The organism is Siccirubricoccus sp. G192 (assembly GCF_019084075.1).
Lineage (GTDB): Bacteria > Pseudomonadota > Alphaproteobacteria > Acetobacterales > Acetobacteraceae > G192.
In genome coordinates this window covers 2,481,650-2,703,804 of sequence record NZ_JAHREN010000001.1, presented here as the reverse complement: position 1 = coordinate 2,703,804, position 222,155 = coordinate 2,481,650, and the positions used below count along the sequence as shown (strand labels likewise).

The 222,155-nt window shown below is 70.7% G+C and carries 211 protein-coding genes, 2 tRNA genes and 15 pseudogenes (2 of these 228 running past the window's edge); 110 read left to right on the top strand and 118 right to left on the bottom strand.

Annotated features, from left to right (window positions below; genetic code table 11):
* Nucleotides 1–790 carry the 3' portion of an NADPH:quinone reductase gene (locus tag KSF81_RS12920; protein WP_217379328.1) on the top strand. It extends 203 nt beyond the left edge of the window, so the window shows 790 of its 993 coding nt (coding positions 204–993); its start codon lies beyond the left edge, outside the window; the stop codon is at nt 788–790.
* Nucleotides 791–902: 112 nt separating this feature from the next.
* On the opposite strand, the gene KSF81_RS12915 is transcribed toward KSF81_RS12920, so the two are convergent.
* The 6 genes from KSF81_RS12915 to KSF81_RS12890 form a co-directional block, all read right to left on the bottom strand.
* Nucleotides 903–1,880 (bottom strand): tripartite tricarboxylate transporter substrate binding protein, encoded by a 978-nt coding sequence (locus tag KSF81_RS12915; RefSeq protein ID WP_217379327.1) that lies wholly within the window; start codon nt 1,878–1,880, stop codon nt 903–905.
* Nucleotides 1,881–1,924: 44 nt separating this feature from the next.
* Nucleotides 1,925–3,106 (bottom strand): 3-hydroxybenzoate 6-monooxygenase, encoded by a 1,182-nt coding sequence (locus KSF81_RS12910; RefSeq protein WP_217379326.1) that lies wholly within the window; start codon nt 3,104–3,106, stop codon nt 1,925–1,927.
* Complete coding sequence (locus tag KSF81_RS12905) at nt 3,106–4,071, bottom strand: ABC transporter substrate-binding protein (RefSeq protein WP_217379325.1); 966 nt, start codon at nt 4,069–4,071, stop codon at nt 3,106–3,108. Before KSF81_RS12905 ends, KSF81_RS12910 begins: the two co-directional genes overlap by 1 nt.
* Nucleotides 4,068–6,218 carry a molybdopterin cofactor-binding domain-containing protein gene (locus KSF81_RS12900; protein WP_217379324.1) on the bottom strand — a complete coding sequence of 717 codons (2,151 nt, stop codon included), beginning with the start codon at nt 6,216–6,218 and terminating at the stop codon, nt 4,068–4,070. Before KSF81_RS12900 ends, KSF81_RS12905 begins: the two co-directional genes overlap by 4 nt.
* Nucleotides 6,215–6,685, bottom strand: a complete 471-nt coding sequence (locus KSF81_RS12895; RefSeq protein WP_217379323.1) for a (2Fe-2S)-binding protein — start codon at nt 6,683–6,685, stop codon at nt 6,215–6,217. Before KSF81_RS12895 ends, KSF81_RS12900 begins: the two co-directional genes overlap by 4 nt.
* Nucleotides 6,686–6,888: 203 nt before the next feature.
* Nucleotides 6,889–7,848 (bottom strand): tripartite tricarboxylate transporter substrate binding protein, encoded by a 960-nt coding sequence (locus KSF81_RS12890; protein ID WP_217379322.1) that lies wholly within the window; start codon nt 7,846–7,848, stop codon nt 6,889–6,891.
* Between the two features lie 95 nt (nt 7,849–7,943).
* Here KSF81_RS12890 and KSF81_RS32120 point away from each other — a divergent pair.
* A pseudogene (locus tag KSF81_RS32120) lies at nt 7,944–8,285 on the top strand (thiamine pyrophosphate-binding protein); the annotation flags it as partial.
* A 38-nt stretch (nt 8,286–8,323) separates the two neighbouring features.
* Here KSF81_RS32120 and KSF81_RS12885 read toward each other — a convergent pair.
* A complete protein-coding gene (locus KSF81_RS12885) occupies nt 8,324–8,530 on the bottom strand; it encodes a hypothetical protein (protein WP_217379321.1) in 207 nt (68 codons plus the stop codon).
* Here KSF81_RS12885 and KSF81_RS32115 point away from each other — a divergent pair.
* Nucleotides 8,439–8,936, top strand: a pseudogene (locus tag KSF81_RS32115) (hypothetical protein); the annotation flags it as partial. The gene KSF81_RS12885 and the pseudogene KSF81_RS32115 sit on opposite strands and share 92 nt — an antisense overlap.
* Before the next feature lie 91 nt (nt 8,937–9,027).
* Nucleotides 9,028–9,618, top strand: coding sequence for a thiamine pyrophosphate-dependent enzyme (locus tag KSF81_RS12875; RefSeq protein ID WP_217379320.1), 591 nt, complete (start codon nt 9,028–9,030; stop codon nt 9,616–9,618).
* Nucleotides 9,619–9,633: 15 nt separating this feature from the next.
* Here the strand turns inward: KSF81_RS12875 and KSF81_RS12870 are convergent, their stop codons facing one another.
* Together KSF81_RS12870 and KSF81_RS12865 are read right to left on the bottom strand one after the other, a co-directional pair.
* Nucleotides 9,634–11,061 (bottom strand): amidase, encoded by a 1,428-nt coding sequence (locus KSF81_RS12870; protein ID WP_217379319.1) that lies wholly within the window; start codon nt 11,059–11,061, stop codon nt 9,634–9,636.
* Nucleotides 11,058–11,264 carry a hypothetical protein gene (locus KSF81_RS12865; RefSeq protein WP_217379318.1) on the bottom strand — a complete coding sequence of 69 codons (207 nt, stop codon included), beginning with the start codon at nt 11,262–11,264 and terminating at the stop codon, nt 11,058–11,060. Before KSF81_RS12865 ends, KSF81_RS12870 begins: the two co-directional genes overlap by 4 nt.
* Before the next feature lie 140 nt (nt 11,265–11,404).
* Here KSF81_RS12865 and KSF81_RS12860 point away from each other — a divergent pair, with 140 nt between their 5' ends.
* The 5 genes from KSF81_RS12860 to KSF81_RS12840 are packed head-to-tail and all read left to right on the top strand — an operon-like array spanning nt 11,405 to nt 16,838.
* Nucleotides 11,405–12,544 (top strand): mandelate racemase/muconate lactonizing enzyme family protein, encoded by a 1,140-nt coding sequence (locus KSF81_RS12860; protein ID WP_217379317.1) that lies wholly within the window; start codon nt 11,405–11,407, stop codon nt 12,542–12,544.
* A 3-nt stretch (nt 12,545–12,547) separates the two neighbouring features.
* Nucleotides 12,548–13,543, top strand: a complete 996-nt coding sequence (locus KSF81_RS12855; RefSeq protein ID WP_217379316.1) for a hydroxyacid dehydrogenase — start codon at nt 12,548–12,550, stop codon at nt 13,541–13,543.
* Entirely contained in the window at nt 13,540–14,709 is a 1,170-nt protein-coding gene (locus tag KSF81_RS12850) for a mandelate racemase/muconate lactonizing enzyme family protein (protein WP_217379315.1), read from the top strand. The genes KSF81_RS12855 and KSF81_RS12850 overlap by 4 nt, the downstream gene beginning before the upstream one ends.
* Complete coding sequence (locus tag KSF81_RS12845; RefSeq protein ID WP_217379314.1) at nt 14,706–15,845, top strand: mandelate racemase/muconate lactonizing enzyme family protein; 1,140 nt, start codon at nt 14,706–14,708, stop codon at nt 15,843–15,845. Before KSF81_RS12850 ends, KSF81_RS12845 begins: the two co-directional genes overlap by 4 nt.
* A 30-nt stretch (nt 15,846–15,875) precedes the next feature.
* Complete coding sequence (locus tag KSF81_RS12840) at nt 15,876–16,838, top strand: tripartite tricarboxylate transporter substrate binding protein (protein WP_217379313.1); 963 nt, start codon at nt 15,876–15,878, stop codon at nt 16,836–16,838.
* Here KSF81_RS12840 and KSF81_RS12835 read toward each other — a convergent pair whose 3' ends face one another.
* On the bottom strand, nt 16,839–18,815 hold the full coding sequence (locus KSF81_RS12835; protein WP_217379311.1) for an AsmA family protein: 1,977 nt from the start codon (nt 18,813–18,815) through the stop codon (nt 16,839–16,841).
* A gap of 117 nt (nt 18,816–18,932) precedes the next feature.
* Here KSF81_RS12835 and KSF81_RS32110 point away from each other — a divergent pair.
* Together KSF81_RS32110 and KSF81_RS12825 are read left to right on the top strand one after the other, a co-directional pair.
* Nucleotides 18,933–19,370 (top strand): annotated as a pseudogene (locus KSF81_RS32110) (alpha/beta fold hydrolase); the annotation flags it as partial.
* A 202-nt stretch (nt 19,371–19,572) separates the two neighbouring features.
* On the top strand, nt 19,573–19,803 hold the full coding sequence (locus KSF81_RS12825; RefSeq protein WP_217379310.1) for an alpha/beta fold hydrolase: 231 nt from the start codon (nt 19,573–19,575) through the stop codon (nt 19,801–19,803).
* On the opposite strand, the gene KSF81_RS12820 is transcribed toward KSF81_RS12825, so the two are convergent.
* Nucleotides 19,800–21,500, bottom strand: a complete 1,701-nt coding sequence (locus KSF81_RS12820) for a gamma-glutamyltransferase family protein (RefSeq protein ID WP_217379309.1) — start codon at nt 21,498–21,500, stop codon at nt 19,800–19,802. The genes KSF81_RS12825 and KSF81_RS12820 overlap by 4 nt on opposite strands.
* Nucleotides 21,501–21,576: 76 nt before the next feature.
* On the opposite strand from KSF81_RS12820, the pseudogene KSF81_RS32105 reads away from it, so the two are divergent.
* The 8 genes and pseudogenes from KSF81_RS32105 to phoB all read left to right on the top strand — a co-directional run.
* Nucleotides 21,577–21,822, top strand: a pseudogene (locus KSF81_RS32105) (enoyl-CoA hydratase-related protein); the annotation flags it as partial.
* Nucleotides 21,823–21,916: 94 nt separating this feature from the next.
* The gene (locus tag KSF81_RS12810) at nt 21,917–22,417 is read left to right on the top strand and encodes an enoyl-CoA hydratase-related protein (RefSeq protein WP_254453502.1); all 501 of its coding nucleotides are present in this window, start codon (nt 21,917–21,919) and stop codon (nt 22,415–22,417) included.
* Between the two features lie 188 nt (nt 22,418–22,605).
* Nucleotides 22,606–23,658, top strand: a complete 1,053-nt coding sequence (gene pstS / locus KSF81_RS12805) for a phosphate ABC transporter substrate-binding protein PstS (RefSeq protein ID WP_217379307.1) — start codon at nt 22,606–22,608, stop codon at nt 23,656–23,658.
* 186 nt (nt 23,659–23,844) lie between these two features.
* Nucleotides 23,845–24,804: a phosphate ABC transporter permease subunit PstC gene (gene pstC, locus KSF81_RS12800; RefSeq protein ID WP_217381679.1), complete on the top strand. Its 960-nt coding sequence runs from the start codon at nt 23,845–23,847 to the stop codon at nt 24,802–24,804.
* Between the two features lie 3 nt (nt 24,805–24,807).
* Nucleotides 24,808–25,686, top strand: coding sequence for a phosphate ABC transporter permease PstA (pstA, locus tag KSF81_RS12795; RefSeq protein ID WP_217379305.1), 879 nt, complete (start codon nt 24,808–24,810; stop codon nt 25,684–25,686).
* A gap of 71 nt (nt 25,687–25,757) precedes the next feature.
* On the top strand, nt 25,758–26,543 hold the full coding sequence (pstB, locus tag KSF81_RS12790; RefSeq protein ID WP_254454025.1) for a phosphate ABC transporter ATP-binding protein PstB: 786 nt from the start codon (nt 25,758–25,760) through the stop codon (nt 26,541–26,543).
* Nucleotides 26,544–26,620: 77 nt separating this feature from the next.
* Nucleotides 26,621–27,340 (top strand): phosphate signaling complex protein PhoU, encoded by a 720-nt coding sequence (gene phoU, locus KSF81_RS12785; RefSeq protein WP_217379303.1) that lies wholly within the window; start codon nt 26,621–26,623, stop codon nt 27,338–27,340.
* Between the two features lie 19 nt (nt 27,341–27,359).
* The gene (gene phoB, locus KSF81_RS12780) at nt 27,360–28,076 is read left to right on the top strand and encodes a phosphate regulon transcriptional regulator PhoB (RefSeq protein ID WP_217379302.1); all 717 of its coding nucleotides are present in this window, start codon (nt 27,360–27,362) and stop codon (nt 28,074–28,076) included.
* Here phoB and KSF81_RS12775 read toward each other — a convergent pair.
* On the bottom strand, nt 28,049–28,639 hold the full coding sequence (locus tag KSF81_RS12775) for a nucleoside 2-deoxyribosyltransferase (protein WP_217379301.1): 591 nt from the start codon (nt 28,637–28,639) through the stop codon (nt 28,049–28,051). The genes phoB and KSF81_RS12775 overlap by 28 nt on opposite strands.
* A 243-nt stretch (nt 28,640–28,882) precedes the next feature.
* Here KSF81_RS12775 and KSF81_RS12770 point away from each other — a divergent pair, with 243 nt between their 5' ends.
* The 8 genes and pseudogenes from KSF81_RS12770 (at nt 28,883) to KSF81_RS12740 (ending at nt 34,793) form a co-directional block, all read left to right on the top strand.
* Nucleotides 28,883–29,701: an alpha/beta hydrolase gene (locus tag KSF81_RS12770; RefSeq protein ID WP_217379300.1), complete on the top strand. Its 819-nt coding sequence runs from the start codon at nt 28,883–28,885 to the stop codon at nt 29,699–29,701.
* A 48-nt stretch (nt 29,702–29,749) separates the two neighbouring features.
* A complete protein-coding gene (locus tag KSF81_RS12765) occupies nt 29,750–30,946 on the top strand; it encodes an ABC transporter substrate-binding protein (protein WP_254454024.1) in 1,197 nt (398 codons plus the stop codon).
* Nucleotides 30,947–30,982: 36 nt separating this feature from the next.
* Nucleotides 30,983–31,906: a branched-chain amino acid ABC transporter permease gene (locus KSF81_RS12760; protein WP_217379299.1), complete on the top strand. Its 924-nt coding sequence runs from the start codon at nt 30,983–30,985 to the stop codon at nt 31,904–31,906.
* 6 nt (nt 31,907–31,912) lie between these two features.
* A pseudogene (locus KSF81_RS29645) lies at nt 31,913–32,515 on the top strand (ABC transporter permease subunit); the annotation flags it as partial.
* On the top strand, nt 32,400–32,864 hold the full coding sequence (locus KSF81_RS31470) for a branched-chain amino acid ABC transporter permease (protein ID WP_309139717.1): 465 nt from the start codon (nt 32,400–32,402) through the stop codon (nt 32,862–32,864). The pseudogene KSF81_RS29645 and the gene KSF81_RS31470, both read left to right, overlap by 116 nt.
* Nucleotides 32,857–33,609 carry an ABC transporter ATP-binding protein gene (locus KSF81_RS12750; RefSeq protein WP_217379298.1) on the top strand — a complete coding sequence of 251 codons (753 nt, stop codon included), beginning with the start codon at nt 32,857–32,859 and terminating at the stop codon, nt 33,607–33,609. Before KSF81_RS31470 ends, KSF81_RS12750 begins: the two co-directional genes overlap by 8 nt.
* A complete protein-coding gene (locus KSF81_RS12745; protein WP_217379297.1) occupies nt 33,609–34,325 on the top strand; it encodes an ABC transporter ATP-binding protein in 717 nt (238 codons plus the stop codon). Before KSF81_RS12750 ends, KSF81_RS12745 begins: the two co-directional genes overlap by 1 nt.
* A gap of 18 nt (nt 34,326–34,343) precedes the next feature.
* Nucleotides 34,344–34,793 (top strand): cupin domain-containing protein, encoded by a 450-nt coding sequence (locus KSF81_RS12740; RefSeq protein ID WP_309139553.1) that lies wholly within the window; start codon nt 34,344–34,346, stop codon nt 34,791–34,793.
* A 1-nt stretch (nt 34,794) separates the two neighbouring features.
* On the opposite strand, the gene KSF81_RS12735 is transcribed toward KSF81_RS12740, so the two are convergent.
* The 4 genes from KSF81_RS12735 to KSF81_RS12720 all read right to left on the bottom strand — a co-directional run bounded on the left by KSF81_RS12735 (nt 34,795) and on the right by KSF81_RS12720 (nt 40,602).
* Nucleotides 34,795–36,114 carry a hypothetical protein gene (locus tag KSF81_RS12735; RefSeq protein ID WP_217379296.1) on the bottom strand — a complete coding sequence of 440 codons (1,320 nt, stop codon included), beginning with the start codon at nt 36,112–36,114 and terminating at the stop codon, nt 34,795–34,797.
* Between the two features lie 114 nt (nt 36,115–36,228).
* Nucleotides 36,229–37,017 carry an enoyl-CoA hydratase gene (locus tag KSF81_RS12730; protein WP_217379295.1) on the bottom strand — a complete coding sequence of 263 codons (789 nt, stop codon included), beginning with the start codon at nt 37,015–37,017 and terminating at the stop codon, nt 36,229–36,231.
* A 30-nt stretch (nt 37,018–37,047) separates the two neighbouring features.
* Entirely contained in the window at nt 37,048–38,268 is a 1,221-nt protein-coding gene (locus KSF81_RS12725; protein ID WP_217379294.1) for a flavin-dependent oxidoreductase, read from the bottom strand.
* Nucleotides 38,269–38,271: 3 nt separating this feature from the next.
* Nucleotides 38,272–40,602 carry a bifunctional salicylyl-CoA 5-hydroxylase/oxidoreductase gene (locus KSF81_RS12720; RefSeq protein WP_217379293.1) on the bottom strand — a complete coding sequence of 777 codons (2,331 nt, stop codon included), beginning with the start codon at nt 40,600–40,602 and terminating at the stop codon, nt 38,272–38,274.
* A gap of 126 nt (nt 40,603–40,728) precedes the next feature.
* Here KSF81_RS12720 and KSF81_RS12715 point away from each other — a divergent pair, with 126 nt between their 5' ends.
* The 6 genes and pseudogenes from KSF81_RS12715 to KSF81_RS12695 all read left to right on the top strand — a co-directional run bounded on the left by KSF81_RS12715 (nt 40,729) and on the right by KSF81_RS12695 (nt 44,910).
* Nucleotides 40,729–41,499 (top strand): SDR family NAD(P)-dependent oxidoreductase, encoded by a 771-nt coding sequence (locus tag KSF81_RS12715; RefSeq protein ID WP_254453501.1) that lies wholly within the window; start codon nt 40,729–40,731, stop codon nt 41,497–41,499.
* Nucleotides 41,496–42,014 (top strand): MarR family winged helix-turn-helix transcriptional regulator, encoded by a 519-nt coding sequence (locus KSF81_RS12710; protein WP_217379292.1) that lies wholly within the window; start codon nt 41,496–41,498, stop codon nt 42,012–42,014. Before KSF81_RS12715 ends, KSF81_RS12710 begins: the two co-directional genes overlap by 4 nt.
* The gene (locus KSF81_RS12705) at nt 42,011–42,823 is read left to right on the top strand and encodes an enoyl-CoA hydratase family protein (protein WP_217379291.1); all 813 of its coding nucleotides are present in this window, start codon (nt 42,011–42,013) and stop codon (nt 42,821–42,823) included. Before KSF81_RS12710 ends, KSF81_RS12705 begins: the two co-directional genes overlap by 4 nt.
* 23 nt (nt 42,824–42,846) lie before the next feature.
* A pseudogene (locus tag KSF81_RS31465) lies at nt 42,847–43,290 on the top strand (AMP-binding protein); the annotation flags it as partial.
* 61 nt (nt 43,291–43,351) lie between these two features.
* Entirely contained in the window at nt 43,352–44,515 is a 1,164-nt protein-coding gene (locus KSF81_RS12700) for an AMP-binding protein (RefSeq protein ID WP_309139552.1), read from the top strand.
* Nucleotides 44,512–44,910: a RidA family protein gene (locus tag KSF81_RS12695; RefSeq protein WP_375293325.1), complete on the top strand. Its 399-nt coding sequence runs from the start codon at nt 44,512–44,514 to the stop codon at nt 44,908–44,910. The genes KSF81_RS12700 and KSF81_RS12695 overlap by 4 nt, the downstream gene beginning before the upstream one ends.
* An 18-nt stretch (nt 44,911–44,928) precedes the next feature.
* On the opposite strand, the gene KSF81_RS12690 is transcribed toward KSF81_RS12695, so the two are convergent.
* From KSF81_RS12690 to pqqA, 6 genes are all read right to left on the bottom strand, one after another.
* A complete protein-coding gene (locus KSF81_RS12690; protein WP_217379289.1) occupies nt 44,929–45,147 on the bottom strand; it encodes a hypothetical protein in 219 nt (72 codons plus the stop codon).
* 60 nt (nt 45,148–45,207) lie between these two features.
* Nucleotides 45,208–46,302, bottom strand: coding sequence for a pyrroloquinoline quinone biosynthesis protein PqqE (gene pqqE, locus KSF81_RS12685; protein ID WP_217379288.1), 1,095 nt, complete (start codon nt 46,300–46,302; stop codon nt 45,208–45,210).
* Complete coding sequence (gene pqqD / locus KSF81_RS12680; RefSeq protein ID WP_309139551.1) at nt 46,299–46,571, bottom strand: pyrroloquinoline quinone biosynthesis peptide chaperone PqqD; 273 nt, start codon at nt 46,569–46,571, stop codon at nt 46,299–46,301. Before pqqD ends, pqqE begins: the two co-directional genes overlap by 4 nt.
* On the bottom strand, nt 46,565–47,299 hold the full coding sequence (gene pqqC, locus KSF81_RS12675) for a pyrroloquinoline-quinone synthase PqqC (RefSeq protein WP_217379286.1): 735 nt from the start codon (nt 47,297–47,299) through the stop codon (nt 46,565–46,567). The genes pqqD and pqqC overlap by 7 nt, the downstream gene beginning before the upstream one ends.
* Nucleotides 47,296–48,234 carry a pyrroloquinoline quinone biosynthesis protein PqqB gene (pqqB, locus tag KSF81_RS12670; protein WP_217379285.1) on the bottom strand — a complete coding sequence of 313 codons (939 nt, stop codon included), beginning with the start codon at nt 48,232–48,234 and terminating at the stop codon, nt 47,296–47,298. The genes pqqC and pqqB overlap by 4 nt, the downstream gene beginning before the upstream one ends.
* Nucleotides 48,235–48,342: 108 nt before the next feature.
* Nucleotides 48,343–48,423 (bottom strand): pyrroloquinoline quinone precursor peptide PqqA, encoded by an 81-nt coding sequence (gene pqqA / locus KSF81_RS32100; RefSeq protein ID WP_111470403.1) that lies wholly within the window; start codon nt 48,421–48,423, stop codon nt 48,343–48,345.
* A gap of 267 nt (nt 48,424–48,690) precedes the next feature.
* Here pqqA and KSF81_RS12660 point away from each other — a divergent pair, with 267 nt between their 5' ends.
* From KSF81_RS12660 to KSF81_RS12625, 8 genes are all read left to right on the top strand, one after another.
* On the top strand, nt 48,691–49,725 hold the full coding sequence (locus KSF81_RS12660) for an aspartate-semialdehyde dehydrogenase (protein WP_217379283.1): 1,035 nt from the start codon (nt 48,691–48,693) through the stop codon (nt 49,723–49,725).
* Between the two features lie 130 nt (nt 49,726–49,855).
* Nucleotides 49,856–51,070: an NADP-dependent isocitrate dehydrogenase gene (locus KSF81_RS12655; protein WP_217379282.1), complete on the top strand. Its 1,215-nt coding sequence runs from the start codon at nt 49,856–49,858 to the stop codon at nt 51,068–51,070.
* Between the two features lie 364 nt (nt 51,071–51,434).
* On the top strand, nt 51,435–52,955 hold the full coding sequence (locus tag KSF81_RS12650) for an acyl--CoA ligase (RefSeq protein WP_217379281.1): 1,521 nt from the start codon (nt 51,435–51,437) through the stop codon (nt 52,953–52,955).
* Nucleotides 52,956–53,058: 103 nt separating this feature from the next.
* Nucleotides 53,059–53,994: a 2-dehydropantoate 2-reductase gene (locus KSF81_RS12645; RefSeq protein ID WP_254453500.1), complete on the top strand. Its 936-nt coding sequence runs from the start codon at nt 53,059–53,061 to the stop codon at nt 53,992–53,994.
* An 8-nt stretch (nt 53,995–54,002) separates the two neighbouring features.
* The gene (locus KSF81_RS12640) at nt 54,003–54,539 is read left to right on the top strand and encodes a hypothetical protein (RefSeq protein ID WP_217379280.1); all 537 of its coding nucleotides are present in this window, start codon (nt 54,003–54,005) and stop codon (nt 54,537–54,539) included.
* A gap of 107 nt (nt 54,540–54,646) precedes the next feature.
* Nucleotides 54,647–55,219, top strand: a complete 573-nt coding sequence (locus KSF81_RS12635) for a hypothetical protein (protein ID WP_217379279.1) — start codon at nt 54,647–54,649, stop codon at nt 55,217–55,219.
* Nucleotides 55,220–55,353: 134 nt separating this feature from the next.
* Nucleotides 55,354–55,920, top strand: coding sequence for a hypothetical protein (locus tag KSF81_RS12630; protein WP_217379278.1), 567 nt, complete (start codon nt 55,354–55,356; stop codon nt 55,918–55,920).
* A complete protein-coding gene (locus KSF81_RS12625) occupies nt 55,920–56,552 on the top strand; it encodes a hypothetical protein (RefSeq protein WP_217379277.1) in 633 nt (210 codons plus the stop codon). Before KSF81_RS12630 ends, KSF81_RS12625 begins: the two co-directional genes overlap by 1 nt.
* A gap of 24 nt (nt 56,553–56,576) precedes the next feature.
* Here KSF81_RS12625 and KSF81_RS12620 read toward each other — a convergent pair.
* Nucleotides 56,577–58,380: pseudogene (locus KSF81_RS12620) on the bottom strand (PHA/PHB synthase family protein).
* Between the two features lie 191 nt (nt 58,381–58,571).
* On the opposite strand from KSF81_RS12620, the gene KSF81_RS12615 reads away from it, so the two are divergent.
* From KSF81_RS12615 to KSF81_RS12585, 7 genes are all read left to right on the top strand, one after another.
* A complete protein-coding gene (locus KSF81_RS12615) occupies nt 58,572–59,135 on the top strand; it encodes a hypothetical protein (RefSeq protein WP_217379276.1) in 564 nt (187 codons plus the stop codon).
* An 86-nt stretch (nt 59,136–59,221) separates the two neighbouring features.
* Nucleotides 59,222–60,442 (top strand): LL-diaminopimelate aminotransferase, encoded by a 1,221-nt coding sequence (locus KSF81_RS12610; protein ID WP_217379275.1) that lies wholly within the window; start codon nt 59,222–59,224, stop codon nt 60,440–60,442.
* Complete coding sequence (locus KSF81_RS12605; protein ID WP_217379274.1) at nt 60,439–61,731, top strand: homoserine dehydrogenase; 1,293 nt, start codon at nt 60,439–60,441, stop codon at nt 61,729–61,731. Before KSF81_RS12610 ends, KSF81_RS12605 begins: the two co-directional genes overlap by 4 nt.
* Nucleotides 61,732–61,786: 55 nt before the next feature.
* Entirely contained in the window at nt 61,787–62,782 is a 996-nt protein-coding gene (glpX, locus tag KSF81_RS12600; protein WP_217379273.1) for a class II fructose-bisphosphatase, read from the top strand.
* A 7-nt stretch (nt 62,783–62,789) separates the two neighbouring features.
* Complete coding sequence (recJ, locus tag KSF81_RS12595) at nt 62,790–64,592, top strand: single-stranded-DNA-specific exonuclease RecJ (RefSeq protein ID WP_254453499.1); 1,803 nt, start codon at nt 62,790–62,792, stop codon at nt 64,590–64,592.
* Nucleotides 64,593–64,731: 139 nt separating this feature from the next.
* A tRNA-Glu gene (locus KSF81_RS12590) sits at nt 64,732–64,807 on the top strand.
* 699 nt (nt 64,808–65,506) lie between these two features.
* On the top strand, nt 65,507–65,797 hold the full coding sequence (locus tag KSF81_RS12585; protein WP_217379271.1) for a hypothetical protein: 291 nt from the start codon (nt 65,507–65,509) through the stop codon (nt 65,795–65,797).
* 184 nt (nt 65,798–65,981) lie between these two features.
* On the opposite strand, the gene KSF81_RS12580 is transcribed toward KSF81_RS12585, so the two are convergent.
* The 3 genes from KSF81_RS12580 to KSF81_RS12570 form a co-directional block, all read right to left on the bottom strand.
* On the bottom strand, nt 65,982–66,728 hold the full coding sequence (locus KSF81_RS12580; protein WP_217379270.1) for a family 16 glycosylhydrolase: 747 nt from the start codon (nt 66,726–66,728) through the stop codon (nt 65,982–65,984).
* 612 nt (nt 66,729–67,340) lie between these two features.
* Nucleotides 67,341–67,742: a hydantoinase B/oxoprolinase family protein gene (locus KSF81_RS12575; RefSeq protein WP_217379269.1), complete on the bottom strand. Its 402-nt coding sequence runs from the start codon at nt 67,740–67,742 to the stop codon at nt 67,341–67,343.
* 12 nt (nt 67,743–67,754) lie between these two features.
* Entirely contained in the window at nt 67,755–67,931 is a 177-nt protein-coding gene (locus tag KSF81_RS12570; RefSeq protein ID WP_217379268.1) for a hydantoinase B/oxoprolinase family protein, read from the bottom strand.
* An 802-nt stretch (nt 67,932–68,733) separates the two neighbouring features.
* Between KSF81_RS12570 and KSF81_RS12565 the strand changes: the two genes are divergently transcribed.
* Both KSF81_RS12565 and KSF81_RS12560 read left to right on the top strand, forming a co-directional pair.
* Nucleotides 68,734–69,540, top strand: coding sequence for a hypothetical protein (locus tag KSF81_RS12565; protein WP_217379267.1), 807 nt, complete (start codon nt 68,734–68,736; stop codon nt 69,538–69,540).
* On the top strand, nt 69,540–71,090 hold the full coding sequence (locus KSF81_RS12560) for a response regulator (RefSeq protein WP_217379266.1): 1,551 nt from the start codon (nt 69,540–69,542) through the stop codon (nt 71,088–71,090). Before KSF81_RS12565 ends, KSF81_RS12560 begins: the two co-directional genes overlap by 1 nt.
* Nucleotides 71,091–71,166: 76 nt before the next feature.
* On the opposite strand, the gene KSF81_RS12555 is transcribed toward KSF81_RS12560, so the two are convergent.
* Both KSF81_RS12555 and KSF81_RS12550 read right to left on the bottom strand, forming a co-directional pair.
* Nucleotides 71,167–71,598, bottom strand: a complete 432-nt coding sequence (locus KSF81_RS12555) for a methylglyoxal synthase (RefSeq protein WP_217379265.1) — start codon at nt 71,596–71,598, stop codon at nt 71,167–71,169.
* A 51-nt stretch (nt 71,599–71,649) separates the two neighbouring features.
* Nucleotides 71,650–72,561 carry a sulfotransferase domain-containing protein gene (locus KSF81_RS12550; RefSeq protein ID WP_217379264.1) on the bottom strand — a complete coding sequence of 304 codons (912 nt, stop codon included), beginning with the start codon at nt 72,559–72,561 and terminating at the stop codon, nt 71,650–71,652.
* A 178-nt stretch (nt 72,562–72,739) separates the two neighbouring features.
* On the opposite strand from KSF81_RS12550, the gene KSF81_RS12545 reads away from it, so the two are divergent.
* The 5 genes from KSF81_RS12545 (at nt 72,740) to KSF81_RS12530 (ending at nt 78,552) form a co-directional block, all read left to right on the top strand.
* The gene (locus KSF81_RS12545; protein WP_217379263.1) at nt 72,740–73,648 is read left to right on the top strand and encodes an SDR family NAD(P)-dependent oxidoreductase; all 909 of its coding nucleotides are present in this window, start codon (nt 72,740–72,742) and stop codon (nt 73,646–73,648) included.
* A gap of 73 nt (nt 73,649–73,721) precedes the next feature.
* Entirely contained in the window at nt 73,722–74,873 is a 1,152-nt protein-coding gene (locus KSF81_RS12540) for an acyl-CoA dehydrogenase family protein (RefSeq protein WP_217379262.1), read from the top strand.
* Entirely contained in the window at nt 74,870–76,936 is a 2,067-nt protein-coding gene (locus tag KSF81_RS12535) for an acetate--CoA ligase family protein (protein ID WP_217379261.1), read from the top strand. Before KSF81_RS12540 ends, KSF81_RS12535 begins: the two co-directional genes overlap by 4 nt.
* Before the next feature lie 106 nt (nt 76,937–77,042).
* Nucleotides 77,043–77,861 (top strand): nitroreductase family protein, encoded by an 819-nt coding sequence (locus tag KSF81_RS29635; RefSeq protein WP_254453498.1) that lies wholly within the window; start codon nt 77,043–77,045, stop codon nt 77,859–77,861.
* The gene (locus tag KSF81_RS12530; RefSeq protein ID WP_254453497.1) at nt 77,854–78,552 is read left to right on the top strand and encodes an NUDIX hydrolase; all 699 of its coding nucleotides are present in this window, start codon (nt 77,854–77,856) and stop codon (nt 78,550–78,552) included. The genes KSF81_RS29635 and KSF81_RS12530 overlap by 8 nt, the downstream gene beginning before the upstream one ends.
* A gap of 3 nt (nt 78,553–78,555) precedes the next feature.
* Here the strand turns inward: KSF81_RS12530 and KSF81_RS32095 are convergent, their stop codons facing one another.
* Both KSF81_RS32095 and KSF81_RS32090 read right to left on the bottom strand, forming a co-directional pair.
* Nucleotides 78,556–78,828 carry a hypothetical protein gene (locus KSF81_RS32095; RefSeq protein ID WP_254454020.1) on the bottom strand — a complete coding sequence of 91 codons (273 nt, stop codon included), beginning with the start codon at nt 78,826–78,828 and terminating at the stop codon, nt 78,556–78,558.
* A gap of 42 nt (nt 78,829–78,870) precedes the next feature.
* Nucleotides 78,871–79,270: pseudogene (locus KSF81_RS32090) on the bottom strand (MBL fold metallo-hydrolase); the annotation flags it as partial.
* Between the two features lie 421 nt (nt 79,271–79,691).
* Between KSF81_RS32090 and KSF81_RS29615 the strand changes: the two are divergent.
* Nucleotides 79,692–80,042 (top strand): hypothetical protein, encoded by a 351-nt coding sequence (locus KSF81_RS29615; RefSeq protein ID WP_254453496.1) that lies wholly within the window; start codon nt 79,692–79,694, stop codon nt 80,040–80,042.
* Here the strand turns inward: KSF81_RS29615 and KSF81_RS29610 are convergent.
* From KSF81_RS29610 to KSF81_RS12505, 3 genes and pseudogenes are all read right to left on the bottom strand, one after another.
* Nucleotides 79,991–80,272: pseudogene (locus tag KSF81_RS29610) on the bottom strand (EamA family transporter); the annotation flags it as partial. The gene KSF81_RS29615 and the pseudogene KSF81_RS29610 overlap by 52 nt on opposite strands.
* A 77-nt stretch (nt 80,273–80,349) precedes the next feature.
* Entirely contained in the window at nt 80,350–81,336 is a 987-nt protein-coding gene (locus KSF81_RS12515; protein ID WP_254453495.1) for a DMT family transporter, read from the bottom strand.
* A 15-nt stretch (nt 81,337–81,351) separates the two neighbouring features.
* Nucleotides 81,352–83,784, bottom strand: a complete 2,433-nt coding sequence (locus tag KSF81_RS12505) for a hypothetical protein (RefSeq protein ID WP_254453494.1) — start codon at nt 83,782–83,784, stop codon at nt 81,352–81,354.
* A 158-nt stretch (nt 83,785–83,942) separates the two neighbouring features.
* Between KSF81_RS12505 and KSF81_RS12500 the strand changes: the two genes are divergently transcribed.
* From KSF81_RS12500 to KSF81_RS12485, 4 genes are read left to right on the top strand one after another with little or no spacing between them, the layout of a single operon-like run.
* Nucleotides 83,943–84,689 carry a class I SAM-dependent methyltransferase gene (locus KSF81_RS12500; RefSeq protein WP_217379258.1) on the top strand — a complete coding sequence of 249 codons (747 nt, stop codon included), beginning with the start codon at nt 83,943–83,945 and terminating at the stop codon, nt 84,687–84,689.
* A gap of 35 nt (nt 84,690–84,724) precedes the next feature.
* Entirely contained in the window at nt 84,725–85,732 is a 1,008-nt protein-coding gene (locus KSF81_RS12495; protein WP_217379257.1) for a glycosyltransferase family 2 protein, read from the top strand.
* Nucleotides 85,729–86,067: a multidrug efflux SMR transporter gene (locus tag KSF81_RS12490; RefSeq protein WP_217379256.1), complete on the top strand. Its 339-nt coding sequence runs from the start codon at nt 85,729–85,731 to the stop codon at nt 86,065–86,067. Before KSF81_RS12495 ends, KSF81_RS12490 begins: the two co-directional genes overlap by 4 nt.
* Nucleotides 86,068–86,075: 8 nt before the next feature.
* Nucleotides 86,076–86,525, top strand: coding sequence for an NUDIX domain-containing protein (locus KSF81_RS12485; RefSeq protein WP_217379255.1), 450 nt, complete (start codon nt 86,076–86,078; stop codon nt 86,523–86,525).
* Here KSF81_RS12485 and KSF81_RS12480 read toward each other — a convergent pair.
* The 4 genes from KSF81_RS12480 to KSF81_RS12465 are packed head-to-tail and all read right to left on the bottom strand — an operon-like array spanning nt 86,512 to nt 88,592.
* Nucleotides 86,512–86,709, bottom strand: a complete 198-nt coding sequence (locus KSF81_RS12480) for a hypothetical protein (RefSeq protein ID WP_217379254.1) — start codon at nt 86,707–86,709, stop codon at nt 86,512–86,514. The genes KSF81_RS12485 and KSF81_RS12480 overlap by 14 nt on opposite strands.
* A complete protein-coding gene (locus tag KSF81_RS12475; RefSeq protein WP_217379253.1) occupies nt 86,706–87,092 on the bottom strand; it encodes a nuclear transport factor 2 family protein in 387 nt (128 codons plus the stop codon). Before KSF81_RS12475 ends, KSF81_RS12480 begins: the two co-directional genes overlap by 4 nt.
* On the bottom strand, nt 87,089–88,489 hold the full coding sequence (locus KSF81_RS12470) for an IS30 family transposase (protein ID WP_217378041.1): 1,401 nt from the start codon (nt 88,487–88,489) through the stop codon (nt 87,089–87,091). Before KSF81_RS12470 ends, KSF81_RS12475 begins: the two co-directional genes overlap by 4 nt.
* Entirely contained in the window at nt 88,410–88,592 is a 183-nt protein-coding gene (locus KSF81_RS12465; RefSeq protein ID WP_217379252.1) for a hypothetical protein, read from the bottom strand. The genes KSF81_RS12470 and KSF81_RS12465 overlap by 80 nt, the downstream gene beginning before the upstream one ends.
* Before the next feature lie 130 nt (nt 88,593–88,722).
* Here KSF81_RS12465 and KSF81_RS12460 point away from each other — a divergent pair, with 130 nt between their 5' ends.
* Nucleotides 88,723–90,210, top strand: coding sequence for an ATP-binding protein (locus KSF81_RS12460; protein ID WP_217379251.1), 1,488 nt, complete (start codon nt 88,723–88,725; stop codon nt 90,208–90,210).
* Between the two features lie 16 nt (nt 90,211–90,226).
* Here KSF81_RS12460 and KSF81_RS12455 read toward each other — a convergent pair whose 3' ends face one another.
* From KSF81_RS12455 to KSF81_RS12410, 11 genes are all read right to left on the bottom strand, one after another.
* Nucleotides 90,227–91,213: a tripartite tricarboxylate transporter substrate binding protein gene (locus KSF81_RS12455; RefSeq protein WP_217379250.1), complete on the bottom strand. Its 987-nt coding sequence runs from the start codon at nt 91,211–91,213 to the stop codon at nt 90,227–90,229.
* 241 nt (nt 91,214–91,454) lie between these two features.
* On the bottom strand, nt 91,455–92,363 hold the full coding sequence (gene radC / locus KSF81_RS12450; RefSeq protein ID WP_254453493.1) for a RadC family protein: 909 nt from the start codon (nt 92,361–92,363) through the stop codon (nt 91,455–91,457).
* A 110-nt stretch (nt 92,364–92,473) separates the two neighbouring features.
* Nucleotides 92,474–93,604, bottom strand: a complete 1,131-nt coding sequence (locus KSF81_RS12445) for a DegT/DnrJ/EryC1/StrS aminotransferase family protein (RefSeq protein WP_217379249.1) — start codon at nt 93,602–93,604, stop codon at nt 92,474–92,476.
* A gap of 90 nt (nt 93,605–93,694) precedes the next feature.
* Entirely contained in the window at nt 93,695–94,696 is a 1,002-nt protein-coding gene (locus tag KSF81_RS12440) for an NAD(P)-dependent oxidoreductase (RefSeq protein ID WP_217379248.1), read from the bottom strand.
* Between the two features lie 347 nt (nt 94,697–95,043).
* Complete coding sequence (locus tag KSF81_RS12435) at nt 95,044–95,424, bottom strand: RidA family protein (protein ID WP_254453492.1); 381 nt, start codon at nt 95,422–95,424, stop codon at nt 95,044–95,046.
* Nucleotides 95,425–95,614: 190 nt separating this feature from the next.
* Nucleotides 95,615–97,279, bottom strand: a complete 1,665-nt coding sequence (locus KSF81_RS12430; RefSeq protein ID WP_217379247.1) for a tetratricopeptide repeat protein — start codon at nt 97,277–97,279, stop codon at nt 95,615–95,617.
* A 470-nt stretch (nt 97,280–97,749) separates the two neighbouring features.
* Nucleotides 97,750–98,619, bottom strand: coding sequence for a metal ABC transporter permease (locus KSF81_RS12425; RefSeq protein WP_217381673.1), 870 nt, complete (start codon nt 98,617–98,619; stop codon nt 97,750–97,752).
* Nucleotides 98,616–99,371, bottom strand: coding sequence for a metal ABC transporter ATP-binding protein (locus KSF81_RS12420; protein WP_217379246.1), 756 nt, complete (start codon nt 99,369–99,371; stop codon nt 98,616–98,618). Before KSF81_RS12420 ends, KSF81_RS12425 begins: the two co-directional genes overlap by 4 nt.
* 214 nt (nt 99,372–99,585) lie before the next feature.
* Nucleotides 99,586–99,771 carry a hypothetical protein gene (locus tag KSF81_RS29605; protein WP_254453490.1) on the bottom strand — a complete coding sequence of 62 codons (186 nt, stop codon included), beginning with the start codon at nt 99,769–99,771 and terminating at the stop codon, nt 99,586–99,588.
* Nucleotides 99,722–100,357 (bottom strand): VOC family protein, encoded by a 636-nt coding sequence (locus KSF81_RS12415; RefSeq protein WP_254453489.1) that lies wholly within the window; start codon nt 100,355–100,357, stop codon nt 99,722–99,724. The genes KSF81_RS29605 and KSF81_RS12415 overlap by 50 nt, the downstream gene beginning before the upstream one ends.
* A 328-nt stretch (nt 100,358–100,685) precedes the next feature.
* The gene (locus KSF81_RS12410) at nt 100,686–101,666 is read right to left on the bottom strand and encodes an aldo/keto reductase (RefSeq protein WP_217379245.1); all 981 of its coding nucleotides are present in this window, start codon (nt 101,664–101,666) and stop codon (nt 100,686–100,688) included.
* A gap of 151 nt (nt 101,667–101,817) precedes the next feature.
* On the opposite strand from KSF81_RS12410, the gene KSF81_RS12405 reads away from it, so the two are divergent.
* The gene (locus KSF81_RS12405) at nt 101,818–103,485 is read left to right on the top strand and encodes an NAD(P)/FAD-dependent oxidoreductase (protein WP_217379244.1); all 1,668 of its coding nucleotides are present in this window, start codon (nt 101,818–101,820) and stop codon (nt 103,483–103,485) included.
* A 109-nt stretch (nt 103,486–103,594) separates the two neighbouring features.
* Here the strand turns inward: KSF81_RS12405 and KSF81_RS12400 are convergent, their stop codons facing one another.
* From KSF81_RS12400 to KSF81_RS12390, 3 genes are all read right to left on the bottom strand, one after another.
* A complete protein-coding gene (locus KSF81_RS12400) occupies nt 103,595–104,389 on the bottom strand; it encodes a DUF2189 domain-containing protein (protein WP_217379243.1) in 795 nt (264 codons plus the stop codon).
* A gap of 233 nt (nt 104,390–104,622) precedes the next feature.
* Nucleotides 104,623–107,031 (bottom strand): bifunctional diguanylate cyclase/phosphodiesterase, encoded by a 2,409-nt coding sequence (locus KSF81_RS12395; RefSeq protein ID WP_217379242.1) that lies wholly within the window; start codon nt 107,029–107,031, stop codon nt 104,623–104,625.
* 37 nt (nt 107,032–107,068) lie between these two features.
* Complete coding sequence (locus KSF81_RS12390) at nt 107,069–107,605, bottom strand: oxidoreductase (RefSeq protein WP_217379241.1); 537 nt, start codon at nt 107,603–107,605, stop codon at nt 107,069–107,071.
* 301 nt (nt 107,606–107,906) lie between these two features.
* Between KSF81_RS12390 and folE the strand changes: the two genes are divergently transcribed.
* From folE to KSF81_RS12370, 4 genes are all read left to right on the top strand, one after another.
* A complete protein-coding gene (gene folE / locus KSF81_RS12385; protein ID WP_217379240.1) occupies nt 107,907–108,494 on the top strand; it encodes a GTP cyclohydrolase I in 588 nt (195 codons plus the stop codon).
* The gene (locus KSF81_RS12380; protein ID WP_217379239.1) at nt 108,491–109,087 is read left to right on the top strand and encodes a 6-carboxytetrahydropterin synthase; all 597 of its coding nucleotides are present in this window, start codon (nt 108,491–108,493) and stop codon (nt 109,085–109,087) included. Before folE ends, KSF81_RS12380 begins: the two co-directional genes overlap by 4 nt.
* 144 nt (nt 109,088–109,231) lie before the next feature.
* Nucleotides 109,232–110,497: a DUF445 domain-containing protein gene (locus KSF81_RS12375; RefSeq protein ID WP_254453488.1), complete on the top strand. Its 1,266-nt coding sequence runs from the start codon at nt 109,232–109,234 to the stop codon at nt 110,495–110,497.
* A gap of 38 nt (nt 110,498–110,535) precedes the next feature.
* Entirely contained in the window at nt 110,536–111,579 is a 1,044-nt protein-coding gene (locus KSF81_RS12370; RefSeq protein WP_217379238.1) for an LLM class flavin-dependent oxidoreductase, read from the top strand.
* Nucleotides 111,580–111,933: 354 nt separating this feature from the next.
* Here the strand turns inward: KSF81_RS12370 and KSF81_RS12365 are convergent, their stop codons facing one another.
* Together KSF81_RS12365 and KSF81_RS12360 are read right to left on the bottom strand one after the other, a co-directional pair.
* Complete coding sequence (locus KSF81_RS12365; RefSeq protein ID WP_217379237.1) at nt 111,934–112,263, bottom strand: hypothetical protein; 330 nt, start codon at nt 112,261–112,263, stop codon at nt 111,934–111,936.
* 48 nt (nt 112,264–112,311) lie between these two features.
* Complete coding sequence (locus tag KSF81_RS12360) at nt 112,312–112,839, bottom strand: host attachment protein (RefSeq protein ID WP_217379236.1); 528 nt, start codon at nt 112,837–112,839, stop codon at nt 112,312–112,314.
* A gap of 79 nt (nt 112,840–112,918) precedes the next feature.
* Between KSF81_RS12360 and KSF81_RS12355 the strand changes: the two genes are divergently transcribed.
* On the top strand, nt 112,919–113,308 hold the full coding sequence (locus KSF81_RS12355; RefSeq protein ID WP_217379235.1) for a PRC-barrel domain-containing protein: 390 nt from the start codon (nt 112,919–112,921) through the stop codon (nt 113,306–113,308).
* 224 nt (nt 113,309–113,532) lie between these two features.
* Here KSF81_RS12355 and KSF81_RS12350 read toward each other — a convergent pair whose 3' ends face one another.
* From KSF81_RS12350 to KSF81_RS12330, 5 genes are all read right to left on the bottom strand, one after another.
* On the bottom strand, nt 113,533–114,249 hold the full coding sequence (locus tag KSF81_RS12350; protein ID WP_217381671.1) for an ABC transporter ATP-binding protein: 717 nt from the start codon (nt 114,247–114,249) through the stop codon (nt 113,533–113,535).
* Nucleotides 114,249–115,460, bottom strand: a complete 1,212-nt coding sequence (locus tag KSF81_RS12345) for an ABC transporter permease (RefSeq protein WP_217379234.1) — start codon at nt 115,458–115,460, stop codon at nt 114,249–114,251. Before KSF81_RS12345 ends, KSF81_RS12350 begins: the two co-directional genes overlap by 1 nt.
* The gene (locus tag KSF81_RS12340) at nt 115,457–116,599 is read right to left on the bottom strand and encodes an efflux RND transporter periplasmic adaptor subunit (protein ID WP_217379233.1); all 1,143 of its coding nucleotides are present in this window, start codon (nt 116,597–116,599) and stop codon (nt 115,457–115,459) included. The genes KSF81_RS12345 and KSF81_RS12340 overlap by 4 nt, the downstream gene beginning before the upstream one ends.
* 81 nt (nt 116,600–116,680) lie before the next feature.
* The gene (locus KSF81_RS12335; RefSeq protein WP_254453487.1) at nt 116,681–117,046 is read right to left on the bottom strand and encodes an NfeD family protein; all 366 of its coding nucleotides are present in this window, start codon (nt 117,044–117,046) and stop codon (nt 116,681–116,683) included.
* Between the two features lie 45 nt (nt 117,047–117,091).
* On the bottom strand, nt 117,092–118,057 hold the full coding sequence (locus KSF81_RS12330) for an SPFH domain-containing protein (RefSeq protein WP_217379231.1): 966 nt from the start codon (nt 118,055–118,057) through the stop codon (nt 117,092–117,094).
* Between the two features lie 121 nt (nt 118,058–118,178).
* On the opposite strand from KSF81_RS12330, the gene KSF81_RS29600 reads away from it, so the two are divergent.
* Genes KSF81_RS29600 through KSF81_RS12320 form a run of 3 tightly spaced genes read left to right on the top strand, consistent with a single transcriptional unit; the run spans nt 118,179 to nt 119,435 of the window.
* Nucleotides 118,179–118,721, top strand: coding sequence for an SDR family NAD(P)-dependent oxidoreductase (locus KSF81_RS29600; protein WP_254453486.1), 543 nt, complete (start codon nt 118,179–118,181; stop codon nt 118,719–118,721).
* Nucleotides 118,664–118,963 carry an SDR family oxidoreductase gene (locus KSF81_RS29595; protein ID WP_309139549.1) on the top strand — a complete coding sequence of 100 codons (300 nt, stop codon included), beginning with the start codon at nt 118,664–118,666 and terminating at the stop codon, nt 118,961–118,963. The genes KSF81_RS29600 and KSF81_RS29595 overlap by 58 nt, the downstream gene beginning before the upstream one ends.
* A 25-nt stretch (nt 118,964–118,988) precedes the next feature.
* Nucleotides 118,989–119,435 carry a MaoC/PaaZ C-terminal domain-containing protein gene (locus KSF81_RS12320; protein ID WP_217379230.1) on the top strand — a complete coding sequence of 149 codons (447 nt, stop codon included), beginning with the start codon at nt 118,989–118,991 and terminating at the stop codon, nt 119,433–119,435.
* A gap of 82 nt (nt 119,436–119,517) precedes the next feature.
* Here the strand turns inward: KSF81_RS12320 and hldE are convergent, their stop codons facing one another.
* From hldE to wrbA, 3 genes are all read right to left on the bottom strand, one after another.
* Entirely contained in the window at nt 119,518–120,978 is a 1,461-nt protein-coding gene (gene hldE / locus KSF81_RS12315) for a bifunctional D-glycero-beta-D-manno-heptose-7-phosphate kinase/D-glycero-beta-D-manno-heptose 1-phosphate adenylyltransferase HldE (protein ID WP_217379229.1), read from the bottom strand.
* A 90-nt stretch (nt 120,979–121,068) separates the two neighbouring features.
* Nucleotides 121,069–123,153, bottom strand: a complete 2,085-nt coding sequence (gene fusA / locus KSF81_RS12310) for an elongation factor G (RefSeq protein ID WP_217379228.1) — start codon at nt 123,151–123,153, stop codon at nt 121,069–121,071.
* A gap of 206 nt (nt 123,154–123,359) precedes the next feature.
* Nucleotides 123,360–123,959, bottom strand: coding sequence for an NAD(P)H:quinone oxidoreductase (gene wrbA, locus KSF81_RS12305; protein WP_217379227.1), 600 nt, complete (start codon nt 123,957–123,959; stop codon nt 123,360–123,362).
* A 195-nt stretch (nt 123,960–124,154) separates the two neighbouring features.
* Between wrbA and KSF81_RS29590 the strand changes: the two are divergent.
* Nucleotides 124,155–125,057, top strand: a pseudogene (locus KSF81_RS29590) (hydantoinase/carbamoylase family amidase); the annotation flags it as partial.
* A complete protein-coding gene (locus KSF81_RS29585; protein ID WP_254454017.1) occupies nt 124,969–125,424 on the top strand; it encodes a M20/M25/M40 family metallo-hydrolase in 456 nt (151 codons plus the stop codon). The pseudogene KSF81_RS29590 and the gene KSF81_RS29585, both read left to right, overlap by 89 nt.
* Nucleotides 125,425–125,514: 90 nt before the next feature.
* On the opposite strand, the gene KSF81_RS12295 is transcribed toward KSF81_RS29585, so the two are convergent.
* The 7 genes from KSF81_RS12295 to KSF81_RS12270 form a co-directional block, all read right to left on the bottom strand.
* Nucleotides 125,515–126,249 (bottom strand): transporter substrate-binding domain-containing protein, encoded by a 735-nt coding sequence (locus tag KSF81_RS12295; RefSeq protein ID WP_217379226.1) that lies wholly within the window; start codon nt 126,247–126,249, stop codon nt 125,515–125,517.
* A 317-nt stretch (nt 126,250–126,566) separates the two neighbouring features.
* Entirely contained in the window at nt 126,567–127,307 is a 741-nt protein-coding gene (locus tag KSF81_RS12290) for a tripartite tricarboxylate transporter substrate binding protein (RefSeq protein ID WP_309139548.1), read from the bottom strand.
* A 4-nt stretch (nt 127,308–127,311) separates the two neighbouring features.
* Entirely contained in the window at nt 127,312–127,548 is a 237-nt protein-coding gene (locus tag KSF81_RS29580; protein WP_254453483.1) for a tripartite tricarboxylate transporter substrate-binding protein, read from the bottom strand.
* Between the two features lie 280 nt (nt 127,549–127,828).
* Nucleotides 127,829–127,919, bottom strand: a tRNA-Ser gene (locus tag KSF81_RS12285).
* 315 nt (nt 127,920–128,234) lie between these two features.
* Nucleotides 128,235–129,398 (bottom strand): LLM class flavin-dependent oxidoreductase, encoded by a 1,164-nt coding sequence (locus KSF81_RS12280; protein ID WP_217379225.1) that lies wholly within the window; start codon nt 129,396–129,398, stop codon nt 128,235–128,237.
* A gap of 157 nt (nt 129,399–129,555) precedes the next feature.
* Complete coding sequence (locus KSF81_RS12275) at nt 129,556–131,757, bottom strand: xanthine dehydrogenase family protein molybdopterin-binding subunit (protein ID WP_217379224.1); 2,202 nt, start codon at nt 131,755–131,757, stop codon at nt 129,556–129,558.
* Between the two features lie 12 nt (nt 131,758–131,769).
* Nucleotides 131,770–132,234, bottom strand: a complete 465-nt coding sequence (locus tag KSF81_RS12270) for a (2Fe-2S)-binding protein (protein WP_217379223.1) — start codon at nt 132,232–132,234, stop codon at nt 131,770–131,772.
* Nucleotides 132,235–132,543: 309 nt separating this feature from the next.
* Here KSF81_RS12270 and KSF81_RS12265 point away from each other — a divergent pair, with 309 nt between their 5' ends.
* The 4 genes from KSF81_RS12265 to KSF81_RS12250 are packed head-to-tail and all read left to right on the top strand — an operon-like array spanning nt 132,544 to nt 136,339.
* Nucleotides 132,544–133,146 (top strand): hypothetical protein, encoded by a 603-nt coding sequence (locus KSF81_RS12265; RefSeq protein WP_217379222.1) that lies wholly within the window; start codon nt 132,544–132,546, stop codon nt 133,144–133,146.
* Nucleotides 133,101–134,159, top strand: coding sequence for an MBOAT family O-acyltransferase (locus KSF81_RS12260; RefSeq protein WP_217379221.1), 1,059 nt, complete (start codon nt 133,101–133,103; stop codon nt 134,157–134,159). Before KSF81_RS12265 ends, KSF81_RS12260 begins: the two co-directional genes overlap by 46 nt.
* 9 nt (nt 134,160–134,168) lie before the next feature.
* Nucleotides 134,169–136,094, top strand: coding sequence for an HAD-IIIC family phosphatase (locus tag KSF81_RS12255; RefSeq protein WP_217379220.1), 1,926 nt, complete (start codon nt 134,169–134,171; stop codon nt 136,092–136,094).
* Complete coding sequence (locus KSF81_RS12250; RefSeq protein WP_217379219.1) at nt 136,091–136,339, top strand: acyl carrier protein; 249 nt, start codon at nt 136,091–136,093, stop codon at nt 136,337–136,339. The genes KSF81_RS12255 and KSF81_RS12250 overlap by 4 nt, the downstream gene beginning before the upstream one ends.
* Before the next feature lie 1,086 nt (nt 136,340–137,425).
* Here the strand turns inward: KSF81_RS12250 and KSF81_RS12245 are convergent.
* Both KSF81_RS12245 and KSF81_RS12240 read right to left on the bottom strand, forming a co-directional pair.
* Nucleotides 137,426–138,637, bottom strand: coding sequence for a DUF1501 domain-containing protein (locus KSF81_RS12245; RefSeq protein ID WP_217379218.1), 1,212 nt, complete (start codon nt 138,635–138,637; stop codon nt 137,426–137,428).
* On the bottom strand, nt 138,634–139,935 hold the full coding sequence (locus KSF81_RS12240; RefSeq protein WP_217379217.1) for a DUF1800 family protein: 1,302 nt from the start codon (nt 139,933–139,935) through the stop codon (nt 138,634–138,636). The genes KSF81_RS12245 and KSF81_RS12240 overlap by 4 nt, the downstream gene beginning before the upstream one ends.
* A 159-nt stretch (nt 139,936–140,094) precedes the next feature.
* Here KSF81_RS12240 and KSF81_RS12235 point away from each other — a divergent pair, with 159 nt between their 5' ends.
* Complete coding sequence (locus tag KSF81_RS12235; protein WP_217379216.1) at nt 140,095–140,925, top strand: hypothetical protein; 831 nt, start codon at nt 140,095–140,097, stop codon at nt 140,923–140,925.
* A 24-nt stretch (nt 140,926–140,949) separates the two neighbouring features.
* On the opposite strand, the gene KSF81_RS12230 is transcribed toward KSF81_RS12235, so the two are convergent.
* From KSF81_RS12230 to KSF81_RS12200, 7 genes are all read right to left on the bottom strand, one after another.
* Nucleotides 140,950–141,111 (bottom strand): hypothetical protein, encoded by a 162-nt coding sequence (locus tag KSF81_RS12230; protein WP_217379215.1) that lies wholly within the window; start codon nt 141,109–141,111, stop codon nt 140,950–140,952.
* Nucleotides 141,112–141,233: 122 nt separating this feature from the next.
* Nucleotides 141,234–142,220, bottom strand: a complete 987-nt coding sequence (locus KSF81_RS12225) for a tripartite tricarboxylate transporter substrate binding protein (protein WP_217379214.1) — start codon at nt 142,218–142,220, stop codon at nt 141,234–141,236.
* An 88-nt stretch (nt 142,221–142,308) separates the two neighbouring features.
* Nucleotides 142,309–143,385, bottom strand: coding sequence for an ABC transporter ATP-binding protein (locus tag KSF81_RS12220; RefSeq protein WP_217379213.1), 1,077 nt, complete (start codon nt 143,383–143,385; stop codon nt 142,309–142,311).
* 7 nt (nt 143,386–143,392) lie between these two features.
* A complete protein-coding gene (gene ugpE, locus KSF81_RS12215) occupies nt 143,393–144,313 on the bottom strand; it encodes a sn-glycerol-3-phosphate ABC transporter permease UgpE (protein ID WP_217379212.1) in 921 nt (306 codons plus the stop codon).
* Entirely contained in the window at nt 144,313–145,194 is an 882-nt protein-coding gene (ugpA, locus tag KSF81_RS12210) for a sn-glycerol-3-phosphate ABC transporter permease UgpA (RefSeq protein WP_217379211.1), read from the bottom strand. The genes ugpE and ugpA overlap by 1 nt, the downstream gene beginning before the upstream one ends.
* A 19-nt stretch (nt 145,195–145,213) precedes the next feature.
* On the bottom strand, nt 145,214–146,566 hold the full coding sequence (ugpB, locus tag KSF81_RS12205; protein WP_217379210.1) for a sn-glycerol-3-phosphate ABC transporter substrate-binding protein UgpB: 1,353 nt from the start codon (nt 146,564–146,566) through the stop codon (nt 145,214–145,216).
* A 115-nt stretch (nt 146,567–146,681) separates the two neighbouring features.
* A complete protein-coding gene (locus KSF81_RS12200) occupies nt 146,682–147,851 on the bottom strand; it encodes a diaminopropionate ammonia-lyase (protein WP_217379209.1) in 1,170 nt (389 codons plus the stop codon).
* Between the two features lie 224 nt (nt 147,852–148,075).
* Here KSF81_RS12200 and KSF81_RS12195 point away from each other — a divergent pair, with 224 nt between their 5' ends.
* Nucleotides 148,076–148,912: an NAD-dependent epimerase/dehydratase family protein gene (locus KSF81_RS12195; RefSeq protein ID WP_309139547.1), complete on the top strand. Its 837-nt coding sequence runs from the start codon at nt 148,076–148,078 to the stop codon at nt 148,910–148,912.
* A 10-nt stretch (nt 148,913–148,922) separates the two neighbouring features.
* Here KSF81_RS12195 and KSF81_RS12190 read toward each other — a convergent pair whose 3' ends face one another.
* On the bottom strand, nt 148,923–149,366 hold the full coding sequence (locus tag KSF81_RS12190) for a thioesterase family protein (RefSeq protein WP_217379208.1): 444 nt from the start codon (nt 149,364–149,366) through the stop codon (nt 148,923–148,925).
* Nucleotides 149,367–149,491: 125 nt separating this feature from the next.
* On the opposite strand from KSF81_RS12190, the gene KSF81_RS12185 reads away from it, so the two are divergent.
* The 3 genes from KSF81_RS12185 to KSF81_RS12175 all read left to right on the top strand — a co-directional run bounded on the left by KSF81_RS12185 (nt 149,492) and on the right by KSF81_RS12175 (nt 154,289).
* On the top strand, nt 149,492–151,525 hold the full coding sequence (locus KSF81_RS12185) for a tripartite tricarboxylate transporter substrate binding protein (RefSeq protein WP_217379207.1): 2,034 nt from the start codon (nt 149,492–149,494) through the stop codon (nt 151,523–151,525).
* A gap of 347 nt (nt 151,526–151,872) precedes the next feature.
* Entirely contained in the window at nt 151,873–152,628 is a 756-nt protein-coding gene (locus tag KSF81_RS12180; RefSeq protein ID WP_217379206.1) for a GntR family transcriptional regulator, read from the top strand.
* 80 nt (nt 152,629–152,708) lie between these two features.
* On the top strand, nt 152,709–154,289 hold the full coding sequence (locus tag KSF81_RS12175; RefSeq protein WP_217379205.1) for a gamma-glutamyltransferase: 1,581 nt from the start codon (nt 152,709–152,711) through the stop codon (nt 154,287–154,289).
* A gap of 346 nt (nt 154,290–154,635) precedes the next feature.
* Here the strand turns inward: KSF81_RS12175 and KSF81_RS12170 are convergent, their stop codons facing one another.
* Nucleotides 154,636–155,541 (bottom strand): polysaccharide deacetylase, encoded by a 906-nt coding sequence (locus tag KSF81_RS12170; protein WP_217379204.1) that lies wholly within the window; start codon nt 155,539–155,541, stop codon nt 154,636–154,638.
* On the opposite strand from KSF81_RS12170, the gene KSF81_RS12165 reads away from it, so the two are divergent.
* From KSF81_RS12165 to KSF81_RS12145, 5 genes are all read left to right on the top strand, one after another.
* Nucleotides 155,490–157,013: an amidase gene (locus KSF81_RS12165; RefSeq protein WP_309139716.1), complete on the top strand. Its 1,524-nt coding sequence runs from the start codon at nt 155,490–155,492 to the stop codon at nt 157,011–157,013. The two genes, KSF81_RS12170 and KSF81_RS12165, sit on opposite strands and share 52 nt — an antisense overlap.
* Before the next feature lie 38 nt (nt 157,014–157,051).
* Nucleotides 157,052–157,936: a fumarylacetoacetate hydrolase family protein gene (locus KSF81_RS12160; RefSeq protein ID WP_254453482.1), complete on the top strand. Its 885-nt coding sequence runs from the start codon at nt 157,052–157,054 to the stop codon at nt 157,934–157,936.
* Nucleotides 157,933–158,907 (top strand): tripartite tricarboxylate transporter substrate binding protein, encoded by a 975-nt coding sequence (locus KSF81_RS12155; protein ID WP_217379202.1) that lies wholly within the window; start codon nt 157,933–157,935, stop codon nt 158,905–158,907. Before KSF81_RS12160 ends, KSF81_RS12155 begins: the two co-directional genes overlap by 4 nt.
* A 45-nt stretch (nt 158,908–158,952) precedes the next feature.
* The gene (locus KSF81_RS12150) at nt 158,953–160,143 is read left to right on the top strand and encodes a M20 family metallopeptidase (RefSeq protein ID WP_217379201.1); all 1,191 of its coding nucleotides are present in this window, start codon (nt 158,953–158,955) and stop codon (nt 160,141–160,143) included.
* Nucleotides 160,144–160,357: 214 nt separating this feature from the next.
* Nucleotides 160,358–162,523 carry a malate synthase G gene (locus KSF81_RS12145; protein ID WP_217379200.1) on the top strand — a complete coding sequence of 722 codons (2,166 nt, stop codon included), beginning with the start codon at nt 160,358–160,360 and terminating at the stop codon, nt 162,521–162,523.
* A gap of 41 nt (nt 162,524–162,564) precedes the next feature.
* Here KSF81_RS12145 and KSF81_RS12140 read toward each other — a convergent pair whose 3' ends face one another.
* Nucleotides 162,565–163,410 (bottom strand): serine hydrolase, encoded by an 846-nt coding sequence (locus KSF81_RS12140; RefSeq protein ID WP_217379199.1) that lies wholly within the window; start codon nt 163,408–163,410, stop codon nt 162,565–162,567.
* 124 nt (nt 163,411–163,534) lie between these two features.
* Between KSF81_RS12140 and KSF81_RS12135 the strand changes: the two genes are divergently transcribed.
* Genes KSF81_RS12135 through KSF81_RS12125 form a run of 3 tightly spaced genes read left to right on the top strand, consistent with a single transcriptional unit; the run spans nt 163,535 to nt 165,794 of the window.
* A complete protein-coding gene (locus tag KSF81_RS12135) occupies nt 163,535–163,840 on the top strand; it encodes a hypothetical protein (protein WP_217379198.1) in 306 nt (101 codons plus the stop codon).
* Complete coding sequence (locus KSF81_RS12130) at nt 163,837–164,622, top strand: alpha/beta fold hydrolase (protein ID WP_217379197.1); 786 nt, start codon at nt 163,837–163,839, stop codon at nt 164,620–164,622. The genes KSF81_RS12135 and KSF81_RS12130 overlap by 4 nt, the downstream gene beginning before the upstream one ends.
* Nucleotides 164,619–165,794 (top strand): LLM class flavin-dependent oxidoreductase, encoded by a 1,176-nt coding sequence (locus KSF81_RS12125; protein WP_217379196.1) that lies wholly within the window; start codon nt 164,619–164,621, stop codon nt 165,792–165,794. The genes KSF81_RS12130 and KSF81_RS12125 overlap by 4 nt, the downstream gene beginning before the upstream one ends.
* Nucleotides 165,795–165,898: 104 nt before the next feature.
* On the opposite strand, the gene KSF81_RS12120 is transcribed toward KSF81_RS12125, so the two are convergent.
* The 4 genes and pseudogenes from KSF81_RS12120 to KSF81_RS32085 form a co-directional block, all read right to left on the bottom strand.
* Complete coding sequence (locus KSF81_RS12120; protein WP_217379195.1) at nt 165,899–166,825, bottom strand: DMT family transporter; 927 nt, start codon at nt 166,823–166,825, stop codon at nt 165,899–165,901.
* A gap of 67 nt (nt 166,826–166,892) precedes the next feature.
* The gene (locus KSF81_RS12115) at nt 166,893–168,167 is read right to left on the bottom strand and encodes an NAD(P)/FAD-dependent oxidoreductase (RefSeq protein ID WP_217379194.1); all 1,275 of its coding nucleotides are present in this window, start codon (nt 168,165–168,167) and stop codon (nt 166,893–166,895) included.
* A gap of 7 nt (nt 168,168–168,174) precedes the next feature.
* On the bottom strand, nt 168,175–168,540 hold the full coding sequence (locus KSF81_RS12110) for a hypothetical protein (protein WP_217381878.1): 366 nt from the start codon (nt 168,538–168,540) through the stop codon (nt 168,175–168,177).
* Nucleotides 168,541–168,586: 46 nt separating this feature from the next.
* A pseudogene (locus KSF81_RS32085) lies at nt 168,587–169,120 on the bottom strand (MBL fold metallo-hydrolase); the annotation flags it as partial.
* 295 nt (nt 169,121–169,415) lie between these two features.
* On the opposite strand from KSF81_RS32085, the gene KSF81_RS12100 reads away from it, so the two are divergent.
* A complete protein-coding gene (locus KSF81_RS12100) occupies nt 169,416–170,156 on the top strand; it encodes a hypothetical protein (protein WP_217379193.1) in 741 nt (246 codons plus the stop codon).
* A gap of 33 nt (nt 170,157–170,189) precedes the next feature.
* Here the strand turns inward: KSF81_RS12100 and KSF81_RS29575 are convergent, their stop codons facing one another.
* From KSF81_RS29575 to rfbC, 11 genes and pseudogenes are all read right to left on the bottom strand, one after another.
* Nucleotides 170,190–170,723, bottom strand: coding sequence for a glycosyltransferase (locus KSF81_RS29575; protein WP_254453481.1), 534 nt, complete (start codon nt 170,721–170,723; stop codon nt 170,190–170,192).
* A 166-nt stretch (nt 170,724–170,889) separates the two neighbouring features.
* Nucleotides 170,890–171,537 (bottom strand): annotated as a pseudogene (locus tag KSF81_RS29570) (glycosyltransferase); the annotation flags it as partial.
* Nucleotides 171,530–173,002: a glycosyltransferase family 2 protein gene (locus KSF81_RS12085; RefSeq protein WP_217379191.1), complete on the bottom strand. Its 1,473-nt coding sequence runs from the start codon at nt 173,000–173,002 to the stop codon at nt 171,530–171,532. The gene KSF81_RS12085 and the pseudogene KSF81_RS29570, both read right to left, overlap by 8 nt.
* 74 nt (nt 173,003–173,076) lie before the next feature.
* The gene (locus KSF81_RS12080) at nt 173,077–173,553 is read right to left on the bottom strand and encodes a hypothetical protein (protein WP_217379190.1); all 477 of its coding nucleotides are present in this window, start codon (nt 173,551–173,553) and stop codon (nt 173,077–173,079) included.
* 326 nt (nt 173,554–173,879) lie between these two features.
* A complete protein-coding gene (locus tag KSF81_RS12075; protein WP_217379189.1) occupies nt 173,880–174,167 on the bottom strand; it encodes a hypothetical protein in 288 nt (95 codons plus the stop codon).
* Nucleotides 174,168–174,180: 13 nt separating this feature from the next.
* Nucleotides 174,181–174,882, bottom strand: coding sequence for a sulfotransferase (locus KSF81_RS12070; RefSeq protein ID WP_217379188.1), 702 nt, complete (start codon nt 174,880–174,882; stop codon nt 174,181–174,183).
* Nucleotides 174,883–175,109: 227 nt separating this feature from the next.
* The gene (locus tag KSF81_RS12065; protein WP_217379187.1) at nt 175,110–178,430 is read right to left on the bottom strand and encodes a glycosyltransferase; all 3,321 of its coding nucleotides are present in this window, start codon (nt 178,428–178,430) and stop codon (nt 175,110–175,112) included.
* Between the two features lie 21 nt (nt 178,431–178,451).
* Complete coding sequence (rfbA, locus tag KSF81_RS12060) at nt 178,452–179,318, bottom strand: glucose-1-phosphate thymidylyltransferase RfbA (RefSeq protein WP_217379186.1); 867 nt, start codon at nt 179,316–179,318, stop codon at nt 178,452–178,454.
* Nucleotides 179,315–180,172, bottom strand: a complete 858-nt coding sequence (gene rfbD, locus KSF81_RS12055; protein ID WP_254453480.1) for a dTDP-4-dehydrorhamnose reductase — start codon at nt 180,170–180,172, stop codon at nt 179,315–179,317. The genes rfbA and rfbD overlap by 4 nt, the downstream gene beginning before the upstream one ends.
* A 43-nt stretch (nt 180,173–180,215) precedes the next feature.
* Nucleotides 180,216–181,295, bottom strand: a complete 1,080-nt coding sequence (rfbB, locus tag KSF81_RS12050) for a dTDP-glucose 4,6-dehydratase (RefSeq protein ID WP_217379185.1) — start codon at nt 181,293–181,295, stop codon at nt 180,216–180,218.
* An 11-nt stretch (nt 181,296–181,306) separates the two neighbouring features.
* Nucleotides 181,307–181,840, bottom strand: a complete 534-nt coding sequence (rfbC, locus tag KSF81_RS12045; RefSeq protein ID WP_217381669.1) for a dTDP-4-dehydrorhamnose 3,5-epimerase — start codon at nt 181,838–181,840, stop codon at nt 181,307–181,309.
* A 316-nt stretch (nt 181,841–182,156) separates the two neighbouring features.
* Here rfbC and KSF81_RS12040 point away from each other — a divergent pair, with 316 nt between their 5' ends.
* Nucleotides 182,157–182,993, top strand: a complete 837-nt coding sequence (locus KSF81_RS12040; protein ID WP_217379184.1) for a flagellin — start codon at nt 182,157–182,159, stop codon at nt 182,991–182,993.
* A gap of 16 nt (nt 182,994–183,009) precedes the next feature.
* Here KSF81_RS12040 and KSF81_RS12035 read toward each other — a convergent pair whose 3' ends face one another.
* Nucleotides 183,010–184,074 (bottom strand): isocitrate/isopropylmalate dehydrogenase family protein, encoded by a 1,065-nt coding sequence (locus KSF81_RS12035; protein ID WP_217379183.1) that lies wholly within the window; start codon nt 184,072–184,074, stop codon nt 183,010–183,012.
* 140 nt (nt 184,075–184,214) lie between these two features.
* Here KSF81_RS12035 and KSF81_RS12030 point away from each other — a divergent pair, with 140 nt between their 5' ends.
* On the top strand, nt 184,215–185,204 hold the full coding sequence (locus tag KSF81_RS12030; RefSeq protein ID WP_217379182.1) for a tripartite tricarboxylate transporter substrate binding protein: 990 nt from the start codon (nt 184,215–184,217) through the stop codon (nt 185,202–185,204).
* Between the two features lie 36 nt (nt 185,205–185,240).
* Here the strand turns inward: KSF81_RS12030 and tcuA are convergent, their stop codons facing one another.
* Nucleotides 185,241–186,779: an FAD-dependent tricarballylate dehydrogenase TcuA gene (gene tcuA, locus KSF81_RS12025; RefSeq protein ID WP_217379181.1), complete on the bottom strand. Its 1,539-nt coding sequence runs from the start codon at nt 186,777–186,779 to the stop codon at nt 185,241–185,243.
* Between the two features lie 182 nt (nt 186,780–186,961).
* Between tcuA and KSF81_RS12020 the strand changes: the two genes are divergently transcribed.
* Both KSF81_RS12020 and KSF81_RS12015 read left to right on the top strand, forming a co-directional pair.
* Nucleotides 186,962–187,870, top strand: coding sequence for a polysaccharide deacetylase family protein (locus tag KSF81_RS12020; protein ID WP_309139546.1), 909 nt, complete (start codon nt 186,962–186,964; stop codon nt 187,868–187,870).
* Between the two features lie 2 nt (nt 187,871–187,872).
* Complete coding sequence (locus KSF81_RS12015) at nt 187,873–188,736, top strand: CoA ester lyase (protein ID WP_217379179.1); 864 nt, start codon at nt 187,873–187,875, stop codon at nt 188,734–188,736.
* A gap of 134 nt (nt 188,737–188,870) precedes the next feature.
* On the opposite strand, the gene KSF81_RS12010 is transcribed toward KSF81_RS12015, so the two are convergent.
* The 9 genes and pseudogenes from KSF81_RS12010 to KSF81_RS11980 all read right to left on the bottom strand — a co-directional run bounded on the left by KSF81_RS12010 (nt 188,871) and on the right by KSF81_RS11980 (nt 197,352).
* On the bottom strand, nt 188,871–190,142 hold the full coding sequence (locus KSF81_RS12010) for a hypothetical protein (RefSeq protein WP_217379178.1): 1,272 nt from the start codon (nt 190,140–190,142) through the stop codon (nt 188,871–188,873).
* Between the two features lie 72 nt (nt 190,143–190,214).
* Complete coding sequence (locus KSF81_RS12005; RefSeq protein WP_217379177.1) at nt 190,215–190,670, bottom strand: hypothetical protein; 456 nt, start codon at nt 190,668–190,670, stop codon at nt 190,215–190,217.
* Nucleotides 190,671–190,753: 83 nt separating this feature from the next.
* On the bottom strand, nt 190,754–191,620 hold the full coding sequence (locus tag KSF81_RS12000) for a neutral zinc metallopeptidase (protein ID WP_217379176.1): 867 nt from the start codon (nt 191,618–191,620) through the stop codon (nt 190,754–190,756).
* 57 nt (nt 191,621–191,677) lie between these two features.
* Nucleotides 191,678–192,943 (bottom strand): CaiB/BaiF CoA-transferase family protein, encoded by a 1,266-nt coding sequence (locus KSF81_RS29565; RefSeq protein WP_254453479.1) that lies wholly within the window; start codon nt 192,941–192,943, stop codon nt 191,678–191,680.
* A pseudogene (locus tag KSF81_RS29560) lies at nt 192,940–193,590 on the bottom strand (Bug family tripartite tricarboxylate transporter substrate binding protein); the annotation flags it as partial. The pseudogene KSF81_RS29560 and the gene KSF81_RS29565, both read right to left, overlap by 4 nt.
* Before the next feature lie 31 nt (nt 193,591–193,621).
* Nucleotides 193,622–193,951, bottom strand: a pseudogene (locus KSF81_RS32080) (tripartite tricarboxylate transporter substrate-binding protein); the annotation flags it as partial.
* Between the two features lie 65 nt (nt 193,952–194,016).
* Nucleotides 194,017–195,585 carry an ABC transporter substrate-binding protein gene (locus KSF81_RS11990; protein ID WP_309139545.1) on the bottom strand — a complete coding sequence of 523 codons (1,569 nt, stop codon included), beginning with the start codon at nt 195,583–195,585 and terminating at the stop codon, nt 194,017–194,019.
* On the bottom strand, nt 195,582–196,436 hold the full coding sequence (locus KSF81_RS11985; protein ID WP_217379174.1) for a fumarylacetoacetate hydrolase family protein: 855 nt from the start codon (nt 196,434–196,436) through the stop codon (nt 195,582–195,584). The genes KSF81_RS11990 and KSF81_RS11985 overlap by 4 nt, the downstream gene beginning before the upstream one ends.
* A gap of 13 nt (nt 196,437–196,449) precedes the next feature.
* Nucleotides 196,450–197,352 (bottom strand): TauD/TfdA family dioxygenase, encoded by a 903-nt coding sequence (locus KSF81_RS11980; RefSeq protein WP_217379173.1) that lies wholly within the window; start codon nt 197,350–197,352, stop codon nt 196,450–196,452.
* Between the two features lie 123 nt (nt 197,353–197,475).
* Here KSF81_RS11980 and KSF81_RS32075 point away from each other — a divergent pair.
* The 4 genes and pseudogenes from KSF81_RS32075 to KSF81_RS11960 all read left to right on the top strand — a co-directional run.
* Nucleotides 197,476–197,676, top strand: a pseudogene (locus tag KSF81_RS32075) (hydantoinase B/oxoprolinase family protein); the annotation flags it as partial.
* Entirely contained in the window at nt 197,660–199,132 is a 1,473-nt protein-coding gene (locus KSF81_RS11970) for a hydantoinase B/oxoprolinase family protein (RefSeq protein WP_217381667.1), read from the top strand. The pseudogene KSF81_RS32075 and the gene KSF81_RS11970, both read left to right, overlap by 17 nt.
* Nucleotides 199,133–199,136: 4 nt before the next feature.
* Entirely contained in the window at nt 199,137–201,233 is a 2,097-nt protein-coding gene (locus KSF81_RS11965) for a hydantoinase/oxoprolinase family protein (RefSeq protein ID WP_217379172.1), read from the top strand.
* Nucleotides 201,234–201,277: 44 nt separating this feature from the next.
* A complete protein-coding gene (locus tag KSF81_RS11960) occupies nt 201,278–202,273 on the top strand; it encodes a tripartite tricarboxylate transporter substrate binding protein (RefSeq protein ID WP_254453478.1) in 996 nt (331 codons plus the stop codon).
* Nucleotides 202,274–202,391: 118 nt separating this feature from the next.
* Here the strand turns inward: KSF81_RS11960 and dksA are convergent, their stop codons facing one another.
* Nucleotides 202,392–202,808, bottom strand: coding sequence for an RNA polymerase-binding protein DksA (gene dksA, locus KSF81_RS11955; RefSeq protein ID WP_217379171.1), 417 nt, complete (start codon nt 202,806–202,808; stop codon nt 202,392–202,394).
* 117 nt (nt 202,809–202,925) lie between these two features.
* A complete protein-coding gene (locus KSF81_RS11950) occupies nt 202,926–203,348 on the bottom strand; it encodes a flagellar assembly protein FliX (RefSeq protein ID WP_217379170.1) in 423 nt (140 codons plus the stop codon).
* A gap of 230 nt (nt 203,349–203,578) precedes the next feature.
* Between KSF81_RS11950 and KSF81_RS11945 the strand changes: the two genes are divergently transcribed.
* From KSF81_RS11945 to KSF81_RS11935, 3 genes are all read left to right on the top strand, one after another.
* Nucleotides 203,579–204,667 (top strand): flagellar basal body P-ring protein FlgI, encoded by a 1,089-nt coding sequence (locus KSF81_RS11945; protein ID WP_217381665.1) that lies wholly within the window; start codon nt 203,579–203,581, stop codon nt 204,665–204,667.
* A 115-nt stretch (nt 204,668–204,782) separates the two neighbouring features.
* A complete protein-coding gene (locus tag KSF81_RS11940) occupies nt 204,783–205,103 on the top strand; it encodes a rod-binding protein (RefSeq protein ID WP_217379169.1) in 321 nt (106 codons plus the stop codon).
* Nucleotides 205,100–205,504 carry a hypothetical protein gene (locus KSF81_RS11935; RefSeq protein ID WP_217379168.1) on the top strand — a complete coding sequence of 135 codons (405 nt, stop codon included), beginning with the start codon at nt 205,100–205,102 and terminating at the stop codon, nt 205,502–205,504. The genes KSF81_RS11940 and KSF81_RS11935 overlap by 4 nt, the downstream gene beginning before the upstream one ends.
* A 51-nt stretch (nt 205,505–205,555) precedes the next feature.
* On the opposite strand, the gene KSF81_RS11930 is transcribed toward KSF81_RS11935, so the two are convergent.
* From KSF81_RS11930 to KSF81_RS11910, 5 genes are all read right to left on the bottom strand, one after another.
* Nucleotides 205,556–205,990 carry a phasin family protein gene (locus tag KSF81_RS11930; RefSeq protein ID WP_254453477.1) on the bottom strand — a complete coding sequence of 145 codons (435 nt, stop codon included), beginning with the start codon at nt 205,988–205,990 and terminating at the stop codon, nt 205,556–205,558.
* 101 nt (nt 205,991–206,091) lie between these two features.
* Nucleotides 206,092–206,676, bottom strand: a complete 585-nt coding sequence (locus tag KSF81_RS11925; protein WP_217379167.1) for a TetR/AcrR family transcriptional regulator — start codon at nt 206,674–206,676, stop codon at nt 206,092–206,094.
* Nucleotides 206,677–206,796: 120 nt separating this feature from the next.
* Nucleotides 206,797–207,612 carry a pyrroline-5-carboxylate reductase gene (gene proC / locus KSF81_RS11920; RefSeq protein ID WP_217379166.1) on the bottom strand — a complete coding sequence of 272 codons (816 nt, stop codon included), beginning with the start codon at nt 207,610–207,612 and terminating at the stop codon, nt 206,797–206,799.
* 2 nt (nt 207,613–207,614) lie between these two features.
* Nucleotides 207,615–208,100 carry a YbjN domain-containing protein gene (locus tag KSF81_RS11915; RefSeq protein ID WP_217379165.1) on the bottom strand — a complete coding sequence of 162 codons (486 nt, stop codon included), beginning with the start codon at nt 208,098–208,100 and terminating at the stop codon, nt 207,615–207,617.
* A 205-nt stretch (nt 208,101–208,305) separates the two neighbouring features.
* The gene (locus tag KSF81_RS11910; RefSeq protein WP_217379164.1) at nt 208,306–208,719 is read right to left on the bottom strand and encodes an accessory factor UbiK family protein; all 414 of its coding nucleotides are present in this window, start codon (nt 208,717–208,719) and stop codon (nt 208,306–208,308) included.
* 122 nt (nt 208,720–208,841) lie between these two features.
* Here KSF81_RS11910 and rfaD point away from each other — a divergent pair, with 122 nt between their 5' ends.
* Together rfaD and lgt are read left to right on the top strand one after the other, a co-directional pair.
* Nucleotides 208,842–209,822, top strand: a complete 981-nt coding sequence (gene rfaD, locus KSF81_RS11905) for an ADP-glyceromanno-heptose 6-epimerase (RefSeq protein ID WP_217379163.1) — start codon at nt 208,842–208,844, stop codon at nt 209,820–209,822.
* Complete coding sequence (gene lgt, locus KSF81_RS11900; protein WP_217379162.1) at nt 209,822–210,637, top strand: prolipoprotein diacylglyceryl transferase; 816 nt, start codon at nt 209,822–209,824, stop codon at nt 210,635–210,637. The genes rfaD and lgt overlap by 1 nt, the downstream gene beginning before the upstream one ends.
* 62 nt (nt 210,638–210,699) lie before the next feature.
* On the opposite strand, the gene KSF81_RS11895 is transcribed toward lgt, so the two are convergent.
* Nucleotides 210,700–211,452 (bottom strand): hemerythrin domain-containing protein, encoded by a 753-nt coding sequence (locus KSF81_RS11895; RefSeq protein WP_217379161.1) that lies wholly within the window; start codon nt 211,450–211,452, stop codon nt 210,700–210,702.
* Between the two features lie 4 nt (nt 211,453–211,456).
* The gene (locus KSF81_RS11890; protein WP_217379160.1) at nt 211,457–211,669 is read right to left on the bottom strand and encodes a hypothetical protein; all 213 of its coding nucleotides are present in this window, start codon (nt 211,667–211,669) and stop codon (nt 211,457–211,459) included.
* A 99-nt stretch (nt 211,670–211,768) separates the two neighbouring features.
* Between KSF81_RS11890 and KSF81_RS11885 the strand changes: the two genes are divergently transcribed.
* From KSF81_RS11885 to KSF81_RS11865, 5 genes are all read left to right on the top strand, one after another.
* Nucleotides 211,769–212,098 (top strand): PadR family transcriptional regulator, encoded by a 330-nt coding sequence (locus KSF81_RS11885; RefSeq protein WP_217379159.1) that lies wholly within the window; start codon nt 211,769–211,771, stop codon nt 212,096–212,098.
* 10 nt (nt 212,099–212,108) lie between these two features.
* Nucleotides 212,109–213,350 (top strand): chromate efflux transporter, encoded by a 1,242-nt coding sequence (gene chrA, locus KSF81_RS11880; RefSeq protein ID WP_217379158.1) that lies wholly within the window; start codon nt 212,109–212,111, stop codon nt 213,348–213,350.
* A gap of 480 nt (nt 213,351–213,830) precedes the next feature.
* The gene (locus KSF81_RS11875; protein ID WP_217379157.1) at nt 213,831–214,847 is read left to right on the top strand and encodes a class I SAM-dependent methyltransferase; all 1,017 of its coding nucleotides are present in this window, start codon (nt 213,831–213,833) and stop codon (nt 214,845–214,847) included.
* Complete coding sequence (pgeF, locus tag KSF81_RS11870) at nt 214,844–215,620, top strand: peptidoglycan editing factor PgeF (RefSeq protein WP_217379156.1); 777 nt, start codon at nt 214,844–214,846, stop codon at nt 215,618–215,620. The genes KSF81_RS11875 and pgeF overlap by 4 nt, the downstream gene beginning before the upstream one ends.
* 84 nt (nt 215,621–215,704) lie before the next feature.
* A complete protein-coding gene (locus KSF81_RS11865) occupies nt 215,705–216,613 on the top strand; it encodes a hypothetical protein (RefSeq protein ID WP_217379155.1) in 909 nt (302 codons plus the stop codon).
* A gap of 6 nt (nt 216,614–216,619) precedes the next feature.
* Here KSF81_RS11865 and KSF81_RS11860 read toward each other — a convergent pair whose 3' ends face one another.
* Nucleotides 216,620–217,300, bottom strand: a complete 681-nt coding sequence (locus tag KSF81_RS11860) for a flagellar hook assembly protein FlgD (RefSeq protein ID WP_217379154.1) — start codon at nt 217,298–217,300, stop codon at nt 216,620–216,622.
* A gap of 13 nt (nt 217,301–217,313) precedes the next feature.
* The gene (locus tag KSF81_RS11855; protein ID WP_217379153.1) at nt 217,314–217,739 is read right to left on the bottom strand and encodes a flagellar hook-length control protein FliK; all 426 of its coding nucleotides are present in this window, start codon (nt 217,737–217,739) and stop codon (nt 217,314–217,316) included.
* 1,178 nt (nt 217,740–218,917) lie between these two features.
* Between KSF81_RS11855 and flgE the strand changes: the two genes are divergently transcribed.
* A complete protein-coding gene (gene flgE / locus KSF81_RS11850) occupies nt 218,918–220,219 on the top strand; it encodes a flagellar hook protein FlgE (protein WP_217379152.1) in 1,302 nt (433 codons plus the stop codon).
* 120 nt (nt 220,220–220,339) lie between these two features.
* A complete protein-coding gene (locus KSF81_RS11845) occupies nt 220,340–221,860 on the top strand; it encodes a flagellar hook-associated protein FlgK (protein ID WP_217379151.1) in 1,521 nt (506 codons plus the stop codon).
* Here KSF81_RS11845 and KSF81_RS11840 read toward each other — a convergent pair.
* Nucleotides 221,788–222,155, bottom strand: partial view of a hypothetical protein gene (locus KSF81_RS11840; protein ID WP_217379150.1) — the 3' portion only. 223 nt of this gene lie beyond the right edge of the window; only the last 368 of its 591 coding nucleotides appear in the window; its start codon lies beyond the right edge, outside the window — the gene reads right to left on this strand; it ends in the stop codon at nt 221,788–221,790. The two genes, KSF81_RS11845 and KSF81_RS11840, sit on opposite strands and share 73 nt — an antisense overlap.

The following is a 222,155-nucleotide window of genomic DNA, read 5'->3' as shown; positions in this document are numbered from 1 at the left end:
CCTGGTGGAGGCGCTGGGCGAGGGCGTGGCGCCGGAACTGCTCGGCCGCCGCGTCTGGCTCTACAACGCGCAGCGCGGGCGGCCCTTCGGCACCGCTGCCGAGTTCACCTGCGTGCCGGCGGAGAATATCTCGGATCTGCCGGAGGAGGTGGATTTCGAGGCGGGCGCCTGCCTCGGCATCCCTGCCATGACGGCACATCGCTGCGTTTTCGCGGATGGACCGGTGCAGGGGCTGCGCGTGCTGGTTTCTGGCGGTGGCGGCGCGGTGGGCAATTACGCCATCCAACTTGCCCGCTGGGGCGGGGCGGCACAGGTGCTGGCCACCACGAGCGGCGGCTGGAAAAGCGAGGACGCGCTGGCGGCCGGCGCCGAGTCCGTGATCGATTACCGCCAGCCGGATGCCGCTCCAAGGATCATGGACGCCACCGGCGGCCATGGCGCGGACCGGATCGTGGAGGTGGATGTCGGCGGCAATATCGCGCTGTGGCCGGCGGTGGTGGCGCTGAATGGCAGCGTTATCGGCTATGCCTCGAAGGGAGAGGCCTCGCCGCGCATCCCCTTCGCCGCGCTGATGCGCCGCAACGTGAACCTCCGCAGCGTGCTGCTGAACAGCGCACCGGCCGCGGCGCGGCGCCAGGCGCAGGCCGATATCACGCGCTGGCTGCGCGAGGGCCGGCGGCTGCACCGCATCGCCGGGCGCTTCCCGCTCGGCGCGACGGCAGCGGCGCATGCGCTGGTCGAGGCGGGCGGGAAGCGGGGCACGGTGGTGGTCGTGCCAACCGAAGCCTAGAACATGATGCGTTCACCTTCGTTCGCGCATCATGCTCCAGGCCTTTGTTTGATCGCGTGATTCACGCTTTTTCGGTGCAGGCACCTCAAGCGATCACGCTCCAGGCCGCGCCTCAATCGGCGCGGATGCGGTTCTCCTGCACCACGCGGCCCCAGGTCTCGATCTGCGCATCGAGGAAGCGGCGCAGCTCCGCCGGGCTGCTCAGCACCAGCCGGGCTTGCTGCGTCTCCTCCATCTGCCGGCGGATGCGCTCCTCGTGGAAGGTCTCCAGCAGCGCGGCGTGGAAGCGGCCGACGATCGCCTCCGGCGTGCCATGCGGGGCGAAGACGCCCCACCAGGCCACCGCCTCCAGCCCGGGGAAGCCGGCCTCGGCGGCGGTCTGCGTCTCCGGCAGGGCGGGCAGGCGCTCGGTGCCGAATTGCAGCAGCGGCCGCAATTGCCCGCCGGCGATCTGCGGCGCCACCAGCGCGGCGCTGCCGATCATGCAGTCCACATGCCCGGCCACTGCGTCATTCACCGCCAGCCCGCCACCGCGATAGGGAAGATGCGCCATGCGGACCCCGGCGCGGGCGCTGAGCAGGATCATTGCCAGGTGCCCGATCGTGCCATTGCCGGTGGAGGCATAGCTGACGCCGTCCGGCCGGGCCTTCGCCGCGGCGAGCAGATCCGCCATGGTCCGGTAGGGCTTCGCCGTCTGGGTGGCGATGACATAGGGCGCACCACCGACCAGCATCACCGGGTCGAGGTCGCGGGTGAGGTCGAAGGGCAGGTTGCCGAGCAGCGCCGGCATGGTGGCGTGGCTGTCGAAGGTGAGCAGCCAGGTCTGGCCATCCGGCCGCGCCTTGGCCACCACATCGGTGCCGATGGAACCCGCCGCGCCGCTGCGGTTCTCCACTACGACAGGCACGCCGAGCCGCGGTTGCAGGCCGGAGGAGGCCAGCCGCGCCACCGCATCGGTGGAGCCGCCGGCGGCGAAGGGCACGACGATGCGGACCGTCCCGTTCGGCCATGCCGCCTGGGCGCGCAGCAGGGACGGAGCGGCAAGGGCGGGAAGCGCCGCCAGAACGGTGCGCCGCGTAGGCTTGGGCATCCTCTATCCTCCGGCATGGCCGCCCCTGGCGGCCGTTGCAATTCTCAGGCGGGGGCGCCCGGCCAGAGCGGCTTTTCATAGAGCCAGGCCATGGCCTCCCGCGCCGCCACCGGGTCGCGATCGGCGAGCATGATGTCGCGCAACTCCGCGCGCACTCCGGCGGCATGGTAGATCTCGCCATAGACCCGCGCCATGGCCTGCACGCGGCCGGCGCGCAGCACGCGGAGATCCTCATAGGCGGAAAGCGCCGTGGGGATGTCGTCCTGCAGCCGCAACTGGTCGGCGAGGCAGACCGCATCCTCCAGCGCCATGTTGGCGCCCTGCGCCAGGTATTGCAGCATGGGATGCGCGGCATCGCCGAGCAGCGTGACCCTCCCCTGGGTCCAGCCGCGATTGGGCTCGCGGTCGCAGAGCACCCAGAAGCGCCAGGTCTCGATGCGCTCCAGCATGGCGCGCACCTCGGGCCGGGTGCCCTCGAAATGGCGCCAGAGCAGCGCAGTGTCGCCGGCCTGGTCCCAGCCCTCCTCGTAGTGGTCGGAATGGAATACGGCGACGAGGTTCATCAGCTCGCCCCGCCGCAGCGGGTAATGCACGAGATGCAGCCGCGGCCCGGCCCAGAGCACCACGCGGGCTTGGCGCAGCGCCTCCGGTACCTGCGCCATCGGCAGCACGGCGCGATAGGCGATATGGCCGGAGACCACGGGCGGGCCATCGCCCACCACCTGCTGGCGGATGCGGCTCCAGAGCCCATCGGCGCCGATCAGCGCGGTGCCCCGCGCCTCGGCGCCATCCTCGAAGCGGAGCGTCACGCCCGCCGCATCCTGGCGGAAGCCGGCGACGCTGCGGCCGGTCTCCAGCGCGATGCCGGGTTCCGCCTCGCAGGCGTGCAGCAGGGTGGCGTGCAGGTCGGCGCGATGGGTCACGGCATAGGGGTTGCCGAAGCGCGCCACCATGGCTTCGCCGAGCGGCACGCGGGTGATCTCATGGCCATGGATGGCGCAGCGCATCACCAGCGCATCGGGCTGCACCGCATCGGCCTCGATCGCCTCACGGATACCCAGCCGGTCGAACATGTGGAAGACATTGGGGCCAAGCTGGATGCCGGCGCCAAGCTCGCGGAATTCGGCGCTGCGTTCGAAGAGCCGCACGGGGTAGCCGGCGCGGGCCAGGGCCAGCGCGGCACCGAGCCCGCCAATGCCGCCGCCGGCGACCAGCAGCGGATCCATCAGGCCTGTTCCTGCAAGGTGCTGGGGTGGAACAGCGCCTCCGGCGGAATCGCCTCGGCCGCCAGCCCATCCGCCACGGCGTAGCGGATCATCGCCGCCACTTCCTCGCGGTTCCGGGCGAAGCCATAGGGCCAGGGATCGCCGCCCATGATGGCGGCCTGTTCCTCATAGGCGGCGGCGATCCAGGGCAGCGAGACGCGCAGCACATTCACCAGTTGCAGTTCCGCGAGCGACAGCGCGCGGGCCTTGGCGAAGGCGCGGAAGAGTTCCAGCGGCAGCCAGGGATGGCGTTCCGCCACATCCTTCCGCACCGCCAGGCAATGCATGATGGGGAAGAAGCCGCTCGCCCGGTGCCAGGCGATCTCCTCCGCCCTGTAATCCGGGTAGAGCCGGCCCACCGGTGCGCTGCCATCCGTGAAACAGGCGGGCGGGCGCGGCGCGATCAGCGCATCGATGCGGCCTTCGGCGAGGGCCGTGGGCAGGTCCTCGCCCAGCGGCTGCACGTCATGCCCGGGCGGCAGGGTGATCGCCACGCGCTCGCCGCCGGTGCGCCAGGCGATGCCGCGCGTCGCCACGCCGTAATGCTCGCGCAGGATGCCGCGCACCCAGAGCGCGGCGGTCTGCTGGTATTCCGGCAGGCCGATGCGGCGCCCGGCGAGATCGGCCGCCGAGGCGATGCCGCGATCGGTGCGGATATAGATGGCGGAATGGCGGAAGGCGCGGGAGAGGAAGACCGGCACGCCGATATAGGGGCTGTCGCCCCGCGCCGTGGTGACGATATGGCTGCCCATCGAGAGTTCGGTGATCTCGAAGGCACGGTCGCGCAGCGCCCGGCGGAAGATGTCCTCCGGCTCGCCGGTCAGGGGCAGCAGATCGACGCCAGGCACCGCCACGCGCCCATCCAGCACCGGCCGCGTCCGGTCGGTGGCGGCGCAGGCCAGCGTCAGGGTCAGGCGTGCGGTCACGGGGCGGCCTCCATGGCGGCCGCGATATTCTCCGGCGTGAAGGGCAAGGCGCGCGGCCTGGCACCCAGCGCGTCCTGGATGCCGGCCGCGATGGCGGCAATGGTCGGGCCCATGGTGGCCTCGCCGGCCCCGAGGAAGGGCGCCTCCGGCCGCGCGATGAGCTCGATTTGCACCGCCGGCGCCTCGGAGAAGCGCAGGATCGGGTAGGTTTCCCAGGCGTCGCTGGTGATGCGCTGGCGGTCGAAGCGCACCTGTTCCAGCAGCGCCACCGAGGCGCCGTGGATGGCGCCGCCCTCGAACTGGTTCAGCACGCCATCCGGGTTCACCACCTCGCCCACATCGCCGGCGATCCAGAGGCGGCGGCAGAAGACCCGCTCGGCCGCCTCCACCTCCGCCACCACGGCGGCATAGGCGCCGCTGTTCTTGTAGCGGGCGAAGGCGAGGCCCATCCCGAACCCCTCCCGCTTCACCCGCCCGGCCCAGCCAGCCATGGCGGCGGCACGCTTCAGCACCTCGGCGGCGCGCGGGTCATCCAGGTGGCGGAGGCGGTAGTCGAGCGGATCGGCGCCGGCCAGCGCCGCCGCTTCATCCATCACGCTTTCGATCGACCAGACATTGATGAGCGCGCCCAGCCCGCGCAGCGCCGAGGTGCGGATCGGCATTTCCAGCAACCTGGTCAGCCCGACATGCAGGTTGGGCAGGCGATAGACCGGGATGGCGTTGCGCTGCGCGCCGCCGCCGCCGACCAAGGGCGGGTTGATGGAGGGCTTCACCGGGAAGGGCTCGGCCAGCATGGAGGCGGCGAGCAGGGTCGGCTCCGGCGCCCGGCCGGGGCGCGAGGAATGGCCATTGCTGATGATGTCGCTGCGCCAGCCGAGCAGATTGCCCGCGGCATCGAGATCCGCCTCCACATCCACCAGCATGGCGGAGGAGAAGGGCGACCAGCCCAACTCCTCGGCCCGGCTCCAGAGCAGGCGCACCGGCCGGCCCGGCACCGCGCGGGCGGCGAGCACGGCGTCCAGCGCCACGTCGTCGGCGCCGTTATGGCCGTAGCAGCCGGCCCCCTCGCCATGCCGCACCACCACCTGTTCGGGCGCGCAGCGCAGCGTCTTGGCGAGGTCGGCGCGGAGGTTGTAGGGCCCCTGGCTATGCGACCAGACCTCGACCGCCTCGCCCTCCCAGCGCGCCACGGCGCAGGAGGGCGCGATGGAGGCATGCGCGATATAGGGGCGGTGGAAGCTGCGCCGGATGGTCTGCGCGGGGGGCGCCGCGCTGTCCGCGCGTTCCAGCACCAGGCTGTGCTCGCCGCGCCCGCCCGCCTCGCGCAGCCAGGCGGCAAGGGTGGCTTCCTCCGGCAGCGTGTCCTCCGCAGCCCAGAGCGCGCGGCTGGCGATGCGGGCGGCGGCCTCGGCCTGCCATTCCGCCTCGGCCAGCACGGCGAGGAAGCTGCCGTCCCGCACCAGTTGCACGCCCTCCGGCAGCGGCCCCTCCGCCACGGATTGCAGCACCGCACGGCGCGCCGGCGGGCGCACCACCCGCGCATGCAGCATCCCGGGCAGGCGCAGGTCATGCACGTAGCGCGCCGCGCCGAAGACCTTGTCCGGCAGGTCGATGCGCGGCACCGAGGTGCCGGCGATGCGGCGGGCTTCCGGCGGTTTCGGCCTGGCCTCCGGCGAGGCTTCGGTCTCCAGCAGCCCGGAATCCGCCAGCACCCAATAGGAGCCGACCTCGCCAGCAGGGCCGAGGAAGGCGCCGTCCTCCACCCGGAGCGCCTCCAGCGGCACGCCACTGCGCTGCGCGGCGACGCTGAGGAAGATCGCCCGCGCCGCGGCGCAGGCATGGCGGATGGCGCTGCCGCTGTCCTGCACCGAGAGGCTGCCGGAGGTGACGGCCTCATTGGGGCTGTCCGGCGTCGCCGCCGATTGCACCCGGATGCGGCCGAAGCCGATATCGAGTTCCTCCGCCGCGATCTGGCTGAGCGCGGTGAGGATCCCCTGCCCCAGCTCCACCTTGCCGGGCTTGAGCGTCACCCGCCCATCGGCGTGGAATTCCAGCCATTGCGACAGGCGGCGGTTGAGATGCAGGCTGCCGGGCAGGCGCGGCCTGCCATCCTCCGCGGGCAGTGCGGCGCCGAAACCGTGGCTCATGCGGTTGCTCCATGCATCGCGGCGGCGGCGCGGCGCACCGCGCGGATGATCCGGTTGTGGCTGCCGCAGCGGCAGAGATGCGGGTCGAGCGCGCGGCGGATCGCCGCCTCGTCCGGGTCCGGGTTCGCCGCCAGCAGCGCCGCGGCGCTGACCAGGATGCCGGAGAGGCAATAGCCGCATTGCCCGGCCTGTTCCGCCAGGAAGGCCGCTTGCAACGGATGCGGCGCGGCCGGCGTGCCGAGCCCCTCCACCGTCGTTACGCTGCGGCCCGCGACGGTGGCGAGGCTCAGCGTGCAGGCATAGGCCGGCGCGCCCTCCAGCAGCACCATGCAACTGCCGCATTGCTCCGTGCCGCAGCCGAAGCGCGTGCCGGAGAGGCCGAGCGGTCCGCGCAGCGCATGCAGCAGGGAGGCATCCTCGGGCAGGTCAGGCGCGACGGCGGCGCCGTTCAGGGTGAAGGCGGGCATCTGCACCTCAATCCGGCCGGAAGCCGGCATCGCGCGCCAGCCTGGCCAGGGTTTCGACATCGTGGCGGAGACAGGCATCGTATCCGGCGAACGGGGTATTCCCGAGCAGCGGGCGCCGTCCGGCCATGATCCGTTTCTCTCCCATCACCGGCCAAGCCTCCCCCGCCCGGCCCGGTTCGGCAAGGCTCGCCCGGCCGGGGGCTTCAGTTCACCTGGATCCTGGCCATGCGGATCCACTCCCGCTGCCGCTCGATGTCGCGCCGCAGGAAATCGGCGAAGGCGTCCACTGGCATCACCATGGGCTCCGCGCCTGCCCGCGCCTGCGCCTCCCGCGTCGCCGGCAGTTCAAGGATACGGCCGATCTCGGCATGCAGGCGCGCAATCACCGGCGCGGGCGTGCCGGTGGGCGCCATCAGGCCGAGCCAGATGGAGGCCTCGTAGCCCGGCACCACCTCCGCAACCGCCGGCAATTCCGGCAGCAGGGGGGAGCGCTGCGGCGCGGTGGTGGCCAGGCCCCGCACCCGGCCGCTGGCGATCTGCTCGCGCATGGTGGGGATGGCGTCGAACATCACCGGCACCTGGCCAGCGATCAGCGCGGTGCGAGCCTCGTTGCTGCCGCGGAAGGGGATGTGGTTCATCTGGATGCCGGCCATGGCGCAGAAGACCTCGCCCGCGATGTGATAGGGCGTGCCGGGGCCGGAGGAGGCGAAATCGAGCCGGCCCGGATTGGCCTTCGCATAAGCGATCAGCTCCGGCAAAGTCTGCGCCGGGACCGAGGGATGCACCGCCAGCACGTGATGGGCGATGTTCACCGCCGCCACCGGCGCGAGATCGCGCAGCAGCACATAGGGGCGGTTCGGCAGCAGCGTCTCGTTCGCCGTATGGGTATTCGACATCAGCAGCAGCGTATGGCCGTCGGGGGCGGATTTCGCCACGACATCGGTGCCGATGACGGCGCCGGCGCCGGGCCGGTTCTCCACCACCACCGGCTGGCCAAGGGCCTGGGACAGCGGCTCCGCCAGGAAGCGCGCCGCGACATCGGCGGAGCCGCCGAGCCCGAAGGGCACGACGATGCGGATGGGGCGGGAGGGCCAAGCCTGCGCGCGCGCCGGCCAGGCGGCCAGGGCGGCGAGTCCCACCAGAAGCTCCCGGCGCTGCGGCATGCGATCCTCCCGTTGCCTTTTGTGCAGGATGCAATAAGGCGAATGCGCCGGGGCGCAAGCCCCTGGCCGAGGAAGCCGGCACCGATGCCCGGGCGATGGACAAGGGGAAGACCATGCAGATGCCGTCGCAGGATACCGCCGCGGATCAGGGGACCGGCGCCGATGCCGTGGCCGAGGCGCTGCAGGCCGCCGGGGTGGCGCGGCTGTTCGGCGTGCCCGGCGGCGGCTCCAGCCTCGACCTGATCGCCGCCGCCAAGGCGCGCGGCATCCCCTTCGTGCTGGCCCGGCACGAGACAGCGGCGGTTATCATGGCGGCGACCACGGCCGAGCTGGCGGGGCGGCCCGGCGCGGTGCTGGTGACGCGCGGCCCCGGCGTCGGCAATGCGGCGAATGGCGTGGCGCATGCCTCGCTGGACCGGGCGCCGCTGCTGCTGCTGGCGGATGGGTTCACGGCGAGCGAGCGCGCCTATGCCAATCACCAGTGGTTCGACCACGCGGCGATGCTTGCGCCGGTGAGCAAGGGCGCGGCGCAGGTGGTGGCGCCGGGTGCCGCCGCCGGGCCGATCGCGGCCACACTGCTCGCCACCGCCATGACGGCGCCGCGTGGCCCGGTGCTGCTGGAACTCTCCGGCGCCGCGGCGCGTGGCCCGGCCTCGGCGCTGCCGGTCACTGGCTTGGCCACCGGCCCGGCCCTGCCCGAACCCGCCGCGCTGGAGGCGGCCCGCGGCATCCTGGCCCGTGCCCGCCGCCCCGTGGTGATCGCCGGGCTGGAAGCGGTCGAGCCGGAAGCCTGCGCCGCGCTCCACCGGCTGGTGGAGGCGCTGGGCTGCCCGGCTCTCGTCACCTACAAGGCCAAGGGTGTGGTGCCGGACGCGCATCCGCTGTTCGGCGGCGTCTTCACCGGCGGCGAGGCCGAGGCGCCGATCCTGGCCGAGGCGGATGCCATCCTCCTGGCCGGCGCCGACCCGGTGGAGTTCATCCCGCAGCCCTGGCGCTATGCGGCGCCTATCATCGATTGCGGCACCGCGCCGCGGCCGGTGCAATACCGCAACCCAGCGGCGGCGCTCTATGGGCCACTCGCCCCGGCACTAGCGGCGCTGGCCGAGGGCGCCGGGCCCGGGGACTGGACGGCGCAGGGCATCGCCGGGCATCGTGCCGCCTGGCTGGCGCGGCTGGCCAATGCGCCGGGGGGGCAATCGCGGCATCAGCCCGCAGGCGGTGGTGGCGATGGCGCAGGCCGCCTGCCGCCGGGCGAGCGCCGACCCGCGCGTGGCCGTCGATGCCGGGGCGCATATGTTCCCGGCCACCACCTTCTGGCAGGCGGAGCGGCCGGGCGACCTGCTGATCTCGAATGGCCTCGCCACCATGGGCTTCGCCCTGCCGGCCGGCATCGCCGCGGCGCTGCACGATCCCGGGCGCGGCGCGCTGGCCTTCACCGGGGATGGCGGGCTGCTGATGGCGCTGGGCGAACTGGCCACGGCGGCAGTGCTGGGGGTGAAGCTGGTCGTGGTGGTGTTCAACGACAGCACGCTCTCGCTGATCGATATCAAGAAGACCGGGCGCGAGTTGCCGGAGGGCGCGCTCGGCTGGCCAATGGCGGATTTCGCCGGGGTGATGCAGGCGGTCGGCGGCACCGGACTGCGAGCGCGGAACGAGGCCGAATACGCCGCGGCGCTCGACCAGGCGCTGGCGGCGAAGGGGCCGGTGGTGGTGGATGTGCTGGTCGATCCCGGCAGCTACCCCGCGCAGATCAAGGCCCTGCGCGGGTAGAAGGGCGGTGCCGGCCTATAGCGCCGGCACCCGCCGGTGCCAGTCGGTATCGCGCTGGAAGGCATCGGCGGCCTGCAAGACCCGCGCCTCGGCGAAGGGCCGGCCGGCGAGTTGCAGGCCGATCGGCAGGCCGCGATCATCGAAGCCGCAGGGGATGCTGATGGTCGGCAGGCCGAGATAGTTGAAGGGCCTGGTATTGGCGGAGACCGCCATGAAGCGCGACCAGTTCTCGGGGTCGGCGTCTATGTCGGTCTCGGCCAGGCTCGGCACCCGGGTGCGGAGCGTCGGCGTCGCCACCAGGTCGTACCCGGTCAGCGCCTGGGCCACGAATTCCCGCAGCAGAGGGCCGCGGCGGGACAGCGCCTCGACATAGTAATGCCCCGGGATCGCATAGCCGCCATAGAGCCGGGCGCTGAGATGGGTGGCGTAGTCGCCGGGATGTTCGCGCATCCAATTGGCATGGATGGCGGCGCCCTCGACACGGCTGATGATGGCGGTATAGGCGGCAACAGCCGGCAGGACGGGCGCCGTGATGCGCGTGACGATGGCGCCGCGCGCCCGCAGCACCGCCATTGCCGCCTCGAAGGCTGCGGTCACGGGGCTATCGGCGCCATCGAAGAAATAGGTGTCGCAGACGGCGATGCGCAGCCCGCGGATATCCCCAGTCAGCGCCGCCTCGTAATCCGGCACGGACTCGCGCGCGCTGGTCGGGTCCTTCGGGTCATGCCCCGCCGTCACCGCCAGGAAGCGCGCGGCATCGCGCGCGGTGCGGACCAGCGGCCCGACATTGTCGGCGGAGAAGGAGAGCGGCATCACCCCGGCGCGGGAGACGCGGGTCTGCGTGGGTTTCAGCCCGGTCACGCCGCAGAGCGTGGCCGGCAGGCGGATGGAACCACCGGTATCGCTGCCGAGCGCCGCGTAGAAGAACCGCGCCGCCACCCCGGCGCCGGAGCCGGAGGAGGAACCGCCCGTGCAGTAGTCCAGGCTCCACGGGTTGTGGCAATGGCCGAAATGCGCGTTGTGGCCGGTGGGGTTCTGCGCGAATTCGGCCATGTTGAGCGTACCCATGTCGATGGCGCCGGCGGCATCCAGCCGCTCCAGCACCGTCGCCGTCACCTCGGGCACATGATCGCGCCGGATCTTCGAGCCGCAGGTGCTGACCTTCCCGGCGCGATAATACATGTCCTTGTGCATCATCGGCACGCCGGCCAAGGAACCGGGCCGCGTGCCGGCGGCACGCGCGGCATCGGCGGCGGCCGCCGCGGCGAGCGCGGCATCGCGGTCGAGGCGGATGACGGCATTTACCTGGCGGTCATGCGCATCGATCCTGGCGAGGCAGGCCCGGACCAGTGCCTCGGCCTTCACCTCGCCGGCGGCGAAGGCATCCGCCGCCTCGGTCATGGAGAGATCGGCGAGGCTGGCGGGGCTGACGGGGGCGTTCATCGCGCGGGCTCCTTGCAGTCCTGCAGCGCGGCCTCGAAGCTGCTCGGCTCATCCTCGAAGACCAGCGTGCCGCGGAGCTTGTCCAGCTCGGCGATCAGCCCCGCCATATCGGCCAAGCCGTGCCGTGCGGCGGCATTCGGCAGGGTGACGCCGCTCCAGCGGCGGATCGCCTCCATCGTCGGCGCGACAAGCTCCGGTTCCATGTCCCATGCCCCTCGAACTGGCTTCCGGGGTGCATCCTGGCGCGGTTGCGGCCCTTCGGCAAAGGGGCCCTCGCATTCTTGCCGCATCGGGCAGCGCGTGGCAGCCTTGCCGCAAGCAAGCCGTCCGAGGAAGCGTCCGGATGAAAGTCACCGCGGTCACCTGCCACCTGCTGCAATCGAAGGTGGAGAAGCCCTTCACCTCGGCCCGCGGCTGGCTCTACACCACGCGCGCCTCCTGCATCGTGGAGATCGCGACGGATGCCGGCATCACCGGCTGGGGCGAGTGCTACGGTCCGGCTGCCGTCAACAAGACCCTGATCGAAACGCAATACGCGCCCCGCGTCATCGGCCGTGACCCCTTCGACGTGGAGGTGGTGTGGGAGGACCTCTACAACCGCATCAAGGACTATGGGCCCTCCGGCTTCTCCATCACCGCACTATCGGGCATCGACATCGCGCTCTGGGACGTGATGGGCCGTGCGACGGGGAAGCCGATCCACAAGCTGATCGGCGGCGCCTACCGCAAGGAACTGCAAGCCTATGCCACCGGCCTCTATTTCATCGACATGGACCGGCTGGTCGAGGAAGCGGTGGAGGAGGCGCTGGAATACAAGGAACAGGGATTCCAGGCCATCAAGATGAAGATCGGCCTCGGCGACCCGAAGCTCGATTACCGCCGCGTCAAGGCGGTGCGCGAGGCGGTCGGCCCGGATGTGCAGCTTGCGGTGGATGCCAACCACTGCTTCAGCGTGCCGCAGGCCATCCGCCTCGGCCGCATGCTGGAGGAGTTCGATCTAATGTGGTTCGAGGAGCCGATCAGCCCCGAGGACCATGACGGCTACGCGCAGGTGACGCAGGCGCTGGACCTGGCGGTTGCCGGTGGCGAGAACGACTTCACCCGCTTCGGCTTCCGCGACATCATTGCGAAGAAGGCCATGGACATCGTGCAGCCCGATGTCTGCGCCGCCGGCGGCATCAGCGAGATGCGGAAGATCGCGACCCTGGCCTCGGCCTTCGGGGTGGAATGCGTGCCGCATGCCTGGGGCAGCACGATCGGGCTGGCCGCCACCATCCAGTTCCTCGCCGCCCTGCCGGACCAGCCGCCGGCCCTGCGGCCGATGCCGCCCATGCTGGAATTCGAGCAGACGCCGAACCCGCTGCGCGACATCCTGGCCAAGGAACCGATCGTGCAGCAGCGCGGCATCGTCAGGGTGCCGGAAGGCCCTGGCCTCGGCATCGAGGTGGACCGCGAGGTCCTCAACCGCTTCAAGGTGGCCTGATATATGAAAGTCGTATTGACCGAGGCGATCGAGCCGGTCGGCATGGCCATCCTGCGGGAGGCCGGGCTGGAGGTGATCGAAGGGCCGGGCGGCGAGCAGAGTCCGGCGGCGCTGCGCGCGCTCTGCGCCGAGGCGCATGCGGTGATCGTGCGGCAGAAGCTGCCCGACGATCTGGCAACCGCCTGCCCGAAGCTGCTGGTGGCGGCGCGGCATGGCGTGGGCGTCGATCTCATTCCGGTGGAGGGCTGCACCGAAGCAGGCGTGCTGGTCACGAATGTGCCCGGCGCCAACGCCGATGCGGTGGCGGAATTCGTGGTGGCGCAGATGCTGGCCGCCGCCCGGCAATTGCAGGCCATGCATGTCCGGCATCTGGCCGAGGGCTGGAAGCCGGCCCGCGCCATGGCGGCCCGGGCCACGGAACTCACCGGGCGCACGCTCGGCATCGTCGGCGTCGGCGCCATCGGCACCAGGCTGGCGGAGATCGCGCATCACGGCTTCCGCATGCGGGTGCTGGGCCATCAGCGGCGGCGTGAGGCCCTGCCGGGCTTCGTCACCTATGCCGATCTGCCGGAGTTGTTCAGCGAGAGCGACTACATCGCGCTGGCCTGCCCGCTGACGCCGGAGACCCGCGGCCTGGCCTCCGCCGCGCTGATCGCCCGCATGAAGCCGACCGCCTGGCTCTGCAATGTCTCGCGTGGCGGCACGGTGGATGAACCGGCGCTGGTCGAGGCGCTGCGGCAGGGCCGGATCGGCGGTGCGGCGCTGGATGTCTATGCGGCACAGCCCCTGGCCGCCAGGCATCCGCTGCGCGACCTGCCGAATACCGTGCTCTCGCCCCATGTCGCCGGGCTTTCACGGGAATCCGCCATGCGCATGAGCCAGGTCGCGACCGAGGAGGTAGTGCGCGTGCTGCGCGGGCAGCGGCCGGTGAACCTCATCAACCCGGAAGCCTGGGGGGCGCATCAGGCGCGCCGGCAGCGCCTGGGCCTCACGCCATGAGGATCTCCCGTGTCGAGGCTAACTGGGTGCATGTGCCGATCCCGGCCGAGCGCCAGCATATCAGCGATTTCGGCCGGCAGCCGAGCTTCGACAGCGTCATCGTCAGGATCGAGACGGATGTCGGCATCACCGGCTGGGGCGAGGCCAAGGCCGGCGTCGCCAGCACGGCCGCCTGCGCCGGCCTCGCCGCAATCGTCAACCAGGATTTCGCCCCGCTGCTGCTGGGCGACGACCCGCGCGACATCTCGCGGCTCTGGGACGTGCTCTACAACATGCCGCGCCAGGGCTTCGCCTTGGCGGAAGGGCATGTCTTTCCGCAGCTCGGCCGGCGCGGGCTGTCCATCAGCGCCATCGCGGGTGTCGACCTGGCGCTCTGGGACATTCTCGGCAAGTCGCTGAACGTGCCGGTCTGGCGCCTGCTCGGCGGGCGGCGTGCCGAAAGGATGCCGGCCTATGCTTCGGGCGGCTGGGCGGATGAGGCCGGGATCGGCGCGCAATTGAACGGCTATATCGAGAAAGCGGGGTTCCGCGCGGTGAAGATGCGGGTCGGCATCATGGATGGCTCCCCTGCCCGCTCCGCCGCCCGGGTCCGCGCCGCCCGCCGCGCCATCGGGCCGGAGGTGAAGCTGATGGCCGATGCGCATGGCACCTGGACCGTGGCCGAGGCCAAAGCCTTCTGCCGCATGGTCGAGGACCAGGACCTCTTCTGGTTCGAGGAACCGGTCACCGCCGACGACAAGCAGGGCCTTGCGGAAGTCCGCCGCAGCAGCGCCGTGCCGATCTCCACCGGCGAGAGCGAATTCACCCGCCACGACTTCCGGGAGATCGCGGAGCTTCGCGCCGCGGATGTGCTGCAGCCGGACCTCGCCATCGCCGGCGGCATCACCGAGGGGTTGCGGATCGGTGCCATCGCCTCCGCCTTCAACCTGCGCCTGGCGCCGCATCTCTGGTCCGGCGCGCCGGCCTTCGCGGCCGGGCTGCATCTGGCGACCAGCAGCAGCGCCGGCTTCATCCTGGAGTATTCGCTGGGCCACAACCCCATGCTGCATGACCTGATCGAGGAGCGCTTCCCGGTCGAGGACGGCATGGTGGCGGTGCCGGACCGGCCCGGTCTCGGCATCACCATCCGCGAGGATTTCCTGCAACGCCACGCGAGGCAGCCATGAAAATCGTTGAGATCAAGGCCTATCCCACCAGCTTCCCGCTGCCGAAGGAGGGCGGCGTGCGGCTCGGCATCGGCCAGGCCGTGAAGCGCGACTGCGTGATGGTGAAGGTGACCACGGAGGATGGGTTGGTCGGCTGGGGCGAGAGCCATCACGGCCGCGCCCATACCGCCATCGCCAAGCTCATCGAGACCACGCTCTCGCAGCTCATCATGGGCATGGATGCCAGCGACACGACCGGCATCTGGGCCCGGATCTACAAATACCAACTCGGCAGCCACGGCATGGGCGCCGGCTGCGCCATGGCGATGTCGGGGATCGACATGGCGCTCTGGGACATCAAGGGCAAGGCGGTGGGCTGGCCGCTCTGGCGGCTGCTCGGCGGCAGCCGGCGGCCGGTGCCGGCCTATGCCGGCGGTGTCGCGCTCGGCTACCAGCCGCCGGCGCAACTGATCGACGAGGCGGAGCCGCTGATCGCGGCCGGCTACCAGGCCGTGAAGCTCAGGATCGGCGACACGGTGCGCGACGACATCGCCCGAATGGAGGCGGTCCGCACCACCTTCGGCGACAGCCTGGCGATCCTGACCGATGCCAATACCGGCTATACGATCGAGGATGCGCGCCGCGTCATGCCCTCGATGGACGAGCTCGATATCGGCTGGCTGGAGGAGCCCTTCCCGGCGCATGACCATGCCCGATATGCCCAGGCGCATGGCTATGGCCGCACGCCGCTCGCGGCCGGGGAGAACCACTTTACGCGCTTCGAATTCACCCGCGTGCTCGAAGACCGCGTCATCACCATCTGGCAGCCGGACCTTTCCAAATGTGGCGGCATCACCGAGACGCTACGCATCGCCGCCATGGCCAGCGCCTTCAAGATCCCTATCAACCCGCACAGTTCCATGACCGGGGTGAACCAGGCGGCCTCCATCCACCTGCTCGCCGCCATCGAGAACAGCGGCTATTTCGAGGCCGATGTCTCGAAGAACAACCTGTTCCGCGACAAGCTCGGCAGCGAGCCCTGGCGCATCGGACGGGACGGCAATGTACTTCCGCTGGAAGCACCCGGCATCGGCGTCGAGGTGGATGAGGGTTTCCTGAAGGCGCATCCGGCGATCGAGGGGCCGGGCTACGTGTAGCGCCACCGCGTCATCATGGGAGGAATAAGAATGATACGGTTTCTTGCGGCGGCGCTGCTGCTGCTGGCCAGTGCGCTGCCGGCGCGGGCCCAGGATTTCCCCAGCCGCGATATCCGCTTCCTGTGCGGCTTCGCGCCCGGCGGCACCTGCGATCTGCTCAGCCGCATCCTGGCCGAGCATCTCACGCCCATCCTCGGCCAGCGCGTGGTGGTGGAGAACCGCACCGGCGCCTCCGGCCTGATCGCCGCGGATACGGTGGCGAAGGCGACGCCGGATGGGCATACCGTGCTGCTCGCCACCATGGCGCTCTATACCATCCAGCCGCAGATGCCCGGCATGCGGCTGCCCTTCGATGTGGACCGTGACCTCACACCGATCAGCAATGTCGCCAATATCTACAATGTGCTGGTGGTCAGCCCGCAGGGGCCGATCCGCAGCGTCCCGCAATTGATCGAGATGGCGCGGGCGAAGCCGGGTGGCCTTACCTATGCCAGCGCCGGCAATGGCGGCAGCCAGCACCTGGCCTCGGAGCTGTTCAAGCGCCTGGCGGGGGTCGACATCCTGCATGTGCCCTATCGCGGCGGCGCGCCGGCCATCGTCGATATCGCCGCCGGCCGCACCGACATGATGTTCGGCAACCTGCCGGAATTCATGGGCCAGATCCGCGATGGCGGGCTGCGCGCCGTGGCCTTCGGCGCGCCGCAGCCAAGCCCGCTGCTGCCCAACCTGCCGATGATCAGCGCGACCCTGCCCGAGTTCAAGGTCCGCAACTGGTTCGGCGTCGCCGGCACCGGCGGCCTGCCGAAAGCGGTGCTGGACCGCTGGGTGGCGGCGCTGCGCCAGGTGAATGCCGACCCGCTCTTCCAGCGCCGCATGACGGAGAACGGCATGGAAAGCCTGATCGATGGCCCGGACGCCTTCCGCGCCACCATCCAGGAAGACCGCGCGCGTTGGGGCGAGGTGATCCGCGCCGCCAATATCCGCGCGGATTGATCAGCGCCGCGCGCCGCCACCCTCCGCCGGGGCGCGGCGGCGCTGCGAGCCGCTGGCCAGCGCCTCGCACTGGCTGTTCTCGCCCACCCCAAGCTGGATGGTGGGCAGCAGCGCCAGTGGCGGCAGCAGCACGCCGAGCCCGACCGCGGCGCCGCCTCGCGCCGCCAGTTCTGCCGCGTCCAGCCCGATCCCGGGGTTCTTCAGGGTCCCGGTGATGTGGATCGGCGCCGGCAGCGAGCCCACGGTGAAGTGCTTCGCCTCGGTCCGCAACCACAGGTCCAGCCGCTCCCGCGCCAGGTCGATGCTGCCCTCGCCGTTCACGACGGAGTCCTCGGTGTCCAGGAACAGGGTGCGGCTGGTCAAGGTGCCGCGCCGCAGGGCGAAATCGCCGATCAGGCACTCGATCCGCGTCCGCGCCGGGATGCCGAGCGCCGAGAGCAGCGCATTGCCGAATTGCAGCCCGGAGAGATCGACGACCAAGGCGCTGATATTGCCGCCCACCGTCACCACCGTGAGCGCCCCGTCGCCATGGCCGAGGATCTCCGCGAAGGAGCGGCCGGTGCCCTCGATCCGCCCGACGCCACCCAGGGTGCCCGAACCCCCTACCCCCGCCGCGCCGAGCAGCCGTGAGAGATCAACCCGTCGCAGCTCGATCTCGCCCTGCGCCTGCAGAGCGCCGTCCTCCCGCGGCGTCAGGACGAAGCTGCCGCCCAGCCGGCCCTGGCCGATGCCGAAGCTGACAGGGCGGAGGGTGATGACGCCCTCCCGGATCGCCATCTCGGTTTCCAGGCTGTCGAAGGGCATGTCCCGCCCCTCGATCCGCTCGGCCTTGTAGCGCAGCCGCACATCGGCGCCGAGCAGCCGCGGCAGGCTGACCGGCGTGGTCGGCAGCAGGCGCGGGCTCGCCTCCGCCCGCGCCACCGCCCGGCGCTGCTGCGGCGTCTGGCCGGGGGTGGAAGCCCGGCCGGGCTGGCTGCCGATGAACCCGCCGAGATCGGCCAGGTCGACGCGGCGGGAATGCAGATCCGCGGTCACATCAGGCCGTGCGCCGCTGGTCGTGACCGTGATGGTCCCGGCCAGGTCGCTGTGACCAACCCGCCCCGTGGCCTCGCGGAAGCGGATGCGCCCCTCGGCATAGTCGAGCTGCCCGGCCAGCTCATAGGGCGTTGTCGGCGGGATGGCGAAGCCGATCAGCGGCTCCAGCAGCGACATGTCCGGCCCCGCGAGTTGCAACCGCAGATCGGTGCCGCGGAAATGCAGCGGGTCCTGCACCGTGCCATGCAGGGCGAGCCGGGTCGGGCCGTTCTGCAATTGCAGATCGACCGGCCAGGGCTTCGATTCGTCGCGGAGCGTCAGGATGGCGCCGCCCAGCATCTGGCCGGTGATGGGCTGGGCGGCATAAGTGCCGCGCGCTTCGACCGCGATCGCCGGCTCCTGCCCCGGCGCGTCGCGGGTCGCGATGGTCAGGGCGAAATCCGACCGCAGCCAGGCGATGGCCACATGCGCCTGGCCTTCCAGGATGCGGAGCGCACCGATGCGCGGGCTGGCGGCGGCCGGCTCGCCCGTCTCTCCGGCCGGTGCGCCGAGGTCGAAGGCGTAGTTCCGGCTGCCATCCTCCCGGCCCAGCACCTCCACCATGGGCCGCTCCAGCGTGATGGAGGGCAGCACCAGGCTGCGGTCGCTGAGCAACGCCTTCAGGTCCAGCTCGACAGTGGCGCGCGGCACCCGGGCGAAAGGTGGATCCTCAGGAAAGCCCTCCGGGTTGCCGATGCGGATGTCATCCGCCGCAATCGTGGTGATGCGGCCGAGGCCGAAATGCAGATGCGCCATTGTCACCGGGCGGCCCAGCGCGGCACTGGCGCGGCTTTCCACCAGGGGAATGAACCAGTCCCAGGACCAGAAGACGATAAGCAGGCCCAGTGCCAGCAGCGGCAGGCCGAGCCAGGCCAGCCATCGTGTCGCACGGGAACGGGTCATCGCCGCTTTCTCCAGCCGCCGTGGGATACGCGGCCCGGAACAAAGACGCGGCAGGCCCCGCCGGGTTCATCCTGCCGGGGCGGATGCCATTCCCACCGCCAAGGATCAACCGAGGGGATGGGATTGGCCGCGGCCCTACACGCGCGCAGAATGGGCGGAACGACTACCAGGAGGATGCGGATGCCCAGCCTGCGCGTGAATGGCTATGACATTGCCTATGCCGAGGCGGGCGCGGGTGATCCCGTCCTTCTCATCCATGGCACGCTGGGCGACCAGCGGAGCTTCGCGCCGCAGATGGAGCCGCTCGGCGCGCGCTTCCGCGTGCTGGCGCTGAGCATGCGGCATTGCTGGCCGGGCACCTGGGAGGAAGGTGGCGACTTCACCATCGACCGCCATGTCGCCGATGTGGCCTGCTTTATCGAGGCCCTGGGCGCCGGCCCGGTGCGCCTGGTCGGGCATTCCCGCGGCGGCCATATCGCCTTCCGCGTCGCCGAGCGCCACCCCGCGCTGCTGCGCGCCCTGGTGCTGGCGGAGCCCGGCGGCGAGCTGGACGAAAGCCTGGGTGGCCGCCCCGCCGCCACCGGCCGCCAGGCCGGCGCCTTCGCCGAGGCCGCCGCGCTGATCGCCGCCGGCGATATCGAGGGCGGGCTGCGCCGCGTCGCCGAGCATACCGGCGGCCCCGGGGCCTGGGAGCGGCGGCCGGAGGCGCGCAAGGCTATCTCACGCGCCAATGCGCGCACCCTGCTCGGCCAGGTGCATGAGCGGCGCGCCCCCCTATTCGCGCGCCGCGGCCGAAAGCATCCGCACGCCCACCCTGCTCCTGGCGGGCGCGAATACCCTGCCGAATTTCGTGGCGAACCTGGATGCGCTGGAACGCGCCATGCCCAATGTGCAGCGTGGCACCATCCCGAATGCGACGCATGGCCTGAACAACGACAACCCGGCGGCCTTCAACGCCGCCGTGCTGGAATTCTTCGCCGCGAATTAGCTCGCGATCGCATAGGCCGGCCGGCGCGGATCGGCGCCGGCGGCCAGCATGCCGGATTTCGGGTTGCTGAGCACCACCTCCACCGTGCCGGCCAGCCAGCTTCGCTCCGGCCAGTCCTTCACCTCGTGGCCGCGGGCCGCCAGGGCATCGCGCGTCGCCTGCGGGATGCCCGCTTCCATGGCCAGGCGGCCGGGGAAATATTCGAAGGGGGCGAAGGAGGAGGGGAAGGAGTAGCTGGCGACCCGCGGTGCCTCGATCGCCTCCTGCACCTCCATGCCGAAATGCAGGATGTTCAGCATCACCTGCAGCATGGCCTGGATCTGCACATCGCCGCCCGGCGTGCCGAAGGGCATCACGCCCCCATCCTTCGTCACCACCATCGCCGGATTGGGCGTCAGCCGCGGCCGCTTGCCCGGCGCGACGCCGCAGGGATGCTTCGGGTCCGGCCGGCTCTGGCTGCCGCGATTGGAGGGGATGATGCCGAGCCCCGGCACGACGGGCGAATTCCAGGACCCGTCCGAGGGCGTGGCGCTGAAGGCATTGCCCCAGCGATCCACCACGGCGCAGTAGGAGGTATCGGCCTCCACCATCGGCGCCGCCGCCTCCGTCGTGCCCGGCAGCGCGGTGCCGGGGCCGAGCAGTGGACCCGGCATCCCTGCCAATGCGCGGGCCGGGTCGATCTCCCGCAGCCGCGCGGCAAGATGTGCTTCCGAGAGCAGCCGGTCGAGCGGCACGTCGATGAAGGCAGGGTCGCCGAAATGGTATTCCCGGTCGGCCATCGCCGCCTTCACGCATTCGGTGAGGAGGTGCAGGTAATCCGGGCTGTTGTGCGACAGGCCGTCGAAACCGGCCCGCTCGAAGAGCAGCAGCGCCTCCAGCAGGGCCGGGCCCTGGCACCAGGGGCCGCAGGTCAGCACCTCATGCCCGCGCCACATCCGCCGCACCGCGGGTTCCAGCCGGGAGCGGTAGCCGGCCAGATCCTCCATGGTGAGATAGCCACCCTCGCGCTGCATGAACGCCGCGATCTCACGGGCGATGTCGCCGCGGTAGAAGGCGGCATGTGCAGCGGCGAGGCCGGCCAGCCGCCCTTTCCCCACGGCCTTCCGCTCCTCATCCACCATGTATTGCAGGGTGCGGGCCAGGTCGCTCTGTACGAAGCGCTCGCCCACCTCCGGCCGGCGGCCCCCGGGCAGGAAGATGGCGGCATTGCCCGGCCAGCGCGCGTATTCGGCCTCATGGTCGCGGATATTCCCGGCCAGCAGGGGATAGACCGCGAAGCCATCGCGGGCGAAGCGCAGCGCATGGCCCGCCACATCGCCGAAACCCATGGTGCCATGCCGCTCCAGCGCGGTGATCCAGGCATCGGGCGCGGCGGGCACCACGGTGCGCAGCACGCCACCCGGGATGCTGCCGCCATGCTCGCGCATGAAAAGGTCGGCCGGAATGGAGTGCGGCCAGGGGCCGAGGCCGGCGATGGTCTCCACCGTGCCATCCGCCTTGCGGATCAGGATCGGCGCCACCCCCGCCACATTCACCAGGTCCGGCAGCAGCACGCCGAGCGCGATCCCGGCAGCACACCCTGCATCGATGGCATTGCCACCCCCCTCCAGGACCGAGAAGCCGGCGGCGGCGGCCAGGTAATGGCCGGCGGAGACGGCGTGGCGGGTGCCATAAAGGGTGGGACGGGTTGCGAACATCGGCGCTTCTCCCCTGCCGGCGCGCGCTGGCGGGCCGCAGCTGGGAGGGTTCCGCCGGGCGCCCCCTCTGTCAACCATGGCCCGATCGGGCGAGAATGCCGGCCCGATCCTGCAAGGAGACCAGCCCATGACCGAAACCCCGGTCCTGCTCAGCATCGATAAGCGCGGCATCGCCACCGCCACCCTGAACCGGCCGCAGCTCGGCAATGCCTATAACGAGGACCTGCTGAATGCCCTGATCGAGGGCCTGGACCAGTTGCGGGCCGACCCTGCCGTGCGGGCGCTGGTGATCCGCGGCGCCGGCAAGCATTTCCAGGCCGGGGCCGATCTCAACTGGCTGGCGGTAGCGGCAGAATACGGACCGGAACGCGCCTTCCAGGCTTCCATGGCCACCACCACGGCCATGCAGAAGCTGAATGAATTCCCCCCGCCCCACCCTCGCCCTGGTGCATGGCGCCTGTTTCGGCGGCGGCTGCGGCATCGTCTGCTGCGTCGATGTGGCACTGGCGACGCCCCAGGCACTCTTCGGCCTGACCGAGGTGCGGGTCGGCGTGGCCCCGACCCCGATTTCCACCCACATGGTCCATGCCATGGGCCTCCGCCACACCCGCCGCTATGCCCTGACGGGAGAGCGGTTCGGTGCCGAGGAGGCGCTGCGGATCGGCCTAGTGCATGAGGTCGTGGCACCAGAGGCGGTGGAGCAGCGGCTGGCCGAGATCCTGGAGGAAACCATGCATTCCGCCCCCGGCGCGATGGCGGTGACCAAGGACAGCTTCCTCGGCGCCAACGGTCTGAAGCTCGATGCGCGGCAGATGGCGATGCTGGCGCATGAAAGCTGGATGGCGCGGGCCTCGGCCGAGGGCAAGGAGGGGCTGCGGGCCTTCCGGGAGAAGCGGCGGCCGGCCTGGTACCGCTGATGCCGGTTTGTTGCGGCACCGGCCACGGATGTTAAATGCAGGGCACCAGACAACCGGCATGGGTTGTCCGGTGTTTCTGTCATCGAAGCTTCATCGAACTGCAACCCTCCGGTCTTTTGGGCTGACTAGTAAGGCCGCAGCCGCCCGGGGAGTACCGCCCCGGGCCGAATACGGACGGAGAGAGACGCGTGCAGAGACGCTCATTCCTGCTGACCTCGGGCCTCCTCGCCTGCGGCCTGGCCGCCAACCGCCCGGCCCTGGCGCAGGAAGCCACGATCACCGGCGCCGGGGCGAGCTTCCCCAATCCGGTCTACCAGAAATGGGCCGAGGCGGCCCGCCCCGCGACCGGCGTGACGCTGAACTACCAATCGGTCGGCTCCGGCGCGGGCCAGGCTCAGATCCGCAACCGCACGGTCGATTTCGGCGCCTCCGACGCACCGATGACGGCGCAGCAGTTGCAGGAGAACACCCTGCTGCAATTCCCGACCGTGCTCGGCTCCCTGGTCGCGATCGTCAACCTGCCCGGCGTCGCGGACAACCAGATGAAGCTGACCGGGGAGGTGCTGGCCGAGATCTATCTCGGCAAGATCACCCGCTGGAACGACCCGAAGCTGGCCGCGCTCAATCCCGGCCTGACCCTGCCGAGCCTCGCCATCGCGCCGGTCTACCGGGCCGATGGCTCGGGCACGACCTTCGTCTGGGTGTCGTACCTGGCCGCGGTCAGCCCGGAATGGAAGCAGCGCGTCGGCGTCGCCACCTCGGTGCGCTGGCCGACCGGCTCCGGCGCCCGCGGCAATGAGGGCGTGGCGGGCACCGTCCGCAACACGCGCGGCGCCATCGGCTATGTCGAGAACGCCTATGCCATCCAGAACAAGCTGATCTCCACCCAGCTCCGCAACAAGGCCGGCCAATTCGTCTCGCCGACGCCGGAAAGCTTCGTTGCCGCGGCGCAGAACGCCGACTGGTCGGTGCCCAACTTCGCCGCCGATTTGGTTGATACCCAGGGCGCCACCTCCTGGCCGATCGTCTCGCCCACCTTCATCCTGCTGCCGAAGAATCCGCAGGATGCGGGGCGCAGCCGCAGCGTGATGCGCTTCTTCGACTGGGCCTTCGCCAATGGCGACAGCATCGCCAGGGAGCTGGAATACGTGCCGCTGCCGGCCACGGTGAAGGATGCCGTCCGCGCCGCCTGGACCCGGGAGATCGTCGCCGGGGGCCAGCCGGTCTGGCCCGGCCGCTGAACCAGGACCGACCCGGGCGGGGCTTTCCCGCCCGGGTTGCCGCCCGCCAGAGCAAACTCCGTCCGGGTGGAATCACCCGAGCGGAGTATTTGCTCGCCGAAACAAAAGGCTAGAGCGGATTCCGTGAGCCAATGCGAACGGAAAATGCTTTAGCCCGCCGCAGGGGAGCCCAGCTTGTCCCAAGCCATGGCTGCGATGCCGACCGCCGCCGCGCCGCCACGCCGCCGCGCGAGCGAGACCGGCGACCGGATCTTCGAGATGCTGTGCCGCGGTGCCGGCATCCTGGTGCTGCTGCTGCTTGGCGCCATCATTGCCGGGCTGTTCATCGGCGGCTGGGATGCCTTCCGCACCTTCGGCCTTGGCTTCGTCACCTCGACCGAATGGGATCCGGTGCAGGAAGTCTTCGGCGCCGGCGTCTCCGTCTACGGCACGCTGCTGACCGCGGTTCTGGCCATCATCCTTGCCGTGCCGATGGCCTTCGGCGTGGCCTTCTTCCTGACCGAACTGGCGCCGGCTTGGCTGCGCCGCCCGGTGGGAACGGCGGTCGAGCTGCTCGCCGCGATACCCTCCATCATCTTCGGCATGTGGGGCTTCTTCGTGATCGTGCCGATCATGGCGCAATACGTGCAGCCGGCGGTGATCGACACGGCGGGCGAACTGCCGCTGGTGGGCCTGCTGTTCCAGGGGCCGCCCTTCGGGACCGGGCTCTTCACCGCCGCGCTGATCCTCGCCATCATGATCCTGCCCTTCATCGCCGCTACCATGCGCGATGTCTTCGAGCAGGTGCCGCCGGTCTACAAGGAAAGCGCCTATGGCCTCGGCGCCACCACCTGGGAGGTGATGCGCGGCGTCGTCATTCCCCATACCCGGATCTCGGTGGTGGGCGGCATCATGCTCGGCCTCGGCCGGGCGCTCGGCGAGACGATGGCGGTGACTTTCGTCATCGGCAATGCCAACCGCATCACGCCCTCGCTCTTCGCACCGGGCAATACCATCGCCTCGCTGGTCGCGCTGGAATTCGGCGAGAGCGAGCTGGGCAGCCTGAAGCTCTCGGCGCTTCTGGCGCTGGGCTTCATCCTCTTCGTCATCTCCTTCGTGGTGCTGGCGCTGTCGCGCTGGTTGCTGCGGTCCCGGCTGAGGGCCTGACGCATGTCCGCCACGACCATACCCGGCCCGCGAAAGGATCCGGCCGCCGCCGCGCGCCTCGGCGCCCGCCGGCGCCGTGCCGACCTGCTGCTGCGAGGCTTCGGCTTTGCCGCGACACTCCTCGGCCTGGTCTTCCTGGTGTCGATCCTCGCCACCCTGTTCTGGCTGGGCCTCGGAGCGCTGAACCTTACTGTCTTCACGAAAGTCACCGCGCCGCCGGGCTCCGAAGGCGGGTTGCTGAACGCGATCGTGGGAAGCCTGGTGCAGGTCGGCATCGGCACGGCCGTCGGCACGCCGATCGGCATGCTGGTCGGCACCTACCTTGCCGAATATGCGCGCGGCTCGGCGCTCGGCAATGCGGTGCGCTTCGTCTCGGACATCCTGCTCTCGGCCCCTTCGATCCTGATCGGGCTTTTCGTCTACCAGATCATGGTGGTGCCCTTCGGCGGCTTCTCCGGCTGGGCGGGTTCGGTGGCGCTGGCGATCATCGTCATCCCCATCGTGGTCCGCACCACCGAGGACATGCTCTCGCTGGTCCCGAATACCCTCCGCGAAGCGGTGATCGGGCTCGGCGCCCCGAAATGGAAGATGGTCACCCTGGTCTGCTGGCGGGCGGCGATGAGTGGCATCATCACCGGCATCCTGCTGGCCCTGGCACGCGTGGCGGGCGAGACGGCACCGCTGCTTTTCACCTCGCTCGGCAACAACGGCTGGAACATCGATCTCGCCAGGCCTTATCCGAGCCTGCCGCTGGCCATCTATGCCTATGCGGGCTCCCCCTATGAGGACTGGATCGCGCTGGCCTGGACCGGCGCACTCATCATCACCCTCGGCGTTCTGGGCCTGAACATCCTCGCCCGCAGCGTCTTCCGGCAGAAATGACAGAGACCCCCATGAGCGGAACCGCCCTCCCCTCCGAAGCCTCCGCCATCGCCCCGCAAGGCTTCGGCGGCATGCAGGCGCGCTCCTCCGAGGCGCTGAACGCCACCCCGCGGATCGCAATGCGCAACCTGGACTTCTATTATGGTGACAACCGGGCGCTGAAGGCGATCGACCTCGACCTGCCGGAACGCCAGGTGACCGGCATGATCGGCCCCTCCGGCTGCGGCAAGTCCACGCTGCTGCGCGTGCTGAACCGCATGTACAGCCTCTATCCCGGCCAGCGCGCGACAGGCGAGGTGATGATGGACGGCCGCAACATCATCGCCCCCGACATCGACCTGAACGAGCTGCGCGCCAGGGTCGGCATGGTGTTCCAGAAGCCCACCCCCTTCCCCATGACCATCCATGAGAACATCGCCTTCGGGGTGCGGCTGCACGAGCGGCTCTCCAAGCCGGACATGGAGGAACGGGTGGAATGGGCGCTGACCCGCGCCGCCATCTGGGGCGAGGTGAAGGACCGGCTGCACAGCAGCGCGCTCGGCCTCTCGGGCGGCCAGCAGCAGCGGCTCTGCATCGCCCGCAGCATCGCGGTGCGCCCGGAGGTGATCCTCTTCGACGAGCCGACCTCCGCGCTCGATCCGATCAGCACACTCAAGATCGAGGAGCTGATCGACGAGTTGAAGCGCGACTTCACCATCGCCATCGTCACCCACAACATGCAGCAGGCGGCGCGCTGCGCCGACCAGGTGGCCTTCTTCTACCTGGGCGAGCTGATCGAGGTGGCGCCGGCGGCGCAGCTCTTCACCGCGCCGCGCCACCTCAAGACCCAGGAATACATCACCGGGCGCTTCGGATGACGTGGTCCGATGACCGCAGGGCCGCATGGCCCGGAGGTCTGAATCGGCCCGAGAACACCATGCAGGGACCGAGATTCATGGAACAGAGGCCCGAGCACACGGTCCGCAGCTATTCCGAAGAACTGCGCCGGCTGCGCGAGATGATCGCGCGCATGGGCGGCCTGGCCGAGCGGCAGGTGGCGGACGCCACCAACGCGTTGGTGCGGCGCGATGCCGACCTCGCCACCGAGGTGGTGGGGCGCGATGCCGAGATCGACGCGCTGGAGCAGGATATCGAGAGCTTCTGCATCCGCCTGCTGGCCCTGCGCCAGCCGGTGGGCCAGGATCTCCGGCTGGTCATCGCTGCGCTCAAGATCAGCCACGGGATCGAGCGGATCGGCGATTATGCCCGCAACGCCGCCAAGCGCGCCATCGTGGTGGCGCAACAGCCTGCCCTCGGCAGCCTGAACGGCTTCCTGAGGATGGCGCTGCTGGTGCAACAGAACCTGAAGGGCGCCATCGACGCGCTGGTGCATCATGATGCCGCCCGCGCCGATGAGGTCTGGGCTGCCGACCAGCCGGTGGACGAGGTCTATAACGGCATCTTCCGCGAGATGCTGACCTTCATGATGGAGGACCCACGCAACATCACCGCCGCAACGCATCTCCTGTTCATCGCGAAGAACCTGGAACGGATCGGTGACCACGCCACCAATATCGCCGAGACGGTGCACTACGCCGTGCGCGGCGAGAACCTGGCCGGCGAACGCCCGAAGGCCGATGTCTCGGCCTCCGCCGTGGTCCGGCCGCAGAGCTGATGCCGGGGAGATCGGCGTGATGCCCGACATGCTGCCAGGCGTCGCCAGGCCCACCATCCTCGTGGTCGAGGACGAGGCCCCGCTGCTGACGCTGCTCCGCTACAACCTGGAGAAGCAAGGATTCCGCGTGGAGGAGGCGGCGGATGGCCAGGAAGCGCTGCTGCGCGTCGCCGAGGCGCAGCCCGACCTGGTGCTGCTGGACTGGATGCTGCCGGCGCTCTCCGGCCTGGAGGTCTGCCGGCAGTTGCGCCGCCGGCCCGCCACGCGCGACCTGCCGATCATCATGGTGACCGCCCGCACCGAGGACCAGGATGCGGTGCGGGCGCTGGATACCGGTGCCGACGACTATATCAGCAAGCCCTTCGCCATGGACGGGCTGCTGGCGCGCATCCGGGCGCTGCTGCGCCGCTCCGGCAGCATCGCCACGAAGGGCACGCTGGGCTGGCGCGACCTCACCATGGACCAGGATGCGCACCGGGTTTCGCGCAACGGCAGGTCGCTGCATCTGGGGCCGACCGAGTACCGGTTGCTGGAATTCTTCATGCAGCATCCCGGCCGCGTCTTCTCGCGCGAGCAGTTGCTGGACGCGGTCTGGGGCCGCGACATCCATGTGGAGCCGCGCACGGTGGATGTGCATATCCGCCGGCTCCGCAAGGCCATCAATGGCACGGGCGAGGAGGATGTCATCCGCACCGTCCGCTCCGCCGGCTATGCGCTGGACGTGGAAGCCGGCTGACCCCGCAGCAGCCGCGCCGCGGCCGCGACGCAGCGGGTGAAGGCGGTGAGGTCGCGCCAGCGCGCCGCCGGCGGCACCGCCTCCGTCTCGAAGATGCCGCCGGCGGCGCGGATGCCGCCATCCAGCATGAGATTGTCCCGCAGGTCGAAATCCTCGACCGCCATGCCCTCCGCATCCTCCCAGGCGCCATCGGCCCGGCGGCGGGCGGCGGGGCCGAGCGCGGCGAGGGTGCGGCTGCCGAAATGCGCGGCGGCATTGGCATAGCCCAGCACCGGCCGACCCAGCCCGCGCATGAAGCCAAGCTCATAGACCGTGCCGGGATCTGCGGAGGGGCCGCGGAAGGGGGTGAGATTGGCGATCAGCGCATCGCAGCCCCGGATATGCGCCTCATTCGCCAGATAGAGCCGGTACCAGCCCGGCTCGCCGTCCTCCGGTGCCTGGTCCGGATGGTCGGTGGGGAAGACCCCGACCAGCCCGTGCCGGGCGCAGATCGCCCGCTTCGCCGAAGCGATCGCCGCCGCATCGGCCAGGAAGACCTCGGGCCCTGCCAGATAGATCCGCATGCCGCCAGTCTGGTCCGCCTGGGATTGAGGATGAGTGAAGGCGCCGCCTCGTTGCGTAGCGGGACCCAAGGGGCGAATGCCAGTCATTTTCGGATTCCGTCCCGCAATTCCCAGGAAAGACCGGAATGCCTCGCTCAATATGGGAGGTTCGCATGGATTTTCAACAGATTCGGCGCCCCCCGCGGCAATTGCCGCACTGGGAATCCGGTTGCCGGCGGGCCGCGTGCGGCGTGCAATGCCGGCATGGATGCACAGGCCGAATACGACAACCGCGCCCGGGTCCCGGAGCACCCCGGCATCATCGCCGGCTGGGCCCACGACGCGGCAGCCTTCCGGGCGGCATGGAACACAGCCGATCTCGGTCTGGCCTATGGCCCGGGAGAGCGGGAAAGGCTCGACCTGTTCCGGCCGGAAGCGGGCACCGGCTGGCCCCTCGCGCTCTTCATCCATGGCGGCTACTGGCAGGCGCTCGACCGCTCCTTCTGCAGCCATATGGCACGGGGGCTGCTGGCGCATGGGGTGGCGGTGGCCATCCCTTCCTATGATCTCTGCCCGGCAGTGCCGCTCGCCCGCATCGTGACGCAGATGCAGGCGGCCGCGGCGTTCCTGTTCCGCCGCCACCGCCGGCGCATCCTGGCCATCGGTCATTCGGCCGGCGGGCATCTCGCGGCGATGCTGATGGCAACCCAGTGGCCCGCCCTGGATGCCACACTGCCGCCCGATCTCGTGCCGGCCGGCCTGCCCATCTCCGGCGTCTTCGAGTTGGAGCCGCTACTGCCCACCAGCATCGCCTCCCCCTTGGGCCTGACACCGGCCGAGGCCCGCCGCCTCTCGCCGCGCCACCTGCCACCGCCCGCCGGCGCCGTGCTGCATGCGGTGGCGGGCGGTGCCGAAAGCGGCGAGTTCCTGCGTCAGACCAGGGATTTCGCCGCCGCCTGGGGTGGCACCTGGGAAGCGGTTCCCGAAGCGAACCATTTCACGGTATTGAACCCGCTGGCCGAGCCGGGCCATCCGCTGGTCGGGCGCGCCGCCGCCATGACGGCACGGCTTGCCGCGGGCTGACGGTCCGGGCCAAGAAGGGTCCGCAGGGAAACGAAGGGAGTGCTGGGGATGATGGCCATCGGCAGGCGTGGGGTGCTGGCCGGCACGGCGGGGCTGCTGGCCATGCCGGCGGTCCGGGCGCGGGCGCAGCAGCAGGGCGTCAAGATCGGGCTGGTGGCGGTGCAGACCGGGCCGCAGGCGGCGCTCGGCACCCAGTTGCGGGACGGCTTCCTGCAAGGGCTGAAGCACCTGGACGGCAAGCTCGGCGGCCTCACCGCCCAGGTGGTGGATATCGATGACGAGCTGCGGCCGGAAGTGGCCGTCACCAAGGTGCGCGCGGCGCTGGAGCGCGACCGGGTGGATTTCGTCGTCGGCGTGGTCTTCTCCAATATCCTGGCCGCCATCATGCGGCCGGTGACGGAGAGCAATACCTTCCTGATCTCGACCAATGCAGGCCCCTCCACCTTCGCCGGCCGCGGCTGCAACCCCTTCTTCTTCACCACCAGCTACAACAACGACCAGGTCCATTCCGTGATGGGCCAGGCGGCGCAGGATGAGGGCTACAAGCGGGTCTTCGTCATGGTGCCGAACTATCAGGCCGGCCGCGATGCCGTCGCCGGCTTCAAGAGCCGCTTCAAGGGCGAGGTGGTGGACGAGGTCTATGTGCCCCTCACCCAGCTCGACTTCTCGGCCGAGCTGGCGAAGATCGCGGCGGCAAGGCCGGATGCGCTCTTCACCTTCATGCCCGGCGGGCTCGGCGTGAACCTGGTGCGGCAGTATCGCCAGGCCGGGCTGGCCAATATCCCCTTCCTCTCGACCTTCACCGTGGATGAGGCGACCCTGCCGGCGCAGCAGGACGCGGCGCTGGGCTTCTTCTCCGCCGCGCCCTGGGCGCCGAACATGGACAATGACCGGAACCGCCGCTTCGTGCGCGATTTCGAGGCCGCCCATGCCTATGTCCCCGGCAGCTATGCGGCGCAATCCTATGACGGCGCCATGCTGCTGGATTCCGCCATCCGCAAGCTGGGCGGCAATCTCGGCAACAAGGACGCGCTGCGGGAGGCGATCCGCGCCGCCGATTTCCAATCCGTGCGTGGCAATTTCCGATCGGCACCAACCACTACCCGGTCCAGGATTTCTGGCTCTGCAAGGTGGCGAAGCGCGCCGACGGCAAATTCCAGACCGAGACGGTGCGCAAGGTGCTGGAGAACAATATCGATCCCTACGCCGCCGAATGCCGGATGCGCTGATGCCGCGCAGGCGTAGTGACACCCGGCCGGCAACACGCCAGCCACCGCGCCCATGACCACGCAACTACTGCTGGTGCAGACCTTGAACGGCCTGCAATTCGGCGTGCTGCTCTTCCTGGTGGCGGCGGGGCTGACGCTGGTCTTCGGGGTGATGGACTTCATCAACCTGGCGCATGGCGTGCAGTACATGCTGGGCGCGTATTTCGGCGCCAGCCTCGCCGCCTGGACCGGCAGCTTCTGGGCCGGGCTGGCGCTGGCGCTGCCGGCCGCCCTCGCCTGCGGCCTGGCGCTGGAGGTGCTGGTCTTTCGCCACCTCTATGGGCGCGACCACCTGTCCCAGGTGCTGGCCACCTTCGGCGTCATCCTGTTCCTGAACCAGGCGGTGCGCGCCCTCTGGGGCACCGCGCCCTTGCAGATGCCGATGCCGGAGGCGCTTTCGGGCGGCATCGCGCTGATGCCTGGGCTGCAATACCCGGTCTACCGGCTGGCGATCCTCGGCGCCGGGCTCGGCACCGCCGGGCTGCTCTGGCTGCTGGTGGAGCGCACGCGGATGGGCGCGCTGGTCCGCGCCGGCGCCAGCAACGCGCCGATGGTGGCGGCGCTCGGCGTCGATATCCGGCGGCTCTTCATGCTGGTCTTCGGCTTCGGGGCGATGCTGGCGGGCTTTGCCGGGGTGATGGCGGCGCCGATCCTCTCGGTGGAGCCAGGGATGGGCGACACCGTGCTGATCCTGGCCTTCGTGGTGATCGTCATCGGCGGCATCGGCAGCATCCGTGGCGCCTTCCTGGCGGCGCTGCTGGTCGGGTTGATCGAGACGCTGGGGCGCTCCCTGATGCCGGATCTGATGCGGCTCTTCATGGCGCCCTCCCCGGCGCGGCAGGCGGGGGCAGCGATCGCCTCCATGCTGGTCTATATCGCGATGGCGGCGATCCTGGCGGTGCGGCCGCAGGGGCTGTTTCCGGTCCGGGCGGGCTGACGCGCCATGCGGGCCGCCTTGCGGGATGGCGCGCTGCCGCTGCTGGTGCTCGGCCTGCTGGCGGCGGCGCCTTTCATCGGCTTCGGCCAGGGCCATTCGATGACCCTGCTGGCCCGCGCCATGATCCTGGCCATGGCGGCGGTAAGCCTCTCGCTGCTGGTGGGCGGCGCCGGGCTGATCAGCCTCGGCCATGCCGCCATGCTGGGCTTCGGCGCCTATGCGGTGGTGGTGCTGGACGCCGCGGGCATCACCGAGGCCGCCATCGTGGCACCGGTGGCGATGGCCGCGGCGGCCGGCTTCGCGTTGCTGACGGGCGCCGTCGCGATCCGCACCAGCGGCGTGAACTTCATCATGATCACCCTGGCCTTCGGCCAGATGGCCTTCTTCACCGCGGCCTCGCTCGCAGGTTATGGCGGGGATGACGGCTATACCCTCTATGGCCGCTCCACCCTCGCCGGCACCCGGCTGCTGGAGAACCGGCTGGTCTTCCACTATGCCTGCCTTCTCCTGCTCGTGCTGGCATTGGCCTTCTGCCGCAGCCTGCTGGCCTCGCGCTTCGGCCGGGTGCTGCGGGCGGCGCGGGAGAATCCGCTGCGGGTGCAGGCCGTGGGGTTCAACCCCTATCCCTACCGGCTGGTCGCCTATGGCATCGCCGGCGGCATCGGGGGGGCTCGCTGGCATGCTGCTGGCGAATGCCACCGGATTCGTGGCCCCCTCCTTCCTCGCCTGGCAACGGTCCGGCGACCTCCTCTTCATGGTGATCCTGGGCGGCCTCGGTTCGCCCTTCGGGGCGGTGCTGGGGACGCTGGCTTTCGTGCTGGTGGAGGAATGGCTCGGCCATATCACCGAGCATTGGCGGCTGATCTTCGGCCCGCTGCTGATCCTGGCGGTGCTGTTCCTGCGGGGTGGGCTGGTTGGGCTGCCGGCGCGACTTCGCGGTGCGCGCCGCCATGGCTGAGGCGCTGCTGGAATTGCAGGGGCTGTATAAGCGCTTTGGCGGCCTCGCGGTGACGGATGGCGTCTCGCTGGCGGTGACGAACGGCAGCATCCATGCGGTGATCGGCCCGAACGGCGCCGGCAAGACCAGCCTGATCCACCAGATCAGCGGCACGCTCCGCCCCGATGCCGGGCGCATCCTGTTCGGCGGGCGCGACATCACCGGCCTACCGGTGCAGCGCCGCGCCCGGCTTGGACTGGCCCGCAGCTTCCAGATCACCTCGGTGGTGCCGGGCTTCACCGCGCTGGAGAATGCGGCGCTGGCGGTGCAGGCGCGCTCCGGCTCCTCCTTCCGCTTCCTGCGCGTCGCGGCTTCGGAGGCGGCGCTGAACGGAGAGGCCATGGCGGCGCTCGACCAGCTCGGCCTTGCCGGCCGCGCCGGGGTGCCGGCGGGGGCGCTCAGCCATGGCGAGCGGCGGCAGTTGGAACTGGCCATCGCGCTCGCCATGCGGCCCCGCCTGCTGCTGCTGGACGAGCCGCTCGCCGGCGCCGGGCCGGAGGAGACGGAGCGGCTGGTCGGCATCCTGCGTGGGCTGCGGGGCCGCTATACCATCCTGCTGGTCGAGCATGACATGCAGGCGGTCTTCGCCCTCGCCGATCGCATCTCGGTCCTGGCCGAAGGCCGGGTCATCGCCACCGGCACCGCGGCGGCAATCCGCGGCAATGCCGAGGTCCGCGCCGCCTATCTCGGGGAGGAGGAGGGCTGATGCTGGCCATCGAGAACCTCGCCGCCGCCTATGGCCAGAGCCAGGTGCTGGCGGATGTCACGCTGACGGTCGGGGCCGGCGAGGTGGTGACGCTGCTCGGCCGCAACGGCATGGGCAAGACCAGCACGGTGCGGGCGATCATGGGGCTGCTGCCCGGGCTGGGCGGGCGCATCCTGTCCGGCCGCATCGCCTTCGCCGGCACCGACCTGCTCGGCCTGCCGCCGCATCGCGTGGCGCAGCAGGGGCTTGGCCTGGTGCCGGAGGGGCGGCAGGTCTTCCCGACCCTCACGGTCGAGGAGAACCTCACCGCCACCGCGGCCAACCGGGGTGGTGGCCCTGCGCGCTGGACCCTGCCCGCCATCTACCACCTGTTCCCCCGCCTGGCGGAGCGGCGGCGGAACCTCGGAGCCAGGCTCTCCGGCGGTGAGCAGCAGATGCTGGCGATCGGCCGGGCGCTGATGACCAACCCGAAACTGCTGATCCTGGACGAGGCCACCGAGGGGCTGGCGCCCCTGATCCGCGCCGAGATCTGGGCGGTGCTGGCGCGGCTGCGGCGGGAGGGCCAGGCCATCCTGCTCATCGACAAGAATCTGGCCGCCGTGCTGCGCCTGGCCGATCGGCATGTGGTGGTGGAAAAGGGCCGCGTGGTCTGGACCGGCAGCAGCGCGGCGCTGGCGGCGGAGCCCGCACTGCGCGACAAATACCTGCACGTCTAGGATAGGGAGCACACCATAGTGGCCAAGCCGAAGATGACCGCCGGGATCACCCGGGCCGGCGAGGGCGAGGGCGGCGTTGTCTGGAACATCCTGGGCCAGACCTACAAGCCCATGCAGCATTCCGAGGCGTCCTTCGCCTTCGAGACGCTCTTCCCCGACGGCACCTTCGTGCCGCCCCACGTCCATGCCACCCAGGACGAGTTCATCTACATGCTCGACGGCAAATTCGAGCTGTTCCTGGACGGCCAGACCCGCTTCGCCGGCATCGGCGACCTGATCCGCCTGCCCATGGGCCTCCCGCACGGCATCTTCAACAAATCCGGGCAGCCGGTGCGGGCGCTGTTCTGGGTGGCGCCGAGCCGCGGCCTCTATGAGCTGTTCACCCGCATCCACAATGTCGCCGACCCCGGCGAGGTGGTGCGGATCGCCAGCGAATACGAGGTGGAATTCCTGCCGCCGCCCGGTTGACCTACCGGCGCACGCAGGCCTGCTGGAAGAAGCGCAACTCGCCTTCCGGCAGCAGCACCCCCTGCCCGACCAGCTGCACGATCCGCCGGCAGCGCAGCCCCAGCGGCTCGGGGGGCGGTTCCTGGGCCATGGCGATGGGTGGCAATGGCGCTGGGGCGGCAATGGGCGGCAGCGCCGGCCGCCGGCTGGCCTCCGGATAGGCCGGGCGTGGCGGCGGTGCCGGGGGCGGTTTCGCGGTCGCCTCCTCCGGCTCGATGGCTGGCGCGGCGCGGCGGGCGGCGATGGGCGGCAACCCGGGCGCAGTCGTGCGGGGTGCTGCCTCGTTGGCAGCGCCACGCCGGGGCGGCACATAGGGGCGCAGCTCCACCGGGCGGGAGATGCGTGCCGGCCCCGAATCCGGCAATGGGGCTTCGGCCTGAGTGGCCGGCGGGGGAGCGGCCTGGGACGCCACAGGCGCCGGTGCCTCCACCTGCACCCTGGGCGGCGATACAGGAACCAGCCGTGGTGGGGCAGGCACAACAGCCTCCACCGGCGGCATCACGGAGTTCGGTGCCTCCACCTGCACCCTCGGCAGCGGTGGCGCCACTGCCTGCGGCGCCACGGGGGCCGGTGCTTCTGCCTGCCCTCCGGGCGGCGCGGCGGGCGCCTCAGCAGCAGGTAGGCTCGCGCTCATTCCGGTAGCATCCGTGGCGGGGGCTGCTGGCGGGGTGGGCCGCCCCCCGCCGGCCACCGCCAGCAGCACTGCCAACCCCACCGCCGCCAGGACCGCGCCGCCGGCAAGCCGGTGACGACCGGCGGAGCGGCCACGCCGCCGCAGGCGCCGGGATTGCAGCCGGGGCACCGCCGGCTCGGTCATCAGGGCGCGGGCGACAGCGCCGACCCAGGCATCGCCGCCCGCCAGGCTGAGCGGCGGCACCGCGGCGAAGGCGGCTTCCAACCGGCCCTGCAGCGTCTCCAACTCCCGCGGCGAGAGGCGCAGATGCACCACCGGCAGATGGCCCGGGAAGATCGCTGGAAACCGCGCCAGGTCGAGCCGCGCCCGCAGCGCCTCGACCGCACCCTCGGTACGGCCCGGCAGCAGGTCCAGCAAGGCGACGCCGATCGAAGGATGCAGCAGCGCCAGGGGCAGGCCCTCGCCATGCCCGAGCCGGCATTTCCGCAGGATGCGCCAGCCGCGCCCCAGCCCATCCAGCCCGGGGGGCGGGTCCGTCGCGGGCTGGACCGGGACGGCCGAAGCAAGTCCTTGCACCCTCAGCACCTTCAGGTCCGCCACAAGATCCCCCGCCTCCGGAAGCATCCGCGCCGCATGGTCATGGACCACTCAATATGGGATCCATGATGGCGCCAATCGCCTCAAAGAAAGGCGATATATTGGCAAGGCGGCACCCCCGCCGTTCATTGCGCAACGGCGGGTCTTCTTATGCGGCCCGGCGCTTCAGCGGTGGCGGGGGCGATCCAGGAAATGCCGCATCAGGCGCTGCGGCTCGTCGCTCTCCCAGGACCGGGCGAAGGCGGGAATGCCGGCGGCTATGGCCTTGCCGAGCGGCAGGTCCTCCCATTGCCGGATCAGGGCCTTCTGGTTGCGGATCGCCAGCGGCCCCGCCGCGCCGATATGGGCCAGCCATTCCTCCACCGCCGCATCCAGCGAAGCCGCCGGCACGACCCGTTCCAGGAAGCCCCAGCCCAGCGCCTCCGCCGCCGTGAAGGTCTCGCCCAGCAGCAGCAGGCGGCGGGTGCGGCCCCAGCCGATCAGTCCGGGCAGCAGCGCCGCTTCCACCACCGAGGGAATGCCGACGCGCACTTCCGGCATGCCGAATTGCGCGCCCTCGGCGGCGATGCGGAGGTCGCAGGCGGCGGCGAGTTCCAGCCCGGCGCCCAGGGTCCAGCCATTGATCCGGCCGATCACCGGCACCGGGCAGTCCCGCATCGCGCGGCAGCAGCCATGCACCAGTTCGATGAAGGCGCGGCCGCCGGCGCCATCCGTGATGGTCGCCATCTCGCCGATATCGGCGCCGCCGACGAAAGCCTTGCCGCCGGCACCGGTCAGCACCACAGCGCGCAGGTCGGGCTTCGCGGCAAGCTCCGCCATGGCGGCGATGAGGCTCCGCATCAGCCCGGCATTCAGCGTATTGAGCTTGCGCTCATGCGCGATGGTGACGAGGGCATCCTCGCCACCCTCCGGCCGCTGCCGCAACTCCACCCGGATCTCGCCCTGCCCGTCCATCACGCATTCCTCCCATGACCGGACCGGGAATTAGCGCGTGACGGCGAAGCCCGCCATCTGCGCATAGCCCCCGGCGATGGCCGCCAATTCCTCCCGCGCGATCACCGCTTCGATCCGCGTAAAACCCTCCGGCGCGCGCTCGCTGACCACGTCCACCACCCGCTCCGGTCCGCCGCGGCGGTTGCTGTGGACGATTTCCGTGGTCTTCGGCCGCCGTTCCGCCTCGTAGGCCGCCAGCGCCCCAGGCGCCGGCAACCTGGCCAGCAGCGATGCCAAGCAGCGCGCATCCAGCACCGCCTGCGAGGCGCCGTTCGAGCCCACCGGATACATCGGATGCGCCGCATCGCCGAGCAGCGTGACCCTCCCCTGCGTCCACCAGGGCAGCGGGTCGCGGTCGCACATCGGGTATTCGAAGAATTGCGGCGTGGCGCGCACCATCGCCTCGACATCCAGGAAGGGGATGCGGAAGCGCCGGACATGCGGCAGCACATCCGCAAGCCTGCCGGCACGCGACCAGTCCTCGCGCCGGGGCGGCGGCTGCGTGCCATCGCCGAGCCTGGCGCAGACCACCCAATTGGTCAGCCGCGTGCCGGGCGTGCTGCCGGGGCCGATCGGGTAGAGCACCAGCTTCTCCGCCATGTCGCCGGCGATGACCATGCCGTCGCCGCCCTCGAAATCCGGCCAGTCCAGCGCACCCCGCCACATCTGGATGCCCTGCCAGCGAATGCCGCCATCCGCCGGATGCAGCAGGCCGCGCAGCACGGAATGGATGCCATCGGCGCCGATCAGCGCATCGCCGCGTTCCTCCACCAGACTGTCATCGGCGCGGGCGAAGCGGGCAGTGACGCCGTCGGCATCCTGCGTGTAGCCGGCCAGCCGGTGGCCGGGCCGCAGTGCTCCGGCCAGCCTGGCCTCGGCCGCCTGCCAGAGCACCTCATGCAGCCGCCCGCGATGGATGGAGAATTGCGGCACGTCATGCCCGGCCCAGGTGCCGCGCGGCTCCACCCATATCTCCTGGCCGAAGCGGTTGAGGTAGCGCAACTCGCGCGTGCGGATCGCTACCGCATCCAGGGCCGGCAGCAGGCCGAGCGCCGTCAGTTCCCGGATCGCATGCGGCAGGGTATTGATGCCGACGCCGAGTGGCCGCACCTCCGCCGCCGCCTCGAAGACCGTGCAGGCGATGCCGCATTCGCGCAGCGACAGCGCCAGCGTCAGCCCGCCGACGCCGCCGCCGGCGATGAGGATGCGCATGGCCTATTCCGCCGCGCGCGGCAGCGGGGCGGGCATATGGCCTCGCGGCCGGGCCTTGCGCTTCAGCTCCATCAGCTCCTCCCGTTCCCGCGCCGCATTGCGCATCAGCGCCTCGCGCCCCGGGGCATATTGCGGCGGGCAGGCGAGGTCGCCCACAGCATACTGCGCCGCGGCGCGCAAGGTGAAGCAGGGGTCGGTGAGATGCGGCCTGGCCAGTGCCACCAGGTCGGCACGGCCGGCGGCCAGGATGGTGTTCACCTGGTCGGCGCTGGTGATGTTGCCGACGCACATGGTGGCGATGCCGCATTCGTTGCGGATCATGTCGGACCAGGGAAGCTGGAACATGCGGCCATAGACCGGGGCGGAATCCTGCACGGTCTGGCCGGTGGAGACATCGATCAGGTCGCAGCCATGCGCGGCGAAGGCGCGGGCGATGGCAAGGGTATCGGCATCGGTGATGCCGCCATCCGCCCAGTCGGTGGCCGAGATGCGGACCGAGATGGGCCGCTCGGCGGGCCAGGCGGCGCGGAGCGCGTCGAAGACTTCCAGCGGGTAGCGCAGGCGGTTGCCGATGCTGCCGCCGTATTCGTCGCTGCGGTGGTTGGTCAGCGGGCTCAGGAAACTCGCCAGCAGGTAGCCATGGGCGCAATGCAGTTCCAGCATGTCGAATCCGCAGCGGAGCGCGCGGGCGGCGGCGGCGGCGAATTGCGCGGTGACGGCATCCATATCGGCGCGCGACATCTCCCGCGGCACCTGGCTGTCCGGGAAATAGGGAAGCGGACTGGCGGAGAGGACCGGCCAGGCGCCTTCCTCCAGCGGCCGATCCATCCCCTCCCACATCAGCTTCGTCGCGCCCTTCCGCCCGGCATGGCCAAGCTGGAGGGCGATGCGGGCCGCGCCATGCGCATGGACGAAGCCGGTGATCCGGGTCCAGGCGGCCTCCTGCGCGTCGTTCCAGAGGCCGGTGCAGCCGGGGGAGATGCGCGCCTCGGCCGAGACATCCGTCATCTCGGTGAAGATCAACCCGGCGCCGCCCACCGCGCGGGCGCCGTAATGCATCAGGTGCCAGTCGCCAGGGACGCCCTCCACCGCGCTGTACATGCACATGGGGGAGACGACGACGCGGTTCGCAAGCGGCATCCCGCGCAGCCGGAAGGGCTGGAACATCGGCGGCTTCGCGGGCTCGGCCGGGAGGCCGGCGGCACGGGCTTCCTCGGCGAAGACCTGCTGCGTCTCCGCGGCGAATTCCGGGGCGCGGAGCGCCAGGTTGTCCCAGGTGATGGCCTTGCTGCGGGTCATCAGCCCGAAGGCGAAGCATGTCGGGTGCATCCGCCAGAAGCGCCAGACCTGCTCGAACCAGACCAGCGAGACATCGGCGGCGTGCTGGGTGCGCTCCACCTCCTCGCGCCGGCTCGCCTCGAAGCGCGCGAGGGATGCCGCCACGCCGCCGCCGGCGCGGAAGGCGGCATGCAGCGCGATCGCATCCTCCATCGCCAGTCTGGTGCCGGAGCCGATAGAGAAATGCGCGCTGGCCTTGGCATCGCCCAACAGCACCATGTTGCCCCGCACCCAGCGGGTGCAGCGGATCGCCGGGAAGCGCCGCCATTGCGAGCGGTTGGTAATGAGCCGGTGGCCGCCCAATTCCTCGGCAAAGATGCCTTCCAGGAAGCGGGCGCTTGCGGCCTCGTCCATGGCCTCCAGCCCGGCGCGGGCAAATGTCTCAGGATCGGTTTCCAACACCCAGGTGCTGGCATGCGCCTCGTACTGGTAGCAATGGGCGATGAAGATGCCTTCCGGCCGCTCCCTGAAGAAGAAGGTGAAGGCATCGAAGGGGCGGGTGCTGCCCATCCAGGCGAAGCGATTGGGGCGGAGGTCGATTTCCGGCTGGAAATGGCTGGCGAAGCGGGAGCGGATCGGGCTGTTGATACCATCCGCCGCCACGATCAGGTCGGCATCGGGGAAATCCTCCGGCGCGGCACCCTGGCCGTATCGCAACTCGACGCCGAGCGCCCGGGCGCGGTCCTGCAGCAGCAGCAGCAATCCCCGCCGGGAGCAGCCGCAGAAGCCATTGCCGCCGATGCGATGCACCGTGCCGCGCAGATGGATCTCGATATCGTCCCACCAGGCGAAGCTTTCAGTGATGGCGCGATAGCTCGGCGCATCCGCCTCGCGGATCATGTCGAGGCTCTGGTCGCTGAAGACCACGCCAAAGCCGAAGCTGTCGCCGGGCTGGTTCCGCTCCGTCACCGTCACCCGGGCCTGCGGGAAGTCGCGCCGCATGAGGATCGCGAAATAGAGCCCGGCGGGCCCGCCGCCGATCACCGCGATGTGCATCCCGCACCCTCCTCGCCGACCCCAATGGTTTAGGCTTCAACCATCCGTGCGGCAACGAGGATTGGGCTTTGCGCCGGCTGTCGGCAATGCTTTAAGCTTCAAACGTCAAGGAGGCCCAGGGCACCCATGAATGCGGCCACCGCATCCGGGCAGGGTCGGGTCGACGCGCCGTTGGCCGGACGCCAGGCGCTCATCACCGGTGGCGGCAGCGGCATCGGGCTGGCCTGCGCCACTGCGCTGACCGCGGCCGGCGCGGTAGTGACGGTGCTGGGGCGGCGGGAGGCGAGGCTTCGGCAGGCGGTCGCGGAAGGCGCAGCGCATGGCTTCGTCACGGCCGATATCACCGCGGCCCCCCTGCCGGAGTTGCCAGCCTGCGATCTGCTGGTGAACGCGGCCGGTGCCGCCGAAAGCGCGCCCTTCCTGCGATCCGATGCGGCGCTGTGGCAAAGCATGCTGGCGGTGAACCTGCTCGGCGCCGCCGCCGTCATCCGTGCCGTGCTGCCGGGCATGCTGGCGGCAGGACATGGGCGGATCGTCAACATCGCCTCCACCGCCGCGCTGCGCGGCTATCCCTATGTCACCGCCTATGTGGCCGCGAAGCATGGGCTGCTCGGCCTGACCCGCGCGCTGGCGCTGGAGGTGGCCGGCCAGGGCGTCACCGTGAATGCCGTCTGCCCGGGCTTCACCGAAACCGCGCTGCTCGCGGGAAGCATCGAGCGCATCATGGCCAGGACCGGCCGCAGCGAGGCCGCGGCGCGGGCCGAACTGACCCGGCACAACCCACAGGGCCGGCTGGTGCAGCCCGCGGAGGTCGCGGCGGCGGTGCTGTTCCTCTGCCTGCCGGAGGCTGCGGCGGTGAACGGCGCCGCCATTCCCGTCGCAGGGGGCGAGGCATGACCGCGCCCGAGGGCCTGGCCTCGTCGGTGGATGCCGAAACCGCGCTGGCCGGCGCGCCGGAAGGCCATAAGGACGAGCTTCGCCTCTGGCTGCGGCTGCTCACCTGCACGACGCTGGTGGAGACCGAGATCCGCCGGCGGCTGCGCCTGGCCTTCGGAACCACCCTGCCCCGCTTCGACCTGCTGGCGCAGTTGGAGCGCGCCGGCAGCGGACTGACCCTGGGCGAGATCTCCCGCCGGATGATGGTAAGCAACGGCAATGTCACGGGCCTCGCCGCGCGGCTGGAAGCGGAAGGACTGATCGAGCGCCGCACCAGCCCCGCCGACCGGCGCGCCCAGACGCTCCGGCTGACGCAGCGCGGGCGGCGCGAATTCGCGCGCCAGTCCGCCGCGCATGAGGGTTGGATCGCGGAACTGCTCGGCGGCCTCTCCGCCGCCGACCGCGCCACGCTGCACCGGCTGCTCGGCCGCGCCAAGGCCGGCTTGCGGGCCGCCTTGCAGGAGGCCCCGCCATGACCCCGCTCGCCGGCCATGTTGCGCGGCACCTGAGCGTTGCGGTGGCGGGTGGTGTCGCCACGGTCACGCTGGACCGTCCAGAGCGGAAGAATCCGCTCACCTTCGAAAGCTACGCTGAACTCGCCAGGCTGTTCCGCGCCGCGGCGCAGGACAGCGAAACACGGGTCTTCGTCCTTGCCGGATCGGGCGGCAATTTCTGCTCCGGCGGCGACGTGCATGAGATCATCGGCCCCTTGCTGGAGCGCGACACCAAGGGGCTGATGCAGTTCACGGCGCTCACCGGCGAGCTGGTGAAATCCATACGCGCCTGCCCGCAGCCGATCATTGCCGCGGTGGATGGAATCGCCGCCGGCGCGGGCGCCATTCTGGCCATGGCGGCCGACCTCCGGCTCGGCACGCCGCGCGCCAAGGTGGCCTTCCTGTTCAACCGCGTCGGCCTGGCCGGCTGCGACATGGGCGCCTGCGCCATCCTGCCGCGCATCATCGGCCAGGGGCGGGCCAGCGAGTTGCTCTATCTCGGCCGCAGCATGTCGGGCGAGGAAGGGCTCGCCTGGGGTTTCTTCAACCGGCTGGCACCCCCGGAAACCCTGGAGGCGGAAGCGGCCGCGCTGGCGCAGGAGATCGCCGCCGGCCCCGGCTTCGCCCATGCGATGACCAAACGCATGTTGCAGATGGAATGGGCCATGTCGGTGGAACAGGCGATCGAGGCCGAGGCGGTAGCCCAGGCGCTCTGCATGACCACCCAGGATTTCCGCCGGGCGCATGCGGGTTTCGTGGCGAAGCGGCGCCCGGTTTTCAGGGGCGACTGAACGGCGGTGTGACGGAGGCTGCGATGGACGGGCCTGGTGCCGAGGCGGGCAGCGCGCATCTCGATCGCTTCACGGCGGAGAACCTGCCGCCACGGGACGCCTGGCCCGAGCTTCGCTTCACCCTGCCGCAGCTTCGCTACCCGCCACGGCTGAATGCCGCGGTGGAACTGCTGGACCGCAACCTGCACTGCGGCCACGGCACGCATCCCGCCATCGTCACACCGGGCGAGACCCTGACCTACCAGGCCCTGGCGGAGCGGGTGAACCGCATCGCCGATGTGCTGCTGCGGCGCCTCGGCCTGGTGCCCGGCAACCGGGTGCTGCTGCGCGGCGCCAATACCGCCTGGATGCTGGCAGCCTGCTTCGCCGTGCTGCGGGCGGGGGGCGTCGCGGTGCCTTCCATGCCGCTGCTGCGGGCGCATGAGATTGGCCAGATGCTGCGCAAGGCGCGCATCAGCCACGCGCTCTGCGATGCGCGCCTGGCCGGGGAATTGCAGCAGGCCGCGACGCAGGCGCCGGAGCTTCGCCATGTCCTGCTCTGGGGGGGATGGCGGGCTGGAATCGCTCTGCGACGCGGCCAGCCCCGATGCCGCCGCCTGCGACACCGCGGCCGAGGATGTCTGCCTGATCGGCTTCACCTCGGGCACGACAGGCGAGCCGAAGGGCACCCTGCATTTCCACCGCGACCTGCTGGCGGTCTGCGACACCTATGGGCGGGAGGTGCTGCGGCCCGAAGCCTCCGACATCTTCATCGGCTCGCCGCCCCTGGCCTTCACCTTCGGGCTTGGCGGGCTGGCGTTGTTTCCCTTCCGCGTCGGCGCCAGCGCCGTGCTGCTGGAGAAGGCCAGCGCGGAGGAATTGCTGCCCGCCATCCAGCGGCACCGCGCCACGATCTGCTTCTCGACCCCTGCCGCCTGGCGCGCCATGGCCGCGCGCGCCGGCGGCTTCGACCTCTCCAGCCTGCGCAAATGCGTCTCCGCCGGGGAGACGCTGCCGAAGCCAGTCTTCGAGGCGTGGCAGGCGGCCACCGGCCTGCCGCTGATGGACGGCATCGGCGCGACCGAGATGCTGCACATCTTCATCGCCGCGCGGGAGCAGGAGATCCGCCCCGGCGCCACCGGCCTGCCGGTGCCGGGCTATGAGGCGCGGGTGGTGGACCAGGCCGGCCAGGACGTGCCGCGCGGCCAGCCCGGCCGGCTCGCGGTGCGCGGCCCGACCGGCTGCCGCTACCTCGATGATCCGCGCCAGGCGCGCTATGTCGAGGCCGGCTGGAACATCACCGGTGACACCTATATCCAGGACCAGGACGGCTATTTCTGGTTCCAGGCGCGCAGCGACGACATGATCCTCTCCGCCGGCTACAACATCGCCGGGCCGGAGGTGGAGGCGGCACTGCTGACCCATCCGGCGGTCGCGGAATGCGGCGTGGTCGGCGCGCCGGATGCGGAGCGCGGGCAGATCGTGAAGGCCTATGTCGTGCTGCGATCCGGCGTCGCCGCATCAGCCGGGTTGGTGCACGCCTTGCAGGACCATGTGAAGGCGGAGATCGCCCCCTATAAATACCCGCGCGCCATCGAATTCCTGCCGGCCCTGCCGCGGACCGGGACCGGCAAGCTGCAACGCTTCGCCTTGCGCAGCCTGGCGCTTGCGGGCACATCCGCCAGCGGCAACAGCGAAGGATGCATCGCGTGACGGGCCTGACCATCCTGCAGCCACCCGACTGGCCGGCGCCCAAGGGCTATACCAACGGGATGATGGGGCGCGGCCGCATCGTGATGATCGGCGGCCAGGTCGGCTGGGACGCACGGGGCCACTTCCCGCCCGATTTCGTCTCCCAGACGCGGCAGGCGCTGCACAATATCCTGGCGGTGCTGGCGGAGGCTGGTGGCGGGCCGGAGCATGTGGCGCGGCTCACCTGGTATGTCGTGGAGATGGAGGAATACCGGGCCAGCCTGCCGGCCCTCGGCCCGGCCTATCGCGCCGCCATGGGCAGGCATTTCCCGCCCATGACGCTCGTGCAGGTCGCGGCCCTGGTGGAGCCTGAAGCCAAGGTGGAAATCGACGCAACGGCGCTGCTGCCCGATTGAGAGGACCGCCCTGGCAGCCTACCCCGGCATCGCGTCGGAGACGCCGAGGTCATCGCGCTGCACCGGCGCGTCCGGCGCCATGGCGCGATCCTCGTCCCGCCATTGCGACCTCTGCTTCATGGCGCGGCGGGCCAAGCAGGCGCCACCCACGGCCGCGACACCGAGCCCCAGCCCGGCCGCAAAGGCCACCCCCGTCATCATCACGCCCGTGGCCATGGTGGCGCAGCGCAGCAGCATGGGTCGTCTCCGTTCTGTCAGGAATCAAGGAATTGGGCGGAACCGCCGCCAGGGCAAGGCTCAGCCGCCGGCACGTTGCGGCTCCCGCCAGATGAAATCCTCGCCGCCCCCGGCCGCCGCCTCCACCGCCAGGGCCAGCAGGCCGTGGCGCGGCGACAGGGCGCAGGCAGGGTCGGTGGCGGCGGCGTCGCCGGTCAAGGCGAAAGCCTGGCAGCGGCAGCCGCCCCAATCCAGCTCCGCCCGCTCGCAGCCCTGGCAGGGCGCGGACATCCAGCCCGTACCGCGGAAGCGGTTGAAGGCTTCGGACCCTTCCCAGGCCTCGCGCAGCGAGGTCTCCCGCACATTCGGGAAGGCGAAGCCGGGCAGGCTTTCCGCGGCATGGCAGGGCAGCGCCTTGCCGGAGGGGGAGACCGCCAGGAAGCGCCGCCCCCAGCCGCCCATGCAGGCTTTCGGGCGCTTCGCATGATAGTCCGGCACCACATAGTCGATGACGAGCCGGCCCTTGAGGTCGCGCCGCGCCGCCTCCACCGTCGCGGTCGCGGCCTCGAGCTGCGCCCGGGTCGGCAGCAGCGCGTCGCGGTTCCTGAGCGCCCAGCCGTAATACTGCACATGCGCCACCTCCAGCCGGCCGGCGCCGAGTTCAAGCGCGAGCGCGATCAGTGCCGGAAGCCGGTCCAGGTTCTGCCGGTGCACGACGGCGTTCAGGGTCAGCGGCAGCCCCGCCGCATGCACCAGCCGCGCCACCCTCAGCTTGCGCGCATGTCCGCCCGCATAGCCGCCGATGCGGTCGGCCGAGCCGGGTTCCGCATCCTGCACCGAAAGCTGCACGTGGTCGAGCCCGGCAGCCGCCAGCGCGCCCAGCTTCGCCTCGTTCAGCAGCACGCCGGCGGTGATGAGGTTGGTATAGAGTCCGGCCTCGCTGGCCGCGCGGGTGATCTCCGCAATATCGCGCCGCGCGGTCGGCTCGCCGCCCGAGAGATGCACCTGCAGGCAGCCCAGCGCCGCGGCCTCGCGGAAGACGCGGGCCCAGGTGGCGGTGTCCAGCTCCTCGCCCGGACGGGTCAGGCTGGTGGGGTTGGAGCAATAGGGGCAGCGCAGCGGGCAGCGATGCGTGAGTTCCGCCAGCAGCGCCAGCGGGGCCTCGTGCGGGCTCATGACGCGATCACGCCCTTGCCGGCCAGCTCGTCCAGCATCGCCAGGGTATCGGCCAGGATCTCCTCACGCGGCGCGGCGAAGCGGGTGGCGAGGATCTCGGCGATGGCCTCCAGGCTGCGCACACCATCGACCAGCCGCAGCACCTCCAGCGCCGTCTCGTCCGGGATGAACATGCGTTCCGGCGCCATCACCACCCAGCGGCCGCGCGTCTTGTCCTCCCGCAGCCGCATGCCGCGGGCGAGGCGCGGGACGGAAGCGGCGGTCAGCACGGCCGGAAGGCGCCCGGCGGCGGCAGGCCGGGGCTGACATAGGCGAAATGCAGCGCGTCCAATTGCGCCCAGAGCAGGTCGCATTTGAAGCGCAGCGCGTCCAGCACCTGCTCCTGCTGCTCCCGCGTGCGGGCGTGCTGCTTCACGTAGTCCAGCGCGAAGGCGACATCCTGCGGCGCCTGGGTGAGGCGCGGGGTGAAATAGGCGAGCGTCGCCTCGCTGACGAAATCGTAGTTCCGCAGCATGCCGGCGACGCGCTGCGAGATGATGTTGGGCGAGAACATCTCGGTCAGCGAGGAGGCCACGGCTTCCAGCACCGAGCGGAACCGCACGAAATTGACGTAAGCCTCCACCGCATAGCGCGTGCCCGGCAGCAAGCCGCGCAGCGACACGACATAGTCGCGGTCCAGCCCGAGCCCATCCGTCAGCCGCAGCCAGCGCTCGACCCCGCCCGGCGCAATGCCGTCGCCATCATGGTCCACCAGGCGGCGGCGCCATTCGCGGCGGAGCTCCGGCGTCGGCAGCCTGGCCACCAGCGAGGCGTCCTTCGCCGGGATGCTGGCCTGGTAGTAGTAGCGGTTCAGCGCCCAGGCCTGCACCTGGCCGCGATCCAGCTTGCCGCCATGCAGCAGGTGATGGAAGGGATGGTGGATGTGGTAGCGTTCCTCGCCGATCTCGCGCAGGCGGCGCTCCAGTTCCTCGGGCGACAGCGGCTCGGCCTCGTTCACAGCCTGATCTCCATGCCATCCTCCGCCACTTCCCAGCCCGCCGCCTGCACCATGGCGCGTTCCGGACTGTCCGCCAGCAGGACGGGGTTGGTGTTGTTGAGATGGATCAGGATGCGCCGGCGCACCTCCAGATCCGCGAAACCCGCGAGCGTGCCCTCCGGCCCGTCGATGCTCATATGCCCCATCCGGGTGCCGGTCTTGGGGCCGGCCCCGGCACGGATCATCTCGTCGTCACGCCAGAGCGTGCCGTCGAAGAAGACGCAGGCGGCGCCGCGCAGCCGGGCGCGCAGGGCATCGGTCATGGCGGCGCAGCCCGGGATGAAGAACAGCGATCCGCCCTCCCCCGCCGAAAGCCGGAGCCCGATCGTCTCGCCATCATCCGCCCGGCCGGGATCGGCGCCATTGTCGCCCTCCCGGAACAGCGGCACCTTGCCCGGCACGGCGAAAGCCTCCAGCACCAGGCCGAGCGGCGCCCCTGCCGCGTCACCCAGCACCAGTTCATGGTCCAGCGGCAGCGGCCGGCGCGGCACGAGGCCCGGGGCAAGCGCGTTGAAGATCGGGTTCTCCGCCAGCACCGCCAGCGCCGCATCGGCACCGTAAAGCGTGAAGGCGTGCCGTTCCCGCAGGGTCAGCAGCCCGGCGATGGTATCCACCTCGGCTCCGGTCAGCACCACGGCGGCGATGGGGGAATGGCGGATCGACCCGGCGGCGGGCCGGGGATGCAGGGCCGGGTTGGCCTCGATCTGGGCGCGAAGATCGGGCGCGGCGTTCAGCAGCACCCAGCGCAGGCCATCAGCCGAGACGGCGAGCGAGGTCTGCGTCCGGGGCAGAACCTGCAGATCGCCCGCCCGCGCCCGCAGACAGCCCGTCCCGGCCGAATTCCATTGCGGAAAGCCACCGCCGGCGCTGGCGCCAAGGACTAGGGCGCGGAGCATGCCGCCTCTTCAGCCGAATGCGCCGGCGTCCTGCGCCGGATGCACCGGCCCGGAGCACCGGATGATCCTGGGGAACCCGCCGGGCGGATTGCCGCCGGCGGCTTCACCTCAGCCGATTTCGGCGCAGGCGTAGCTGTTGATCTCGAGTGCCAGAGACACCTCGGTCACGCGCGGCTTCTTCCAGGCCATTACCGTCTCCATTCCGGTTGATGGGGCAACCCAGGGGAGTGTGGGGCCGTGGCGGCAGCGGATCAAGCGCCGGCATGCCCCAGATCGGGGCCAAGCCATGGTCCGGTGGCATGCTCGCGCGGCTGTGCAGTCGGCCGGAGGCTTGGCGCCGGGCGCCTGGCCCGGCGGCGTGGCCCTGCCGCACTTCCCTTGAACCCGCGGCCCGGCCGCCCTATGGAACCCTGGCCCTCGCGGGAATGGGGGTTTTGGTCGTTTCAGGAGCAGGTCATGGGCTACAGGGTCGCGGTCGTCGGCGCCACCGGTGCGGTGGGGCGCGAGATGCTGAAGACCCTCGCGGAGCGGAATTTCCCGGTGAGCGAGGTCATTGCCCTCGCCTCCGGCCGGTCCGCGGGGCAGGAAGTGTCCTTCGGCGAGAAAACCGTGCTCAAGGTCCAGAACCTGGAGAAATTCGACTTCCGGGGCACCGATATCGGGCTGTTCTCGCCAGGCGCCTCGGTTTCCGCGGTGCATGCGCCGCGCGCGGCGGCCGCGGGCTGCGTGGTGATCGACAATACCAGCCAGTTCCGCATGGAGCCGGATGTGCCGCTGGTGGTGCCGGAAGTGAATCCGCAGCACCTGAAGAATTTCAGCAAGCGGAACATCATCGCCAACCCGAATTGCTCCACCATCCAGATGGTGGTGGCGCTGAAGCCGCTGCATGAGATTGCCCGGATCAAGCGGGTGGTCGTCTCCACCTACCAGTCGGTCAGCGGCGCCGGGAAGGAGGCGATGGACGAGCTCTTCAACCAGACCCGCGCCATGTACGTGAACGACCCGGCAAGGCCCGAGCAGTTCACCAAGCCGATCGCCTTCAACTGCATCCCGCATATCGACAAGTTCATGGATGACGGCTTCACCAAGGAGGAGTGGAAGATGGCGGCGGAGACCAGGAAGATCCTGGACCCCGACATCGCCGTCGTCGCCACCTGCGTGCGGGTGCCGGTCTTCATCGCCCATTCCGAGGCGGTGCATGTGGAATTCGAAGGCCCGATCACCGAATCCCAGGCCTGGGACGCGCTGCGCGACGCGCCCGGCGTGCAGGTGATCGACAAGCGCGAGGATGGCGGCTACGTCACCCAGCTCGACGCGGCGGGCGAGGATGCGGTCTATGTCTCGCGGCTGCGGCGCGACCCGACCGTGCCGCATGGCCTGGCCTTCTGGTGCGTCTCCGACAACCTGCGGAAGGGCGCGGCACTGAACACGGTGCAGATCGCCGAGGCGCTGGTGGCGCAGGGGCTGATCGCGGAGAAGCGGGCGGCCTGAACCGCCGGCGGCGGGGCGCCCCAGGCCGGGGTTGCCCCGCCACCGCCCCGGTGCGATGTTCCGGCCGCTTTCCACCACCCCCGGCGGCGCCGCATCCGGCACCCCGGCGCGGGAGACCACGAGGACAGGTATGGCCAAGATCAAGGTGAAGACCCCGGTCGTCGAACTCGACGGGGACGAGATGACCCGCATCATCTGGGGGTTCATCAAGGACAAGCTGATCCTGCCCTACCTGGATGTGGACCTGAAATACTACGATCTCGGGATCGAATACCGGGACCAGACCGATGACCAGGTCACGGTCGATGCCGCCAATGCCATCAAGCAGTATGGCGTCGGCGTGAAATGCGCCACCATCACCCCGGACGAGGCGCGGGTGAAGGAGTTCGGCCTGAAGAAGATGTGGCGGAGCCCGAACGGCACCATCCGCAACATCCTGGACGGCACCATCTTCCGCGAGCCGATCATTTGCTCGAACGTGCCGCGCCTGGTGCCGCACTGGTCGAAGCCGATCGTCATCGGCCGCCACGCCTATGGCGACATCTACCGCGCCGCCGAGACCAAGATCCCCGGGCCCGGCAAGGCCACCCTCACCTGGACCCCGGCCGGCGGCGGCACGCCCATCAGCCTCGAAGTCACCGACTTCAAGGGCCCCGGCGTGCTGATGGGGATGCACAATACCAACGCCAGCATCGAGGGCTTCGCCCGCGCCAGCCTCAACTACGGCCTGGCGCGCGGCTATTCAGTGTACTTCTCGCACAAGAACACGATCCTCAAGGCCTATGACGGCCAGTTCAAGGACATCTTCAGGGCGATCTTCGACACCGAATTCGCCGAGAAGTACAAGGCGGCCGGGCTGACCTACGAGGACCGGCTGATCGACGACATGGTGGCCTCGGCGCTGAAGTGGGAAGGCGGCTATGTCTGGGCCTGCAAGAACTACGACGGCGACGTGGAGTCCGACATCGTGGCGCAGGGTTTCGGCAGCCTTGGACTGATGACCTCGGTGCTGCTCTCGCCCGATGGCAGCACGGTGGAGTCGGAGGCGGCGCATGGCACCGTCACCCGCCACTACCGCGAGCACCAGAAGGGCCGCGAGACCAGCACCAACCCGATCGCCTCCATCTTCGCCTGGACGCGGGGCCTGGCCTATCGCGGCAAGTTCGACAACACGCCCGATGTGACCGCCTTCGCCGAGACGCTGGAGCGGGTCTGCGTGCAGACCGTCGAGAGCGGCGCCATGACCAAGGACTTGGCCATCCTGATCGGCAAGGACCAGCCCTGGCTCAACACCCAGAACTTCCTGGCGAAGATCGACGAGAACCTGAAGAAGGCGATGGCGTAGCCGCCAGCCGCTTGCGGTAACGGCAGGGGCGGGTCCGCGAGGGTCCGCCCCTTTGCATGTCCGGCCCTGGGCAGGGAGTCCCCCTCCGATGCGAAGCCTTGCCCTGCTGGCCCTGCTGCTCGCCATGCCGGCCACCACGCCCTTCCGCTTCGACCTGATCGGCACCGCCGACCGTCCCCGGGCGCCGCGCTGCGATTAGGCTGCGCCTGGCGAGGACGGCCCGGGGTCGTGCCGCTCCCGGTGCCGGTGGGCCATGGACCGGCTTGCCGGACCGCGCCGGCTGATGCAGATGCTAGCGGCACGGACCCGCGGCAGCCGGTCCCGGCCCGGCACCCGCGGGCGGCGGGGAGAGAGGAAGCAGCACATGAGCGAATATCGCACCGTCGCGGACCTTCTGGCAGCCGGGGAGGCCGGCCACCCCGCCATCCGCGCGCCGGAACGGGCGCCGCTGACCTATGCCGGGCTCCGCGACCTGGTCGGCCGCACCGTCGCCAGTCTGAACCGCATCGGCATCGGCCGCGGCGACCGCGTGGCCATCGTGCTGCCGAATGGGCCGGAGATGGCGACGGCCTTCATCACCATCGCCGCCGGCGCCACCACCGCGCCGCTGAACCCCGCCTACAAGGACGAGGAATTCGAGTTCTACCTGACCGACCTGAAGGCCAAGGCGCTGGTCATCCTGCAGGGCATGGAGAGCCCGGCCCGCGCCGTGGCCGCCCGGCTGGGCGTGCCGGTGGTGGAACTGGTGCCGGACGCCTCGGGCGCCGGCAGCTTCACGCTGGAGGGCGGCACGCCCGGCACCACGGCACGGCCGGGCATGGCGGAGGCCGATGACGTCGCGCTGGTGCTGCATACCTCGGGCACCACGGCGCGGCCGAAGATCGTGCCGCTGAGCCATAGCAACGTCACCGCCTCGGCCGGCAATATCAGGCGGACGCTGGCGCTTACGGCGGAGGATGCCTGCCTCAACGTCATGCCGCTGTTCCACATCCACGGGTTGATGGCGGCGACGCTCTCCTCGCTGGCCGCCGGCGGGTCGGTGGTCTGCACGCCGGGCTTCAACGCGCTGCACTTCTTCCGCTGGCTCGATGCCGAGCGGCCGAGCTGGTATACGGCCGTCCCCACCATGCACCAGGCGATCCTGGCGCGGGCGGAGCGCAATGCCGAGATCATCGGCCGCACGAAGCTGCGTTTCCTGCGCTCCTCCTCCTCCTCCCTGCCGGCGCAGGTGATGCGCGACCTTGAAGCGACCTTCAGCGCGCCGGTGATCGAGGCCTATGGCATGACCGAGGCCAGCCACCAGATGGCTTCCAACCCCCTGCCGCCGCGCCCGCGCAAGCCCGGCATCGTCGGCCTGGCCGCCGGGCCGGAGATCGCCATCATGGATGACGACGGCAGCATCCTGCCGCAGGGCGAGATCGGCGAGGTGGTGATCCGCGGCCCCAATGTGACCAAGGGCTACGAGGCCAATCCCGAAGCCAATGCCAAGGCCTTCACCAATGGCTGGTTCCGCACCGGCGACCAGGGGATGCTGGACGCGGATGGCTACCTGCAACTCACCGGCCGGCTGAAGGAACTCATCAAGCGCGGCGGCGAGCAGGTGAGCCCGCTGGAGGTGGACGGCATCCTCTCCGAGCATCCCTCGGTCGCGCAGGCGCTGACCTTCTCCATCCCGCATCCCATGCTGGGCGAGGATGTCGGCGCCGCCGTGGTGCTGCGCGAGGGGATGGAGTGCACCGAGCGGGAGCTGCGCGATTTCGCGGCGAAGCACCTGGCGGATTTCAAGGTGCCGCGGAAGGTGGTGTTCCTGCCGGAGATCCCGAAGGGCGCGACCGGCAAGCTGATGCGCATCGGCCTGGCGCAGAAGCTCGGAATTACCACCTGATCCGGCCACGGGGCACCGCAGCACCAGCGAGGAGCGTAGCGTGAATCGGATCAGCCAGACATGAAGCTCTGCATCTTCGGCGCCGGCGCGATCGGCGGGCTGCTTGGCGCGAAGCTCGCCGCCAAGGGGGGATGTCGATGTCACCTTCATCGCCCGCGGCCCGCATCTCGCCGCCATGCAGGCCAATGGCGTGACGCTGCTGAGCGAGGGGCGGGAGATCACCGCCCGCCCCCGCTGCGTCGCCAGCGCCGAGGAGGCGGGGCCGCAGGATTATGTGGTGGTGACGCTGAAGGCGCATTCGCTGCCCGCCGCCGCGCGGCAGATGCAGCCGCTGCTGGGGCCGGAAACCGCCATCGTCTCGGCGGTGAATGGCATTCCCTGGTGGTATTTCTACAAGCTTCCCGGCCCCTTCGAGGACCGCCGCATCGCCAGCGTCGATCCCGATGGCTCGTTGTGGGAGACGCTGCCCCCCTCCCGCACCATCGGCTGCATCGTCTATCCGGCGGCCGAGGTCAGCGCCCCCGGCGTGATCGAGCATACCTATGGCGACCGCTTCACCCTCGGCGAGCCGGATGGCAGCCGCAGCGAGCGGGCCAATGCGCTCTCCGCCGCCCTGGTCGCCGCCGGCTTCAAGGCGCCGGTGCGGCCGCGCATCCGCGACGAGATGTGGGTGAAGCTCTGGGGCAACCTGGCCTTCAACCCGCTCAGCGCGCTCACCGGCGCGACGCTCGACATCATCACCGGCGAGGCCGAATTGCGCGAAGTCTGCCGCAGCATGATGCTGGAGGCGCAGGCCATCGCCGAGCGGCTCGGGGTGCGCTTCGCGATCGATGTGGACAAGCGCATCGCCGGCGGCGCCGAGGTCGGCGTGCACAAGACCTCCATGCTGCAGGACCTGGAACGCGGCCGGCCGATGGAGATCGATGCGCTGCTCGGCGTGATCGTGGAACTGGCCGAGATGGTGGACCTGCCGGCGCCGACCTGCCGCACGGTGCTCGCCCTGCTCCGCACCCGCGCCCGCCTGGCCGGGTGCTACTGAGCCGGCCCGTGCCGCGGCGCGGGCTGGCCTGGCTGCTCGGACTGGCCGCCTGCGATGCCTGGGAGGCGGAGCCGCCGGTGCGGCTGCCGCCCGGCCTGCCGGAAGGCGCCACGGAGCCACAGCGCTGGGCCCTGGCCCAGGCCGGGGCATTGCTGCTCGACCGGCCGCAGGATCTGTCCGGCCGGCCGGCCGAGGCCGCTTTCGCGGCAGCGCTGGTCGAATACCTCGCCACCGCCTTCCAGGACGGGCGCCATGCCGACGGCCGCCATGTCACCCGGCTGCTGCGGGAGGGCCGGGCGCCGCTGCGCGCCATGATCGGCCTGGAAGCCGAGGCACCGCCGCAGGCCGCGGCCGATGCCCTGTTCGCCGCCGCCGCGGCCGGGCGCCGGGGTGATGCCGCGGCGGCCGAAGCGGCACTGGCGCCGCTGGCCAGGCCCGGCGCAAGCCCCTGGGCGACGCTGGCGGCCCTCGATCCACCCGGGCCGTTGCGCCGCGCGCTGCGGGCGGCGCGGGACATGCTCGGGGAGGCCAGCTTCGGCCGGTGAGGTTCCCTGCTGGCCAGAGGAGCCGCCCCCTTGCCAAGCTGCCATGCGAAGGCGAATTGATCCGGCCGGCGGCACGCTCCATTCTGTTGCCGACAGGAGACCTCGCCATGCGACGGATGCTCAGCCTTGCCGCGCTCTTGCCGGTCCTGGCCTGCAGTGCGGTGCCGCCCTACGCGAGCCTGCCCGCCGATGCCGTAGTCGGTGCCGGCGACCCCACCCGCGCCGCCATCATCGGCAGCGCCTATGCCTTCTCGGCCCCCGAATCGGTCGCCGGCCGCCCCGATGCCGCGGCCCGCGCCGCGGCGCAGGTGGAATACCTCGCCACCGAAATCCCGAGCGGCCCCCGCTGGTACGCGTTCAACCCCTCGATCACCGCCGAATTGGCCGCGGCGCGGGATGGATTGCGCACCGCCCTCGGCATTTCCCCTTCCGCCCCGCCACAGGCCGTGGTGGATGGGCTCTACGCCGCGTCCCGCGCGCTGCGGGCCGGTGACCAGGCGGGCGCGGGCCAGGCGTTGCAGGCACCGGTGTTCCGGGATGGCCAGGCCACGCTTCTCCGCCTCGCCAGCCTGCCGCCGCTGCCCCGCACCCGGATCGCCACTTCGCTGACCAACCAGGAGATGACCCGGGTCGATAATGACGGGCGCTTCGCCGACGGCGGTGATGGCGGCAAGGACTAGTGGTGCAAGTCCAACGGAAAGGACCGTTGGACTTGCACCACTAGCCTTGGTTTGGTGGGCCGATTCACCTGGCACTTGGGGACCAAGCGTCAGGATCGGATCACTGGTATTGCAAGACTTGCAAGGACATCTGAATGACCAGCCGGACCATGCTTTCCCTCGCCGCCGCTTTGGGGCTTGCCGCCTGCGCGGCGCAGCAGCCGCAGCACAATGCCCGGCTGCCCTATGACGCGGTGATTGGGGCGGGTGACCCCCTGCGTTCGGCCGTCGCCACCACCTCCACCGCCTTCAGCTCGCCCAACCGCCTGGCGGGCCAGCCGGAACAGGCCGCCCGCGCGGTGGCGCAGATGGAATTCGTCGCCGTTGAGATGGAGACAAACCCACGCTTCACAGGGGAGGTATCGATTTCGCCGGCCCGGTATGCGCGGGCACGTGAGGAATGGCGCCGCGCGCTCGGCATCCCGGCCGGGACGGCGCCACAGAGGGTGATCGATTCACTCTATGCCAGCGCCCGTGCCCTCGGCTCCGGCCAGACCGAGGCGGCCGCGGCCGCCCTGCCGCCCAGCGTCTTCCCGCAGGGCGGCGCGGCCACGCTGACCCGGCTGGCCGCCCTGCCGGCCCTGCCGCTGACCAACCAGGCGGCAGTGGAGGCGAATGACACGTTGCGCCGCCAGGATGGCCAGGGCCGCGGCCGATTCTGATGCGCCGGGCCTGCCTGCTGCTGCTCCTGGCGGCCGCAGGCTGTGCTGAACTGACGCGGGCACCCGCGCCGCCGCCGCCAGCCGATCTCGTCGGCGAGGCGGCGGAACCCGTGCGGGCCTCCATCCTCGCCACCGCCGCGGCCTTTGCGGATCGTGGCGCGGGCCTGGCCGGGCAGCCCGCCGCATTGGCCCAGGCGGCGGCGCAGCTTGAATATGCCACCGCGGCGATCCCCCGCGACCCCCGCTGGGCGCCAATGCCGGAGGGCATCCGGCGGGAGTTGCTGCTGGCCAGGGCCGAACTCCGGGACGCCATCGGCGTGGCGGAGGAGGCCGAGCCGGATGCGGTGGTGCCGGCCCTTCTGGCGGCCGCGCGGGCGCTGCGCGCCGGCAACCGGAGCGCCGCCGCGGCCGCCCTGCCGGCACCGATGTTCCGCCCGGGTGGCGCGGCTTCGGTCGCCCGGCTCGGCGACGCAGGCCCCCTGCCGCAGGTGGCGATCGCCACCGGTCTGGCGGCACAGGAGGTGGCGCGCTTCGATGCGGAGGGCCGCTGGCTGGGGAACCGGCCGGTCGATGCCTCCGGCCGCTCCATCACCACCTTCGGCCTGGGCGGGGGGACCGGCGGCGGATATTGAGCCGGGACCACCGCCGCGGCGGCCTCAATCCGTGGCCATCACCTTAACATAGCTGCCCGGCGCATCCTCCAGCGCCGGCAGGCCGCCGCTGCCCGGCACCCGCGCCGGCACCTGCTCCTTCGAGAGGGACGTGACCCAGCGCTGCCAGTCCGGCCACCAGGAGCCGGCCAGTTCGGTGGCGCCGGCGAACCACTCGTCGGGGTCGGGCGGCAGCTTGTCGTTGACCCAGTGGCTGTATTTGCCGCTCTCGGGCGGGTTCACCACGCCGGCGATATGGCCCGAGGCGGCGAGGACGAAACGCACCGGCCCCTGGTAGATCTGCGTCGCGCGGTAGGTGGATTTCCACGGCGCGATATGGTCCTCGCGGGTCGAGATCAGGTAGCTCGGCACCTTGATCCTGCGGAGGTCGATGTTCACCCCGTCGAGTTCGATCGCGCCGGGCTTCACCAGGTCGTTCTGCTGGTACATGCGGCGCAGGTAGAAGCTGTGCATGCGCGCCGGCATGCGGGTGCTGTCGTCGTTCCAGTAGAGCAGGTCGAAGGGGAAAGGCTCCTGCCCCAGCAGGTAGTTGTTCACCACGAAGGACCAGATCAGGTCGTTGGCGCGCAGCATGTTGAAGGTGGTGGCCATCTCGCTGCCTTCGAGGAAGCCGCGCGCGGCCATTTTCTCCTCGAGCGACTTCAACTGTTCCTCGTCGATGAAGACACCGAGTTCCCCGGCTTCCTCGAAATCGGTCATGGTGACGAAATAGGTGGCGGATTTGATGCGGGTGTCGCGCTTCGCCGCCATATGCGCCAGCGTGGTGGCCAGCAGGGTGCCGCCGAGGCAGTAGCCGATGGCATTCACCTGGCGCTCGCCGGTCGCACGCTCGATGGCGTCGAGGGCTGCGTAGACGCCCTCCCGCATGTAGTCGTCGAAGCCCTTTTCGGCCAGCGTCTCGTCCGGGTTGACCCAGGAGGCGACAAAGACGGTGTGGCCCTGCTCAACCGCCCAGCGGACGAAGGAATTCCGCGGCCGCAGGTCCAGGATGTAGAATTTGTTGATCCAGGGCGGGAAGATCACCAACGGCCGCTTCAGCACCGTCTCGGTCGCCGGGTTGTACTGGATCAGTTGCATCAGGTCGTTCTGGTAGACCACCTTGCCCGGCGTCACCGCGATATTCTCGCCGACGCGGAATTTGCTGTCGTCGGACATGCGGATGCGAAGCTGGCCACGGCCGCGCTCCAGATCCGCCAGCAGATGGGAGAGGCCCTTCAGCAGGTTCTCGCCGCCCGTCTCCGCGGTCTTCCGCAGCACTTCCGGATTGGTCATCAGGAAGTTGGTGGGGCTCATCGCATCGACGAACTGCCGGGTGTAGAAATCCACCTTCTGCGCGGTCTTGGTATCGAGCCCGTCCACCCCGCCCACCACGTTCTGGAAGAAGCGGGCCGAGAGCAGGTAGGACTGCTTGATGAAGTCGAAGACCTCGTTCTCCCGCCAGGCATCATCCTTGAAGCGGCGGTCGCGCGGGTCCTCGGCGATGACCGGGCCCACCTCCGCGCCCATCATGCGGCGGGCGGTGTTCTGCCAGAGCGTCAGGTAGTCCTGCCAGAAACCGAGCTGCGCCTGCATCAGCCGGGCCGGGTTGGTCATCAGCCGCGTCGTCATCTCCATGAAGGCGCTGCCGATATTCAGCGGGTCCGGGCTGCCCCCCCGCCTCCGACTGGCGTTTCAGGAAGTCGCTGACGATCCGCTGGCCGCGCTCCGCCACCTCCGCCATGGTGCGGGTCACCAGCGCCGGATCGGGCAGGCGGAAGTGGCGCGACTCGGGCAAGTTTTCCTGGTCCATGCGCCAGTCTAGCCCAGGGAACGGCCGGTCCTCCAGTACGGTTCCGCAGCCGTCGGGCTTCCCCCGGCGGCGCGTTCCGGGCTAACCCTGGCGTCGCAACAAGGGCAGCAGGAATGCCGGCATCACGCCCGCGGGGCGAAGCACCAGGGAAGCCGCAGGGCACGGGCCCGGAAAGGCTCCGGCCATGGGCCGTGGCGTTGCTTGCCGGCCTGGCGCTCACCGGCTGCCAGGTGCCGGACGAGATCAACCCGGTGGTGATCTACCGCGAGATCAGCGGCGAGGCCGATGCGGGCCGGCTGCCACCGCCGGGGCTGGACCTCCCCCGCCCGAACCTCGCGAGCGTTCCCCCAAGGCCGGAGCGGCCAAGCGCCGCCAGCCGGGCGGCGATCTTCGCAGACCTAGCCAAGGACCGGGCCAATTCGCGCGAGCCCCTGGCCCTCCGTACCACGCCCGCCCCGGCCGCCGCCGGCCTGGTCCCCGGGGCTCCGGGCATGCCGGCCGCGCCGCCGCCGCGCCCTGCCCTGGCCGCCGCGCCGCGCATCCCCTGGTCGGAAGCCCCGGCCCCGAGCCGTCCCGCCCCGAATCGGCCGGTGCCGGCCGGCACAACGCCACAGCCCGAGCCGCCGGCATCCGCTGTGCCCGAGCCACAGGCGCCTGCGGTGCCGGAGATGGCACCGGCCCCGCCGCCGCCCGATCTGCTCGGCCTGCCGCCACCACCTTCGCCCGATCTGCTCGTGCCGCCTCGCCCCCGCTGACGGGCTCGGCTATACGGGACGGCCCAACGCCCGGGGCGGTAGCCAGCCGCCCGGGGCGGTGGGTCCAACACGATCGGACCCCGTCGATGACCGAGGAATTCCACCGCATCCGCCGCCTGCCGCCCTATGTCTTCGCCGAGGTGAACGCGGCCAAGGCCAAGGCGCGAGCGGCGGCCGAGGACATCGTGGACCTCGGCATGGGCAATCCGGACAGCCCGACGCCGCGGCATATCGTGGCCAAGCTGATCGAGGCGGTGCAGGACCCACGCACCCACCGTTATTCCATGTCGAAGGGCATCCCGGGGCTGCGGAAGGCCCTCGCCGGCTATTACGGCCGCCGCTTCGGCGTGAAGCTCGACCCCGAGACCGAGGTGGTGGCGACGCTCGGCAGCAAGGAAGGGCTGGCCAACCTGGCCCAGGCCATTGCCTCGCCGGGCGACACCATCCTGGTGCCGAACCCCTCCTATCCCATCCACCAATTCGGCTTCATCATCGCCGGCGCCTCCGTGCGCAGCCTGCCCTGCACGCCGGATGACGAGATGCTGGCCGCGATCGACCGCGCGGTGCGGCATTCGGTGCCGAAGCCGACCGCGGTGATCGTCAATTTCCCCTCGAACCCCACCGCGCATCTGGCCAGCATCGAATTCTACCGGGATCTGGTGGCGCTGTGCCGGCGGCACGAGCTGTTCATCCTCTCCGACCTTGCCTATGCCGAGCTGTATTTCGGCGCCACCCCGCCGCCCTCGGTGCTGGAGGTGCCGGGTGCGAAGGAGGTGACGGTCGAGTTCACCTCGCTCTCCAAGACCTACAACATGCCGGGCTGGCGCATGGGCTTCGCCGCCGGCAACCAGCGGCTGATCGGCGCGCTGACCCGGGTGAAGTCCTACCTGGACTACGGCGCCTTCGCCCCGATCCAGATCGCCGCCGCGGCGGCCCTGAACGGGCCGCAGGACACGGTGGCGGAGATGCGGGTGCTCTACCGCGAACGCCGCGACCTGCTGGTGCGCGGGCTGCGCAATGCCGGCTGGGAGGTGCCCTCGCCGGAGGGCAGCATGTTCGTCTGGGCGCCGATCCCGGAGAAATTCCGCCATCTCGGCAGCGTCGAGTTCAGCAAGCTGCTGCTGGCCAGGGCCAAGGTCGCGGTCGCGCCGGGCCTCGGTTTCGGCGAGCATGGCGATGCCCATGTCCGCATCGCGCTGGTCGAGAACAGCCACCGCATCCGCCAGGCGCTGCGCGGGATCAAGGGCTTCCTCCAGGGCGACAATCTGGGCCCGAGCGAGCCCAAGAAGGAGCTGGCCCAGGCATGACCCGCCCGCTGTCCATCGGTGTCGCCGGCCTTGGCACGGTCGGCGCCGGCGTGCTGAAGCTGCTCTCCGACAATGCCGATATCGTGGCGGCGCGAGCCGGGCGGCCCATCGTCGTCACTGCCGTCTCCGCCCGCGACCGCAGCCGCAGCCGCGGCGTGCCGCTCGGGGCGCTGCGCTGGTACGACGACCCGGCGCTGCTCGCCGCCGACCCGCAGGTGGATGTGGTGGTGGAGCTGATCGGCGGCAGCGACGGCCCCGCCCGCAGCCTGGTGGAAGCCAGCCTCAGGGCCGGCAAGCCGGTGGTCACCGCCAACAAGGCGCTGCTGGCGGTGCATGGCGCCGCCATCGCCGAACTGGCCGAGGCGCAGGGCGTGGCGCTGGGTTTCGAGGCGGCGGTGGCCGGCGGCATCCCCGCCATCAAGGCGCTGCGCGAGGGGCTGGCCGGCAATCGCATCGGCCGGGTCGCCGGCATCCTGAACGGCACCTGCAACTACATCCTCACCACCATGCGCGAGCAGAAGCGCGAATTCGCCGAGGTGCTGGCCGAGGCGCAGCGGCTCGGCTATGCCGAGGCCGACCCCGCCTTCGACATCGACGGCATCGATGCCGCGCACAAGCTGGCGATCCTGGCGGCGCTGGCCTTTGGCCGGCCGGTGGATTTCGGCGCGGTGCATGTGGAGGGCATCCGCGACGTCACCGCGCTCGACATCGCGCTGGCCGAGGAGCTCGGCTACCGCATCAAGCTGCTCGGCATTGCCCGGCGGACCGAGGCGGGCATCTCCACCCGCGTGCATCCCTGCATGGTGCCGGCCGCCGCCCCCATCGCCCGGGTCGATGGCGTCTTCAACGCCGTGGTGGCGGAGGGTGATTTCGTCGGCACGGTGATGCTGGAAGGCCGCGGCGCCGGGGCGGGACCGACCGCCAGCGCGGTGGTGGCCGACCTCATCGACCTGGCGCGCGGCCGCCACACCCCGGTCTGGGGCGCCGCCAGCGGCGCGCTGGAAGCCGCGCCCACCGTGCCGATGGACCGGCATGCGGGCTGCTACTACCTCCGCCTGATGGTGCTGGACCGGCCCGGGGTGATCGCCGATGTCACCGGCGTGCTGCGCGACCACGCCATCAGCCTGGAAGCCATGCTGCAGCGCGGCCGCGCCCCCGGCGAGGCCGTGCCCGTGGTGCTGACCACGCATGATTGCGAGGAAGCCTCGATGCGGGCCGCGCTCACCCGCATCGCCGCCCTGGACGCGGTGCTGGAGCGGCCGGCGCTGATCCGGATCGAGCCACTGTAGCTTCCGGCGGCCTCCGGCTGCGCTATAGTCGTGCCTGGAACGCAGGGAGGCCGTGATGGCGCAGATCGATCCGAAGGCTGGCCTGGTGGCCGACCGCAACCTGGCGCTGGAACTGGTCCGCGTCACCGAGGCCGCGGCGCTGGCCGCCTCCCGCTGGATCGGCCGGGGCGACAAGAATGCCGCCGATGGCGCCGCGGTGGATGCCATGCGGAAGGCTTTCGACACCGTCGCCATCTCCGGCACCGTGGTGATCGGCGAGGGCGAGATGGACGAGGCGCCGATGCTCTATATCGGCGAGCGGATCGGCCTTGGCGGGCCTTCGGTGGATATCGCGGTGGACCCGCTGGAGGGCACCTCCATCACGGCCAAGGGCGGCCCCAACGCCATCGCCACCGTGGCGCTGGCCGAGCATGGCTGCTTCCTGCACGCCCCCGACATCTACATGGAGAAGATCGCGGTCGGGCCCGGCCTGCCGGAGGGCGTCGTCGATCTGGATGCGCCGGTCGAGACCAACCTGCGCGAATTGGCGCGGGCCAAGAAATGCGAGGTGGGCGACCTGATGGTCTGCACCCTCGACCGCGACCGCCACCGCGATCTCATCAAGGCCTGCCGCGCGGCCGGCGCCCGCATCATGCTGATCGGCGATGGCGATGTGGCGGGGGTGATTGCGGTGAGCCAGCCGGAGGCCGGGGTGGACATCTATCTCGGCTCCGGCGGCGCGCCGGAGGGCGTGCTGGCAGCCGCGGCGCTGCGTTGCATCGGTGGCCAGATGCAGGGCCGGCTGCTGTTCGAGAACGAGGAGCAGATCACCCGGGCGCGCGACATGGGCGTCACCGACCCGCAGCGGAAATACGGCATCTTCGACATGGCGCGCGGTGAGGTGATGTTCGCCGCCACCGGCGTCACCACCGGGCCGATGCTGCGCGGCGTGCGCCGCTTCGCCGGTGGCGCGGTGACGCATTCCATCGTCATGCGGAGCAAGTCGGGCACGGTCCGCTATGTCGAGGGGCATCATAATTTCGCGCTGAAGCCTACCGCCTTTGTCGCCTGATTCCATGATGGACGGGTTCCGCCCGGCTGGGCCTGTCCTCGGGGTCGCCCGCAGCGTGCTGGGCCGCCGCTGGGTCTGGCGTGAGGGCGATGCGCGCACCGGCCTCGCCATCGCGCAGCGGCTAGAGCTGCCGGAGCTGGTGGGGCGGCTGCTGGCGGCGCGCGGCGTCGAGCCTGAAGTGGCGGCGGATTTCCTCGATCCCACGCTGCGTGCCCTGCTGCCCAACCCCTCCGTGCTGCTCGACATGGATGCGGCGGCGGAGCGCCTGGCCCGCGCCGTGCGCCAAGGGGAAAGGATCGCGGTCTTCGGCGACTATGATGTGGATGGGGCCTGTTCGGGCGCGCTGATGGTCCGCGCGCTGCGCGCACTCGGCTGCCAGGTCAGTCATTACGTGCCGGACCGGCTGCGCGAGGGCTATGGCCCCAATCCTGCCGCCATCCGTGCGCTCTGCGAAAGGGGCGCGACGCTGATCGTCTGCGTCGATTGCGGCATCGCCGCGCATGCGGCGCTGGCCGAGGCCGAGGGTCGCGCCGATGTGGTGGTGCTGGACCACCACAAGGCGGAGGGGCCGGTGCCACGGGCGGCGGCGGTGGTCAATCCGAACCGGCTGGACTGCACCTCCGGCCTGCGTAACCTCTGCGCCGCGGCGGTGGCCTTCCTGGCGGTGGTGGCGCTGCACCGGGCGCTGCGCCGCACCGGGCATTTCGCCCAGGCGGAGGAGCCGCGGCTGCTCGATCTGCTCGACCTGGTGGCGCTGGCCACGGTCTGCGACGTGATGCCGCTCACCGGCGTGAACCGGGCCCTGGTGGCGCAGGGACTGAAGGTGATGCGGAAGCGCGGCCGTGCCGGAATCGCCGCGCTGCTGGAGGTCGGGCTGGTGCGGGACGCGCCGACCGCGCATTCGCTGGGCTTCGTGCTCGGCCCGCGCATCAATGCCGCGGGCCGGATCGATGAATGCGATCTCGGCATGCGCCTGCTGCTCTGCGACGACCCGATCGAGGCCCGCGCCATGGCGGAGCGGCTGGATGCCGTGAACCGCCGCCGCCAGGAGGTGGAGGCCGAGGTGCTGGGAGGGGCGCTGGCCGCCGCCGAGGCCCAGGTCGCCGAGGGCCATCCCGTGCTCCTGGTTTCTGGCGAGGGCTGGCACCCCGGCGTGGTCGGCATCGTCGCCGGCCGGATGAAGGAGCGGTTCAATCGCCCGGCCTGCGTCGCCGGGGTGGCGGGGGGGCTTGCCAAGGGCTCGGGCCGTTCGGTGCCGGGGCTGGATCTCGGCGCGGCAGTGATCGCGGCGCGCCAGGCGGGCCTGCTGGAGACCGGCGGCGGCCACGCCATGGCGGCCGGCTTCAGCTTCGTGGCGGGCCGCCAGGCGGAGCTGCACGCCTTCCTGGATGAGCGCCTGGCCCGCGCCGCAGACCTGCCCGGTGCCGCCGACCTGCTGGTGGAAGGCAGCCTCGCGGTACCCGCCGCGACTGCCGAATTCGCCGGCCAGGTCGAGCGTCTTTCGCCCTTCGGTGCCGGCAATGAGGAACCGGTCTTCGCCATCGCCCGCGCCCGGGTGATCCGTGCCGACCGCGTCGGCAAGGAGGGCAATACCATCCGCGCCTTCCTGGAGGGCGAGGCCGGCGGCCGGCTCAAGGCCATCTGCTTCCGCGCCAAGGACGGGCCGCTGGCCGAGGCGCTGCTCGGCCGCGACCGCATGCCACTGCACCTTTGCGGCCAGTTGCGGGCGGAACGATGGAACGACCAGGTGACGGCCTGCCTGCATGTGGTGGACGCCGCCCCGGTGCGGCCGGGCGGCGCGGGCGAATGAGCGGATCTTCGAATGCCGCTGGTGGCTAGACGTCCGCGCCGAGCCGGTGTAGTGACCCGGCCCTCCCGCATCGTGCGAGCGGCCGCCATCCGTCGGTTGCCTGGCTCGGTTCGCGGGGAGCCGCTGTGGTTCGCGTTACGTCCCCATCGTCTAGAGGCCTAGGACACCAGCCTTTCACGTTGGTAACACGGGTTCGAATCCCGTTGGGGACGCCACCGCGCATTTTTCCAAGAAGTTGGGTGCGATGCGGGCGCTATTTCGTAGCGCCTTCCCGTAGCGAAATTGGCGTTGAGCAACGGCGGGTCATCCCCTCCCCTGCGCGCGTGCCAGCCCGTTCTGAACCATGCCACCGCGGGCATTCTGACTGTCCCGCCGGGTCTTTTCCCGACGCCCGTTCCGGCAGTTCGCCAACCTTCGGCCACAACGCAACCATCCCATTGCGACAGCGTTCTGGCACACGCATCGCCTGAGGGGCACCCGATCCACACCTTGCTCCTGCGGCGCCATCGCAGCACGGGGGTTGTCATGCGGAGGGTCGCGTTGATTGCCTTGGGCGCCACGCTGCTCGCCGGCCCAATGCTCGCCCAGACCGTTCAGGGCACAGGCCCTACTCCGCCCTTGGCCGACGCGGCGAGTGAAGGGGCCAACCCGACTTCGCGTTCCGCGGACGGGCCGATTGACCGTGGTCCCAATACTCCGGAGGCGAACCGCGCCCATCGGGGCGGAGGCGCAATCCTTGAGGGCGCACCCGGCGCGCCGGCACCACCACCACTGCCGACTCCAGCCGTTCCCGGCACCCCGGTCCGGGAGCCGCCTTCCAACAACGGCGTTGCTTCGGGAAACTGAAGGAGAGAATCGGTGTGACGCCGCGCTTCCTTACGGTAGCCTGCCTCGCGGTCCTGCTCGCAACAGGATTGGCCGGCTGCGCTGCACCCGCCGGCCCCCAATGGGGCGGCCCCGGCTACTACGGCGGGCCACATGCCTATGCTGGCCCCAGCTATTACACCGGCCCGGGTTACTACAGTGCCCCGCGCTACTACGGCACCCCGCGCTACCATGCCGCTCCAAGCTACCGGGAACAGCATCGACGGGAATGGGCGCGCCCGGAAGGGCGGCCCCAGCCACGGCACCAGGGCATGCGGCGCGAACACTGGTCGCAGGAGCGGCTGCGCCAGCACTTTGACCGGCAGCTCGGCCGCCAGTGAGAAGGCGCCCCGGCACGCTGGCGCAGGTTGTCCCAGTTCGGCAGCAACGATGCCCGTGACTTGCTGGGCATGTACTCCACCGCCGGATAGCACTGATATCCGTGCCACTCGGGGCAGCCGCAGGGGCGCCCCTCGGCTTCGCGCAATGCGGCGGGAGGAGGTCGTTCCTCCCGCCGCTCGCTGGTCAGAGGTGCCAGCTTCCCGTGGCAGCGTAGTTCGCCATCACCTGAGCGGCGATCGCGTTCCAGTCCACCGGCCCGTCGTGGGATGCGACGTCGGGCGTGATGACCGACTCCTCCGGCGCAGGCAGGATGATCGGCCCGAACTCCGGAGTGAAAGCGGGCGCGGAATCCGGGGCGGTTTCGCCGAGCGGCGTGAACTCAACGTGCCTGACGGTGAGAGAAGTGTCATGGTTGTTGTTCAGGAAGCCGATGGTGTTGTTCATGCCGCCGGAAGCAAAGTCCAGCGGCACATGGTCCGTGATGACGCCCTTCTCGGCACCATCGACCTTGAAGGTGATCCGGCCCGGCTCCCAGATCATCTGGTAGTCGTGAAAGACGCCACTCTCCACGCCCTCGAAAATCCGCGTCTCGTAGGCATCCGAGCCACCCTCGTTCCAGTGGACGGTGCCGTATTGCCGGCCGGATCCGTCGGGCGTGACCTCGAGCAGATCAATCTCCTGGCCCGGCCACTGGTCGTTGCCAGGCCAAAACACGATCCCGGGGCCCGGCTGGTTGCCGTCGACCTTGGCGTTGACGGTGTAGGTGCCGTAGCCATGGCCGGCATCCCTGCCGGTGGCCCACTCCATTATGCCCGAATGGCCGGCGAGTTTGATCTCGCCCTTGACCGAATGATCGACATTCCAGGCATTGCCCAGCGTGCCAAAACCGTTGTCGAAGCTCTCGCTGAGCGCCTTTTCGGTGATCGCCATGAATTCCCTAATCCCCCAATATGCAGATGTCATGCCGCGACCGCGCACGGCACAACCGTGCTTGGCGCCGGATGCACCACGATCGCGGCGCATCCTTCAGCGGCCGGGCAAACCCGTGTCATCACCCGCCATAGGACTGATGCAGGATGCGTGTCCGCCCTGCGGCGAGTGTTCTTATGCTCGATGTGACCTAGTGCCCGACGGCAGTCATGCGTCGGTGGTCTGGTGCTGTGCCATCACCGAACCGGTGACGGCATCAGGGGTCAGCCGGTCGCCAATCGCGCCGCCTGCCTGGGATGGTGCGGCAGCACCGCTCTCCTGATCCGAGCACCAAGGCTTCCATTATCTTCGGAATTCCATGGAGCATCAGCAGACCAGGTATTGAGCGTGTTGTCGTCCAAGCCTCGGTTCCCTTGCTGTTGCCTCTCAGTCCGCTCGGCGGAATCAGATCACCGCGAGCCGGACTTCACTAGGCCGTGCCACGCATAGGATCAAGAGTTGCATTTCATACTGCACTCTGAGCCGAAACGATGACGCAGGCAGAATGCCGGGCGCGCCGTCGTGTTGCATGCTGATTTTGGATTACGAAGTCCCTCCCCCAGGTCGGGCGCGCTACACCTGGGTCTGACCATAGTCGCCACCGCCGCTGCTGGAGAGCACAATGCCCTCCCCCTCGCGGACCATGCGGTTCTGCTTGCCGCGCAATTCCACGCGTGAACCGTCCGGGCGGCGGAGTTCGCAGCCGAAGGGCGCGCCAGCCTTGCCACCAGCGAGGCCCCAGGGTGGAAAGATGCGGCGTTCGAACATCGTCGTCAGCGACATCTCGGACGCAAGGATGACGTATTCGCGCATCGCTGCCTCAGACCGGTCATGCAGTACGTCCATTGCTGCCTCAATCGACGCCGTCGCATGCTCCGCGCGGAGGACGAGCAGGCGCTGTTCCGCCGCGCGCGTCGCGGCGACCTGGGCGAAAAGGTCGCCCTCGCGTTCCGCCGGGCCGCGGGTGCTGGACATGCTGATGGCGATCTACTCCGGATCCGGCCCCTCCGCCGTGAACAGGCGCAGCGGCAAGATGCGCAGCGCTTCCTGCAATGCTTCCATCGTCGCGGCGACATGAAAGCTGGGGCAGCCGCCGCCGATATCGGCCCGGTGGGCGAGGCTGACAGCGAAGGCGAGCAGCCGTCCCTCCGCGAGTATGGGCACGCGATCCCGCGGCGGTCGCCGCCTATCCCGAGGACGCGGCGCGTAACGCTGGAACTGCGTGGGATCGGGGCCGGCTACGGTGGCGTTCTGACGGTGCAGGGCGCCTCGCTCAGCGCGCGGCCACAGGACTCGTGCGGCCCGCGCGGCCGAGGTTCGGCCTGGCGGCGAACGGGTGGACGGGTTGCCAGCGGATGCGGTGGTACGTCGCGGCCTGGCGCTGGTGCCGGAACGGCGTGTCCGGAAAGGCCGAGATTGCACACCGCAATGGACCGGTTCTTGATGACCGCCAGCCTGCGGCCGCCGGGAAGCAGTTCGGAGAGCGTCGAGACAACGAGCTTGCTCATTCGGCAATTCCCGATGCCGGCAATGACCACTCGGCAGGGTACTGAATTGATCTTGAGCCACACTGGCGGTTCGCCGCGCCAGTACCCTGGCGGCACCGAACAGCACCTCCCGGGTAGGATTGCGCAGGCACACTGACACCGGCGCCGCCTGAACGCATTTGCTGATATTCAACCCGGCATGCACGACAATAAGTTGAATTGGCCTATGTGACGAAGCCGTTCGGCCATGAAAGTTGCATATCTAATCTGGTGACAATCAGGCGAGCTTTCGGTAGATCTTCTCGCAGCAGCGTGAGGTTCCGGAGCCCATGGAGATCTGGCGCCACTCGCGCGCCACTCCCGCAAAACAGGCTCAAGAAGCGATGCCTCAGCCTATCCCGGTGCCGGACGTGAATCGCCGGTTGGCGAGAGAGCCTGAGCCTGGCGCCCCGCGCCGCTGGCGCAAGGCTGCCCTGGGCATGCGCGTCTCCACCCGCCTCATGCTGATCATCGCCACCTGCCTGTTGCCGACAATCGGGCTGCAGATTGCCGCGAGCTGGAACCAGTGGACCGAGCGCAAGGCACAGCTCGGTGACCTCGCCCTCCACCAGGCCCAGCTGCTGGCGGGGGATGTGGGGAGCATCGCTGAAGGTGCCCGCATCCTGCTCGGCACGACCGCGCAATTCCGTCAGGTCCGCACCATCGGCAACGAGTGCAGCACCAGGCTTGCCCGCCTCCTGGACAATGCGCCTGGCTTCGCATTCGTCGCGCGCGTCGATAACGCGGGTCAGGTCCGGTGCGCGTCCGACCTCGCTGTCGTCGGCGCTGAAGACGGCGCCGGCTGGGCCCGAAGCGCGCCTTTGGCACCGGCCTTCACCGCCGGCCAGTTCACCCGCTCGCCAAGCCATCCCGGCGGCTTCCTGCCTTTCTATCTGCCGCTCGCGGGCAGCGAAACCACGGAGGGCGGCGCACTCGTCGCCGCGCTCGACCTCACCTGGCTGGAGGGGCACCTGAACCGCCTCAAGCGGGCCGGTTCACCCTTCCTGGTCAGCGGCGTCCTGACCGTCGCCGACGCGGAAGGAGTGATACTCGGCCGGGATGTCCGGCATGCGGAGTTCGTCGGCCAGCGTTTCCCGCCCGCGGCGATGCCCATTGTGCGCTCCCCGACGCCTGGCATCCTCCGGCTGCGCAGCATGGACGGGACCGAACGCGTGGTGGGCTACACCCCACCGACCCCGGCCAGCCACAACCTCGCCGTTGCCGTCGGCTTCCACGAACCCGATTGATGGGCGACATCGAGCACGCGCTGCTGCAGGGCGCGTTGCTGCTCGGGGCGGTGAGCATTGTGGTGTTCGGCCTTACCCTGCTGGTGGCGCGCCGCTTCATCGCCCGGCCTACCGAGGCCCTGCTGGCCGTTGCCCAACGCTGGCGGGAGGGCGATCTTGCGGCGCGGGCCCCGGATTGCGACCGGCGCTCGGAATTCGGCCAGATCGCCGTGGCCTATAACGCGATGGCCGCGGCGCTGCAGCGGCGCGAGGAGGAGCTGCGTGGCTATGCCGAGGCGCAGGAGGCCCGCGTGGCGGAGCGGACCCGGGAGCTGGTGCTCGCCAATGACCGGCTTCAGGCGGAGATCTCGGAGCGACGGAACACCGAGGCGGCACTGCTTCAGGCGCAGAAGGTGCAGGCCGTGGGCCAGCTCGCCGGCGGCATCGCGCATGATTTCAACAACATCCTCCAGGCGGTCCTGGGCGGTGTCGGCCTGATCCGCCGCCGCGCCGGCGATGCCGCCGCCATCCAGCGCATGGCCGGCATGATCGAGGATGCGGCCCGGCGCGGTGAATCGGTCACCCGCCGCCTGCTGACCTTCGCTCGACGCGAGGAACTCCGCGCCGACACCCTGGACGTCGGCGAGTTGCTCGGTGGCCTGCGCGAAGTACTCTCTGCCACGCTCGGCGCAAAGATCAGGGTGGAGGTGGAGGCGGCACCCGGCTTGCCGCCTGTCCTGGCCGATCGAGGCCAGATGGAAACGGTATTGGTCAACCTGGCCACCAATGCGCGCGACGCGATGCCGGATGGCGGCAGGCTCGTGCTCTCGGCCAAGGCCGTGCAGGCCGGGAATGCAGGCGAGGTGGACGGCCTGGCGCCCGGTGCCTACATACACCTCGTTGTGGCCGACACGGGTGAGGGCATGAGCGCAGCCACGCTCGCCTCCGCGCCCGAGCCGTTCTTCACGACCAAACCCCTGGGCCAGGGCACCGGGCTTGGGCTGGCCATGGCGCGCAGCTTCGCCCATGGGTCGGGCGGCGCCCTGGCCATCACCAGCGAGCAAGGCCAGGGCACAAGTGTATCGCTTTGGCTGCCGGTCACGAACCGGAGGGTTGGCAGCAATGTCGCCCCGACATGGGAAAGGCAGACGCCCAAGCCGACCGGGCCCACGCGGCGCCCCCGCGTGCTTCTGGTGGATGACGAGCCTATCGTACGCGAGGTGCTGGCGGCGCAGCTTGCGGAGGAGGGCTACGATGTGGCCGAGAGGGAGAACGGGTCGGCCGCGCTCGACCTGCTGCACCAGGGCGGCTCCTTCGACCTGCTCGTCTCCGATCTGGCAATGCCCGGCCTGGACGGCGTCGCGCTGATCCGCGAGGCACAGCGTCGCCAACCCGGGCTGCCCGCCATCCTGATTACCGGCTATGCCGGCGATGCGGCGGCGCTTGCCGTGGGAACTGCGGTGGGCGGCACCTTCGCCCTGCTGCGCAAGCCGGTTACCGGCGCCCAACTCGCAGACCAGGTCGCGGCGCTGCTGAACTCCCTGCCGGGCACGCTCGAAGCAGCCCGCTGAAGGAATTCGGCCGAGCTGGTCCGCCCCAGGCCGGGCCAGGATCGGCAATCGACCATGCGGTGTCGTCCGGGCATTCTCATGGGCATCCATCCGGGGCGCCAGACCGGGGAATGCTGGCCTCGCAACCGCAGCTTCCCTGCCCTGGCAGCGCCGCCGCCAGCAATTCCGCCGTCGCCAGATTGACCGCAATGGGCACGTCGCGCAGCGCGGCGATGCGGATCAGCGCCCGCACATCCGGCTCATGCGGCTGCGCCCAGAGCGGGTCGAACAGGAACACCACGGCCGCGACCCTGCCCTCGGCGATGCGGGCGCCGATCTGCTGGTCGCCGCCTTCCGGCCCGCTCAGCATGGTTTCAAGGTCGAGTTCGGGGAAGCGTGCCAGGATGCGAGCGCCGGTGGTGCCGGTGGCGATCAACCGGTGCGGTGCCAGCACGGACAGATGCCGACCGACCCAATCCACCAGGGTGGATTTGCGCGTGTCATGGGCGATCAGGGCGATGGCAGCCATGCCGCCAGCATAGCGGCATCGCGCCGGGAATGCTTGCCGGGATCGTCAGGCTCAACCCATCGGGCCGCCCCGCGCCAGCCATTCGGCGCAGTCCGGGCCAAGCTCCCGCCGTGCCATCTCCTCGTACCGGCGGTTGTCTTCCTCGGTCAGGGTGTCGCGCCAGCGGCCATTGGTGCCCTTGTGGACGAAGGTCTCGGCGCCGCCATCCCACATGGCGCCGCCCAGCGGCACGCTTTTGGTGGCATGGGCCTTCATGTAGTCGAAGCTGCAATGCTCCAGGATCGCGGGCCAGTTGCGCTCATCGATGGGGATGTCGAGGAAGGCGGCGATCCGCCGGATCGCGCCTGGCATGTCCGATCGGAGATCGGCGAAATGCAGCAGCATCAGGTTCGGCAGATGCCGGATTTCCCACCAACTCCGGACATTCTCCCAAAAGGGCCAGAAGGGAAAACCGTCCCGCTCCAGCCAATCCAGGAAATACTGGTGGATGGATTCCGGCGGCCTGCCGATCTTCGGCCCGACCAGGCCGGGCGTCTCGTTCAGCGCCTGGTACCAGAACTCATTGGCATTGGCGTGGTGGTTGTAGAGGCTCCAGACCACATCCCGCCCGTCGCGGCCAATATAGAGATATTTCGCCCGCGGCGAATAGACCAGCGCATCCACCGGCAGATGCGTCTTGATGAAGCGCCGATGCGTTTGCGCCTCCAGCGCCGCCAGCTTCACTTCGCTCGGCGGAACGCGAAGGTCGAGCCAGGGCGAGATCTCTGCAACCTCGATATCCGGGACCCCGCCGAAGAGCAGTTGCGACACGATCTGCTGCACCCAGGTCGTGCCGGATTTGGCATAGGTCGCAATGACGATGTCATCGTCCCGGAAGCGGAAATCATTCCAGACCGTCGAGTCGAAATGATGGCTGTGCAGTTCCCGCGTCTTCTCCGGCCAGTCGATCGCTTGCGCTGCCATGCTCCAGCCTCCCCTCCGCGGCGGATTTCGTTGCCCTGGGGCCTGCCGCCTCTGGTGGCCCCTCTATGCCCCGGTCGCGCCACGCCATGCAACCATTCCGCATCGCGTCCCCCGGCTTCCCGCGCGACGGACGGGAGGCTAGAAACAGGGGGCTCATCAGCCAGGAAGGGGAAACGCCATGATGCTTGAAGGCAAGGTTGCCGTCGTCACCGGATCGGGCGGCGGGATCGGTCGCGAAATCGCGCTTGCCATGGCCCAGGCCGGCGCCAAGATCATCATCAACGATATCGGCGCCTCGCTCTCCGGCGAGGGCCAGTCGGCGACGCCGGCGCAGCAGACCAAGGCCATCATCGAGCAGCGCGGCGGCAGCGCCGAGATCAATACCGACAGCGTCTCCTCCTGGGAGAGCGCCGGCAAGATCGTCCAGGCGGCGATGGACCATTTCGGCCGCATCGACATCGTCGTGAACAATGCCGGGATCCTGCGGGATCAGATCTTCCACCGCATGACGCCCGAGGAATGGGACTCGGTGATCGGGGTCCATCTCAACGGCAGCTTCTACGTCTCCCGCCATGCGGCCACGCATTTCCGCAAGCAGGAGAGCGGTGCCTATGTGCATATCACCAGCACATCCGGCCTGATCGGCAATTTCGGCCAGGCGAACTACTCGGCGGCCAAGCTCGGCATCGTGGCGCTGTCGAAGTCGATCGCGCTCGACATGAAGCGCTACAATGTCCGCTCCAACTGCCTGGCGCCCTTCGCCTGGAGCCGCATGACCTCCTCCATCCCGGCGGAGACGCCGGAGCAGAAGGCGCGGGTCGAGAAGATCATGCGCATGGGGCCGGAGAAGAACGCGCCGCTGGCGGTCTTCCTGGCTTCCGACGCGGCGAAGGAAGTGAACGGCCAGATCTTCGGCCCACGCATGAACGAGCTGTTCCTGTTCAGCCAGAACCGCCCGATCCGCAGCATCCATGCAGCCGAGGGCTGGACGCCGGAGAGCATCGCCGAACACGCCCTGCCGGCGCTGCGCGGCTCCTTCGTGCCGCTGGAGCGGAGCGGCGAGGTGTTCAGCTGGGATCCGCTGTGATCCCTTGAGACCAGGCCGGCCCCGCCGCACAGGCGGGGCCGGCTTTTTCTACCTGGCATGAATGGCGGGCCCCATGGATTTCCAACTCACCGAGGAACAGCGCGCCTTCCAGGCCAGCGTCCGCGCCTTCGCGGAGCGCAACCTCGCTGCCGGCGCCGTGGAGCGCGCGCATGCCGATGGCTTCCCCTGGGATGTTGCGCGGCTGATGGCGGAGCAGGGGCTGCTCGGCATCATGCTGCCCGAGGCGGATGGCGGCCAGGGCGGCAGCCTGTTCGACGCGGTGCTCGCCATCGAGCAGGTGGCGCTGGTCTGCCCGCGCAGCGCCGATGTGATCCAGGCCGGCAATTTCGGCGCCTTCCGCACCTTCGCCGAATACGCCTCGCCCTGGCAAAAGGAGAAGTATTTCGGCCCGCTGCTGCGTGGCGAGGCGATCGCCGCGGTCGGCATGACGGAGCCGGATGCGGGCTCCGCACTCACCGATCTCACCACCAGTTGCACGCCGGATGGCGATGGTTGGCGCCTGAATGGCGGCAAGATCTTCACCACCAATTCCGACGATGCCAGCGTCTTCGTCATCTATTGCCGCTTCGGGCCCGGTGTCGGCAATATCGGCAGCGTGCTGGTGGAACGCGGCATGGAGGGCTTCACCCTCGGCCCGCCCACCAGATACATGAATGACGAGATCTGGCGGGCGCTCTATTTCGACAATGTGCGCATCGCGCCGGAGATGGTGCTGCTCGGCCCCGGCGGCTTCAAGAAGCAGATCGCCGGCTTCAATGTCGAGCGCGTGGGCAATACCACCCGCTCGCTGGCGCTTGGCGAATACTGTTTCCAGCAGGCCAAGGCCCATGCCGAGACGCGCCGGCAATTCGGCCGGACACTGTCGGAATTCCAGGGGCTGCAATGGAAATTCGCGGAGATGCGGGTGGCGCTGGATGGCGCCCGGCTGCTGCTCTACCGCGCCGCGGTGAATGGCGGGAACGGCCTGCCGGATGCGCAGGAGGTGGCCATCGCAAAATACGCCTGCAACCAGGCGGGCTGGCTGGCTTCCAATGAATCCATGCAGGTCATGGGCGGCACCGGCTATTCGCGCGACCTGCTGATCGAATACTGCGTCCGGCGCTGCCGCGGCTGGATGATCGCCGGCGGCAGCCTGGAGATCCTGAAGAACCGCATCGCTGAGGGCGTCTTCGGCCGCAGCTTCCCGCAGCGGCCGCCGAAATGAGCCCGCTGCACCAGGCGCTGTTCGAGCCGCGCCGCATCGCCCTGATCGGCGCCTCCGCCGACCGCACGCGTCTCACCGCGCGGGCACAGCTCTATCTCCGCAAGCACGGCTTCACCGGCGACATCCTGCCGGTGCATCCGCGCGAGGCTCAGGTGCTCGGCGAACGCGCCTATCCAAGCGTCGCCGAGATCCCCGGTCCCGTGGATTTCGCCTATATTCTGCTTGGGACCGGCCAGGTCGAGGGGGTGGTGGATGCGGTCGCCGCCAAGGGCATCCCCGCCGCCTGCGTGCTGGCGGATGGCTTCGCGGAATCCGGGCCGGAAGGCGTAGCCCTTCAAGCTCGGCTGCTCGCCACCGCCCGCGCCGCGGGGCTCCGCATTCTTGGCCCGAATTCCATGGGCGTCATCAACCTCAATGCCCGCATCGCGTGCAGCGTGAATGCGGCGCTGGAGGCCGAGAGCCTGCCGGCCGGGCGCATCGCGCTGGTCTCGCAATCCGGCTCCATGATGGGCGCCATCATGTCGCGCGGCGCGGCGCGCGGCATCGGCTTCTCGCATCTGGTCGGCACCGGCAACGAGGCCGATCTCAGCGCGGGCGAAGTGGCCGGGCTGCTGGTGGACGACCCGAATGTGGACGCCATCCTGCTGTTCCTCGAAGCAATCCGCGCGCCCGAGCACTTCGCCGAATTGGCCCGCCGCGCCCATGCCACCGGCAAGCCGGTCATCGCCTACAAGCTTGGCCGCAGCCCCTTCGGCGCGGAACTCGCCACGAGCCATACCGGCGCCCTGGCCGGCTCCGATGCCGCCGCCGAGGCTTTCTTCCGCGCCCATGGCATCGCCCGTGTCAGCATGCTGGAGGCGCTGCTGGAACTGCCCGCGCTGCTGATCGGCCGCCGGCCCCTTGCACATCCGCAGCGCGCGGTGGGGGTGATGACCACCACCGGCGGCGGCGGCGCCATGGCGGTGGATTGCCTCGGTGTCGCCGGCATCGAGGCCCGCGCGCCGGATGCGTCGGCCGCCGCCGCGCTGGAGGCGGCGGGCTTCCCGCATCATGGCCGCCTGCTGGATGTGACGCTCGCCGGGACGAAGCCCGATCGCGTGGCCGCCGCGCTCGGCGCGCTCCAGGTGGCGGAGGATACTGACCTGGCGCTCTCGGTCATCGGCTCCTCGGCGCAGTTCCGGCCGCAGGATTCCGTGGCCGGCATCCTGCTCGCCCGCGATGCTGCGCGCGCGGCCGGGGTGGAGAAGCCACTCGCCGCTTTCCTGGTGCCGGAGGCGCCGCAGTCGCTGCGGCTGCTGGCCGAGGCCGGTATTGCCGCCTTCCGCACCCCGGAATCCGCCGCCGACTGCATCCGCGCCTGGTGCGACTGGCGCCTGCCGCGCAGCACCACCGCGGCGCCCGCCATCACCCATGCGCTGCCGGAGGCGCCGGATGAGGCGGATGCGCGGCGGCTCTTTGCCTCGCTCGGCCTGGACAGCCGCTTCGTGGTGCTGCGGACGCCGCAGGATGCGCCGGGCGATCTCGCCTGGCCGGTGGCGCTGAAGATCCTTTCGCCCGATCTCGCACATAAGACCGAGCTTGGCGGCGTGCGCCTCAACATCGCCAATGCGGCGGCGCTGAAGCAGGAGGCGGCGGCGATGCACCATCGCGTTGCCCGCCTGGCGCCGCAGGCCAAGCTCACCGGCTTCCTGGCGCAGCCCATGGCGAAGGGGTTGGGCGAGGCCATTCTCGGCTTCCGCCGCGACCCGGAAGTCGGTCCGGTGGTGCTGCTCGGCGCCGGCGGCATCACCGCCGAACTCTTCCGCGACGTCACGCTGCGCCTCGCCCCCGTCACCGAGGTGGAGGCGCAGGAGATGATCGCCGAGGTGCGCGGGTTTCGCGTGCTCGCCGGCTGGCGCGGATTGCCGCGCGGCGACCTGGCGGCGCTGGCCCGCGCCGTCGTCGCCGTCTCCCGCCTCGCCGCCCGCGAGGATATCGCAGAGGCGGAGATCAACCCGCTCATCATCGGGCCGGAGGGCGAAGGCGTGACGGTCGCCGATGCCTGGGTGGTGCCGCGCCGCTGAGGCTGCCCGATGACCGAAGGGCCGCATGGCCCGAAGGTCTGAATCGGCCAGGGGATACGAGTCACCCCTCTTCCCCCGCGGCGTCCCGGATGCCACCCTGCCCGGCATGACCACCGACCCCGCCGCGCTGATCCAGGCCCGCTATGGCGAGCAGCCCTTCGCGCCGCCCGCGGAGCTTGCCCCGGGCCTCGCCGCCATCCTCGACCGCCGGGTGACGCGGCGCTACCGGCCGGAGCCGGTGCCGGAGCCTCTGTTGCAGACTCTCCTCGCCGCCGCGCAATCGGCGCCGAGCAAATCCGACCTGCAACAATACTCCATCATCCTGTTGCAGGACCCGGCGAGGATCGCCGCCATCGCCGACTGGATCGGCACGATGCCCTGGATCAAGGACGCGCCGATCTTCCTGCTGTTCTGCGGCGATATCCGGCGCGGCCGGCGGCTCTGCGAATTGCAGGGGCGGGAATACGCCAACGACTCGGTCGATACCTTCATCAACGCCACCGCGGATGCGGCCCTGGCCATGGCGCATCTGATCCTGGCCGCCGATGCGGCGGGGCTCGGCACCTGCCCGATCAGCTATGTGAGGAACCATGTGGAGAAGGTGGGGCCGCTCTGCGGCTTGCCGAAGGGCGTCTTCCCGGTGGCGGGGCTGACGCTCGGCTGGCCGGTGGCGCGCAACGCCCCCTCGCCGCGCCTGCCGCAATCCGTGGTGGTGCACCGCGAGCGCTATGACGACAGCGGGCTAGAAGCGGCGCTGCCCGCCTATGACGCGCTGCGCCCTCCGGCCAAGCCGCGCTACCCCGAGATCCTGGGCCGGAAGCCCGAGGGCTGCGGCTGGAGCGAGAACAGCGCCCGCCAGCTCTCCGTGCCGGAACGTTTCGGCCTCCGCACCTGGCTGCGGCTGCGGGGTATCGCGCTTGACTGACGATGCACCCCCGCGGGATGCGCCGACCGACGACAATCCCGGCGGCCCGGCCTCCGAGATCCGCGCCCGCCCGCGCGTGGTGCGCCCGCGCCATGCCGCCAGCCTGATCCTCTGGCGCCAGGGCAGGCAGGGGGCGGAGGTGCTGATGGGCATGCGCCACGCCAACCACCGCTTCATGCCGAATGTGCTGGTCTTCCCCGGCGGCCGGGTGGATCGCGCCGATTACCGCGCGCAATCCGTCACCGAATTGGCGGAGTCCACCCGCGCCTGCCTGGAACGCCAGGCGCCGCCCTCGCTGGCCCGCGCGCTCGGCATCGCCGCGGTGCGGGAATTGCTGGAGGAGACCAATCTCCGTCTTGGCCATGGCGAGGGCCATCACGTGCTGCCCGACCTCGCCGCGCTCGACTATCTCTGCCGCGCGGTGACGCCGCCCAACCGCTTCATGCGCTTCAACGCCCGTTTCCTGATCGCCCCCGCGGAGGCCGCGACCGGTCCTATCCGCGGCTCCGGTGAACTGGAGGAGCTCCGCTTCTTCGGGGTGGAGGAAGCCGCCCGGCACAAGATCGCCACCATCACCGCCAAGGTGCTGGCCGAATTCCGTGCCTGGCTGGCGATGACGCCGGAGCAGCGACGCCAGCGTCAGCTCATCTGCTTCCGCGGCATGGACAACCGGCTGCCGGAGTCAGGCTGACCGTTATGCGGCAGGCATCCAGGTCTCGCCCTCCCGCCGCACCACACCCTCGGCTTCCAGCTTGATGAGGTGGGACAGCAGGCTGCGCCCGGCGGCGCCGACCAGGCGCGGATCGAGCGGGCCATAAACCGGGCCGACCAGTTCCGCCGCCGTCGCCCGGCCCTTCGCGTCGAGCGCCGCCACCACCCGCTCCTCCCGCTCCTGCCGATGCGCCGCCAGCGCCGCCAGGAAGGGGGCGGGCTCGGTGATGGCGGGGCCGTGGCCGGGCAGCAGCATACGGTCCTCGCGCGCCTGCAACCGCGCCAGGCTGCGCATATAGGCGGCCATGTCGCCATCCGGCGGGCTGACCACGCTGGTGGACCAGGACATCACATGGTCGGCGCTGAACAGCACGCCGGTCCCTTCCAGCGCGAAGCAGAGGTGATTGCCGCAATGCCCTGGCGTGTGCAGCGCGGTCAGGCGCCAATCGCCGCCTTCCACCCTGCCGCCATCGGGCACGCGGATATCCGGGATGAAATCGTGGTCGCCACCCTCGCCCCCCCTCGGCGGCCGGGGTCATGTGCGGCGCGAAACCCAGCATCGGCGCCCCGGTCACCGCCGCCAGCGCGCGGGCGCCGGGCGAATGGTCGCGATGGGTGTGGGAGACGATCACCTGCGTCACCCGCTCGCCCCGCACGGCCGCCAGGATGGCCTCCAGATGCGCCGCATCCACCGGCCCGGGGTCCAGCACAGCCACCTCGCCGCGGCCGATGACATAGGTATTGGTGCCGCGGAAGGTGAAGGCCGAGGGGTTGTTGCAGAGGATGCGCCGCACGCCCGGCGCCGTCTCCTCCACCGCGCCGGGGGCCAAGGTGTCGTCCCTGCGGAAGGGGATGCTCATTCTTCGCTCCTTTCGGCCGCGGCCATGCGCCGGCGCACCAGTTCCCGGTGCAGGATATAGAGGCCGGCGATGACGATCAGCGCGGAGCCTGCCAGCATCCAGGGCGTCGGCACATCCCCCCCATACCATCCAGCCCAGCGCAATGGACCAGAGCAGCGAGGAATAGGAATAGGGGCCGAGCGCCGAGACCTGGGCGCTGGCATAGGCCTCGGTCAGCAGCCATTGCGCGCCGCCGCCCACCAGCCCGATCAGCACCAGCATGGCGAGATCCGGCCAGGTGGGCGTGACCCAGACGAAGGGCAGCACCAGCAGGGTGAAGCTGGTCATCAGCAGCGACTGCCAGAGCACGATGGTGGTCGAGGTCTCGGTGGCGGACAACTGCCGTACCAGAAGCGTGGTCAGCGCCGAGAACAGCCCCTGCGACACCGCGGCGACGGTGCCCGCCACCATCAGCGCGCTGACCGGCCCGGCGCCATGGAACACCCCCTGCCCCGCCGCGATCACCAGCACGCCGCAGAAGCCCAGCAGCACGGCGGACCAGCGATGCCGCCCCACCTTCTCGCCGAGCAGGGGAATGGCCAGTATGGTAACGAAAAGCGGCGTGGTGTAGCCGAGCGCCGTCTGCTCGGCCAAGGAGAGCACGGTGAGAGCGAAGAAGCTGCAACCCTGCGCCATGGTGCCGGTAATGGCGCGCAGGAAATGCCCCGGGAAGCGCCGCGTCCGCAGCAGCCTAGCGCCGCCGCTGCGGGCGACGATCAGCCCTATCACCGGCAATGCGAAGAAGCTGCGGAAGAACATCAGTTCGACGAAGGGGATGCGGTCCCCGAGTTCCTTCACCATGGCCGACATGCCGGTGAAGAGCAGATGCGCCAGCAGCATGCAGAGCGCGCCGCGGCGGATATCATGCCGGAGCGGCATCAGCCCGCCTTCGCCGCCGCGCGTTCCTGCGCCCGCCGCACCCTCTCGCGATGCACGTTGTAGAGCCCGGCGCCGATGACGATGGCGGCGCCGGCCAGGGTGGTCCAGGCCGGCACCTCCGCCCAGATCAGGAAGCCGAGCGGGATGCCCCAGAGCAGCGGTGAATATTCGAAGGGCGCGATGGCCGAGATCGGCGCCAGGCCGAAGCCGCGCGCAAACAGCATATGCGCCACCCCATTCGCCATGCCGAAAGCCACCAGGGCCAGCAACCCGGCCCAGCTCGGCAGCAGCGGCGGCGGGCCGGAGGCGGGCCACATGGCAGGGACCATCAGCAGCAGCAGCCCCACCGGGATATGCGCGACCATCAGCCAGAAGGCGATGGCGCTGGGCGTATCGGTGCGGGTTAGCACGCGGGTCCAGATCCGGGTGAGCGCCATCACCACGGTGGCGACCAGCAGCATCCCGGTCTCCCATCGCCACAACTCGCCGCCAGGCTGGAGCATGAACAGCACGCCGCCGAAGCCGATCGCGGTGCTGAGCCAGCGCCGCCAGCCGATCCGCTCGCCCAGCATCGGGATGGCCATCAGGGTCATCAGCAGCGGCGCCGCAGCCGCCACGGCATAGCTGTCGGCCAGCGAGACACCCAGCATCCAGGCCAGGTACCAGGCGGCGGAGACGCTGGTATGCAGGACATTCCGCAGCCCGAGCAGTCGCCAGCGCACCGGCCTGAGCCCGCGGCCACGCGCCAGCACCGCCACTGTCATGGCGCCGATCAGCCCGCGCCAGACCATGGCGGCGGCCGGCCCGATCTCCGGCAGCACCCATTTCACCGAGGCATCCGCCGCCGAGATCACGGCATAGCCCAGCGCCACGAGCAGCAGCCCGCGCATCGCCTCCTCGCCCGTGGGCACAAGGTGCGAGGCGGTGCGGGAGGGCAACGGCGCCGGCCCGGCCGCAGCCAGGCGAGCGCCGGGACTTTCCGGCATCAGCGCGGCCTTCGCTCAGGCAAGCACGGCCTCGGCCTGCATGCAGGTGGCGCCATCCTCGTCCCGCGTCTCGGCCCGGGCATCCTGGCCCGAGAAGGTGCCGAGCAGGGTCAGGCGCCGCCCGTCGAAACAGGGGCGGCGTCCGCGATAGGCGAAGCGGGCGAGCCGGGCGCCGGGCGGCGCATGGTCCAGCACGTGCTGCGCCAGCAAGGTCGCCTGCAAGGGGCCATGCACCACCAGGCCGGGATAGCCCTCCACCCCGGTGACATAGGGGTGGTCGTAATGGATGCGGTGGCCATTGCCGGTGAGCGCGGAGTAGCGGAACAGCATCACGCTGTCAGGCACCAGGCTGGCCGTGGCCGCACCCGGCATCTCGGGCGCCGGTTCGGCGGCGCGCACCGCCGCGCCCTCGGTGCCGCGATAGACCAGGTCCTGCTCCTCCTCCAGCGCCGGGCCGCGCGGCCCCTCCACCAGATGGTGCACGGTGACGAAGACGAGCCGGCCGGAACCGCCGGATTTCTCGTCCACCTTGCGGATGGTGCTGGTGCGGCGCAGCCGGTCCTCGGCCTGGAGGCCGGCGGCATGGAAGGTCACGCGACCGCCCGCCCACATGCGGCGCGGCAGGTCATGCACCGGCGGCAGGAAGCCGCCGCGCTTCGGGTGGCCATCCGGCCCCAGCTCCTCGGGCCTCCGCCAGTCCTGGAAGAGCATCCAGTGCCAAAGGGGCGGCAGCGCCCCTTGCGGCACCGGCCGCCCGAGCGTGGCGGCCAGCCCCTCGACCAGCCTGGGATCGACGCGGTCCTCCCGCGTCTCGGTGCGGCCGACATAATCCTGGTGGGTCATCAGTCTTCCCGCAGAAACAGTCGATAGCCCTCGACCTCGGCCGCTGGGCGATACCGCCGGAAGGTCTCGGCGAACAAGGGGATGGCGCGAGAAATATTCCAGAAAATCGAATTCCCGGCCACACCAGGGAATGCCCGGGTTGCGTGACACCAGGATCGCGGCCGGCGGCGCACGGGAGAAATCCTCGGCCACAGTGCGGTAGACGAAGAATTCGGCGCGCGGCATCTCCCAGGTCTCGCGGTAGCGCGCGCCATTGGCCGGGCAGCGGTTGTAGACCCCCTGCAACAGCCAAAGGTTCATCGTCCGCAGCGTCGATTGCGCGCGGGCATAGTTCAGCGCCGGATAGACCGGGAAGATGTCGGGCGAGAGCACCAGCAGCCGCTCCCCATAGGCCTCCCGCTTCAGCAGGTCGGAGACCGCCCCGGCCCGCGACCAGGACCAGGTGATCTGCCGCCAGGGCGCCTCGGCACCGGCGAAATTATGGATGCCGATGGCGAAGGCGGCGATCACCGCGGCGGCGGGGGCGGCACGCAGCGCCCGCATCCCCGGCAGGGACCGGTCCAGCCAGCGCGCGGCCAGCACCACCGCCAGCAGCCCGGTCAGCAGCCGCACCGGCAGGGCGTGATAGGACCAGCCCTTGTGCTGCACCACGGCGGAAACCGTGGCGCCCAGCGCCGCCAGCGCCAGCACCTGCGGCAATGCCCGCGCTTCGTGCCGGAACCCCGCCGGCCGGAAGGCCACCACCATCAGCGGCAGCAGCAGCATCAGCGCGGTGCCGAGCCGCTCGGTCAGGATCACCTGCCACCAGGCGAAGCCGCCGAGGTCGAGGTAGTAGTCCCAGACCAGCGGCAGCACGTAGCCCAGGTATTCCGGGAAGAGCACCGGCAGGCTGGCCAGATAGAGCAGCCAGATCCCCGCCATGCTCCAGGGCACCGGGTCGCGCAGCGCCCGGAGCGGGCCGCGGCGGAGCAGCACCCACCCCTCCACCAGCGCCGGCACCGCCAGGAAATGCGGCTTCAACGCGAAGCCCAGCCCGGCCAGCACGGCGCAGCCCAGGGTGAGGCCGCGCCCGGTTGGCACCCCCTCGATGCGGCGCGCCGCCAGCAGCAGATAGGGGATCGCGGCCACCGCCATGAGGTGCTCGCGCTGGCCGAAATCATAGCCGGCGGCGATGGTCAGCAACGGGATGGTAACGGCGAGACAGGCGGCTTCCATCGGCCCCGCCCCGCCGAGCCGCACCAACCGCAACGCCATGCCCGCCGAAAGGGCGCAGAGCCCGAAGACGCAGAGCAGCAGCCCCTGCACCGCATCCAGCGGCGTCCAGGCGCCGATCGCCGCCGGCAGCAGGTTGAGGACGAAGACCAGCGGCGGATTGACGTCGATCAGGTCGGCATAGAGCCTTTCCCCGGCGATCCAGCGCTCGGCGAAATCCAGCACCGCCGCCACGTCATGGTTCAGCGGCGGCGACAGCGCGACCAGCAGATAGGCCAGGGCCGGCAGCAGCGCGGCGACCCGGAGCAGCCGCGCCGCCAGGGCTGGATCGGTGGCCCCGGCCAGGGGCGTGGCAACAGGCGGATGCGGCGGGATAGGGTCCGAGGGCATCATGGCAGGGCGCACATCCTTGTCGCGCCGCACCGATCCTGCAATGCCATTGCGGCCGGGATGCGGCAGCGGCGAGGCAACTGCGCCCGATGCCTCACCCCACGCGCTTGTTGCGCTGCCGCGCCTTGTCGCCCCCGCCGGCCGCATGCCAGAAACGGGGCGTGGAGCCCGCCGAATATCAATTGATGGACGCTGCCGAGGACGGCATGTGGTGGTATCGCGCCCTGCATGCCCAGGCCCTCGGTGCGCTGGAGGCCGCCCGCCCGGCCGGAACCGCGCCCTGGGGCGGGCTGCTCGATGCCGGCTGCGGCACCGGCGGCTTCCTGGCGCGGCTGCGCCAGGCCCGGCCCGACATCCCGGCCACCGGGCTGGAATACATGCCGGAGGCCGCCGCCCGGGCCCGGGCCAAGGCCGGGCTCCCGGTCGCGGTCGGCACGGTGAATGCCCTGCCCTTCGCGGATGCCAGTTTCGGCGCCCTGATCAGCCTCGATGTGCTCTCCCACGCCGCGGTGGAGCCGGACCGCGCCCTGGCCGAGATGTTCCGGGTGCTGCGGCCGGGCGGGCTGCTGCTGGTGAACCTGCCGGCCTTCGAATGGTTGCACTCGGCGCATGACCTCAGGGTGCACAATGCCCGCCGCTTCACCGCCGGCACCGCCCGCGCCCTGCTGGCCGGCGCCGGCTTCCAGGCGATCCGCCCGCGCTACTGGAACGCCCTGCTGCTGCCGCTGATGGTGGTGCAGCGCAAGTTGCTGGCACGCGCGCCCGACAACCGCTCCGATGTTGCCCCGTTTCCGCCTTGGCTGAACCGTAGCCTCTGGGCGATGACGGCGCTGGAGCGGCGGCTGATGGTGGGCGGCCTGCCCTTCCCCGCCGGCGGCTCGGTGCTTGCCACTGCCCTGCGTCCCTGATGCCACCGTCCCTGACCGGAGAATCCTTGCGTATCATGCCTGAATCCCCGCGCGACACGCTTTCCGGGTATCCGGTAGGTCTGAGCATCGTCGTCCCGGTCTATCGCGGCGCCGCCACCGTGGGCCGGCTGGTGGAGGCGCTCTCCGCCCTTGCCCCGGTGGGCGGGCTCGAGATCGTGCTGGTGAATGACGGCAGCCCGGACAATTCCGGCGATGTCTGCCGGGCGCTGGCCGCCAGCGCCAGCGTGCCGCTCACCTACCTGGAACATGCCCGCAACTTCGGCGAGCACAACGCGGTCATGACCGGGCTGCGGCATGCCCGCGGCGCCTATGTCATCACCATGGACGATGACCTGCAGAACCCGCCGGAGGAGGTGCTGAAGCTCTATGACCACGCCCGCCTGGGCCATTGGGACGTGGTCTATACCCGCTATGCCGAGAAGCGGCACGAGGGCTGGCGCAACCTCGGCTCCCGCTTCGCCAACCGGGTGGCGGATGCGCTGCTGGACAAGCCGAAGGGCCTGTATCTCTCCTCCTTCCGCTGCATGAATGCGCTGGTGGTGCGGGAGGTCACGAAATACCGCGGCCCCTACCCCTATGTGGACGGGCTCATCATGCAGGTGACGAAGCGGATCGACAGCGTCGAGGTGCTGCACCTGGCCCGGCTCGAAGGCCGCTCCAACTACACCCTGGTGCGGCTGGTGCGGCTCTGGCTGAACCTGGCCACCAATTTCTCGGTGCTGCCGCTGCGGCTGGCGATCTTCGCCGGGGTCGGCATGGGCGTGCTCGGCCTGTTCGGCGCGCTGCTGGTGATGGCGGAGGCGCTGACCGGCGCGCCGCCCTCCGGCTGGGCGTCCAGCATGACCATGATGCTGCTGATCGCCGGCGTGCAGTTCCTGATCCTTGGCGTGCTCGGCGAATATGTCGGCCGCGCCTTCCTCTCAGCCAACGGCAAGCCGCAGGGCGTGGTGCGGCAGGTGATCGGCCCAGCCGCCCCGGAAATCCAGCCGGCGGCGCGGCTGCGGGAGGATGCGCTCTCGTGACCCCCTTCTGGCTGGCGCTCGGCGCCGCGATCTGCACCTCGCTGGTCGGGCAGGTGCTGCTGAAGACCGGGGCGGGCGGCGAGGGCGGCTTCCTCGCCCAGCTCTTCCGGCCCGCCACCATGATTGGCCTGGTCTTCTATGGCGGCGCGGCGCTGCTCTATATCGTGGCGCTGCGGAAGATCCCGATGTCGGTGGCGCTGCCCTGCACCGCGGCCAGCTATGTGGTGATCGCCATCATCGGGCATTTCATGTTCGGCGAGGCGCTGGGGGCGCAGAAACTGGCGGCGATCGCGCTGATCAGCGGCGGGGTGGTGCTGCTGGCGGCGGCCGCCTGAGACGCGGCATGCGCCGGACCAGTTGCGGCGTGATCGTGACCGACGGGGCGAGGCTGCTGCTCGGCCATTTCGCGCGGGCGGTGCTCTGGGACATCCCGAAGGGCCTGGCGGAGCCGGGCGAGGATTTCGCCGTGGCGGCGGCGCGCGAATTGCGGGAGGAGACCGGCCTCCGTGTCCCGCCCGGCGCGCTGGTGCCGCTCGGCCTGCATCGCTACCTGCCGGCCAAGGACCTGGCGCTGTTCCTCTGGCGCCGCGCGGAGATGCCGGCGCCGGAGGAGCTGCGCTGCACCTCCTTCTTCCGCCATGCTGACGGCACCAGGTTGCCGGAATTCGATGCCTTCGCCGTGCTGCCCTGGGAGGAAGCCCTGGGCCGCATCGGCAAGAACCTGCGGCGCGTGCTAGGCGAGGCTCGGCACGGCCCGGATTGGCCATTCGACCCTCCGGTTATTGGGGCTTGAGCCCGATCCGCTCGATCACCGCCCGCCACTTCGCCGCCTCCCCGGCGATCAGCCGGCCGAATGCCTCTGGCGTCGAACTCTCCGCCGCCGAGCCCAGCGCGGCATAGGCCGCCCGCACGTCCGGCCGCGCCAAGGCACGGCCCACCGCCCCGTTCAGCGCCGCCGGCAGCGCCTGGCGCCTCACCGCTTCAGCCCCAGATCGCCGGCGATGTCGTTGCGGATCTCGCGGGACTGGAAGCGCCAGCCCGCCGGCGTGCGGGAAACCACATCCTCATAGGTGCCGGCCAGGGCCAGCAGCGGCCCGGCCTCGCTCTCCCGCACCATCAGGAAATTAGACTTCACCCGGGCGCGGTCGCCCTCCAGCCGGATGACGATATTGGTGGTGAGGTGCCGCCGCACCGGCCCCTCGCCCGCAACCGGCACGATGCTGCGCGCCAGTTCGGCGATCTCGCGCGGGCCGCGGGCCTTCTGCGGGATGCGGCTCGGGCCCCATTCGGCGGTCTCGGTGAAGAGAGCGCCCATCTCCCCGAAGCGGCATTCGTCGAGGCAGAAGCAGCCCAGGCTCAACTGGTCGTCGCAACGCCTGCCTGAGCCGATCGCAGCGCCTCGTCAAGCGCTTCGGCTGGCGTTCTCCAGCCGAGCGTCTTGCGAGGCCTGCCATTGAGCGCCGCAGCCACGGCCGCGAGGTCATCGGCGCCGTGCGCGCTCAGGTCAGTCCCCTTCGGGAAGTACTGCCGCAGCAGCCCGTTGGTGTTCTCGTTCGTGCCACGCTGCCACGGGCTGTGCGGCTCGCAGAAGTACACCTGCACGCCGGTGTCGATCCGCAGCCGGGCGTGCTCGCTCATCTCCGCCCCCTGGTCCCAGGTCAGCGACCGGCGCAGCGCCTCCGGCAGGGTGGTGATCATGCGGGTGATGGCGTCGCGCACCGCTTCCGCCCCATGCCCGGCCAGCGCCGGGCCGTTCTTGACGCGCGTTCCCTCTCCATGACCCGGCATGCGGGGCAGGTGCAGCAGCATCGTGAACCGCGTCGTGCGCTCCACCAGGGTGCCGATTGCTGAGCTGCCAAGGCCAAGGATGAGGTCTCCCTCCCAATGCCCCGGCACGGCCCGGTCGTCCGCCTCCGCCGGGCGCTGGCTGATCAGCACCTCGGGCGCGACATGCGACTTGCCGCGCCCCCGGCTCCGCGCCCGCGGCACGCGCAGCGCCCGCCCGGTTCGCAGGCAGGCCGTCAGCTCGCGGCGCAGCGCGCCGCGGCCCTGGACGTAGAGCGACTGGTAGATGGCCTCATGGCTGATCCGCATCGCACCATCGCCAGGAAAGTCGAGCCGCAGCCGCCGCGAGATCTGCTGCGGGCTCCATCCTCTCGCCCAGCGCCGAGGCTGCCTCGGTCCATGCCGCCGGCCCTTCCACGGCACCGCCGGTCCGGGCACCGTAGCCCCGCCTGGAGAGACCACGGCACCCGCCAGCCGATCTTGCACATACGCCCTCAGCGCCGGGTGCGTCACCAGCTTCGCCGGCTTCGGACGCCGCGCCGCCCGCTCAGCATGCCACTGCGCCGTCGTGGCCCTGTACTCCAGGTTGCCGCTGCGCGTGGCCGCATTGCGCCGTAGCTCGCGCGAGACCGTCGATGCCGCCCGTCGCAGCCGCCGGGCAACCTCTCGCACTCCACAGCCCTGGGCTCGCAGCAGCGCAATCTCCTCGCGCTCCGCAAACAACAGGTATCGTCCCGAAGGCGGCTTTGACGACCGCCCGAGCGTCGATGGTGGCATCCCGCCCGCCTCCCGAAACCAGCGGGACCCAACCGCCTCCGACACCCCCACGCCGATCGCCGCGTCCCAGCTCGACTGTCCCGCCGCAATCAACGTCCAGAAGCGCCGCTGGTCCTCACGCCGGGCTACTCCCGGGCGGCCTGGCGAAGGAGACTTCGCCCGCAAAGCCCGATCCGAACGCCGCCGACCCGCCATCGCAACCACCCTCCGCCTTGGTGTTGCGACGACCACTTGAATCCACCCAGTATTCCGCCAGCAATTCGCGGATCGCATCCTTGTCCTCCAGCGGCGTCGGCATCTTCGGCCTCCTCCCATCGCCCGGAAAAGCCTCGGCGGGGTGGTTGCGGCTGTCAACCGATCCGCCCCGTCCCGGTTGAGCCGCGCCCCGCCCTGCCCTATTCCCTTCCCTTGTCTGGGGTGGGGGATGGATGACGGTCAGCGTCGATCTGGGACGGACGGAGGCCGGGCAGCCCGCCCTGCTCGACCTTGAGGAATTGCTGGCCACCCGGCTGCTGGTGCAGGGCAATTCCGGCTCCGGCAAGTCGCACCTGCTGCGCCGCCTGCTGGAGCAGAGCGCCCCCTGGGTGCAGCAGGCGGTGATCGACCCGGAGGGCGATTTCGTCACCCTGGCCGAGCGCCATGGCCATCTGGTGATCGACGCCGCCGCGCATTCCGAGGCCGGGCTGCAATTGGCGGCGGAGCGGGTACGGCGGCACCGCGTCTCGGTGGTGCTGGACCTGGAGGGGCTGGATGCCGAGGGCCAGATGCGCCGCGCCAGCGCCTTCCTCGGCGGCCTTTTCGAGATGGAGCGCGACGCCTGGACCCCGATGTTGGTCGTGGTGGACGAGGCGCAGCTCTTCGCCCCCGCCGTGGCCGGCGAGGTCTCGGACGAGGCGCGGAAGCTCTCGCTCGGCGCCATGACCAACCTGATGTGCCGCGGCCGCAAGCGAGGGCTCGCCGGGGTCATCGCCACCCAGCGCCTGGCCAAGCTGGCCAAGAATGTCGCGGCGGAAGCCTCCAACTTCCTGATGGGCCGCACCTTCCTCGATATCGACATGGCCCGCGCCGCCGACCTGCTCGGCCTGGAGCGACGCCAGGCGGAGCAGTTCCGCGAGCTGGAGCGCGGCCATTTCCTGGCGCTCGGCCCGGCGCTCGCGCGGCGCCCGCTGCCGGTGCGGATCGGCGCGGTGGAGACGGAATCGCGCGGCGCCGGGCCGAAGCTCACCCCCCTGCCGGAAACCCCGGTGGCGGAGGCGCGGGAGCTGATCCTGAAGCCGCCGGAGCCGGGCCCGCCGCGCCCCGCCGCCCGCCGCCCGCCGCCCCTGCCGCAGCCGGACCTGCTGGCGCAATTGGCCCAGGCCCGCCCGGCCGCCCTGCATGATGCCGCCGAACCCGCGCCGCAGAGCCCGGAGGAGGTGGCCGAACGCCGCCTCCGACTGGAGGAGGTGATGCGCGAGGTGCTGGCCGAGCCGGACTCCGCCTATCGCCCGGTGCCGGTGCTCTACCAGGATTTCCTGGTGCGCTGCCGGATTCGCGGCCTGGCCGGCAAGCCGCCTGACATGGCCGCCTTCCGCCGGCTGCTGGCGGTGGGAAGGGCCGGCATCGGCGAGGCGGCGGCAGCACGGCCGGAGTGGCAGCAGGCGGTGGAGCGGGCGCCTTCCCTGCCCGAGGATCTCCAGGGCGTCTACCTGCTCCTGGCCCGCAGCGCGCTGGAGGGGGCGCCCTGCCCCTCCGACGCCGCCATCGCACTGGCCTATGGCAGCCGCTCGCTCGGCCGGGCGCGGCGGGTGCTGGCCTGGATGGAGGAGCAGGGCGCGATCTTCTGCCGCCCGGACCTGGCCGGGCGGCGGATCGTCACCATCGCCGGCCTCGGCTGGGAAACCGCGCCGGGCGACCCGGAGGCGGCGGTGGCCTGAGCTTCCCCTTGCGGGCTCAGTTCTGCGGCACGTCCAGCCGGCTGAGGATGGGCCGCCACTTCTCCGCCTCGTCGCGCAGGAAGGTGCCGAATTCCTCCGGCGTGCCGCCCTTCACGAATTGGCCGTCATTGGTCAGGCGCTCGCGGATGCGCGGGTCCTGCAGGGCGCGGACCGCGGCGGCGTTCAACGTCTCCACCACCGCGGCCGGGGTGCGTGCCGGCGCCAGCAGGCCGAACCAGCTCTGCGCGACGAGGCCCGGCGCGGCGGCCTCGGCGAAGGTGGGAACATCGGGCGTGGAGGGCACGCGCTCGGCGCTGGTCCAGCCGAGGATGCGGCCCTGCTGGTTGTTGTAGACCGGCAGCGCGGTGCTGCCCGCCACCACCAGAAGGTCGAGGTTGCCGGCGATGAAATCGTTCAACTGCGCCGCGTCGCCGCGATAGGTCACGTCCTGCATCGTCAGGCCGAGGCGTTCCAGCACCATCAGCATGGCCACATTGGTCAGCGTGGTCGGGCCATTGGTGCCATAGGTGATCTCCCCCGGCCGGGCACGGGCGGCGGCGATCATCGCCGCGATATCGGCCGGCCCGTCATTGCGGGCGATGACCGCGAAGGGGAAGACCGAGGCCAGGGTGATGGGCGCGAAATCCTCCATCTTGTAGGGCAGCTTGCGGTAGATCACCGGATTGATGGTCAGCGTCGTGCCCGCGGCCATCAGTATCGTGTGCCCGTCCGGCTGGGCGCGGGCCACGGCCTCGGCGCCGATAATGGTATTGCCGCCCGGCCGGTTCTCGATCTGCACCGGCTTGCCGAGCGCTTCCGTCATCCGTTCCGCCATGAGGCGGGTCAGCACATCGGTGCTGCCGCCCGGGGAGAAGGGCACCACGATGGTGACGGGCCGTGACGGGAAGGCGGGCTGGGCCAGGGCAGGCGTGGCTCGCAGCAAGGGCGACGCGGCAAGGCCGGCCAGGTACGCAGCCAGGCGTCTGCGCGATGCGTGGGGCATGGGTTTCCTCCTCAAGGCTTGCCGGTCAGGCAGTTCCGTCAGTCCACAACGCGTCTTCGATGCCCGGGATCGCCTTCCCTGGCCAGTGCCCCCATGGTCGCAAAGGCAGTCTGACTACGCCGGCCTGCCGCTGCCGGCCATCCTTCCCCGCGCCGCGGTTATGCGGGCAGCGCCCGCACGGCTTGGCAGCGCACCAGGTGGAACAGCCTCGCCGCCCCGCGCATCGCCGCAGGATAGGGTTCTACAGCAGCCCCTCCCGCCGCAGCGAGGTCTGCCTGCCATTACCGACGATCAGGTGGTCGTGCAGCACGATGCCGAAGACCCCGGCCGCCGCCTTCACCTCCGCCGTCATCTCGATATCGGCGCGCGAGGGCGTCGGGTCGCCGCTCGGGTGGTTATGGACCAGGATCATGGCGGTGGCCTGCACCTCCAACGCGCGCTTCACCACCTCCCGCGGATAGACCGGGGTGTGGTTCACCGTGCCGCGGGCCTGCGCCTCATCGGCGATCAGCCGGTTGCGGCTGTCGAGGTAGAGCACGTGGAAACACTCCACCGGCTCCCGCGCCAGCGCCGCGGTGAGGTAGTCCACCAGCCGGTCCCAATTGTTCAGCACCGGCCGGTCCATCACCTCCGCCCGGGCCAGGCGCAGCGCCGCGGCGCGCACCAGCTTGATGGCGGCGACGCTGTGCGGCCCGAGCCCGCGTGTGTCGAGCAGGGTCTGCTGCGGCGCCGCCAGCACGGCGGCGAAGCTGCCGTAGCGGTTGATGAGCGACTTCGCCATCGGCTTGGTGTCGCCGGTCTTGAAGGCGAAGAAGAGCAGCATTTCCAGCAGCTCGTAATCCGCCAGCGCCTCCGGGCCGCGCTCCAGCAGCTTCTCCCGCATCCGACCGCGATGGCCGTGCGGGCCGGTGCTCGGGAAGGGCGGCGCCACACCCTCCCGGGGGGTGAAGGAGCGGTCGGGGACATGCGGGGCCGGCACCGGCCCGCTCAGCCCGGTGCCGGGGAAGGCTTGCGGCGCTTCGGCGAAGCCGGCCAGGGCAAAATCCCCCCTCGGTCGCCTGGCCCGGCCAGGCCCGGCTGGAGTCGATCGACCGCTGCGGCTCACGCGCCCGGCGAGGCGGGCGAAGGGCACCGCCCTCGCCCGCCGCATGCCGCCTCAGCCAGCCGAACATCCTGTCCAGCCCCATCGCCCGCCTCCTGCACGCCTTGCGTGTGGAGACTTATAATCCCGGAATTTTAACGACTGGCCAGAGGCAATTTCTACAATCGGCTGAGCGCGCCGCAGATCTGTTCAACCTGTGCCTCGGTCAATTCCGGATACATCGGCAGGCTCAGCACCTCCCGCGCCGCCCGCTCCGTCTCGCCACAGCCGGCGGGGCCGAGCGGCACCCGGCCGCGATAGGCGCCCTGCAGATGCACCGGCACCGGGTAGTGGATGCCGGTCCCCACCCCCGCCTCGCGCAGCCGCGCCTGCATCGCGGCCCGGTCCGGCGCGCGCAGCACATACTGGTGGAAGACATGCTCGGCGCCGGGGCGCCGCGCCGGCGGCGCGATGGGCCCGCCCGCCAGCGCCGCGTCATAGGCGGCTGCGATCTCCCGCCGCCGCGCATTGCCGGTATCGAGATGCGGAAGCCTGGCGCGCAGGATCGCCGCCTGCACCTCGTCGAGCCGGCTGTTCACGCCGACCATGGCGGAGACGTAGCGCTCCTTCCAGCCATATTGGCGGATGGCGGCAATGCGGTCAGCCAGTTCGAAATCATCTGTCGCCAGCACCCCGCCATCGCCGAGCGCGCCGAGATTCTTGGTGGGATAGAGGCTGAAGGCCGCCGCCGCCCCCATGGTGCCGAGCCGGCGCCCGCCGAGCGAGGCGCCATGCGCCTGCGCGCAATCCTCGATCAATGCCACGCCATTGGTGGCGCAGGCTTCCAGCATGGGGTCGAGGTCGCAGGCCTGGCCATAGAGATGCACGGCGATGGCGGCGCGGATCGGCGGCAGGCCGGGCGGCGGGTCCTCCAGCACGGCGGTCAGCTCGTCCGGGTCCATGGTGTAGGTATCGGGGTCGATGTCGAGCAGCAGCGGCGTGGCGCCGGCCATCTCGATCGCCGCCACGGTGGCGACCGCGGTATGCGAGACGGTGGCGACGGTGCAGCCCTCGCCGATGCCGAGGCCCCTGAGGATCAGCGCCAGCGCATCCGTGCCATTGGCGCAGCCCACCGCCCGGGAGGTGCCGAGCCATGAGGCGAATTCCTGCTCGAAGGCCTCGCCCTCACGGCCTAGGATGTACCAGCCGCTGGACAGCGCGCGCGCCACGGCGGCGTCGATCTCGGCCTGCTGCGCACGGTAGCCGGCGCCGGGATCGGCCTGCGGGATGATGGTCGGGGAAGCGGTCATGCTGCGGTCCTGAAGCTCTGGCTGGCCGAGGCGACCAGTCTGCGCCAGCGGGGCGCCCTGGTCACGCGCCGGCGTGAGGGATGTGCGGGATCAGGTGTAGTCGGCCAGCCTGGCGCGATACCAGTCGAGCGTGCGGGCCAGGCCCTCATCCAGCCCGACCCGTGGCGCCCAGCCGGTGGCGGCGCGGAAGGCGCGGTCGTCGGCATGGTAGCTGCCGATATCGATCGGCGCGCGGTCGGCGGGGGACCTGCGCACCGAGTAATGGCCGCGGCCGCCATTGGCGGCGATCAGCCGCTCGGCGAGTTCCAGCAGCGAGGCCGGCGGCGCGCCGCCGAGATTGAAGGCATGGCCGGCGACGCCGGGCCGCACCGCGGATTCGGCGGCCATGAGGAAGGCGCGGGTGACATCCTCCACATAGGCCAGGTCGCGCAACTGCTCGCCACCCCAGACCTCGAAGCCCTCGTTCTTCAGCACCTGGCGGATCCAGATGCCGAGGAAGGTCTGCCGCGCATCGCGGATGCGGAGCCTCGGGCCATAGCAATTGGTCAGGCGCAGCGAGACGACGGGGCGCTGGTGCACCCGCTGCTCCAGCAGCCAATACTGCTCGCCGGCGAATTTGGAGACGCCATTGGCGTCCGGCGGCTGCACGGGATGCAGCTCATCCACCGGCAGGCGCAGTGGCCGGCCATAGAATTGCCGGGTGGAGGCATGCACCACGGTGGCGCGCGGCGCCGCCTCCCGCATCACGCCGATGAGGCGCACCTGCGCCACGGCATTGATCGCGATATCCGCCACCGGGTCCTTCTGGCCGCCCATATGGCTGGTCTGCGCCGCCATGTTGAACAGCACGTCCACGTCCTGGCAGAGGCTGTGCAGCTCCGCGTCCCGGATGTCGCCCCGCACCAGCAGGACGGAGGCACCCTCAAGATTGGCGATATTGGCGCCGCCCTCCTCGGACATGACATCGAGCGCGGTGACACGCGCGCCAAGCCCCGCCAGGTGGTGGCACAGCCCGCTGCCGAGGAAACCGGCGCCGCCGGTCACCAATACGCGCTTGCCCCGCCAGAAATCGGCCCCTTCGGCCTCGGTCATCGATCCTGCATCCTCATCCTGCGCGCGGAGTCGGAACCCGCCCGCCGCTGTGTCATCCTGCCCTGGTGAATAAGGCGGAAGCATGCCTGCTCCCCGGCGGCGCCGGGGCGCGCCCGCCTCCGCAACAGAATGCCCCGGCCCGGCCGCTTCGGCAGCATGATCTATGCGCGAGTGCTCAGGCAGAGCAGCGGAAGTCGGGCCAGCAGCCGCATCACATCATCCACCGGAGGCATGTCGCCACGACCGAGGGCGGGGAGAGTCACCACACCGGAATGCGGCGCCTCCGGGAAACCGCAGCGAATCGATCCGGCCAGGCCGATGCAAAGCGGTGCGGCAATGGCGGCTGGTCACGCCCCGCGCCTGTCCGGCAAGGCGGCGACTCCGGTGATTTCCACCCGCCAGGCGGGATCCACCAGCGGCGCCTGGATGGTCATGCGCGCCGGCTTGGCCGTGGGGTCGAGCCAGCGGTCCCAGGCACGGTTCATCGCCGGGGCGTCGCGGATATCGGCCAGCACGACGGTGACGGAGAGCAGGTGCCGCCGGTCGGTGCCGGCCTCGGCCAGCAGCGTGTCGATCTGGGCGAGGATGTCGGCGGTCTGGCCCTCGGCATCCAGGCCCGGGTCATCCGCCACCTGGCCGGCCAGCCAGACCAGCCCGCCCGAAGCACCCCGATGCACCACCGCGCCGGAGAGACGCTCCTCCTCCGCAAGCCTCTGGATCATCGCCATGCCGCCACCCTCCTTCGCCCGCGCCCCGGGCGGGGCCCCGCTCTCGATACTCGCCCAGGCGATCCTGGCCAGCCGCTTTCTGCCGGTGGTGTTCTTTTTCGGGCCGGCCCGGGCGCGGGCGTGCGGATGCCTGCGCCACTCCGATCCGCAGGGCCGGGCGGCGGCGTGAGGGCCGCCGCCCGCGCCGGTGTCAGAGCCGGTCGAGCGCCGGCAGGTCGTTGCCGAACCAGTTCCGCTGCAGCAGCGTCCGTGCCGCCGCGATGCCATCGCCATCGCCCCGCGCCTCTGCGACGCGCAGCAGCCCGGCGGCCGCCCAGCCATTGTTGGGGCTGCGCCGCAGCGCCTCGCGGAAGGCGGCCTCCGCCTCCCCTGGCCGGCCGGCCGCCAGCAGCGCGGCGCCGAGCGATTGCTGCACGGGGTAGTACCAGAAGGGCGGCTCCATATAAGGCAACCGGTCCTGCGCCGCCGCGGCCTCGGCGAAGAGCGTGGCGGCCCGGGCATGGTCGCCCTCGGTCTGGGCCAGCCGCGCCTGCACCACCTTGGCGGCGATACCCAGCACATCGGTGCCGGGCACGCCCAGCCTGCCGAGTTCCGCGATGCCTGGCGTCTGCGCCAATTCGCCGATCGCGGCGACCTCGCCGCGCGCCTCCCCGGCGCGGCCGAGCCGGGCCAGCGCCTCGCCACGCGCATAGTGCCAATGCGCGCGGACGAAGGGGAAATCGGCCCCCGGCGCGGGCAGCGCCAGCACCACCTCTGGCGCCGAGAAGCGGGCATGCGCCACATAGGGCGCGGCGGCGATGGGCTGGGTCCAGGGCACTTCGCGCCGGGCGCGGTCGGAGACGATGCCGGCCAGGCGCTCCGCCGCCCCCACCGCCGCCTGGCCATCACCGCCCATCAGCGCCGAGGCCATGACGAAATGCAGGTTGTGGGGGTAGTAGCCCTGGGCATAGAGCAGGCTCGCGCCGCCGCGCGCGAGCAGCGCCTCATCCGCCACGGCCGCCTGGCGGTTCGCCTCCAGGCTCTCCCGCCACAGGCCCAGGCGGTACCAGATGTGGCTGGGCATATGCACGAGATGCCCGGCGCCCGGCATCAGCGCCGCCAGCCGCGCCGCATGCGGCGCCGCACGCTCCGGCTCGGCCGAGGCTTCCACCGTATGGATGTAGAGGTGGATGGCGCCGGGGTGCAGCGGATTCGCCGCGATGGGCGAGCCGTGCCGCACGCCCAGCACATTCTCGATCAGGCGGAGGATGCGGTCGGTGGCGCCCTTCGGGACATGGCCGCCGGCCTCCCAATAGTCCCAGGGCTGCTGGTTCATCAGCGCATCGGCGGTCAGCATCGCCACCTCGGGCTCGGCGGGGAAGCGCTGCTGCACCGCCTCCATCGCCTCGGCATAGGCGTGGTCGAGCGCCTTGCGATCGGCCTGCGGGTCGGGCGAATAGCGCTCCGCCAGCGCCTCGATCAGCGCGGTGCGAAGCTCGCCGGCGAAGGGCGTCAGGCGGCGCGCCTGCTCCAGCACGGCGAGCGCCCGGCGATTGGCATCGGCCTCCATGGGGTAGTTGATGTGCGGGCCGAGCACCCAGGCCTCGCCCCAGAGGCACATGGCGCAGCCTGGGTCCAGCGCCTGCGCCGCGCGGAAGGCCCGCGCCGCCTCGGCATGGTTGAAGCCCCAGGCCAAGCGATAGCCCTGGTTGAAATAGGCCTGGGCCTCCGGGTTGCTGGTGCCTGCGGGCCAGGTGAGGCTGCCGAGGTCAGCTTGCAGCGACGGCCGTGCGTCGTTGCTGGGTGCCGCGGCGCCGCGCGGCAGGTCGCGGGCATAGCCGCCCAGCTCCGCCCGGCCGGTGCCCGGCACGGTCATGCCGTGATGTGCCCCCTGCTGTGCGTTTGCGGGGGGCGCTGGTGATGGTCAGCGCGGCGGCGGCCACCGTGGCGAGCAGCATCGCATGGCCGCCGCAGCGCGAGCTGTGGGGAGCATTTCGGGCTCTCATGGGGTGCGGTCCCCCCTCAGGGTTGGTTTGCGGCGAGGCAAAGGGGCAGGCAGCAGCGCCCGCCCAGGAGGGCCACGGGGCTAGGCAGGGAGCGGCGCCCCGTCCTGCCCCGGACTTCCATCGCGCGTGGCTGGCCCAGCCACGCGCATGCTGCTCCGCTTCATGGCAACGTCCCTCCCTGGAGGCAGCCTCTCGGAGGCGCCGCGCAGTCAGGCAGGGGCACAGGATTCCGCTCTTGCGCCTGGAATGTATACCGAAAACTGGGATGGGGGCGGTCCAGGCTGGCCGTCCAACGCGCATCGCCACACCACGGCGCATGCAGGGTCGGCGGCAACCCGCTTCACCCCGCCAGATGCGCCCGCCGGACCAGCCGGGGCAGCAGCCCATCCACCGGCCCCGCCAGCACCGAGACCGCCCAGACCAGCCCCGCGCCCAGCACCACCGCGGGACCCGCCGGCACATCGGCATGGAAGGAGAGCAGCAGCCCGGCGAAGGAGGCCAGCGCCGCGATGCCGCAAGCCGCATAGGCCATGCCGCCGACCCCGCGTGACCAGTGCCGCGCGGCGATCGCCGGCAGCATCATCAGCCCGACCGACATCAGCGTGCCGAGCGCCTGGAAGGCAGCCAGCAGGTTCAGCACCACCAGCGCCAGGAAGCCCATATGCCACCAGCCGCCGCGCGCGCCCACCGCGGCGGCGAAGCCGGGGTCGAAGCATTCCAGCACCAGCGGCCGCCAGGCCAGCGCCAGGGCGGCCAGGGTGAGCGTCGCGGTGCCGGCCATCAGCAGCAGCGCCGCGTCATCCACGCCGAGCGCGCTGCCGAAGAGCAATTGCGTGAGTTCCACCGCCCCGCCGCGCCAGGAGACCAGCGCCACGCCCAGGGCCAGCGCCACCAGGTAGAGCGCGGCGAGCGAGGCATCCTCCCGCCCGCCCGTGGCCCGCGACAGCGCCCCGGCGCCGAGCGCCACCGCCAGCCCGGCCACCAGCCCCCCCGCCGCCAGCGCCGGCATCGAGAGCCCGGCCAGCAGGAAGCCCGCGGCGACGCCGGGCAGGATGCCATGCGCCAGCACATCGGCGGTGAGGCTCATCCGCCGCAGCATCAGGAAGAGGCCGAGCGGTGGTGCCGCGACGGAAAGCGCCAGGCAGCCCACCAAGGCGCGGCGGAGAAAGCCGAATTCCAGGAAGGGCCCGAACAGAAGATCGAGGATCAGGCCGCCTCGCTCCTTGGGCAGGCTTCGGCCTCCGCGACCCAGGCCTCGGCCATCATGCGGGCGAGGAGGCGGTTGGCGGCGGAGAGCACCTGCTCGGTCGGCCCCCAGCCGAGGCAGTCCCGCGCCAGCAGCAGGGTTTCCGGGAATTCGCGGCGCACCAGGTCAAGGTCGTGCAGCACGGCGACCACCGTCCGCCCCTCGCCATGCCAGCGCCGCACCAGGGCCAGCAGGTCGGTGGCGGTGCGAGCATCGAGGGCGTTGAAGGGCTCGTCCAGCAGGATCACCGGCGCATCCTGCAGCAGCAGCCGGGCGAAGAGCACGCGCTGGAACTGCCCGGCCGAGAGGCTGCCGACCGGCCGCCGCTCGAAGCCGCCGAGCCCCACAGCCTCCAGCGCCGCAGCGGCACGGGCCCGGGCATCGCGCGGCAGGGCGCGGAAGGCGCCGGATTCGCCCCAGAGGCCGAACAGCACGACATCCAGGCAGCCGAGCGGAAAGGCGCGGTCCAGCGCCGATTGCTGCGGCAGCAGGGCGATACGGGCGGCGACGCCGGGCGGCGCGGCCTCGATCCGTCCCTCCTGCGGGCGATGCAGGCCGGCCAGCGCCCGGAGCAGGGTGGTCTTGCCGGCGCCATTCGGTCCGACCACGGCAGTGAGGCTGCCCGGGGCGAAGCGGCCGGAGACATGATGCACGGCCGGCCGCCGCTCATGGCAGACGGTGAGGTCGGTAAGGCGAAGCTCCGGGGCGGCAGTCATGCGCGCGGCGCCACGGCCCGCGCATGGCGCGCGCCGGCGGCAAGGGCGGAGGGGACGGGAAGGCAGCGAAGCATGATGTTATAGCATAACCGCAGGACGGGACGGGTGCAATGCGGGAGGCAGGGCGGTCATCGCAGATGGCGCCCGCCAAGTATCCGGCAGCCCAGCCCAGCCCGCCGCGGCGATCACGCCGCCGGAACACAGGGGTCGCGCATCAGCCCCGCTTGCCGACCAGCGCGAACATGGCGCCCTGCGGGTCCATGCCCTGGATGATCCAGTCGCCGCCCGGCACCTCCATGGGGCCGTTGAGGACCTGGCCGCCACCGCCCGTCACGCGCCCGACCGCCGCATCAATGTCGCCGACGCGGAAGTAGTAGAGCCAGAAGGGGGCCGGCACCATTGGGGGGTTTGTTGAACATGCCGCCGATCGGCGGTCCGCCGGCGGCGAAGAGCTGGTAGGTGCCCATATTGCCCATGTCCATTGCATCGGCCTTCTGCCAGCCGAACAGCGCGGCATAGAAGTCGAAGCCCCTCTCCCAATCGGCGGCGAGCAGCTCATGCCAGCCGATCTGGCCCGGCGCCCCCGGCGCGGGAGGCTCGAACTTCCCGGAATCCGCCCCCCTGAACAGCGCGAAGACTGCCCTCTGCGGGTCGGCCAGGATCGCGAAGCGGCCGACACCCGGGATGTCCCGCGGCGGGACATGCACGGTGCCACCGAGGCGTTTCGCCCGCTCGGCAACGGCATCCACATCGGCCACCGCGACATAGCCGATCCAGCCCGGGGGCGCGCCCATCGCCCGAGCCTCCTCCAGCAGGTCCATCAGCCCGGCCACCGGCATCTCCCCGGTGGTGAACAGGGTATAGGGCAGGCCGCCCGGCGCATCCCGGGTGCCCCAGCCGACCACCTGGCCGTAGAAGGCCTTGGCGCCTTCCGTATCGGTCGTCATCAACTCGTACCAGACGAAACACCCTTGGGGATCTGGCATGTCGGCTCCTCCGCTTGGGGATCTCGATGCGGGACAGGATATCGCGGCGGCACCAGGGTTGCCCGAGCGGGCCGCGCACCGCCGGGTCAGGGGCGGGCAGTCTGGCCAGTGGCGGGATGGCCGAAGCTGGTCCTTGCCGGGCTTCCCGGCGGCGTCATGCCGCCAGCGCCCAGAATACGGCGGCCCAGAGCCCGGCCGCCACCGCCGCCGCCAGCACCAGGCGGGCTCCCGCACCGGAGGAAAGCGCGAGCGGATCGGTCCAGCGGGGCATCATGGCGTGACTGTATGGCCGCGCCACCACGCCGGGCAAGGCGGACCGCGCCCCAACTCAGCGGCGCGACGCCCAAAGGTTGGCGATCCGGGCCAGGACCGGCGGCGGCAAGGGCCCCTTCCCGGCCGCCGCGATCGCCACCTCAAGCTGCTCCAGCGAGGCCGTGCCGATCAGCGCGCTGCCCATCTCGGGGGGCGTGATGGCGAAGCGGATTGCCAGTTCGGCCAGGCTTCCCACCGCGCCCTCGGCCACCAGTGGCAAGAGCCGGCGGGCATTGCCGAGGTCGGTGGCATAGCTCTCGCCGGAGGCGATGGGCGCGACCTCCGGCATGGCGATGGGGTGCCGCGCCGCCTCCCCCGAGAGGGCGCCCGCCGCCAGGATGCGGATGCCGATCACCCCCACCCCTTGCGCCGCCGCATGCCGCATCAGCCCCTGGAAATCCTGGCCGGGCAGGCCGGCGGGCAGCGGGTCCAGGTTGCTCGGGTTGAGCAGGTTGTAGGGCATCTGCGCGGTGTCCAGCACGCCGGCCCCCAGCACCTCGCGCAGCGCCTCGGCCTCGCCCAGCGCGGTGATGCCGAGGAAGCGGCATTTGCCCTGGGCGCGCAACCGCTCCAGCGCCGGCACAGCCTCCTCCAGCATCTGCCGCATGGTATAGCCGCCCTGGCCGGAGAGGCTCACGGGGTCATGCAGTTGCAGCAGGTCCACGCTGTCGCGGCCGAGCCGCGCCAGGCTCGCTTCCAGGGAGGCGGTGATGGCGGCGCCGAGATCGCCGCGCGGGCTGCCGCCGAGGCGGAATTTGGTGCCGAGCACCACATCCGCGCCCAGCGCCTTCAGCACCCGGCCGAGGTTGCGCTCCGACTCGCCGTTGCCGTAAGCGGGCGCGGTGTCGAAATAGGTGATGCCGGCCTCCAGCGCGCGGGCGACGGAGCGTTCCTGCTCGGCCGGGCTGCCGCGCACCATCAGCCCGCCCACCGCCCCGGCGCCATAGCCCAGGACCGAAACCTTGAGCCCGGTGCGGCCCAGCCTGCGGTAGTCCATGGCGGCGTTCTCCCCTATCGGCCCCTGCTTGGGCCAAGCATGGAGCGGTTCGGCCGCGAGGGGAACCGCGGCTGCCGGTTGGGGCCTGGGCCCGCACACCCTATCTTGGCCCCTCGCCCCACCTCCTGCCCGCTGGACCCCCCTGGCCCCGATGCTGCGACTGACCGAACTCCGGCTGCCTCTCGACCATCCGGTGGCGGCCTTGCGCGCCGCGGTGCTGCGCCGGCTCGGCCTTGCGGAGGCGGAGCTTCTGGGGCTTTCGGTGGTCCGGCGCGGCCATGATGCGCGCAAGCCCAGCGCCATCATGCTGGTCTATACCCTCGACCTCACCTTGCGGGACGAGGCGGCGGTGCTGCGCCGCCTGGCCGGCGACCGCAACCTGGCCGCCGCCCCTGACACCCACTACCGCCCCCCGGCCCGCGCGCCGGAGCCGCCGCCGCGGCGGCCGGTGGTGATCGGCACCGGGCCCTGCGGCCTCTTCGCCGGGCTGGTGCTGGCGCAGATGGGCTTCCGGCCGATCATCCTGGAACGTGGCAAGCCAGTGCGGGAGCGCACCAGGGACACCTGGGGCCTCTGGCGCCGCGGCGTGCTGGAGCCGGAGAGCAACGTGCAATTCGGCGAGGGCGGCGCCGGCACCTTCTCCGACGGCAAGCTCTACAGCCAGATCAAGGACCCCCGGCATTACGGCCGCAAGGTCCTGGCCGAGTTCGTGGCGGCCGGGGCGCCGGAGGAGATCCTGTATGTCTCCAGGCCGCATGTCGGCACCTTCCGCTTGGTGACTGTCGTGGAGGCGATGCGGGCGGAGATCGAGCGGCTGGGCGGCGAATACCGCTTCCGCTCCAGGGTCGCCGACCTGGCGATCGCGACGCGCCCCGATGGCAGCCGCCGGTTGCGCGGCCTGGTGCTGCAGGACGGCACGGAGATCGAGGCCGACCATGTCGTGCTGGCCATCGGCCACAGCGCCCGCGACACCTTCGCCATGCTGCGCGACCGCGGCGTCTTCCTGGAGCAGAAGCCCTTCTCCATCGGCTTCCGCATCGAGCATCCGCAGTCGCTGATCGACCGCGCCCGCTTCGGGCCGAATGCCGGCAACCCCCTGCTCGGCGCCGCGGATTACCGGCTGGTGCACCACGCCTCCAACGGCCGCGGCGTCTACAGCTTCTGCATGTGCCCCGGCGGCACGGTGGTGGCCGCGACCAGCGAGCCGGGCCGCGTGGTGACCAATGGCATGAGCCAGTATTCGCGGGCCGAGCGGAACGCCAATGCCGGCATCGTGGTCGGCATCGCCCCCGAGGATTACCCCGGCGACGTGCTGGCCGGGGTGGGATTCCAGCGGCACTGGGAGCGCCAGGCCTTCCTCGCCGGCGGTGGCGGCTATGCCGCGCCGGGCCAGCGGGTCGGCGATTTCCTGGACGGCCGCGCCTCCTCCGGCCTTGGCGAGGTGGTGCCGAGCTACCGACCCGGGGTGACACCGACCGACCTCGCGCCCTGCCTGCCCGGCTACGCCATCGCCGCCATCCGCGAGGCGCTGCCGGCGTTCGCCCGGCAGATCGCCGGCTTCGCCATGCCTGATGCGATGCTGACGGGGGTGGAGACGCGCACCTCCTCCCCCATCCGCATCCGCCGCGACGCGCGGTTCCAGAGCGTGAACACGCCTGGGCTTTTCCCGGCCGGCGAGGGCGCGGGCTATGCCGGCGGCATCCTCTCCGCCGGGGTGGACGGCATCCGCGTCGCGGAGGCGGTGGCGCTCAGCCTCACCGGGCAGGCGATGCTGCCCGGCATGGCCCGCGGCGCCGAAGCCGCCATCGCCTACGGCTAGAGCAGATCGCCGCAGGGCGGAACCGCCTGGAGGCGTGAATCTGCTCTACGAACAACAGGTTACAGCGGCGTGCCGAAGCATCAATTCGGCATGCCGCTGTAGGGCCGCCTCACCAGGCGACCAGCTTCCGGTAGAGGTGCCAGGTGGCATGCCCCAGCACCGGCACCACCACCGCCAGCCCGACGAAGGCCGGGATGCTGCCCAGCAGCAGCAGCACGCCCACGATCAGGCCCCAGAGCGCCATCGGCACCGGATTGGCCAGCACCGCCCGCACCGAGGTGCGGATCGCTGCCCCCGGATCGGTCGGCCGGTCCAGCAGCATCGGGAAGGACACCACGGTGAGAATCAGCACCAGCACTGCGAAGAGGAAGCCCACGGCATTGCCGATGAGGATCAGCCGCTGCCCCTCCGGCGTGCCGAAGACCATCCCGAGGAAATCGCCGATCGAGTCCGGCGCCACCGGGCCGATGGTGAGATGCGTGATGGCGCGGGCGGTGCCGAGCCAGGCGACGAAGATCGCTACCAGCATCAGGGCGAGGAAGACGATCCCGCCGATCGAGGGGGAGCGCAGCACGTCGAAGGCATTCAGCCAACTGGTCGGCAGCCCCTGTTCCCGCCTCCGGCTGAGTTCATAGATGCCGAGCGCCGCCACCGGCCCCACCAGCGCGAAGCCGGAGACCAGCGGCCAGAGCAGCGGCATCAGCGGCCCACCCCAGGCGGCGCGGGCGGCGATGAGGCCGATGATGGGATAGAGGATGCTGAGGAAGATCAACTGGGTGGGAATCGCCTGGAAATCCGCCCAGCCCCGGGCCAGCGCATCACGCAGGTCGGCAGTGGTGATGTGGCGGATGCGGGGCTGGGCTTGGGTGCTGGCTGGGTCGGCAGTCGTCCATGCATTGGCCATGGTGGTCCCTCCCTCGGGCACCGCCCGGAGGCGGTGGGGCTGCGAAAGCCGTGGCGGAGGGCCCGGTCTGGCAGCCAGGGCAACCAGACGGGATAGCCAGGCGGGAAAGTCCGAGCAGCGCAGGGCCGGGTCGTCCGCCGCGGGGAGATGGGGATGGCGGGGCGCGGATGGAAGCGGGGCGGCAGCGGAGATGATGGGAGTGGCCGGGCGGCTTCCCTCGGGCCGGGGCTGGCTCAGCCGACTTCCTGGCCAGCCCTTTGCAAGCCAGGGGGCCAGCCACAGGCCAGATCGGTCCGCTTCGTGCCGGGTGCGAGGAAGGCGGCGACCTCGCCGGCCGGCATCGGCCGGCCGAAATAATAGCCCTGCACCTCGGTACAGCCGGCGCGTTGCAGTTGCTGCAACTGTTCGCGGGTTTCGACCCCTTCCGCCGTGGTGGTCATGCCGAGGCTGACGGCAAGCCCGGCGATCGCGTTGACGATCGAGGCGCAATCCGGCCGGTCGGCCATTTCCCGGACAAAGGACTGGTCGATCTTGATCTTGTCGAAGGGGAAGATCCGCAGGTAGCTCAGGGATGAATAACCGGTTCCGAAATCATCCAGCGCAATGCGCAGGCCCAGCCCGCGCAACTCGTGCAGCAGCGCCAGGATCGCCTCGTTGTCCTGCAGCAGCACGGATTCGGTCACTTCCAGTTCGAGGCGGCTCGCCGGCATCCCGGCCCCCTCCAGCGCATCCGAGACGGCCTGGACCAGGCTGGGGCTCTTGAACTGCAGGGCCGAGAGGTTGACGGCGACCTTCACCTGGGCCGGCCAGCGCATGGCATCGGCGCAGGCCTGGCGCAGCACCCATTCGCCGATCGGCACGATCAGGCCGGTTTCCTCGGCCAGGGAGATGAATTGTATGGGGGAGACCAGGCCGCGCTCGGGATGGCGCCACCGCAGCAGCGCCTCGAAGCCGCTGATCCTCCCGGCCTCGACATTGAAGAGGGGCTGGTAGAACAGCTCCAGTTGCTGCTTCTCCACCGCATCGCGCAGGTCCATTTCCACCGCATGGCGCGTCTGCAATTGCAGGTGCATCTCCGGCTCGAAGAAGCAGAAGGTGGCACGGCCATCCGCCTTGGCCCGATACAGCGCCATGTCGGCGTTCTTGAGCAGGTCGTCGGCATTGTCGCCATCGGTGGGCGCCAGGGCGGCGCCGATGCTCACGCTGACGATGACGCGGTGGCCGCCGAGGTCGTAGGGCGCGCCGATCGCCTTCACGAGCCGTTCGGCCAGGGCCTGGGCATCCGCGGGCTGGTCGGTCGAGGGTTGCAGGATCGCGAATTCATCGCCGCTGAGCCGCGCCACCGTATCGGTCGGCCGCACGCAGGCCCGCAACCGCTGTGAAACCAGTTGCAGCAGCGTGTCGCCGGCGGGGTGGCCAAGGGTGTCGTTCACCTGCTTGAACTGGTCGAGGTCGAGGCACAGCACCGCGAGCCAGCCACCCTGCTGGTCCAGGCAGCGCAGCTCCTGGTCCAGCCTCTCGCGCAGCAGCAGGCGGTTCGGCAGCCCGGTGAGCGCGTCGTGATGCGCCATGAAGGCGATCCGCGCCTCGGCCCGCCGCCGCTCGGTGATGTCCTCATAGGTGGCGACCCAGCCGCCGCCAGGCATCGGCTGGTGCGACACCGCGAGCGCCCCGCCGCTGCTGTGCTCGCGAAAGAAATTCGCCGGCAGCCGGTCGCGGATCAGCGCCTGCTGCTCCTCATGGATGACCTCGGCCAATTCGGCCGGATGGCCGCCGGCCGAGATGATGGCGCGCAGGATGTCCTGCATCGGCGTGCGCTGCTTCACCAGGGCCGGCGGCACGCCGAAGACCTCCATGTAGCGGCGGTTGCAGACGATCAGCCGCTGCTCGGCATCGACCATGCAGAGCGCCTGCGACATGTTGTTGAGCGCGGCATCGAAGCGCTCGTTCTGGGTATGCAGCTCGGTCGTCCGCGCCAGCAGGGCGCCATGGGTGCGCTGCAACAGCCGGTTGTGCCAGAGCAGCAGGGCAAAGAGCCCGAGGCCGCAGGTGGCCAGGGCCAGCAGGATGCCGGAGAAGATCCAGTGCAGCCGGCTGAGCTGCCGCTGGTCCTCGGCGACATGGTCGCCGCCAAGCACGTTCGCCGCCGAGGCCAGCCTGGCCAGCTTCGGCTCCAGCGGCGCGAGCAGCTCGATCAACAGGCCGCAGGACTTCGAGTCGCCGAGCGCGGCCACCAGTGGCCCCGCGGCCTCCACGGCGGCCGCCAGTTCGGCGATGGTGCTGCTGAGGTCGGGGTCGCTGGCCACCAGCTCCTTGACCTCGCCGCGGCGCAGCAGGGCGGCCCGGTTCGCCAGGATGTCGAGGCGCAATTGCACCTCGTCCGCATCGGCCTCGCTGCGGCTCAGCGCGTGGGTAGCGACCCGCTGCTGCAGCTTCGCCAGTTCGACCACGGCCTGGCTGGCCAGCCAGGCGACATTGTAACGCGAGACTTCCCGCAGCGCGGTCTGGCGCTGCACGATCAGGGAGGAGGTATAGCCGGCCGCCAGGACGAAGAAGACCGCGACGCCGATGAGCAGCAGCCGGACGGCGCGCGTCCGCCACCCTTCCCCGGAACCACTCGGCAGGAGCCCAGCAAGGGGCATCTAGGGGTACGCGTGCCCTGCGTCGCCGGCGGGCCGGCTACCGCACGACGATGCGGGCAAGCTGCCAGGCCGAACGGCTGTAGAAGCGCTGGTGCCGCAGTTCCGGATCGCTGTCGAAGGGATAGACGATGAAAAGCGGCCCCTTGTCGCGCACCGGCATGTATTGCCCGTCCCGCTTCAGGGCGAGCAGCACCTTGTATTTCGTGAAGTCGCTTACCGGCAATTCGGTGCTGTAGTCGTTCAGGGCATAGGCCAGCACGCGCTCTCCCGAGGCGCCGACCACATCCATCAACCGGTCCATCCGCACGCCGTCGAAACGGACGGGGTTGTCATACCAGGGCGTCCTGGTTTCGAACCCTGACATTCCCAGGGCTTCGAGCATGGGGCGATCGAAGACCGCCGTTTCGTCGCGGTTGAAATTCGCGATCTTGCCCGAGATCGTCAGGATCGGCCGCTCCGTCGGCAGGGGCAGGGATGCTCCGCGGGCGCCGGTCGAGGCTGCAATGACCCCGCCGCCCAGGAGCGCCCCGAAGGCGCGCCGGCCCATGGCGCGTCCGGTCAATGCAATGCCCATCTTCCCGACCCCTTCCGCCCTTGCGCAGATTGGCGGATGCGGCATGGCCGCCGAGATGCCGCCTGGCCGCACCGCACTCACGGTCAACGGACTATTTCCCTGCCTGCCGTCAGCATATCAACTCCCAGTTGCGCGATCAAGCGCCACATGCCATGATTCATGCGGTAATTCGACAGGTCTCGCGGGGCATTCCCATGCAATACGTCTTTAAACTGTGAGCACAACCCTTCACAGGCTGCGGCTCTCAAGCCTCGGCAATGAGGCTGTCGATCGGTTCCCGGACCAGTCGGAGAAATCCGCCATGGTTTCCGCCGCCACGAAAAAGCTCGAGGAGCTTTTCGACGTGCTGTGGATCGACCACCGGAACGACCACAACACCCGCGACACGCCCCGGCGGGTGGCGAAGATGCTGGTCGAGGAAACGCTCCGCGGGCGCTACGACGCGCCGCCGCCCATCACCGAATTCGAGAACGTCCAGGGCTTCGACCAGCTCATCGTCACCGGCCCGATCGAGCTGCGCTCGACCTGCGCGCACCACATGATGCCCATCTACGGCCAGGCCTATGTGGGCATCCTCCCCTCGGCCTCCGGGAAGATCATCGGCCTCTCGAAATACGACCGGATCGTGGACCACTTCGCGTCCCGCCTGCAGATGCAGGAGGAGCTGGTGAACCAGATCGGCCGATACATCGTCGAGGCGACGGCGCCGCGCGGCCTCGCCGTGCGGGTGAGCGCCGTGCACATGTGCAAGACGCATCGCGGCGTGCGGGCCAGCCATCGCAGCCGCATGGTGAATAGCTTCTACCATGGCGAACTCGCCAGCGACCACGGCCTCCGCGGGCAGTTCCAGCAGGAATGCATCGCGCTGGAACGGAGCCCTGCAGGATGACGACAGCAACTGCGCTGCTCGAGGCCCGGCAGGCCCCGGAAGTCCGCCCGGAGGCCCCCTCCGGCGAAGCCGGCGCCGATCCGGCGCCCCGCCGGCCGGCAATGCGCCAGCCCGGTGCCGCCCGCCCCATCTACCGCTCGACCAAGTCCTACGACCACAGCGAGGGCCTGTCCTGCTGCTTCCGCCAGTGGCGGGCGGCGCATTCCCATTGCCGGCTGGTGCATGGCTATGCCCTGGCCTTCCGCTTCGTCTTCGCCACGCACCGGCTGGATCAGAACAACTGGTGCTTCGATTTCGGCGGCCTGAAGCCGATCCGCGCCTGGCTGCACGAGATGTTCGACCATACCATGCTGGTGGCCGAGGACGATCCCAACCTGCCGGATTTCCGGGACCTCGCGCAGAAGGGCCTGGTGGATCTCCGCGTGCTGCCGAATGTGGGCTGCGAGGCCACGGCGGAATATGTCTTCGACCATCTCTCGCGCTTCATCGCGGAGCAGACCGCCGGCCGCGTCTGGCTGGATCTGGTCGAGGTGAAGGAACATGGCGGCAATTCCGCCATTTTCGAAAGGGGCCCCGACCCCGCGGAGGCGTGAGCCCGCCGGGGCCGCCGGCATCGCCCGCGGCCCTCGCCACCACCGGCGCGGGCGCCTACCTTCCGCGCCCATGTCGTCCCGCCGGCCGCCCGCCGCCCACCCCCCCTCATCGATGCCGCCCCCCACGCCGTCCCCGGGGCCGCATTGCCCGACCCGGATGCCCGGCTCCGCGTCGCCCTGGCGCGGCATCGGCGCATCGCGACCGGGCTGCTGCTCGGCATGGCCGCGCTGATGCTGCTTGCCTACCGCCTGCCCCCCGGCTACTGGACCGACCTGCTCCAGGCCGCCGCCAAGGCCGGGGTGGTCGGCGGCATCGCCGACTGGTTCGCGGTGACTGCGCTGTTCCGCCGGCCGCTCGGCCTGCCGATCCCGCATACCGCCATCATCCCGAACCAGAAGGAGCGGCTGGGCCAGGGGCTCGGCCGCTTCGTCGCCAACCATGTCTTCACCGAGGCAGAGGTGCGCCGCCTGCTCGGCCAACTGGACCTCGCAGGCATCCTGCGCGGCTTCCTGGCCGACCCCGCCGCCGCCCGCCCCGCCGCCACGGCCCTGGCCGCCACCCTGCCCCGCGTGCTGGCCAGCCTGGAGGATGGCCGCGCCCGCCGGCTGCTCGCCCGCCTGCTGCCGCGCATCGCCGGTGGCCCGGCCGGCGCCCGGGTGCTGGCCCGCGCGCTCCGCGCCCTGGTGGAGGGCGGGCGGCACCAGGAGGTGTTCGACCTCGCCATCACCCAGTTCCGCACCCTGCTGGCGGCGAAGGAGGACCAGCTCCGTGCCGCCATCGAGGCGCGGGTGCGGGCCGAGGGCGGCGCGCTGATCGGCTGGCTGGCCGGTGCCACCGTGGCCCGGCGCCTGCTTTCGGCGGTGAATGGCGAGCTGGCGAAGGTGGAACCCTCGGACAGCGACCTCCGCCACGCCTTCGAGATCTGGCTGCGCGCCGAGATCGACCGCATGGAGACCGACCCGGAGCGCATGGCGGCCGTGGGCCGCGCCCTGCGCGGGGCGATGGCGCATCCCGCCGTCTCCACCTGGTTGGCCGATGTCTGGGTACGGCTGCGCATGGCGCTGGAGGCCGATGCCGCCAATCCGGAAGGCCGCACCGTGGCGCTGCTGGAGGGCGCCTTCGCCAATATCGGCACGCTGCTGGCCGAGGATCCCATCGCCCGCGCCAGGCTGAACCGGGCGATCGAAGGCGTGCTGGGCCCGATGCTGCCCAATGCCCGCGCCCAGCTCTCCACCTTCATCGCCAGCGTCGTCGCCGGCTGGAACACGGCGCAGGTGACGGAAAAGATCGAGCTGCGGGTGGGGCGTGACCTGCAATATGTCCGCATGAACGGCACGCTGGTCGGCTTCCTGGCCGGCGGCGCGCTGTTCGCGCTGCTGACGGCAATCTTCGGCCGGGTGGCGTTCTAGCCGGCGAGGCCCCACTCTCCCCGGCTGGAGAAAGCCCGATGCCCCTCAGCCTCGCCATCCTCGACCAATCCACCATCGCTTCCGGCCGCGGCGCCGACCAGGCGATCCGGGAGACGCTGGAGCTTGCCCGCCACGCCGATGCCTGGGGCTATGGCCGCTACTGGCTGGCCGAGCACCACAACAGCCAGTCCCATGCCGGCTCGGCGCCTGAGATGCTGGTGGCCGCCATCGCCGCCACCACGCGGCGCATCCGGGTCGGCACCGCGGGGGTGATGCTGCCGCACTACGCCTCGCTCAAGGTCGCCGAGCAGTTCCGGGTGGCGGAGGCGATCGCGCCCGGGCGGATCGATCTCGGCCTCGGCCGGGCGCCGGGCAGCGATGGCCGCACCGCCTTCGCGCTGAACCCCAATGCCAATGAGGCGGCCGAACGCTTCCCGAACCAGGTGCAGGAGGTGCTCGGCTGGCTCGGCGAGGGGCTGCCGGCCAACCACCCCTTCCGCATGATCACGGCCTCGCCGGTGGTGCCGACCCGGCCGCAGGTCTGGATCCTCGGCAGCAGCGACTACGGGGCGCAGGTGGCGGCCTATTTCGGCCTGCCCTATTGCTTCGCGCATTTCATTACCGATCGCGGCAGCGAAGGGGCGATGCAGATCTACCGCGAGGGCTTCCAGCCGAAGCCGGATACCCCCGGGCGGCTCACCACGCCGCATGGCGCGCTCGGCGTCTTCGCGCTGACCGCAGATACCGAGGCGGCGGCCTGGCGCCTCTACAGGTCCCGCGAATTATGGCGGCTGTTCCGCGACAGCGGCCGCTTCCCGCCCCTGCCCTCGGTCGAGGAGGCGGAAGCCTATTCCTATTCCGAGGCCGAACGCGCCCATCTCGAGCGGTTGCGCCCGAATGTCATGGTCGGCGCCCCGGAACAGGTGAAGGCGAAGCTGGAGGCGCTGGCAGCCCGGCACGCGGCGCAGGAGGTGGCGATCCTCTCCCCCTGCCACGACCCCGCCGCCCGCCGCCGGTCCTACCAGTTGCTGGCCGAGGCTTTCGGGCTGCGCGCGGCACCGCTGCGGGAGGCGGCGGAGTAGCTCGCCTCAGCCGCCCGGAAATTCCCCCCGGCCGGTTCCGGTGCCGTCGGCGGCGCGGCCGGCGGTGCCGCCACCAGTCCTCCGCCGGTCCGACCAGCAGCAGCGGCGCGGTGGCCAGCGTCGCCAGCGCGAACCAAGCCGCGGCCAGACGCGCGCCGGCCAGGAAACACAGCAGGGTCAGCCCGGCGCAGCCGCCGGACACCACCGCCCCCAGCGCCATCCAGGCCAGGATGCGCCGATGCCGCGGCCCCAGCCATTCCGGGGCCTGGCCGGTATCGGTATGGGGGATGCCATCCCGTCCCACCTCGTAGAGGCGGGAGGGGTCGATGGGGAAATGTTGTTCCGGCATCCGCCTCAGCGGCGGATCACCATGAAGCGGATGCCGCCCGGCCCGCCCTGCGCTCCGCCCTGGCCACGCAGCCGCCGCGCCCGCCACCACAGGCTGACGAAGCCGATCAGCCCGGCCCCGATGACCACCGGCAGCAGCAGGCCGAGGAACAGCACGGCCAAGGCCACCAACAACAGCCCGCCGGCCGCCACCGCGACCAGCAGCGCCACCCCGCCGACCCGCGCCAGCGCCCGGTCCAGCCAGTTGCGGCGGGAAGGCGCGGGTTCGCGGAACTCGCCCTCCGGGGTCATGTCCAGGATGGGTGGGCGGTGGCCCGGATGCCGGTCGTTCTCCATGACGGGGATGTTGCCCGGGGCCCCGCCAGGTTCAAGACCGCTCTGGTGTCATGCACGCTCCGGCGTAGGGTGGCGGAGGGCTGCCGGGGCATCCTCCGGCACGCCCTCCGGCGCCTGGCGGCGCAGCGTATCCAGCCGGGCGAAGACTTCGGCGCGCGGCAATTGCGTCAGGTCGCCGCTGGCCTCGGCCACCAGCTTCGCCTTGATGTCATTCGGCAGGGCGGCAGTCAGTTCCTGCAGGAAGCCGGCCGGCGCCAGCAGGTAGAAGCCGCGCACCTCGCCGGAACGGACCGCATGGGAAAGGTCCCGCACCAATTCCTCCCGCAGGTCGCGCGGTGTGTCCGCGGTGGCTTCCGGCGCGGCGGGGTCGTGCGGGCGGAGGTCGGTGGCGCCGCTGAAACGCGCCTCCGGGTCGTCCCAGTCGCGCACCTGGTCGTAGCCCGGGCTGCCGATGCGCTGCACGAAGGCCCGCGCCCGGCTGCCATTGGCCACCACGAACCAGCGATGCATTCCGGCATCCGCCGGGGATTCCACCTCCCGCCGCTGGTCCTGCGCCTTGCGTTCCCCTGCCGTCATGGCCCTGGCCCTCCGAAAGCCCCTGCAACGCGGGTGAAGGGGTTTCGTTGAGGGGCATGGGAAGAACGGAGAACGTCCCATGGAACGCCGCAGCCTTGCCGCCCTTCTGCTTGGCGCCACCGCCGCCTTCAGTCTGGGTGACGCCCGTGCCCAAGGGACGCCAGGCAGCCCGGCCGCCGGTTCCGCCACCGGCCTCGCCGCCGGACAGATCCGCGCCAAGGACCTGATCGATCGCGATCTCTACAGCAGTGACGGCACCGAGATCGGCGAGATCGAGGATCTGGTGATCGAGCCAGCGTCCGGCCGCGTCGTCTCGGTGGTGGTGGAAGTCGAGAGCCGGCTCGGCTTCACGGAGAAATACGTGACCGTGCCGCTGCAGCGGCTGCATCTCGGCGAGGGCCGCCGCGTCGCCGCCGACATGACGCGCGAGCAGTTCCGCACGGCGCCGGGCATCCGCTACCGCGACTGAGCGGCCCGGTCGGCCGGAGGCGAAGCCGGAGGGCGTGAACCGGCCCGCAGGATGCAAGCGGCTGGTGCGGCCAGAAGCCTGGCCGGCATGGAAGCTGCGGGTTTGCAGAGTGGCCGTGGCCGTCCCCGATCACGCCACTCTTCCCCGCTTGCCTGCTGCTCCCCGCCTGACACCGGGGGCCACGAGAATGACCGAGCCGGCCAGCCGTGGCGCCGCGGGCTGGATCACACTGCCGTCAGCGCCGCTGCGGGCAAGCCTGCCGCCTCGATCCGGCCGTCGCGCAGGCTCACCATGCGGTCGAAGCGGGCGAAGATCTTGTCGTCATGCGTCACCACCAGCACAGCGGCGGATTGCTCCCGGGCGACCTGGCGCAGCAGGTCCATCACTACCCCGGCGCGCTCGGAATCGAGCGCCGCGGTCGGTTCATCGGCCAGGATGATGCGCGGCTGGTTGGCCAGGGCGCGAGCGATCGCCACCCGCTGCGCCTCCCCGCCCGAGAGCTTGGCCGGCATGGCGGTGGCGCGCTTTCCTACCTGGAGGTGATCGAGCAGCGCCCGTGCCTGGCGCCGTGCCTCCGGCAGTTCGATGCCGGCCAGCGTCAGCGCCAGGGCGACATTGTCGGTGGCGTCCAGGAAGGGCAGCAGGTTGTGGAACTGGAAGATGAAGCCGATCTTCTCGCGCCGCAGCGCCCGCAGGTCGCGCCGCCGCCAGCCACCCTCCCACACCGTCTCCCCGGCCAGCCGCAGCACCCCCGCATCGGGCTCCAGGATGCAGGCGACCAGGTTCAGCAGGGTGGATTTGCCACTGCCGGAGGGGCCGCGCAGCCCCACCACCTCCCCCGGCGCGACGGAGAGGGTGATGCCCTCCAGCGCCTGCACCCGCGCCTCGCCCTGGCCGAAGCCCTTGGCGATGCCGATGAGTTCCACCAGCGGCGCCGGCATCATCCACCCAGTGCCTGCGCCGGCTCGATGCGCAGCGCGTAGCGCACGCCGAGCAGGCTGGCGGCGAGGCAGATCATCAGCACCAGCAGGCCGAAGCCCACCACCTCCTCCGGCCCCAGCAGCACGCGGCGGGGGAAGGCGTCCTTCACGGAGAGCAGCAGCGCCGTGCCGCCGGCGAAGGCGATGCCGCCCAGCATCAGCGCCTGCTGCATGATGAGCGCGACGATGCTGCGGTCCGGCGCGCCGATCAGCTTCAGCGTCGCGATCTCCCGCATCTTGTCCATGGTGAGGGTGTAGATGATCAGCGCCACGATCACCGCCGAGACCAGCAGCAGCACCGCGGTGAACAGGCCAATCTGCCGCCGGGCGCGCTCCACCACGCTGCGGGTGAGCACATTTTCCTGCTCCGCCGCGGTGAGGGCCGAGAAATGCTTCCAGCGGCGGATGACGGACGCCACCTCCTCCGCCCGCGCATTCGGGGAGAGCCGCGCGACCACGGCATTCACCGTATCCTGCGGCTGGCCGCCGCCACCGCCCGCCTGCGCCCGCCGCGCGGCCGGGGGCGACAGCCGGAACTGCAATTCCTGGGCATCGCGCAGCGTGATCCAGGCCAGAGGGTCGCCGCCGGTGGAGACGGTGCGTGCCGTCAGCCCCACCACCCGGAAGCGCGTGCCGGCCATCTCCACCATGGCGCCGAGCGGCAGGCCGCTGCTGCGGTCCGCCACCATCTCCAGCCGCCCGCGCCCGATGCCGCGCCCCGCCACCAGGCCGGGCGGGCCGCCGGGGCGGCCGGGCTCATGCCCCACCACCTGCAGCCGCAGCACGGCGCCGATGCGCGGCCGCCCCGCTTCGCCGCCGCGTTCTCGCACGACGTCCTCGGTGGGGGCGGCGTCGCTGCCGGGACCGCCGGCATGGCGGGCCTCCACCGTCTGGAAGGTCAGGCTGCCGGCAGCCACCACCCCGGACAGGCGCGCCACGGCCTCGCGCACATCGCCGGGGATGCGGCTGGCCTCGGCAAAGGGGCCGCGGCTGCCGGCCTCCACCACCCAGAGATCAGCCTGCAGCCCGCGGGCGAGCGACAGCGCCTCATCCACCAGGCCGCGGTAGATGCCGACCATGGCCAGCGCCACGCCGAGCAGCAGCCCAAGCCCGAGGCAGGTCAGCAGGAAGCGGCCGAGATTGTGCCGGATGTCGCGCAGCGCGAGATTCATGGGGCTGCCCTCGCCGTCCGGCCCTCGCGTGCCCCGGAGGGCACGCGGGTGACGACGGCCAGCCCTTCCGGCAGCGCCGGGTCCAGCGCCAGCCGCGCATCCAGGGTGCGTGCGATGAAGCGCACCTCCTGCTGCCGCAGCCGGCCATCCTCCACCAGCCAGACCCGGCCACTGGCGCCGTCGAAGCCCTCCACCGCGGCTTCCGGCACCAGGCGCCCGGCGGGCAGGCGGCCGGTCTCCACCTCCACCTGCACCTGCTCGCCGATGATGGGTTGGGCCGGGCAACGCTCGCAGCGGACATGGATGCGGCGTTCCTCCGTCACCCGGTCGCTCTCCAGCCCGATGCGCACGACGCGGGCGGCGAAGACCTCGCCGGGCAGGGAACGGAGCCGCACCTCGGCCGGCTGGCCCTCGCGGATGGCACCGGCGCGCCCCTCATCCACATAGGCCAGCGCCCATAGGCTGCCGGGCGCGACCAGGGTGAAGACCGCCTCCCCCGGCGCAAGCGCCGCCCCCGGCTCCCGGTGGCGGGCGATCACCAGAGCATCGAAGGGGGCGGTGAGGCTGTGCTTGGCGAGCGTGGTCTGCTCCGCCAGCAGGTTGGCGCGGGCATCGGCCAGGGCGGCGCGGGCGACCGCGAGATCGGCCCGGGCCACGCCGAGATCGGCCGCGGCGACAGCGGCCTCGGTTTCGGCCAGTTCCGCCTGTTCGACGGAGGTGGTGCCGCGCCCGGCCAATTCCCGCCGCCGCTGTGCCAGGGTGCGCTTCTGCTGAAGCTGCGCCGTCGCCCGTTCCAGCGCCGCGGCGACCCGGCCCTGCTGCGCCTCGGCGCTCTGCATGCCGGCCTCGGCCTTGGCAAGGCGGGCCTGCTGGAAGGCCGGGTTCAGCCGCGCCAGCGCCGTGCCGGCGGGCACCCGATCGCCATGGTCGGCCAGCACCTCCACCAGGGTGCCCGCCACCTCGAAGCCGATGCGGGAGCTGACCTGCGCCTCGATGGTGCCGAGGCCGAAGACGCGCACGGGGATGTCCTGCTCCTGCCGCGCCACCGGGACATCCAGCGGATGGTGGCGCAGCGCGAAAGCCGCCCCGGCCGCCCCGGCGGCGAAGCCCAGTCCCAGCACGATGGTCCTGATGCGCATCTGCGTTCCGGCTCCCGCTTCGGCGCAGGATCATGCAAACGGAGCCGGGGCGAAATGCGCCAGATCAATTTGGGCGCGGCGTCATTCCGGCCGCACCACCAGCGTGGTGCCGTCCACCGCCTCCACCCGCACCGCGATCGGGCCTTCCGGGACGCGGATGTCGCGCGGCAGCCGGGCCGGCCATTCGGAATCGCCGATCCGCACGCGGAGCCCCGGTCCTGGGGCTGGCAACAGCGTGCCACTGCGGCCGACCAGGCCGGATCTGGGGGTATTCACCCGTGGCGTCGGCCGGTGGCGGCCGCGCAGCCGCAGCGCGGTCCAGATGCCGGCGCCGAGCAGCAGCAGGAACACCACCACCACCACCGCGAAGCCAGGCGCGGCCAGCAGGATCGTCAGGCCGGTGCCGATCGCCGCCAGCCCCACCCAAAGCAGGAAGACCCCCGGCAACGCCAATTCCCGCCGCCAGCAGCACCATCCCGCCGAGAATCCAGATCAGCCCCGGCTCCATGGGCTCCCTCCCGCCAGGGGCGCCGCGCCGGGCGGTGGCGCACCCCGCCCCGCCTGGAGCAACTCCACCGCCTGGGTGATGCCTCCTGCCAGCGCCGAGGCCTCCATCGGCACCACCACCAGCTTGCTGGAGGGGTTGCCGGCCAGTGCCTCGAAGGCTTTCACGTATTTGTCGGCGATGAAGTAGCGGAGCGCCGCCTCACCGGCCCCGGCCGCGGCTTCCGCCACCATCTGCGTGGCCTTGGCCTCGGCCTCGGCCAGCCGCTCCCGCGCCTCGGCATCGCGCATGGCGGCCTGCTGGCGGCCCTCGGCGGCGAGCACCAGGGCCTGCTTCTCGCCCTCGGCGCGCTGGATGGCGGCGGCGCGGTCGCCCTCGGCCTTCATCACCGTGGCGCGACGCTCGCGCTCCGCGGTCATCTGCAGGTTCATGGCGCGCACCAGGTTCTCCGGCGGCTCCACCTTGCGGATCTCGACCCGGCTGACCTTGACGCCCCAGGGGTCGGTGGCGCCATCCAGCGTCTTGAGCAGGGTGACGTTGATGCGTTCCCGCCCGCTGAGCGTGGCATCCAGATCCATCTCGCCGATCACCGAGCGGATATTGGTCATGGCCAGCGCCTCCAGTGCGCCGGTCAGGTTCTGCACCTGGTAGGCCGCCTTGGCCGGGTCCATGACGCGGTAATAGACGATGCCGTCCACCGCCACCGTGGCATTGTCCCGGGTGATGACGGACTGTTCCGGGATATCCAGCACCACCTCCTGCACATTCATCCTGCGGCCGACATTGTCGATATAGGGGATGATGAGGTTGAGCCCCGGCTGCAGCAGGCGGGTGAAGGCGCCGAATCGCTCCACTGTCCAGACCTCGCCCTGGGGGATGGTCTTGATGCCCTTCCAGGCGGTGATGACCGCCAGCAGCAGCAGGACGACAAGGACGATCTCGGTGGCGGACATCAGGCGCTCCGTAACGGGTGCGGCACGATACTAACACGAGGCATGCGGCACGACACCGGTCGCCGGTTCCCGCCCGGCCCGGTCCCGCCTATCCTGCCGACAAGGCCATGGAGGATGCGGGATGCAGGGCAATATGGCGCCGCTGACGGTGCGGCTGGATGGGCTGCGGGTGGCGATCAGCGCCGGGGCGGGCGGCATCGGCCGCATCATGGCCGACAGCTTCGCCGGCTGCGGCGCCCGCGTCTTCCTCTGCGATGTGGACCGGGAGGCGCTGGCCGTCTGCCCGCACCCGCACATGGAAGCCGACATGGAAACCGCCGAGGGCTGCGACGCCTACATGGATGCGGCGCTGGGCCATCTCGGCGGCCTCGACGTGCTGGTGAACAATGCCGGCATCGCCGGGCCGACCGCGCGGGTGGAGGATGTGCCGCCCGACGCCCTCACCCGCACGCTGAAGATCGACCTCGAATCCATGTTCCACTGCGCCCGCCGCGCCGTGCCCGCGCTGCGGCAGGCCGGGGGCGGCTCCATCATCAACCTCTCCTCCGCGGCCGGCCGCTTCGGCTTCCCGCTCCGCAGCCCCTATTCCGCGGCGAAATGGGGGGGGTGGTGGGCTTCACCAAGTCGCTGGCGATCGAGTTGGGGCCGGAGCGCATCCGGGTGAACGCCATCCTGCCCGGCCTGGTCGCCGGCGACCGCATCCGCCGCGTCATCGAGGCCAAGGCGCAGGCGAAGGGCATCAGCTTCGCCGAGCAGGAGGCGGAGTTGCTGCGCGCCGTCTCGCTGCGCTGCTATGTGACGCCGCAGGACATCACCAACATGGCGCTCTATCTGTGCAGCCCCTTCGGCGCCGCCATCAGCGGCCAGGCCCTGGCGGTGGATGGCGACATGCAGTCGCTGATCTGACGCCCGCACCCATCGGAAAGGCACCATGATGCAGCCGCTCAACTCCTTCGACGAGTTGTCCCAGGGCCAGGAGCTGCAATTCGGCAGCTTCACCATGACGGAGCCCGAGATCCTGGATTTCGCCCGCCGCTTCGACCCGCAGCCCTTCCATGTCGATCCCGAGCGGGCCAAGGGCACCATCTTCGGCGGGCTGATCGCCAGCGGGCTGCATACCCAGGCCGCCGCCTTCGGCCATATCCTGCGGACCGGCCTGTTCGAGAAGGTTTCGCTCGGCGGCACCGAGCAGGTGGTGCGCTGGCCGGCGCCGGTGCGGCCGGGCGACGAGATCGCCGTCTCGGCCCGGGTGGAGGAGCTGATCCCGAGCCGCAGCAAGCCCGACCGCGGCGTGGCGAAGATCCGCTACTTCGGCACCCGCACCAGCGATGGCGTGGTGGTGCTGGACATCCTGGGAACGCATTTCCTCAAGCGGTAGACCGCGATCGCCCGAGGTGGAGACACCGAGGGCGTGAATCGCGGTCTCTGACAGGGCTGGATCTGCCTCGGGCTGGCGACTGTCAGCCCGAGGCGGGTCCAGCGGCACCGCCCTTCGCCCGTGCCACGATGCCCGTGGTGGAGCGGCCCGGCAGCAGGTCGATCAGCACCAGCTCGCCGCCGGCCGCCTGCACGAGGTCGGCGCCCACCACCCGGTCCGGCGTATAGTCGGCGCCCTTGATGAGCACATCCGGCAGCAGGTGCCGGATCAACTCCAGCGGCGTGTCCTCCGCGAAGCCCACCACCGCATCCACGGCGGCGAGCGCCGAGACCACCGCGGCACGGTCGGCCAGCGGGTTGATCGGCCGCGCCGGCCCCTTCAGCCGGGCCACGCTGGCATCGGTGTTGAGCGCCACGATCAGCCGGTCGCAACGCCGCCGCGCGGCGCGCAGCAGCGCGACATGGCCGGCATGGAGGATGTCGAAGCAGCCATTGGTCAGGCCGACGCGCAGCCCATGCGCGCGCCAATCCGCCACCAGCCGTGCCGCCGCCGCCCAGTCCAGCGCCAGGCCCTCATCCGGGGCGGAGCCGCCTTCGGCCCGCAGCGCATGCGCCAACTCATCGGCACCGACCGTCGCGGTGCCGAGCTTGCCGACCACGATGCCGGCCGCGGCATTGGCGATGCGCATCGCCGCCTCCAGGCTGCTGCCGGCGGCGTGCGCCAGAGCAAGGGTGGCGATGACGGTATCGCCGGCGCCGGAGACATCGAAGACCTCCCGCGCCTCGGCCGGCACGCTGGCATGGCCGCCCTCGGCGCGGACCAGGACCATGCCCTTCTCGGCGCGGGTGCAGAGCAGGGCGGGCAGCCCGGCCTCCTGCATCACGCGCCGCGCGGCCTCCACCACCTCGGCCTCGGTGCCGGCTGGCAGCCGGGCGGCGCGGGAGAGCTCGCGGGCATTGGGGGTGATGCAGTCGGCGCCGCGATAGAGGCCGAAATCGTCGCTTTTCGGATCGGCGAAAACCGGGATGCCGCGCGCCCGGGCGGCGCCGATGGCCCCTGCGATGACGGCCGGCGCCAGCACGCCCTTGGCATAGTCGGAGAGCACCAGCGCCTGGCAGCCGGGCAGCGCCGCCGCCACCGCGGCAGTGAGCGCCGCGGCCTCCGCGGCATCGGCCGGCTTCGGTTCCTCGTCATCGAGGCGGACCACCTGCTGCGTGCCGGCGATGACGCGCATCTTGCAGATGCTGGGGCGGCTGGCGCTATCCACCGTGGCATCGGCGATGCCGGGATCGGCGGCGAGCAGGGCACGGAACTCCGCCGCCGCCGCATCCCGGCCGAGCAGCCCGACCAGCACCGCCTGGCCGCCCAGCGCCGAGATGTTGCGCGCCACATTGCCGGCGCCGCCCGGCATGGCATGGGTCCGGCGCAGCCGCACCACCGGCACCGGCGCTTCCGGCGAGATCCGGTTCACCTCGCCATACAGGAAGCGGTCGAGCATCACATCGCCCAGGACGAGGATGCGGGTGCCGGCGAAATCGAGCATGGCCGCAGATAGACCTGCCTGGCCCTGGAACGCAAACGGCGCGGGGGAAGCCCCCGCGCCGCCGCATCCGGTTCCGGCCTGGAAGGGCGCTTACGCGCTCTTCGCCATGATCTCGTCCGCCACCTGGCGCGGCACGGGATCGTAATGGTGGAACTGCATGGAGAAGCTGGCGCGCCCCTTGGTCATGCCCCGCAGGTTGGAGATGTAGCCGAACATCTCCTTCAGCGGCACATGCGCCCGGACGATGACCGAGGTGCCGGCCATGTCCTGGTTCTGGATCACGCCGCGGCGCCGGTTCAGGTCGCCCACCACGTCGCCGACATGGTCCTGCGGGGTGGTCACCTCCACATCCATGATCGGCTCCAGGATCACCGGGCCGGCCTTCTTCATGCCCTCGCGGAAGCAGGCCTTGGCGGCGATCTCGAAGGCGAGCGCCGAGGAGTCCACGTCGTGATACTTGCCGTCCACCAGGCTGTACTTGAAGTCCACCGTCGGGAAGCCGGCCAGCACGCCGGTATCGGCCTGGACCTTGATGCCCTTCTCGACCGCCGGGATGTATTCCCGCGGCACCGAACCGCCGACCACGGCATTGGCGAATTCGATGCCGGTGTTCCGCTCCTTCGGCTCGAAGGTGATCTTCACCTCGGCATACTGGCCCGAACCGCCGGACTGCTTCTTGTGGGTGTAGATCTCGGTATGCGGCTTGGTGATGGTCTCGCGATAGGCCACCTGCGGCGCGCCGATATTGGCATCCACATTGTACTCGCGCCGCAGCCGGTCGATGATGATCTCGAGATGCAGCTCGCCCATGCCGGAGAGGATGGTCTGGCCGGTTTCCTGGTCCGTGCGCAGCCGCAGGCTCGGGTCCTCGCCCGCCAGCTTCTGCAGGCCGAGCGTCATCTTCTCGATGCCCTCCTTGGTCTTGGGCTCGACCGAGATGTCGATGACCGGCACCGGGAAGGCCATGCGCTCCAGCACCACCGGATCGGATGCATCGGCCAGCGTGTCGCCGGTGCCGGTGTCCTTCATGCCGACGAAGGCCACGATGTCGCCGGCATGGACCTCCTTCAGTTCCTCGCGCTTGTCGGCATGCATCTGGAACATCCGCCCGATGCGCTCGCGCTGGCCCTTGGTGGTGTTCATCACCATGTCGCCCGATTTCGCCACGCCGGCATAGACGCGCACGAAGGTCAGGTTGCCGTACTTGTCGTTGACGATCTTGAAGGCGAGGCCGGCGAAGGGCGCGTTCTCATCCGCCTTGATGATCCGGCGCGGTGCATCCTCATCGGCGCCCTCCTCGGCGGCGACCTTGATGCCGGGGATATCGACCGGGCTCGGCAGGTAGTCGAGCACGGCGTCGAGCAGGGGCTGCACGCCCTTGTTCTTGAAGGAGGTGCCGCAGAGCACGGGGCGGAAGGTGCCCTCGATGGTGCCCTTCTTCAGGCAGCGCTTCAGCGTCTCGACCGAGACATCGCCCTTGTCGAAATACTCTTCCATTGCCGTGTCGTCATCGACCAGCAGCGCGGTATCGACCAGCAGCTTGCGGTATTCGGCGGCCTTCTCGGCCAGGTCGTCCGGAATCGGGGCGTCGTGGAACTTGGCGCCGAGCTCGTCGCCTTCCCAGATCAGCGCCTTCATCTCGACCAGGTCCACCACACCCTTGAAGGTGTCCTCGGAGCCGATCGGCAGTTGCAGCGCCACCCAGGTGATGCCGAGCTTCTCGGTCAGCGTGGCGGCAGCGCGGTAGAAATCGGAGCCGGTCCGGTCCATCTTGTTGATGAAGATGATGCGCGGCACGTTGTAGCGGTCGGCCAGGCGCCAATTCGTCTCCGACTGCGGCTGCACGCCGGCCACGCCCTCAATGATGAAGATGGCGCCGTCGAGGACACGCAAGGACCGGTTGACCTCGATATTGAAGTCGATATGGCCGGGCGTATCGATGACGTTGATCCGGTGGTCCTTCCACATGGCGGTCACGGCCGCGGAGGTGATGGTGATCCCCCGCTCGCGCTCCTGGTCCATGTAGTCGGTCGTGGTATTGCCGTCATGCACCTCGCCGATCCGGTGCGACTTCCCGGTATAGTACAGGATCCGCTCGGTCGTGGTGGTCTTGCCGGCATCGATATGAGCGGTGATGCCGATGTTGCGGATCTTGTCGAGCGGGGTGCGCGCCACGATGGGCCTCCATACGCGAAAGCGGGCCTGACCCCGGGGTTCCTGCCCCGTGCCGCCCGCCCTTAAGGTTCCGAAGGGGTTGCCGTTGGTATCGGGCGGGACAGATGCGCAATCCGCGCCCGATTTGCAAGCGCTAAGGACGGGGGAGGCCTGTAAAGGAAGCAGGGCGACCTGGCACCGGCCGCAGACCGGCGGGTGCCCCCGTATCAACCGGCCAGCTTCGCCGTGATCCCCGCCACATGCCGGCCCTGGAAGCGGGCCAGCTCCAGTTCGTTCTCGGAAGGTGGCCGCTCGCCCTTGCCGCCGGCGATGGTGGTGACGCCATAAGGGCTGCCGCCGGTGATCTCGTCCAGCCGCATCTGGCCGGCGGCGCTATAGGGCAGGCCCATCAGCACCATGCCGTGGTGGAACATCATGGTGTGCATCGCAATCAGCGTGGTTTCCTGCCCGCCATGCTGGCTGGCGGTGGAGGTGAAGCCGCTGCCCACCTTGCCGATCAGCTTGCCCTGCGCCCAGAGCCCGCCGGTCTGGTCCCAGAAGTTGGCCATCTGCGCCGCCATCCGGCCATAGCGCGTCGGGCAGCCGATGATGATGGCGTCGTACTGGTCCAGCTCCTGCGGGCTGGCCAGCGGCGCCGGCTGGTCCAGCCTGGCGCCGGATTTCTCCAGCACCTCCCGCGGCACCAGCTCCGGCACCCGCTTCACCGCGACCTCGGCCCCGGTGCCGCGGGCACCCTCGGCAACGGCCCCCGCCATACGCTCGATATGGCCGTACATGGAATAATAGAGCACCAGGATCTTGGTCATCACAGCCCTCCATCCTCTGGGATCGGCCTTCTAGCGTGGCAGCGGCGCGGGCGTTGCAGGGCCGCTCCAGGAGGCCGGAACTTGGATGGGCGGCATCCGGGGGCCTACTCGTTGGTTTCCTGGTGCGATTGGCGTTGGCGTTGATTTCGGCCCGGCTTCCGCCGATTAAATCCCTCGGAAGCGGGGAGAGCCGGAATGAGCGGGACGGATGGGGCCAAGGCCGCCGCGGCGGTGGACGAGGCGCGGCAATGGGACCGGCTGATGGAGATGGCGAAGCTCGGCGCCATCCCCGGCGAGGGCGTGAACCGCGCCTGCCTGACGCCGCTGGACCGGGAAGCACGGCGGCTGCTGCTCTCCTGGGCCGGCCCGCTTGGCCTGGAACCCTCGGTGGATGCGCTCGGCAACCTCTTCCTGCGGCATCGGGGCAGCGACCCCGCCGCCGCGCCGGTGATCACCGGCAGCCATATGGACACCCAACCCAATGGCGGCCGCTTCGACGGCATCTATGGCGTCATCGCCGGGCTGGAGGCGGTGCAGGCGCTGCGCGAGGCCGGGATCGCCACCCGCCGCCCGATCGAGGTCGTGGCCTGGACCAATGAGGAGGGCGGCCGCTTCGCCCCGGGCTGCATGGGCAGCATGGCCTATGCCGGGTTCAGGCCGGCCGATGCCTGGGATGCGGTGGAGGACCCGGAGGGCACCACCTTTGCCGCCGCGCTGCGGGAACACCTGGCGGCCGAGGCCGACATCCCGCGCCGCGGGCTTGGCGTGGTCGATGGCCCGGCGCCCTTCGCATATCTGGAGGCGCATATCGAGCAGGGGCCGCGGCTGGAGGCCGAGGGGCTCGATATCGGCGTGGTCACCGGCATCCAGGGCAGCCGCTGGTTCCTGGTGGAGCTGAAAGGCGAGAGTGCGCATGCCGGCACGGCGCCGCTCTCGCTCCGCCGCGACGCGGTGCAGGACATGCTGCGCGCCATCGCCGCGCTGAACGGGCTGATGGAAGACCCTGCCGATGTGCTGCGCTTCACGGTCGGCCGCATCGAGGTTTCGCCCAATACCTCGAACAGCGTGGCCGAGCGGGTGCGTTTCACCATCGATTTCCGGCACCCCGACAAGGCGGTGCTGCTGGCCCGCGGCGACGCGATCGAGGCCACCATCCGGGGGGGCGATCCGCAATTGCGCGGCAAGGGTCACAGAGCGGTTCCACGCCCTGCCGGTGGAGTTCGACCCGCTGGTGAGCGGCGCGGTGGAGCGGGCCGCGGCGGCGCAGGGGCTCGGCGCGCTGCGGATGCCCTCCGGCGCCTTCCACGACGCGCAATTCATGGTGCCGGTCTGCCCGACCGGGATGCTCTTCGTGCCCTGCCGCAAGGGGATCAGCCACAATCCGGCGGAATATGCCGGCCCGGCGCAACTGGCGCGCGGCACCCGCGTGCTGGCGCAGGCGCTGGCGGAATTGGCCCTGGCCTGATTCCGGACCAGGCCAGCGGGCGTGCCGCCGCGCGGCCGGGGGAGTGAGGCTCGCCATGGGGTTCGCCCGGCCGCCTGCCCCCGGCAGGAACTACCCGCCCTGGGCTGCCGGCGCCACCGAAAGGCCATGCACCTTGTGCCGCTCGATGAGGCTGGCGACGAGGCCCGAGGCCTTCGCCTCCTCGACGAAGTCGCGCAGGAACGCCACGCCGGCCTCGTTGCCGCGCGCCGTGCCGATGGCCTGCTGCACGGCGGTGAAGCTGCCATCGAGGATGCGGGAGCCGGGAAGCGCCTCGGCATCGGTCAGCAGGCGGGGGCGGAGTCCGGCCAGAACCTCCAGCCCCTCCGCCACGAATTGCTCGAAGGCGCCATCGATGCTGTTCGACCGCACGAGGGTGGCGTTGCGGATGTTGCGCTCCAGCCAGAGGTCGTAGGCCGACCTGGCGGTGACCGCGATCCGCACCCCGGCGCGATCGACCTCGGCGAGCGTGGCAATGGCCGAGCCGGCGGGCACCAGGTAGGTTGCCTCAATCTCCGCATAGGCGGCGGTGAAGGCGATCTTCTCGGCGCGCTGCGGCTCCGCGCCGATCAGCCCGATGTCCCAGGCATTGCTGCCCACGGCATCCGCAAGCTCGCCGGGCTTCGGATAGGGCACGTAGCGAACCGGCACGCCGAGCCGGTCGGCGATCGCGCGCGCCATGCCGGGCGATACGCCCTCGGGATCGCCGGCGGCGCTGCGGCCGGTCACGAGCAGGAAGTTGCCCAGGTTGATGCCAGCGCGAAGAACCCCTGTCGGGGCCAGTTGGGAGAGAATTTCTGGGGACATTCGACGGTTCCGGTGCTTCCTGGAATGGTTGGTCAGCCGAGCGGCGTGCCTTGCGTCCTGCGCCTTCCCTGCTCGCTGATCCGAGCAGTGGACCCCGCCCGGCCTGGCCAGGCAACCTGCGCCTGGGCGACCGCATGATCGGCCAGGGCAGGCAGGGCAAGGACGCGGCATCCCATCAGGCGTTCTCCCGCAAGGCGTTCTTGTTGCGGGCACGCTATCGCATGCGTCGCGCCATGCCTACTCCGCGTCTGGCCATCGGCGTCCAGCAGGACCGGGCCGCGGATATCCATGGAGCGCCGAGGGGCCCTGCATCGCCCCTACTCCACCCTCGCGCCTGAGATCCGGACCGCCTCCTGCCACATCGGTCGCTCGCGCCGGGCGCGCTCGACCGCCTGCTCGGGTGAGGACCAGGCCATGCCGGCGCCGGTATCGAGGAAGCGGCGCCGGATCGTCTCGTCCTCGCTGATGCGCTTCAGCGTCGCGCTCAGCCGCTCGATCGCGGCGCGCGGCGTGCCGGCGGGAAAGACGAAGCTCTGCCAGGAGGTCACGACGAAGTCCGGCACCCCGGCCTCGGCCATGGTCGGCACCTCCGGCATGGTCGGGAAGCGCTCGGCCGAGGTGACGGCCAGCGGCCGCAGCTTCCCGTCCCGGATCACCGGCACATAGGAGGCCAGGTTGTCGAGGGCGAAGTCGAGCTGCCCCACGAGCATCACCGGAATGGCCTGTGCCGCGCCGCGGAAGGGCACATGCGTCGCCTCGAACCCCGACCGCGCCGCGAAGAGTGCGCCCGAGAGGTGCGGCGTGGTGCCCACCCCCGGCGAGCCATAGGTGATTCCGCCCGGCTTCGCCTTCGCCCAGGCCACGAATTCCTGCAGGCTGCGCGAGGGGTTGTGCTCCGCCGGCACCACGGCGACGTTCGGCAATTCCCATGCCACGCCGACCGGCATCAGGTCCTTGTCGGGGTCGTAGGGCAGGCGAGTGTAGAGGAAGGGGTTGATCGAGAAGTGCGAGACGGCCGCGATGCCCATGGTGTAGCCGTCGGGCGCCGCCTTCGCCACCGCGTCAACGCCGATATTGCCCCCCCGCGCCGGGGCGGTTCTCCACCACGAAGCTCTGGCCGAGCATGGCCTGCAACCGCTCGGCGTAGATCCGCACAAGCACATCGGTCGAGCCGCCAGGCGGCCAGGGCACGACAACACGGACCGGGCGGTCCGGCCAGTTCCCCTGGGCACGGAGGATGGCGGGCTTGGCGACAAGCGCGGCGATCCCTGCGCCGATCAGCAAACGGCGTTGCAGCATGCGGATGTTTCCTCCCCGTTGTCTCTGGAGCATGATGCGTTCACCTTCGTTCACGCATCATGCTCCAGGCCTTTGTTTGATCGCGTGATTCACGCTTTTCGGTGCGAGCACCTCAAGCGATCACGCTCTAGCCTGCGCCGCAGCCTGCCATGGGGTCGCGCACCGGAGAAGTCCTGCAGACCAGGGCTGCTGGCTGTCACCCCCCTGCATCCCGCCCGACCTGCGCCGCCAGAATGCGGATCGGCGTTGCAGCCATTGCCGAGGTGATGTCCTGGGTATCTGGCGGATGGGGTGGGATTCGAACCCACGATACGCTTTTGACGTATACGCACTTTCCAGGCGCGCGCCTTCGACCGCTCGGCCACCCATCCAAAGCCCAGGAGTCGCGCCCGGTGTGCCGGACTGCCGCCTCAAGGGCGGCGGACCATAGTCAACCACCCGGCGGGGGGGCAACCCACCTCGCCGGCCCAGCCCAGAAATCAGCGCGGATGCCGGCGCGGCGCGTCCATGGTGAGCGGCGCCTGGAAGGAGATCGGCGCCGGCGCCACCACAAGCCTACCCTGCCGTGCCCGCAGTACCGAGCGGGTGCCGGTGGCGGAGCCGAGGTCGGGTGAAGGCCTACCCCCCCGCACTGGACGCGCCGGCCCTACGCAAGGCGCCCCGCGAGCGTCCCCCTCCCGCCAGTTTCAGGCGAAACGCGGCATCACCTTGGTCCAGAACCGCTCGATCGAGCGCATCAGGATGTCATGCGGCACCAGGCCGTTATAGGTGTAGCAGAAGGTCCAATCCACGGGCTGCCGCCGCTCCGATGCCTCCATGGCGCGCAGCACGCTGTCCACCGTGCCGACATAGGCATAGCCGCTGGCGATGACCTCCTCGGGCGTGGGGAAGCGGCCGGTCGCGGGGTCCTGCAACCCCTTGCGGAAGCCGAAGGGCTCGAACCAGGCGCGGCCGGAGAACTGGCCGGAATCGCGCCAGAGCGCCATGGCCTCCTCCTCGGTATCGGCGATGATGACATCGCGCAGCACGCCCATGCCCACGCCCTGGGGCTTGCCGGCGACCTCGGCATAGACGCTGTAGAGCTTGTCCTCGTGCGAGGGGTGCATCGGCGGCAGGATCGGCGTGATGTTCTCCTTGGCGCAGAAGCGGATGGTGTTCTCGGAACTGGCGAAGGGCTGGAACAGTGGCGGATGCGGCTTCTGCAGCGGCTTCGGCACCACGCCGACCGAGGTCAGGATGCCGCCCTCGACCCCCTTCCCCCATTTCTCCGTGGTGTCGAGCGTCCAGGGTGTCGGGCCCGCCGGGATGCGCCAGAACTTCCCGTCATGGGTCAGCATCTCCTCGGTCCAGCATTTCTTGAGGATGCGGAAATTCTCCTCGAATGCCTCCCGATTGGCGGCGTCGATCTCGTCATGCTGGTTGGGCAGCGCGCCGTGGATGCCATGCGCCTGCTGGCCCATGACATCCACCCAGCGGCGCTGGTAGCCGCGGGCGAAGCCGGCGCAGGCGCGGCCGCCGGTCATGTGGTCGAGCATGGCGATGTCCTCGGCCACCCGGATCGGGTTGGCGGCCGGCAGCACGATGCCAAGCTGCCCCACCCGGATGCGCCTGGTCTGCATCGCGAAATAGAGGTCGAGCAGCACCGGGTTGTTCGATATCTCGAACCCCTCGATATGGAAGTGATGCTCGGTGAAGCTGACGGAATCATAGCCCAGATCATCCGCCAGGCGGATCTGCTCCGACAATTCCCGCAGCATGCGCTGATAGAGGTCGCCCCGCATCCCGGCCATGCCGGCCTCGATCTCGGCGCGGCTGCCGATGCTCGGCAGGTAGAACAGCGATGCCTTCACGGCGCTTCCCCATTTCCCTTGCTTGCGCCGAGTCTCCCAGCTTCGCCTGCATCCGGCAACCCGGGCGGCGCGCATCGCCGCCGCCCGGGGGACCTGGCCTGTCACGCGGGCCGATTCAGACCGCTGGGCCATTTGGCCCTGCGGCCATCGGACCGCGTCAAACCCCCTGCAGCGCCGCCCGCAGCTTGGCCGGGGTGAAGGGCACCGAGCGCAGCCGCACCCCCGTGGCGTCGAAGACCGCATTCGACACCGCGGAGGGCACGATCGCTGCCGCCGGCTCGCCGGCGCCCCAGGGGCGCTCGGTGGGGCGGTCGATCAGTTCGATCGCAATCTCCGGCACTTCCGGGAAGGTGATGACCTGGTAGCTGCCCCAGTCGAGGCTGGTCACCGCGCCCCGGTCGAAGGTGAGCTCCTCCTTCAGCGTACGCGACAGGGTGTGGATGATGTTGCCCTCGATCTGCGAGCGTACGCCGCCCGGGTTGATGATCTGGCCGCAATCATGCGTGCAGAAGAAGCGGGTCACCCGTATCGCACCCGTGCGGCGGTTCACCTCCACTTCCGCCACCCCGGCCAGATAGGTCCGCACCAGCTCATACTTCACGAAGGTCACGCCGCGGCCGCGCAGGATCTCCCCCTCGCGCACCCGTTGCGGCGAGGGGCGGGTCTGCCACTTCGCCAGCCGCGCCACCCGTTCCAGCACCTCCCTGCCGCGCGGATCGTCCCGTGGCAGCGTGCGGAGACGGAACTCCAACGGGTCGGCGCCGGCCTCGGCCGCCAACTCGTCGAGGAAGGCTTCATTGGCGAAGCTGTTCTGCATCCGCCCGGGCGTGCGGATCCAGGAGGGGCGGAAGGGCGTGGTCTCCAGCCGGTGGCAGACCGTCTTCACTGCCGGGAAGGCATAGGGCACCGCCAGGTTGTGGATGATGTTGCCGGGGTTGAGCTGATTCTCCCGCGGCAGCCCGCCGAGTTCCGCCGCGGTGAGGTCCACATTGCCGCCGGCGCCCTTCGGGATGAAGGCCTCGCTTTCCCAGCCGACCACATTCCCCTCTGCATCCAGCCCGGCGCGGAGGTCCACCAGATGCGGCGGGCCCTTCGGGTCCCAGCCATGCTCATCGGCACGCATCCATTGCACGCGCACCGGGCGGCCCACCGCGCGGGCCAGCAGCGCCGCATCCGCCGCCGCATCCTCATGCCCGTTGCGGCCGTAGCAGCCCGCGCCCTCCATGTAGATGCAGCGCACCTGCTCCACCGGCAGGCCGAGCATCATCGCAAGCTGCTTCCGCAGGTTGTGCGTCGCTTGGCTGGCGCTCCAGCTGGTGAGCCTGCCGTCCTTGAATTCCGCCACGGCGCAGGAGGGGCCCATGGAGCCATGGGTATGAATCGCGAAATCATAGCTGGCGGAGAGGCGCTTTGCGGCGCCCTGGATGGCCTGCGCCGCATTGCCGCGATCCGAGGTCACCTGCACCTGCGCCACCGGGGTCGCCCGCACATGTTCCCAGAGCTTCGCCTGCTCCGGCAGCCCGGCCCAGTTCGACCAGCGCACCTTCAGCTCCCGCGCGGCGCGGATGGCGGCCCATTCGGTTTCCGCCACCACGCCGAGGAAGGCCCCCTGATGCACCACCCGCACCACGCCCGGGATGCCGCGGATGCTGGCCTCGTCCACCGCCTCCACGGTCGCGCCCAGAGTGGGTGGCCGCACCGGGCGGCCATGCAGCATGCCCAGCAGGCGAAAGTCGTGTACGTAGTGGAACCGGCCGAAGACCTTGTCCGGGATGTCCACGCGCGGCACGGCCTGGCCGACGATGCGCCGTGCCTCGGGCGGCTTGATCGGCGCATTGGCGTCCACCTTCAGCGTGAAGGCGCGGCCGCCCACCAGCTCGGCGAAAGTGGCGCGGCGCCCATCCGGGGCGATCACCACGCCCTCCTCGATGCGGAGCCGCGCGGCATCGGCCCCGAGCCGCTCCGCCGCCTGGCGCAGCAGCTCGCGCCGCGCGGTCGCCGCCGCGGCGCGCAACTGCACGCCGCCATTCTGGATGGAGAGCGAGCCATAGGTAGCGCCCTGGTCCGGCGTCAGCGCCGTGTCGCCCTCGACCACGCGGATGCGGCCGAGCGGCAGGTCCAGCTCCTCCGCCGCGATCTGCATGAAGCCGGTACGGACCCCGGTGCCGAGATCGACCTTGCCAACGAAGACCGTGGCGCCCCCTTCGGCATCGATGGAGAGGAAGGCGCCCACCTCATCCGTCGCGACGGGCTTCTCCGCCCAGGCGGCGGCATCCCGCGGCCGCAGGCCGAGGTTGAAGGCCACCAGCATGGCGCCGCCGGCGCGCAGCAGGGAGCGGCGGTCGATGATCGCGTTCATGGCCCCCTCCCCTCAGCCCCGCGCCGCGCGCAGCACGGCAGCGACGACGCGCGGATGCGTGCCGCAGCGGCAGATGTTGTTGGCGAGTTCCTCCCTCACCTGGACCTCGGTCGGGCGTGGTGTCTTTGTCAGGAAAGCGGCGGACTGCATGATCATGCCATTGGTGCAGTAACCGCATTGCACCGCCTGTTCGGCGATGAAGGCGGCCTGCACCGGGTGCGGGTGCTCCGGCGTGCCGAGCCCTTCGAGCGTGGTGATGCGCTTGCCCGCCGCCTCACCCACCGGCATCTGGCAGGAACGCACGGCCTCGCCCTCGACATGCACGGTGCAGGCGCCGCATTGGCCGAGGCCGCAGCCGAAATGCGGCCCGGTGACGCCGATATCGTTCCGCAACGCATAGAGCAGCGGCATCTGGGGCTGGTCGACGGTCACGCTCACGGCGCGGCCGTTGACCGTCATGCTTACGGTCTGGCTCATGGATTCCCTCCCGGCCGGGCGCCTCTGGCCCGTCTCTGGCCCAGTAGGGACGGAAGGAGCCACGAATGCAACGGTCGCCTCGGCCCTGTCCCCGGCATTCCGGCAGCCGGGATGACATCGCGGTGGTGGTCGCGAATTGGCATTCGATTTGCGGTTTCATTAAATTCTGGCAAGGCCCATTGCCCTACAGGACTGTTACTTTCGCGGAGGGCTCATGCCCCCCCGATACTCCGCCGGGAAGGTCCCTGTCCAAGAAGTCCGCAGCCTATCCGCCCCGGCGGGTGCCCCTTCGCATCGGGAAAACCAAAGTTGCTGTTCAACTCCGGCGTCTTTCTGCTGGCCTTCCTGCCAGCCTGCCTGCTTGGTTTCTTCGCATTCGGCATGCGGGGCCATCAGCGTGCCGCCCTGGCTTGGCTGACCTTCATGTCGGTGCTGTTCTATGGCTGGTGGAACCCGGTCCATGTGCCGCTGCTGCTGGCCAGCATGGGGGCCAACTACCTGATCGGCCGGCGGCTCGGCAGGCATCCCTCGAAGGCGCTGCTGCTGGCCGGGATCGGCGCCAATGTCCTGCTGCTCGGCTACTTCAAATATACCGGCTTCGCTGCGGAGACGGTAGATGGGCTGTTCGGGCTGGGCTGGGCGGTGCCGCATATCGTGCTGCCGCTGGCCATCTCCTTCTTCACTTTCCAGCAGATCGCCTATCTCAGCGATGCCCATGACGGCGTGGCGGTGGAACACGATTTCCTGAACTACTGCCTCTTCGTCACCTTCTTCCCGCACCTGATCGCCGGCCCGATCACCCATCACCGGGAGATGCTGCCGCAATCGCGGACCGCGCGATCCTGCGGCCGCATCTCGATGGCTTCGTGGTCGGCGGCACGCTGTTCCTGCTCGGCCTGTTCAAGAAGGTGATGATCGCCGACCAGATCTCCGCCTATGTCGCGCCGGTCTTCGCCGCAGGGCAGGAGGCGCCGCTGACCCTGCTGCCCGCCTGGGGCGGCGCGGTGGCCTATGCGCTGCAGATCTATTTCGACTTCTCCGGCTATACCGACATGGCCATCGGCCTCGGCTTGTTGTTCGGTATCAGCCTGCCGCCGAATTTCGACAGCCCCTACAAGGCGCGCAACATCATCGAATTCTGGTCGCGCTGGCACATGACGCTGACGCGCTTCCTGACCGCCTATATCTACAATCCCCTCGTGCTGCGCCTGACCCGGACGCGGATGCGCGCCGGCAAGCCGCTGCCGCGGCGGGGCAGGATGACGGCCGGGGCCTTCGCCAGCATGGTCGCCTTCCCGACCATCCTGACCATGTTCGTCTCCGGCTTCTGGCATGGCGCCGGCTGGCAGTTCATCGTCTTCGGCCTGCTGCACGGCGCCTTCATCACGGTCGCCCATGCCTGGCATGCGCTGAAGGCGCGCTGGGGCTGGCCGGCCGAGGGCGGCGGCTGGCTGGGCCATGCGGCCGCGGTGCTGCTCACCTTCGTCTGCGTGATCGTCGGCCTGGTCTTCTTCCGCGCCCCCGATATCCCGACGGCGCTGCGCATCCTGGAAGGGATGGCGGGGCTGGGCGGCGTGGTGGTCGACTACAGCTTCTACGAGACGCGGGGCCTGCACGGGGTGATCGCGCTCCTTGGCCTGCCGCTCACGGTCGACCCGCTGTTCCGGCTGCCGCAAGCTCTGGTCCTCGCGCTGCTGCTGCTGGTGGTCTGGGCGCTGCCGAATACCCAGCAATGGATGCGCCACTACCGCACCGCGCTGGAAGCCAGGCCGGGCGCCAGTTGGCTCGAACGGTTTCCCGCCCTGCCGCTGGTGGTCTGGCGGCCCAGCCTGGCCTGCGGTGCCCTGGTGGGCGTGATCGCCTTCTTCGCCCTGGCACGGGCGCTCTCCGTCGCGCCAAGCGAATTCCTCTACTTCCAGTTCTGAGGCGTCTGCATGGAACTCCTCCCCTGGCTGCCGGCGCATCCTGACCTGCGCGCCGCCTTCGCCGCCGCCCGCGCCTTGCCGGAGCCGGCGGCGCGGCTCGCGGCACTGGCCAAGCTCGCCGGCTTCCGCCGCGATTTCCTCGCCACCGACCGGATGGACCGGATCATCGCGGCCTGCCTGGCGGCGCCGGAAGTCCGCGGGCGGCTGCCCCAACTCGGCCTCACGCCGCTGCGCGTCGCCCTGCTGGCCTCGCATAGCGTGGAGCATCTGGTAGGCGGCATCCGGGTCGCCGCGCTGGACCGCCGGCTCGCGCTCGATATCGAGGTGGCGCCCTATGGGCTCTACCGGCAGGTGCTGCTGGAGGAGCGCTCGCCGCTCGATGCCTTCCGGCCGCAGGTCGTGGTGCTGGCGCTCGATGCCTGGGACGCGCCGCTGGATGTCGGGCTGGAGGCCTCGCCCGACGAGGTGGAGGCGGCCGTTGCCGGCCGGCTGGCGGAGCTACGCCAGCTCTGGCGCCGGGCGCGCGAACGCTTCGGCGCGCGGATCGTGCAGCAGACGCTGATCGGCGGCGACCCACCCGTCTTCGGCGGGTTCGAAGGGCTCATCCCCGGCTCGCCCGGCGCGCTGGTCGACCGGCTGAACCGCGGCATCCGCGAGGCGGCGCGGGAGGATGGCGTGCTGCTGCTCGACCTGGCCTGGCAGGTGAACCAGCACCGCTTGGAAGGCTGGGCGGACCCGGTGCGCTGGCACCAGGCGAAGCAATTGGTCAGCCCCATGCTGGCGCCGCTCTATGGCGACCTGCTGGCCCGCGTCCTCGCCGCTGCCACCGGCCTCTCCCGCAAATGCCTGGTGCTCGACCTCGACAATACGCTTTGGGGCGGTGTCGTCGGCGATGACGGGGTGGAGGGCATCCTGCTCGGCCAGGGCAGCGCCACCGGCGAGGCCTTCCTCGCCTTCCAGCGCCATGCGGCGCTGCTGGCGCGGCGCGGCGTGATCCTCGCCATCTGCTCGAAGAACGACCCCGCGATCGCCGAGGCGGCCTTCACCAGCCATGCCGAGATGGCGCTGCGGCGGAGCGACATCGCCGCCTTCGTGGCGAATTGGAACGACAAGGCCAGCAACCTCCGCGACATCGCGCGGACCCTGGATATCGGCCTCGACAGCCTGGTCTTCGTCGATGACAACCCGGCGGAGCGGGAGATCATCCGCCGCGAGCTGCCCGAGGTGGCGGTGCCGGAACTGCCGGAGGATGTCGCGGGCTATCCCGCCTGCCTGGCCAATGCCGGGTATTTCGAGGCGGCGAGCTTCACCCCGGACGATGCCACCCGCGCCCGCAGCTATGCCGCGAATGCCGAACGCCGTGCGGCGCTGGACCAGGCGACCGACATGGCCGGCTACCTGGCCGGCCTGGAGATGACCTTGGTCGCCGGGCCGGTCGGCGCCGCCGAACTGCCGCGGGTGACGCAGCTCATCAACAAGACCAACCAGTTCAACCTGACGACGCGCCGCTATACCGAGGCCGAGGTGGAGCGTCTGGCCGCGGACCCGGCCAGCCTGGCGCTGCGCTTCCGGCTGCTGGACCGCTTCGGCGACAATGGCCTGATCGGCGTGATCCTGGCACGGCCCGACCCCGCCTGGCCGGCGGACGCGCTGCTGATCGACACCTGGCTGATGAGTTGCCGCGTGCTCGGCCGGGGCGTGGAGGCGGCCTCGCTCGGCGTGCTTGCCGCCGCCGCGGCGCGGCGCGGCGCCACCGCGCTGATCGGCGAGTATCGCCCGACCCCGCGCAATGCCCTGGTGCGCGCGCATTACGCGGATCTCGGCTTCACGCCGCTACCTGCCCCCGCCGGAGCCGGGACCGAGGCGAGCTTCTGGCATTATGACATCGCCATCGCCCAGCCCCCCCGGCACTTCATGAAGGTTTCCGCCGAATGACCACCGAACCCGAGATCTATGCCCGGCTGAACGAGGTGTTCCGGGAGGTCTTCGACGATCCCGCGCTGGAGGTGGGGCCCGGCACGACCGCCGCCGATATCCCGGATTGGGACAGCCAGAGCCACATCGCCCTGATCGTCGCGACCGAGATGCGCTTCGGCATCCGGTTCCGCACCGCAGAGCTGGAGAGCCTGAAGAATGTCAGCGACTTCGTCGCGCTGATCCAGGCAAAGGCGGCGGGCTGACGCGGATGCCGGCCAAGCGGTACTCCTACCCCATCGCCGTCCTGCTCGGCGCGGTCTGCAGCCTGCTGCTGTTCCTCGGCACGCTCCAGGCGCTGGAGCGCACCGGCAACCTGCCGCCGCCGGCCCTGACGAACAGCCTTTGCGCGGATGAGAAGCTGGCCTTCCTCCGGGACCATCCCACGGCGGCGCCCAGCATCCTGGTGGTCGGCTCCTCGGTGGCCTGGCGGCATTTCGACGGCGAGGCGGTGCTGCGCCGCGTCCCCGGCGCCTGGCCCCTGAACGGCGGCTTCTGCGGCCTGGCTATGCACCAGACCGCCTTCGTCACCGACTATCTCCTGGCCCGCCTCACCAGCGTGCGGGAGGTGGTGGCGATCGTCGCGCCGCAGGATTTCCAGGATTGCAGCAAGGTGCCGGCACGGCTCTTCGACCCCGCGGATGTGGATGCCTTCCTTGCGCACCGCCGCTGGCCGGCTGGATTCTACCTGCGCTATTTCGATCCCGTCTCCCTGGCGCGCAATGCCGCCCACATTGCCGCCCAGCGCAGCGGCGAGGACACCCGGGACCCCCTGGTCTTCACCCGCTTCGGCGATGCGCCGCTCGATACCGACAAGACGGCCGATCTCGGCTATGGCGGCATCGCCGGCTTCGACCCGGCCTGTTTCGCGGCGCTGCATGACCTGGCCGGGACGCTGGCAGCCGCACGGCAAAGGCTGGTGGTGGCGATCACGCCGATCAACCCGGGCTGGAGCGCACGCTTCGATCCGGAAGGGCATCTGCTCTCGGGATTCGAGGCGCGGCTGCACCAGGCCATCGCCGGCGCCGGCAATGCTGCCACGCTCTGGACCGGCCCCCCGCGGGGCAGGCTTCGGCACGGCGGCCTTCACCGATGCGATCCATCTGCGCTGGTCGGCGGCACGATGCTTCACCGAGGCACTGGTCCGGGCAACAGGGCTCGGCGGTCGGCCCGAGCCCGGCCTCGCCGCCCTCGATGCGGCCACCGCTCCGCCGGCCTGCGCGCCCACGACCATGGCGGCGCATTCCTGAGGCCCCGGCCGGCCGCGCCGTGCCGCGCGGCCGGCCAGCCGCTCAGCCCCGCAGCAGGCCCGGCAGCGCCGGTGCCTCCGCACTGCCCGGGAAGGCCAGCGCCACCGCCGGCTCGGGCAGGCGCAGATGGTCGCGCATCAACCCCTTGGCGACCCGCCGGAGGTCGAGGGTTGGCGCGAGGTCGCGCCCCTCGTGCAATTGCCCCTCGGTGAGGCCGGGCCAATCCGCGACCACCCGGCCGCCCGCGACGCCACCGCCGAGCAGGAAGGCGAGGCCGCCCGTGCCATGATCGGTGCCGAGATTGCCGTTCACCCGCGCGGTGCGGCCGAATTCCGTCACCACCAGCACGGCGGTCCGCGCCCAATGCGCGCCGAGCCCGTCGCGCAACGCCGCCAGCCCGTCATCCAGCGCGCGCAGCAGCGGCAGGATGCGGTTCCGCTGCCCGGCATGGGTGTCCCAGCCGCCGAGTTCCATGGCCGCCACCCGCGGCCCGTCGGCGGCGGCCAGCAGCCGTGCCGCGGCGGCGGCCAGGCGCGGGAAGGCGTTGCGGTCACGGTCCTGCGGGCTGGGCGCGCCGATGGTCTGGGCCACGAAGCCGCGGGCCCGCATCCCCTCGGCGAGCACGGGGCCGAGCAGCGGGTCGGCCGCCTGCAATTCGGCGATGCGATAGATCAGGTCGGCGGCCGGCCGCTCCAACCCCGGCGGCGCATAGGCGCCGATCGGCGTCGCCCCGCGCAGCAGCAGCGGCACGCCGGTGCCGATGGCGAGCCCCGCCCGCGCCTGTGCCGGGTTCGGGACCGCCGCCAGGGCGCGGTTCAGCCAGCCGCTGGTGAGCCGTTCCGTGGCGCCGCCTTCCAGCAGGTCCTGCGCCTCGAAATGGCTGCGGCTGCGGTAGGGGCCGGCCACCGCATGCAGCACCAGCGCCTCATTCGCCGCATACATCGCATGCAGCGCCGGCAGGGCCGGATGCAGGCCGAAGAAGCCGCCGAGATCGAGCAGCGCGCCCTCCGGCCCCGGCTCCTGGCCCGGCTCCGGCAATACCAGCGGCGCCCGCAGCCCGGCCAGCGCCGGGTCGCCATAGGGCTGCACCGCATGGAGCCCGTCCAGCGCGCCGCGCAGGATCACCACCACCAGCCGGCGCTCCCCCGGCAATTGCGCGAAAGCCACCCGCGTGCGGCCCAGCGCGAGCGAGGCGGCGAGGCCGAGCAGCAGGCCGCGCCGGGTCGCATGCGGCCCCTTCGGGTGCAGGCTCATCGGTGCATGAACTCCGGGCTGCCGAAGACCAGGGTGATGGCGTCGCGCACCGAGCCGGCGCGGGAGGCGGCGGTCACCGTCTCGGCGCGGGCCAGCGGGCCGAGCGCCGCCTCCGCCACCTCCCGCGGGTCCAGGCGACCGAAGCGGCCGGCGAGGGTGAAGGCCCAGTCCAGGCGCCGCATCAGCGCCTCGGGCGCCGCCCATTCTGCGGCGGTATCGGCCCAGCCATTCGGCTGCGGCGCGTTCCAGAGCGGCTGGCCGAGGGCGCCGAGTCCATTGAGCACCGCCTCGGCCCGTTCCGGCGGCAGGCCAAGGGCGCGGCAGGCGGCGAGCACGTAATCCATGGGCGCGCGGAACTTGCCGAGCGGCGGCTCCCAGGCTTGCGGCAACCGGATCAGCACCCGCGCGGCGGCGCCGAGATCGCCGCCCGTGTCCCGCAGGCTCGCCCCCACCGCCCGCACCGCCTCGGGCGGCGGGGCATCGGCGACGAAATGCCGCACCAGGCGGAAGGCAAGGTGGCGGAAGGTGGCGGGATGCGTGCCGAGGAACCGCAGCGCCGCCTCGCCCCCGGCCTCTCCAGGGCCGAATTCCTGGCCGAGCAACTGCTTGGAGCCGGGCTCATGGGTCTGTGGCCGGAACTGGAAGCCGAAGGGCTCGGCGCGCAGGGCGACGCTCCAGCCGGTCAGGATGCGGGCAAGCTCCTGCACATCGCCCTGGGTATAGCCGCCGGCGGGCGAGAGGCTATGCAACTCCAGCACCTCCCGCGCGAGGTTCTCGTTCAACCCGCGGCCGCTGCGCAGGCCGAAGGGGCTGCCCGGCCCCACCGAACCGGCATTGTCGAGATAGAGCAGCATGGCGGGGTGGCGGACCACCGCCACCAGCATATCGGCGAAGCGCCCCGTCACATGCGGCCGGATCGCCTCGCGCTCAAAGCCGCCGATCACCGGGTTCACCAGGCCGGCGCGGCGGCTGGCGGTGAAGTGGTTCATCCAGAAATCCACCAGGCGCTCGCGGAAGGGCTGCTCGGCCGTCAGGCGGCGGCGGGCCCAGGCCAGCGTCTCGGCCCGGACGAGCGGGACGACGCGGCCCTGCCCCTCCAGATCGCCGGCATTCCGCTCCCGCTCCGCCAGATCCTCGCTGCGGGCGCGCAGCCCCTCCGCGGCGCTATGGCCCGGGGGCAGCGGCGCCTCGGGCCCAAGCTGGGATTCGAGCCAACCGAGGGCATCATCCGGCGGCGCCTCGCCAAGCCGGAGCCCGAGGCCAAACCGAACCGCGGCGACATGCACAGAACGGGACATGCAGCAGGCTTAGCACAGGCTTGGGGCGGGATCGCCTGCCCGACCGTTACAGAATGTGACGGCGGCCCCCATTGTATACATCTCGCCCCTCGATAGAATAGCCTCGCCTGGAATCGCCCGGGTGTCGCTGCCCCGCAGCAGCCAGCCCGAGGTTTCCCCATGGTCCTGTCCCTGCTCCTCGACGGCCGTTTCGATGCCTATTTTGAGGCCGCGCGGAAGGATGCCGGCACCTGGCTCTTCGTGCATGTGCCGAAGACCGCCGGCAGCTCCCTCAGCAGCGAGTTGGCGGGGCTGATTCCGCCCTACCACAACATCCATATCGACCATCTGGACCGCTCCCGCCCCGGGCCGGAGCGCTACGATGCCGCCGTCGACGCCTTCCTGGCCGAGGCGGGACGGACGCCCTTCCGCTCCGCCTCCGGCCATATCCAGAACCGTCACATGGAGCGCATCCGGGCCGCCCTGCCGGGGCTGCGCTGCGTGACCATGCTGCGCCGCCCGATGTCGCGCATCGTCTCGGACTACCGCTACCAGCGCTCGCCGATGCATCCGCTGAACGAGGAGGTGCGGCGCCGGGTGCCGGATTTCGCGGCCTTCACGGAATTGCCCGGCCAGCGCAACCGCATGGCGCGGCACCTGGTGCCGGCCGAGATGGTGCGGCGCGAGCAGGTGGAGGACAGCATCGGCTATATCATGGAGCGCTACGCCTTCATCGGCCTGCAGGAGAGCTACGCGCTCTCCTTCCGCGCCCTGACCGCGCTGGTGGCCGGCCAGCCGCACAATCCGCAGGAGCGCCGGCGCGTGAACGAGGACGGGGAGGCGGTGGTGCCGACGCTGGATGCCATGCGGCGTGTCCAGGAGCTGAACATCCTCGACTTCGCCATCCATGAATTCTTCGCCCGGCATTTCCAGGCGATCGAGGCCAGGCTTGCGGCCTGGCTCGCGGCGCATCCTGCCGGGATGACGGAGGGGAGCCAGCGGGTCGCCTGAGCGGCCGCCAGACCCCCGCCAGGCTCAGGCGATCACCCGGATCCCGCTGGCCAGCAGCGCCGGGGTATTGGCGAAGATGGCCAGCACCGCCGCCGTGCCGGTTCCGTCCACATCCCAGCGGCGCGCGCCGCTTGGCCGGTCATGGAGGAACTGGCCGAAACCCGCCGTCGCCACGGTGCCGTTCACGAAGCGGGCAGCATCCAGGACTCCGAGGGCCGTCTCCAGCCCGCCCTGGAACCCAGCGGCGGATTGCTTATTCCCGGGCGCATCTTCCGCGCCCGGGCGCGGATCCCTGGCCGGAATGCGCGTCAATCGATCCTGATGCCGGCATCACGGATGATGGGCTCCCATTTCGCGATCTCGTCCATCAGCCATTTCGTCGCCGTCTCGGGCGTGGTGTCGCTGCGGACCGTCATGGTCATCTCGGTCAGGCGCCGCTGCACCGGCTCCAGCGCTGCCACGCGGTTGAAGGCGGCATTGGCGGCCCGCACCACCGGCTCCGGCGTGCCGGAGGGCGCCAGCACCATGTGCCAGGTGTAGGATTCGGCATCCGCCACGCCGGCCTCGGCGAAGGTCGGCACTTCCGGCGCCTGTGGCAGCCGGCGGTCGGCGGAGATGCCGAGCGCCCGGGCATCGCCGCGCTGCGCATAGGTGAGGCCACCCGCCGCCACATCCATGAACATCGCCAGCCGGCCGCTCAGCAGGTCCGGCATGCCGGCCGAGGAGCCGCGATAGGTGATGTGGTTCACCTTGAGGTCGCCGGCCCGCTTGAGGAACAGCTCGGTCGCCAGATGCACGGCGCCGCCATTGCCGGAACTGCCGTAATCGTATTTGCCGGGATTCTCGCGGAACAGCTTCACCAGCTCGCCCAGGTTCTGCGCCGGCAGGTCCTTGTTCACCAGCAGCACCATCGGGATCACGCCCATCAGCGCCACCGGCTGGAAATCCGCCACCGGGTCGAAGGGCAGGCGCGGGAACAGCGCCCGCAGCACCGAATGCGCGATGGTGTTGTAGAGCAGGGTATGGCCATCCTTCGGTGCCTTGGCGACCACGTCGGTGCCCACCACCACGCCGGCACCGGTGCGGTTCTCCACGATCACGCGCTGCGGCAGGATCTTCGAGAGTTCCTCGGCGAAAAGCCGCGCCGGGATATCGGTGGGGCCGCCGGCGGCGAAGGGCACGACCAGCCGGATCGGCTGGCTCGGCCAGGAGGACTGGGCAAGGGCCGGGCAGGCCAGGCCGCTGCCCGCGGCGGTGCCGAGGGCGGAAAGGGCAAGCAGGCTGCGACGGCGCATCGGATTACTCCCGGATTGCGAGGCTGCTCGCCTCTGTTTCGGTTCGGACGGGAATTGGGGCCAGCCCGGCCTGCGGTCAACCGCCCCGTCACGGCCCGGCATCGAGCCGCCGGCCGCTGGCGGCGTCGAAGACGTGCAGTTCCGCCGCCGGGATCGCCAGCCGGAGCGCGCCGCCTGCCGCCGGCACCGCCCCATGCAGCTTCGCCGTCAGCGCCTCGCCCCCCGGAAGCCGGCCATGCAGCACCGTCTCCGAGCCGAGCGGCTCCACCAGGTCGAGCGCCAATCCCAGCCCTGCTTCCGGATCGCGCCGCATATGCTCCGGCCGAATGCCGATGATGAGGCGCTGGCCGTCCGGCCCGGCGCGCGGCCCATCGGCGAAGTGCAGCACCGGCCCGGCGCGCAGCAGCACGGCGCGGCCGCCCTCGACCAGCACGCCTTCCAGGAAATTCATCGCGGGGCTGCCGATAAAGCCGGCGACATAGGTATCGGCCGGCCGCGCCCAGATCTCCATGGGTGTGGCCACCTGTGCGGCATGGCCGGCATGCATCACCACCAGCCGGTCGCCGAGCGTCATCGCCTCGGTCTGGTCATGCGTCACGAAAAGGCTGGTGACGCCGAGGCGGCGTTGCAGCCGCCGGATCTCGGCCCGCATCTGCACGCGGAGCTTGGCGTCGAGGTTGGAGAGCGGCTCATCGAACAAAAACAGCTTGGGCTGCCGCACGATGGCGCGGCCCATCGCCACCCGCTGTCGCTGCCCGCCGGAGAGTTGGCGCGGCCGGCGCTCCAGCAGCGCGGCGATGCCGAGCAATTCGGCCGCCTCGCCGACGCGGCGGGTGATCTCCGCCTTGGGCGTGCCGCGGATCTTCAGCCCATAGGCCATGTTCTGGAAGACGCTCATATGCGGGTAGAGCGCGTAATTCTGGAACACCATGGCGATGTCGCGATCGGCCGGCTCCAGCCCCGTCACCTCGCGCCCGGCGATGCGGACGCTGCCCTGGCTCGGCGTCTCCAGCCCCGCCACGATCCGCAGCAGGGTCGATTTGCCGCAGCCGGAGGCGCCGACGATGACGATCATCTCGCCCTCCGCCACGGCGAGGTCGATGCCGTGCAGCACCTGGGTGGCGCCGAAGGCTTTCTGGATACCGGTGAGTTCGAGGGACGCCATCACCCGCCTATTTCTCGGTCTCGGTCAGGCCCTTGACGAACCAGCGCTGCATCAGCACCACGACAAGGACCGGCGGCAGCAGGGCCAGCACGGCGGTGGCCATGATGACGTTCCACTCGTTCTGCGCATCGCCGGAGCCGATCATCTTGGCAAGGCCGACCACGATGGTTTCCAGCGAACGGTCATTCACCACCAGCAACGGCCAGAGATACTGGTTCCAGCCATAGATGAACAGGATGACGAAGAGCGCCGCGATGTTCGTGACCGAGAGCGGCAGCAGGATGTCGCGGAAGAAGCGGAGCGGCCCGGCGCCGTCGATCTTCGCGGCCTCCACGTATTCGTCGGGGATGGTGAGGAAGAATTGCCGGAACAGCAGCGTCGCTGTGGCGCTGGCGATCAATGGGATGGTCAGCCCGGCCATGGGATTGAACAGGTCGAGATCGACGATCACCTGGTAGGTCGGGATGATCCGCACCTCCACCGGCAGCATGAGGGTGAGGAAGATGGTCCAGAAGGCCAGCATCCGCCCGGGAAAGCTGAAGAACACCACCGCATAGGCCGAGAGCAGCGAGATCGCGATCTTGCCTGTCGCAATCAGCATCGCCATCAGCGCGCTGTTCCAGAGCATCAATCCGGCCGGGCTGGCGCGGAACCGGCCGCTGCCGCCGGTGGCGAAGGCGGCGGCGTAGTTCTCCAGCCCATGCGTGCCCGGCAGCAGCGGCACATCGCCGCGGCCGATGGTGGAGGCATCATGGGTGGAGCCGACCAGGGTGATCCAGATCGGCAGGGCGAAGACCAGCACGCCGAGCAGCAGCCAGAAATGCGTCAGCCAGCGCTCGCGCCGCTGCCGCCGTGCGGTCCGCACCGCCAGCGTCGCATCCTGCGGCAGCAATGCGACCGGGGCCGCGAGGGTGGTGTCCGGCGGCATCAGTAATGCACCCGGCGCTCGATGAAGCGGAACTGCACCACGGTCATGGCGATGACCAGCACCATCAGGATCACCGATTGCGCGGCGGAGGAGCCGAGATTGGTGTTCTGCACCCCCTCGACATAGACCTTGTAGATGAGCGTCTCCGTCGCCTTGCCCGGGCCGCCGCCGGTCAGCGCATGGATCACGCCGAAGGTATCGAAGAAGGCATAGACCAGGTTCACCACCAGCAGGAAGAAGGTGGTGGGCGAGAGCAGCGGGAAGACCACGGTCCAGAAGCGCCGGGTCGGCCGGGCGCCGTCGATGGCGGCGGCCTCCAGCACGCTGCGCGGGATGCTTTGCAGCCCGGCCAGGAAGAAGATGAAGTTATAGCTCACCTGCTTCCAGGCACTGGCGATGATGACCAGCAGCATCGCCTGGCCGCCATTCAGCTTGTAGTCCCAGAGGATGCCGGCCTGGTTCAGCGCCCGCCCGATCAGCCCGATCGAAGGGTGGAACAGGAACAACCACAGCACGGCGGCGACCGCCGGCGCCACCGCATAGGGCCAGATCAGCAGGGTCTTGTAGAGATTGGCGCCACGGATCGACTTGTCCGCCTGCACCGCCAGGAACAGGGCCACCGCCATGGCGCTGGTGGCGACGGCGGCGGAGAAGACCAGCGTGTTCCAGGCAGCCTCGCGCCAGGCGGGGTCGACCAGCACCTCCTCGAAATTGCGCAGGCCCACGAATTCCGTGCGCAACCCCCAGGCATCCTGCTGCAGCACGGATTGCCAGATCGCCGCGCCGGCCGGCCAGAGGAAGAAGACGCAGGTGATGGCAAGCTGCGGCGCCAGCAGCAGCAGCGGCAGCGCGACGCCCTTGAAGATGACCTTCTTGCGCATGGCGCCGCCGCCGGCCGGGCTACTGGCGGTTCGCGCGTTCGAAGTTGCGCAGCACCTGGTTGCCGCGGCGCACCACGGCATCCATCGCCTGCTGGCCGTCCTGCTGGCCCTGGAAGGCCTTTTCCATCTCCTCCTGGATGATGTTGCGGATCTCGACATAGCCGCCGAGGCGGATGCCGCGGGTATTCTCGGTGGTCTCGCCGCCGCGCAGCAATTGCTCGATCGGGATCTCGGCGCCGGGGTTCTTCTGGTAGTAGCCTTCGCGTTCGGCAATAGCGTAGCTGGCGCGGCGCACCGGCACATAGCCGGTCTCCATGTGCCATTTCGCATCCACCTCGGGCTGGCTGAGGTAGCGGAAGAACTCCGCCACGCCCTTCCACTCCTCCGCATTGCGCCCGCCCTGCGGACCGCGGTTCAGCGCCCAGAAGCTGGCGCCGCCGATGATTGAGTTGCGCGGCGCGCCGGCGACATCGCTGTAATAGGGCAGCATGGCGGTGCCCCATTCGAAGCGGCCCTCACGGATGATGCGGCTCCGCACCCCGGAGGAACCCATGTAGATGCTGCATTCGCCGTTCGGGAAGAGTGCATCGGCGGCGGCGTCGCGGCCGCCATACTTGAACAGCCCCTCGCGCTGCCAGGCGATCAGGTTGTTCATGTGGCGGACCATCAGCGGGTTGTTCACCCGCATTTCCGCGCCGAGGCCGCCGAAGCCGTTGCCGAGCGTGGCGATCGGCACGTCATGCAGGGCGCTCATCTGCTCCACCTGCACCCAAGCGGGCCAGGCGGTGGTCAGCGGGCAGGCGAGGCCGGCCGCCTTCAGCTTGCGCGCCGCCTGCTCCACCTCCTGCCAGGTCTGCGGCGGCGCGTTGGGGTCGAGGCCGGCGCGGCGGAAATGGTCCTTGTTCCAGAACATCACGGCGGTGGAGGAATTGAAGGGCAGGCTCATCTGCCGCCCATCCGCCGCCTGGTAGTAGCCGCGCACCGGCGGCAGGTAGTCCCCGAAGTCGATCTCCACGCCCGATTCGGCCAGCAATCCGTAGGTCGGCTTCACCGCGCGGCCGGCGGCCATCATGGTGCCGGTGCCGACCTCGAACATCTGCACCAGATGCGGCGCGGCATTGGCACGGAAGGCGGCGATGGCCGCCACCATGGTTTCCGCATAGCCGCCGCGGAAGGAGGGCACCACCCGGTAGCGCGGCTGCGAGGCGTTGAAATCCGCCACGATCTGCTCAAGCTGGCCGCCGAGCGGCTGGGCCAGCCCGTGCCAGAACTGGATCTCCACCGGCTGGGCCTGGGCCGCGGCAGGCCGGGGCAGCAGGCCGGCCAGGGCCGCGAGACCGAGCGCGGCGGCAGCCAGGAATCGGCGCTTCATGGCGTGAACACTCCCCGATGTCGTTGACGCAGGCAGCCACCTAGCCCGCCTGCGTTGCGGCCACGTGCCAGATTGGCAACAGATAGAGGAAGCCCGGTGTCCCGGGCAAGGCGGGTCAGGCCGCCGCCTCCACCAGCCTGGCGTAGAGCACCGGGTCGGTCGCCCCCTCGGTGCCGAAGAGCAGCACCTGGCTTGCTTCCGTCAGGCCGAGCGCCGTCCGCCCGAAGGGGTCGCGGGCCGCCAGCAGCAGCGCGGCGAGGCCGGCCACCGCGCTCTCCCCCGCCACCACCCGCGACTCGCGCCGTACCAGCAGCCGCATGCAGTCCACCGCCGCCTGGTCAGGCACCGCCATGAAGGCGAAGGCGGCGCGTTCCAGCTCCTGCCAGGCCAGCAGGCTCGGCTCGCCGCAGGCGAGGCCCGCCATCAGCGTGTCCAGCTCGCCCTCGATCGCAACGGGCTCGCCGGCCTCGGCGCTGGCCAGCAGGCAGGCGGCCTGGTCGGGCTCCGCCACCACCAGATGCGGCGCGGCGGCGCCATAGCTGGTCCGCATCTGCACCGAGACCGCCGCCGCGAGCCCGCCGACGCCGCCCTGGATGAAGACATGGCTCGGCGCGGTGGCAAGCTGCGCCGCGGCTTCCTCGGCCATCAGCCGGTAGCCCTGCATCACGTCCCGCGGCACCTCGGTATAGCCCGCATAGGAGGTATCGGAGACGACGAACCAGCCCTCCTTCTCCGCGGTCCGCTGCGCCGCGCGCACGGCATCGTCATAGGTGCCTGATACCACGCGGATCTCGGCGCCATAGGCGGCGATGGCATCGCGCCGGCCCTGGCTCACCGTCTCATGCACGAAGATGACGCAGCGTGCGCCGAAGCGCTGCGCGCCCCAGGCGACGCTGCGGCCGTGGTTGCCATCGGTGGCGCAGGTGACGGTGATGCCCGCTGTCGCCTCCCGATACTTGCCCTCCAGCAACTCGGCGGAGGTGACGGCGTTGGCGATGCCGCGCTTCGAGAGTTCCACCGTCAGCACCCGCATCACCGCATAGGCGCCACCCAGCGCCTTGAAGCTGCCGAGGCCGAAGCGCCCGGCCTCGTCCTTCCAGTAGACCGCCGCGACCCGCGCCTCCCGCGCCACATCCGGCAGCGAGATCAGCGGCGTCGGCGCATAGCCGGGCCATAAGGTGATCTCCTCCCGCGCCCGGCGGAAGCCGCCCTCGGGAAGCACGACCACCCCGGGGGTCCCGGCATGGCGGTTGAGCAGGAGCTGGAAGCGGTGCCTGGCGATCATGCGACTATATTGCGCGCTACGGCGGCAGCCGCCACACCCGGCCTGCGGGCTGGGCGAAAAAAGGAGGGAAGCGATGACGATCACGATCCTGGGCGGCGGCGGCTTCCTCGGCCGCAAGCTGGCGCAGCGCCTGGCGCAAGAGGGGCGGCTCGGCGGCCAGCCGATCCAGGGCCTCACCCTTTTCGATCTGGCCGAGCCACCGGCGCCGGAAGCCCCCCTTCCCCGTGCGCTGCCTGGCCGGCGACATCGCCGACCCCGCCGCCGTGGCGGCCGCCATCCCGCCGGGGACGCGGGTGGTGGTGCATCTGGCCGCCGTGGTCAGCGCCCAGGCGGAGGCCGATCTCGATCTCGGGCTGCGGGTGAACATCCAGGGGGTGCTGGCCGTGTTGCAGGCCTGCCGGGCGCTTCAGCAACCGCCGCGGGTGGTCTTCACTTCCTCCGTCGCCAGTTTCGGCGGCGGGCAGGAGGCGGTGCTGCCGGATGATGCCCGCCAGCTTCCCGGCAACAGCTACGGGGCGCAGAAGGCCATCGGCGAATTGCTGCTCCAGGACGCCACCCGCCGCGGGCTGATGGATGCGGTGAGCCTCCGCCTCCCCACCGTCATCATCCGCCCGGGTCGGCCGAACAAGGCGGCGTCGAGCTTCGTTTCCGCGATCCTGCGGGAGCCGCTGCTGGGCCTGCCCACGGAACTGCCGGTCGGCGAGGATTTCGCCCTCTGGATCTGCTCGCCCCGCCGCGCCGTGGACTGGTTCCTGCACGCGATGACCATGGATACGGCGCCGCTCGGCCTCGACCGCGGCATCAACCCGCCGGGGCGGAGCGCCACCGTCGCCAAGCTGTTGCAGGCGCTGGAGACGGTCGCCGGTCCCGCCGCCCGCGCCCTGGTGCGGCCCGCGCCCGACCCGACGATCGAGGCCATCGTCGGCGGCTGGCCGGCCGCCTTCACCGCCGAGCGCGCCCGCCGCCTGCTCGGCTTCTCCGAACAGGAATCGCTGGAGGAGATCGTCCAGGGCTTCATCGCCGAGGACCTGGCGGCGACGCGCCGGGAACGCGGGCTGTAGTCTGCCGTCCCTACGCCTCGTCCTTCGCCCCCTGCGCGACCAGCATGCGCCGCGCCTCGGGCGGCACCGGCACCCGCTCGCCGGTGTCGTTCCGCACCACCACCAGCACCGCCTTGCCGGAGAAGACCAGGCCGCCTTTCCACACGGCATAGTCATGCGTGTAGCTGGTGCGGCGCACGCTGCCGGGGCGGAGGGTCAGCGCCACCGCGTCGTCGAAGCCGAGCGGGCGGAGGTAGCGCGCCTCCAGCTGCGCCACCACCGGGCCGGGCGCATCGGGCGCGAAGCCTCCGCCGAGCGAGAGCCAATGCGCCACCCGCAGATCCTCGCAGAGCGTCAGGTAGGCGGCGTGGTTCACATGCCCGTACATGTCGCATTCGGCCCAGCGGATGCGGTGCCGGCGCAGCACCGGCCATTCGCCCTCGATCCCATAGGCCGCCCGATCCTCCTCCGTCATCCCCGCCTCCTGCCGGTTGCAGCCGGCATAGTGGGCCGGCCGGCGCGCCACCGGAAGCCGCCCGGCTGGACGCGCCGGCAGGCCCGGGGGGCAGTTTGCCCACCCGATGGACGGAGTCGCCCCCCATGCCCCTGCGCCGCAGCCTGCTCGCCCTGCCCCTCGGCCTGGCCCTGCCCGGATCGGCGCGGGCGGCGGAATGGCCGGCCGACCGGCCGATCGAGGTGATCGTGCCCTATCCGCCCGGCGGCGGCGTGGACATCCTGGCCCGCATGGTGCTGCAGCACCTGGCGCCGCGCCTGGCCGGCGCCCGCTTCGTCGTCACCAACCGGGCCGGCGCCAGCGGCCAGCTCGGCGACGAGGCGGTCTTCAACGCGGCGCCGGATGGCTATACCCTGGGCTGCGTCGCCACCGGCAGCCTGGCCTCCATTCCGCTGGAGCGGCCGGCGCGCTGGCGGATCGCGGATTTCACCTATCTCGCCAATGTGGTGGACGACGCCTCGGGCCTCTGGGTGCTGCCACGCTCGCCGCTGAAGAACCTCGCGGACCTGGTGGCGGCGGTGCGGCCGGCGCCGGAGAGCGTCAGCATCGGCACCGCGGCCGGCGTCGGCTCCGACGACCACCAATTGCTGCTGGCCTTCGAGGAAGCGGCGGGATTCCGTGCCCTGCACGCGCCCTATAACGGCACCGCGCTGGTGATCCGGGATCTGCTCTCGGGCGCGGTGGAGGTGGGTTCCTTCAATATCAGCGAGGGGCTGACCCTGATGCGCGAGGGCCGCATCCGCTGCCTCGGCTACGCGGCGCCGGAGCGCTGGGCGCAGGCGGGCGATGTGCCGACCTTCCGCGAACAGGGTTTCGACGTGGTGGTCGGATCCTCGCGCGGCTTCGTCGGCCCGCCCGGGCTGCCGCCCGCCATCCAGGCGCGGCTGGTGGAGGCGCTGACCGCCACCCTGGCCGACCCCACCTTCCTGGCGGAGGCGGAGCGGCTCGGCCTGCCGCTGCAGCCCCGGCTGGGGAGGCCTATCGCGCCGCGGTGCTGCGCGAGGATTCAGCGATGCGGGAGCTCTACAAGCGCCGGCCCTGGCGGAACTGACCGGCCAGGGCTTGCCCCATGTGAAGGCTTGCGGCCGAAGGGCCGAGGCCGCACCCTTCCGGCAACGATACCTGGGAGGAATGCCATGTTGACCCGCCGCGGCATCGCCGCGAGCCTCGCCACGCTGGCCGTACCCGCCATCGCCCGCGCCCAGGGGCCGGCGGCATCGGCCTGGCCGGGCGAGCGGCCGATCGAGACCATCGTCCCCTTCCCGCCCGGCGGCGGCGTGGATGTTATGACCCGGCTGCTGCTGCCGATCGTGGCGCGGCATCTGGGCGGCGGCGCCCGGACGGTGATCACCAACCGCTCCGGCGCCGGCGGACAGCTCGGCTACGAGGCCATCTTCAACGCGGCGCCGGATGGCTTCACGCTGGGCGCCGTCACCGCCCCGGTGCTCCAGGCGATCCCGATCGAGCGGCCGGCGCGCTACCGGGCGCTGGATTACACCTTCCTCGCCAATGTGGTGGAGGATCCCAACTGCTTCTTCGTGCAGGCCAATTCGTCGGTCCGCGGCCTCCCGGATCTGGTCGCGGCGGCGCGGGCGCGGCCGGGGGCGCTGAATTACGGCACCACCGGGGTCGGCAGCGACGACTATATCGTGATGCTGGCTTTCGAGGCGCTGGCCGGCCTGCCCCCGCTGGTGCATGTGCCCTTCCCCGGCGGCGCCCCGGTGATGCAGGCGCTGCTGGGCGGCCATCTGCACCTGGCGGTCGGCAACATGAGCGACGGCATCGCCCTCGTCCGGGAGGGCCGCATCCGCTATCTCGGCGGCGCCATGGCGGAGCGCTGGGCCCCGCTGCCCGAAGTGCCGACCTTCCGGGAGCAGGGTTTCGACCTGGTGGCCGGGGCGAGCCGCGGCATCGTCGCGCCGCCCGGCCTGCCGGACCCATTGCGGATTCGCCTCGAAAGCGCCTTCGGCGCGGCCCTGGCGGACCCGGCCTTCCTGCGCGAGGCGGACCGCCTGGCCCTGCCGCTCAGGCCCTTGGTCGGGGCCGCTTACCGGGAAATGATTGCGGAGATGGAGTCGGGGCTGCGAAGCCTCTGGCAGCGCCGCCCCTGGAAGGAGTGAAGGCATACCGTCCACCGGCGTGTCCGATTTCATGCCCGGATGTGGTATTTTTGCAGCATAGGCTGCTAAGGGCCTCGGAGGGCTCCGGGAGCACGGGCATCGGGATATCCTATGCGAATACCGGTTGTGATTGTATGCACACAACCCGTTGGGATTTCTGGATTCCGCTCACCCGGCACCGGATGCCTGAAACGCTTGGCCGGTTGCCGGCCACATGCCCCGAGACCACTCCGCGGGGACTGGCTGCCCGATTGCATTGGCCGATCGTTGCGGACCCGCCGAGCAGTCCCTTTCAAAACCAATAAGTTGAATTTATGCTAGGCTTCTTCGTTAGATAGAAGGGGCCTATGGACGTGGCTGTTCGGGACCAGCGGGCGCGGGGCGGCGCGCCGGCAGCGATCGGCCCCGCCTTCATCGAACCACGGCGCCTCTTGCCGGTGCAGCCCCGCACCATGGTCGAGCAGGCGGCCGCGGCCATCGTCGCCGCCGCCGCGCGCGGCATCTTCCTGCCCGGCGACCGTCTGGTGGAGGCCGAGATCGCCCGCGACCTCGGCATCAGCCGCGTCCCGGTGCGGGAGGCGCTGCGGCTGCTGGAATCCCAGGGCATCGTGGTCAGCACGCCCTACAAGGGCATGCGCCTGATGCAGGTGGACAACCAGGGCGTCGCCGCCCTCATGCGGGTGCGCCTCGCGCTGGAGACACTGGCGGTGCAGGAAGCGCTGCGCCGGCCCGGCGGGCGCGAGCGTTTCGCTGCGCTGGAGCAGGCCGGGGCACAATTCGCGCTGGCCACCAGTGGCGGCGATCCCGCCCTGATCGTCGCCGCGGAGGAGCAGTTCCACTGCGAGATCCTCCGGGCCTCGGGCAATGCGCCGCTGGTGGCGCTGTGGCAGAGCCTGGCGCGGCAGCTCGCGGTGATCTGGGGCCTGGCGCAGCAGGGCCGTGCCCCCGGCATCGCCGAAGGCGAGCATGCGGCGCTACTGGCGGCGCTGGCCGCGGGCGACGAGGCGGCCGCCGTTGCCGCGCTCGCCGAGCATATCAACTGGCACCAGCACCATGATTTCGAGGCGGTGGTCGCCGAGCGGCGCCGGCAGCCGGCGAGCTGACCGGCCCATTCGGCGGGGCTTGCGGCCGGGGCGGCACGGCGGGACCATGCCGCAAGGCTGAACGCCCCGGAGGACCCGCCATGCCCCAACCCTATACCCCTGCCCCCCATACCACCCAGCGCTGGCAGATCCGCAAAGCCGCGGCGCGCGGCCGTGGCGGCATGGTGGCGTCCCAGGTCGGCACGGCGGCGGAGGCTGGGGTCGCGATGCTGGAGGCCGGCGGCAGCGCCGCCGATGCGGCGGTCGCCACCGCCTTCGCCCTCGCCGCGCTGGAGCCCTGGAACAGCGGCCTCGGCGGCATCGGCTTCGCCCAGGTCATGGCCCCAGGCATGGCGCAGGGCGAGACCTTCGATTTCGGCCCGGTCGCGCCGGCCGGCCTCGACCCCTCCGCCTTCCCGCTGACCGGCCGGATGAAGCAGGATCTCTTTGCCTGGCCGGAGGTGGAGGGCGACCGCAACATCCACGGCCCGCTCTCCTTCGTCATTCCCTCCTCCGTCGCCGGCTATGCGCTGCTGCATGAAAGACATGGCCGGCTGCCGCTCCGCGAGGTGCTGGCGCCGGCGGTAGCGCTGGCCAGGCGCGGCCTGCCGCAGGACTGGTACACCACGCTGAAGGTCGCCGCCTCCGCCGCCGTGCTGCGCCTCTATCCCGAGAGCGCGCGGATCTACCTGCCGAACGGGCTGCCGCCGGTCGCGCCCTATCAGGGCACCCCCGGCTTCTTCACCCTCGGCAACCTGCCCGCCACGCTGGAGCGGTTGCAGCAGGCCGGGCTGCGCGACTTCTACGAGGGCGAGATCGCGGCAGGGATCGCGCAGGATGTGCGGGAGCTGGGCGGCCTGCTCTCGGCCGCCGATCTCCAGGGGTGCCGCGCCCGGGTGCTGCCGGCCATCGGCGTGCCCTGGCGCGGTCGGCGGCTGATGCTGGTGAATGGCCTCACCGCCGCGCCCACCCTGATGCGGGTGCTGGAGGGCATGGCATCGGCGCCGCTCGGCACCGAACCCTCCGCCGCCTGGTATGCGCAGCTCTCCCGCGCCATGCGCGGCGCCTATGCGGAGCGGCTGGCGGGGCTTGGCGATGCCGAGCCCAAGGGCGCGGATAGCTGCACCACCCACCTCACCGTCTGCGACCGCGAGGGGATGATGGTGGCGATGACCACCACGCTGCTCTCCTCCATGGGCAGCCGCGTGGTGCTGCCGCGCTCGGGCGTGCTGATGAACAACGGGGTGATGTGGTTCGATCCGCAGCCCGGGACGCCCAATGCCATGGCCCCGGGCAAGCGGCCGCTGAACAACATGTGCCCGGTGATCGCGGTGGGGGACCGCGGGCCGGAGATCGCGCTCGGCGCCTCGGGCGGCCGGCGCATCCTGGCCTCGGTCTTCCAGATGCTCTCCTTCGTCGCTGATTTCGGCATGGACCCGGAGGCGGCGGCGCATCATCCGCGCATCGACGTCTCCGGCCCCGACGGCGTCACCGCCGATCGCCGCCTGCCCGCCGCCGTGTTGCAGGCGCTGGCCGCCGAGGCGCCGCTGGAGGTGGTGGAGCATGGCGTCATGCCGCTGAATTTCGCCTGCCCGAACCTGATCCGGCGCGGCGCGGACGGGTCGGTGGTGGGCATCAGCGACGCGATGTCGCCCTGGAGCGCGGCGGTGGCGCAGGGGTAGCGCGGATCGCGGATAGTCCGGCGGCCGTCAGTGGCGCGGCCCGGCAAGGGGCGCGATCGGGATGGCGGCGGCCGCGGCGCGGGCGGCGGCCATGGTCGCGTTGCGCCGGGCGCGTCGCCAGCCAAGGCCGGCGCGCAGCAGGGGCCGCCGCAGCCAGGCAGGGGCGGCACGGAAAAGCGCCAGGGGGGACGAGGTTCGAAGGGGCCATTGGGCGGCGCTCCGGTCCCGCGATGGCCGCCCGCGACCGGAAGATCCCTGGCCGGCCGCCATCGCGCCCCGGCACTTTCGCAAAGGGGTACGGCCGCCGCTGTGCGCCCGCACACAGCTCCCGATTCGCGGTCCGATCCTACAGCCCCGCCTCGTCCCGGCAGTATTTCGCCGCCTCCGCATGGGTGGCGAACCAGACGCCGTCCTGGTCGCGCATGTGCCGCACCAGCCGGTCGAGCAGCCCGATGCGGCTGCGATGGCCGATGATATGCGGGTGCATGGTCAGCAGGAACAGCCCGCCCTCGGCATGGGCGCCGTCAAATTCGGCGCGGAAGATCTCCTCCACCGCCGAGGGCGGCGTATAGGGTCGGAGCGCGCTGCCGTAGCGCATGTTGAAATAGACCGCATCGTCGCGGATCCATTCCGGCGGCAGTTCCACGATGCCGGTGGGCTCGCCCTGATCGGTCAGCTCATAGGGGTCGTCATCCGCCATCAGGCTGCTGTCATAGAGCAGGCCAAGCTCGCGGATGATGCCGAGCGTCTCCACCGAGAAGTCCCAGCTCGCGGTGCGGATGCCGCAGCAGCGCCGGCCGGCCAGGCGTTCCAGCACATCGGCGGCGCGCAAGGTCAGGTCGCGCTCGGCGCCGGGCGGCAGGGTGGTATTGGCCTCGTGGATCCAGGAATGCAGGCCGATCTCATGCCCCTCATCGGCCACCGCGCGCACCTCCTCCGGGTAAAGGAGCGCCGAGACGGCGGGGTAGAAGAAGCTGGCGCGGATGCCGTGGCGGCTGAGCAGGGCGCGGATGCGGGGCACGCCCTGGCGGTTGCCGTATTGCCCCTGGCTGATCCGCATCGGGCTGTCATCACCGTCGCGCAGCGGGATGGTCTCATGGTCGGCATCGAAGGAAAGCGCCACGCAGCAGCGGGCGCCGCCGGGCCAGGCATGCGGCCGCAGGTTGCGGCCGGCGCGGGCGCGGCCGGTGATGCGGCGCCATTCCGGCTCCGCCAATTCCCAGGGCTGCGGTTTCGTCCCGTTGGCCGGCATGGGGTTTCGCTCCCGTCCTTGCCGGCCCATGCTGCCCCCCCTGCAGTCCTGACCGGAAGTCCCGATGCCCCCCGACCGATCCCGCACTGATGTCCGCCGAGACGCTGCTCGCCCTCTATGCCAGGCGCGCCCTGTCGCCGGTGGAGACGCTCAGGGCGGTGACGGAGCGGGTGGCGCGCTACAACCCCTGGGTGAACGCCTTCGCGGCGCTCAACCCGCGGGCCCTGGTGGCGGCCGGGGAGAGCGAGGCGCGCTGGATGGCCGGCCGCCCGATGGGCCTGCTGGATGGCGTGCCCAGCACGGTGAAGGACCTGCTGAACCTGGCCGGCTTCCCGACCCGGCGCGGCAGCAAGACCACCGATGCCGCCCCCGCCGCCGAGGATGCGCCCGCGGTGCTCGGGCTGAAACAGGCCGGGGCGGTGATCCTCGGCAAGACCACCACCACGGAATTCGGCTGGAAATCGCCCGGCGACTGCCCGCTGCACGGCATCACCCGCAATCCCTGGAACCGCGAGCGGACGCCGGGCGGCTCCAGCAGCGGCGCCGGGGCGGCGGGCGCGGCCTGTTTCGGGCCGCTGCATATCGGCACCGATGCCGGCGGCTCCGTGCGGATTCCGGCGGCCTTCTGCGGCCTGGTCGGGGTGAAGCCGAGCTTCGGGCGGATTCCACAATGGCCGCTCGGCGCCTTCGCCCATGTCGCCTGCGCCGGGCCGATGACGCGGACGGTGCGCGACGCGGCGCTGATGTTCTCGGCCATGGCGCAGCACGACCTGCGGGATCCCTTCTGCCTGCCCGACGAGCCGCGGGACTGGCGCCAGGGCATCGAGGATGGCGTCGCCGGGCTGCGCGTCGCGGTGGTGCGGCGGCTCGGCTTCGAACCGCCGCTGGATGCGGATGGCGAGGCGGCGCTGCTCGGTGCCGCGAAAATGCTGGAGGAACAGGGCGCCATCGTCGAGGAGGCCGATCCCGGCCTGCCCGATACCCGCGCCATCTTCGGCCGGGTCTGGGGCGTGGCCCTGGCCCGGCTGGTGGCGACCACGCCGCCGGAGAAGCGCGCGCTGCTGGACCAGGGGCTGGCCGAGGTGGCGGAGCGCGAGGGCGGCATGAGCGCCGTGGACTTCCTCGGCGCCGAGGCGCTGCGCATCGAGGCGGCCCACGCCATGGCCCGCTTCCACCAGCGCTTCGACATCCTGCTCACCGCCGCGACCCCCACCGCCGCCTTCGCCGCCGACCAGCCGACGATCCGCCCCACGGAAGCGCTGTGGCGCGACTGGGCGCCCTGGACCTTCGCCTTCAACCTGACCCGCCAGCCCGCCATCAGCGTGCCGATCGGGCTGGACGAGGCGGGGATGCCGCGGGCGGTGCAGGTGGCGGCGGCGCTCTACCGCGACGACCTGGCCTTCCGCGCCGCCCGGGCCCTGGAACGGGCGGCGGAGGTGCCGGCCGGTGCCCCCCTGGCGGAGCCGGCCTGACCGGCCTACTCAGCCCCAACGGATCGTGGGAGAGACGGATGCGCCTGGTGACATTCAAGCATGGTGGCTGGGTCGGCAGCCGCATCGGTGCCTTGCGCGCGGATGGCGCGGTGCTGGACCTGGCGGCAGCCGATCCGGCGGTCTCCTGGACCAGCATGCCGGCCGTGATCGCCGGCGGCGAAGCGATGCTGAAGCGCGCCCGCGCCGCCGCGGAGCGGGCGCCGGTAATGGAGGGCGCCGTGCTTTGCGCTCCCATCCCGCGCCCGGCCAAGAACATCTTCTGCGTCGGCAAGAACTACCACGAGCATGCCAGGGAATTCGCCGGCTCCGGCTTCGACGCCACAGCGAAGGAGGTGGTGCCGGAGGCGCCGGTGGTCTTCAGCAAGCCGCCCACCAGCGTCAGCGGCCCGGGCGACAGCATCCCCTCCTTCCTCGACCCGACCAATTCGGTGGATTACGAGGGCGAGCTGGCGGTGGTGATCGGCAAGCCCGGCCGCGGCATCCGCAAGGCGGAGGCGCTCAGCCATGTCTTTGGCTACACCATCGTCAACGACGTCACCGCCCGCACCCTGCAGCACAAGCATCGGCAATGGATCCTGGGCAAGGGCATCGACGGCTTCTGCCCGATGGGCCCCGCCATCCTCACCGCGGATGAGGTGCCGGACCCGGCGGCGCTCCGCCTCACCACCTCGGTGAACGGCGAGCAGCGGCAATCGGCGTCGGTGGCCGACCTGATCTTCGATATCCCGACACTCATCGAATGCATCAGCGCCGGCATCACGCTGGAGCCGGGCGACATCATCGCGACCGGCACGCCGGCCGGGGTCGGCATCGGCTTCAATCCGCCGAAATTCCTGAAGCCGGGCGACGTGGTCCGCATCGAGGTGGCAGGGATCGGCGTGCTGGAGAACAAGGTGGCATGAAACGCCGCGTGATGCTGGGCGCCGCCGGCGCCCTGGCCCTGATCCGGCCCCTGCGGGCGCAGACCGGCGGTTTCCCGAGCCGAGGCGTCTCCATGGTGGTGGCCTTCCCGCCGGGCGGCCAGGCGGATGTGGTGGCGCGCCCCGTGGCGGCGGCGCTGGAGCGGCATTGGAAGCAGCCCGTTCCCGTGGTGAACCGGGCCGGCGCCTCGGGCGAGATCGGCAATGCCTCGGTCGCCCGCGCCGCGCCGGATGGGTATACGCTGCTGATGGCGCTCTCCTCCCTCGCCATCCTGCCGGAGGCGGCGCGGCTGTTCGGCCGGCAGCCGGCCTATGAGCTGGACCAATTGGCGCCGATCGCGCTCTTCACCGCCGACCCGACCCTGCTGGTGGTGCCGGCCGCCGCGCCCTGGCGGACGCTGGAAGAGTTCATCGCCGATGCCAAGGCGAGGCCGGGAGCCATCAGCTATTCCTCCTCGGGCAATTACTCGGCGCTGCATGTGCCGATGGCGATGCTGACCGGGGCGGCGGGGATCGACCTGCTGCATGTGCCCTTCCAGGGCGGCGCCCCGGCGCTGACCGCGCTGCTCGGCAACCAGGTGCAGGCGCTGGCGACCGGGCCGGGCCCCGCCGCGGCGCATATCCGCGAGGGAAGGCTGCGCGCGCTGGCCTGCTGGGGCGCCCGCCGCCTTGCCGAATTCCCTGAAGTGCCGACCCTGATCGAGAAGGGTTTCCCGGAAGCCGAATTCTACATCTGGGCCGGCGTCTTCGCCCCGGCGGCGACGCCGGCGCCGCTGCGGGAGGCGCTGCGCCAGGCCATGGCCGCCGTCGCCGCGGATGCGGAGGTGCGGCGCGCCCTCGCCGCCAGCGGCAATACACTGGACTACCGGGACGGCGATGCCTTCGAGCAGTTCTTCCGCACCGACAGCGCGCGATTGCAGCGCGCGGTGCGGCGCATCGGCAAGGTGGAATAGCGCCGTCCGTGAATCGGCCGGCTTCAATGCAAGGGGGAAACACGCATGACCAGCGAGAGCACCGAAGCGAAGATCACCGCCTGGCTCGCCACCCAGCAGGAGGCGATGCTCGATACCCTGCGGGCGATGGTGGATACCGATGGCGGCAGCTACGACAAGCCCGGCGTCGATGCCGTCGGCGCAGAGGTGCGGCGCTTCCTGGAGGCCCAGGGCATCCCGGTGGAGGTGGTGCCGCGGGAGAAATACGGCGATTGCCTGAAGGCCCGGGTGGAGGGCGGGGAGTCCCTCGGCTCCGGCGGCAATACCAAGAAGAACATCGTGCTGATGGGCCATCGCGACACGGTCTTCCCGAAGGGTGAGCCGACGCGGCGGCCCTTCACCATCAGGGACGGCCAGGCTTTCGGCCCCGGCGTCGCCGACATGAAGGCGGGGCTGGTGATGAACATGTTCGTCCTCGCCGCCTTCAGGAAATTCGGCGGTGCGCCTGGCCCCCTGCTCGGCCTCTTCACCGGGGATGAGGAGATCGGCAGCCCCGAGGGGCGCGAAGTGATCGAGGCAACGGCGCGGGAGGCGCGCGTCGTGTTCAATTCGGAACCGGGCCGGCCCTCCGGCGGCGTGGTCACGGGGCGCAAGGGCGGCGTCTTCTCGATCTTCGAGATCGAGGGCAAGGCGGCGCATTCCGGCGGCAATTTCGAGGCCGGGATCAGCGCCATCGAGGAACTCGCCCGCAAGATCCAGGCGATCCATGCCCTGACCGACCTCAAGCGCGGCATCACCTTGAATGTCGGGCTGGTGAGCGGCGGGCAGAGCGTGAACACGGTGGCGCCCTGGGCGCAGGGCCAGATCGACCTGCGCTACATCGAGCCCGCCGATCGCGACGAGATCATGGGCAAGATCCACGAGATCATCGGCCGCAGCTTCGTGCCGGGGACACGCGCCAAGCTGACAATCCGCGGCGAATTCCTGCCGCTGACGCAGACCCCCGCCAGCGGCCGGCTCTTCGAGATGTATCGCGCGGCGGCGGAGGAGAGCGGGCTCAATATCCAGGGTGAGTTCTCCGGCGGCTGCGCCGATCCCGGCTTCACCGCGGCGGTGGGGGCGCCGACCATCTGCGCGGTGGGCCCGGTGGGCGGCAAGGCGCATAGCCCGGAGGAATACCTGGAGATCACCAGCCTGGTGCCGCGCGCCCAGTCCATGGCCCGGGCGATCCTGCGGCTGGACCGGGCGGGGCTGTAGGGCGGCGGCTGCCCCTTTGCGCCGGGCCCTTTGCGCCCGGCGCATTTGCCCTCCGGAGCAGTTTTCGTTCGCTCGCGCTCACGGCAAATGCTCCGGCTCGTTGTTTGCGGACCAGATTCACGCTTCCAGGCGTTTCCGCCTTCCGGCGATCTGGTCTAGGTAGCCGGATCGCGCCCCGGAACCCGGGGCCTGGACTGAAAGCGGGAGAACCGGCGTGGCTGATTCGGTGGAGGTTGCGGGGCTGAAGGTGTCGCGGTCGCTGCGCGACTTCATGGAGCAGGAGGCGCTGCCCGGAACGGGTGTTGAACCGGCGCGGTTCTGGTCCTCGCTGGCCGGCATCATCCGGGATCTTGCCCCCCGGAATGCTGCGCTGCTCGCCAGGCGCGACGAATTGCAGGCGAAGATCGATGCCTGGCACCGGGCCAATCCGGCGAAACCCATCGACCTCGGCGCCTATTCCGCCTTCCTCCGGGAGATCGGCTACCTGGTGCCGGAGGGGCCGGAGTTCCATGTCGGCACCACCGGGGTGGACCCGGAGATCGCCCAGATCGCCGGGCCGCAGCTTGTCGTGCCCGTCTCCAATGCCCGCTACGCGCTGAACGCCGCCAATGCGCGCTGGGGCAGCCTCTATGACGCGCTCTACGGCACAGATGCGATCCCGGAGACGGAGGGCGCCACGCGCGGCAAGGGATACAACCCGACACGCGGGAAGAAGGTGATCGAATTCGCCCGCAACGCGCTGGACCAGATGGCGCCGCTGGCCGGCGGCGTTTCCCACCGCGAGGTGAAATCCTATGCCATCACCGCCGGCGCGCTGGAGGCGACCCTGCTGGACGGGCGCAGCACCGGCCTGGCGCGGCCCGGACAATGCGTGGGCTATGAGGGCGATGCCTCGGCGCCCACCGGCATCCTGCTGGTGAACAACGGCATGCATGCCGAGATCCGCATCGACCGCAGCCACCCGATCGGCAAGGACGACCCGGCGGGCGTCGCCGACCTGCTGATGGAAAGCGCCGTCACCACCATCATGGATTGCGAGGATTCCGTCGCCGCGGTGGATGCCGAGGACAAGGTCCTGGTCTACCGCAACTGGCTCGGCCTGATGCGCGGCGACCTGGAGGCCAGTTTCGAGAAGGGCGGCAGCACCCTGGTCCGCCGGCTGAACCCGGACCGCATCTACCTGAAGCCGGCGGGCGGCGGCGTGACCCTGCATGGCCGTTCGCTGATGCTGGTCCGCAATGTCGGCCACCACATGATGACGGATGTGGTCACGCTGGACGGCGCCGAGGTGCCTGAGACGATCCTGGATGCGCTCTGCACCGCGGCCATCGCGCTGCACGACCTGCGCGGCAAGCATCTGAACAGCCGCGCCGGCAGCGTCTATATCGTGAAGCCGAAGATGCACGGGCCGGAGGAAGTGGCCTGGGCGGATACGCTCTTCGCCCGCGTCGAGGATGCGCTCGGCCTGCCCCGCACCACGCTCAAGATGGGCATCATGGACGAGGAGCGCCGCACCACGGTGAACCTCCGCGAATGCATCCGCGCCGCCAGGGACCGCGTGGTCTTCATCAATACCGGCTTCCTCGACCGCACCGGCGACGAGATCCACACCTCCATGGAAGCGGGCGCCGTGCTCCGCAAGAACGACATGAAGGGCGCCGCCTGGATCAAGGCCTATGAGGACAACAATGTCGATGTCGGCCTGGCCTGCGGGCTGCGCGGCCGGGCGCAGATCGGCAAGGGCATGTGGGCGGCGCCCGACATGATGGCGGCGATGCTGGAGCAGAAGGTCGGGCATCCCAGAGCCGGCGCCAATACCGCCTGGGTGCCCTCCCCCACCGCCGCGACCCTGCATGCGCTGCACTACCACCAGGTGGATGTGGCGGCGCGGCAGGAGAAGCTGGCGAAGGGCGGCCCGCGCGCGAAGCTCGATGACATCCTCACCGTGCCGCTGGCGGCCAATACCAACTGGTCGCCCGCCGATGTGCAGGCGGAGCTCGACAACAACGCCCAGGGCATCCTCGGCTATGTGGTGCGCTGGGTGGACCAGGGGGTGGGCTGTTCCAAGGTGCCGGACATCAACGATGTCGGGCTGATGGAGGACCGCGCGACGCTCCGCATCAGCAGCCAGCACATCGCCAATTGGCTGCGGCACGGCATCTGCACGGAGCAGCAGGTGATGGAGACCATGAAGCGCATGGCAGGCGTGGTGGACCGCCAGAATGCCGGCGACCCCGCCTATCAGCCGATGGCGCCAGGCTTCGACGGCCCGGCCTTCAAGGCCGCCTGCGACCTGGTGCTGAAGGGGCGCGAGCAGCCGAACGGCTATACCGAGTTCGTGCTGCATGCGCGCCGGCGCGAGGCGAAGGCGCGGGGCTGAGGCACTGGGGGGGCGGCGGCGCCGTGCCGCCCCCCCTTCGCCTACTTGCCGATGCCGTCCCAGCAGGCCCGCGCCAGCCTTCCGACCGTGGCATAGGCGGTGGCAAAGCCGGGCAGCCCGTCCGGCATCTCCTCCGGCACCCGGTCCGCATAGGCGGCGAGGATGAAGAGTGGCCGGCCATCGCGATAGACGATGCCGGCATCGCTGCGGCCGCGTGCATCCCGCCCGGTCTTGTGCGCCACCTTGGTGCTGGCCGGCAGCAGGCTCGGGATCAGGTTGCGCAGCCGCTGCCAGGAGAGGATGTCGAGGCCCAGCCGGCAGAGTTCCGGCGAGCAGCCCAGCACCGCCGCGGCCTCCGCATCCTCAGCGCCGCGCAGCATCAGCTCCAGCAGCCGCGCCTGGTCCGCGGGCGTGGTGGTGGCGGTGGCCTCCAGCGGATGGTCCCAGGCCAGGCCGGCCGGCGGGATATTGGCGCGATGCGTGGTGCCCGCCATGCCGATCCTGCGGCACCAGGCATTCAGCGCCTCCCGGTCCAGCCGCTCCAGCACGAGTTGCGTGCAGACATTGTCGGACGTGATGATCATGTTCACCATGGCATCGCGCAGCGGCAGCACCGTGCCTGGGGTCATGTGCTGATAGGTGCCGGAGGCCACGTCCTTCTGCAGCCGCGCCTCCACCGTGCACGGCTCCTTCAGGTCAAGCCGCCCGGCATGCACCGCGGCCAGCGCATGCATCAGGATGGAGGTCTTCCGGGTGCTGGCGGAAGGCACCACGACATCGCCGGCCCGCGCGGCCTCGGCGCCCGTGGTGAGGTCCCTGACGAAGAAGCTGGTGGTAAAGGGCTGTTCCTCGCAGATCCGGTTCAGCCGTTGCGTCAGCGCCTGCATGGCCGCTCTCTCCCTTGCCTTTCGGGGGAGGCTAGCGGACCGGCCGGAGGCTGGCCAGGGCGGGCGTTGCGCCCCTTCCCCGGCCGTTGCTACCGTCGGCAGGGGCGGAAGACGAGGAAACGGCATGCTGATCCGGGTGACGCGCGAGCACGCCCTGCGCCTTGAGGCGCCCGAGGATCTGAAGCGCTTCAAGCTGTTGGTCGAGGGCGATATCGCGGGCGAGGCGCTGGCCCGGGCGCTGGGCGAGGCCGGCAGGCTGGAGGGCGAACATGCCTGGATCGCGCCGGACTGGCTGCGGCGCGCCTCCGGCCTTGCTGCCGACCCGGAGTGGCAGGCCGGCTTCGCGAAGATGGTGGAATTCGCCGCGAAACAGGGCTGGGTAAACGAGGCCGGCGCCATCCGGGCCCATATCGAGCGCGACCCGGCATGAGCATGCAACGCGAGGAATTCGTCGCCATTGCCGGCTGCCGCACCCGCCTGCTGCGCGGCGGCGAAGGTCCGCCCCTGCTGTTCCTGCACGGCGCCCAGGACGGCGGCGCCTGGCCGCCCTTCCTGCAACGCCTGTCGCGCCGCTTCCAGGTGATCGCCCCGGATCATCCCGGCTTCGGTGGCAGCGACACGCCGGACTGGTTCGATAATGTCCACGACACCGCCTATTTCTATCTCAGCTTTCTGCAGGCGCTTGGCCTCAGCGGCCTGCATCTGGTGGGCGCCTCGCTCGGCGGCTGGATCGCGGCGGAGGTCGCGGTGCGCTCCACCGAGCGCCTCGCCAGCCTGACCCTGGTCGGCGCCTCGGGCATCCACCTGAAGGGCGTGCCGCGCCCGGACGAGTTCCTCTGGACCCCGGAGGAGGCGGTGCGGAACCTCTACCACGACCCCGCCCTGGCCGAGCAGGCGCTGGCCGCTCCGCCGGAAGAGGCGGAGATCGACCGGCAGCTCAAGAACCGCTTCGCCGCGGCGCGCATCGCCTGGTCGCCGCGCGGCCATGACCCGCATCTGGAGAAGTGGCTGCACCGCATCGATGTGCCCGGCCTGGTGGTCTGGGGCCGCGAGGACCGCATCCTGCCAGTGGACTATGCCCATCGCTGGGCGGGGCGCATCCCCGGCGCCGAACTTGCCATCATCGGGGATTGCGGCCACCTGCCGCAGATCGAGCGGCCGGACGCCTTCTGCGCCGCCATGGAATCCTTCCTGGGGAGGGCTGCGCGATGAGGTTCTTCTTCTTCCACCTGATGCCCTATGCGCCGCTCGACCCGGATTATGACAAGACGCACAAATCCTCCTGGGTGACGCTGCCGAACAGCTACTACGACCCGGAGCTCGGCGCGGAACTCTACAATCGCTATCTGGACGAGCTGGAATACGCCGCGGAGCTCGGCTTCGAGGGTATCGGCGTGAACGAGCACCACCAGAACGCCTATGGGCTGATGCCCTGCCCGAATGTCTTCGCCGGCATGCTGGCACGGCGCATTCCGGCGGCGGCGAAGATCGCGATCCTTGGCCGCGCCCTGCCGGTGCTGGCGAATCCGCTCTCGGTCGCCGAGGAATTCGCGGTGCTGGACAATGTCACGCGCGGCCGGATCATCACCGGCTTCGTGCGCGGCATCGGCGCCGAATACCACTCCCTCGCGGTGAACCCCACCGAGAGCCATGCCCGCTTCCAGGAAGCCCACGACCTGATCGTGCAGGCCTGGACCCGCCCCGGCCCCTTCCCCTTCGAGGGGAAATACTACCACTTCCCGCATGTGAATCTCTGGCCGCGCGTCTACCAGAAGCCGCATCCGCCGATCTGGATTCCGTCGCAAGGTTCGCGCGAGACCATCGAATTCGCCGCCGACCCAGCCCGCCGCTACGTCTATCTCCAGACCGCGACGCCGGCCGCAACCCTGCTCAAGACGATGCAGGCCTATCGCGACGAGGCATTGCGGCGCGGCTATGAATCGAGCCCGGACCAGCTCGGCTGGTCGGTGAAGATCTATGTCGCCGAGACCGACGAGATCGCCCGGCGCGAGGCGAAGCCGCATATCGAGGCTTTCGCCAACAAGTTCCTCCGCATGCCGCAGGAGATGCTGCTGCCGCCGGGCTATTCCTCGCTGGCCTCGATGAAGGGGCTGATGCAGGCGAAGAAGACCATCACCGGCGGCACCCGCACGATGGAGCAGATGATCGAGCAGGGCACCTTCATCTGCGGCAGCCCGCAGACGGTGATCGACCAATTGGCCGACTACCAGCGCAGGGGCGGCTTCAACATCGTCATGGCCGGGCTGCATTTCGGTACCCTGCCGCATGAACTGACCCGCAAGGCGCTGGAACTGTTCGCGCGCGAGGTCATGCCGGCCCTCGAGGGCGCCGTGCCGGATGGCGGGCTGCGCGCCGCCGAATAGAGCGGATCGCGGACGGACGTGGCCGTCCGGGAGCGTGAATCCGCTCTGCAAACAAAGACCTACAGCGGATTGGCGTTCAGGAATGAACGCCAATCCGCTGTAGGTCACGCCCGCCGCGCCGCCCGCGCCTCCCGCCGCGCGATCCAGCTTGTGGCGGCGAAGATGATGCCACCGCCCAGCAGCGTCGCCGGGCCCGGCACATCGCCCCAGACCAGCAGGCCGAGCAGCGAGGCCCAGAGCAACTCCAGGAATTTGATCGGCTGCGTCACGGACATGTCGGCGAGGCCGAAGGCCCGCGTCAGGCAGATATGCCCGGCGGTGCCGAGCATGCCCGCCAGCAGGAACCAGCCCCATTGCGCCGGGCTCGGCCAGGCCCAGTGCAGCAGCGCGAAGGGCAGGCTGAACAGCGAAACGGTGATGGACTGCCAGACCACGATCACCTGCGCCGAATCCCGCCGGGTCAGCGCCTTGGTGATGAGGAAGGAGGCGGCAAAGAGCGGCGCCGAGGCCAGCATCACCAGGCTATAGGGGCCAGCGGCGCCCGAAAGCTGCGGCCAGACCACCACCAGCACGCCGGCGAAACCCGCCAGCGCCGCGCCCCAGCGCGCCGCCACCATGCGCTCGCCAAGGAAGACCATGGCGCCCAGCATGATGAAGATCGGGTAGGTGAAGCCGAGCGCCGTCATCTCCGCCAGCGGCACATGCGGCACCGCGACGAACCAGACCAGCAGCCCCGCGGTATGCACCACCCCGCGCCAGAGCTGCCCCGCGATGCCATTCGGACGGTAGCTGGCCAGGCCCGAGCGCAGGATGAAGGGCAGCATGACCAGCACGCCGAAGAGGTAGCGCAGGAACTGCGTCTGGAAGGGGTCCAATTGCTGCGCCATCATGCGCAGCACGGTATTCAACAGGATGAACAGCACGCCGCTGACGGCCATCCACAGCATGGCCCGGACCGTGGCGCTGGCGCCGGTGATGGCGGCGAAATTCACGCGTTGCGCTGCCGCGCGGTGGTCGTCATCCCTCGGCATCGCAGTCTCCCGGCCCGTGCAGGGTGGCGGCAAGGCGTGCCGCCCGCAACCCGCCGGGGGCCGCGTGTCAGCCCAGCGTGGCTGCCAGGGCGCGGGCTGCCTGCGCGCCGCTGTCCCAGGCGCCGCCGACCGTGCCCGCATAGCGCGTGTGGCAGGCCTCGCCGGCGAAGCGCAGCCGGCCGCCGGCCAGCGCCGCCTCGGCCAGCACCGCCCGCGCGCCCGCCTGGCCCGGCTGGGCATGGCTATAGGCGCCGAGGAAAAGCGGGTCCTCCGCCCAGCGCGTCACCACCGCGCCGGGGGCGAAGGCGAGGGAGACGGCCTCCGGGCCGAAATAGCGGGCGAGTTCGGCCCGGGCATAGGCTTCCGCCGCGGCCGGCCCTTCCCGGGCCAGCGCCCAGGCCGCCTCGCCACCGATGAAGCCGATGGCGTGGCCACGACCAAAGGGCCAGAGCATCCAGGACATCGGCCGGTCCGCCGCGCCCTCCACCTGGCGGGCCAGGCGGGCGAAGGCGGGCAGGCCCAGCCGGTCCGCCCCCGCCGCGCGCAATGCCACCTTGCTCAGCAGCCCGAGCGGCAAGCCGCCGATCGCCGCCTGCACCGGCGCCGGCAGGGCCGGGTCGAAGCGGATGCCGCCCGCCGCCAGCACGCCGGTCGAGGCGGTGACGATGCAGCCCCGCGCCCGCAGCACGCCGCGCGGCCCCTCGACCGTGATGCCTAGCCCATCCCAGCGGATGCGGGAGACCGGTGTGCGGAGCATCACCGGCAACCCCTCCGCCAGCCGCGCCACCAGGGTGCCGAGCCCCTCCGCCACCTGCAGGTTCTGGCCGCCGAGCGCGGTGGCAACATAGTCCAGCAGGCTGGTGCGATCCGCCTCCGCGCCATTGATGATAGCGCCGAACCAATGCGCCACGGTGGCATCCCAGGGCCCGGCCTGCGGCACCGCCGCCGCCAGCGGCATATCCAGGCCCGCACCCGCCCGCGCCTCGGCGGCGGCCTCCCAGGCGTCGCAGGCAGCCGCATGGGCGGCGTGCTCAGCCTCGGTGGCGGGGCGGCCGCCGAGGAGCAGGATATCGCGCCGGCGCCGCCTGCCCTCGTCCCGCAGGGTGAAGCCGAGGCGCCTGGCCAGCGGCGTCAGCGGATTGGCCGCCGCCTCATGCAGCCAGGAAGCGCCCCGGTCGAAGGGCGCGCCGAGCGCCTCCGTATCCGTGAAGGCGCGGCCGCCGACGCGATCCCCCGCCTCCAGCACCACACAGCCAAGGCCGTGCCCGGCCAGGGTCGTCGCCGCGCCAATCCCGGCGGCACCCGCGCCGACCACGACGACATCGGGGTCAGAGGTGCCCATGCGCGCCCTACAGGCTGCGGAACCGCACCGCCTCGCCGGGGCCGGGCTGCACCGCCAGCCGGCCCTGGCGTTCCAGCCGGCGCAGATGCGCCAGGGTCTCGCCGACCGTGAAGCCGATCTGCGTCAGTTCCTGCGCCGCGCGGGGGAACAGGATCTGCGCCGCCTCGAAGCCGGTGAGTGGTTCGCGGCAGGCCTCGGCCAGGGTGTCGAGGCGTTCGGCATGGTGCCCGGCCAGGGTGTCCAGGCGGCGGTGCAGCGTGCTGAAGGGCTCGCCATGCGAGGGCAGCACCAGCGTATCCTCCGGCAACGCCCGGAAACGCTCGTTGGATGCCAGGAAATCGCCCAGCGGATCGGCCTCCGGCTCCCCCCGCATGCAGGCCAATATAGGGGGAGATGCGCGGCAGGATCTGGTCGGCGGAGATCAGCACGCCGCGTTCCGCGCTGTAGAGGCAGGCCATGTCGGGGGCATGGCCGGCGCCGGTCATCACCATCCATTCGGTGCCGCCGATGCGGGTGGCGCGGCCGTCCTTGATGGCATGGAAGGCGCGCGGCAATCCGCCCACCGCCCGCTGGTAGAGCGCGCCGCGGCCCTCGACGAAGGAAAGGTATTCGGCGGTGCAGCCGGCGCGGGTGTAATGGGCGATCTGCTGCGCCATCATGTCCGGCCCGGAATCATACCAGAGGGCGCGGGCCGTCAGCCATTCGATCCGGGTCATCCGTGGCAGGATGCCGAACCGTTCGCAGAGCCAGCCGGTGAGGCCGATATGGTCGGGGTGGAAATGCGTGACCAGCAGCGCGGTGAGCGGCCTGCCCCCCAGTTCCGGTTGCGCCAGCACCTGGTCCCACAGGGCGCGCGTGGCGCGGCCGGCGATGGCGGTATCGATCGCCAGCCAGCCGCCATCATGCTCCAGTAGCCAGATATTCACATGGCTCGGCGGGAAGGGCAGCGGCATGCGGGCGCGCAGCAGTCCGGGCTGCAACACGCGCACCTCCCCAGGCTGCGGCACGTCGGGGGCGAGGTCGAGGGGCTGATCGGGCATCGGGCAAAGGTCTCCGCCGCTGCGGGACCGGAGGCGGTCTGCCGGGCGGGCTTGCGGCGGAGGATAGGGCGGGGCCACCGGGCTTGTCGATGCGGAGCGGCCTGCGCCCGTGGTCCCGGGCGATTTCCTCCGGGCGGGATGCGGGCTAAAATGGCGGCTGGTTGCCGAGGACGGCCCGGGCACGGTGCCAGGCCGGATGGGAGACTGCGTGATCGAGTCCAATCTTCCGGCGATCCTGGCGGGGCCGCTGATCCATGAGGCCCTGCTGCTGCGCCGCTGCGGCCTCCGCAAGGACCAGGCCCTGGCGGCGGCGGCCTTCTATACGCGGCTGCCGCCGGAATACCGGCCGGACCTCTCCTTCTACTTCGACCGCCACTTCTACCTGGAAGCCCACCCGGACATCACCGGCTCCGGCACCGACCCGCTGGTGCATTTCGTCGAGCATGGCGCGGCCGAGGGGCGGATGCCGCATCCGCTGATCGACCCGCGCTTCATCGAGGCGCAACGGCCCGGCATCCTGGCCGGCGAGGACCCGGTGCGGCAGTTATGCGATGCGCTCGACCAGGACCGGGTGCAGCCCAGCGCCTATTTCGACCCGGCGCATTACGCGGCGCAATTGGCGCGGCGCGGCCTGGAGGCGGGCACTGCGGGCGGTGGGCTGTTCCGCCACTTCCTGGCCGAAGGGCTGGCCGCGGGGTTGCGGCCCAACCCTTTCCTCGACCCCATCGGCTATGTGCGCGCCCATGCGGATGTGCCGCTCGATGCGCTGCGCGGCCTCGCGCATTTCATCCGCCAGGGCGATGCCGAGGGCCGCCGGGCAAGCGATGCCTTCGATGGCCGGGCCTATCTGGAACGCTACCCGGATGTGCAGGCCGCGCAGGTGCCGGCACTGCTCCATTTCCTGACCATCGGGCGGCAGGAAGGCCGCATCGCCACCGGCCGGCGGTGAGGGCGGGGCTGTGGCGCGGGCGCTGAAGCCCCGTCAGGCGCCGACCGCGGCCACCAGCTTGCGGTTGCGGCCCTTGGTGGCGGAGGCCGGGGCGGTGCCGCCGATGCCATAGACCTCGCAATGGCTGCGGACCACGTCGCTCACCGGGGGCACGCCCGGGGAATTCGCCGCCAGCCGCGCCTGCAGCCCCTCCTCGGTGACGCAGCGGTGCAGCGTCTCGGCCAGGCTGATCGGGTCGCCGGCCTCGAAGAGCAGCCCGTCCTCGTCATGGCGGAGGCGCTCGGCCATGCCGCCGATATTGCTGCAGATGGGCGGGCGGCGGAACATGAAGGCCTCGGACACCACCAGGCCGAAGATCTCCCACCAGATCGAGGGCACCAGCACCCAGTCGACGCGCCCCATGCGGGCAGGCAGATCGGACATGGAATAGGGGCCGTGGTACTCGACCTGCACCACCGGCTCCAGCGCCTTCGCATTCTCGAGGAAGCTCTTGAAGCGCGCCTGGGAATTTCTCGGTGGCGTGCCCCAGATTGGCGCCGTTGATATGGAGCTGCACCGGCTCCTCATAGGTGCGGGCATAGTGGTCCAGCGCGTCGAAGACCACGCCGAGGCCCTTCACATCCACCAACTGGCCGAAGAAGCCGAAGCGGTTCGGCACCCGCGGCGCGGTGGAGGCCGGGATCTTCACGCGATAGTCGCGCAGCGAGTAATCCGCCTGGGCATTGGTGACGGTATGCACCTTCTCCGGCGCCAGGCCCCATTCGATGTAGCGGCGCCGGACGAATTCGGTCGGCGTGATGAAGGCGTCGAAGACGCTGTAGGCGTGCTTCACCCAATCCTCGCGGAGCTGGAAGCTCTCCGGCGTCAGGTCCGGGAAGCACTGATGGCAGCGCACCGGCGAAGCCTTGGTGCAGAGTGCCTTCTCGTTCTTCCGCACCATATGGCCATTGGCCATGCAGATGCCGAGGAACTCATGCAGGGTCAGCACGAGCTTCGCCTTCGGCAGCACCCGCCGCGCGACCAGGAAGAGGTCGAGGCCGATGGTCATGAAGTGGTGGAAATGCACGATGTCCGGCTTGAGATCGAGGAGGAATTCCTCGAACCAGCGCAGCGCGCGGATGTTCAGGTTGCGGTGCCAGGCGTGGTCGTAGCTGTCCGAGAGGAAGAGGTATTCGTTCGGCCGCCCGTCGAAGCCGGTGAAGATGGCGCCCGGCTTGAACAGCGCCGGCGCCTGGCCGGGCTCGACCGAGGCGAGGAAGGTGGCGTCGAGCCCGGCCTCGCGGGCGCCGAGGAACAGCTCATAGGCCGCCTGCTGCGCGCCGCCGCGGAAGATCTCCGGGTGGAAGACGCTGATGAAGAGGATGCGGGGCGATTCAGACATTGTTCGCATCCTCAAGCTTGCCGGCCCAGCGCTGCGAGAAGAGCCAGCGGTTGTAGAGGCCTGACCCGGCATGTTCGGGCCGCTTCACCGAGCCCTTGCCCTCGTAGTGCCAGAAGGCCAGGTCGGGATCGAGGATGACGCTGCCGCCGGCGCCCCGCGCCCGCAGGCAGAGATCGGCATCCTCGTAATGGCCATAGACGAAATCCTCGTCGAAGAGGCCAAGCTCGCGGCCGAAGCGGCGGTCGAAGACCATCAGCGCGCCGCTCACCGCCGGCACCGGTCGCGCTGCCTGGCCCGGCCGATCGGCGAAGCCCTTGCGGAAATGCTCCACGGTCCAGACAGGCGCGCGGCAGAGCGCGGTGAGCTTCCGCTCCGGCTCGAAGAACATGCCGTCATGCATCACGCTGCCATCGGCGTAGTAGAGCTTGCCGCCGGCGATGCTGCGTTCCATGCCGCGCCCGGCATAGCGGAACAGCCGCTGGATGGCGGCCGCGTTGTAGGGGAAGACATCGGGGTTGATGACCACGATGGTGTCGCAGGCGGCTTCCTCGATGCCGATGTTGTTGGCGTGGGAGAAGCCGCAATTCTGGTTCAGCGAGATGACGCGGATGGTGGTGCGGAAGACATGCGCCGCCAGTTCGGCATCGCGCAGCAGAACCTCCTCCAATTCGGGGCTATTGGAGACGAAGAGGAATTCGATTTCGGACAAATCCGCGAAGCGGGCGAATTGCGCCACCTGCAGATAGAGGAAGTCCGGGATGCCGTAGAGCACGGTGATGAGGCTGAGCTTCGGCCGGCCCTGCCCGCCACCGAAGCCGGCGCGGGTGGTGACGCGGCGGGTCGCCCGGATCCGGCCGTAGAGATCCGTGACCAGCGGGCCCAGCCTTCCGTCCATCTCCTCGAAGGAGCGGGCGGTGACGTTGCTCAGCAGCGAGCGCCGCCCGTAATGCGCCAGCAGATGCTCGAAGAACTCGCGCCGCGCCAGGCGCAGGGTCCGGGAGGGCTCCAGCGGGTTCATGGCGCCGTTGCCATAGACCAGGGCGAAGGCCAGCCCCTCGGCCTGGCCCGGGGAGGGCAGCAGCCCCGCGGTCCAGAGGCCGAATTCGGTAGGATGCGGCGCGCCGAGATGCTGCTCCACATCCATGCGGCGGCAGCGATAGGCGGCGGAGGCGGTCCGCAGCCCGGTATTCATGTCCACGACATCGAAGCCGGCGACGGAGCGCAGCCGGTCGTCGGTCCATCCTTCGAGGAAGAAGCTGTCCTCGGAGAGGATCAGGACATCGCAGGAGCCGATCAGCGGCGGCGCGGTCTCGGGCGGACGCTCCAGCCAGAGCCGCCCCTCGAACTGCCCGTGCTGCTCGAAATGCTCACGCGCCGAGCCGAAGCGGCCGCTTTGCACTGCGCCGGCCACATCCGGGTAGCGGCGCAGGTAATCGAGATCTTCGGCGACCAAGGTATCGCTCATCACCCAACCTCAGAGAGGGACATGGTCGGAAAGCCGGCTGATGACGCCGGCTTGCATTCGGCCCGCGGTGCGAATCAGTTGCTGTCAATCAGTTCGCTGAACGACCAGCCCCGGCGCGGCAGTCGCCCTTCCTTGAAGCCAATGGTTTCGAAATGCCATTGGGCCGATTTGACCGTTCTTTCCAGAACACCAACCGCGACATCGGGATATTCCCTGCCGTAGAAGGCCCCATCCACCTCCACAAACGAAGGCAGCCGGCTCTCGAAATAACCGAATTCAATATAATGTTCGTGAAGATCCTTCACGATGCCAGCCGTCTCAGCCTGAAGAAGGTCAGGATTCGCCCGGCGATAATAGCTTGCATCGAATTTTATTTTACGCAGCTTGGGACGCAGCAAAGCCATGAAGAGAGGGCGGCTTACCGCCATCATCTTTGAACCGTCCATCAGGCGGAGATCACCCTCCCTCGCCCATTCGGCGAAGGGAAGCAGCGCCAAGTCTTGATCGTGGTGCGGCTCGTGGGTGGAATATTTAAGCACCTTGTCCGACATCCTGGCACTCGCGTTGAAAACGAAACAGATCGCCGCTACTTGTCTGGCACCGGGTGACTGTTGGCGCACCCTTAGGCGCTGATGCACCTAAACGGGCTGTGATTGCTATCATATGTTAATGCTAGCACCTGGAATCAGCAACCCTTGATTGCATTCGAGCGCGAATTAAATCGCAGATCGTCGCCACAATCCGAAACTTTTACGAAACAAATTGGCAAGCTTGGGAATTTCAGGCCCGCAAGATCATTCGCACTGGCTAGTGGCCGCTGTCTTACCCGGCCGCACCACGAGAAAGCAGCGGGGCGTACACCCAGCGGCAACCGGCCTTACATCTCGTAGCCAAACGCCCGCATCATCGGACCACAGCGCTCGGTGAACGCTGCCAACTCCTCAGGCGCCCAGCCGGTGTCCCTGAGACGGTTGCGACCGATGCCTGCACCGGTGCGCTCCATGGCATGCGTTGTCAGAGCTGCGTGGAGGGCACCCGCCGCATCCGCTCGGCCGAGATACCCACTGATCATTGCAGCGATCTCGGCCGGCTCGAAAAGCATGTCCTCCTGGTCAATCTCGAGCGCGGTCGGCACCGAGGATTTGACTTCGATCCAGGCCCGCATCGCTGCACTCCAGTCATTGCAGTGCGCCTCGAATTTTTCCGCCGAACTTGGTCATCCTCGAGAGAACATTGGCAACACCGTTACGCTTCGCAAAAATAATCTTTGCCTTCGGGAAAGCTGCCTGAAGCATGGGAATCGAATGAATCATTTCGATTCCCGGCGTCTTGTCGAGGAACGAGGCAGAAGAGTGGGCGAAATAATACCCCTCTCTTGCCAGAGACAGAATCTGCCCACCCAGATCCAGCTTCGCCATAACGGAAGCGAAGGTATTGGCAGGGAGGTTATGCGGGATCACCCTCCAAGCCTCGCCCAGAGCGGGAGCGCCATGGCCCTCGCCGAACCAGGGGAGAGAAAAGACTTCGGAAATACACTTACCAAGCTGCGATGTGCCGGACCGCGGCGATCCCACGACGAAAACCTGCAGCGGCGGGTTGGCCTCGATCCTGGCGGCCATGCCCCGCTTAAGCGGCGTCATGGATCGCAGATGAAATACCTCAACTTCCGAAACCTGCGCCTTGTCGATAGTCCGCAAAAAAGGAATTACAAAAGCGGCGCCCGCCGGAAGATCCCGGCGAGCAAATCGGCAAACGGACCAGCCGAGAATTTCGTCGCCCAACTTGGCAACCATTACGGGCAGCATGGGATCAAGCTCAGAGTCCGAGGCCCAGCCTGAGACAAATTCAGTCGAAAGGATTTCGACAAATCCGGCCTGCAATCGCCCCACTCCTTACTGAATACTATCCGTATTATTAATCCCAGTCGACGGCACCCCGTCGGCAGGGCCAGCAACACAGGCAGCACAGGGATGACGCGCTAGACCTGTCCCAAGCATGCTCGCTTGTATTTGTGTCGCCACATAGTGGTCAAGAGTATACCGGATGCTCAACCGTCCAAAGATTTTCCTTCAGGCGTCCGCAGCGATCCGAAACTCCCGCCCTGGGGTCACAAGTCCCAGCTCCAAGGATCCACCGCCGCGCAGCCCACCAGATGCGCCTCGATCTCCGCCGCCGAGGGCTCGCGGATCGCCGCGAAGGGCCGCGTCCAGCGGCTCCAATGCGGGTTGAATCCCGGGTCGCGCAGCAGCCCCTCCCCCCAGCGCTCCGCCAGCTTGCGGGCCTCGAATTCCGCCCGTTCCTTCTTGCCGGCGTCCTGGTCGTCCAGCCCGCGGCTCTTCGACTCGAAATGCACCAGCGCGATCCCGGGCTCGTAGAGCACCCGCAGCCCCGCCGCGCGCAGCTTCAGGCAGAAATCCACGTCATTGAAGGTGATGCCGAGCCCATGCTCGTCGAAGCCGCCCACCCGCGCGAAACTTTCCTGCCGGCAGGCCAGGAAGGCGCCCGTCACCGCGCCCACCGCGCGCAGGCTCTGCCAGCGGCCGAGCGGCCCCGGCTCCTGCATCGGCGCGCCGACACCCTCATGCGCCGCCAGGCGTTCGGCGCCCATCACCACCCCGGCATGCTGCAGCGTCAGGTCCTCATAGACCAGCCGCGCGCCCACAGCACCCACCTCAGGCTCCGCCAGCAGCCGCTCCAGCAGCCGGTCCCAGCCGGGCGTGAGCATCCGCGTGTCGTCGTTCAGGAACAGCAGCGCCCCGTCCCGCGCCTCACGGGCGGCCAGATTGTTCAGCCGTGACCAGTTGAAGGGCTCCTCCACCCGCAGCACGGCGAACCGGCCCGCCGCCCTGCCCTCGGCCAGGAATTCCAGGGTCGCAGCGTCGTCGCTGCCATTGTCCACCACCAGCAGCCCGATCCGCCCGGGCTCCGCCGCCTTCTCGACCAGGCTCGAAAGCGCGCCGCGCAGCAGCGCGCCGCCGTTGCGGGTCGGCACGATGGCGGTGATGCGGCCCCCTGGCCCCTCCCTCGGTGCATCCAGCAGCCAGGGCCGCCGCAGCAGCGGCCGCAATGCGGCGGGCGTCGCGCCCGACGGCGCCTCCGCAACCTCGTCCCGCTGCACGGAGAACAGCACCCGCGGCACATGCGCCACCACGCCCGCACGCGCCAGGGCGGCCGCGAGCAGCCAGCGCCGCTCCGCCAAGCCGGCGCTATCGGGCGGCACCGCCTGCCAGGCCGCCAGCAGCGCCTCGCGCCGGGCGCAGACCAGCTCGCCGCAGGGGTTGCGGAAGGGCAGCGTCCATTCGTCGAAACAGGCGCGGAAGACCGGCGCCTCGTGCCGGTCGACATGCCGCACCGGCTCGGTCAGGGCATCCTCGTCGCAATAGAAGCCGGCCGCACCGGTGCTGGCGGCATGCACGAACCAGGAGAGCGCAGCCTCGGCGAAGACGCTGCCGGGGGGCGCCAGCAGCACCAGCGGCTCCTCGCCCGCCGCCGCCGCGCGCCGCTCGGCCGCTGCCATCGCCTCGCCCGCCGCCAGCGGCCAGGGAAGGAAGCGCGGGTCGCGCGCCGCCGCCTGCGCCAGCAGGGCCTGGCGCTCCGCCGAGCCGGTCAGCAGCACCGCGGTCCAATGCGGCCAGAGCTGGCCGGTCAGGCTGTCCAGCGTGCGGCGGAGCCCCTTGGTCGAGACCGCATCGCAATCCAGCACCAGCCGCACCGCCAGGGGCTGCGCCGGCAAACGCGGCGGCGGCGGCACGGCATGCTGGCGGCGGAAGGCGGCATAGAGGTCCGGCGGCCAGGCGGCGAAGCTTTCCAACTGCGGCAGCATCGCCTCCAGACGCCGCAGGGTGCCGCGCATCTCGGCCAATTCGGCGGCCATGCGCTGCATGCTGGACCGGGCATCGGTGAAGACCGCATCCAGCAGGAAGGCGGGCCCGACCGGCTGGCCGCTGCGCGCGGCAATGATCTGGAAGCGGAAGCCCTCCGCCGGCCGCATCCGCGAGCGGCCGCGCCAGGGGATGCGGAAGCCGGCGCGCTCCGCCCCTGCCTCCGCGGCCTCGGCGCGCGGCCGGTCGGCGCGGCCGAAGCCCACCAGCTCGCCATTGCAGTGGATCTCGATCTCGATCGGCTCGGCCGATTCGCGGTCCAGCGCCCAGCCGGCCACCACATCGCCGGTGACATAGTCGATCGCCCCGGTCGCGCCCTGGGAGGCCGCCGCATGCAGCGCCGCCAGCGCCGCCCGCGCATCCTGCCAGAGCACGTCATGCGCCCGCTGCAACTCCGCCGCGATGGCCGGCAGGGAGACCAACCGCAGCAGCAGCGCGGCGGGGTGCAGCGGCGCCACGCCCTGCAGGGGCAGCGCCAGGCGTTCCTCAAGCCAGGCGCCGGCCTGCCGCCGCAATTCCAGCGGCAGGTGGAAATGCGGGGAATCGCCGCCGCCGATCAGGCGGTGCAGCGTCTGCGTCCGGAATTCCTCGGAGCCGAACAGGGTGGCGATCAGGGTCCAGAGCGGCGCGCCGGCATGGCTGCGCCGCACCGCCTCGCTCTCCGCCTCGCGGCCCAGCACGGCGAGATAGGCCATCGCCACATCCTCGCCACCGACCCTGGCCGCGCGCAGGTGCAGCAGGCCGGAGGCGAGGTCCGGCAGGGCCTCCAGCAGCGGCGCGTGTTCCGCCGGGTGGCTGGCTTCGATCAGCGGCGCCAGGGCGGGCTGGGTCAGCAGCGCGGCGAGCAGCGTGCCGTAGAAACCGGTGGCATCCGGCCGCACCCCCAGCCGATCCTCCAGCCAGGCGGCGCAGCCAGCCAGCGCCGCGGCCGGCAGGCGGCAGGCGGGCAGCCAGCCGCCTTCGATGACCGGCCGCAGAACCTCCGCGCGGAAGCGGGGCGTGGCGATCTCGGCGGCCAGGAATTGCAGCAGCGTGCCGGCCGGCGTCTCTGCCGGCCCGGCATCGGCCGTCTCGCCATGCAGCAGGCGGCCGAGCCAGAGCCGGTCCCGCGCCTCCGCGGGAAGGGTGAGCAGATGCGCCGGGCATCGCTCCGGCCGGTCGCGGAAGCCGCGCAGAACCTCCTGCCGGGATTCCGGCTGCCGGGCGATGGCGGCAGCCACCGGCGCCGCGTGCAGCAGCGCGCCGGGCAGGGTGCCGGCGGAACGGGGCAGGCCGGGGGTGGCGCGCAGCAGGTCCTGGCGGCTGGCCCAGTCCCAGGCTTCCTGCCGTGCCGCCTCGGTCAGCCCGGCATGGGGTGGCAGCGCGCCACTGGCCAGGGTGGCGAGCACGGCATCGAATTCGCCCGACCGCGCCAGGGCCGCCACGATCTCCGGCACCGGGCGCGGCAGGTTTTCGGCGATGACGGCATCGCTCTCCGGCTCGCGGCCGAGCAGGGCGCGATAGGCATTCACCACATCCACGCGGCCGGTGGGCAGGGCGCCGGTCATGCTGCGGCCTGGTCCCTGAGCCTAGCCCGCCTGGATGAGGTGTTCGAGATACCGTCCGTAGCCGCTGTTGCGCAGCGGCCTGGCGACCTCGCGCAATTGCTGGTCGGAGATGAAGCCCTTGCGCCAGGCGACCTCCTCGGGGGCGGCGACCTTCTGGCCGGTGCGCTTCTCGATGGCGCGGACGAACTCGCCGGCCTCCAGCATGCTGTCGTGGGTGCCGGTATCGAGCCAGGCATAGCCGCGGCCGAGCTGCGCCACGCGCAGGCTGCCCTCCTCCAGATAGACCCGGTTGAGGTCGGTGATCTCCAGCTCGCCACGCGGCGAGGGGGCAAGGGCGCGGGCGATGGCGGGCGCGCGGCCGTCGTAGAAATAGAGCCCGGTGACCGCCCAGTTGGAGCGGGGCGCGGCGGGCTTCTCCTCGATGGAGAGGGCGCGGGCCTCTTGGTCGAACTCGACCACGCCGTAGCGCTCCGGATCGGCGACGCGATAGGCGAAGACCGCCGCGCCCCGGGGCGCCTGCGCCTCGCTCATGCGGGTGTCGAGGTCGTGGCCGTGGAAGATGTTGTCGCCGAGGATCAGCGCCGAGGGACCGCCGGCCAGGAATTCCTCGCCGAGGATGAAGGCCTGGGCGATGCCGTTCGGCCGCTCCTGCACCTGGAACTCCAGGCGGATACCCCATTGGCTGCCATCGCCAAGCAGGCGCTGGAACAGCGGCAGGTCATGCGGCGTCGAGATCAGCAGGATCTCGCGGATGCCGGCCAGCATCAGTACCGAAAGCGGGTAGTAGACCATCGGCTTGTCATAGACCGGCAGCAACTGCTTCGAGACCGCGAGCGTGGCCGGGAACAGCCGGGTGCCGCTGCCCCCGGCGAGGACGATGCCCTTCATGCCGCATTGGCCTCCTTCCGTGGCAGCAGCGCGTCCAGGCAGCGCGCCAGCCCGGCCCGCCAGTCGGCCGCCTCGATGCCGAGGATCTCGGCGCTGCGGCGGCAATCCAGCCGACTGTCGGCCGGCCGCCTAGCCCGGGTCGGGTAGTCGGCGGTGGTGATGGCGGCGAGCCGCGGCGCCGCCTGGCCGCGCGCCGCGGCACCCTCGAAGATCGCCTGGGCGAAGCCGTGCCAGGTGGTATGCGGCGCGCCCGTCAGGTGGAAGACCCCGAAGGCGGGGTCGCCGGCCGGCGCCGCTACCAGGCGCGGCAACAGGCTGACCACCGCATCGGCCAAGTCGTCGGCGAAGCTGGGCGCGCCCTGCTGGTCGGCGACCACGCCGAGTTCCGCCCGCTCGCGGCCCAGCCGCAGCATGGTCTTGACGAAATTGCCGCCATGCGCCGAGCAGACCCATGCGGTGCGCAGCACCAGGGCGCGCGGATTGGCGGCCAGCAGCAGCCGCTCACCCGCGAGCTTGGAGGCGCCATAGACGCTGGCCGGGGCCGGCGGATCGGCCTCAGTATAGGGCCGGCCGAGGCTGCCGTCGAAGACGTAGTCGGTGGAGAAATGCACCACCGGGATGCCGGCCCGCGCCGTTGCCTCGCCAAGCAGGCCGGGGCCGGTGGCATTCACCGCGAAGGCCAGTTCGGCCTGGTCCTCGGCCCGGTCCACCGCGGTATAGGCGGCGGCATTCACCACGATGTCCGGCCGGAAGCCGGCGAGCGCGGCATCGAGGCTGGCCGCGCTGGTCAGGTCGAGCTCGGGCGGCTCGCCGGCCAGGATCGCATGGCCCGCCGCCGGCAGCCGGTGGCACAATCGGTTGCGATCTGGCCGAGCCGGCCCACCACCAGGACCCGCATCACGCACCCTCCCCGCTGGGCAGCAGGCCGAGCCGCTCGCCGCCATAGACCCGCTCGCGCAAGGGCCGCCACCACCACTCATTGGCGAGATACCAGTCGATGGTCCGGGCCAGGCCGCTCTCGAAGCTCTCGGCCGCCCGCCAGCCCAGCTCGCGCTCGATCTTGCCGGGGTCGATGGCATAGCGCCGGTCATGCCCGGGGCGGTCCGGCACGAAGCGGATCAGCGACCGCCGCGGCTGCCCGGCCAGGCTCGCGGGGCCGGGGCGGCGGGCATCGAGCAGGTCGCAGACCGTCTCGACCACATCGAGGTTGCGCCGCTCGCTGCGGCCGCCGATGCAATAGGTCTCGCCGGGCCGGCCATGCTCCACCGCCGCCACCAGGGCACGCACATGGTCGTCCACGAAGAGCCAGTCCCGGACATGCCCGCCATCGCCATAGACCGGCAGCGGTCGGCCCTCCAGCGCATTCAGGATGATGAGCGGGATCAGCTTCTCCGGGAAGTGGAAGGGGCCGTAATTGTTCGAGCAGTTGGTGACCAGGGTCGGCAGCCCATAGGTCTCCCGCCAGGCCCGCGCCAGGTGGTCGGAGGCCGCCTTGCTGGCGGAATAGGGCGAGCGCGGGTCATAGGGCGTCGCCTCATCGAAGGCGCCGCCGGCTCCCAGCGAGCCGAAGACCTCGTCGGTCGAGACATGCAGGAAGCGGAAGCGCTCGCGCGCGGCGGGCTCCAGCCCGGCATGGTAGCCGCGCGCCGCCTCCAGCAGGGCGAAGCTGCCCTGGATATTGGTGTGGATGAAGGGCTCGGCGCCGGCGATCGAGCGGTCGACATGGCTCTCGGCGGCCAGGTGCATCACCGCCTCGGGCCGGAATTCGGCGAAGGCCGCGCGCATCCGCGGCAGGTCGGCGATATCGGCTTCGAGGAACCCGAAGCCCGGCCGGCCCTCGCAGTCCCGCAGGCTGCGGCGGTCGCCGGCATAGGTGAGCTTGTCCACCACCAGGACCGCGGCGCCGCGCGCCAGCACGAGGTGGCGGGTAAGGGCGGAGCCGATGAAGCCGGCGCCGCCGGTGACGAGAATGCGCATGATGGGAATGCTCAATCGAAACAGTCGGGCAGGTCGCGGAGCCGCGGCGCCCGGCGGTCCTTGTCGGAAAGCTGCACCGCCGCCGCCTCGAAGGGCCAGGGCAGCGCCAGGTCCGGGTCGTCCCAGGCGAGGCTGCGGTCGAGGTCGGGGGCATAGACCTCGCTCACCTTGTAGGCCACCTCGGTATCCGGCTCCAGGGTGCAGAAGCCATGCGCGAAGCCGGCCGGGATATAGAGCTGCCGCGCATTGGTGGCGCTCAGCTCCACCGCCACATGCCGGCCGAAGCCCGGCGAGGACCGCCTGAGGTCCACCGCCACATCCAGGATCGAGCCCCGCAGCACCCGCACCAGCTTCGCCTGGGCCCGCGGCGGGAGCTGGAAGTGCAGGCCCCGCACCGTGCCCGGCCGCGCCGAGAGCGAGTGGTTGTCCTGCACGAAGCCATCCATGATGCCGAGCGCGGCGAAGTCCCGCGCGCTGTAGGTTTCCAGGAAGAAGCCCCGGTGGTCGCCGAAACGCCGTGCCTCCACCAGCACGGGGCCCGGCATGCCCAATCCCAGCGCCAGGAAATTGCCGGAGGCGAGAGGCGGGGCATCCTTCAAGATTTGCGCGAGCATCGAGCACCCCGGGACCTGGATCCGACAAAGCTGGAGGAATGCGGCGGCTTCCCGCTGCCGGTCCAATCAGTAGACAATCTATGGTTGAAGTCAAGCGCTCTCGTATACCCGTTAGGTGCCAGGGGGGATCCCCCTCCGGCCAGCCGGCACGGAATTCACTCGCCGCGCTTAACCTCGCCTTCATCCCGGTTGTGCAACCTGTCGCTCAGCCGCCCCAGGATCGGGGCCATTGCAGGGGAAAAGCCCGATGCCGCTGAATTCGGTGAATACCAACACCGGCGCCATGGTGGCGCTGCAGTCGCTGAACCGCACCTCCGACGACCTGGCGGCGACCCAGAAGCGCATCTCCACCGGCTACCGCGTGGCGGATGCCAAGGATGACGGCGCGGCCTTCGCGGTCGCGCAGCGCATCCGCAGCGATGTCGCCGCCACGAATTCCGCCAATCAGCAGCTTGGCGGGGTCAAGGGCCTGCTCGATGTCTCGAACACCGCGCTGGAGAATGTCTCGGGCACGCTGTCCAAGCTGAAGGAGGTGGCGATCAAGCTGGCCGATGGCACCATCACCGCGGAACAGCGCACCCAGTACCAGTCGCAGGCGAAGGAACTGACCAACAACGTCCAGTCCTTCATCAAGGATGCCAGCTACAACGGCGTGAACGTGCTGAACGACCCGGCCACGCTGCCGGTGAAGGTCGTCAGCAACGGCTCCGGCAGCTACTACACCTTCAACGGCTCCAAGGCGGCGACCAACATCTTCAACGCGGTCTCGGGCGCCAATGCCTGGACCCGCGGCGATGCCTCCGCTGCGCTCACCAAGACCGGCGCGCTCGGCAAGGCCATCACCAGCACGCTGACCACCCTGAACAATTTCGGCAGCTACTCGAACTATGTCGACAGCCAGATCACCTACAATAAGGCCATCCTGGACGCGCAGGAAAGCGGCCTCGGCGCCCTGATCGACGCCGACATGGCGAAGGAATCGGCGAAGCTGCAATCCCTGCAGATCCGCCAGCAACTCGGCACCCAGGCGCTCGGCATCGCCAACCAGGCGCCGCAGTCGCTGCTCAGCCTGTTCAAGGGCTGAAGCCGGCCTTGCTGTGTCAGCCGCCCGTCACGCGCCCCGCCACGGCATGCCCCATGGCGGCGGTGCCGAGCCGGCCGCCGACATCGCGCGTCCCCTCCCCCGCCGCGATGCTGCCCGCCACCGCCGCCTCTATCGCCCCCGCCGCCGCGGCATAGGCATTGCCGCCGCCCCGCTCCGCCAGCCAGCCGAGCAGCATCCCGGCCGAGAGGATCAGCGAGGCCGGGTTGGCGATGCCCTGCCCGGCGATATCCGGCGCCGAGCCGTGCGAGGCCTGCGCCATGCAGCCATGCTCCCCGGCATTGATCGAGCCGCCGAGGCCGAGGCTGCCGGAAAGCTCGATCGCCAGGTCGGAGAGGATGTCGCCGAACATGTTGGTGGTGACGACCACGTCGAAGCGCTCCGGCTTGCGGACCAGATGCGCCGCCATGGCATCCACGATCACCTCGTCATAGGCGATGTCGGGATGCGCTGCCGCCTCGGCGCGGCAACTGGCCAGGAACATGCCGTCGCCGCGGGTCAGCACATTGGCCTTGTGCACGGAGGTCACATGCCGGCGGCGGCGCGCCGCCAGGCGGAAGGCGGCGGCGGCGATCCGGTCGCAGCAGGGTTTGGTGATGCGGCGCATGGAGACCACCACGTCAGGCGTCACCAGGATCTCGGCATTGCCGGCTTCCATGTTGCGGTCGGCGTAGAAGCCCTCGGTATTCTCCCGCACCACCACCAGGTCGAATTCCGCGCCGGTCGGCGCACGGAGGCCGGGGAAGGTCCGCGCCGGCCGAATATTGGCGAAAAGGTCGAGTCCGCGGCGGAAGAAGGCGGAGGGATTCACCGCGCCGCCGCCCTGGCCGGCATAGGCATGGGTGTCCATCGGGCCTAGGATCAGCCCATCCGCCGCCCGCACGGCGGCATCCACCCCGGCCGGGATGGTCTCGCCCTGCGCCTCCAGGGTGGCGCGGCCTGCCGCCATGGGCACCAGGTCGAGGCCGAGCCCGAAGCGGGCGGAGGCGGCCTGCAGCACCTCCAGCGTCGCATCGGTGATCTCCGGTCCGATGCCGTCGCCGGGCAGCACGATAAGGCGCATGCGAATCGATTCCCCTGCTGAAGTCCGTCGCGGCGGAATGTCGGATACCTGGCCACGTCTGGCCAGGGGGGGGGAGCGTGTTCCACCGCCGCGCGTTCCGCTCTAGAATCCAGCCCAAGCAAGACCCGCCGGAGAGCCCGATGCCCCGCCTGACCCGCCGCGCCGCGATCATCACCTCGGCCCTGGCCGCGCCTGCCCTGCTGCTCCCCGCCGCTGCCCGGGCGCAGGATGGCTGGCCGAACCGGCCGGTGACGCTGATGGTGCCCTGGGCGCCCGGCGGCTCCAATGATGTCGCGGCGCGGCTGCTGGCGCCGCAGTTGGAAGCGCGCTTCGGCCAGCCCTTCGTGGTGGAGAACCGGCCGGGCGGCGGCGGTGCCGTCGGCATGGGGCTGGTCGCCCGGGCGCGGCCGGACGGGCTGACCTTCCTGGTCTCCTCCGCCTCCAACCATGTCTTCCATGCGCTGATCGCGACCGATCTCGGCTACGATGTGCGCCAGGCCTTCCACGGCGTGGCGATGCTGGTAGATGTGCCGAATGTGGTGGCGGCGAATACCGCCTTTGGCGTGACCAACATCCAGGAACTGATCGCCAAGGTGAAGTCCTTGCCGCACGGGATCAGCTTCGGCTCCTCCGGCGTCGGTTCCTCGAACCATCTGGCCGGGGAGCTGTTCCGGCTGCGGACCGGGCTCGACATGACGCATGTGCCCTATCGCGGCGGCGGACCGGCGCTGGCGGATGTGATCTCCGGCACCATCCCGGTGGTCTTCCTCAACCTGCCGACCATGCTCCCGCCCGCCGAGGCCGGCCTGGTCCGCATCCTGGCCGTGGGCACCGAGAACCGGGTGCCGAGCCGGCCGGATATCCCGACCGTGGCGGAGCAGGGCGTGGCGGATTATGCGGTGCGGTCCTGGACCGGGCTCTTCGCGCCGCGCGGCACGCCGCGGCCGGCGATCGACCGGCTCTCCACCGCGCTGCGCGAGATCCTGGATGCGCCGGCGACCCGCGCCAGGCTCACCGAGATGGGCAGCGAGCCGATCTACATGGACCCGGCCGAGACCGACCGCTTCGTGCGGCAGGAATTCGACCGCTGGGGCCCGGTGGTGAAGGCTGCCGGGCTGAAGCAGGAATAGCAGCCGGGGCGGGGTCCAACCCCGCCCCGACCAGACTCAAGCCGGCACCGGCGCGGCCGCGCCCCCGGCATTGGTCTTGAGGTCGGCCACCGCCGTCGCGCCCGCCAGCTTGCCGAAGACCGCGCCGTTGATGAGGCCGGAACCGCCCGGGTAGTTGAAGTAGAAGATGCCGCCCACCAGCTCGCCGCAGGCATAGAGGCCGGCGATCGGCTGCTGGTCGTCGTCCAGCACCCGCGCCTCGGTGTCGATGCGCAGGCCCCCGAAGGTGAAGGTGATGCCGCAGCCGACCTGGTAGGCCTCGAAGGGCCCCTTCTCGATGGTATTGGCCCAGTTGGACTTGTTGACGGCCAGCCCCTCGGTGCAGCGGCCGTCCTTGATGTTCGGGTTGAAGGGGATGTCCTGGCGGACCGCGGCGTTGTAGGCGCGGATCTCCTCCAGGAAGGCCTTGCCGTCCACGCCATCGAGCTTCCCGGCCAGCTCCTCCAGCGTCTCGGCCTTCACCTTGGTCACCTGCCTGATGCGGTACTCGTCGCGCAACTGCTGGACGACCTGCTGGTCGAAGACCTGCCAGGCGAAATTGCCGGGCTGCTCCAGCACCACGCGGCCGTATTTGGCGTAGGTGTAGTTGCGGAAATCGGCGCCCTCGTCGAGGAAGCGGCGGCCATTGGCATTGATCAGCACCGACCAGGGGTAGGAGTGCTTCTGGAAGGCGTCGCCGACCGCGAGGTCGCCGAATCCCGGCGCGTTGAAGTCCCACTGCACGGCATGGCAGCCCGACCAGTTGCCGAAGGGCGAGGCGCCGATCGCCAGCGCCATCTTGATGCCGTCGCCGGTGTTGAAGCGGGTGCCGCGCACCTTCGCCAGTTCCCAGCCCGGGCCGAGATAGCGCGTGCGCATCTCGGCATCGCTCTGGAAGCCGCCGGCGGCCAGCACCACACAGGGTGCCTTGATGTCGTAGATGCGGCCGGGCGCCTTCACCCGCATCCCCTGCACGCGGAAGCCGTCGTACAATATCTCCTGGGCGCGGGTCGCGTAGCGGATCTCGATGCCGCGCTTCTTCGCGGCCTCGGTCTCGGCCTGCACCAGGCCGGGTCCGCCGCCATAGGCGGCGACGGTCAGGCCGCCCCAGAACTTGAACCTTCCCTCCACCTTGAAGGCCTGCTGGCCCCAGATCGGGGCGAATTTCACGCCCTTGTCCTTCAGCCACTTCATCGTCTCGAGGCTGCGGCGGACCAGGATCTCGCAGAGGTTCGGGTCGGTGCGGTTCCGCGTGACGCGGAACATGTCGTCGAAGAACTGGTCTTCGGTGTAGGTGCCGAAATCGGTGATGGCGCACTCCGCATCCGTCAGATCCGGCATGATCTCCCGCAGATCCTCGACGCCGCGATAGGCGAAGCGGATGTTGCCGGCGGTGAAACGGGTATTGCCGCCGGCTTCCTCCTCCGGCGCGCGTTCCAGCACCACCACCCGGGCGCCCTGTTCCTGCGCCGAGAGCGCCGCGCAGAAGGCGGCATTGCCGCCACCCACCACGATGACGTCGAAATTGTCGGCGGCACCCGCACCATCGGCCGGCATAGGCATTTCCTCCCGCGAGATCGGTCGGGAAGGTTTTAGCAGGGTGGGCGGCGGGGTCCAGACGGGGGCAGGTTGCGCCGCCCCCTGGCGGGCCATAGCGTTCGGTATCGCCAGCCGATTCAGACCTCCGGGCCATGCGGCCCTCCGGTCATCGGGTGGCCGTTGATCCAGGGAGAGCCCGCGTGAAGCTGCCGGCCCATGGGCGCTATGCCCATAGCGCGATCAAGGATCGCCCCGCCTATGAATGGCCGAACGGCACGCGGCTGGCGCTGCTGGTCTGCAACAACATCGAGCATTTCGCCTTCCGCGCCGGCCTCGGCAGCGACAGCGCGCAGCCCGGCGCGGCGCAGAACCAGCGCAACTATGCCTGGCGGGACTACGGCAACCGCGTCGGCCTCTGGTCCCTGCTGGAGATGCTGGACGAGCTGGATCTGCCCTGCGCGCACAACGTCAATACCGCCGTGCTGGACCATTGCCCAGAGATCGCCCCCGCCCTGCTGGCCCGCGGCGACGAGTTCGTCGGCCATGGCCGCACCAATGCCGAACGCCAGGACGGGCTGTGGGAGGAGGATGAGCGCCGCCTCATCGCCGAAAGCCGCGAGGGCATCCGCCGCCACAGCGGCAGCGCGCCCGCCGGCTGGCTCGGCCCCTATATCGCGCAGAGCCCCGCCACCCTGGACCTGCTGCGGGAGGAGGGCTTCTCCTATGTCATGGACTGGCCGGCGGACGACCAGCCCTTCTGGATGCGGACGCGCGCCGGGCCGATCCTTTCCGTGCCCTATTCCGTCGAGCTGAACGACAGCCCGGCCCTGGTCTTCCGCCAGCATTCCGGCCGCGAATTCGCCGAGATGATCGTGGACCAGTTCGACGAGATGCTGGAGCAGTCGCGCCACCGCCCGCTGGTCTGCAGCGTGGTGCTGCACCCCTTCATCACCGGCCAGCCTTTCCGGCTTCGGCCATTGCGCGAGGCGCTGCGCCACATCCTCTCGCAGCGCGAGCGGCTCTGGGTGACGCGGCCCGGCGCGCTCGCCCGCCATGTCGCCACCCTGCCGCCCGGCCTGGTGCCGGGCTCCGAAATGCTGAAGGACTGACCATGCGCAAGCTGCCCCAGTGGCGTTCCCTGCTCTACGTGCCCGCGACGCAGGAGAAATTCGTCGCCAAGGCGCATACCCGCGGCGCCGATGCGATCATCCTCGACCTCGAGGACGCCATCGCCCCCGGTGAGAAAGCCGCCGCCCGCGCCGCGCTGGCCGCGGCGGTGCCGATGGTGCGGCAGGGCGGCGCTGAGGTCTGCGTGCGCATCAACCAGCCGCTGCGCTTGGCGGTGCCGGATATCGACGCGGCGGTGGCCGCCGGTGCCGATGCGCTGATCCTGACCAAGCTGATGGGCCCGGACCATGTGCGCCTGCTGGCGGAGCATGTCGCCGAGGCCGAGGCCGCCGCCGGCGTGCCGCAGGGCCATATCAGGCTGATCGGCCTGGTGGAGACCGCCGCCGCGCTCTCGGCCATGGAGGCGATCGCGCGGGCCGATCCGCGCATGGCGGCGCTCGGCGCCGGGGGCGAGGACCTCGCCACCGATCTCGGCATGGAGCCGACGCCGGATGCGCTCTATGTGCCGAAGATGCTCTGCGTCATCGCGGCCAGGGCGGCGGGCATCCTGCCGCTCGGCTTCATCGGCACGGTGGCGGGGCTGTCGGACCCGGAGGGCTACCGCGCCATGCTGCGCCGCTCCCGCAGCCTCGGCTTCGCCTGCGCGAGTTGCGTTCATCCCTCGCAGGTGGCGGTGATCAACGAGGAATACGGCGCGCGGCCGGAGGAGGTCGAATGCGCCCGGCGCATGGTGGCCGCCTTCGACGCCGCCATCGCGCGCGGCATCGGCGCCGTTAGCTTCGAGGGTCAGATGATCGATGAGCCGGTGGTCGCGCGAGCCCGCAGGTTGCTCGCGCGCGCTGGATAGGGTGCGAGCCCGCAGGTTGCTCGCGCGCCTGAAAGGGTGCGAGCCCGCGGGTTGCTCGCGCGCGCCGGATTGGGTGCCGGTCGCGACACGGCCGGCGGATCGCTCCGCCGGCCGCCTCTCGTCCTGGCCGATTTCTACCGGCTTGGGTTCCGGGTCGGGTTCGTGCCGCTCGTATTGGTGCCGAGCGCCCGGTCCGTGGCCCGCTCCGCCGCCGTGCCGGGCGGGTTCCGGCGCGTGCCATCCTCGTTCTCCGGATGCGCACCGCTGATATTGGTGCCCGCGACCTCGTCCACGCCACGCGACAGCTTCGTGCCCGGCGGGTTGCCCGGCGTGCCGTCCGGGGCGCTGGTGGACGTGCCAGCACCGGTGCGCCGGTCATTGCCGGGATAGGCGCCGCTGACATTGGTGCCGGCCGCCTGATCGACGCCGCGCGACGCCATGGTGCCGGGCGGGTTGCCCGGCGTGCCGTCCGGCGCGCCGCCCAGGCTGCTGCGCCGCTCATTCTCCGGATGCGCACCGCTGATATTCGTGCCCGCCACCTCGTCGACGCCGCGCGACAGCTTCGTGCCGGGCGGGTTGCCCGGCGTGCCATCCGGCGCGCCGCTCAGGCTGCCGCGCCGCTCATTCTCCGGATGCGCGCCGCTGATATTCGTGCCCGCCACCTCGTCGACACCGCGCGACACCATGGTGCCCCGCGGATTGCCCGGCGTGCCGTCCGGCGCGCCGGTGCCGAGGGCGGCGTCGGTCCGCGTCCCGGGCGTCGTCCGCGTGCCCATCATGCCGGCGGCGGTGGTGGTGCCAACACCGGCGGCGGTGCCGATGCCGGAATAGGGCTCGGCGGTCTCGTCGTAGCGGGTCCAGCCGCCGGAGCGGTAGCTGGTGGCACGCTCCTCGGTATCCACCGCATTGTGCCGCGCCATGATGGCTTCGGCCTCGGCGACGCGGTTCTCGTCGGTGCGCACCGTCACCAGGGTGCCGCCGCGGCGGACGCCCTCAGCATAGACATGGGCATGTTCCTCGCTGATGCCGGCCCCGGTCAGGCCGCCCAGCAGGCCGCCCGCTGCCGCGCCGACGCCGGCACCGGTCAGGGTCGCCACCAGCCAACCGGCGGCGACGACGGGGCCGAGGCCCGGAATGGCCAAGGCGCCGATCCCGGCGAGCAACCCGGCGCCGCCGCCGACCAAAGCGCCGATCGTGGCGCCCGTGCCGGCGCCGCTGGTCGTGCTGGTCTCGCCGTCACGGTCCGCCACGGTGTCGCCGGCTGCCCCGGTGACGGAATCGCTGCCGGTGGTATTGGCGATCAGGCTGACATTGTCATGGGAAAAGCCGGCCGCTTCCAGGTCGCGCACGGCGGCGGAGGCATCGGCATAGCTGTCGAAGAGGCGGGCGGTGGTACGGGTCGCCATGGGGGGGATTCTCCATTGTGCTGGGGACGGTGGGGCGGCCGCTGGTCGGGGGACGGCCGCCGGGCCTATCCGTCACTGGGTCGAGACATTGCCCTGGTAGTCCAGCGCCACGCCGACCGACTGGCCGCCGCGCTGCGCCTGGCCGCGCCAGATTCCCTGGTCGTCCTTCCGCAGCTCGCCGACGCCGCTGAAGCCCGCCGCCTCGATGCGGCTGCGTGCCTGGCCTTCGGTGAAGCTGTTGGCGCCGGGCACCGGCGCATTGGCGGTGCGGGTGCCGTCATCGGTGGTGACGGCGCGCTGGCTGCGCTCCGTGCCCGTGTTCGGCGTGGTGGCGCCGCTGCGATCGGCCGAGGGCGTGGTGGCCGAGGGCGCGACACCGGGTGCCGGCGCGGTCATGCCGGGCCTGGTGCTGTTCTCGGTCGCGGCGGTGGGCGGGTTGCGGTCCGGCGTGGCCGGCGAGGTCTGCGCATAGGCCGGCAGGGCAGCCGCTGCGCCCAGCAAAGCGAGGCGAAGGATCGTCGATCGCATCATTCTTCTCCCGTGTGACATTTCCCGTCGCGGGCCTTGCCCGCCAGAGGCTCCCTTAACGGGCGGTCAGCCGAAGCGTTCCGTTACAACCGGTCCGTGCCAAAGGTGTCGCACTGGCGAACCTCACCGGTTTCCAGCCCGCGGCGGAACCACCGCACCCGCTGCGCGGAACTGCCATGGGTGAAGCTCTCCGGCACGACATAGCCCTGGGCGCGGCGTTGCAGGCGGTCGTCGCCCACCGCGGCGGCGGCGTTCATGCCCTCCTCGATATCGCCGCGCTCCAGGATGTTGCGCGCCTGGTCGGCGTGGTTGGCCCAGACGCCGGCGAAGCAGTCCGCCTGCAATTCAACCCGCACGGAAAGCGCGGCGCCCTCCGCCGGCGAGGCGGCGCGGGCGCGCAGGGCTTCCACGCGCTGGGTGATGCCAAGCTGGGTCTGCACGTGGTGCCCGACCTCATGCGCGATGACATAGGCTTGCGCGAAATCGCCCGGGGCGCCCAGCTTGCGCTCCATGTCGCGGAAGAAGCCGAGATCCAGATACACTTTCTGGTCACCCGGGCAGTAGAAGGGCCCGACCGCGGTGCTCGCGGTGCCGCAGGCCGATTGCACGGCGCCGCTGAACAGCACCAGATGCGGCGGCACGTAGCGGCGGCCATTGGCCTGGAAGACGGCGCCCCAGACATCCTCGGTGGTCGCCAGCACCTGGGCGACGAAGCGCCGCATCCCGTCCTGCTGGCCCGCCGGTGGCGGCGCATCGTAGCGGGCGGTCGGGGCCTGCATCTGCCCGGTGTCGTCGCCGCCCTGCAGCACCACGCGCGGATCGACGCCGAAGAGCAGCGCCAGCACCACCAGCACGATGGTGCCGATGCCGCCGCCGGCGACGCCGATCGGCACCCCGCCGCCGCGGCGGTCCTCGATATTGCCACTTTCGCGCTCGCCGCCCAGCCGCATGGCCGATCTCCTGCCCCGGCCGCCGGTGTTCCGGCCCCGGATGCGGCGATAAGCCTGTCAGGGCGCCGCCGGTTCCGTTGCCGGGTCGCGCACCACGCCGGCGGCGCGCAGCCGGGCCAGCTCCGCCTCCCCCAGCACGGGCCCAAGGATGGCGCCATTGTGCTCGCCGAGGCGCGGCGCCGGGCGGGCCAGGATGCCGGGCGTGCCGGAGAGCCGCGGCACCTGGCCATGCATGGGCAGCCAGCCGCCCGGCATCTCGGCATCCGGCACCTCGATCACCGCCTCGCGCTCGATCACGTAGCGGTCATGCTCCAGCCGCTCGGCATCCATGATCGGGCCGATGGTGACGCCGGCCCGGTCGAAATGCGCCAGCGTCTCCTCCAGGCTGCGCGCGGCGATGAACTCGGCGACGATGCGGTCGAGCTCGATGCCGTGCCGCACCCGGTCCGCATTGCTGCGGAAGCGCGGGTCCGTGATCATGTCCGGCCGGTCCATGGCGATGAACAGCTTCTCGGTCATGCCCTGGGTCGAGGCGGAGAGGCAGACCCAGCCGCCATCGCTGGTGCGGTAGGCGTTGCGCGGCGCCGCATTGGTGCTGCGGCTGCCGGTGCGCGGCTTCACCTGCCCGGTGAGCCGCCAATTCGCCATCTGCGGTTCCAGCATGGTGAAGATCGGGTCGAAGAGCGAGAGGTCGATCACCTGGCCCTGCCCGGTCGCCTCGGCATGGCGCAGCGCGATCATGGCGGTGGCGGCGCCGTAGAGCCCGGCATAGCCATCCGCCATGTACATCGGCGGCAGCACCGGCTCCCGGTCGGCGAAGCCGTTCTGCGCGGCGAAGCCGGAATAGCCCTCGACCAGCGTGCCGAAGCCGGGCTTGTGCCGGTACGGCCCGTCCTGGCCCCAGCCGCTGACGCGCACGATCACCAGCCGCGGATTGGCCTCCAGCAGCAGGGCGGGGTCGAGGCCCATCAGTTCCAGCACGCCGGGGCGGAAGCTTTCCACCAGCATCGCCCCGTCCCGCGCCAGGGCCCTGACCACGGCGATGCCCTCGGCGCTGCGGAGGTCGAGGCAGATGCTGTGCTTGTTGCGGCTGAGCGTCTTCCAGGTGGTGGAGACGCCGCGGATACGCCAGGCGCGCAGCGTGTCGCCCTCCGGCGGCTCCACCTTGACGACCTCGGCGCCATGGTCGGCCAGCACCTTGGTCAGCATGTTGCCGGCGACGAGGCGCGACAGGTCCACCACGCGGAGGCCCCGCAGGGCGCCGGTGGCGGCGGGGTCGAAGCCCTTGCGGTGCGGTGCGGGCGCGTTCGCTGGCATGGTCATTCGGCGCGGATATTTGCGGCCCGCGCCACTTCCCGCCAGCGGGCCAGGTCGGCATGCAGCACGGCGGGGAATTCCTCGGGCCCCACCGGGCTGGGGCGGGCGCCCTCGGCATCGTAGATGCGCTGGATGGCGGGGTCGGCGAGCGCGGTATTGACCGCGCCATGCACCGCGGCGCGGAGTTCCGGCGGCAGGCCGCGCGGCGCCAGCAGGCCCCACCAGATCGCCACCTCGTAATCCACCCCCTGCTCCTTCACCGTCGGCACCGGGGCGACACCCTCGGGCAGGCCGCCGCCCGGCGCGGTGGCGGCGATGACCCGCACCCGGCCCTCGCGGATGGCGGAATTGGCGCTGGCGACCGTCGTGATCAGCACCTGGATATGCCCGGCGATCAGGTCCGTCACCGCCGGCGCGGTGCCGCGATAGGGGATGTGGTTCATCCGGATGCCGGCGCGCAGGCAGAAATACTCGGTGATGAAGTGGTTGATGCCGCCGGCGCCGGAGGTGCCGTAATCGATGCTGCCTGGCTTGGCACGGGCCAGCGCCACCATCTCCGGCACGGTGCGCGGCGCGAAATTCGGATTGGCCAGGATGAAGAAGGGCGCGCGGGCCAGCAGGGCCACCGCGTCGAAACTGCCCTCCGGGTCCCAGGGGGGTCTTCTGCAGCACCGAGGTGGTGGCGAAGGAGGAGGAGGTGACCATCAGCGTGTAACCATCCGCCGGCGCCTGCGCCACCTGCCCCGCGCCGATGGCGCCACCGGCGCCCGGCCGGTTCTCGATCACGAAGGGCTGGCCGAGCCGCGCCTGCAACCGCTCCGCCAGCGGCCGGGCCACGACATCATTGGAGCCGCCGGGCGGAAAGGGCACGACGATGCGGACAGGGCGGTTGGGCCAGCCGGAACCGGTGCCGCCCCCGGTGCCGCCCTGGGCCCGCAGCAGGCGCGGCGCGGCCAGGGCCGGCGCGGCGAGCGCCGCGAGCAGGGGGCGGCGGCCGATCAAAGATGTGGTCATGCGATCCTCCGCCGCCATTCTGGACGCTGGCGGCGCGGCTGTCAGGCCCCCGGCGGCGCCGGGCACTATTCCAGCGAAATATCCTGCGGCCGGGTCCGCTCATCCACCCTTCCGGCATGGCGGAGGCCGCGCCGCATGGCCCAGACATTGACCTGGAAATGCAGCGGCAGGATCGCGGCATCCTCCATCACCAACTGCGTCGCCTGTTGCAGCAGGCGGTCCCGCGCCGCATCCTCGATGGTGACGGAGGCCTGTTGCAGCACCTCGTCATAGGCCGGGTTGGAGTAGCGGCTGCGGTTGACGGCGCCGAGGCTGCGGCTCCGATCATAGCTGCCCATGGTGGCGCGCAGCCCGGTCAGCGGCTCCCCGGTGGAACTGCCCCAGGAGACCAGGAAGGCCGAGAATTCCTGCCGGCTCGCGCGGCTGATGAAGGGCGCATAGGGCGCCGCCTCCACCGCGGTGCGCACCCCGGCGCGGCTCCACATCTGCGCCACCGCCTGGATGATGCGGGAATCGTTCAGGTAGCGGTCGTTCGGCCCGTGCAGCGTCACACGGAAGCCCTGCGGGAAGCCGGCCTCGGCCAGCAGCCGCCGCGCCGATTCCAGATCCACGGCGGGCACCGGGATATCCGGGTTGTAGCCGAAGGCGCCGGGCGGCATGAATTGGCCGGTCGGGATCGCCACCCCCTCCATCACCCGCTCCACGATCGCCTTGCGGTCGATCGCCAGCGACAGGGCCTGGCGCACGCGGCGATCCTTCAGCGGGTTCCGCGCCAGCGGCTTGCCGTCGTTGTCGGTGGCGAAGGGCGTGGCCGTGTCGCGCAGATGGTCGAAGGCGAGGTAGACCAGGCGCAGGCTGGCGGCTTCCGTCAGCTTGAGGCGCTGGTCGCGGCGCAGGCGGGCGATGTCGCCGGTCGGCACCTGGTCGATGAACTCCACATCGCCGGCCAGCAACGCGGCGACGCGGGAGGCATCGTTCAGGATGAGCCGGTAGTCCACCCGCTGCCAATGCGGGCGCGGGCCCCAATGCTGCTCGTTCCGCTCCAGCTCCAGCCGCTCGCCGCTGCGCCAGGAGACCAGGCGATAGGGGCCGGTGCCGATGGCGGCGCGGCCGCTGTTGAAATCCTCGGTGGTCGCGCCGGCATGGGTGGCGCGGTTCAGGATCGCCACCTGCGAGACATCGGCCGGCAGCAGCGGCGCCGGGCCGGCGGTGCGCAGCCGCAGGGTCAGCGGACCTATGATCTCCACCGCCTGGATCTGCCTGGTATAGGCGGTGAAGAGGCCTGGGCTGTTCGGCACATCGGGCAGCCGCGCCAGGGTGAAGGCCACGTCATCGGCGGTGAGCTCGGCGCCATTGTGGAAGCGCACGCCGGGGCGCAGCTTGAACTCCCAGCCATCCTCCACCGGCTTCCAGCTTTCCGCCAGGCCCGGCCCGATCCGCGAGCGCTCATCCATCCGCAGCAGGCTGTCGAAGAGGATGGAGGCGACGGTGTTGTTCGGCCCGACATTGTGGAAATGCGGGTCGATGGAAGTGACCGGCGCCCCCACCGCCATGGAAAGGCTCTGCGCCCGCGCCGGGCCGCAGGCGAGCAGCGCGGCGCAGCCCAGCAGGGCAGCACGGGCGATGGCATTCACGCTGCGTCTTCCTCGGCCACCACCGGGTTGCGCAGGATGCCGATGCCTGAGATCTCCACCTCCACCACATCGCCGGGCACCATCCAGGGCGGCGGCTTGCGGGCATGCGCCACGCCCTCCGGCGTGCCGGTGGCGATGACGTCGCCGGGCGAGAGCGGCGTGAAGGCGGAGATATAGGCGATCAGCTCCGGCACCGAGAGGATCATGTCGCCCGTGCCGGTGCGCTGCATCTCGCGGCCGTTCAGCCGCGTCACCAGGGTGAGGGCGGCCGGGTCCGGGATCTCGTCCGCCGTGACCAGCCAGGGGCCGAGCGGGCCGGTATGCGGGAAGTTCTTCCCCGCCGTCACGGAATGCTTCTGGAAGTCGCGGACGCTGCCATCGTTGAAGCAGGTATAGGCGGCGACGTGCTCCAGCGCCCGCGCTGCGGGGATGTGCCGGCCGGGCTTGCCGATGACCACGGCGAGTTCGCCCTCATAGTCGAAGTGGGTGGAGTTGCGCGGCCGCCACATCGGCTGGCCATGGCCGATGATGGTATCGGCCAGGCGGGCGAAGATGCGCGGATTCTCCGGCACCTCGCGGCCCGCGGATTCCGCCACATGCGCGCGGTAGTTCAGCCCGACCGCCAGCACCTTGCGGTCCTGCGGCACCGCCGGCAGGAAGCTGACCTCCGACAGCGCGAGGTCCGGCGCGGCGCCGGCATGCGCCGCGAGCTGGTCCAGCGCGCCGGCCTCCAGCACGGCCTTGACGCCGCTGAAGCGCGCGCCGAGGCGGCGGCCGAGATCGATGATCCCCTCGCCCGAGACCAGGCCGAAGGACGGCCCGGCGGCGGTGGCGAAGCTGACGATGCGCATCCCTGCCTCCCCCTCAGGCCGCGCGCAGCCATTGCCGCTGGAAGGCGGGGTCGAAGACCTTCTCCGCCATCACCTGGCAGCGCAGCATCAGCCGGTGCTCCTCCGGGCCATAATCGGGGATGGCGTTGTGCAGGGTGCCGATATGATCCCAGATCAGCAGGTCGCCGACCGCCCAGTGATGCGCATAGAGGTATTTCTGCTGCAATTGATGCGCGAAGAGGAAGTCGAGCATGCGCTGGCTCTCGGCCTCGTCCAGCTCGTTGATCCGTTCGGCATAGCCGGGGTTGCAGTAGAGCACGGTGCGGCCGGTGATCGGGTGGGTCATGAAGACCGGATGCACCGCCGGCGGCCGCTTGGCACGCTGTTCCGGCGTGAGCGGGGCGCGGGCGCTGCCGGGGCGGCGGCGCATCTCCTCCCAGAATTTGTTGAAGTCGTGGGTGGCGGTCATCCCGGCCAGCCGCGTCTTCACCTCCTGCGGCAGGTCGGCATAGGCGGCGTGCATATTGGCAAACAGCGTGTCGCCCAAGGGCTTGCCGTCCCGCTGCGGCACCTTCACCGCATAGAGCACGTTCACGAAGCCTTTGGTGTCCGTATAGGACATGTCGGTATGCCAATCCTGCCCGGCATCGGCCAGCCCGATCGGCTCGCCATTCTCGACCACATTGGAAAGGATGCCGACCTCGGGCACCTCCTTGTGGTGGAATTTGCCGCCGATGCCGGTCTGAATCGGGCCGAAGCGCCGCGAGAAGTCGCGGAGATGCCGCGCCTCGATCCGCTGCTCCGGGATGCGCAGCACGCCATGTTCGCCGAGCGCGCGCAGCAGCACGGCGAAATCGGCATCCGAGAGCGGTTGCGCCAGGTCGAGGCCGCGCACGGTGGCGCCCAGGATCTGCCCCGTGGGTTCGATGGTCGGCATGGCTTTTCCTCCCGCGCGCAGGCCGGTTTCGCCGCAGCCTAGCAGCTTCGCGCGAGGGCGCTACCCGCCTTGCCGGCCCCGGGCGGCGGTTCTAGCCTCCCCGTGGCGACGGAGGGATGCGCGATGGCAGACGGCACCGATGAGGGCTTCGATCCGATCACCCTGGAAATCCTCTGGAGCCGCCTGATCTCCATCGCCGATGAGGCCGCGGCAGCACTGCTTCGCACCGCCTTCTCCACCATCGTCCGTGAATCGAATGATTTCGCCACGGTGCTGATGGACGCCAATGGCGACAGCGTGACGGAGAATACCGGCGGCATCGCCAGCTTCCTCCTGCATCCTGCCGCGCACCACCAAGCATTTCCTGGCGAAATTCCCGGCCGGGACCTGGCGCCCCGGCGATTGCGTCATCACCAACGACCCCTGGCTCGCCACCGGCCACCTGCCCGACATCACCGCGGTGACGCCGATCTTCCACCGCGACCGGCTGGTGGGCTTCGCCGGCTGCATCGCGCATTCGCCGGATGTCGGCGGCGCGCTCTGGTCCGCCGATTGCCGGGAGGTCTTCGAGGAAGGCATCCGCATCCCGCCGACGCGGTTGCTGCGCGAAGGCGTGCGGAACGAGGAGCTGGTCGAGCTCTTCCTTTCCAATGTCCGGGTGCCGAACCAGGTGATGGGCGACCTGGAGGCGCAGCTCACCTCCAACCAGGTCTGCGCCAGCCGCGTCGCGGAATTCCTGGAGGATGCCGGCCTCGCGGACCTCCAGGGCCTCGGCCGCGCCCTGCATGCCAGGGCCGACCGCGCCATGCGCCTGGCGATCGGCGCCGTGCCGGACGGCACCTACCGTTCCAGCATCGAGGCGGATGGATTCGACGAGGCGATCACCCGCATCCAATGCGCGGTGACGGTCAGCGGCGAGCGCATGGTGATCGACTTCGCCGGCACCTCGCCGCAGATCGACCGCGGCATCAACTGCGTCCTGAACTATACCCATGCCTATTCGGTCTATCCGGTGAAATGCGCGCTCGATCCCTTCACCCCGCGCAATGAGGGCAGCTACCGCGCCATCGAGGTGCTGGCGCCCGAGGGCAGCATCCTGAACCCGCGCTTCCCGGCGCCCTGCAGCGCCCGGCAATTGACCGGCCACCTGCTGGCAGGCGCCATCTACAAGGCGCTGGCGGATGTGCTGCCGGACAAGGTCATCGCCGAATGCGGCGGCGCGCCGACCATGCGGGCACTGTTCTCCGGCCTCGACCGCAATGGCGACCGGTTCAGCCAGATCCTTTTCGCCTCGGGCGGCATGGGCGCCTGCCCGCATCGCGACGGGCTGCCCACCACCGCCTTCCCCACCAATGCCGGCGCCGGCAGCATCGAGGCTTTTGAGAGCGTCGCGCCGCTGGTGGTGTGGCGGAAGCAGTTGCGCCCGGATTCCGGCGGCGCCGGCCGCTATCGCGGCGGCCTCGGCCAGGAGGCGGTGATCGAGGTGCGCGCGCCCGAACCGCTCCGCCTCTCGCTGCTCTCGGACCGGCGCGACCACCCGGCCTCCGGCGTGCTGGGCGGCGCCTCCGGCGGCGCCGCCGAGATCAGCATGAGCGACGGCACGCGCCCGCATCCGAAATCGCGCACCATGATCGCGCCAGGCACGCGGCTGGTGATGCGCTATGCCGGCGGCGGCGGCTATGGCCCGCCCTCGCAGCGCGATGCCGCGGCGCTGGCCGCCGACCTGCGCGATGGCTATGTCACCGAAGGCGCAGCGCAGCGCCATTACGGGCGGGGTTGAGGCGATGGCCATTCAGAAGCCCCGCGCCCGCATCGGCGTCGATGTCGGCGGCACCTTCACCGATTTCGTGCTGCACGACCCGGCGCGCGACCTGGTGCATACCGGCAAGCTGCTCACCACGCCGGACGACCCGGCCGAGGCCATCATCGAGGGCACGCAGCGCGTGCTGCGCGAAGTCGGCCTCACCCCGGCCGACCTGCACAGCATGGTGCATGGCACGACCTTGGTGACCAATACCGTCATCGAGCGCACCGGCGCCCGGGTCGGGCTGCTCACCACGGCCGGCTTCCGCGATTCCATCGAGATCGGGCGGGAAATCCGCTACGACCTCTACGACCTTTTCCTGGAAGCGCCGCCGAGCCTGGTGCCACGCCACCTCCGCCGCGAGATCCCCGAACGCCTCGATACCGATGGCAATGAACTCCTGCCGCTGGACGAGGAGGCGGTGCGGCGGGAAGTGCGCGACCTGGTGGAGACGGGCGGCATCGAGGCGCTGGCTATCGGCTTCCTGCACAGCTACCGCGACCCGCGGCACGAGAGGCGCGCCGGCGCCATCATCCGCGAAATCTATCCCGATCTCGCCCTCACCCTCTCGGCCGAGGTGGCGCCGGAGATCCGCGAATACGAACGCACCAGCACCGCCTGCGCCAATGCCTATGTGCAGCCGCGCATGCGCCGCTACCTGGATCGGCTGGAGGAACAGCTCACCGGTATCGGCTTCGGCGGCAGGCTCTATGTCATGCTCTCGGGCGGCGGCATCGCGGCGGTGCGGGAGGCGAAGGAATTCCCCATCCGCCTGATCGAGAGCGGTCCCGCCGCCGGCGCCATGGCGGCCGCCTTCCTCTCGAAGCTCGCCGGGCTCGACCGCGTGGTTTCCTACGACATGGGCGGCACCACGGCGAAGATGTGCCTGGTGGAGGATGGCGCGCCCGACCACAAATATGATTTCGAGGCCGGCCGCGTCCGTCGCTTCGTCAAGGGCAGCGGGCTGCCGCTCAAGGTCTCGGTCGTGGACATGATTGAGATCGGCGCCGGCGGCGGCTCCATCGCGCGGGTCGAGCCCGGCTCCGGCCTGATGAAGGTCGGCCCCCGCAGCGCCGGCGCCAAGCCCGGCCCGGTCTGCTATGGCCGCGGCGGCACCGAGCCCACGGTGACGGATGCGGACCTGCTGCTCGGCCGGCTCGACCCCGCCTATTTCCTCGGCGGCGAGATGCGGCTGGACCCGGACCGGGTGCGCCGCGCCTTCGCCGATGGCATCGCCGAGCAGCTCGGCCTGGCGCCGCTCGATGCCGCGCTCGGCGTGCAACGCATCGTCGATGAGACCATGGCGGCGGCAACCCGCATGCATCTCGCCGAGAAGGGGCGCGACCCCCGGCAATACGCGCTCATCGCCTTCGGCGGCGCCGGGCCGGTGCATGCCTGGAACCTGGCGCGGTTGCTGAAGATCCGGCGCATCCTGGTGCCCTTCGGCGCCGGCGTCGCCTCGGCGCTCGGCTTCCTGGTGGCGCCGCCGGCCACCGACATGGTGCGCAGCCATGTCGGCCGGCTGGAGCGGCTGGACTGGGCGCGGGTCAATGCCCTCTTCGCCGAGATGGCGGCCGAGGGCCGGCAATTGCTGGAGGAAGCCGGCGCCGACCCGGCGGAGATCGTGCTGAAACCGGCCGCCGACATGCGCCATGTCGGCCAGGGCTTCGAGATCCCGGTGCCGCTGCCCGGCATCGCGCTTGGCGAGGCCGATGCGGCGGCCATCCGCGCCAGCTTCTTCGCCAGCTACCGCGAGCGTTTCGGCCGGGTGGTGGAGGAGGCGCCGATCGAGGCGCTGTCCTGGCGCCTGGTCTGCGCCGCGCCCGGCCAGGACATCCGCATCGGCGGCGCCCCGGCCACGGGCGGCGGCGCCCCCGCGCCGCGCGGCCACCGCAGCGTGATCTTCGAGGGGCATGGCCCGCTGGAATGCGGCGTCTACGACCGCTACGCGCTGCGCCCCGGCATGGAATTCCAGGGCCCGGCCCTGGTCGAGGAACGCGAATCCACCTGCGTCATCGGCCCCGCCACGCGCGTGACGGTGGACGCGCAGCTCAATCTGGTGCTGGACTTGCCGTAACGACGCCACCGCCCGCCGCCCCCCCTGCCCGCAGGAGCCGCGCCATGCCCGCCGCCCGAACCAGCCGCCGCGCCGTCCTTGCCGCGCTGCCGATGCTCGCCGCCCTGCCCCGCCCCGGCCGCAGCCAGGGCACTGCCGGCGGCTACCCGGACCGGCCGGTGACGGTGGTCAATCCCTGGCCGCCCGGCGGTTCCTCGGATTCCCTCACGCGCATCCTGATGCAGCGCGTCTCCGCCGATCTCGGCCAGGCTTTCGTGGTGGAGAACCGGCCGGGCGCCACCGGCACGCTCGGCCATGGCTCCGTGGCGCGGGCGCGGCCGGATGGCTATACGCTGCTGCTCGGCACCAACAGCACCTATGCCATCGCGCCGCATCTCTACGCCTCGCTGCCCTATGACAGCGACCACGCCTTCACCGGCATCAGCCTGCTCGCCACCAGCCCGCAATTGCTCTGCGTGCATCCCTCGGTGCCGGCGCGGGACCTGGAGCAGTTGCTGGCGCTGGCGCGGGCGCAGCCGGGGGTGCTGACCTTCGGCACCTCCGGGATCGGCGGCACCAGCCACCTGGCGACCGAAATGCTGATGTCCATGGCGAAGATCAGCATGCTGCACGTGCCCTATCGCGGCGGCGGGCCGGCGGCGCAGGCGCTGCTGGCCGGGGAGACCAAGGTGACCTTCATCGATGTCATCACCGCCCTGCCCTTCCTGGCCACCGGCCAGATCCGGGCGCTCGGTGTCTCCACCACGGAGCGTGCGCCGCTGGCCCCGGATGTGCCGAGCATCGCGGAGGCGGGGCTGCCCGGCTTCCAGTCCTCGACCGATTTCGCCCTGCTGGCGCCGGCCGGAACGCCGGATGCAGTAATCCGCAAGCTCTATGTGGCGGCCAGCGCGGCCCTGCGCGCGCCGGAGGTAAAGGAGAAGCTGGACGCCGCCGGCCTCAATCTGGTCGGCGCCCCGCCGGAAGCCTGGCCCGCCTATCTGGCGCAGGAATCGCGGAAATGGGGCGACATCATCCGGGCCAGGAACATCCGCACCGGCTGATCCCACGCGGGATCAGCGGGGCTGGCGCCTCCGGGCCGGGGCGGATATCGCCTACCGCGGCTTGTATCTTGCGGGCCGGTTCACGCCCTCCGGCTCCGCCTTCGGACGACCGGGCCGCTCAATCGTCGCGGTGGACCCGCTCCATGCGCTCGTGGCGCTCCTGCGCCTCGACCGACAGGGTGGCGATCGGCCGTGCCTCCAGCCGTCTCAGGCTGATCGGCTCGCCGCTTTCCTCGCAATAGCCATAGGTGCCGTTCTCGATCCGCTCCAGTGCCTGGTCGATCTTCGAGATCAGCTTGCGTGCCCGGTCGCGGGTGCGAAGCTCCAGCGCCCGGTCGGTTTCGACGCTGGCACGGTCGGTGAGGTCGGCCTCGGCGATGCCGCCGGCCGAAAGGCTGGCCAGGGTATCCCCTGCTTCCCGCAGCAGATCCTGGCGCCAGCGCAGCAGCTTCTGGCGGAAATAGGCCTGCTGCTGGTGATTCATGAACTCTTCATCGTCCGAAGGACGGTAGTCCGGCGGCAACGTGCTGAGCATTGTTTGGACGGCCCCAATCCCCCCGGAACCCGGTCCCGGAGTCGGGCGGACCATACAGGGGGAAAAGCGCCAACGCCAAGGGGAGCCTTGTGGCAAATTGCTGAAATGGCGCGGCTTTCACGTCACTGACGCAGATTCGTTCCAGCCGCGCCGGGCCAATTCAATCCGGGCGCGCAGGACGATGGCTTGAACCGCCTCCCGCAACCCTGGATCGGCCCCCGCCTCCCCCTCCTCCAGCGCCGCCAGCCGGGCCAGGCGGCCGGAGTCCCGGCGCCCGTCCAGAAGCTCCGCCTGCAACCCGTCCAGTTCGTCCAGCAGCGACTCGGCGCGGCGGCGCGCGGCGGCATCGCGCTCGGCGCCGCTGCCACTTTCCTGCAAGGACAGCATCCCGAGCCCGAGCGGCACCACCGCCCCGGCCGCCGCCGCGCCCCGCATCGCCCCGCCCGCCGCCAGCCCCACCGAGAAGCCGCCGCCCCGGCCACTGCCCCGCGCCGCCCCCGAGGCGATGCCGCCGCCTGATACCCTGCCCACTCCACGCATCTCCGCGCCTCCTGCGCCCTACCCCCTGTGCTTGCCGGGTGGCGGCAAACCGCGCCCCCGCGGCGGCACTTCCTGCCGCCCCGGAGGCATCTCCCGCCGCCCCGATGGCCGCCCGGCCGGGCCGAAGCCTGGCACGCCGGTTGCAAACCACCCTCCCCGACTGCGGGACGGAGGACAGCGTGGCCAAAATTGCTTTCGCAAGGGCGAAGACCGCCTTGGCGGCAGCGGCCATGATGGCGCTGCTCTCCCTCCACGCGGTTGTTGCCCCCGCCGCGGCGCAATCCGTGCGGATCAAGGACATCGCCGATATGGAGGGGGTCCGCGACAACCAACTGGTCGGCTACGGGCTGGTGGTCGGCCTGGCCGGCACCGGCGACCGGCTGCGCACCGCCATCTTCACCCGGCAATCCCTGGTCGGCATGCTGGAGCGCCTCGGCGTCAATACCCGGGACAACGAGGCGAAGCTCGATACCCGCAACATCGCCGCGGTGATGGTCACCGCCAACCTGCCCGCCTTCTCCCGGCCGGGCAGCCGGATCGATGTCGCGGTCTCGGCGCTGGGCGATGCCACCAACCTGATGGGCGGCACCCTGCTGGTCACGCCGCTGCTCGGCGCCGATGGCGAGGTCTTCGCGGTGGCCCAGGGCGCCGTCGCCACCGGCGCCATCGCCGCCCGCGGCGCCGGCGCCAGCCTCCAGCGCGGCGTGCCGACCAGCGCCCGCATCGCCAATGGCGCCATCGTCGAGCGCGAGATTCCCTATGCGCTGGCCGGCCGCACCAGCATGCGGCTGTCGCTCCGCAACCCCGACCTCACCACCGCGCGCCGCATCGCCGCCGCGATCAACCGCGCCGCCGGCGCCCAGCTCGCCACCGCGACCGACCCGCGCACCGTCGCCCTCGCCCTGGCGGGGCGCGACCCCGTGAGCTTCCTTGGCGAGATCGAGCAGTTGCGGGTGGAGCCGGACCAGGTGGCCCGCGTCATCATCGAGGAAGCCTCCGGCACCATCGTGATGGGTGCCAATGTGCGGGTCTCCACCGTGGCGATCGCCCAGGGCAACCTCACCATCCGCGTCACCGAGACGCCGCAGGTGAGCCAGCCGAACCCCCTCGGCAATGGCGACACGGTGGTGGTGCCGCGCACCAACATAGAAGTGGAGGACCAGGCGGAACGCCGCCTCGGCGTCCTGCGCGGCGGCATCACCCTGCAGGAATTGGTGCGCGGGCTGAACGCGCTCGGCGTCGGCCCGCGCGACCTGATCTCCATATTGCAGACCATCAAGGCCGCGGGCGCGTTGCAGTCCGAACTGGAGTTGCGCTGATGCCCGGCCTGCAACGCTATCTCCAGGGCTTCGCCCGGCCGCGCCGGGCGACACGTTGTCTGGGCTTCGCCCGGCTGCGCCGGGCTACGCGGCAATCCGAACCGGAGCTGCGCTGATGCCCGGCCCGATCACCCAGGCCCAGCTTGCCGCCGCCCCGCCGCGGCTGCGCCAGGCCGCCCAGGCCTTCGAGGCCCAGGCCCTCTCACAACTGCTCGCCCCGGCCTTCGCCACGGTGGACATGAGCCGCTCCGCATTCGGTGGCGGCGCGGCGGAGAGCCAGTGGCGGCCGATGCTGCTGGACGCCATGGCCGGCGCCGCCGCGCGCAGTGGCCCGCCGGGCGCCCAGGGCGTCGGCATCGCCGACATGGTGCTGCGCGAGATGCTGCGCCTGCAAGCCGCGGCCGAGACCCCAACCCCTCCGGAGAATCCGACATGATGATGGAAGCCCTGCTCACCGCCGGCCTCCGCCTGGCCGAGACCCTGCGGGCCGAGAACGAGGCGCTGATCGCGCTCGACCTGCCGCGCGCCGCCGGCCTCGCCACCGCCAAAATACAGGCTTCCGACGCCTTCGCCGCCGCCTATGCCGCCGCGGCGAAGATCGGGGCGCAGGCGGCCGGCCCGGTGCGCCAGACGGCCGAGGACCTGGCGACGCGGCTGCAGCATCTCGGCACCGAGAACCGGCGCCTGCTGGAACGCGCCATCACCATCCAGTCGCGGGTGATCGAGACCATCGCCGGCGCCGCCCGGCCGCGCAACACCGGCCCCGGCTACGGCGCGGCGGGGCACCGGCCACCGCTCCGCCAGGCCTCGGCCATCGCCCTGGCGACCCGGGCCTGAGGAAGGCCGGGCCAGCGCGGGCCGCTGCGCCCGCGCCGGGGCGGGGCGGGATCAGGCCTTGCCCTGCTTGCCGGCCAGCGCCTTCACCTCGTCCATCGCCTCGGTGAAGCGGCGGTTGAGCACGGAAAGCGCCTCGGTATTGGACTTCTGGATGAGGTCCGCCACTTCCTTCATGTTGGCCACCGCCTTCTCATAGGCGGCCTTCATCATCTCGGCCTGGCGCGCGGCCTTGGCCTGCGGCGCCTCCTGCGAACTCATCGCCTTCATGGCCTCGGTCATCTCGGCCATGGAGGATTGCAGGATCTCCATATGCCGCCGGGCCACCGCCTGGGCGCCTTCCAGCGCCACCCGGTTGGCGGCCGAAAGCGCCTCGATGTTGCGGCGCTGGGCCGCGGCGAGCGCTTCCATGTCCGGCATGCCGGGCAGGCGGAAATCAGCCAGCATGCGCATCAGGTCCGTTTCAGGCTTGCCGCTCGGATCCGCCATCATCGCCTCCTGCCGGGCCCGGTTCGGGTCCCCGGGCGATCCTACGAGATCGCGACGTTGGGTCAAAGGCGTTGCTGCGATGCAGCAAAGTCAACTTCCGGTCAGCCCCCCGGATCGAGCCGGAGGGTCCGCGCCGCCTGCTCGGCCCGGTCCAGCGCCCGGTCCAGCGCCGCCATGCTGGGGCCGAGGTCCACCGTCTCGTCCCGCATCCAGGCGCGCAGCGTCATCAGCCAGACGCCGGCGAGGCCCTTCACCCGCAGCAGCCCGGCCGGCCCGGCGGTGTCCACCTCCGCCGCCTCCAGCATCCAGGCCATCGAACGGGGAAGTTCGGCCAGCAGCAGCAGGGCGAGCAGCGGGTCCCGGCGCAGATCCTCCAGCAGCCGGAGAATTCCGGCGCGATGCGGCTGCATGGCGTCGATCCGCCGCATCAGCACATCGAAGATGCGGTCCCGCGCCTGGCCGCCCTGGCCCTCGATGGTGCCTTCCAGCACCGCCTGGTCCATCAGCCGGCCATGCAGCCGCAGCAGGTCGAGCGGGCTCGGGCAGCGGCGGCGGAGCTCGGCCACCGGCAGGCCGGAGGCGGCGGCGATGCGGCGCATGGTCAGCCCGTGCCAGCCATGCTCCGCCACCACCTGCCACAGCGCGGCGACCAGGCGGGATTCGGGGTCGGTTGCGGTTTCGCTCATGCCGGTATCCTGTTGCCTGGCCGATTCACCCACGGTGCCGCTCGGCCCGCCCGCAAGTATGGGCCTGCGCGGCCGGATCGGAAGGGCGACCCTGCCCCGCGCCGCAGGCCCGGCCCCGCCTCACCCCGCCAATTCGCGCGACCGCTCCGTCGCGGCGGCGATGGCGCGGGACATCAGGGCGGGCCAGGCATCGGGCCCCATCAGCACCTGGAGCGCCCGTTCCGTCGTGCCCTTGGGGCTGGTGACGGCGCGGCGCAGCGCCGCCGCATCCTCGGTGCTGGCCGCCAGCAGGGCGCCGGAGCCGGCCACCGTGGCCCGCGCCATCCGGCGGGCGAGGTCGGCCGGCACGCCCTGCTCGATCGCCGCCGCCTCCATCACCTCGGCCAGCAGGAAGACATAGGCGGGGCCGCCGCCGGAGACCGCCGTCACCGGGTCGATCAGCGCCTCCTGCTCCACCCAGGCCACCTCGCCGATGGCGCCGAGCAGCGAATCCGCCAGCGCCCGCTGCGCCGCGGTCACGCCGGGGCCGGGGAAGCCGACGGTGAAGCCCTGCCGCACCGCCGCCGGGGTATTCGGCATGGCGCGGACCACTGCCGCCCCGCCACCCAGCGCCGCCCGCATCCCGGCCACCGGCCGGCCGGCCATGATGGAGACGAAGACCGTATCGCCGGTGGCGAAGCGGGCGAATCCCGGCAGGGTCGCCGCCGCCTCCTGCGGCTTGATCGCCAACACCACGGCGGCGGGGCGGAAGCCGGGCGGAATGGCGCCGGCCTCCGGGACCACCGTGACCTTGCCGGCGAAAGCCGCGGCGGCGGCGGGATTCGGCTCCACCACCACAGCTTCCGTCAGGCCACGTTCCAGCCAGCCGGCCAGCATCGCGCCGCCCATCTTGCCGCAGCCGACCAGCAGCAGCGGCGGCAGTCCACCCCCGGCCATGCTCAGGCCTCGCCCACGCAATCGAGCATGGCCGCCTGCAAGGCATCCCCCGGCGCCTTGCCGCCCCAGAGAACGAATTGGAAGGCCGGGAAGAAGCGCTCGCACTCGGTCAGCGCGATATCCACCATGTCCTCCAGCGATTCGGCCGAGGCGCCGGGGGCGCCGCGCAGCAGGACGGAGTGGCGGAAGACCGGCACCCCATCCTCCGATTCCAGGCCGAAATGGCCGATCCAGAGCTTCTCATTGGCCATGGCCAGCAGTTCGAACAGCTTGCCACGGCCCTCCGGCGGCACCTTCAGGTCGAAGGCGCAGGAGAAATGCATGGCGCTGATCTCCGGCGACCAGGAGAAGAACAGCCCGTAGTCACACCACTTGCCCGGCGCCTCGGCCGCCATCTCGCCATCGGAGCGGCGCTCGAAGGCCCACTCGTTGGCGGCGACGATCTGTTCGAGAACGTCGAGGGGGGTTGGTCGCACGCTCGCGGTCATGGGCCAGCAAGCCTGACATCGCGGCACCTCCTCTCTCGTCGTGGTGGCTTTCCCGATACCGAGTCTTGGGGGAATCGGCGCAGGGCCACCACCACCTATAGACTACGCAGTTGCGAAACGCCGCCGCAAGACCCCGGGTTGCAACGGGTCCGCCTGGCGTTCCGGCCAACGCCCGCAGCCCGGGCCGGCGAATCCGGGCCGCCGGTCAGGCGACCGGGCCGGGGTCCCGGGCCACCGGCGGCACCGTATCCTCCGGCGCCGTGGCCGCAACCCCCGCCGCCCCCGAGGCTTCCGGCGGCTGGATCGTCTCGCCCGCCGCCATGGCGGCGGCCTCGGGTCCAAGGGGCGGCTGCATGCCGAGCCGCGCTTCCAGCGCCGCCACCCGGGCCTCCAGCGCCTCCCCGGCCTCCCGCGCCCGGCGGGCGACCTCGAGGGCGGCGTCCAACTCCTCCCGCCGCACCAGCTCCAGGCGCTGCACCAGGGCCTCGGCCTGGCTGCGCGCCATGGCCTCCATTTCCGTCCTGAGCCCGGCCAGCGCCGAGAAGGCCCCGCCCGCGACCCCGGCCAGATCATCGAACAACCCGCCGCGCTTCCGGCCGCCGCCGCCCGTCTCGCTCATCCACCCATCTCCTTGCCCTGCGGCGGCGCGCGCCCGCGCCTATACAATCCCGGCCTGCCCGGCCTATACCCCGCCCCGGCCGGCGCAGCCACCGCGCCGCGGTCAGGCAGGGGGTCGCGCCGATGTATCTGGTCACCGGCGGCGCCGGTTTCATCGGCTCCAATCTGGTCGCCGCCCTCTGCGCCCGTGGCGAGGAGGTCATGGTGGTGGACCGCCTCGGCACCGGCGACAAGTGGCGCAACCTGGCGAAGCACCCGATCGCCGGCCTGCTGCCGCCCGAGGAGATCGAGGATTTCTGGTCCGCCGCGCCGCCAGTCACGGCCGTGCTGCACATGGGCGCCATCAGCGAGACCACGGTGCGCGACGGCGACCTGGTGGCCGCCACCAATTTCACCCTGCCGCTCTGGCTCTGGGGCGCCTGCGCCGAGCGGGAGGTGCCCTTCCTCTACGCCTCCTCCGCCGCCACCTATGGCGATGGCAGCGCGGGCTTCGAGGATGAGTTCACGCCCGAGGCCCTGGCGCAACTCCGACCACTCAACCTCTATGGCTGGTCGAAGCATGCCTTCGACCGGCGGGTCGCGCAGTTGCTGGAACGCGGCGCGGCGCCGCCGCCGCAATGGGCCGGGCTGAAATTCTTCAACGTCTATGGCCCGAACGAATACCACAAGGGCCGCATGGCCAGCGTCGCCTGGCACAAATTCCAGCAGATCCGGCGCGGCGAGGCGGCGACGCTGTTCCGCTCCGGCCGGCCCGATATCGTCGATGGCGCGCAGATGCGCGATTTCGTCCATGTGGACGACTGCGTGGCGGTGATGCTCTGGCTGCTCGACAATCCGCAGGTCTCGGGCCTGTTCAATGTCGGCTCCGGCCGCGCCCGCAGCTTCCTCGACCTGACGCGCGCCCTGTTTGCCGCGCTGGGCCAGCCGGAACGGATCGAGTTCATCGACATGCCGGCCGACCTCCTGGGCAAGTACCAGTATTTCACCGAGGCGCCGCTCGACCGGCTGCGCGCCGCCGGCTTCAATGCCCAGACCACGCCGCTGGAGGAAGGGGTGCGCCGCTACGTGCAGGACTTCCTCGCCACCGAGGACCCCTATCGCTGATGCTCCTAGCCATTCCCTTCCCGCATATCGACCCGGTGCTGGTGCATATCGGGCCGCTGGCGATCCGCTGGTACGCGCTGGCCTATATCGCCGGCATCGTGCTCGGCTGGCGGCTGGCGCGGCGGCTGGTGGCGCTGCCGCCGGTGGCGGCCAGCCCGCAGCAGGTGGACGACTTCGTCACCTGGGTGACGCTCGGCATCATCCTGGGCGGGCGGCTCGGCTATGTGCTGTTCTACCGGCCCGGGCACTACCTGGAGCACCCGGCGGAGATCCTGGCGGTCTGGCAGGGCGGCATGAGCTTCCATGGCGGGGCGCTCGGCGTCGCCGTCGCGCTGTTCCTGTTCTGTCGGCAGCAACGGCTGGACCTGCTGGCCTTCGCCGACCGGGTGGCGGCGGTGGTGCCGATCGGCCTGTTCCTGGGGCGCCTCGCAAATTTTGCGAATGGCGAGCTCTGGGGCCGCGTGACCGACGTGTCCTGGGCCATGGTCTTCCCCACCGGCGGGCCGGAGCCGCGGCACCCCAGCCAGCTCTACCAAGCCGGGCTGGAGGGCCTGGCGCTGTTCGTCCTGCTGCAGATCCTGGTCTGGCGGCCGGCGATCCGCGCCCGGCGCGGCTTCGTGGCGGGCGCCTTCCTGGTGGGCTACGGCCTGGCGCGGCTGGTCGGCGAGTTGTTCCGCCAGCCGGATGCGCAGTTGGGGTTCCTGGTGGCGGGCATCACCATGGGGCAATTGCTGTCGCTGCCGATGGTGCTGGCGGGGGTGTGGTTGATGGCGCGCAGCCGGCCGGTGGCGGGGGTGACGGAAGTGGCGCGCTGAGGGGTATGCAGGGTGCGGCGCGTGTGGGGGTGGCTGACCGCCGGGCGAGGCCCCCTGCCGCGTCAGCGCGGCGAGGGGGCCGTGTAATGGGCGAGGTCGGCCAGGCCCAGGGTTTGCTCGATGCGGCCGATGCGCTCCACGGCATCATCGAAGCCATCCTTGCCGAACTGCTGGTGTTCCAACTCCTCGAACCTCTCCGCCATCTCCTTCAGGCGGTCGGCGGATTGGGTCTTCTTCCAGGCGGGGAAGACCAGCGTATCCTCCCAGGCCGCATGCGCCTGGTACATGCGCGCCATGCCCTCCAGGGCGCGGGCTAGCGGCTCCGCATCACCCGTGCCGATCCGGCCGCTTCGGGCCGTGGCCTGGATGTAGTCGGTGATCTCGCGCCCACGCTGGTGCTGGGCCAGCAGGATCTCGACCAGCCGCACCGGCCCGCCGCCCGCGCGCCGGACTTCGGGGAAGATGAACCGCTCCTCCAGCGAGCGCTCATGGTACTCCTCGCCGAAGGCGCGGAACAGCCTGGCGGCCTCGACCAGTGCTCCGCCATCCACCTCGGCCGGCTTGCTGCGCAGCCTGCCCGCTATCTCGGCATAGACGATGAGCGTGCGACGGAGCACGCCGTGCTCGCGCATCAGGTCCTCGGTCGCGGACACATCCTCGCCGCCGGCCGATGCTTCCGCCGCATGGGCCGGCACCAGCAGGCCACCCGTGGCGATCAGCGCGGCCGAGGCGCCCGCTGCGATGAGGCGGCGGCGGGCCGGATCACCAGGCTCGGCCTGCGCTGCCATGTCCTGGGAGAAGGGCGGGGATGCCATGGCGTCACCGCTTCCAGGCCTGCTCGTTCTTGCGTTCGTAGTCCTGGAACGCCTTCACCAGGCCGCCCAGCACCTCGGCCGAGGTCTCGAACAGGGCTTTCAGCTGCGGTTCATCGACCTTGCCGATGTCTACGCGCAGGTGCTGGATCGTCTCTTCCAGCCGCTGCCGCATCTTCCGGGTGTGGTGCTGCGGATTGCGCTCGTCCGGGCTGGTCATGGCGCCCTCCTGCGTTTGACTTCCTAACTTCCGTCCATATCCTCGGTTTCCGATATCGGGATGCGATTCTGCGGATTGAAAAATTGATGCGCGAGCAAGATGGAGCATCAGGAACTTCTCTCCGGCTTTGTCCGCCTGCACGTCCTGCACCATGCAGCCGAGGGCGAGCTGTACGGCCAATGGATGATCGAGGAGCTGGCGCGGCACGGCTATCGCCTCAGCCCGGGCACCCTCTATCCCATGCTCGATGCCATGGAGAGGCGCGGCTACCTGATCTCGCGCCACGAGCGGGCCGGCCGCTCCCGACGGCGGCTCTACCGCGCCACCCCGCTCGGCCAGGAAGCGCTGGCACTGGCCAGGGAGAGGCTGCGCGAGCTGTTCCGCGAGGTGCTGGTGGAAGGAGCGGGCGATCCACCACCCTCCGATTGACGGGCCGCCGATGAGCGAGGCCAGCGAGGCAGCCGGCAACACGGTCGCCATCCCCGCGCCGCGTGCGTCCTTCCTGCATATCCTGGGCGTGTTCCTCCGCCTCGGCGTGACCTCCTTCGGCGGGCCGATCGCGCATCTGGGCTACTTCCGGGAGGAGTTCGTCGCCCGCCGCCGCTGGATCGGCGAGCAGGTCTACGCCGATCTGGTGGCGCTCGGGCAGTTCCTGCCCGGCCCGGCCAGCAGCCAGGTCGGCTTCGCGCTGGGCGTGCTGCGCGGCGGCCTGCCCGGCGGCCTCGCCGCCTGGCTCGGCTTCACCCTGCCATCGGCCCTGGTGATGCTGCTGGCCGCCTACGGCGTCGATCTCGCCGCCGGCGGCACGGGTGCCGGTGTCGTGCACGGCCTCAAGCTGGTCGCCGTCGCGGTGGTGGCGCAGGCGGTCTGGGGCATGGCGGGCAGCCTCTGCCCGGATCGGCCGCGCGCCACCATCGCCGTCCTCGCCGCCGTGGCGCTGCTGCTGATGCCCTCCGCGCTCACGCAGGTGGGCGTGATTCTGGCCGGCGGCCTGGCAGGGCTGATCCTCTATCGAGGCGGGGAGATGGGGCCGGCCTCGGCGATGCTGCCCTTCCGCGTGCCGCGCCGCCTGGCCTTCGCCTCCCTGATGCTGTTTGCGCTGCTGCTGTTCGGCCTGCCGCCTCTGGCGGCGGCCGGCCCGCACGCCGTCGCTACCTTCGAGGCCTTCTACCGCGCCGGCTCGCTCGTGTTCGGCGGCGGCCACGTCGTGCTGCCGCTGCTGGAGCGCGCGCTGGTGCCGCCGGGCTGGGTGACGGCCGATCAGTTCCTGGCCGGCTACGGCGTGGCACAAGCCGTACCGGGGCCGCTTTTCACCTTCGCCGCCTTCCTCGGCGGGGTGCAGGGTCCATCCCCGAATGGCGTGGCCGGCGCAGCGCTGGCACTGGTCGCGGTGTTCCTGCCGGGCCTGCTGCTGATGTATGGCATGCTGCCCTTCTGGGACCAGCTGCGCCACCGGCCGCGCGTGCGGGCGGCATTGCAAGGTGTCAATGCCGCCGTGGTGGGTGTCCTCGCCGCCGCGCTGTTCGATCCGATCTGGACCTCCAGCGTGCACCGGCCGGGCGACTTCGCGGTGGCGCTGCTGGCATTCGCCGCACTGGTGCTGTGGCGCGTGCCGGCCTGGCTGGTGGTGGCCCTCACGGCCGTTGCCGGCGTCCTGCTGGCCGTCACCGGGAATGCGTAGCTGAGGTTGTCCGAGCGGCTTCCCCCGCCTCGATACTCGCTGTGGGCCGACAGCAGCAGTGGCCCGAAGCGTTTGCTGCCCCAGCCAACCTCCCGAGAAGGTTGAATTTTCAGATTCGTTCTGTTATTGTTCTCTAATTCCCTCTCGCCCAGGCCCCACCCTCATGCGCGTCGATCGGCCCCTTCTCTCCCCTCTCCTGTCCATGCCCTGCCACGCCGGGACAGCGCCTGCCGCCCTCTCCGCCGCTTGCCGCCTGCCCGCTACCCCAGCAGCCACCTCCCCGCGCCACCGTGCCCGCCCCTGGAACGCCCCGGGCCGGATTTGTCCGAAACCCGGCATCGCCTTCGCCTCCGTTGCACCCAGGCGATCACCGCCATTCACGCCCCTCCGCACCCTGCCAGGCGACCCCCGGGCGATTTGTCCGAAACGTCACGGGGCACGCCAAGCTGGCGCCGGCGCCCGGCCGGCCCACCCTGCGCCATGACCGCCCCCGAACGCCTCGACCGCTACATGGCCCGCGCCGTCGCCGCCTATTATGCGGCGCGCAACCCCTTCGGCGGGGCCGGCGACTTCACCACCGCGCCCGAGATCTCCCAGGCTTTCGGCGAATGCCTCGGCCTCTGGGCCGCCGTGACCTGGGAAATGCTGGGCCGGCCCGACCCGGTGCTGCTGGTGGAGCTGGGCCCCGGCCGCGGCACCCTGATGCAGGACGCGCTGCGTGCCATCACCGAGGTCGCCGCCCCCTTCCGCGCCGCGCTGCGGCTGCATCTGGTGGAAGCCTCGCCGGGACTGCGGGAAGCGCAGCGCGCCCGGCTCGGCGATGCGGTCACTTGGCACGACGACGCAGCCAGTCTGCCGCCCGGCCCCGCCATCCTTCTTGCCAATGAATTCCTGGATGCGCTGCCGATCCGCCAGTTCATCCGCCGCGGCACCGGCTGGGCGGAGCGGTTCGTGCAGGAAGGCGCCTTCCTCGAAGCCCCGGCCGAGAACCCGCCGCCCCTGCCCGTGGCGGCGCCGGAGGGCGCGGTGCAGGAGGTCTCCGAGGCCGGCGAGGCGCTGATCCGGGCCCTGGCGGCGCGGCTCGTCACCCAGGGCGGCGCGGCGCTGCTGCTGGATTACGGCCCGGCCGCGGGCGGCTTGGGCGAAAGCCTCCAGGCCATGCGCGGCCATGCGGCGGCCGATCCGCTGGCGCCGGCCGGCAGCGTCGACCTCACCGCGCATGTGGATTTCGCTGCCATGGCTGCCGCCGCCCGCAGCGCCGGCGCCGCGGTGCATGGGCCGCTGCCGCAGGGGATCTTCCTGCAAAGGCTGGGGCTGATGAGCCGCGCCGCCATCCTCGCCCGGTCCGCGCAACTGGCCGGAAAGCCTGGCCAGGCCGGGCTGATCCTCTCGGGCGCCGAGCGGCTGGTGGCGCCGGAAGGCATGGGACGGCTGTTCAAGGCGCTCTGTCTGTGCCATCCCGCGCTCCCGGTCCCTCCGGGCTTCGAGCCAGCATGACAATTCCACTGACCCTTCCCGCGCTTGCCGCCCCTGGCCTGCGCCATGGTTTCTTCACCCGCCGGGGCGGCGTCTCGGTGGGCGGCTTCGCCTCGCTCAATTGCTCGCTCTCCGGCCGGGACGAGCGGGAGCGGGTGCGGGAGAACCGTCGCCGCGCGGCGGCGGCGCTCGGGCTGGAATCGGCGGCGCTGCACGGGCTCACGCAGGTGCATGGCGTCGCGGTGGCCGAGGTGGATGCCACCGGCTGGGCCGAAGGCGAGGGGCCGGAGGCCGATGCGCTGGTGACGCGCCGCCCCGGCGTGGCGCTCGGCATCGTCACCGCCGATTGCGCGCCGGTGCTGTTCGCCGATGCCGCTGCCGGGGTGATCGGCGCCGCCCATGCCGGCTGGCGCGGCGCCGTCGCCGGGGTGCTGGAGGCCACCCTCGCCGCCATGGAGCGGCTCGGCGCCCGGCGCGACCGGATCACCGCCGGCATCGGCCCCTGCATCGGCCAGGCGAGCTACGAGGTCGGGCGCGACCTGCGCGAAGCGGTGCTGGCCCGGGCCGCCGGGGATGCGCGCTTCCTCGCCCCCGGCCGGAGCGCGGACCGCTGGCAATTCGACCTGGCGGGCTATTGCGCCGCGCGGCTCGGCGGGCTTGGGCTGGCGGCTGTCGAGGATATCGCGCAGGACACGCTGGCGAAGGGGGACACCTTCTTCAGCCACCGGCGGCGGACCCTGGCTGGCGAGGGGCCGATCGGTCACCAGTTGTCCGCCATCGCCCTGGCCGGCTGAGCGATGCCCCGATGCCCTATCTCGTCCAGTTCATGGTCCTTACCCTGCTTACCATCCTGGTGGCCTGTGTCCTTCTCTAGGCTGTTGCTGATCCTGCCGCTGCTGCTCGCGGCCTGCACCGGCCTGCCGCAGCCCTTCCGCGGCCGCCCCGGCCAGCAGGCGGAGCGCCTGGCGGTGCCGCTGGCGATGCGGCTGGCGGTGCCGCCGCCGGAACAGGCGCTGCTGCCCGATGCCTCCGCCCGCATCCTGGCGGAACGGGTCGCCGCCGCGCTACAGGCCGAGGATGTGCCGGCGGTCGCCGTCGCCGCGCCGCTGCCGCTGGACTGGCGGGTGGATATCCTGGCCGAGCGGCAGGGCGCGATGATCCTGCCGCGCTTCCGCATGGTGAATGCCGATGGCGCCTTGCAGGCCGCGAGCGACGGCGCCCCGGTGCCGGTCCAGGACTGGGCCGGCGCCTCCCCCGAATTGCTCGACCGGGTGGCGACCCAGGCGGTGCCGGCCCTGACGCAATTGCTGCTGCGGGTCGAGGCCGCGCGCAAATCCACCGATCCCGAGGCCCTGGGCGCCGGGCCGCGGCGGGTGCGGCTCGCCGGGGTGCGGGGCGCGCCGGGCGACGGCAATGCATCGCTCGGCGCCCGGATGCGGGAGTTCCTGGGGAACCAGGGCTATGTGGTGCAGGATGCCGCGGATGGCGCCGCCTATGGCCTGGAGGCAGATGTCGCGGTGGCGGCCGCCGGCCGTGGCGTGCAGCGGGTGGAGATCCAATGGATCGTCAGCCGCCGCGACGGCGAGGAGCTCGGCCGCGTGGTGCAGATCAACGAGGTGCCCGCCGGGCGGCTGGATCGGCTCTGGGGCGATATCGCCTATGCCGCGGCGGAGGAGGCTTCGGCCGGCGTGCGCACGGTGATCGTCAATGCCCAGGCACCCGCGGCCGAGCCGCCCGCCGCGCCACCGGCCACCCCGCTGCCGGAGAGCGCCGCCGCGCCGCGGTGAGGCAGCCTAACCGCCATCCACGCTGCGCACCGCATCGAAGCCCACCACCAGCCCGCCCAGCACCAGCTTGAGGTTGCCGTTCGGCTCGCGCTCCGCCGCCGTGGCGCGGGCACGCACCGTGGCCTCCAGGGACGAAACCGCGCCGGAGCCATCGACACCCGTCACGCTGAAGCCATAGGCGCCGTCCGGCAGCCGGCGGCCGGTGGCGTCCTTGCCGTCCCAGTTCCAGGCGGCGGCGGTCGGGCCGAGCGCCACGGTGGCTTGGTGGAGCGTGCGGCCAGCATTGTCGAAGACGGCGATCTGCGCCGCCCGCGCCGTGCCGGCTGCCGGCAGGCGCAGCACCGCCTGGCCGTCCTGGAGGGAGAGCCGGTCGCTCGCCACCTCCACCGTCCGGCCCATCAGCGGCGCCGCGGCGGTGAGCTGCGCCGCCTGTTGCAGGCCGATCAGCTTCGACATATTGGTGTTCATCGCGATCGACTGCTCGACCTGGGCGAATTGCACGAGCTGCGCCGTCATCTGCTGCGCATCCATGGCCTTGGTCGGGTCCTGGTTCTTCAACTGTGTCGTCAGCAGCGTGAGATAGGTGTTGAAATCGCCGCCGAAGCCGGTCGCCCGGCTGTTGGATACCGCGGCGGTGGTGCCGGCGGCATTGGCGGCGGCGGTATTGGACGGGGTGACGGTGGTCATCGCTTGCCTCCGGTCAGACGGCGATATCGAGCAGGGAAAGGCTGGTGGTCGCGGGGCGAGACTGGGCCAGGGGGTCCCGCGGGGCCTGGTCGCGCCGCGCGCCCCCGCCGCCCCCCTGCTGGCCCTGGGCTTGACCCTGGGCTTGTCCTCCTGGCCGATCCTGGCCGCCCAGGCTGAAGCGCAGCGAACCCTCCGCCATCGCCACGCCAGCCCCTTGCAGGGCGCGGTCCAGCTCGCGCTGGTCGCGGGCGAGCAGGGCCAGGGTTTCCGGCCGCTCCGCCATCACCTGCACGGTGGCGGCCTCGCCCTCGGCGCCGCGCTCGATGCGGATCTCCACCCGGCCCAATTCTTCGGGCTCCAGCGCCACGGTCAGCCGCGGCGCCTGGCCGGGCGCTTGGGCCAGGGCGATGACGATCGGCGCCACTTGCCGGACCGGCACGGCAAAGCCGGGGCGGGGCGCGGGCGCCTCCGGCGCTGCCGGTGCGGACGTGGGTTGGGGCGTGAGGCCCGGCGCCCCGGGCAGCCCCGCCCCGGCCGCTGCGGCAGCGGATGGGCTGCCCGGGGGGGATGGTGGCGGGGCCGGGCGGCGCCGGCAGGGTTTCGGCCCCGCCCGGATGATCCGGCAGGGGCGGCAGCGGCTCGGCCGATGCCGCCTCCTTCGCATCCTGGGCTGGCGGGCTGGCGGATTGCGGCCCCGCCATCCCTTCCGTCGGCGCCGGAGTGCTCTCACGGGCGGGAATCGCGGGCGCATCGGCGCGCCCGCCCTGCCGCGCCGAAGGCGTGCCATCGGCCACGGAGGCGGGAGGCCGGCCGCCCCCGGCCAGGGCCGGCGGCAAGTCAGCGGGTTTCGGCGCGGGAGATAAGCCGGCCGCCGCCAAGGCGGCCGGCGCGGCAAGGGCCTGCACCTCCAGGGATGGAATTCCCCCCACCGTCGGTGCCGCCGGCGGCGGGGATGCGGCTTCGGGCGGCAGAGGCTGCGCCGCTTCCACCCCGGGCGCGGCCGGGCACGACCCTTCCGGCGCAAGGTCGGGCGACGTGCCATCGCCGGTCTGCGGCCCCTCCGGTGATGGCACCGGCTCGGGCGGCAGGGCCGCGGCCTTCACCGGCTGGGGCGGTGGTATTGGCATCTCCATCGGCAAGGTCGCGGCCAGGACGGGCGCCTCGGACGGCGCCTCCCCGGAGCCAGGCTCCGGACCAGCCGGCGGCCCTGGCGGCGCCGCTGCGGCGGGCTCCTGCGGAGATGTCCCGGCCACGCGCCGCAGCTCGGCCGCGAATCCGCGATCCACCGCAGCGGGTCCGGTGCCTTGCGGCGCTGCATGGGGCCTCACGCCTTGCAGCGTGGGGGCGGCCCGCGGCGGGGCCTGGGAGGGGCTGGCAAAGGGAGTTTCCATGGCGGTGCGATCCGGGTCCGCCGGAGCCCTTGCGAATGCCGCGCCAGCCTCCGGGCCAAGCCAGGCGGCAAGCTCCGCCCGGCTGGCGGCAGGTTTTGCCGGCGGGGCGGCAGGCACGGCGCGTCATGGTCCCTGCCGCCGGGCCGCTTGCCTGGCACGGCGCATGCAGTGCCGCTGCACCAGAACCGCAACCACGCGCCACGCCCCTGCCACCGGAGCCCCGCCCATGTCCCTGTTCGGCTCGCTCACCGCCGCGATCAGCGGCCTCACCTCGCAGAGCCGCGCGCTCGGCAATATCTCGGATAATGTCGCGAACAGCCAGACCGTCGGATACAAGCGGGTGGACACCGATTTCGTGTCCTACATCACGCAATCCAGCAACACGAACAACACGCCCGGCGCCGTCATCGCCCGGCCGAGCTACACCAATTCCGTGCAGGGCACGATCGAGCAGTCGGAGGCACCACTCGCCCTGGCCATCGGCGGCCAGGGCTTCTTCAGCGTCGCCGGCACCAAGGGCTCGCTGAACGGGCTGCCCATCTTCGATGAGCGGCAGTTCTTCACCCGCGCCGGGGATTTCGGCCTGGACCAGGACGGCTACCTGGTGAACGGCTCCGGCTATTTCCTGCAAGGCTGGCCGGCCGATGCCGCCGGCAACCCGGACCGCACCACCCTCGCCCCGATCCGGCTGAACCAGCAGGTCTTCAACCCGGTAGCGACGGGCAATATCCAGCTCGCCGCCAACCTGCCGGCGGATGCCACCACCACGCCGATCAGCACCCAGGCGCAGGTCTATGATTCGCTCGGCCGGCTGCACACGGTGAACCTCACCTTCACCGCGACGGCGGCGAATACCTGGTCGCTCGGGCTGAACGTGCCGGATGATGTCGCCAGCGCCAATCGCGGCACGGTAAGCCTGCAATTCGGCAATACCGCGACGCCGGCGGTGGCGGATGGCACGATCGGCGGCTTCACGGCCGCGACTGGCTCCATCACCGCGGCCGCCGCGGCCCCCGGTGCCCCGGCCTCCCTCAGCTTCACCGCGGATTTCGGTGAGGGGGCGCAGACCGTGACGCTGGCGCTCGGCCAGTTCGGCCGGGCGCAGGGGCTGACGCAATTCTCCGGCAATGAATTCGCGGTGCGGAACCTGGCGCAGGACGGCGTGCCGCTCGGCGCCTATGCCGGGCTCGACATCCGGGGCAATGGCGATGTCGCGGTGAATTACGACAATGGCCAGAGCCGGATCATCGCCCGCGTGCCGCTGGTGGCCTTCAACGACCCGGAAAAGCTGCAACGCCTGGACGGCCAAGCCTTCATGCGCACCGTCGAATCCGGCGAGGCGCGGGTGACGGATGCGGCCTCCAACGGCGTCGGCAAGTTGGTCACTGGCTCGATCGAGCGGTCGAACGTGGATATCGCCACGGAGTTCACCAAGCTGATCGTGGCGCAGCGCGCCTATACCGCCAATACCAAGGTGGTGACCGCCAGCGACGAGATGCTGCAGGACACGCTGAACATGCGGCGATAGTCATCGTTCTCAGTGGCCTGCTCATCCCCGCCCTTCACCGCGAAGCGCGGCGAAGTTCGGGGGCAGGACACTGGCGCGATAGCACTTCCTTAACCCGCGTCTCGCAATCCTGGATGCACCATGAGCCTCGACCTCGCCCTCGGTATCGCCCGCAGCGGGCTGCTCGCCGTGCAGCGCGGCCTGGCGCAGGCCTCGCAGAACATCGCCAATGCGGAGACGCCGGGCTATACGCGCAAGACCGTGGCGCAGCAGGCGGTCACGGTGCAGGACCGCCCCGCCGGCCTCCGCACCGCCGAGGCGCAGCGGGAGGTGGAGGCGGCGCTGGTCGCCCGCCTCGATGCCAGCCGCGCGGCGGCGGCGGCAGCCTCGGTGCGGGAGGCGCTGCTCACCGGGGTCGAGCAGGCGCATGGCACGGCGGAGGGCGGCTCGCTGGCCGATGCGCTGGCCGCGCTGCGCAGCGGCTTCCTGGCGCTCCGCGACGCGCCCGCCGATGCCGGGCAGCAGCGCGCGGTGCTGGAGGAGGCGCGGGAGGCGGCGGGCCGGCTGAACGCCGTCTCCGGGGCGATCGGCAGCGCCCGGCAGCAGGCGCAGGACGGCATCGTGCAGGAGGTGGCGGGGGCGAATGCGGCGCTGCGCGAGATCGCCGGCCTGACGCTTCGCATCAAATCCGGCGCCGATGGCGGCACCGCGGCATTGGAGGACCAGCGCGACCAGGCCATCGCCCGGCTGGCCGAGAGCCTGGAGGTGCGCGCGGTGCGCCAGCCCGGCGGCGACCTGCTGCTGGTGGCGCGCGGCGGCGTGGTGCTGCCGCTCGCCCCCGACCGGGACGTGCTGGCGACGGCGGCCGCCACGATGGCGCCGGGCAGCTTCCATGGCGGCGCCGGCACCCTGCCCGGCATCACGCTGAACGGCATCGACATCACCGGCCAGCTCACCGGCGGCCGGCTCGGCGAATACCTCACGCTCCGCGACCGCACCCTGCCGCGCTTCCAGGCCGAGGCCGATATCGCCGCCGCCGCCCTGGCCAACCGCTTCGACCGGCAGGGGCTGCGGCTCTTCACCGATGCGGATGGCACGGTGCCGGACAACACGCTGCCCTATGCCGGCAGCGCGCAGATGGGCCTGGCCGGGCGGCTCCGGCTGAACCCGGCGCTGGAGGCCGACCCCGCCCCGCTGCGCGACGGCACCCATGCCGTGGCTGCGGCGGCGGGTGGCCCCACCGCCTTCACGCCCAACCCGGCCGGCGGGCCTGCCGGCTTCACCACCCTGATCGACCGCGTGCTGGGCTTCACCTTCGGCGACAGTGCCGCCGCGGGCGCGCCCTGGCCCGCCATGCAGACCGGCGGCCTCGGCCCGGATGCCTCGCTCACCTCCCCCTTCGCGGCGGGGGCGACGCTGGAGGCGCAGGCCGGGCGGATGCTGGCCGCCCAAACCGGCGACCGCGCCGCCGCCACTACGGCGAGGCAGCAGGCGGAGGGGTTGCGGACCACGCTGGAGGCGCGCTTCGGCCAGGCCTCCGGCGTCGATGTCGATGCCGAGATGGCAGGCATGGTGGCCCTGCAGAATGCCTATGCGGCGAATGCCCGGGTGCTCGGGACGCTGCAATCCATGTGGGATTCGCTGCTGGCGGCGGTGCGCTGATGCCGGCCGCACGGCACGATTGAGGAAGGGCTGGGATGGTCGGGATCGACATGCTCGGGCGGCTCGACACGGATGCGGCGCTGCTGCGGCTGCGGCTGGAGACGCTGACGCGCCAGGTCAGCACCGGGCTGCGCAGCGAGGCGCCGGGCGACCTCGCGCCGCAACTGCCTCGGGCCCTGGAACTGCGCGCCGAGGCGGCGCGGCGCGACACCTATGGGCAGGCCATCGGCCAGGCGCTCGGCCGCACCGAGGTGGCGCAGGGGGCGCTCAGGCGGCTCGGCGAGATCGCCCGCGA

Excerpts from the sequence above, each read along its gene's own strand:
- KSF81_RS12915 (WP_217379327.1), bottom strand. The coding sequence starts at position 1,880 with ATGCCCAAGCCTACGCGGCGCACCGTTCTGGCGGCGCTTCCCGCCCTT.
- KSF81_RS12910 (WP_217379326.1), bottom strand. The coding sequence starts at position 3,106 with ATGGATCCGCTGCTGGTCGCCGGCGGCGGCATTGGCGGGCTCGGTGCC.
- KSF81_RS12900 (WP_217379324.1), bottom strand. The coding sequence starts at position 6,218 with ATGAGCCACGGTTTCGGCGCCGCACTGCCCGCGGAGGATGGCAGGCCG.
- KSF81_RS12895 (WP_217379323.1), bottom strand. The coding sequence starts at position 6,685 with ATGCCCGCCTTCACCCTGAACGGCGCCGCCGTCGCGCCTGACCTGCCC.
- KSF81_RS12890 (WP_217379322.1), bottom strand. The coding sequence starts at position 7,848 with ATGCCGCAGCGCCGGGAGCTTCTGGTGGGACTCGCCGCCCTGGCCGCC.
- KSF81_RS12875 (WP_217379320.1), top strand. The coding sequence starts at position 9,028 with ATGCGCCGGGGGGGCAATCGCGGCATCAGCCCGCAGGCGGTGGTGGCG.
- KSF81_RS12870 (WP_217379319.1), bottom strand. The coding sequence starts at position 11,061 with ATGAACGCCCCCGTCAGCCCCGCCAGCCTCGCCGATCTCTCCATGACC.
- KSF81_RS12865 (WP_217379318.1), bottom strand. The coding sequence starts at position 11,264 with ATGGAACCGGAGCTTGTCGCGCCGACGATGGAGGCGATCCGCCGCTGG.
- KSF81_RS12860 (WP_217379317.1), top strand. The coding sequence starts at position 11,405 with ATGAAAGTCACCGCGGTCACCTGCCACCTGCTGCAATCGAAGGTGGAG.
- KSF81_RS12855 (WP_217379316.1), top strand. The coding sequence starts at position 12,548 with ATGAAAGTCGTATTGACCGAGGCGATCGAGCCGGTCGGCATGGCCATC.
- KSF81_RS12850 (WP_217379315.1), top strand. The coding sequence starts at position 13,540 with ATGAGGATCTCCCGTGTCGAGGCTAACTGGGTGCATGTGCCGATCCCG.
- KSF81_RS12845 (WP_217379314.1), top strand. The coding sequence starts at position 14,706 with ATGAAAATCGTTGAGATCAAGGCCTATCCCACCAGCTTCCCGCTGCCG.
- KSF81_RS12840 (WP_217379313.1), top strand. The coding sequence starts at position 15,876 with ATGATACGGTTTCTTGCGGCGGCGCTGCTGCTGCTGGCCAGTGCGCTG.
- KSF81_RS12835 (WP_217379311.1), bottom strand. The coding sequence starts at position 18,815 with ATGACCCGTTCCCGTGCGACACGATGGCTGGCCTGGCTCGGCCTGCCG.
- KSF81_RS12825 (WP_217379310.1), top strand. The coding sequence starts at position 19,573 with ATGAGCGGCGCGCCCCCCTATTCGCGCGCCGCGGCCGAAAGCATCCGC.
- KSF81_RS12820 (WP_217379309.1), bottom strand. The coding sequence starts at position 21,500 with ATGTTCGCAACCCGTCCCACCCTTTATGGCACCCGCCACGCCGTCTCC.
- KSF81_RS12810 (WP_254453502.1), top strand. The coding sequence starts at position 21,917 with ATGAATTCCCCCCGCCCCACCCTCGCCCTGGTGCATGGCGCCTGTTTC.
- pstC (WP_217381679.1), top strand. The coding sequence starts at position 23,845 with ATGGCTGCGATGCCGACCGCCGCCGCGCCGCCACGCCGCCGCGCGAGC.
- pstA (WP_217379305.1), top strand. The coding sequence starts at position 24,808 with ATGTCCGCCACGACCATACCCGGCCCGCGAAAGGATCCGGCCGCCGCC.
- pstB (WP_254454025.1), top strand. The coding sequence starts at position 25,758 with ATGCAGGCGCGCTCCTCCGAGGCGCTGAACGCCACCCCGCGGATCGCA.
- phoU (WP_217379303.1), top strand. The coding sequence starts at position 26,621 with ATGGAACAGAGGCCCGAGCACACGGTCCGCAGCTATTCCGAAGAACTG.
- phoB (WP_217379302.1), top strand. The coding sequence starts at position 27,360 with ATGCCCGACATGCTGCCAGGCGTCGCCAGGCCCACCATCCTCGTGGTC.
- KSF81_RS12775 (WP_217379301.1), bottom strand. The coding sequence starts at position 28,639 with ATGCGGATCTATCTGGCAGGGCCCGAGGTCTTCCTGGCCGATGCGGCG.
- KSF81_RS12770 (WP_217379300.1), top strand. The coding sequence starts at position 28,883 with ATGGATGCACAGGCCGAATACGACAACCGCGCCCGGGTCCCGGAGCAC.
- KSF81_RS12765 (WP_254454024.1), top strand. The coding sequence starts at position 29,750 with ATGATGGCCATCGGCAGGCGTGGGGTGCTGGCCGGCACGGCGGGGCTG.
- KSF81_RS12760 (WP_217379299.1), top strand. The coding sequence starts at position 30,983 with ATGACCACGCAACTACTGCTGGTGCAGACCTTGAACGGCCTGCAATTC.
- KSF81_RS31470 (WP_309139717.1), top strand. The coding sequence starts at position 32,400 with ATGCCTGCCTTCTCCTGCTCGTGCTGGCATTGGCCTTCTGCCGCAGCC.
- KSF81_RS12750 (WP_217379298.1), top strand. The coding sequence starts at position 32,857 with ATGGCTGAGGCGCTGCTGGAATTGCAGGGGCTGTATAAGCGCTTTGGC.
- KSF81_RS12745 (WP_217379297.1), top strand. The coding sequence starts at position 33,609 with ATGCTGGCCATCGAGAACCTCGCCGCCGCCTATGGCCAGAGCCAGGTG.
- KSF81_RS12730 (WP_217379295.1), bottom strand. The coding sequence starts at position 37,017 with ATGGACGGGCAGGGCGAGATCCGGGTGGAGTTGCGGCAGCGGCCGGAG.
- KSF81_RS12725 (WP_217379294.1), bottom strand. The coding sequence starts at position 38,268 with ATGCGCATCCTCATCGCCGGCGGCGGCGTCGGCGGGCTGACGCTGGCG.
- KSF81_RS12720 (WP_217379293.1), bottom strand. The coding sequence starts at position 40,602 with ATGCACATCGCGGTGATCGGCGGCGGGCCCGCCGGGCTCTATTTCGCG.
- KSF81_RS12715 (WP_254453501.1), top strand. The coding sequence starts at position 40,729 with ATGAATGCGGCCACCGCATCCGGGCAGGGTCGGGTCGACGCGCCGTTG.
- KSF81_RS12710 (WP_217379292.1), top strand. The coding sequence starts at position 41,496 with ATGACCGCGCCCGAGGGCCTGGCCTCGTCGGTGGATGCCGAAACCGCG.
- KSF81_RS12705 (WP_217379291.1), top strand. The coding sequence starts at position 42,011 with ATGACCCCGCTCGCCGGCCATGTTGCGCGGCACCTGAGCGTTGCGGTG.
- KSF81_RS12700 (WP_309139552.1), top strand. The coding sequence starts at position 43,352 with ATGTCCTGCTCTGGGGGGGATGGCGGGCTGGAATCGCTCTGCGACGCG.
- KSF81_RS12690 (WP_217379289.1), bottom strand. The coding sequence starts at position 45,147 with ATGCTGCTGCGCTGCGCCACCATGGCCACGGGCGTGATGATGACGGGG.
- pqqE (WP_217379288.1), bottom strand. The coding sequence starts at position 46,302 with ATGAGCCCGCACGAGGCCCCGCTGGCGCTGCTGGCGGAACTCACGCAT.
- pqqB (WP_217379285.1), bottom strand. The coding sequence starts at position 48,234 with ATGCTCCGCGCCCTAGTCCTTGGCGCCAGCGCCGGCGGTGGCTTTCCG.
- pqqA (WP_111470403.1), bottom strand. The coding sequence starts at position 48,423 with ATGGCCTGGAAGAAGCCGCGCGTGACCGAGGTGTCTCTGGCACTCGAG.
- KSF81_RS12660 (WP_217379283.1), top strand. The coding sequence starts at position 48,691 with ATGGGCTACAGGGTCGCGGTCGTCGGCGCCACCGGTGCGGTGGGGCGC.
- KSF81_RS12655 (WP_217379282.1), top strand. The coding sequence starts at position 49,856 with ATGGCCAAGATCAAGGTGAAGACCCCGGTCGTCGAACTCGACGGGGAC.
- KSF81_RS12650 (WP_217379281.1), top strand. The coding sequence starts at position 51,435 with ATGAGCGAATATCGCACCGTCGCGGACCTTCTGGCAGCCGGGGAGGCC.
- KSF81_RS12635 (WP_217379279.1), top strand. The coding sequence starts at position 54,647 with ATGCGACGGATGCTCAGCCTTGCCGCGCTCTTGCCGGTCCTGGCCTGC.
- KSF81_RS12630 (WP_217379278.1), top strand. The coding sequence starts at position 55,354 with ATGACCAGCCGGACCATGCTTTCCCTCGCCGCCGCTTTGGGGCTTGCC.
- KSF81_RS12625 (WP_217379277.1), top strand. The coding sequence starts at position 55,920 with ATGCGCCGGGCCTGCCTGCTGCTGCTCCTGGCGGCCGCAGGCTGTGCT.
- KSF81_RS12610 (WP_217379275.1), top strand. The coding sequence starts at position 59,222 with ATGACCGAGGAATTCCACCGCATCCGCCGCCTGCCGCCCTATGTCTTC.
- KSF81_RS12605 (WP_217379274.1), top strand. The coding sequence starts at position 60,439 with ATGACCCGCCCGCTGTCCATCGGTGTCGCCGGCCTTGGCACGGTCGGC.
- glpX (WP_217379273.1), top strand. The coding sequence starts at position 61,787 with ATGGCGCAGATCGATCCGAAGGCTGGCCTGGTGGCCGACCGCAACCTG.
- recJ (WP_254453499.1), top strand. The coding sequence starts at position 62,790 with ATGGACGGGTTCCGCCCGGCTGGGCCTGTCCTCGGGGTCGCCCGCAGC.
- KSF81_RS12580 (WP_217379270.1), bottom strand. The coding sequence starts at position 66,728 with ATGGCGATCACCGAAAAGGCGCTCAGCGAGAGCTTCGACAACGGTTTT.
- KSF81_RS12575 (WP_217379269.1), bottom strand. The coding sequence starts at position 67,742 with ATGTCCAGCACCCGCGGCCCGGCGGAACGCGAGGGCGACCTTTTCGCC.
- KSF81_RS12565 (WP_217379267.1), top strand. The coding sequence starts at position 68,734 with ATGCGCGTCTCCACCCGCCTCATGCTGATCATCGCCACCTGCCTGTTG.
- KSF81_RS12560 (WP_217379266.1), top strand. The coding sequence starts at position 69,540 with ATGGGCGACATCGAGCACGCGCTGCTGCAGGGCGCGTTGCTGCTCGGG.
- KSF81_RS12555 (WP_217379265.1), bottom strand. The coding sequence starts at position 71,598 with ATGGCTGCCATCGCCCTGATCGCCCATGACACGCGCAAATCCACCCTG.
- KSF81_RS12550 (WP_217379264.1), bottom strand. The coding sequence starts at position 72,561 with ATGGCAGCGCAAGCGATCGACTGGCCGGAGAAGACGCGGGAACTGCAC.
- KSF81_RS12545 (WP_217379263.1), top strand. The coding sequence starts at position 72,740 with ATGATGCTTGAAGGCAAGGTTGCCGTCGTCACCGGATCGGGCGGCGGG.
- KSF81_RS12540 (WP_217379262.1), top strand. The coding sequence starts at position 73,722 with ATGGATTTCCAACTCACCGAGGAACAGCGCGCCTTCCAGGCCAGCGTC.
- KSF81_RS12535 (WP_217379261.1), top strand. The coding sequence starts at position 74,870 with ATGAGCCCGCTGCACCAGGCGCTGTTCGAGCCGCGCCGCATCGCCCTG.
- KSF81_RS29635 (WP_254453498.1), top strand. The coding sequence starts at position 77,043 with ATGACCACCGACCCCGCCGCGCTGATCCAGGCCCGCTATGGCGAGCAG.
- KSF81_RS32095 (WP_254454020.1), bottom strand. The coding sequence starts at position 78,828 with ATGCTGCTGCCCGGCCACGGCCCCGCCATCACCGAGCCCGCCCCCTTC.
- KSF81_RS29615 (WP_254453496.1), top strand. The coding sequence starts at position 79,692 with ATGGCGAGATCCGGCCAGGTGGGCGTGACCCAGACGAAGGGCAGCACC.
- KSF81_RS12515 (WP_254453495.1), bottom strand. The coding sequence starts at position 81,336 with ATGCCGGAAAGTCCCGGCGCTCGCCTGGCTGCGGCCGGGCCGGCGCCG.
- KSF81_RS12505 (WP_254453494.1), bottom strand. The coding sequence starts at position 83,784 with ATGATGCCCTCGGACCCTATCCCGCCGCATCCGCCTGTTGCCACGCCC.
- KSF81_RS12495 (WP_217379257.1), top strand. The coding sequence starts at position 84,725 with ATGCCTGAATCCCCGCGCGACACGCTTTCCGGGTATCCGGTAGGTCTG.
- KSF81_RS12485 (WP_217379255.1), top strand. The coding sequence starts at position 86,076 with ATGCGCCGGACCAGTTGCGGCGTGATCGTGACCGACGGGGCGAGGCTG.
- KSF81_RS12470 (WP_217378041.1), bottom strand. The coding sequence starts at position 88,489 with ATGGCGGGTCGGCGGCGTTCGGATCGGGCTTTGCGGGCGAAGTCTCCT.
- KSF81_RS12465 (WP_217379252.1), bottom strand. The coding sequence starts at position 88,592 with ATGCCGACGCCGCTGGAGGACAAGGATGCGATCCGCGAATTGCTGGCG.
- KSF81_RS12460 (WP_217379251.1), top strand. The coding sequence starts at position 88,723 with ATGACGGTCAGCGTCGATCTGGGACGGACGGAGGCCGGGCAGCCCGCC.
- KSF81_RS12455 (WP_217379250.1), bottom strand. The coding sequence starts at position 91,213 with ATGCCCCACGCATCGCGCAGACGCCTGGCTGCGTACCTGGCCGGCCTT.
- radC (WP_254453493.1), bottom strand. The coding sequence starts at position 92,363 with ATGCGGCGGGCGAGGGCGGTGCCCTTCGCCCGCCTCGCCGGGCGCGTG.
- KSF81_RS12445 (WP_217379249.1), bottom strand. The coding sequence starts at position 93,604 with ATGACCGCTTCCCCGACCATCATCCCGCAGGCCGATCCCGGCGCCGGC.
- KSF81_RS12440 (WP_217379248.1), bottom strand. The coding sequence starts at position 94,696 with ATGACCGAGGCCGAAGGGGCCGATTTCTGGCGGGGCAAGCGCGTATTG.
- KSF81_RS12435 (WP_254453492.1), bottom strand. The coding sequence starts at position 95,424 with ATGGCGATGATCCAGAGGCTTGCGGAGGAGGAGCGTCTCTCCGGCGCG.
- KSF81_RS12430 (WP_217379247.1), bottom strand. The coding sequence starts at position 97,279 with ATGACCGTGCCGGGCACCGGCCGGGCGGAGCTGGGCGGCTATGCCCGC.
- KSF81_RS12420 (WP_217379246.1), bottom strand. The coding sequence starts at position 99,371 with ATGACTGCCGCCCCGGAGCTTCGCCTTACCGACCTCACCGTCTGCCAT.
- KSF81_RS29605 (WP_254453490.1), bottom strand. The coding sequence starts at position 99,771 with ATGGTGCCGGCCCCCTTCTGGCTCTACTACTTCCGCGTCGGCGACATT.
- KSF81_RS12415 (WP_254453489.1), bottom strand. The coding sequence starts at position 100,357 with ATGCCAGATCCCCAAGGGTGTTTCGTCTGGTACGAGTTGATGACGACC.
- KSF81_RS12410 (WP_217379245.1), bottom strand. The coding sequence starts at position 101,666 with ATGGACTACCGCAGGCTGGGCCGCACCGGGCTCAAGGTTTCGGTCCTG.
- KSF81_RS12405 (WP_217379244.1), top strand. The coding sequence starts at position 101,818 with ATGCTGCGACTGACCGAACTCCGGCTGCCTCTCGACCATCCGGTGGCG.
- KSF81_RS12400 (WP_217379243.1), bottom strand. The coding sequence starts at position 104,389 with ATGGCCAATGCATGGACGACTGCCGACCCAGCCAGCACCCAAGCCCAG.
- KSF81_RS12395 (WP_217379242.1), bottom strand. The coding sequence starts at position 107,031 with ATGCCCCTTGCTGGGCTCCTGCCGAGTGGTTCCGGGGAAGGGTGGCGG.
- KSF81_RS12390 (WP_217379241.1), bottom strand. The coding sequence starts at position 107,605 with ATGGGCATTGCATTGACCGGACGCGCCATGGGCCGGCGCGCCTTCGGG.
- folE (WP_217379240.1), top strand. The coding sequence starts at position 107,907 with ATGGTTTCCGCCGCCACGAAAAAGCTCGAGGAGCTTTTCGACGTGCTG.
- KSF81_RS12380 (WP_217379239.1), top strand. The coding sequence starts at position 108,491 with ATGACGACAGCAACTGCGCTGCTCGAGGCCCGGCAGGCCCCGGAAGTC.
- KSF81_RS12370 (WP_217379238.1), top strand. The coding sequence starts at position 110,536 with ATGCCCCTCAGCCTCGCCATCCTCGACCAATCCACCATCGCTTCCGGC.
- KSF81_RS12365 (WP_217379237.1), bottom strand. The coding sequence starts at position 112,263 with ATGGAGAACGACCGGCATCCGGGCCACCGCCCACCCATCCTGGACATG.
- KSF81_RS12360 (WP_217379236.1), bottom strand. The coding sequence starts at position 112,839 with ATGACGGCAGGGGAACGCAAGGCGCAGGACCAGCGGCGGGAGGTGGAA.
- KSF81_RS12355 (WP_217379235.1), top strand. The coding sequence starts at position 112,919 with ATGGAACGCCGCAGCCTTGCCGCCCTTCTGCTTGGCGCCACCGCCGCC.
- KSF81_RS12350 (WP_217381671.1), bottom strand. The coding sequence starts at position 114,249 with ATGCCGGCGCCGCTGGTGGAACTCATCGGCATCGCCAAGGGCTTCGGC.
- KSF81_RS12345 (WP_217379234.1), bottom strand. The coding sequence starts at position 115,460 with ATGAATCTCGCGCTGCGCGACATCCGGCACAATCTCGGCCGCTTCCTG.
- KSF81_RS12340 (WP_217379233.1), bottom strand. The coding sequence starts at position 116,599 with ATGCGCATCAGGACCATCGTGCTGGGACTGGGCTTCGCCGCCGGGGCG.
- KSF81_RS12330 (WP_217379231.1), bottom strand. The coding sequence starts at position 118,057 with ATGTCCGCCACCGAGATCGTCCTTGTCGTCCTGCTGCTGCTGGCGGTC.
- KSF81_RS29600 (WP_254453486.1), top strand. The coding sequence starts at position 118,179 with ATGCAGGGCAATATGGCGCCGCTGACGGTGCGGCTGGATGGGCTGCGG.
- KSF81_RS12320 (WP_217379230.1), top strand. The coding sequence starts at position 118,989 with ATGATGCAGCCGCTCAACTCCTTCGACGAGTTGTCCCAGGGCCAGGAG.
- hldE (WP_217379229.1), bottom strand. The coding sequence starts at position 120,978 with ATGCTCGATTTCGCCGGCACCCGCATCCTCGTCCTGGGCGATGTGATG.
- wrbA (WP_217379227.1), bottom strand. The coding sequence starts at position 123,959 with ATGACCAAGATCCTGGTGCTCTATTATTCCATGTACGGCCATATCGAG.
- KSF81_RS29585 (WP_254454017.1), top strand. The coding sequence starts at position 124,969 with ATGTGCTGCGCTTCACGGTCGGCCGCATCGAGGTTTCGCCCAATACCT.
- KSF81_RS12295 (WP_217379226.1), bottom strand. The coding sequence starts at position 126,249 with ATGTCCCCAGAAATTCTCTCCCAACTGGCCCCGACAGGGGTTCTTCGC.
- KSF81_RS29580 (WP_254453483.1), bottom strand. The coding sequence starts at position 127,548 with ATGCTGCAACGCCGTTTGCTGATCGGCGCAGGGATCGCCGCGCTTGTC.
- KSF81_RS12275 (WP_217379224.1), bottom strand. The coding sequence starts at position 131,757 with ATGAACGCGATCATCGACCGCCGCTCCCTGCTGCGCGCCGGCGGCGCC.
- KSF81_RS12270 (WP_217379223.1), bottom strand. The coding sequence starts at position 132,234 with ATGAGCCAGACCGTAAGCATGACGGTCAACGGCCGCGCCGTGAGCGTG.
- KSF81_RS12255 (WP_217379220.1), top strand. The coding sequence starts at position 134,169 with ATGGAACTCCTCCCCTGGCTGCCGGCGCATCCTGACCTGCGCGCCGCC.
- KSF81_RS12250 (WP_217379219.1), top strand. The coding sequence starts at position 136,091 with ATGACCACCGAACCCGAGATCTATGCCCGGCTGAACGAGGTGTTCCGG.
- KSF81_RS12245 (WP_217379218.1), bottom strand. The coding sequence starts at position 138,637 with ATGAGCCTGCACCCGAAGGGGCCGCATGCGACCCGGCGCGGCCTGCTG.
- KSF81_RS12240 (WP_217379217.1), bottom strand. The coding sequence starts at position 139,935 with ATGTCCCGTTCTGTGCATGTCGCCGCGGTTCGGTTTGGCCTCGGGCTC.
- KSF81_RS12235 (WP_217379216.1), top strand. The coding sequence starts at position 140,095 with ATGGTCCTGTCCCTGCTCCTCGACGGCCGTTTCGATGCCTATTTTGAG.
- KSF81_RS12225 (WP_217379214.1), bottom strand. The coding sequence starts at position 142,220 with ATGCGCCGTCGCAGCCTGCTTGCCCTTTCCGCCCTCGGCACCGCCGCG.
- KSF81_RS12220 (WP_217379213.1), bottom strand. The coding sequence starts at position 143,385 with ATGGCGTCCCTCGAACTCACCGGTATCCAGAAAGCCTTCGGCGCCACC.
- ugpE (WP_217379212.1), bottom strand. The coding sequence starts at position 144,313 with ATGCCGCCGGACACCACCCTCGCGGCCCCGGTCGCATTGCTGCCGCAG.
- ugpA (WP_217379211.1), bottom strand. The coding sequence starts at position 145,194 with ATGCGCAAGAAGGTCATCTTCAAGGGCGTCGCGCTGCCGCTGCTGCTG.
- ugpB (WP_217379210.1), bottom strand. The coding sequence starts at position 146,566 with ATGAAGCGCCGATTCCTGGCTGCCGCCGCGCTCGGTCTCGCGGCCCTG.
- KSF81_RS12200 (WP_217379209.1), bottom strand. The coding sequence starts at position 147,851 with ATGATCGCCAGGCACCGCTTCCAGCTCCTGCTCAACCGCCATGCCGGG.
- KSF81_RS12190 (WP_217379208.1), bottom strand. The coding sequence starts at position 149,366 with ATGACGGAGGAGGATCGGGCGGCCTATGGGATCGAGGGCGAATGGCCG.
- KSF81_RS12185 (WP_217379207.1), top strand. The coding sequence starts at position 149,492 with ATGCCCCTGCGCCGCAGCCTGCTCGCCCTGCCCCTCGGCCTGGCCCTG.
- KSF81_RS12180 (WP_217379206.1), top strand. The coding sequence starts at position 151,873 with ATGGACGTGGCTGTTCGGGACCAGCGGGCGCGGGGCGGCGCGCCGGCA.
- KSF81_RS12175 (WP_217379205.1), top strand. The coding sequence starts at position 152,709 with ATGCCCCAACCCTATACCCCTGCCCCCCATACCACCCAGCGCTGGCAG.
- KSF81_RS12170 (WP_217379204.1), bottom strand. The coding sequence starts at position 155,541 with ATGCCGGCCAACGGGACGAAACCGCAGCCCTGGGAATTGGCGGAGCCG.
- KSF81_RS12160 (WP_254453482.1), top strand. The coding sequence starts at position 157,052 with ATGCGCCTGGTGACATTCAAGCATGGTGGCTGGGTCGGCAGCCGCATC.
- KSF81_RS12155 (WP_217379202.1), top strand. The coding sequence starts at position 157,933 with ATGAAACGCCGCGTGATGCTGGGCGCCGCCGGCGCCCTGGCCCTGATC.
- KSF81_RS12150 (WP_217379201.1), top strand. The coding sequence starts at position 158,953 with ATGACCAGCGAGAGCACCGAAGCGAAGATCACCGCCTGGCTCGCCACC.
- KSF81_RS12140 (WP_217379199.1), bottom strand. The coding sequence starts at position 163,410 with ATGCAGGCGCTGACGCAACGGCTGAACCGGATCTGCGAGGAACAGCCC.
- KSF81_RS12135 (WP_217379198.1), top strand. The coding sequence starts at position 163,535 with ATGCTGATCCGGGTGACGCGCGAGCACGCCCTGCGCCTTGAGGCGCCC.
- KSF81_RS12130 (WP_217379197.1), top strand. The coding sequence starts at position 163,837 with ATGAGCATGCAACGCGAGGAATTCGTCGCCATTGCCGGCTGCCGCACC.
- KSF81_RS12125 (WP_217379196.1), top strand. The coding sequence starts at position 164,619 with ATGAGGTTCTTCTTCTTCCACCTGATGCCCTATGCGCCGCTCGACCCG.
- KSF81_RS12120 (WP_217379195.1), bottom strand. The coding sequence starts at position 166,825 with ATGCCGAGGGATGACGACCACCGCGCGGCAGCGCAACGCGTGAATTTC.
- KSF81_RS12115 (WP_217379194.1), bottom strand. The coding sequence starts at position 168,167 with ATGGGCACCTCTGACCCCGATGTCGTCGTGGTCGGCGCGGGTGCCGCC.
- KSF81_RS12110 (WP_217381878.1), bottom strand. The coding sequence starts at position 168,540 with ATGCGGGGGGAGCCGGAGGCCGATCCGCTGGGCGATTTCCTGGCATCC.
- KSF81_RS29575 (WP_254453481.1), bottom strand. The coding sequence starts at position 170,723 with ATGAGGAGCCGGTGCAGCTCCATATCAACGGCGCCAATCTGGGGCACG.
- KSF81_RS12085 (WP_217379191.1), bottom strand. The coding sequence starts at position 173,002 with ATGAGCGATACCTTGGTCGCCGAAGATCTCGATTACCTGCGCCGCTAC.
- KSF81_RS12080 (WP_217379190.1), bottom strand. The coding sequence starts at position 173,553 with ATGTCGGACAAGGTGCTTAAATATTCCACCCACGAGCCGCACCACGAT.
- KSF81_RS12075 (WP_217379189.1), bottom strand. The coding sequence starts at position 174,167 with ATGCGGGCCTGGATCGAAGTCAAATCCTCGGTGCCGACCGCGCTCGAG.
- KSF81_RS12065 (WP_217379187.1), bottom strand. The coding sequence starts at position 178,430 with ATGACCGGCGCCCTGCCCACCGGCCGCGTGGATGTGGTGAATGCCTAT.
- rfbA (WP_217379186.1), bottom strand. The coding sequence starts at position 179,318 with ATGAAGGGCATCGTCCTCGCCGGGGGCAGCGGCACCCGGCTGTTCCCG.
- rfbB (WP_217379185.1), bottom strand. The coding sequence starts at position 181,295 with ATGCGCATTCTCGTCACCGGCGGCGCCGGCTTCATCGGCTCCGCCCTT.
- rfbC (WP_217381669.1), bottom strand. The coding sequence starts at position 181,840 with ATGCCGGGCCCCGTGCTGGTGGAGGCACGGCGTTTCGGCGACCACCGG.
- KSF81_RS12040 (WP_217379184.1), top strand. The coding sequence starts at position 182,157 with ATGCCGCTGAATTCGGTGAATACCAACACCGGCGCCATGGTGGCGCTG.
- KSF81_RS12035 (WP_217379183.1), bottom strand. The coding sequence starts at position 184,074 with ATGCGCCTTATCGTGCTGCCCGGCGACGGCATCGGACCGGAGATCACC.
- KSF81_RS12030 (WP_217379182.1), top strand. The coding sequence starts at position 184,215 with ATGCCCCGCCTGACCCGCCGCGCCGCGATCATCACCTCGGCCCTGGCC.
- tcuA (WP_217379181.1), bottom strand. The coding sequence starts at position 186,779 with ATGCCGGCCGATGGTGCGGGTGCCGCCGACAATTTCGACGTCATCGTG.
- KSF81_RS12015 (WP_217379179.1), top strand. The coding sequence starts at position 187,873 with ATGCGCAAGCTGCCCCAGTGGCGTTCCCTGCTCTACGTGCCCGCGACG.
- KSF81_RS12010 (WP_217379178.1), bottom strand. The coding sequence starts at position 190,142 with ATGGCGACCCGTACCACCGCCCGCCTCTTCGACAGCTATGCCGATGCC.
- KSF81_RS12005 (WP_217379177.1), bottom strand. The coding sequence starts at position 190,670 with ATGCGATCGACGATCCTTCGCCTCGCTTTGCTGGGCGCAGCGGCTGCC.
- KSF81_RS12000 (WP_217379176.1), bottom strand. The coding sequence starts at position 191,620 with ATGCGGCTGGGCGGCGAGCGCGAAAGTGGCAATATCGAGGACCGCCGC.
- KSF81_RS29565 (WP_254453479.1), bottom strand. The coding sequence starts at position 192,943 with ATGACCATGCCAGCGAACGCGCCCGCACCGCACCGCAAGGGCTTCGAC.
- KSF81_RS11985 (WP_217379174.1), bottom strand. The coding sequence starts at position 196,436 with ATGCGCATCGTCAGCTTCGCCACCGCCGCCGGGCCGTCCTTCGGCCTG.
- KSF81_RS11980 (WP_217379173.1), bottom strand. The coding sequence starts at position 197,352 with ATGCCGACCATCGAACCCACGGGGCAGATCCTGGGCGCCACCGTGCGC.
- KSF81_RS11965 (WP_217379172.1), top strand. The coding sequence starts at position 199,137 with ATGGCCATTCAGAAGCCCCGCGCCCGCATCGGCGTCGATGTCGGCGGC.
- KSF81_RS11960 (WP_254453478.1), top strand. The coding sequence starts at position 201,278 with ATGCCCGCCGCCCGAACCAGCCGCCGCGCCGTCCTTGCCGCGCTGCCG.
- dksA (WP_217379171.1), bottom strand. The coding sequence starts at position 202,808 with ATGCTCAGCACGTTGCCGCCGGACTACCGTCCTTCGGACGATGAAGAG.
- KSF81_RS11950 (WP_217379170.1), bottom strand. The coding sequence starts at position 203,348 with ATGCGTGGAGTGGGCAGGGTATCAGGCGGCGGCATCGCCTCGGGGGCG.
- KSF81_RS11945 (WP_217381665.1), top strand. The coding sequence starts at position 203,579 with ATGATGGCGCTGCTCTCCCTCCACGCGGTTGTTGCCCCCGCCGCGGCG.
- KSF81_RS11940 (WP_217379169.1), top strand. The coding sequence starts at position 204,783 with ATGCCCGGCCCGATCACCCAGGCCCAGCTTGCCGCCGCCCCGCCGCGG.
- KSF81_RS11935 (WP_217379168.1), top strand. The coding sequence starts at position 205,100 with ATGATGATGGAAGCCCTGCTCACCGCCGGCCTCCGCCTGGCCGAGACC.
- KSF81_RS11930 (WP_254453477.1), bottom strand. The coding sequence starts at position 205,990 with ATGGCGGATCCGAGCGGCAAGCCTGAAACGGACCTGATGCGCATGCTG.
- KSF81_RS11925 (WP_217379167.1), bottom strand. The coding sequence starts at position 206,676 with ATGAGCGAAACCGCAACCGACCCCGAATCCCGCCTGGTCGCCGCGCTG.
- proC (WP_217379166.1), bottom strand. The coding sequence starts at position 207,612 with ATGGCCGGGGGTGGACTGCCGCCGCTGCTGCTGGTCGGCTGCGGCAAG.
- KSF81_RS11915 (WP_217379165.1), bottom strand. The coding sequence starts at position 208,100 with ATGACCGCGAGCGTGCGACCAACCCCCCTCGACGTTCTCGAACAGATC.
- KSF81_RS11910 (WP_217379164.1), bottom strand. The coding sequence starts at position 208,719 with ATGAGCGAGACGGGCGGCGGCGGCCGGAAGCGCGGCGGGTTGTTCGAT.
- rfaD (WP_217379163.1), top strand. The coding sequence starts at position 208,842 with ATGTATCTGGTCACCGGCGGCGCCGGTTTCATCGGCTCCAATCTGGTC.
- lgt (WP_217379162.1), top strand. The coding sequence starts at position 209,822 with ATGCTCCTAGCCATTCCCTTCCCGCATATCGACCCGGTGCTGGTGCAT.
- KSF81_RS11895 (WP_217379161.1), bottom strand. The coding sequence starts at position 211,452 with ATGGCATCCCCGCCCTTCTCCCAGGACATGGCAGCGCAGGCCGAGCCT.
- KSF81_RS11890 (WP_217379160.1), bottom strand. The coding sequence starts at position 211,669 with ATGACCAGCCCGGACGAGCGCAATCCGCAGCACCACACCCGGAAGATG.
- KSF81_RS11885 (WP_217379159.1), top strand. The coding sequence starts at position 211,769 with ATGGAGCATCAGGAACTTCTCTCCGGCTTTGTCCGCCTGCACGTCCTG.
- chrA (WP_217379158.1), top strand. The coding sequence starts at position 212,109 with ATGAGCGAGGCCAGCGAGGCAGCCGGCAACACGGTCGCCATCCCCGCG.
- KSF81_RS11875 (WP_217379157.1), top strand. The coding sequence starts at position 213,831 with ATGACCGCCCCCGAACGCCTCGACCGCTACATGGCCCGCGCCGTCGCC.
- pgeF (WP_217379156.1), top strand. The coding sequence starts at position 214,844 with ATGACAATTCCACTGACCCTTCCCGCGCTTGCCGCCCCTGGCCTGCGC.
- KSF81_RS11860 (WP_217379154.1), bottom strand. The coding sequence starts at position 217,300 with ATGACCACCGTCACCCCGTCCAATACCGCCGCCGCCAATGCCGCCGGC.
- flgE (WP_217379152.1), top strand. The coding sequence starts at position 218,918 with ATGTCCCTGTTCGGCTCGCTCACCGCCGCGATCAGCGGCCTCACCTCG.
- KSF81_RS11845 (WP_217379151.1), top strand. The coding sequence starts at position 220,340 with ATGAGCCTCGACCTCGCCCTCGGTATCGCCCGCAGCGGGCTGCTCGCC.